This is a genomic window from Streptomonospora sediminis (genome assembly GCF_054778995.1).
Window position 1 is genome coordinate 1 of record NZ_BAAGYZ010000146.1, and the last position, 190,145, is coordinate 190,145.

Consider the following 190,145-nt stretch of genomic DNA (forward strand, 5'->3'; position numbering starts at 1 on the left):
AGTCATGCCGGGGCCGAAGGCCGGGTGTTCCCTTGCGGAACTGCACTAAAAGGTAATGGGGGGGCGGGGCGGGCTTTCCACAGGTCGGCAGGCTTGGGTGGCGGGGTCGAGACGTGATGTCCCGGGAGGTTGCAACGCGGCTGGCGGGAGTGCGGCCCCCCGATCCCGGCGCGGGCCGCGTTCGTAGCGGCGCACCGGCTCGGCGGTGGCCCGGTCGCAGGCTGCGGGTGGCGCCATGCCGTGGCGGGTGAGGATGCGGTGGCAGGTGGCGCGGGGGCCGTGCCGGTGCGCGCGACCAGGCGCAGCGGGCCCAGGCGGTGGGTGCGGCTCACCGCACGGTCGCGGCTTCCCCCGGGACCTCCGCCTCGCCATGCCCTGTCCCGGTCGCGGAGCGGACGGGGCGTGTTCCGGGCCCCGTGGGAGCCCTGTACTTGCAGCAGCCCACCAGCGGCGCGGCCCTGTTTTCCACAGGTGCGGAATCGGGCTTTCGAGGGGCGGTTGCGCCGCCTGATCCTGGAGTTGCCCGGCCGGTCCGCCCCGGCGGTCCGGCAGTTCCATCCGGACCATCGAGTGTCCAACGCAGGGAGGAACCATGCCCGACACGACCACGAACCCGGTCACCGCACTGCCGTCCGCTGCACCCGCGAACCCGTCCGCCCGTCCCGATGGCGCCGTACCGCGGTCGGCGTCGTCCGCATCCGTATCCGCAGCCACACCCGCAGCCCGTGCCGCATCGGCCGCGTCCGCCAGGAATGAACGCACGGCCGGCCACCGCAACGAGGTCGTCGTCGCCGGACGGGTCACCGCCGAACCCTATGTCCGCGAACTCGCCAGCGGCGACCGCCTCACCACCTGGCGGGTGTCGATTGCCCGCGCACCCGCCCAGCAGCGCCCCAACCAGTCAGCCGACCCCATCACCTGCGTCAGTTTCCAGCAGGTGATCGAAGAGGGCACCCGGGATTGGCGGATCGGCGACACCGTCCAGATCAGCGGTGCGCTGCGTAGGCGCTTCTGGCGGTCACCCAAGGGCGCGGCCAGTGTCGTCGAGATCGAGGCGCGGGCAGTCCAGCGCATCAGCCGCTGCCCGGGAGGTGCTGACGGGGCAGCGACGCCATCGCACGGGGCCGGCGGCAACGCCGGGCGCTGATCGCCACTGCGGGGGCTGAATACCGGTCCCGCGGCCGGGCGCCATCCTGAGCCGCGGCCCGGGCGATCAATTGCCGCCGGTCGAGGTGACCCGCCATCCCCGCGCCCGCGCGCAGGCCGTGTTTGGCGGGTCCGTCTATAGCGAGCGGAACAGTGGTGCGTGCCCCGCGCCGGATGCGCGAAGCGCCGTTGATGCGCGGGGTGCTGTGGTAGGGCCGCTTCTACTCGGCGGGCTTCGCCATTGTCGCCGAGCAGGTTCCTGCGCCGATCTCACAAAGTGAGGAAGGGAGTTATCGCCTGCTGCGCGGGCTCTGTATACAGCGGGGGCCTGCGGGAAGCGGCCGGGTAGGGGTGGGAGCGGCTCTGCCGATCGTCATTGACGGGGCAGCCTGGTCGCTGGGCGTGTCAGGGGTCGGGCAACACCGCGGGAGTGCGGACCCTGCCGGAGACGATCGCGCAGTTGGACGACGCCCCGTCAAACCCGACCAGGCCGAAGGCGCCTGCCGCCCAGCGCAGCCGGTGCCGTGGCGGGAGCCCGGTGCGGGACTCCGACCGCGGCACCGGCCGAACCACCGATCCGCCGACCGCGGCCGCGCACAGCCTTGCACCCGCACCTTGCAGGCTCAGCCCTGCCCCCGCTCACCCCAGCGCGGTAACCGATCCGCGGACCCGTTGACCTGCCGCGTTTCCATGGGCCGCTCTCCGGCTACGTGTCTGCCGGCAGCCCCAGCTCAGCCAGCGCCGCATCGGCGGCGCGTGCCTCAAGCGGGCCCTCCGGGTTGTTCGACCAGGCGCAGGCGCACAGTGCCCGCAGCCCGTCGAGGCGCTCGCCCTCTCCCGACAACTGCAGCCGGCCCTCCACCAGCGCGGCCTTCCAGCCGCCGCACACGGCTGTGCCCGACTCCGCGCGCACCTCGGGGTGGGCCTGGTTCAGCCCCGACAGATCCCATGCGATGTAAGTGGGCCGGTGCTCGGGCGGGGCGGTCACCGCGTGGGCGGGTGTGGTCACCCCCGAGAACACCAGCAGGCCGGCGGTGTCGCGTGTGGTGGCGCTCTCGATGTCGGTATCGAGCCGGTCGCCCACCACCAGCGGCGCCTTGGCGCCGGTGCGCAGTACGCCCTCCTCGTGCAGCGGGCGCATGGGCTTGCCCGCCACCAGCGGTTCCCGCCCCGTGGCGTGGGCGATCACCCGTGCCGCCGAGCCGTTGCCCGGTTGCACGCCGAAGTCCAGGGGAGCGGTGGCGTCGCTGTTGGTGACCACGAACAGCGCGCCGGCGGCCACCGCGAGGGCGCCCTGGATCGTCAGGTCATGGCTCAACCGGGGGGAGTGCCCCTGGACCACGGCCACCGGCCGGTCCGATGCCACCGAAACCGGCCGCATACCGCGCTGGCGCAGCGCGAGGCGCAGCCCCGTGTCGCCCACCACCAGTACCGCCGACCCGGCGGGGAAACGTTCCGAAATCAGCCGCGCCGCGGCCTCCGCGGACGTCACCACGTCCTGCGGTGCCGCGGCGACCCCCATGGCGCTGAGCCGTTCGGCGGCGCGGGCCGGAGTGCGCGCGGCGTTGTTGGTCACAAACGCCACCCGCATCCCGGCGGCCCGCGCCTTGTCGACGGCTTCGGGCGCGGCGGGCACGGGGTGCGACCCGATATAGACCACACCGTCGAGATCGAGCAGGGCCGCGTCATAGCGCGTGTTCAGCGGGGTTTCCGTGCCCTGCAGGGTCGTGCCGTCGCTCATCCGTCTCCTGCCACTGGTGTCGCTCTTTCGGTGGGCGTGCGAGCCGCGTGTGGTCGGTGATCATGCAGATATGCCCGTCTCAGCTTTCAAATTAGGGCATATCTGCATGGTCATCAGTGCGCCGGGTGGCCCCCCTGCGGGGGACGGCGCGGCCACCAGGCGGGTCGATCCCGCGCATGACCAGTCCGGTGCGCGGCTTGGGGCCGAACGATGTCGTCTTGCGCGGTGCGAGTTCGCCCGCGGCGGCGATCGTGTAGACGTCCTCGACCGGGGCGGGGCCCACCAGGACGGCGGAATCGGTGCCGGGCCGCGCCGCGGCCACCGCTGCGGCCCGATCGTCGTGCACGAGCTCTACGTCTCCCGGGCCGATGCCCCACGCGGTCATCAGGTACTCCAGGGCCGCCGTGGGCAGCGCCCGCCAGGTGGGCGACCGGTCGGGGAATACGGCGGCCAGCCGCCGCTGGTCCACGCGCAGCAGGAAGCGGCGGCGCGGCTGCGCCGGATCGGCCAGCACAAGTGCGGGGCCCTCGGCACTCTGCCGGGTGGTGGAGCCGCCGGGCGGGGCGGGCTCGCGCGAGCCGGATTCGCGGGACAACGGCACGGCCGCGGCCGATTCCGCCACCGCAGCGATGGCGGCGTCGGTGTCCACGCCGCGCAGCACCCGGTGGATGGCGCCCAGATGCGGAGGCGAACCGTCGGAGTCGACCAGCAGTGCCAGACCGTGGTCCCAGGGCCCCGGCCCGTGGCGGCGCTCCCTGAGGCGCTGGTAGGCGGCGTAGCGGTGGTGGCCGTCGGCGATGAGCGCGGTGCGTCCGGCCAGGTCGTCGGCGATCTCGCGGTGCAGGCCGGTGTCGGTGACCGCCCACAGCCGGTGGGCGACGCCGTCGCCGGTGACCGTGTCGACGAGCGGCTGCGGCCAGGTCGCGGCCACTGTGTCGGTGATGTGCGAGGCGGCACCGCGCCGGGTTCCCGTGCCGCCGCGGTACAGCAGGAAGATCGGCTCCAGGTTCGCCTGGGTGGCGGCCATGAGCCGCGCCCGGTCCAGGACCGGGCCGGCCGCGACGTCCTCGTGCGGGCGCACCACCGGGCTCGCGGGGTCGGGCAGCCGCAGCGCGCCGATCAGCCCGCGCTGGCGCCGGCCGCCGGGCTGGGTCTGCTCATAGACGTAGAGGGCGGGGTGGTCGTCGCGGACCAGGACACCGTCTGCGAGCCAGCGCCGCAGGGTGCGTGCCGCCGCGGCGTAGCGGTCGGCCGCGGTGATGGCCGGGCCCGAGCCCGGCGCCTGGCCCACGGTCACCGGCGGCAGGGTCAGGCGGGCCGCGTTGTGCGGTTCGGCGCGGGTGAGGTCGGCGAAGGACGCTGCGTCGAGAACGTCGTAGGGCGGCGCCAGGGCCAGTGCGATGTCGAAGTCGGGGGAGTCGAGCATCCGCCCGGCATCGGAGTCGGCGTAGCGCAGCCCGCGCAGCGGCGCCAACTCAAGGGCGTCTGGGCCCGCGTGTGTCCGCACTCTGGCACGATACCCGCCGCGTCCGCCCTCTCGGCTGCTTGCAGCGGGTGCCGGGGCTCACAGCAGTTTGCGCAGCCGCATCAGGTCGCCGAAGTTCGCGTCCAGTTTGACCCGGCCGCTCAGCATGGCCTTGCTGAAGTCGAGACGGTCCTCGGCGAGCTCGATGAGGTCGTCGCTGGAAGCGGTGACGCGCACCTGTGCGCGCTGCCCGGCTGCGCCCGGTTCCCGCTCGGTGATGTCGCGCAACCCGTCCACGGTCAACCGCATGTCGAACGCAGTGCCCAGGTCGCTGACCGTGATGTTCACGGTGCGTTCGACGATGTGCTTGCGACGGTCGGCCGGATCGACCTCCATGATCCGTTCGGAGACCTTGTCGATCGCCGCACGGCACTCTTCAACACTGGCCATGGCCCAATCATGCCTGATCGCCAAGGCGGGGCGCCGCACGCTGCCGGCCGGTGCCCGTGCCGTGTGCCGCCCGGATCGCGGCCAACGGGCGCGGGAAAGCCGCCCGAACCTGCGAAGTCGCGCCCGCAGCACCCGTGCGGCCGGTAGCGTTGACGCCTGCGTCCCACCCCCTGTGGCACCGGCAATTCTTCAGCTCTTCAAGGACCGACAAGGAGCAAGTCACCATGGTCGTCGACGCGGTGCGCGCCTACTTCGAAGCCGTCAATGGCCTCACCGAACTGACTCGCAAACGCGCTGTCGCCGCGGCCAAAGTGATCCTCAAGGCCGAGGAGCGCTCAGCCGGCCCCGCGCCGGCCGCCGGCCCGGCGGTCTCTGCGCCGGCTGAGGCCGCCGACGGCGCCCCCCGCGCGGGCTCGCCCATCCAGGCGCTGGCCGGCGAGCTGATCGAGACCGGCCAGGCCAACCGGGCCGCCCTTGACGCGCTGGTCGCCGACGAGGTGGAGCGCGCCCTGGACCGCCTGGACCTGGTCGGCCGCGCCGACTACGACCGCTTGGCCCGCCGGGTCGCGGAGCTGGAACGGCGCCTGGCCGCCCAACGCAGCGTGCCCCGGCCCGCACCGGCCCCGGCGCAACCGGAGCCGCAGCCGCAGCCCGCCGAGCGGACCGCACCGGCAGAGCCCCGGGGGCCGGCCGCGGCCGACAGCACCGGCACCGCAGCGGCTCCGAGCGCAGGGCCGGCCCAAGCGGAACCCGCCGGCGCCGGCACACCGGCGGTGGCAGCGGTCGCCGGGCCGGGAACAGAAGAGTCCGCAGGCGGTGGCACCCCCGAAAGCGCAGCAGCGGATACAGCCCCGCACGCGGATACCGGAACGGAAACCGGAATGGGGCCCGGCGCGGAATCAGGCGCGGAAACGGCCACGACCTCCGAAACGGCCCCTACCGCTGAGACGGCAACGGTCGCCGAGGAGCCGCTGCCGGATACGGCCGCACCGGCCGCCTCGGCCGGCTCCGAGCCGAGCGGGCAGGCAGCCCAGAAGAAGGCCGCGGCAACCAAGCAGCAGCGTTCCACCAAGGCCAAATCCGGTTCCGGGTCCGGTTCCGGCCGCGCCGGAACCGCCACCAAGAGCGGTGCCGCCAAACGCACCGGCAGCCGTGGTAAGAACGGCACGAAGAACGACCAATAGCCACAGCACGGTCGGAACCGCACAATGGAACCGGTGCCGCGGAGCGGTCGGCTCCGCGGCGGCAGCACGGCAATGCGCGCACAGATGAAGGGCGGCGCGGAAGTGACGGACGCAACCCCCCTGAGCTCCACGGATACGGCGGAGGCCGCGCACGCGGCCACCGAGGAACAGCAGGCGGCGGGAATCGCCGAACGCACCCTGCAGATGGCCCGCGAACGCCTCGCGGCACTCGACGACCTGCCCGCCGCCGACCATGTCGCCGTCTTCGACGAACTGCACCAGAAGCTATCGACGGTCCTCAACGGCTTGGAAAAGGACGACGGCCCCCGCGGCTGACCACCCACTGGTCCGCACCGGTCCCCGCTCAAGTACCGGTCCGCACCGCCAAGCCCCTTAGCCGGTTGCGCGGGGATCACCCACCCGCCGCCTGGGCGACACGCTGGGCGAGGTCCCGCGAGAAAGCGATCAGCTCCGCGGGACCCTCGATCGTGTAAGGCACACCGACCATGGCGATGGTGATGGACGGCCCATGCCCAGGAGTCGGCGGCGGTGACGAAACGGCAGTTGCCTTCGTCGATCTCCCCAAGCGAACCGGCTTCGGCCGCGAGCCGTTCCGAGACCTGTTCGATGGACCTGCACATGTCCGACGTGGCCGGCTTGGTCGCGTTATTCGACCGGTAGGTGGACAACGGGAGCACGGTGGTGGTCATCGAGCCCAACCTCGACGTGATCGCCCGGGCCGACTGGGTGATCGACATGGGCCCGGGGCCGGGCCGCCACGGAGGAGCGGTGGTGTTCGCAGGCACGCCCGCCGGTTTGGCCGCCCACCCGGATTCGGAGACTGCGCGCCACCTGCGGCGGGCGGCCGGGCAGGAGCAAGCCGGTGCAGCGGCGGGGTTGTGCCGGGTTGCGGCGGCGATAGCGGCAGTGTGCGCCGCGAGCGAGGCGGGCCGGGCGCGGGCGGTGCGGCCGCTGCTGCGGGGGCGGCCGGTGGGCGGCGGATCTCGTATGCTGGGGTAGGCGGCGCCGCACCCGGCGCCGGTGCATCCGGCCCGGCTGCGCGCGTTCGCGCGGCCGCGGTGCGCCGGCGGTACCGGTGGTGCGGGCCGACCCCCGCCAGCCCTCGGCCGCAGGCGCAGTACGGCGCCTTGCCGGTGCGGGGACGGTGCCGATGGTCCCCGAGAGATGGGTGCACGCGTTCCTCATGGTCAGGCGGAGCCGACTGGATGCCGAACTGGTGCGCCGCGGGCACGCGCGCTCGCGCGCACAGGCCGGCGAGCTGATCGAGGGTGGGCACGTGTTCGTCGCCGGTGCCCTGGCGGGCAAGGCGGCGACCCAGGTGGGGCTCGACCAGGCGATCGTGGTCAAGGCGCCCGCGGACGAACCCGCCTATGTCTCGCGCGGGGCGCACAAGCTGGCAGGGGCGTTGGACGCGTTCGGGATCGGGGTATCGGGCCGCCGCTGCCTGGACGCCGGGGCTTCGACCGGCGGGTTCACCGACGTGCTGCTGCGCCGCGGCGCAGCAGCGGTGGTGGCGGTGGATGTGGGCTACGGCCAGTTGGCCTGGCCGCTGCGCAGCGACGACCGGGTGGCGGTGCTGGAGCGGTGCAACGTGCGCGAGTTGGCACCCGGGCAGGTGGGCGAGCCGCTGCCGGACCTGGTGGTGGGGGACCTGTCGTTTATCTCGCTGGGGCTGGTGCTGGCGCCTCTGGTGCGCTGCGCGGATCCCGCCGCCGACTTTGCGCTGATGGTGAAACCGCAGTTCGAGGTGGGCAAGGAACGCGTGGGATCCGGCGGCGTGGTGCGCGATCCCGGCCTGCGCGCCGAAGCGGTGCGCACCGTGGCCGCCCGCGCCCGCGACCTGGGCCTGGGCACCGCGGGAGTGGCGGCGAGCCCCCTGCCGGGGCCCTCGGGCAATGTCGAGTACTTCCTGTGGATGCGCGCGGGTGAGCCGCCGCTGGATGAGGACCGCTTGCAGCGCGCGGTCGAGGACGGCCCGCAGTAGCCTCGGTTTGTGCCGCCGGTGCCGCCAGTGCTGCCGGCGCCGCGGTGGCCGCCGCCGGTACCGTGCGCTGCGGCAGCCGGCTGCTGGGACGGGGATGGATGTCGGGTCCATGCTGGAAGTCAACCCCGCCTTTGGCCGCTCCCGCCACTCTTGGTGGGCGGTTGTGGATAACGTCGTTGTGGGGTGCGCGCCCGTGGCGGGTAACGTGACCCGGCCGGTGCGCCCCCGAAAGCCGGGCGGCCACTGCGCACACGCCACGGCAGGCACGCCCCGACACCAGCCGCACCCGGCCCCCGGGCCGCACACCACCTTACGGAGACCCGATGACCAGCCCTGGATCGGATGGACGCAGCGTGCTGCTGTTGGCGCACACCGGCCGCGGCGCCGCCATGCGCAGCGCCCAACTGGTCCATCGCAGCCTTACCGAGGCGGGGCTGACCGTGCGGATGCTCGCGTCCGAGGTCGACGAGCTCAAGCTGGCGGGCTGCGACCTCGACCCGGTCGATGCGGTGGGCGGGATCGACGCCGCTGAGGGCGTCGAGCTGGTGATGGTCCTGGGCGGCGACGGCACCCTGCTGCGCGCCGCCGAGATCGCCCGGCCCGCGGGCGCCCCGCTGCTGGGGGTCAACCTCGGCCATGTGGGTTTCCTTGCCGAGGCCGAGCGCGAGGACCTGGGTGCCACCGTGCGCAGCGTCGTCGACCGCGACTACGAGGTCGAGGAGCGGATGACCCTCGACATCGCCGTCTACAACGGGGGCCGCAACGCCACCGATCCACCCGTGCGGACCTGGGCGCTCAACGAGGCCACCCTGGAAAAGGCCAGCGCCCGGCGCATGCTGGACATGGTGTTGGAGATCGACGGCCGCCCGCTGTCCCGCTGGGGCTGCGACGGTGTGGTGTGTGCCACACCCACCGGTTCGACGGCGCACGCTTTCTCAGCGGGCGGCCCCATCGTCTGGCCGGAAGTGGCGGCGCTGGTGATCGCGCCGATCAGCGCCCACGCGTTGTTCGCCCGCCCCATCGTGGTATCACCCGATTCCACCGTCGCATTCGAAGTCGTCCCCGAGACCACCGCAGGCGTGCTCTGGTGCGATGGACGCCGTATGGTCGAATTGCCCGCAGGGGCGCGAATCGAGGTGACCCGGGCTGACGTGCCGGTTCGCCTCGCGCGCTTGCAGCGGGCGCCGTTCACCGACCGGCTGGTGGCCAAGTTCGCCCTGCCCGTCGCCGGCTGGCGCGGGCGCGCCGAGCAGGACCTCTAGCCGCCCGGGTGGACGGTGCCCCCGAGCGCGAGCGCGTCGCGACCGCAAGCACGCCAATGGTGAGCAGGAGAGGATTCGGTGCTCGAAGAAGTCCGCATCCGGGGACTCGGCGTCATCGATGACGCCGTCCTGGAGCTGTCGCCCGGTCTCACCGTGGTCACCGGTGAAACCGGCGCCGGAAAGACCATGGTGGTGACCGGGCTCGGGCTGCTTTTCGGCGGCCGCGCCGACCCGCAGCGGGTGCGCCCCGGTGCCGATCGCGCGACCGTCGAGGGCAGGCTGACCGTGCCCGCCGACGGCCGAGTCGCCGACCGCGTCACCGAGGCCGGCGGCGAACTCGACGAGGACGTGCTGATCCTCACCCGCACCGTCTCCGCCGAGGGCCGCTCCCGCGCAACGCTCGGCGGGCGCTCGGCACCGGTGAGCGTGCTGTCCTACCTGGCCGACGAACTCGTCGCGGTGCACGGCCAGTCCGACCAGCACCGGCTGCTGCGCTCCGATCGGCAGCGCGCCGCGCTCGACCGCTACGCCGGAGAGCCGCTCGCCCGCGCGCTGAAGGCCTACACCGCCGCCTACCGCCGCCACCGCGAGGTCGCGTCATCCCTTGAGGAGCTGACCGCCCGGGCGCGCGAACGCGCCCAGGAAGCCGACATGCTGCGGTTCGGCGTCGAGGAGATCGCCGCGGCCGAGCCCGTCTCGGGCGAGGACGCCGAACTGCTCGCCGAAGAAACAAGGCTGGCCCACGCCGACTCCCTGCGTATGGCCGCCACCACCGCCCACGAGGCCATCACCGGCGACCCCGCCGCCGAGATGGAGGCCGACGTCGCCGGCCTGCTGGCGGCCGCTCGCCAGGCGCTGACCGCGGTGCGCGAGCACGACGCCGCGCTGGCCGCCGTCGCCGACCGGTTGAACGAGGCCAGCTACGTACTCAGCGACGCTGCCACCGAACTCGCCTCCTACGCCGAATCGGTCGAGGCCGACCCCGCCCGCCTGGCCGCGATCCAAGAGCGCCGCTCCCTGCTCAACCAGCTCTCACGCAAATACGGCGAGACCACCGACGACGTGCTGGCCTGGTCCGAGGACGCCGCCAAACGCCTGGCCGAACTCGAAGGCGACGACGACCGCATCGAGTCGCTGCGTGCCGAAGAGGCCGAGCTGCACGAGAAGCTGGCCGGGCTCGCCGATGAGCTGACCGGGCTGCGCACCCAGGCGGCCGATGACTTCGGCGCAGCGGTCACCGCCGAACTCACCGCGCTGGCGATGCCCCACGCCCGGGTCAGCGTCCGGCTGAGCACCGGCGAGGAGTTCGGCCCGCACGGCCGCGACGACGTCGAGATGCTGCTGGCGCCCCACCCCAGCGCGCCGCCCCTGGCGCTGCACAAGGGCGCCTCCGGCGGTGAGCTTTCCCGCGTCATGCTGGCCATCGAGGTCGTCTTCGCCGGCGCGGACCCGGTGCCGACCTTCGTCTTCGACGAGGTCGACGCGGGTGTCGGCGGCAAAGCGGCCGTTGAGATCGGCCGCAGGCTGGCACGGCTGGCCCGGGCCGCCCAGGTCATCGTCGTCACCCACCTGCCCCAGGTCGCGGCCTTTGCCGACGCCCATCTGGTGGTCGAGAAGTCCAACGACGGCACGGTGACCGAGAGCGGCGTGGGCCGCCTGGACCGCGACGGCCGCACCCGCGAGCTGTCGCGGATGCTCGCGGGCCTGGAAGACTCCGAACTCGGCCGCGCCCACGCCGAAGAACTCCTGAACACCGCGGCGGCCGATCGCGAGTCCTAGCCGGGCACCTGGCCGTTTCACCCGGCCGGTGGCCGCGATGGGGCGGTTGCCGGCCTCAGAGCAAGACCCGTTCGCATCGTAATGGCATGGACACGCCGAGTAACGGTTGCTCGGTCGGATTCGCCGCCTGCTCTGGCAGGATTCGGGCGATGAAGGTCCCGGAAGCACTCGGCGCCCGCCTCACCCGGTTCCGCCACCCGCCCGATGGCGGGCACGCGGGCATTTCCGCGCCCGTCCGCTGCGACCACCGCACCGGCAACCTCACCAGGCGGTTGCGTCCGGGCGACATCGCCGTCATCGACCACGTCGACCTCGACCGGATCAGCGCCGAGGCGCTGGTGGAGTGCGGTGTCCGCGCCGTGGTGAACACCGCCAGCAGCATCAGCGGGCGATACCCCAACCTGGGCCCGCAGCGCATCGTCGATGCGGCGATCCCGCTCGTCGACGGCGCCGACCCCGAGATCTTCGCCCGCGTGCTCGAAGGCGAGCGGCTCACCTTGCACGGCGGCACCCTCATGCGCGGCACGGCCGTGCTCGCCACCGGCACCCTGCAGACCCGCGAAACCGTCCGGGCGGCGATGGAGGCGGCCCGCGGCGGGCTCCCGGTCCAGTTTGAGGCGTTCGCCGCCAACACCGTGGAGTACCTGCGCCGCGAGCGCGCATTGCTCTTCGGCGACGCGGTCGCCCCCGCTGCCGACACGCCGATGGCCGGCCGCCACGTCCTCATCGCCGTGCGCGGCTACCGCTACCGCGAGGACCTCGCCGCGCTGCGCCGCTACATCCGCGAGTACCGTCCGGTGCTCATCGGCGTCGACGGCGGCGCCGACGCACTACTGGAGGCAGGCCACCGGCCCGACCTCATCGTCGGTGACCCCGGCTCCGTCTCCGAGCGGGCGCTGGCCTGCGGCGCCGAACTCGTGGCACACACCCGCCGCGACGGCCGCTCCTCCGGACCCAACCGGGCCGCCGGCCCCGGCCCAGACGCCGTGTCGTTCCCGCTCGCCGGTACCGCTGAGGACGCCGCCCTGCTGATGGCAGACGACTCCGGCGCTGCGGTCATCGTGGCCGCGGGCACCCACACCGGCCTGGAGGAGTTCGTCGACAGGGGCCGCACCGACATGGCGGGCACCTTCCTCACCAGGCTGCGGGTGGGCGGAAAGCTCGTCGATGCCCAGGCCGCCGCCCGGCTCCACCGCAGCCGGATCTCGCCGGGGGCACTGCTCGGCCTGGCGGCGGCCGCGCTGTCGGCCATCGGGGCCGCCGCTTTCGCCTCGCCGGCCGGGACCGTCCACGCCGCCTTCCTCGCAACGCGCTGGCACGCGTTCTCCAACTGGCTCACGGGATTGCTCACGTGATCGACTTCCGCTACCACCTGGTGTCCGTCATCGCCGTCTTCCTAGCGCTGGCGGTGGGTACCGCGTTGGGCAGCACCATGCTGCAGGACCCATTGCTGGGCTCCTTGAAAAACGAGACCGAGCAGTTGCGTGCGCAGACCGAACGATTGCGCACCGACAAGGACCTCGCCGACCGGCTGAACGACGGGGGCGACCACCTCGTCGGCGCCTACGCTCCGCAGCTGCTCCGCGGCCGGCTCAGCGGGACCAGTGTCGCCGTGGTGGAGGCGCCCGGCGTCGGCCCGCGGCTGCGCGAGGGCGTCGTGGAGCGCATCGAGCAGGCGGGCGGCACCGTGCCGGGGCGCGTGGCCGTCGGCGCCGGCTTCGCCGACCCGGACGAGTCGGTGTTCGTGCGGGAGTTGGCCGACCAGCTCGCAACCGGTGTGGAGCTGCCCCGGGGCAGCGGCTACGAGCGGGCGGGGGCACTGCTGGGCCGTGCCCTGCTGCGTTCTGAGGACGGCGACGGTGACGGCAGCGGCGAGCCGGGCTCCGACTCCGCGGCCGTGCTCGCGGGATTCGCCGAGGCCGGGCTCATCAGCGTGCACGGCGAACCCGGCGGGGCGGCCGACACCGCCATCGTGCTGGTACCCGGCCGGCCTGCCGCGGCCGGCGCCGGCGCCGGGCCGCCCGCCGGGCACGGCGCCGTGCTTGATGCGGCGGGCGGGCTGCACAGCGTTTTCGGGTCGGCCGTGCTGGCCGGGAGCCCCGCCGCTGCGGGCCCCGGCGGCCTCATCACCCGGGCCCGGTCCGAGCAGGTGGCCTACACCACGGTCGACGCCGCCGGACGCGCTGCGGGCGATGTCGCCACCGTCCTGGCGGTGGCCGCCGCTGTCGACGGGCGCACCGGAGCATTCGGGATCGCCGACGGCACCGAAGGTTTCGCGCCCGTTGCGGACGCGCCCGCGCCCGCAACCGAATCCCCAGCGCGGGACGGCGGCCCGGATCCCCAACCCGCCCCCACGCCCAGCGCCGGCCCGCACCCGCCGCCCGCAGCCGCCGAATAGCCGGCCGCAGCCGCAGCCGCCGGCACCGCTGCGGCGCCAAACGGGCGATCAGCCGGGCACGCCGATGACCTGGAGCACAATGCGACGAGTGACGCCGGATGCGAATCACGGGGGCTGTTCCTCGCGGACCGCATCGATGGCATCATTGGCTGGGACGGGAACCTGCGCGCAGTGCGGCGCGTTGAGCGTTCCAGCAATGAGGGGAGTATCCCTTACGCAGCGGTGTCGTCATCACGGTGCCAACCAGGGTGCACCCGGTGCCGCTGGTCCATACGGGCCCCTTGCGGGCTCCTACGGGCGGGAAAGACCTCCGGGGTACAGGTGTGTCCGCAGCTCCGCGGCTTGGGCACGGCAACCGGAGGAGTAGTCCGTGGATATTCCGTTGTGGGGATGGCTCGTTACCATCGGCGCGATGATCGCGATCTTGGTCATCGACCTCGCGATCGTCGATCACCCGTGGAGCAAGAAATCCGGCCCGCGCGAGTTCGGCATGAAACAGGCCGCTTGGTGGGCGGCCTTCTACATCGGCATTGCGATCATCTTCGGCTTCGGCCTGTGGTACTTCGGCGGTAGCACCGTCGCAGGCGAGTACTTCGCCGGGTTCCTCACCGAGAAGAGCCTCAGTGTCGACAACCTGTTCGTGTTCTACCTGATCATGAGCTCCTTCGCGGTGCCGAAGAAGTACCAGCACGAAGTGTTGCTGGTGGGCATCGTCATCGCTCTGGTCATGCGCGGCATCTTCATCGCCGTCGGCGCCCAGATGATCAACGCGTTCAGCGAGGTGTTCTACCTCTTCGGCGCACTGCTGATCTACACCGCCATCAAGATCGTCCACGACCACATCAAGGACGACGACGAAGAGAAGGACTTCACCGACTCGTTCGCCGTGCGGATGGTACGCAAGTTCTGGCCGGTCACCGACGACTACCACGGTGCCCACCTGACCGTGAAGCAGGACGGGCGCCGCTTCGTCACGCCCATGCTGATGGTGATCGTGGCGATCGGCGTGACCGACCTCGTCTTCGCCGTCGACAGCATCCCGGCCATCTTCGGGCTGACCCAGGACCCCTACCTGGTCTTCACCGCCAACGCGTTCGCGCTGCTGGGCCTGCGCCAGCTCTACTTCCTGCTGGCGGGGCTCATGGACCGGCTCTCCTTCATCAGCTGGGGGCTGGCCGCCATCATGGTGTTCATCGGTATCAAGATGTTCCTGCACGCGCTGCACGAGAACCACGTTCCGGTGCCCGAGATCGGGACCGGGCTCTCGCTGGGCGTCATTACCGGCGTGATGCTGGTCACCGTCGTCATCAGCCTGGTGCAGTCCCGCGGGCGCGGCAAGGAGAGCGAGAAGTCCGACAGCGTCACGTCGGGCCCGTCCGCAGGATGACCTTCGCTCGAACGAATGTTCGTCTATAGTGGTGGCCCTCGGCGGAGTTCCGCCGAGGGCGGCGCCGCCCGATGGGGAAGTTTCGCCTGCGCCGAGTCGTTACCGTAAGAGGCCTGGACCGTGCGGCGCCGGCGCCCACCCACCTGCATCGGTGACCCGCTGCGCGCGGCCGCTCCTTTAAGGCCCTCTGGTCCAGCAGGGCCTGCAGGTCGCGTGCGCCGCCGCCGTGCGAACCGATGCCGAAGGGTGAAGAAACACATGGCCGATGAGCTGGTGATCCGGGGCGCCCGGGAGCACAACCTCAAGGACGTCAAGCTCGACCTCCCGCGCGATTCGATGATCGTGTTCACCGGCCTGTCCGGATCGGGCAAGTCGTCGCTGGCCTTCGACACCATCTTCGCCGAAGGCCAGCGGCGCTATGTCGAGTCGCTGTCGGCCTACGCCCGCCAGTTCCTCGGCCAGATGGACAAGCCCGATGTCGACTTCATCGAGGGGCTGTCGCCGGCGGTCTCCATCGACCAGAAGTCGACCAACCGCAATCCGCGCTCCACGGTCGGCACCATCACCGAGGTCTACGACTACCTCCGGCTGCTGTGGGCGCGTATCGGTGTCCCGCACTGCCCGCAGTGCCGCCGCGAGATCGCCCGCCAGACCCCCCAGCAGATCGTCGACCGGATGCTGGACCTGCCCGAGGGCACCCGATTCCAGGTGCTGGCGCCCGTGGTTCGGGGGCGCAAGGGCGAATACGTCGAACTGTTCAAGGACTTGCAGACCAAGGGCTTCACGCGCGCGATGGTCGACGGCGCCATGGTGCGCCTGGACGAAGCCCCGATGCTGAAGAAGTACGAGAAACACGACATTTCCGTGGTCGTGGACCGCCTCGCCGTCAAGGAATCGGCCAAGAAACGGCTGACCGATTCGGTCGAGACCGCGCTGCAGTTGGCGGGCGGCACGATCGTGCTCGACTTCGTCGACGAACCCGAGGGCGGTCCCGAACGCGAGAAAGTGTTCTCCGAGCACCTGTACTGCCCCTACGACGACCTCTCCTTCGAGGAGCTCGAACCCCGTTCGTTCTCGTTCAACTCCCCTTACGGAGCCTGCCCCGACTGCGCCGGCCTGGGCTCGCGCATGGAGGTCGACCGGGAACTGCTGGTGCCCGACCCCGCCAAGACCCTGAACGAGGGCGCCATCGCCGTGTGGTCGGGCGGGCACGCCATGGAGTACTTCGGGCGGCTCATCCAGGCGGTGGGCGAGGCGATCGGCTTCGACATGGACACCCCGTGGGAACGGCTGCCCAAGGCCGGGCGCAAGGCGCTGCTGGAGGGGCACGAAACCCAGGTGCACGTGCGTTACCGCAACCGCTACGGCCGCACCCGTTCGTACTACACCAGCTTTGAGGGCGTCATCCCGTGGGTGAAACGCCGCCACGCCGAAAGCGAAAGCGACATCGGGCGCGAACGCCTCGAAGGGTTCATGCGCAGCGTGCCCTGCCCAACGTGCGAGGGCCGCCGGCTCAAGCCCGTCGTGCTCGCGGTGACCGTGGGCGGGTCCTCCATCGCCGATGTCAGCGCCCTGCCGCTGAGCGAGTGCGCGCAGTTCCTGCGCGATCTGCAGCTCAGCGACCGCCACCAGGTCATCGCCGCCCAAGTGCTCAAGGAGATCAACGCGCGGCTGGGGTTCCTGCTCGACGTCGGCCTCGATTACCTGAACCTGGAGCGTCCGGCCGGGTCGCTTTCGGGCGGCGAGGCCCAGCGCATCCGGCTGGCCACCCAGATCGGTTCGGGGCTGGTCGGCGTGCTCTACGTGCTCGACGAGCCCTCCATCGGGCTGCACCAGCGCGACAACTTCCGGCTGCTGGAGACCCTGCGGCGGCTGCGCGACATCGGCAACACCCTCATCGTGGTCGAACACGACGAGGACACCATCCGCTCGTCCGACTGGGTCGTCGACATCGGGCCGGGCGCGGGCGAACACGGCGGCGAGGTCGTCGTCTCCGGCACGGTCGCCGACCTGCTCTCCAGCACCACCTCCATCACCGGCGACTACCTCACCGGCCGGCGCCGCATCGAGCTCCCGCAGGTTCGCCGGCCCCGCACCAAGGGCCGCGAACTCGTGGTCAAGGGCGCCCGCGAGAACAACCTGCACGACATCGACGTCGCGTTCCCACTGGGCGTGTTCACCGCGGTCACCGGGGTTTCGGGGTCCGGCAAGTCCACCCTGGTCAACGAGATCCTGTACAAGGCGCTCGCCAAGGAGCTGCACGGTTCCCGCTCGGTGCCGGGCCGCCACACCCGGGTCAACGGGCTCAACCAGGTCGACAAGGTCGTGCACGTCGACCAGAGCCCCATCGGGCGCACCCCGCGGTCCAACCCCGCCACCTACTCCGGGGTCTTCGACCACATCCGCAAGCTTTTCGCGCAGACCACCGACGCCAAGATGCGCGGCTACCAGCCGGGCCGGTTCTCCTTCAACGTCAAGGGCGGCCGCTGCGAGGCCTGCGCGGGCGAGGGCACCATCCGCATCGAGATGCAGTTCCTGCCCGACGTCTACGTGCCCTGCGAGGTCTGCCACGGCGCCCGCTACAACCGCGAGACCCTGGATGTGCACTACAAGGGCAAGTCGATCGCCGATGTCCTCGACATGCCGATCGAGGAGGCCCTCGACTTCTTCGAACCCATCACGGCCATCCGGCGCCACATGCAGACCCTCAACGACGTCGGACTCGGCTACGTGCGCCTGGGCCAGCCCGCCACCACACTCTCCGGCGGCGAGGCCCAGCGGGTGAAACTCGCCTCCGAGTTGCAGCGGCGCTCCACCGGCCGCACTGTCTACGTGCTCGACGAACCCACCACCGGCCTGCACTTCGAGGACATCCGCAAACTGCTGGGCGTGCTCGACCGGCTCGCCGAAAGCGGCAACACCGTGATCGTCATCGAACACAACCTCGACGTCATCAAGACCGCCGACTACGTCATCGACATGGGCCCCGAAGGCGGTTCCCGCGGCGGCAGCGTCGTGGCCACCGGTACGCCCGAGGACGTCGCCAAGGCCGAGGCCTCCTACACCGGCCGGTTCCTCGCCGAACTCGTATAGTCGAGTCAACACCGGCCCGATCCGCCCCGAAGGAGCCCGACACCATGAGCGCGGATCCCCCCGCCGAACGCCCGGCCGGGCTCCTGGCCCGCGTGGGCGCCCGGCTGATCGACCTGGTCGTGCTCACCGGGATCGCGCTGCTGTTCTCGGCGCTGGTCGCCAACACCGTGCCCGGCGCCGAGAACCCCGTGCGGATGGAAACACTGCCCGCGATCGTCCTCTCCGCAGGGCTGTTCGCGGCCTACCTCGCCTACGAGGCCGCCTTCACCGCCGTCTACGGCGCCACCCCCGGCAAGCTGTTCCTGGGGGTGCGGGTGGTCGCCGCCGATCCGGCCGTGGGCGCACCGCGGGCGGGCGCGGTGGCCGTGCTCAAGCGTTCGGTCGTGCTCTACGCCTCGGTCCTGCTCAACTTCGTGCCGATCCTGAGCTCCCTCGCGCTGATGGTGTCGGTCTATGCGGTGATCTCCTCGCTTGTCGACCGGCCCCGCCGCCGCGGGCTGCAGGACCGGGCGGGCGGCACCGCGGTGGTCAGCGGCGCCGAACCGGCCGCTGCGCCCGGCCGCTCAAGCGGACCGGGAAGATCAGCAAAACCGTGGCGGTAAGGTCGAACCGCACCGCCGCCGCCCGCCCGGCGCCCGAGGAGGTACAAGTCCCGATGAGCTTCCCACCGCCGTGGAACGACGGCGCGGCCGCCCCCGATCGCGGCGGGTCGCAAGCTCCACCGCCCTACCAGGGGCCCGACGGCCCCGGCGGACCCCCCGTACCGCCGCCCTACCAGCCCCAGCAGGGGCAGCCGCACCAGATCCCCTACGCCGGCGGCCCGGCCGGTCCCGCGCCGTACCGGCTGGCCCAGTGGTGGCAACGTGCCCTCGCCCGCGCCATCGACGGTCTGATCGTGGGCATCCCGATCGTCATCGCAGCGTTCATCGTGTCGCTGGCGTGGGCGGGCGCGCAGTCGCTGTCGGGCTACGGCGACGTCGTCGAACGCAACAGCAGCATCGTGTACGGGGCCATCGCGTTTATCCTGCTCGTGGTCTACGAGACCATCCTCCTGACCCGCAGGCGCCGCACGCTGGGCAAGTTTCTGATGAACCTGCAGGTCGCACCGCTGGACGGCGGCGGCCTGCCCGGACCCATCCCGGTGGCCGCCATCGCGGCGCGGGCAGCGCTGTTCAACCTGCCGTTGCTGACCTTCTGGAGCATGGGCGGGGGCATGACCGCCATGGTCCTGCTGTTCGTGCCCTGCGCGCTGCTGCCCCTGTGGGACAAGCCCAACCGCCAGGGCCTGCACGACAAACTCGCCGGCACCGTCGTGGTGCACACCGACTGAGCCCGCCCTGCGGCGCGCGCCGTACCGCCGACCGCAGCGGCGGGCGGCGGGCCGGGCACTCCCGTTGGGGTACTACAGTTCGTAGTAACAAGGGGAGTCGACGAGAGGAGCGGTGCCATGTGCGCGGGTGCGGGGTGCGCCGGGCGGATCAGCCGCAGGCGGCTGCTCGGTGCCGCGGGAGCCGCGGGGGCCGCCGCGATGGGGGCCGCGGCCTGCGGCTCCGACAGCGGCGGGCCGGAGCCCTACGACGCGTTGCGCGGCACTGTGGTGGCCCAGACCACGGACATCCCGGTCGGCGGCGGCAGCGTGGTCATCAAGGGCAAGCTGGTCGTAACCCAGCCCGAAGAGGGCGGTTTCAAGGCGTTCAGCGCGGTGTGCACCCACGCGGGCTGCACCATCCAGGAGGTGGAACGCAACATCCACTGCCTCTGCCACGGCAGCGAGTTCGACATCGCGACCGGCGACGTCCGCCACGGCCCGGCCAACCAGCCGCTGAAGCAGCTCTCGATCACGGTGAACGGTACCGACATAGTCCTCGACGAAAAGGATTCCGGCGGCGGGCAGGATTCCTAGGGGCTCCGGCGCGCGCGGTGGAGGTTCCGGCGGCCGCCCGGCACCTGCGGGCGGCCGCCGGTGCGGTTATGCGCCGTCGCCGTCGCCCGATTCGTCGCCGTCGCGGGTCTGCGACCCTCCGGCGCCATTGACCGCCAGGGAACCGTCGGGCCCGGCGGAGCCGGTCTGCTCGGTGCGGGTGCGGCGGGCGGATGGGGGCAGCACGGTGGCGAAGGGGTCGTCGCCGGCGGGCTGGAAGGTCTGGAACTCGGTGCGGCGCTTGGGCAGCGCCTCGGGGTAGTTCTGGCAGAGGAACGCGATCATGTGCTCGCGCAGGTCGCAGCAGAGGTCCCAGCGGGCATCGGAGTCGGCGGTGGTGGCCACCGCCCGCAGTTGCACGATGCCGTCGTCGAGGATGTCGGTGGCCTGCAGCGACCAGCGGCGGCCGTCCCAGAGCGGGTGGTGGGCGATGTAGTCGCCCACCTCTTCGCGGATCTTGTCGATGGGGGCCTCCCAGTCGACCTGGAACATCACCCACCCGGTGATGGAGGCGCCCTGCTTGGTCCAGTTCTCGAAGGGGGTGGTGGCGAAGAAGGAGACGGGGGTGACCAGGCGGCGCTCGTCCCACATGCGCAGGGTGACGTTGGTCAGGCTGAGTTCCTCGACCCGGCCCCACTCGCCTTGGAAGACGATGACGTCGTTGATGCGCAGCGCGTTGCTGAACGCCAGTTGCAGGCCGGCGAACATGTTGCCCAGGGTGGATTGCGCGGCGATGCCGGCGACGACCGACAGCAGTCCGGCCGATGCCAGCAGCCCGGCGCCCAGTCCCTGTACGGCGGGGAAGGTGAACAGGATCGCCGCGACGGCGAGCACACCGATGACCGTGGCGGTGATGCGGCGCAGCAGGCGGACCTGGGTCTGCAGGCGCCGCGAGTTGTGGTCGTCGTCTGCGTTGCGGACGGCCAGCCGCTCCAGCACCATGTCGGTCACCGCATAGGCGACGCCCAGCGCGAACCAGGTCATGGTGCCGATCATCAGGATCGTCATGCCGTGGTCGATGATCGGGTAAAGCGCCCGGTCGGGCATGTCGTCGCGATCGGGGAGCGCGATGTTGATCCCGATGACCGCCGCGGCCGCATACGCCGACACCCGGCAGTTCTTGACGAGCGGCTTGGCCAGCGGCGAGATCTTGGCGAGCTGGTGGGTGAGCAGCCAGTGCGCAACCGTGATCACGAGTACGGAGATCAGTACAGCTGCGCCGATACCGACCCACTGCGTGAAGCTCACGGGAACACTCTCCCTCGCGGTTTCGAAAAAGGTCATTGGTACCCGACTAACATAGGTCATAAGTATGCCAAATCGTGACGTTTGGCGGGTGATCAAGCGCATAACCGAGCGGGGGCGGGAACCGCCTACAGCTTAGACGGCACCGGTCCGGTTCGGCATGGATCGCCCGCCATGCGGGCCTTTGGTCCTCCTGGCGCTTGGCTTGTCCACAGGTTGCACGCCGAGTGGCCGAGCACCCCCGCGGCCGACCACAATGGAAATATGCCAGCCCAACCCCATCTCCGGCCCCGCCCCGGTTCGATCCCCACCTCGCCGGGTGTCTACCGCTTCCGCGACGGCAACGGGCGGGTCATCTACGTGGGCAAGGCGAAGAACCTGCGCTCGCGGCTCTCCTCCTACTTCCAGGACTTCGCCGGACTGCACCCCCGTACCCAGACCATGGTCTCCACCGCGGCCGATGTCGACTGGACCGTGGTGGGCACCGAGGTCGAGGCCCTCCAACTCGAATACTCCTGGATCAAGGAGTACGACCCGCGGTTCAACGTCAAGTACCGCGACGACAAAAGTTATCCCTACCTTGCGGTCACCATGAACGAGGACGTCCCCCGCGTCCAGGTCATGCGCGGCGCAAAGCGCAAGGGCGTGCGCTATTTCGGGCCCTACGGCCACGCCTGGGCCATCCGCGAAACCGTCGACCTGCTGCTTCGGGTCTTCCCGGTGCGCACCTGCTCGGCCGGGGTGTTCCGCAGCGCCCGCAACGCCGGCCGCCCCTGCCTGCTGGGTTACATCGGCAAGTGCTCCGCCCCGTGCGTGGGCCGCGTCGACCCCGATGAACACCGCCGCCTGGCCGAGGACTTCTGCGCTTTCATGGCCGGCGATACCGGCCGCTACATCCGCGGCCTCGAACAGAGCATGCGCGACGCAGCGGCCGACCAGGAGTACGAACGCGCGGCGCGGATCCGCGACGACATCCAGGCCCTGCGCACCGCTCTGGAAAAACAGGCGGTCGTGCTGAGCGATGCCACCGACTGCGACGTCATCGCACTGGCCGAAGACCAACTCGAGGCCGCGGCCCAGGTCTTCTACGTCCGCGGCGGGCGCATCCGCGGCCAGCGGGGCTGGGTCGTCGACAAGGTCGAAGACGTCGGCACCGGCGAACTCGTCGAACGCTTCCTCGCCCAGACCTACGGCGGCAACGGCGGCGGTCCGGGCACCCAACCCGACCCCGGCGACGACCACGCCGACGACGGCCGCACCGCCATCCCGCGCGAGGTCCTGGTATCGGCCGAACCCGCCGATCGCGACGCGGTGATCGCCTGGCTCAGCGAACGCCGCGGATCAGCCGTCGACCTGCGGGTGCCCCAGCGCGGCGACAAAAAAACGCTGCTCGAAACCGTCGCCAAAAACGCCGGGCAGGCGCTCGCCCGGCACAAGACCCAGCGCGCCGGCGACCTCACCACGCGCAGCCGGGCGCTGAGCGAGATCCAAGAGGCCCTGGCGCTGGACGAAGCCCCGCTGCGCATCGAGTGCTTCGACATCTCCAACCTCATGGGCGAACACGTGGTGGCGTCCATGGTCGTGTTCGAGGACGGCCTGGCCCGCAAGTCGGAGTACCGCCGCTTCAGTATCCGCGGAGCCGGCCGCGCCAAGGGTGCCGAACAGAACGATGTCGCCTCCATGTACGAGGTCATCCGGCGCCGCTTCTCCCGCTACCTTGAGGAGAGTCGGCGTACCGGCGAACTCGATCGGATGGGCGCCGAAACCGGCGGCGATTCCGACACCCCGGACACCACCGCGGGCGCGGCCGCAGGCCCGCCGGAGGATTCACCCGGTGGCCCGGTCGCCGACGCCGACGCCGACGCCGGCGGCACCGCGGCGCCGGCCCCGTCCGCCCCCTCGCCGGCCGGGCCCGAACGGGGGGAGACCTCCGACACACCCGGTTCCGACCAGCAGGCCCCCGCCAAGTTCGCCTATCCGCCTAACCTGGTAGTGGTCGACGGCGGCCGTCCCCAAGTGCAGGCGGCGCGGCGTGCCCTCGACGAACTCGGAATCGACGACATCGCCGTGTGCGGGCTCGCCAAACGGCTGGAAGAGGTGTGGCTGCCCGAAGACGACGATCCGGTGATCCTGCCGCGTACCGGCGAGGGGCTCTACCTGCTCCAACGCATCCGCGACGAAGCGCACAGGTTCGCCATCACCTACCACCGCCAGAAACGCGCCAAAGCACTCACCGGCAGCGCCCTGGACGACGTTCCAGGGCTGGGGCCCACGCGGCGCAGCGCGCTGCTGAAGCACTTCGGCTCGGTCAAAAAGCTGGCGGCGGCAACGGAGGAGGAGATCGCGCAGGTGCCCGGAATCGGCAAGACCACCGCCGGCGTCATCCACGCCCGGCTCGTGGGCCAGGAGCGGGAAGGAAACCATGACAGGGGCGGCGTCCGCGCAGGGGAACGCGGCACGGCAGACGAAAGTGACCAGCACAATGGGGGATGACCAGCCGACCGGCAGCCTCAGCGGGGAACTCCCGCCCGAGATCGTCGTTGTCACCGGCATGTCGGGCGCCGGCCGCAGCACCGCCGCGCGCGCATTGGAGGATCTGGACTGGTTCGTCGTCGACAACCTGCCGCCGGGACTCCTGCCCACCATGATCGACCTCGCCGGCCGCACCCAGGGCGCGGTGCCGCGGGTGGCCGCCGTGGTCGATGTCCGCAGTATGGCCTTCACCCAGGACCTGCTCTCCACCGTCGAGGAACTGCGCCGCAGGGGGATCACCGCCCGCGTGGTGTTCCTTGAGGCCGGCGACGATGCCTTGGTGCGCCGGTTCGAGAGCGTGCGCCGCCCCCACCCGCTGCAGGGCGACGGCCGGCTCACCGACGGCATTTCCCGCGAACGCGAGACCCTGCGCGCCATCCGCGGCGAGGCCGACCTGGTCATCGACACCTCCCAGCTCAACGTGCACCAGCTCAAGGCCAAGGTCATCGGCTTTTTCGGCGAGGCCGAGGAAGCGCGCCCGCGGGCCAATGTCGTGTCGTTCGGGTTCAAGCACGGGCTGCCGGTCGACGCCGACCTCGTGCTCGACTGCCGCTTCCTGCCCAACCCGCACTGGGTGCCCGAACTCCGGTCGATGAGCGGCCGCGACGCCCCGGTACGCGACTACGTGCTGGCCCAAAACGGTGCAAAGGAGATGCTCGACTCCTACTCCGAGGTGCTGCGGCTGGTGATCGCGGGGTACCAGCGTGAGGGCAAGCACTACATGACCGTGGCCATCGGCTGCACCGGCGGCAAGCACCGCAGTGTCGCCATGGCCGAACAGTTCGGCAACCGGTTGCGCGAGCAGGGGCTGGATGTCCATGTCGTGCACCGCGACGTCGGACACGAGTGATCCCGGTCGGCGATCGGGGCCGGCCGGGGCGGGGCGCGTAGGCGCTCCTGCGGCCGCAGCGGCAATCCCTACCGTGCACAGCCGTGCAGTAGGACAGCGGGCCACCGATCACGGCCTAGCATTGGCCCAACCCGTGGCGGCCGCGGTGTGTGTCGGAACCGCGGCGCACACGCAGGCGGCTGTCCGCTGAAGACCGGGACACGAGGTACGCATACGCACATGGCAGACAACTTCCCCGCCGACGACGACGGGAGAACCGCAGGCGGCACGGCCGCCGGTGCCGCGGCCGACCACCCGCAGGAGGCCACGCCCCCGCGAGTCGTCGCACTTGGCGGGGGGCACGGACTGTACGCCTCGCTGTCGGCGCTGCGCCGGGTGACCACCGACGTGACCGCGATCGTGACCGTCGCCGACGACGGCGGCTCCAGCGGGCGGCTCCGCCGCGAACTCGGCGTCCTGCCGCCGGGCGACCTGCGCATGGCGCTGGCGGCGCTGTGCGGCGACGACGAATGGGGCCACACCTGGAGCGAGGTCATCCAGCACCGCTTCCGGTCGCAGGGCGAACTCCACGGCCACGCGGTGGGCAACCTGCTGATCGTGGCGCTGTGGGAGCTGCTGGGCGACTCCGTGGCCGGGCTCGACTGGGTGGGCCAGCTGCTGGGCGCCCACGGCCGCGTGCTGCCGATGTCCTCGGTTCCGCTGGACATCGTCGCCGAGGTCGAGGGCACCGACCCGGCGCGCCCCTTCGAACTCACCACGGTCCGCGGCCAGGTCGCCTGCGCCAGCACCCGCGGCCGGGTGCGGTCGATCTCCCTGGTGCCCGAGGCGCCCCCTGCCTCCCACCAGGCGGTCAAGGCGGTCCGCGAAGCCGACTGGGTGGTGTTCGGGCCGGGTTCCTGGTTCACCAGCGTCCTGCCGCACCTGCTGGTTCCCGACCTGGCCGAGGCACTGGTCGAAACCCGCGCCCGGCGCATGGTCGCGCTCAACCTCTCCCCGCAGCAGGGCGAGACCGACGGTTTCCGCCCCGAAACCTACCTGGAGGTGCTGGCGGCCCACGCGCCGCGCCTGGGCATCGACGCGGTACTGGCCGACAGCGGTGTGGTCGGCGATACCAGCCGGGTCGGCGAGGTCGCCAAGGAGATGGGCGGGCGGCTCGTGGTACGCGACGTGGCCGCCTCCGACGGCTCGCCGCGCCACGACCCCGACCTGCTGGCGGCCGCTTTCGACGAGGTGCTGCGCGACTGAGCGCCGGCTGTGCGCGGATGGCGGCGCCCTCGGCGGCGCCGGCAGGCCGCACTGCGGCGCACAGCGGCGCAATGCGCGGTGCGGGGGGTTGACCGGCCCCGTCGGCGGGCAGTCACCCGACGTGGGCAACCAGGGCAATCAGGGCAACCAGCACGACGACCGCATCCGCCTCGTCCGTGTTCGCGACATCCTCGGCCAGGAACCGCCCGGACGCGTGTTCCTGGTCGACCGGCTGTGGCCGCGCGGCGTCCGCAAAGACTCCGTGCACTACGACGAGTGGCTGCAGGACGCCGCCCCCAGCAGCGAACTGCGCCGCTGGCTGCACGCCGACCCCAGCGGCCGCTGGGAGGAGTTCGCCGGGCACTACCGCGCCGAACTCGACGCCAACCCCGACGCCCTGCGCCCTATTCGCGACGCTCTCGCCGAAGGACCGGTCACCCTCCTCTACGGCGCCCGCGACACCGAGCACAACCACGCCGTCGTGCTGCGCGACTACCTGCTGGAAGACGGCTAAGGAGCCGGATCCGGCGGGTTGCCCCGCCCGGCCGGTGCGCCGCCCCGGCCGGGCGTAAGCGCCGCGGCGGCGGGTATGGGAAATCTCTTCGGCCCTCTTCGGCAAGGTCCGCTGGGGAACCAGGTTCGGCACGTTCGGACGCTCCGCAAGGTCCTGCCCCGGCCGGCGCCGCCCCTGCGGCGGTGCGCCTATCGGCAGAGATCGGCACGGAACGGAAATCACGACTCGCCGGATCGAGCAGGGACTTTGGACACGCGGCCAGGGGCGTGGCCAAGTCGCGTGCGTTCAGTAGTCTCGACAATGGGGATGCGGCCGCTGAGCCGCACGAGGCATGTGGAGTACGAGTGCGAGGGGACGGCGTCCATGGCGATGACCGGCGTGGTGAAGGACGAATTGAGCCGGCTGACCGTTCTCAAGCCATGTTGCCGCAAGGCCGAGGTCTCCACGATCCTGCGTTTTACCGGCGGCCTGCACCTGGTCAGCGGCCGCATCGTCATCGAGGCCGAACTCGACACCGGTGCCGCTGCGCGGCGCCTGCGCAAGGACATCTCCGAGGTCTTCGGCCATGAGTCCGAGGTGGTCGTGCTGGCCCCCAGCGGGCTGCGCAAGGGCAACCGCTACGTCGTGCGGGTCATCAAGGACGGCGAGAGCCTCGCCCGCCAGACCGGCCTGGTCGACAACAACGGGCGCCCGGTCCGCGGCCTGCCCCGGCACGTGGTCGCCGGAGGGGCCTGCGACGCCGAGTCCGCTTGGCGCGGCGCCTTCATCGCCCACGGATCGCTGACCGAGCCCGGCCGCTCGATGGCGCTGGAGGTCACCTGCCCCGGCCCTGAGGCCGCGCTCGCACTGGTGGGTGCGGCACGGCGGCTGAAGGTGCAGGGCAAGGCGCGGGAGGTGCGCGGTGTCGACCGGGTGGTGGTGCGCGACGGCGACTCCATCGGCGCGCTGCTGACCATGCTCGGGGCGCACGAGAGCGTGCTGGCCTGGGAGGAGCGCCGGATGCGCCGCGAGGTCCGCGCGACCGCCAACCGGCTGGCCAACTTCGACGACGCCAACCTGCGGCGCAGCGCCCGCGCAGCGGTCGCCGCGGGCGCCCGGGTCGAGCGGGCCCTGGAGATCCTCGGCGAGGAGGCCCCCGACCACCTGGTCGCCGCCGGGCAGCTCCGCCTGGCCCACAAGCAGGCATCGCTGGAGGAGCTGGGTCAGCTCTCCTCGCCGCCACTGACCAAGGACGCGATCGCCGGGCGCATCCGCCGCCTCCTCGCGATGGCCGACAAACGCGCCTGCGACCTCGGCATCGCGGGCACCGACGCCAACCTGACGGCCGACATGCTGGTGCCCTGACGCCCGGGGCGGGGCCGGGGCCGGAGGACGAGCCGGAGCCGGTCCGGGTCCGCTGAGCGGCCTTGTCCGCGGTCGGCCCTCCGGCGGCCTGGACTCGAATGCAGCGGCAACGGCGCCGGTAGGTCCGGGCGGGCGGCCTGGCCAAACGATCATGCGGAATTGCCCAGATCCAGCGCGCCGGATCCGGGCATTACAGCATGATCGCCGCCGAACACCGCCTCGGAACCCGACATAACCGTCACGGGGTGCCCTGGGGACGCCCGCCTGGCTCCAATACGGGCATCCCCTTTCGCCGGTCGCCGCGAAGCGGAGGGTCGGCGACGGCGGCGGGGCGGGCTTACCCCGGTGGGAGAGCGGGCATGTGGGGCGGCGTCCCGGCACATGCGGTGCTCTCGCAGGTCTCGCTGATTCCGGGTGCCGGCCGGTCCGGGATGAGGAGCCGCACGTAGGGGCGCACCCGCGGCGTGCGGCGCCGACGGGAGGCGGTCACATCCGCGCTCGCTTCCTGGCGAACACCAGCGCAGGATCGGCGTCGGCGACGACGAGGTCCACGACCTTCGCGGCCCCCATATCGTCGATCACCGCCACGTGCCGAGTCGCCCCGGTGGACGTCGGGAATGACGCGAGGTTGTCCGTCGCGGTTACGGGGGTTCCGGCGATGACAACGCAGTAGCCGCGTCCCCGCATGAGTGACACCCTGCGCCTGCGGGCCTCCGCCGTGATCATTTCTAGGATTTCCATCTCGCCCATGGGAAAACGATTGCTGTGATCGGCGAGGTTTCATAGCAAGGGGAACCTTCCTGTACCGGGATGGTTCCGTGTGCACGTCCGTGCATAAAATTGGCGTGTGAATGAAACGGGATTCGGTTCGAACCTCGCAAAACTACGCGAACTGGCCGGACTCACGCAGCGGCAGTTGGCCACTCGGATAGGCGGTTCCGCCTCTTCGCTGTCGCGATGGGAATCGGGAACCATCGCCCCGAAGCGCGCCGACGTCGAGCGGCTGGATGACGTCTTGAAAGCCGGTGGCCGCCTGTTGAGAGCGTGGGAAACCGAGACATCGGGCTCCCGGTTGCCCCCGTGGATGCGCGCTGTCGGTGCACTGGAGGACAAGGCGGTCTCCATCGACACCGTTGCCTTGTCGACGGTGCCGGGCCTTGTGCAGAGCTTCGCATTCGCGCGCGAGGTGTTCCGTGCGGGGCGACCGGCGGCGAGCGCCGAGGAGTTGGACAAGCTCGCTCAGTTGCGCGTCGAGCGATACGAGCGCCTGACCCGCAGCAACGATCCGTTCGTAACCGCGGTCTTCCCAGAGATTGCTCTGAAGTGGGTGCCCGAACGCGTCAGAGTTGATCAGGCCAAGGCGCTACTGTCGCTTGCCCATCGGGAGCGGGCATCCGTTCACATCGTGCCCGACGGGACGTTGCTGCTGTCGGTGACCTCGGCGGTCCACATGTACCGGTTGAAGGACGGCACGGTGGTTGCCGCCAGCGACCATGGCAACGGCAACCTGGTGTACGACACGGCGTCGCAAACTGCAAGGATAGACGGAGTCATCCGGGACGCGCTGGCCCGCGCTCTCCCGGAAACCCACACCGTGAAGTTGCTCGAAGGGATGTTGGCGTAGTGATGTGGTCTGCGGATGGGTTCCACAAGTCGTCCTACTCGGACAGCGGTAGTCACTGTGTCGAGACCCGGGAGACCGCCAAGTCAGTCGACGTCCGCGATACCCAGCACCGCGAACTCGGGCATCTTTCGTTCCCCGTCGATGAATGGCGTGCGTTCCTCGGCGGGATCGGCGACCTTTAGCAGCCGCCTCGATCCGGAGACCCTGACGGCCTCCCGCGGTCCCTTCATGCGGGAGGCCGTCGTTGTGTGTGCAGTCGCGCTCGCCCGCCCGGAGCTTCCGCCCTCCCACCCAACCTCCGGTGTGCTCTTCTGTGACCGGTAACGAGAACCGGAAAACTTCCGAAAATGGTCTAGACCTCTCGCTCTCCGCGGTGCGAGCATGGTCCGGGCGCCGCCGCTCCGGCCCCCGTTCCGAATGAAGGCCGCGGGCGGTCCACCCTGGGGTGGAGCGATAGGCTCGGGAGTGCGATCCGGCGCTCATCTTCCGCGGTCCGGCCCTGTTGCGCCGGCCGTGAGGCAGTACCGCAGTACCCACTAACACGTGAGGAGTTTGGTTACCGTGACCATCCGTGTAGGCGTGAACGGTTTCGGCCGCATCGGCCGCAACTTCTGGCGCGCGGCCCAGGCCGCCGGCAGCGAGGTCGAGATCGTCGCGGTCAACGACCTCACCGACAACGCCACGCTCGCCCACCTGCTCAAGTACGACACCGTGCTGGGCACGCTCGAGGGTGACGTCGAGGTCGGCACCGACAGCATCCGGGTCGGCAACGCGTCGGTGAAGACCCTTGAGGAGCGCGACCCGGCCAAGCTGCCCTGGGCCGAACTGGGCGTCGACGTCGTCATCGAGTCGACCGGCCGGTTCACCAAGGCCGAGGACGCCCAGAAGCACATCGACGCCGGCGCCAAGAAGGTCATCATCTCGGCCCCGGCCAAGGGTGAGGACCTCACCGTCGTCATGGGCGTCAACGACGACAAGTACGACCCCGCCCAGCACCACATCCTGTCCAACGCCTCGTGCACCACGAACTGCGTGGCACCGATGGCCAAGACGCTGCTGGACAACTTCGGCATCGTCAAGGGTCTGATGACCACGACCCACGCGTACACCAACGACCAGGTCATCCTGGACTTCCCGCACAAGGATCTGCGCCGCGCCCGCGCCGCCGGCCAGAACATCATCCCGACCACCACGGGTGCGGCCAAGGCCACCTCCCTGGTGCTGCCGGAGCTGCAGGGCAAGCTCGACGGCATCGCGATGCGGGTTCCCGTCCCGGACGGCTCGGTCACCGACCTCGTTGTCGAGCTTGAGCGCGAGGTCACCGCCGACGAGGTCAACGCCGCGTTCAAGGCCGCCTCCGAGGGCGAGCTGAAGCAGGTGCTCACCTACACCGAGGACCCGATCGTCTCCTCCGACATCGTGGGCACCCCCGCCTCCTGCACCTTCGACTCCAGCCTGACCATGGCGTTCGGCAACACGGTCAAGATCATCGGTTGGTACGACAACGAGTGGGGCTACTCCAGCCGCCTCGTGGACGTGGCCAAGCTGGTCGGCTCGCGTCTGTGACCTAACCGGACGAACCCAGCCGTGCCGGCGCCGCCGCGGTGCCCCCGGCCCGCAAGGCCGGGCGCACCGCGGCGCCGCGCCCCGCTTCAGCACGGCCTCATCCTGCGGAAGGAGAGCCCCATGCGCACGATCGACGACTTCGACGTCTCCGGCAAGCGCGTGTTCGTCCGGACGGATCTCAACGTGCCCCTCGACGGTGACCGCATCACCGACGACGGCCGGATCCGCGCCAGCGTGCCCACCATCGAAAAACTGCGCGAGCGCGGCGCCCGCGTAGTGGTGGCCGCGCACCTGGGCCGCCCCAAGGGCGCCCCCGACCCCGCCTTCTCCCTGCGCCCGGTTGCCGCGCGCCTGGGTGAGCTGCTGGGCACCGAGGTCGCCTTCGCGACCGATACCGCCGGGGAGTCCGCTCGCGCGACCGTCTCCGCGCTGTCCGACGGCGGGGTCGCCGTTGTCGAGAACCTGCGCTTCGAGCCCGGCGAGACCAGCAAGGACGACGCCGAGCGCGGCGAGTTCGCCGACCGCCTGGCCGCGTTGGCCGACATCTACGTCGGCGACGGTTTCGGTGCGGTGCACCGCAAGCACGCCAGCGTCTTCGACCTGCCCAACCGGCTGCCGCACGCGGTGGGCGGCTTGGTGCTGGCCGAGGTGGAGGTGCTGCGCACCCTAACCGGTGACCCCGCCCGCCCCTACGCGGTGGTGCTGGGCGGTTCCAAGGTCTCCGACAAGCTCGGTGTCATCGACAACCTGCTGGGTACCGCCGACCGCATCCTCATCGGCGGCGGCATGGTCTTCACCTTCCTCAAGGCCAAGGGCTACGAGGTCGGCTCTAGTCTCCTGGAGGAGGACCAGCTCGGCACCGTGCGCGAGTACCTGGAGCGGGCGCAGCGGCAGGGCGTGGAGATCGTGCTCCCGGTCGACGTGGTGGCGGCGGAGTCGTTCTCCGCTGATGCGCCGCACGGCCCGGCCGATGCCGATTCCATTCCCGCCGACCGCATGGGCCTGGACATCGGGCCCAAGAGCCGCGAGTTGTTCGCCGCCAAGGTCGCCGATGCGCGCACCGTGTTCTGGAACGGGCCGATGGGCGTGTTCGAGATGGAGCCCTACTCCCACGGCACCCGCGCGCTGGCCCAGGCGCTGCTGGACTCCGGCGCTTTCAGCGTGGTGGGCGGGGGCGACTCCGCTGCGGCGGTGCGCGCCCTGGGCTTCGACGAGGCGGCGTTCGGCCACATTTCCACCGGTGGCGGCGCCAGCCTGGAGTACCTTGAGGGCAAGACGCTGCCCGGTATCGAGGCACTGGACGACTGACCCCCGCGCCGGCGGCCGAGCGCGGCCGCCGGCGCATTTCCGGCAGCCAAGGAAGACGAAGACAACATGGCACAGCCCACGCGCAAGCCGCTGATCGCGGGCAACTGGAAGCTGAACAACAACCACCTCGAAGCGATCGCGCTGGTGCAGAAGCTCGCGTTCGCGCTGAACGACTCCGACTTCGACTCCGCCGAGGTCGTCGTGCTTCCGCCGTTCACGAACCTGCGCAGCGTGCAGACGCTCGTCGATGGCGACAAGCTGAAGATCGGGTACGGCGCCCAGGACATCTCGGCGCACGAGAAGGGCGCCTACACCGGCGAGATCTCCGGCGCCATGCTCGCCAAGCTGGGTTGCACCTATGCGCTGGCGGGCCACTCCGAGCGCCGCGAGTACCACCAGGAGGACGACGCGGTCGTCAACGCGAAGGTGAAGGCCGCCTTCGCCGCCGACATCACGCCGATCCTGTGCCTGGGCGAGGGCCTGGACGTGCGCAAGGCCGGCGAGCAGGTGCCCCACACGCTCGCGCAGCTGGACGGGGCGCTCAAGGACATCACCGCCGAGCAGGCCGCGCGGCTGGTCGTCGCCTACGAGCCGGTCTGGGCGATCGGTACCGGCGAGGTCGCCACGCCCGAGGACGCCCAGGAGGTCTGCCACGCGCTGCGCGGGCGGCTGGGCGAGCTGTACTCCGGCGAGGTGGCCGCTGCGGCCCGCATCCTCTACGGGGGGTCGGTCAAGGCCGACAACATCGGCGGCATCATGGACAAGGACGACGTCGACGGCGCCCTCGTGGGCGGCGCGAGCCTCAAGCCCGAGGAGTTCGTCAAGCTGGCCCGGCTCGGCCGGGAGTGAGCGGGCGGGGCCGGCCGGTGCGCCACCGGTCGGCCCTTGCCGGTTGCGGTGGGTTGCGGACCACCCGCAGGGCTGTCCGGTTGATGCCGGTTTGCCGCTGCCGGGGCCGCTTCGGCGGCCGAAACGAACGCGCTGGGGCCGCAAGCGGGTTAGAATGCGCAGAGCCCGCCGTGTAAGGCGGCATGTGTCCCCAAGGGCACACGGTAGAATCCAAGCAGTGTCCTCGGTCCCTCCTGAATCCGCCTCGCCGATCCGGCTCAGCCGACCAGTGAGCGGTCCCGGGACCCAAGTCGTCAATTCCCCCCACTCGGGGTCGAGTTACGGGTGAGCGTGTGATCCTCGGTCTGTCCATCCTCGTGATGCTCTGCAGCGTGCTGCTGGTCCTCATGGTGCTGCTGCACAAGGGCAAAGGCGGCGGCCTCTCCGACCTGTTCGGGGGCGGCGTCACGTCCTCCCTGGGCGGGTCCTCTGTGGTCGAACGCAACCTCGACCGGCTGACGGTCGCCACCGCCCTGGTGTGGATCGTCGCCGTCGTGGTCCTCGGGCTGATGCTCCAGAGCGGCGGCGCGTAGCCCGGGGCCCCGGCCCCTTGCGAACCCCCGTTCCACCCGCGCTTGGCTGCGCGGGCTCCCCTGCGCCGTACCGCCCCGCTGTGCGGCCTGCTTTCCAGTTTCCCCTTAGCCGGGGCGTGTTGTCCGACGAAGGAGATTTCCGTGGGTAGTGGCAGCGCCATCCGTGGCAGCCGCGTCGGTGCCGGCCCGATGGGCGAGGCCGAGCGCGGCGAGTCCGCGCCGCGCGTCCGGGTTCCGTTCTACTGCGCCAACAAGCACGAGACCGTGCCGAGCTTCGCGCACGAGGCCGCGGTCCCCGAAGAGTGGGACTGCCCCCGCTGCGGGTTCCCGGCGGGCAAGGACCCGCAGAACCCCCCGGCGCCGCCGCGCACGGAGCCCTACAAGACCCACCTGGCCTACGTGAAGGAGCGGCGCAGCGAGGAGGAGGGGCGGCTCATCCTCGATGAGGCCCTCGCCAAGCTGCGCGCCGACCGGGCCGAAATCGAGGCCTACATCAAGGCCAACGCCAACTAGGCGGCAACCAGGCTGCTGCAGGCGGACTCGCGCCGCTCCGGTGCGCCGGTTTTCCTACGGCGGCTCGGGGCGGCGGCCGTTCAGCCGCCGGGTCAGTTCGGCGGCGGCGCCGCGCGCTCCCGAGGCCAGCGCCCCCTCGGTCACCGGCCGCGCGCTGGGCACGGTGAGGCTGATGGCCGCCGCCGGTGCGGCGTTGTGGTCGAATGCGGCCGCGGCCACCGAGGAGAACCCCTCGGTCACCTGCCCCTCTTCGACCGAATGCCCTGCGCGGCGCTCGCGGGCGAGTACCTCGCGCAGCTCACCCGGGGTTTTCGGTCCACGCCCGGTACGGTCCGAAAAAGCTTGCGCGTCGGGGTAGACGGCGCGCACCTGGGCGCGGGGCAGCTGCGCCAGCAGTGCGCGACCCGAGGCCGTCAGGTGCGCCGGCAGCCGCACCCCCACCCCGGTGACGAGCGGGGGAGCGTGCCGCGGCTGCTCCTTGAGCAGATACAGCGTGTCGGCGCCGTGCAGCACGCCCAGGTGCGCGGTGGCGCCGGTCTCGTCGACGAGCCGCCGCAGCAGGGGCCGGGCCAACCGCTCCAGTGGAACGTGGCGCAGGTAGGCCGAGCCCACCTCGAACGCCGCCACGCCAAGCCCCCACCTGCGTTCCTCGGGCAGGTGGATGACGAAGCCCTCCTCGGCCATCGCCTCAAGCAGTTGGTAGACGCTGGAACGCGGCACCCCCAGCTCCGCCGCCGCGGCCGCGGCCGAAACCGGTCCCGGCCGCGACGCAAGGAAGCGCAGCAGCCGCAGCGCCCGAGTGGCCGCCGGGACATGGCTCATCCGCAGATTGTGGCACGTACCGCCCCGCGCTCAGCAGGAAGCGGGCCGGTGCGCGCCCGGCACGCTCAGCGAGCGGACCTGCAGGCGCCCGCAGGCGCACCGGGTGTAAAGCACCATTCCAGTCGAGGTGAAATGCCGCGAGACCACTTGGTAGATCTCGGCCTCCGGCCACCCGCAGTCGGGGCAGACCGCATCCGTGCTCGTGCGATGTTCCATGCGACCAGTCTGGTGCTCGCCGTCAGTTCATGTCCATCTGAACTTTTTTCAGGAAACCGTGTAGCATTACCTACATGATCGACCTTCGGCGGTTGCGGGTCCTGCGAGCGGTCTACCACCACGGCACGGTCACGGGTGCGGCCGAAGCCCTGCACCTGACCCCTTCGGCGGTCTCCCAGCAGATCCGCCAGCTCGCCCGCGAACTCGGCGTCACCCTGCTGGAGCCCGAAGGGCGCCGGGTGCGGCTGACCTCGGCCGCCCACGTGCTGCTCGACCACGCCGACGCGCTGAGCACGCGCTGGGAACGCGCCGTCTCCGACCTCGCCCACCACTCCGAGGGCGAGGCCGGACCGCTGCGCATGGTCGGTTACCCCACGGGCGTGGCGACCCTGCTGGCGCCGGCGGCCGCGCGCCTGCGCCGCAGCCATCCCGGCCTGGCCGTGTCGGTGCTGCAGGCCGAAACCGGTGCGTGCTTCGACATGCTGCTGGGCGGCGATGCCGACCTTGCCGTGTTCGTGCCCGACCCCGGCTACCCGCCGGCCGACGACCGCCGCTTCGAACAGCGCGTGCTGATGGACGACCCCCAGGACCTGCTGGTGCCGGCCGACCACCCGCTGGCCGCGCGCAGCGGTGTGGAACTGGCCGATACCGCCCTGGACGACTGGATCACCGCCGACACCTCCTGCAACCACTCCTGGATAGTGCAGGTGGCCTGCGCCGCCGCCGGGTTCACCCCGCGCATCGCCCACCGCGCCACCGACTGGGTGGGCGCCACCGCACTGGTCGCCTACGGCATGGGCGTGGCCCTGGTGCCCCGGCTGCTGCCCATCGCGACCGATTACCCCGTGGCCCGGGTCCGGTTGCACGGCGCCGCGGCGCCCTCGCGCTCCATCCTCACCGCGGTGCGCAGCGGCAGCGGCGAGCACCCCGCCGTCGCGCGCGGGCTCGCGGCGCTGCGCGACATCGCAGCCGAGTCGGCCGCCACCGCCGAACCGGCCGTGCCGGATGGGCCGGTCGCCTCGGCCCGGCCCGCCGCAATCGGCGCGTCGGGTGCCCGGTGATGATCATGCAGAAATGCCCGTCTCAGCTCCCTTTGATTTTCTGGCATTTCTGCAGGCTCGTCGCATCGCCCGCCCCTGCTGCAGGGCCTCCTCGCCGGCGGCGGGGGCAACCTGTTCGGCAGGATCCGGCGCGCGCCTGCGGCGGGGGCCGCCCGCACAGCGTCTGAAATCCCGGACACAACCTTGGCGCGGGGGCTCGCTTAGCGGGCCGGGGGCGGCGTGCAATGGGGTTATGTCCACCCCGATCGGTATCGGCCCCGCAACGCTCGCCCCAGCCGACGTCATCGCCGCGGCCCGCCGCAACGCCCCCGTGTACCTGACCGGCGACGCGCGCGCCGCAATCGCCGCAGGGCGCAAACGCGTCGACGCCCTGGCCGCCGGCCCCGACCCCGCCTACGGGGTCAGCACCGGGTTCGGCGCGCTGGCCACCCGGCACATCGCCACCGACCTGCGCGCCCGGCTGCAGGCTTCCCTCATCCGCTCCCACGCCGCAGGTGCCGGCGCCGGGGTGGAGCGGGAAGTGGTGCGGGCCCTCATGCTGCTGCGGTTGCGCACACTGGCGAGCGGCGGTACCGGCGTGCGGGTGGAAACCGCCGAGGCATTGGCCGGGCTGCTCAACGCCGGTATCACGCCGGTCGTGCACGAGTACGGCAGCCTGGGCTGCTCGGGTGACCTGGCCCCGCTGTCCCACGTCGCGCTGGCGCTGATGGGGGAGGGGCAGGTGCACGACTCCGGCGGCGAAGTGCGCGAAGCCGCCGAGGCGCTGCGCGCGGCCGGACTGCGGCCGCTCCAACTCGCAGCCAAAGAGGGCCTCGCCCTGATCAACGGCACCGACGGCATGCTCGGCATGCTGCTGATGGCCTGCGCCGACATCGCCGAACTGGTCCGCGCCGCCGACATCACCGCCGCGATGAGCGTCGAGGCGCTGCTGGGCACCGACCGGGTCTTCGCCGCCGACCTGCAGGACCTGCGCCCTCACCCCGGCCAGGCGGCCTCCGCGGCCAACATGCGCGCGCTGCTGGCCGGCTCGCCCATCGTCGCCTCCCACAGCGGCCCCGACTGCCCCCGCGTGCAGGACGCCTACTCGCTGCGCTGCGCACCCCAGGTCGCCGGGGCCGTACGCGACACCCTCGCCCACGCCGAAACCGTCGCCCACCGCGAACTGGCCGCCGTCATCGACAACCCCGTTGTGCTGGAGGACGGGCGGGTGGAATCCAACGGCAACTTCCACGGCGCACCCGTCGGCTACGTGCTGGACTTCCTGGCCATCGCCGTCGCCGACCTCGCCTCCATCGCCGAACGCCGCACCGACCGCATGCTCGACGTGGCCCGCTCCCACGGCCTGCCCGCGTTCCTCGCCGACGACCCCGGCGTCGACTCCGGGCACATGATCGCCCAGTACACCCAGGCCGCGCTGGTCTCCGAACTCAAACGCCTGGCCGCGCCCGCCAGCGTCGACTCCATCCCCAGTTCGGCCATGCAGGAGGACCACGTCTCCATGGGCTGGTCGGCCGCCCGCAAACTGCGCCGCGCCGTCGAAGCGCTCACCAACGTGCTGGCCGTCGAACTGGTCACCGCCGCTCGCGCGCTCGACCTGCGCGCACCCTTGGAACCCGCACCCGCCACCGCCGCCGTGCGCGACGTGCTGCGCACCCGGGTGCCGGGCCCCGGACCCGACCGCCACCTGGCCCCCGAGATCGCCGCCGCCGCCGAACTCATCGGCGACGGGTCGATACGCGCCGCTGCTGCCGCCACCACCCCGCTCGCCTGACACCAGGAAGAAGGTAGGGACCGCGATGACCAGCACAACCGGACCCGCGGCGCCGAGCGTGCGCGCGCCGCGCGGCACCGTGCGCTCGGCACGGGGCTGGGCCCAGGAAGCCGCCCTGCGCATGCTGCACAACAATCTCGACCCTGATGTGGCCGAGCACCCCGACCGCCTCGTCGTCTACGGCGGCAGCGGCCGGGCCGCCCGCGACTGGGCGAGCTTCGAGCGCATCACCAACGTGCTGCGCGAACTCGGCGACGACGAGACACTGCTGGTGCAGTCCGGCCGTCCCGCAGGTGTGCTGCGCACCCACGAATGGGCGCCGCGTGTACTCATCGCCAACAGCAACCTCGTCGGCGACTGGGCGAACTGGGAGGAGTTCCGCCGTCTGGAGGCGCTCGGCCTGACCATGTACGGCCAGATGACCGCCGGCTCGTGGATTTACATCGGCACCCAGGGCATCCTGCAGGGCACTTACGAGACCTTCGGGGCCGTGGCCGCCAATCGCTTCGGCGGCAGTCTGGCGGGCACGCTCACCCTCACCGCCGGGCTCGGCGGCATGGGCGGTGCCCAACCGCTGGCGGTGACCATGAACGACGGTGCCGCGCTGGTGGTCGAGTGCGACCCCAGCCGCATCGAACGCCGCATCGCCCAGGGCTACCTCGACACCCGCGCCGACAGCCTCGACGAGGCGCTGCGCCTGGCGCAGCGGGCGCGCGACCAGCGGCGGGCGGTCTCCATCGGCGTACTGGGCAACGCCGCCGACATCCTGCCCGAGCTGCTGCGCCGCGGCGCGCCCGCCGACATCGTCACCGACCAGACCTCCGCGCACGACCCGCTCGCCTACCTGCCCAGCGGTATCGACATCGCCGACTGGGCAGAGTACGCCGCCCGCGCGCCCGCGGAACTCACCGGCCGCGCACGCGAATCCATGGCCGCGCACGTGGCTGCCATGGTCGGGTTCGCCGACGCCGGCGCCGAGGTGTTCGACTACGGCAACTCCATCCGCGGCGAGGCCCGCACCGCCGGCTACGCCCGCGCCTTCGACTTCCCCGGATTCGTACCCGCCTACATCCGCCCGCTGTTCTGCGCCGGCAAGGGCCCGTTCCGCTGGGCCGCGCTATCCGGCGACCCCGCCGACATCGCCCGCACCGACCGCGCCGTGCTCGAACTGTTCGGCGGCGACGCCCACCTGGCCCGCTGGATCCGCATGGCCGGCGAACGGATCTCCTACCAGGGCCTCCCGGCGCGGATCTGCTGGCTGGGCCAGGGCGAGCGCGCGGCGGCCGGGCTGCGGTTCAACGAACTGGTGGCCTCCGGCGAAATCTCGGCGCCCCTGGCCATCGGCCGCGACCACCTCGACACCGGGTCGGTGGCCTCGCCCTACCGCGAAACCGAGGCCATGGCCGACGGCTCGGACGCGATCGCCGACTGGCCGCTGCTCAACGCGCTGGTCAACACCGCTTCGGGCGCCTCCTGGGTATCCATCCACCACGGCGGCGGAGTCGGCATGGGCCGGTCCCTGCACGCCGGCCAGGTCTGCGTGGCCGACGGCAGTGCACTGGCCGCACGCAAGCTCGAACGGGTCTTGGCCAACGACCCCGCCACCGGGGTGATCCGCCACGCCGACGCAGGGTATGGCCAGGCCGGGGCGACAGCCCAAGAGCACGGCATCCGCCTGCCCATGCGCGAAGGGCGGTAAGCAGCAGCAACGACCCGCAGCACCGGCCGGTGCGGCACGGCACCACGGCACCACGGCCACGGCGAGAGGGGCGCAACCGCGGATGAGCGATGGCCGCGACGACAACGCAGAAAGCGGGCACTTCGACGAGCTGTGGGCACAGCTCGCCCCGCTGGGGCGCAACCGCACCACAGGCGGATACCGCAGGTACTCCTGGGGTCCGGCCGATACCGAGGTGCGCGCCTGGTTCACCGCCGCCGCCCGCGCCCGCGGGCTCGACGTCGAAACCGACCGCAACGGCAACCTGTGGGCATGGTGGGGCGAGCCCGGACCCGAAGCCGTGGTCACCGGCTCCCACCTGGACTCGGTGCCCGACGGCGGTGCCTACGACGGCCCGCTGGGCGTGGTCGGCGCTCTAGCGGCGGTCGACCGGATGCAGCAGCGCGGCCTGCGGCCCCGGCGCCCCTTCGCGGTCGCGGTGTTCGTCGAGGAGGAGGGCGCCCGGTTCGGCGTGCCGTGCCTGGGCAGCCGGCTGCTGACCGGCGCCATCACCCCCGAGCGGGCCGCCGGGCTCACCGACGCTGAGGGGGTCAGTTGGGCCGCGGCCATGCAGCGGGCCGGGATCGACCCCGAACGCATGGGTCCCGACCCCGACCTGCTCGACCGCATCGGCGCGTTCGTGGAACTGCACATCGAACAGGGCCGCGCCCTCGCCGACACCGGCCACCCGGTAGGCGCGGCGTCGGCGGTGTGGCCGCACGGGCGGTGGCGGCTGGACCTCGCCGGACAGGCCGACCACGCCGGCACCACCAGGCTGGCCGACCGCAGCGATCCCATGCTGCCCTTTGCCGCGGCCGTGCTGGCCGCGCGCCGCATCGCCGAGGACAACGGCGCGCTGGCCACCGTCGGCAAGGTGCACATCTCACCCAACGGCACCAACGCCGTGCCCTCGCGGGTGCGCGCCTGGCTGGACGCCCGCGCCGCCGATGAGGCCGCCCTGCGCGCGGTGGTCGACGGGATCGACACGGCGGCGCGCCGCTCCGCAGCCGAGCACGGTGTCACCGTGACCACGTTCCTGGAGTCCAAGTCGCCGGTGGTGGAGTTCGACCGCCGACTGCGCGCCCGCATCGCCGACCGCGTGGCCGGCGGGGACGGCACCGTCCCGATGCTGCCCACCGGAGCCGGCCACGACGCCGGGATCCTGGCCGCGGCCGTGCCGGCGGCGATGCTGTTCGTACGCAACCGCACCGGAATCTCGCATGCGCCGCAGGAGTCGGCGAGCTCGGCCGACTGCCGGGCCGGAGTCGCCGCGCTCACCGCCGTCCTGGTCGACCTGGCCGACGCCGGTCCCGCCCGCGAAGGGAACGCGCTGTGAGCACCGCCAGCGAGGCGGGCGGTGCAGCGGCTGCCGCGCGCCCGCAGCGGTACTGGTGCGAATGGGCACTGCTGGACGCCGCCGCGGGCGCCGCCGCAACGCCCGGCGTGCTGGTCGAGGTCAGTGGCGGCACCATCACCGCCGCCACCCCCCGCACATCCCCGCCCAGCGGCGCCGAGCGGCTGCACGGGCTGACGATCGCCGGGCTGGCCGACGCGCACTCCCACGCCTTCCACCGCGCACTGCGCGCACGCACCGGCGAGGACGGCGGCAGTTTCTGGACCTGGCGCAAGCAGATGTACCGCATTGCCGAACGCCTGGAACCCGACTCCTACCACCGTCTGGCCCGCGCGGTCTACGCGGAGATGGCCCTGGCCGGGATCACCTGCGTGGGCGAGTTCCACTACCTGCACCACGCCGCCGGCGGCGCCCGCTACAGCGAACCCAACGCCATGGGCCGGGCCCTGATCGCGGCGGCGGCCGACGCCGGGATCCGCATCACGCTGCTGGACACCTGCTACCTGGCCGGCGGCTTGCACCCTGAGGGCGGACACGAGCCGCTGGATGGCGTCCAGCTGCGGTTCGGCGACGGCGGCGCCGACGCCTGGGCCGAGCGCGTCGCCGAGCTGCGCTCCGGCGGCCCCGTCCGCATCGGCGCGGCGGCGCACTCGGTCCGGGCGGTGCCCCGCGCCGACCTCGCCCGCATCGCGCTGCTGGGCCCCGGCAGCGACTGGGCAGCAACCCACATCCACCTCGCCGAGCAGCCCGCCGAGAACACCGCCTGCCTGGCGGCCTACGGGCGCACCCCTGCGCGGCTGCTCGACGAAACCGGTTTCCTGGCTGCGCTGCGCCCCGTGCTGGTACACGCCACCCACCTCACCGCCGCCGACTCCGCCCTGGTCCGCGCGGCCGGCGCCGGCCTGTGCCTGTGCCCCACCACCGAACGCGACCTCGCCGACGGCCTGTGCGCGCTGGAGCACCTGGCGGGCGCCCCGTTGTCGCTGGGCAGCGACGGGCACTCCGCCATCGACATGTTCGAGGAGGCCCGCGGCGCCGAAGCCCACGAGCGCCTGCGCACCGGCCGCCGCGGCAACCTGCCCGCGCACCGCCTGCTGCAGGCGCTGCACACCGGCGGCCACGCGGCGCTGGGCTGGGGCGACGGCACCGGCCCCGGCGGCGCGGCCGGGCGCATCGCCCCCGGCGCCCGCGCCGACCTGGTCAACCTCGCCGCCGACAGCATCCGCCTGGCCGGATTCGACCCTGCCCGCGCCGCCGACGCCGCGGTCTTCGCCGCAACGGCCGCCGACGTGCGCCACGTGATGGCCGACGGCCGCTGGATCGTCCGCGACGGAGTGCACACCGCCATTCCCGACGCCGCCGCCCGCATGGGCGCCGCGATCGCGGAGCTGGCCGGTTGACCCCGCGGCGCCCGTGCGGGCGGCCCGCCGCGCCGGCACCGCCGTTGGTGCGGGTGGCGCCGGCAGTGCAGTATGCCTGCCCTGTTTCCGTTGCTGAAAGGAGGGATGCGGCGCCTCCGGTGCCGCGCCGCCGATGAACACGGCCGACCCCGCAGGACCCGAAGGAACCGCAGAAGCCGCAGAAACCGCAGGACCGGCGGCGGCCGCCGTTCCACCGGTCTCCTCGGTACTGGTGGACGGCATCGCCGTCCTCGCCACCAATGATCCCGGGCTCGGCACCGGGCCGCTCGGCGAGATCGCCGACGCCGCACTGGTCGTGGAATCCGGCCGGGTGGCCTGGTGCGGCCCGCGTGCGCAGGCACCTGCCGCCGACGTGCGGGTGGAGGCGGCCGGGCGGTGCGTCATCCCCGGCTTCGTCGACAGCCACTCCCACCTGGTCTTCGCAGGCGACCGCAGCCGGGAGTTCGGCGCCCGGATGAGCGGGCGGCCCTACGAGGCAGGCGGTATAGGCACCACCGTTGCCGCCACCCGCGCCGCCTCCGACACCGACCTGCTGGACAACGCCACCCGCCTGCTGCGCGAGGCCCGCGCCCAGGGCACCACCACCATCGAGATCAAGTCCGGGTACGGGCTGAGTGTCGCCGACGAGGAACGCGCCCTGCGTGTCGCCGCGCGGCTGACCGGCGAGACCACGTTCCTCGGTGCGCACATCGTGCCGCCGGAGTACGCCGGCGATCCCGGCGGCTACGTGGACCTGGTGACCGGCGCAATGCTGGAGGCCTGCGCGCCGCACGCCCGCTGGATCGACGTGTTCTGCGAACGCGGCGCCTTCGACGAGCACCAGGCGCGCCAGATCCTGCAGGCCGGCCGCAGGTACGGGCTGCAGCCGCGGGTGCACGGCAACCAGCTCGGCCCTGGCCCCGGCGTGCAGGTGGCCGTGGAAGCCGGAGCGGCGTCGGTGGACCACTGCACCCACCTCTCGGACGGCGACATCGCCGCGCTGGCCGAATCCGCCGCGCAACCGGAGGCGACCGTGGCGACCCTGCTGCCGGGGGTGGACTTCTGCACCCGCCAGCCCTACCCCGACGCGCGCGCCCTGGTCGACGCCGGCGCCCGGATCGCGCTGGCCGGCGACTGCAACCCCGGATCCTGCTTCAGTTCCAGCATGGCGCTGTGCATCGCGCTCGCCGTCCGCGAGATGCACCTGACACCGGAGGAGGCGCTGCGGGCGGCCACCGCGGGCGGAGCCGCCGCGCTGCGGCGCACCGATGTGGGCCACCTCGCGCCGGGCGCACGCGCCGACATGGTGCTGCTGGACGCGCCCAACCCGGTGTACCTCGCCTACCGACCCGGTGTGCCGATGGCCGCCGCGGTGTGGAAGGACGGCGAACTCGTCGCCGGCCGGCCCTGAGCCCGGCCGCGGTGCCGCAGTGCGCCGCAGCGGCACCGCGGCGGCGCGGCGGCGGCACTGCCGGGCCGCCGACGGATGTGTCAGCGGACCTTACTTCGGCGTAGCACGCCCGAAACCGACTACGCCCATCCTGGAGAGGAGTCAGCGCACCGCCCGAAGGCAGCCGCCGCCTCCCGGCGGGCGCGCGAACCAGCAAAGGGGACCGCATGAGCCTGTGGCGCATCCGCACCGTCGTCGCCGACCGCCCCGGCCAACTCGCCGGGCTGGTCGACGCCATGGCGGCCCAGGGCGGCAACATCGTGGGCCTGTCGATCCACGCCGACGCCGCCGGAGTGGTCGACGAGTTCGTCGTCGATGTGCCCGGCGAGCACCACACTCTGCTGCGCGAGGTCGCGCGGCGCAGTGTCACCGACTCGGTCAACGCCGTGCCCGCACTGCCGCGGGAGGTCGGCGACGATGTCACCAAGGCGCTGCTGCTGACCACCCGGCTGCGCAGCGCACCCAACCGGCTGCCGGAGGCACTCGGCGAACTGCTGCTCGCCGACGACGCCCGCTGGACCAACCCCACCCGTTCGGTGCCGGAGTTTCCCGAGGAGCCCGAGACCACGCTGGTGGTGCCCGTGGGCCCGCTGCGGGGCGTGCGGCTGCGCAGACCCGACCAGCCCTTCACCTGGACCGAAACGGCCCGCGCCGATGCCCTGGTGCGTTCGGTGCTGCCGCCGACAGGGCCGGCGCCCACCGACGGCGCGATCACCACGCACCGCGGAACCGGCCTGGACGTGCGCCAGGCAACGGCGGCCGATGCCGAGGCCATCCAGCGGCTGCACGCCCGCTGTTCGCCGGAGACCACCCGGGGCCGCTACTTCTCCAGCATGCGGCGGCTGTCTCCGCGCATGCTCGGCCTGTTCTGCGACCCCGAACGGGGGCTGACCCTGCTCGCGCGGCCGCTGGGCGGTGCAGAGCCGGTCGCGCTGGCCCACCTGATGTACACCCTCGACCCCGGGGTAGGGGAGATCGCGTTCCTCGTGGAGGACTCCTGGCAGCAGCAGGGCGCGGGCACCGCGCTCGCCCGCGCGCTGACCGCGGTCGCCGCCGACTGGGGCCTGGCCGAGGTCCGCGCGGAGACCGTGGCCGGCAACCGGGCGATGCAGCGCATCATGCGGCGGATGGGCGCCGCGATCGGCCCGGCGCGCGACGGCGTGGTCCAGGCCCGGCTTCCGGTGGCCGGTGCGGTTCCCGCCCGGCGCACGGGCCGGTTGGCGAGCCTGATGACCGAACCGGGTGCGGCCGGCGGCTGACGCGGGGCCGTACCGCGCGGTGCGCCCGGCCGGACCGGGCGGATGAGCTTTCCTGGGAAACGGCGGGGGAGGCCGGCGAAATGGGGCGCCGACCTCCTCCGTTCGTCATGTCCCGGCGCGGGCGCGCAGTGGGGGCGGCGGCGCAGTGGTCGTGCGCCGCCGCCCCGTCACGCTTGCCGCCGCACCCGGCCCGCTCGCAGCGGGGCGGCGCCCCGCCGCGAGCCGGGCGGAAAGCAGGGATGTCAGTTGTCCTCTGCGCCCTCGGAGTCCTCAGAGCCGTCCGAAGAGGCGGAGACGTCGCCGGAGGAGGCCGCGCCGGTCTTGGACTCGGCGGTCTTCTTGGTGGTGCGGCGCTTCTTCACCGGCTGGGAGTAGTCGACCAGCGCCTCGAAGCGGGTCTCGTACTCCTTCTTGCACTCGTCGCAGGCGTCGACTTCGCGGAGGGTGCCCTCCCAGGCGAACTGGAGAACGTCGGTCGCCTCGACCTTCTCCTCCCTCAGGGCGTGGGGGTCGCAATACTTACGCGTGAAGACCTCTGTGACCACGACGATGAGTTCCCTTCGGTAGTGGGTGTGCGTGCACGTACTCGCTGGGGAATCATACACCTGTACGAAGGGTGTAATCCGAAGGTGAGCGCCATCCGCCGGCGCAGGTGCCTGCGCTGAACCTAGTCGCGGTCGCGGTAGACCTCGCGGCGGTGGCCGACCGATATGACCACAACGAGCACACGGTGGTCGTCGATACTGTACAGAACCCGGTAGCTGCCAATACGTATGCGCCAGTAGTCGGTGCGGTTCTTCAGCTTGCGGCAGCCAGTTGGCCGAGGGTCTTCAGCCAGGTTCAGTACGGCGCTGTGGATGCGGCGTGCGGTCGCCTTTTCCAGGTTCGACAGTTCCTTCCTGGCTTGATTGGTGTAAGAGACCAGGTAGGAGGCTTGGGGGTCAGAGCTCACAGACCGAGCTCCTCGGCAACCTGGGTGGCCGGGATGAGCTCCTCGTGCCCCGCGCGGACGGCTTCGAGCCGCTCATCGGCGATCCGCGCGTCCCGCGCGTCCATCAGCTCCTCGTATTCTTCGATCAGTGACATCGGAACGATGGCGGCGGCGGGCTCGTGCTTGTGTCCGCGGGTCACATAGGTGACCTCGCCGCCAAAGGCTGCCCTGTTGACTCTGTCCGAGAAATGGTCGCGGGCTTGTGCAACGGAGAGTTCCTGTGGCTGGGAGGCGTTCTGCGTCCGTATGCTCATGGCGAAAGTATATCGCCATCTTGGCCAAGTTGGCGTAATACGAACAAGGTGTGTCGCGGGAGCCGGACGTGGTATCGACAGCTACGGAAAGTGAGTGTCCAGTGACCAATGCCGCAGGCGGTAACGAGTCATCGATGGATGCCCAGATGTGGGCCGCGCGGGTCGACATGGACGCTGCGGTGCTGGGTGAATACACACAGCGTCAACGACGGGTTCTCGCCCTTGAACATTATTCGGAACTCGCAACGCTGTGGGACTACGAGGGCTGGTTGCGGCGTCATCAGGCCGAGAAGGAAGCGGGATCGGCGGACCCGGAACGTTGAGCTGCGGGTGGCCCACCCCCCGTGCCTTCCGGGCCGCCCGGCTCACTCCACGGTCGCCACCAGGTCCACCAAGGTCTCCAGCAGGTCGGCGCGGGTGTCGTTGTCGTGGGTGGCTTTGGCCCAGGCGGCGGGGACCTCGTCGGGGTTGGTGCGCAGGTGGGTGTCGAGGAACCGGTCCAGGGCCGCCACGGGGTTGGTGGCGTAGTAGACCGGGTTGCGCCGGGCCTGGGCCACCAGGGTCCAGGCGGTGCGGCGCAGCCAGTCGCGCTCCGGCTCCGACAGCGACTCCGGATGCACCCGCTCGGGCGGTTGTGCCGCGGCGGGAGCGGGCGCGGGGTCGGCCACCGGGCGGTAGGGGGCGCTGCGCGCCCGGCCGCGGGCCCGCTCCAGCAACTCGAAGTGCTCGGGCAGTTTCTCGGCGAGCCGGCGCAGTACCTCGGTGAGGATGCGGGCGAGGTCGTGGGCCCGCATGCCCGGCAATGTCTCGGCGAGGCCCACCCGCCGCAGTTCGTCGGCGGTGCGGGCGCGTGCCGGGTCGACCCCCTCGGCGAGTTCGTGCAGCTTGCGCAGGATGTACTCGGCCGTGGGCACCGACACCAGCGGGCGTTCGCGGCACACCGCCACGGCTCGGCCGGCGCGGTCGGCCACCGGGACCGCTCCCGACTCCTGAGTGAACCCGTGGTCGCCCGGCAGCGCGGGGTCGGCGGGTTCGTCGGGCTGCTCATCGGGCAGGTCGACCGCCGGGTGGCCGAAACCCGCCGCCAGCACCAGGGCGGCCAGGGCCTCCTGCTCGACGACGCCGGGCGCCACGTGGTCCGACACCGACCGCTGGCGCGCCCAGCGCCGCGGACGCTCGGAGAACGCGCAACGCAGCGTACTGCCGGACCATTGGGGGAACACCAGCCGCAGCCGCGAGAACGCGCGGTCGGTTTCGGTGTCGCGCAGCGCGAAGACCAGGCGGCGTACCTTGGCCGGCGGGCTTTCGCCGGCCTCCAGCGCCGCGTGGACCTCGGTCATACGGGCGGTGATCTTGGAGTCCGCGGGGCCGCCGTGGCGCTCGCAGGGGCAGTGTTCGCTCAGCAGGCTCAGCGCGGAGTCGAACTGCGCGGCGTGGCGGTCGCAGGTCTGCAGGGTTTCGGGCGTGTTCTGCCGGCGTGCGGGCTCGCAGCGGCCGCAGCCGAAGGCGCGGGTCATGGCGTTCAGGAATGCGGTCGAACCGAAAAGGTCCGTGAACAGGCAGCGCGTGCTCAAGATCCTTCTTCTCCCCGTGGGCACGGGGCTGAGGCTCTTCCCCAGCTCCTCCGGGAAAGTGCATAGAAGAAAGACGGCTGCGCCTGGCGACACACCCACGTCGGCTGGCGCTGCTAGCGCCGCCCTGGCGACGCGCGTGGTCATTACGAAACTAGAACCCGCGCCCGCTTGGAGTCAAGGCATGGTAGGGGTTTCAGCGCCCGCCGGCACCCGCCGGACCGGATCCGCAGCGGGCCGGTACGTGCCGCTCGGTGTGTGCCCCGGTGTATGCCGCCGCGCCGGTCAGTGCCCGCGCTCCTGGCGCCGCCGGTAGTGCTCGGCCAGGTGCGCCAGGTGTTCGGCCAGTTCCTCGGCGGTGACCTCGGGGACCGGGGGCGGCGGCTCGGGGGGGACGCGGGCGCCGCCCGGGTCGGGGCCGCTGCCGGGATCGGGGTCGGGGTCGGGGTCTTGGACGCCGTCGAGGTCGGGGTCGAGCGCCGCCAGGCGGTGGTGCACGTAAGCGTCGAGCCAGACATCGGGGCGCGGCGGCGGCGCGCCGCGTTTCTGCGGGTCGGGGTGGTCGTCTGCGGGACTCATGCGCGGGCGGCTCCGTCCTTCTCGCGTGCGCGTTGCGCCGTTGCCCGGGTCGGCGGTCGGTGTGCCGACACCTCTCGGACGGCCGTTGCGCGATCCGCGCGGGCCCCGGTTGCGGCGGGCGCCGCGGCCGGGCCGGGCAGGACCGCTGCTGTCCGAGAGCTATGGGTGCTCCGGCCCGATCCGGAGGCGCCACGACGGCCGAGCCAGCTCGGCGACAAAGGGGGAGTGACGACGATGCCGCGACGCTGGACGCTGGTGCTGCGTGACCACGCCGACGCCGCCCGGCCCGTGCGCGCCGTTGACTGCCACGGGCTGTTGAACACCTGGTGGCCCCAGCCCGGAACCGAGCACGGCGCGGCCAAAAAGTGGGCCATGAACGGCTGGCCCCAGCCGCTGGCCGACCGGCTGTGGGTATGGTCGCTGACCTGGTTGGACGACCAACCGCCCGAAACCGATCCCGCCGACCTCATCGGCCGCGTGCAGCGCGTGGGCGACCACCTCCTGGAGCCGCTTTCGGTCACCGACGTGCACACGCGCGACTACACCGCAATCCTCACCGACCCCCGCCCGGTCACCGGCACGGCGGCGCTGCACACGCTGAGCCCGGTGGTGAGCCTGGCCCGCAACTACGACGGCGAGGACAGCTTCCAGGCCTGGCCGGGGCCGCGGCTGCTGTTCGGCGTGGTCCACCGCACCCCTTCCGGCCGGCTCAGCGGTAGCGGCGCGGTGGGCGCCGCGGCCCGTTTCGCGCCGCGCGAGGTCGCCGAACCCTGGCTGCGCCGCATCGACGAGGTCACCGCCCGGCTGCGCCGGATGCCCGACGACACCGCACCCATCCGCGCCACCGAACATCCCGGCCCCGCCGGGCGCACTGTGTTGGGCTGGGAGGGCGGTCTGCGGCTGGCGCTGCCCCGCGGCAGCGACGGCCGCCGCCTCGCGGATTTCGGCGCACTGCTGGAACTCATCGAGTTGGCCGGGGTGGGCAAGTACACGGCGCAGGGGTTCGGTGCGCTGCGCGTGGACACGCTCACGGCCGGCGAAGACGCGGCAGCCGGCCGGCGGCGCCCGCACACCCGCGACCGCCGGCGGCCGAGGTCTCCGCGTCCGGTGCACACGGAGATTCAGGAACAGGAATTTGACGGGTTGCTGTTCGACTGACCCCGGGCGCCGGGGGCGGCTGCCGCGCAGCATGCCGGGTCTGCCCGGTGCGCTCGGCCGGCCCGGGATGTTGAGAGGGAAGAATGCGTGTTCCGCTGGTCAACCTGACACCGCACGAGGTGACGATCTTCGATTCCGATGACCGTGTCGTCGTCCGCTGCCCCGCGGCGTCCAAGCCGGTACGCGTGGCCGTCGACCGCTGCGAGATCGGCCGTATCGGGGGCATCCCGGTGTTCTCCGAGGACTACGGCAGGGCGCTGCTGCCCGCTCCGGCCATCGGGGTGTGGTACATCGTCTCGGCTGCGGTCGCCCTGGCCCATCCCGAACGCAACGACCTACTAGTGCCCACCGACCTGGTCCGATCCTCCGACGGCACGATTGTCGGCTGCAAGGCGCTGGGCCGCCGCAGCGGCTGAACACCGCGCGGGCAAGCGCGGCGGTGCCGGCGGGGGCCGGACCGGGCGGATCCGGCCCCAGGGCGCGGTTGCGCCCTCGGGTGCCGGAACCGCCCGTGCCGGTGCGGCGCGCGGGCAGGGCCCGGCGCCTGGGCCAGCCATTCCGTCTGCCGGGGTCGGGCTGGCGCGGGTGTCCGCAGGCGAGCCAGATGTTGGTTGTCAGGGCCGGGGGCAGCGGCCCGGCCGGGGCGGTGCCCGGGCCGGTGCCGGTGCCGATCCCATTCCGTCTGCCGGGGAGGAGTCGGCCCTGGGGGAGCGTCCGTCAACAACTGGCGTTGTTATCCCGTCTACCGGGGGTCGGACGACGAAGATGCAGCCAGGGCCGTTCTCGGAGTGGTCGCTGTCCCGTCCGCCGGGAAGGGGGCTTCCCTGATCGACGCAAGAGACGTGCGGCGGTTGGTGCTATCCCGTCTGCCGGGTAAGGGGCTGGAATCCAGCGCGGCCGCGGCCGCCGGGCTGCCGTCCCAAAGGTTGCTGGGAAGGGCGGGAAGACCCCGGCGCGTTCGGCGCGTGGTTCCATGCCCGTCGTGGATGTATCACCGCTCCTCCTTCCGGCCGCCGCAGCGGCGGAAGCGCCTGCGGGTCCGTTCGCTCGCACCGGGGCCGGTGCGGGCTTAGCGTGGTCGTTCGAGGGGTTCGCAGGGCTGGGTCATGGTCCGTATTGGCGATCACCTCCGACACAGCACCTCTCTCGGACACAGGGGTGAAAAGTGTGGTTTCTGGTTGACCGCGGTAACGACGGACGGCACGCCCGCACCGCTGCGGAGCGGTGCACGACAGTGTGAAATGGACCCATGGGACGGAGAGCGGATCATCCCGACAATCCTGATCACCCGCGCACCGGCGGCACCCCGGCGACCCTGGTGGTGCTGGCCGGCACCAGCCCGACCCCCGCACTGCTGGCCGCGCTGACCTTCGCGCCGCGCAACCTGGTGCTCGTCCACAGCAGCGACACCGCCCGGCGCGCCGACCGCATCGCGACCGCCGCCCGCCGGCTGTGCCCGGCCATCGGCGACGCCCGGCGCTTCGACGTCGGCGGCGACGTCTTCGACTTCCACGCGGTGGCCCGGCGCTTCGCGGCCCTCTCGGCCGACCTGCACGGCGACTGGCGGCTGTGCTACACCGGCGGTAGCAAGGTCATGAGCGCCCACGCCGTACTGCTGCACGCCGAACGCTTCCCCGACCGGCACCGCTGGCGCAGTTACCTCGACGCCACCTCCGAGACCCTGCGCTTCACCGACGGCTCCCGCCACGACGCCGGCATCGACAGCAGCGCCCTGACCGCCGGCGAGCTTGCCTGGCTGCACGGCATCGACCTGCGCCCCGGAGACCGGACCGGCGCCCAAGAAGCGTGGCTGCGCGGCAGGCCCGCCGCGCTGACCAGCGGCGACATGGCCGAAGCCCGGGTGCTCGACCTGTTCCGCCGCCGCCTGGACCGGCTACCCGGCGCCGAGGTGCTGGGCAACCGCGTCATGCCCGACCCGCACAACGAGCGCGGCTCCATCGGCGACTTCGACCTCATCGTGCGCTACCGCCACCGCGTCCTGTGCGTCGAGGTCAAACGCGACCCGTCCCACATCCCCGACGCAGCGGGCTGGACCCTCACCAAAGCGCAGCGCGCCTTCGGCGGCGCCGCCCGGGTGCTGTTCGTGCACGAGGGAGCCAAAGGCGACTGCTCCATCGAGCGTCTCGCCGCCTACGACCCCGAACTCAGCGGCGCACCGCTGCATGTGCGCAGCCTTGACGAGCTCTCCCGCGACTTCGGTACGGCGCGCCAGATCATCGACGGTTTCTTTCCCGCCGCCCCGGCACCGCCGCGGACCCCGACCGCCGGGCCAACGGGCGGCGCAGACGGCACCGATCCCGCCTCCCCGGCGCAGAGCGCGGGCGATGCGCCCGCAGCGACACGCGGCGCCGCACCCGCCGCACCCGCCGCGGCCGGCCCGCAGCAGGCGGCGCCCTGCCCGGCCGCACCCGCGCAGGTCGGCGGCACCGCACCGGAGCCCGCCGCACCAGACCCGGACGCTCCCGCCCCGGCACCGGGGCCGCTGCTGCTGGTGGGCCTGGGCGGCAACCGGCTGCCGGTCCTGGCCGCAGCCCGCACCTGCCTGCCCGAGCGCGCGGTGATGCTGTTCACCCGCCAAAGCGAGAAGGAACTGGCGGCCCTGGACGCAAGCGTCCGCCGCACCCTGCTGGCAGCAGAGGAACCCGCGGAGTTCCACCGGCTCAACCGGCGCCGCCTGACCGCCAGGCTGCGCCGCGACGGCTACCCCGAACGCGTCAAATTCGCCGAAGCCGCCGTGGACGCCGCCGACGTCTCCGACGCCGCCGCCCGCGCCCGCGCCAAGATCGACCAGTACCGCCGGCCCGGCGCCCCCGTCGTCGCCGACATCACGACCGGCACCAAGGCGATGAGCACCGGCCTGGCCCTGGCCGCCCACGAGCGCGGCGGCTGCCTGACCTACATTTCGCCGCTGACCCGCCGCGTCTCCTGCCGCACCCACGGGCCGGTGGGCCACCACCCGCCCGCCGCCGTCGAATGGCGCCACCTGCTGCGCGGCTACCGCTACCTGGACGGCCCCCTCACCGGCGCCATCGCCACCGAGGTGGCCGCCCACCAGGTCGACGCCCCCCTCATCGACGCCGCCGCCGAAGCCGTGCGCGAGCTCGCCGCCCCCCGCGAAGTCGCCGCCTGGGTCGACGAGACCGCTGTGGCAGGTGCACCGGCACTGCCGCAGTACTCCGCGCCGCAGCGCCCCACCCTCATCCTCACCGCCGCCGACCGCGCACTCGCGCTCAGCGCCCCCCGCCGCACCCGGCTGCGCCACTTCACCTCCGGCGGCATGCACCTGGAGCAGGACACCGGTGCCGGAGGCTGGGCACACGACGTGTTCGCTTCGGCGGCACTGCTCAACGTCCGCTGCGGCACCGCCGGGCTGACCGTCGCCCTGCACCGGCCCGGCGACGGCGACCCCGGCCGGGCGCTGGAGCTGATCGACTGGTTCTCCTGGTGGCGCGCAGCCGGCGACCGCGACCGCACCGCCGACGATTCCGCACCGCCCGCCGAGCTGATCACCGGCCACGAGGACACCCGGCGTCCGAGAGTGGTATCAGCCGAGCCGGGAACATCCCGGTTCCGCGCCGCGCTGCACGCCCACCTGTCCGCACTCAGGCTGTGACCCCGCCAGGAGGCAACCGATGAGCGCCGCCGTACCCGCCGCCGCGCGCCGGGCCGCCCCCGCTCCCGCCGCCGGCGCGGGCGGGCCGCACGGGGTGGTCGTCGGGGTCGACCTCGCCGGCATCCAGCGATTCGTCTACGAAGGGCGGCGGCTGCTCGACGCCATCGGCCGCGCCACCCTCGTCGCCGACCTCACCGACACCGCCGGCCCCCACATCGCCCCGCTCCTGGGCGAAATCCCCGCCGAACACCGCGCAGTGCTCCGCGACGCCGGCGGCGCGCTCTACGTCGCCTTCACCCACCCGCAGCAGGCGGCCGAGCACGCCCGCGCCTTCACCGGCCGCTACACCCGCCGGCTGCGCGACATCTCCGACCGGCTCGCCCCGGTCGCCGCACACGTGCCCTACGGCGGGCCGGGGCGGCCCGCCACCCAGGCCGAGGCGCTGCGGCTGCTGCCCGGCGCGCTGCAGACCGCCCGCGCGCGCCCCGGGCCCGGCCACCTGCCCGCCCAAGGGTTCGGTGTCACCGCCACCTGCGACGTCACCGGCCGCCCCGCTGAACTGCTCGACCACACCCGCGACCGCGGCCCCGTCCGCGAACGCGCCGCCCGCGACATCGTCACCGCCCGCATCCGCGCCCGCCAGTGGCACGACACCAACAGCCGCGGGTGGCTGCGCGGCATCGCCCCGCCCGCCGGGGCCCAACGCCTGGAACTGCCCACCGACGTCGACCACCTCGGCCGCGAGATCGGCGACGTCAGCCGCCTGGCGGTCGTCCACCTCGACTTCAACGGCCTGGGCGACCTGCTCAAACGCCACCACCGCAACTGCCAGGAGTCCGGCGCCGACACGGTCGCCGCCATGCGTACCGTCTCCGCCGACATCGCCCGGCTGACCGAAGGCCTCGCCCAAGCGCTCATCCGCGCCGTCGCCGCCGCCATCGGCACCGCCGGCACCGGCACCACCACCACCGCCGCCGAACCAGCCATCAGCGGCGAGGGCGCCGGCGGTCGGCTCCGCCCGCGCACCGTGCGCGGCACCGTCTACGTACCCGTGCGCCCGGTCGTGGTGGCCGGCGACGACCTCACCGTCATCTGCGACGCCCGGCTGGCCTGGAGCGCCACCCGCTTCGCCCTCGACTGGCTCGACACCGACCCCGCGGCGCTCGCCCCCGACGACCCGCGGGCGGCCATGGCCCGCCGCGCCGGTCTGGCGCCCTGGACCCGCAATCTGGCCGGCGGCCGCACCACCGGCGTGCCCTCGGCCGGGATCGGCATCGCCGTGCAGCCGGTGGGCGCGCCGCTTTCGGTGGGCTACGACATCTGCGCGGCACTGTGCGACGAAGCCAAAGACCACCGCAAACAGGCCCCCGAACGCCTCGACGACCACGTCGTGGCCTGGTCGCACGACTTCGACGACCCCGCGCGGGTCGTCGCCAAGCTGCGCGCCGACCGGTGCGCGCCCGCGCCCGGCGGCCCCGGCCGCACCGCCTTGCCGATGACCGGCACCGAGTTCCACTCGTTCCTGCGCGACTACCTCGACCCGCAATCGCCGGGCAGCCTGCGCGCCGCAGGCCTCAGCGGCCAGCGGTCCTGGCTGCTGTCGCGGCTGGCGCCGCTGCTGCAGGACGGCCGCGACCCCGGCCCCGAACTCCAGCGCCGCAGCGACCTCGGGCTGCCCGTCAAACTGCCCGATCCCTTCGCCCGCGACCGCCTGCTGGATGCACTGGCACTGCTCGACCTGCACCTGGACGTCCCGTTGGCCCGCCACGCCCGCGCGGCCGAAAAGCCGGCCGCCACCGCCGAGGACACGCTCCCATGACCCGTACCCCGCCCGCCCCGACCACCGGCACCGGCGGCCCCGCCCGCCGGGACACCCCCGCATTCCTGCTCGTCGACCTGGTGGCGCCCGCCATCTTCGCCGGCGCCAGCGCCGCCGGCACCGCCGCCGACTCCGACGTGGTCACCGACACCCACGGCTTGCCCTACCTGCCCCGCCAGCGCATCGCCGCCCGGCTGCGCGAGGCCGCCGCCACCGCCGTACGCGCCGAGCCGGCACTGCTGCCCGCCGCCCACGCCCTCTTCGGGGCCTCCCGCCGCCACGGCAGCGGCCGCATCCTGCGCATCGCCCACGCCGCACCGCCCGAACCCGTGCGCGCCGCCGTGGCCTGGGCCCTCGAACAGCGCGCCGCCGGCGAATCCGGCGGCGGCGCGGGCACGCTCGTGCGCGCAGTCACCGACGCCTTCACCTCCGTCGAAAGCGGCGTGGCCATCGACAGCGGCGGCGCGCCCGCCGACGCCCGGCTGCGCACCGTCCGCGTGGTCGACCCGGGGCTGCGGCTGACCGCCCCGCTGCGCTGGACCCGCAGCCCCGAACCCGACGAAGTGCGCTGCCTGGCCCGGGCCGCGCTCGCCTTCACCCAGGCCGGGCTCAAGGCCGGCCGCGGCCGCGGCCGGCTCGACGCCCGCCTGGCCGAAAACCCCGACACCGACGCAACCGACGCCCACAACCGCACCCTGACCTGGGCGGGAATCGGCGGCGATGCGGCTGTCCGAGAACAAGGGGTGTGACGATCGCCGACCTCCATCCCGATGGCCGCACCGGTGGCGCGGGCGGAGTCGAGCACGCCTACCTCGGGCTGCGCTACGTGCTCACCGAATCACTCGTTGTGCGCTCCGATTACGATCCGCTGCGCATCACCACCGCCCACGCCGTCACCGGCCGCGCCCAGCGGGGCATGCTCGCCGCCGCCCTGCGCCACGCCGGCCGCGACGACCTCATCGAACCCTGGATCGCGCGCGGCGGCGCCATCCGTTTCGCACCGGCCTTCCCGCTCCTTGAGGACTCCTCGGTCTGCGCCCAGACCGTGCCCGCGCCGCGCTGCTGGCACGTGCACACCGCCGATGCCGGGCCCGCCGACCGCCTCGCCGACCTGCTGGCAGCCCCCGCCGCCCCCGGAACCGCCTACCGCACCCTCAGCGGCCACGTCACCCCCGATCTCACCCGCCGGGCCGCACCCCTCACCCGCACCGAGCAGTACCTGGGCGTGGCCCGCCGCGACGCCGGCCGCAACGGCATCCCCTACTTCACCACCAGCCTCGAACCCGGCCAGGTGTTCGAGGCCCGCTGGCAGTTGCGGGCCGCCACCCCCGATCGCACCGCCGAACTCGCCGCCCGCATCTGGGAGGTCCTGGCCGCCGCCGACGGATTGCTCTCCCTTGGATCGGGCGGCAGCCGCGCGCACGGCGGCGGCATCCGCGCCACCCCCTCGGCGGGCGCCGCCGACACCCTGCTCGCCGACCGCCTCGACACCGGCCGGTCCACCTGGCGGCGCGGCGAACTCCGCGACCTGCTGCTGCTCGCCCCCGCCTGCGTCGACGACCACCTCGGCCGCCCCAACCCCGCTGCCCTGCCCAGCGCCGCCGCCCGCACCGCCGCCGCGGTCCTCGGCCCGCAGGCGTGCGAGATCGCGGGCGCCCACCTCCAGCAGGAGCCGGTGGGTGCCTACCACCGCATGTACCGCGGCCCCATGGCCGAACAGTGGGCCGCCGCCCCCGGCTCGGTGGTGCGGTTGCGCGCGCTTCGCGACATCGGCCTGGACGAAATCCGGGCGATCGAGTCCCGCCCGCTGGGCCGGCGCGCCGCCGACGGCCACGGCGCCGCCGCCCTGATCCCGGTCCCGGCACCCCGCGGCGTGCCGGCCGACCATCCGCCGCTGGCGCACTCGCGCGCCGCCGCCACCGATTCCGGACGCCGCTACGCGGCGGCACCGCATGCGCCGGATCCGGAGAGGACGGAACTCCGGATCCGGCCGGTCACCCTCGCCGACGGATCACCGGTGTGGGTCGACCCCGAATGGGTCAGCGCCGAGGCCGCCGCCGCTCCCGCGGAGTCCCCGGTCGCCCGCCTGCAGGACATCCTGCTCAGCCGCGCGGCGGCCGAACCCGTCCGGGCGCACGCCCGCGACCTCGCCCGCCGCTCGGCGCGGCTCCCGCCCGCACCGCTGCTGGGGCGCCTGCGCGAGGTCGCCTCCGCGCCGGCGCCCGAGGCCGCCATCGGCCTTGCCCGGCTGGCCGGCGTCGTCACCGGCGATCCCGAACGCGCGGCCCCGCACACCCCGCTGCACGCCGCCGCCCGCGCCGACCTTGAGGCCACCGCCGTGCCGCACGGCCGGCGCGAACTCGCCCTGCCCAAATGGCTCGACAGCGCGGCGCGCAACCCGCGCGCCTGGTGGGAACGCGCCGCACCCGACCCCGCCGCGCTCGCCCACGCCCTGGCCCCGGTCGACCTCGCCTGGCAGCGCGGCGATGGCGACACCGCCACCGGCGCGGCCGTGGCCTGGACCGACCGCCCCGAGGTCGTCGCGCGCCTGGCGCTGCAACTAATCGGCACCTGGCTGGCGGCCGCCGCATGGACCGGGCGCGACACCGCCCAGCAGCGGGAAGGGGCCGTGTAATGCACCGCGCGCCCCGGCTGCACGGCGGCCCGCCCACGCCCACGTCACCCCCCGATTCCCGGCCCACCGCCGGCCGGCGCCCCTGCCCGCCGGAATGCCCACCGCACCCGGTCGCCCCGGGCCGCACGGCAACCGGCGCAGTCACCTCTGCGCCCATCGGACAACCCGCGTACCGCTGCGTGCAGCTCGCCACCGCACGACCCACCGGACACAACCCGGGCGGACCGCGGTGACCGGGCCCGCAACGCAGGGCAGCGGCTCCGGCCACGTCCCCACAGAGACCGCCGCCGAAGACGAGCCTGCCGGGGGACCGCTGGGGGGCCTGTCCGAGGCCGGGGCGCCGGGTGGCTCGGGCGCCGTTGGCGCTGGTGGTGGCGCGGTGTCCACCGGGGCCGGTGCTGTCGACACCGAGGGCATAGCGCGCCTGGTCGGCGCCGCAGGTGCCGCATCCTCAGCTGCTGATCGGCCCGCCGCGGGAACCTCGTCGCGCGGTGCCGCGGGCGGTGGCGGGCCCGGTGCTGATTCCTGCGAACCCCACGGTCCCGACGACCTGCCCGACCTCCACGATCCGGATGATCCCGACTCTGCGGACCTTCTCGACTTCGCTGCGGGCGACGCCGTTGGGCCGTTGGCGTTGTGGGAGCTCACCGCACGCATCCGCCTGCACAGCGATACCCACATCGGTTCGGCCCACGACACCGCCCGGTCCTCTGCCGATATCGCGCCCCTCGACCGCGATCCCCGGACCGGGCACCCGCGCCTGCGTGCCACCACGCAGGCCGGCCTGCTCCGCCGCCATCTGGGCGAACGCCTCGGTCCCGAGGGCGCCGCGGCCGTGGCGGAACTGTTCGGCCAAGCGGCGCCGCGCAGTGCCGAAACCGGGACCGGTGCCTCGCTGCCCAGCGCTCTGGACATCGACGATTCCTTCGCCGAACTCCCGGCCGAGGCCGGTGTCGATGTGCGTGCAGGCAACCGTGTCGACCCCGGCAGCGGCGCCGCCGCCCCCGGCGCCCTGTGGCGCATGGAGATCCTGCCCGCCGGCACCGCCTTCACCCTCACTCTGCGGCTGCAGGTCACCGACACCGGCTCCGAAGGCAGGCTGCTCGCACTCGCCGCACTGGCAGCCGAAGGCCTCGCCGGAACCGCGTCCGCTCCCGGCATTTCCATCGGGGCGCGCACCGCGCGCGGTTACGGCGCCGTGCACTGCGAGGCCTGGCATGTCCGGCGCCACGATCTGTGCAGCCCGCAAGGGTGGGCCGACTGGTATGCCTTGACCTGGCAGCAGCGCCGCGACCGTGCCCTCCGCTCCCTGGACGGCCGGGTCGGCGCGGATTCCCGGCACGCCGCGGCTTCTCCAGCCGCACCGGGGGACACGGCCGCCTTGGGCTACCCGGCCGACCCGGAATCCGGGCCCGGCGCAGCGGCAGGCGCCCTGTCGGAGCTGATCTCGGACCGCTTCGCCGCAGACCCCGATCTCGCCGCCGCGATCGGCGGCGACTACACCCGCACCCTCGCCGAGCACGGCGCCGACAACCGCAGGCGCGACGAACTCGCCCTGACCCTGCGGCTCGCCGAGCGCCCCACCGACTCGTTCCTGGCCCCCTCCCGGGCACGCGCACCCGCACCCCGGCCCGGCCTGCTCATGGTCGGCGAAGCTCCGCACCTGGAATCCCTGGGCGAGGTCGACCGCGCCCACCTGCGCAGGCCCGCGGTTGGTGGCGACGGCGCCGTGCAATGGCGTCCCACCCTGGGCGATACCGCGCTGTTCGCCCTGTTCAAACGGATGAGCCGGCGCCTGGTGCGCGACATCTCCGGCGAGTCCGGCACCGCAGTGGAGGACTGGCCCCGCGACAGCCCCGCCCGCCGGCTGCACGCCCGCTGGTGGGGCGGCGACTCAGGCACCGGCGGCACCGCCGAGGCATCGTCCATCCGGCTGCGGCGCGCCGCCGAACTCGTCGGCGGCACGCCGCAGCGCACCACCCGGGTCACCATCGACGCGCTCTTCGGCGACTCCGTCGACGCCAGCCTGCTCACCGACGACGTGCACGCCGGCGGCACGGCCGAGGTCGTCCTGGACATTCCCGATCCCGACGACACCGTGCGCGGCCTGCTCGCCCTGATCGTCCGCGAACTGCACACGGTGCCGATGGACGGCATCGGCGGCGGCACGGGCGCCGGGCATGGCCGCGTCACCGTCACCGGCGCCGTCGTGACCTGCTGCGGACCCGGCGGCACCGCCGAAACCATCGACCTGGTCGCGGCGGTCGACAACCCCGGCGGTCCCGACCGCGCCGCCGCCGCAGCCTGGGTCGCGGCCCTGCACGCGGCCCTGGCACCAGGCACGGGGCAGCCGCGCAGCGGCGGCGGCCGATCGTGATGCCACGGGCCGCGATACCGATGGCCGGGGCCGCGCACCGGCCCGGTGAGCCGGTGGGCGACCGAGTCGCTCGCCGCCCACGTGCCGGGCCCTTTTGTACGGGGCCGTGCTCGGTGGGCCGGTGTCCTGGTGTGCGGTGCTTCGGTAGTCCACTTGCGGTGTTCTCCGGGCCCCGCATGGGCGCAGCGGCACGCCCGCTCGCCGGGGGATGGCCGGCAGGCGACCACGTGCGCCTTCGCACGCCCCCCGTTCGGCGGCAACGGCCAAGCCCGCCGAACCCGGCCAGGGACCGCACACCCGCCCGCCGGGCCGGCCGCCACCCCCTTCAGCCGGGAACCGGCGCATCCGATATCCATGCAAGGGAAAAACGAGCGGACCCCAGTGGGCGCGCGGCCGTGCAGCAGCGCGGGGTTCCTGTGGCGGCACGCCGGCATGAACCCGTGCCGCGCCCCGCGGGTGCCTGTCCGTTGCCGCCGCTGTCCCGAAGGAGGGCGTAGCCCGATGGATCTCGAACTCCCCGAACTCCCCCTCCCCGAAGTCCCCGACATCCCCGAGCTTCCCGAACCGCGCGGGGCCGACACGGTTTCGCTGGGTGAGGAGGCCGCGGCGGCCGTCATCGGCGACCTGTTCGGCCGCGGCCGCCGCGCGGGCGCGCTCCAGGAGCTCGCCCCCGGCGAACCGCAGTGGCTGCTGGCCGAGCTCGGCGACGGCCGGATCACCGGCGCCTGCCCGCAGCACGCCTGGCGGCTGTCGTGCACCGACCCGCAGATGGCACCCCTTTCGGCGCCGCCGCTGGATCCCGCAGGCACCGACTCCTGGCGGCTGCTCAGCGCAGTGGTGTTCTCCCCGTCGGCCCAGATCCACATCGGCGAGGCCGGCGAGGGCGCGTGGGCCACCCGCGACAGCGACGACGCCGGCTCGCTGCCGCCGTGGCTGCAGCCGCGCGACCGCTCGTTCCTGCTCACGGGATGGCGCGCCGGGCACCGCTCCAGCCGCGACCTCGGCGGCGCGGTCCCGTTCAGTATCGGCCGCGAGCTCTCCGGAACCGCGGCCTGCCACCCGGTGAGCTGGCACGACTTCGACATCAGCGGCTCCGGCACCGCATCCGCCGCGGCCGCAGCGGTACCCCCGGCCGTCGGGAGCTGGCTGAGTGTCCGAGAGTACTGGGCGGAGGATTCCGAGACAGGGGCGGTCGGGGTGGCCTTCCACCGGCTGACCGGATACCACGCGGGGCCCAAACCGACCCCGCCGGTCGGACTCGGCACCGCCGACGATGTGCAGAACGACTAGGAGGGCAGCGTGAGCGACCAGCCCCCTTCCGGAACCCCCCGGCCCACTCCGGCCGCAATGCCGCGCCGCCGCGCTTCGGTCGCCGCGCGCCGGTCCGCACCGCTACCCCCCGGCGGTCGCCCCAGGCGCCGCGACGAGCGCGGCGGCGCTTCACCGCCCGCTGCACAACCGCCCGACCCCCTGCGCGATCACCAGGCGCTGGCGCCTTACGGCCTGGTGCCGCTGCCCGAACGCCCCATGCCCGCCGAACGCCTGCAAGAACCCGTGCTGCGCCAGGGCACGCCCCAGCAGCGCCTGCTTGCCGGGCACGACCACCGGATCCCCGGCACCCACACCGGGTGGATCGACCTCACGGTGCGCACCCTCACCCCCACCTTCGTCGGCGCAACCCGCGACGGCGGCACCGAACGGTCGCTGACCATCGACGGCCGCCCGGCGCTGCCCGGTGCCTCGCTGCGCGGGCTGATCCGCAACACGGTGCGGGTCCTTACCGGCGGCGAGACCGGCCCGGTCAACACCCCGCAACTGTTCTTCCGGGCACCTGCCGCCTCACACAGCAACCGGCGGGCACGCCATGTAATGCGCAACCTGAACAAGCAGTACCGCCGCCGCGGCGGCGCCCCCTCCAAACCGCCCGGAACCCCGGTGCAAGCGGGGTTTCTGAGCCGCAGCACCGGCACGGGCGAGGGCGGGGCCGGCTGGGAGATCCACCCGCTGCCCCTCGACCGGCCGCTGCAGATCCGCCTCGCCGATTTGCGCGAGGACCTGCGGCGGTTCCCGGGACTGCCCGAATTCGAGCTCCCGCCGCACGAATCCGGCGACAACGGCGCCGGCGGCTACATCCCCGCCGAATTCCACGGCGAGTTCCAGTACCTCGATGTGGTCGCCCTGTACCCGCAGGTGCAAGGGCGCACCGTCGGCGAAACCCGGTACTGGGCGATGGCGGTGCTGCCCCCCGGTGCCGAACCCGCGTTCGGACACCGCGAAGCCGCCCGCGACCGCCTGCGCGAACGCTGGCTCCAGAAGCGCAACAGTGCCGAAAAGGCGCTGCGCAGCGCCGCGGGCGAGCGCGCCCGCAGCTCGGCGCGCGGTCGGCGCAACGACTTCGACCGGGCGCTCGACACCCTCGACGACATCGCCTTCACCGCCTGTGACTGCGTCCTGGTGCTCACCGGTGTCGCCGGCGAACGCAAGAACGCCTATCTGTTCCCCACCGGCACCGACCCCGAACGCCGGCTGCCGGTGCCCGCCCACCTCGTGCACCTCGTCGAATCGGCCGACCAGATCACCCGGTTCCAGGCCCGGAACTTCCCGGCCGGCCTGCCGGGCAGCGCGGCCCGGTCCCTCGACACCGGCCCCCAATCCCGTCCGGGTTCCCGCCCGCGCCCGCGCGAGGGCGGCCTGCCCCGCACCGGCGGCGAACCGGTCTGGTACCAGGAGTCCGAAGGGCGGGTCGTATCCTTCGGCCGCTCCGGCGGCTACCGCGTCGCCGTCGGCGAATTCGACCCCGTCAGCCGCGCAGTCCCCGACCAGGTGCACACGCGCCTGCGCACGCGCGGCGAGGGCACCGGCCGCACCCCCGACATCCCGCGCGCCCTGTTCGGCGACATCGATCTCCTGCCGCCCGGCGACACCACCGGGCCGGCCGCCCGCGGACGCGTCTCGGTGGGCTCGGCGCTGTGCGAGGACACCGCAGATCCCGGCGACGCCTGGCTGGAGCACCCGCTGCGGGTCGAACTGCTCTCGCCCCAGCGCAGCTGCTTCGCCAACTACCTGCTCCAACCGGTATCGGAGACCTCCTTCGGCCAGTCGCCCGAACTCGTCACCTGGTCGCACGAGGGCGACGTCCGGCTGGGCGGCTACAAGATCTACCTGCACCGCTACGACCCCCTGCCCGCCTCCGCCCGCCGCTACGCCGAACTCCACCCCGACCGCGTGGCCGAGGGCGCCACCACCCGCGATGTCGTGCCCATGCGCGATGGACTCGCCTTCCAGGGGCGCATCACCTTCGCCAACCTCACCGACGCCGAGGTCGGCGCACTGCTGCGGGCCCTGCACCTGGGCAACCCGGCCGGCGGCGGCGATCCCGCCGACCCCCTCTACGCGCACAAGATCGGGCTGGGCAAGGCCCTGGGATTCGGCAGCGTGCACATCGCGCCCGCGCTCTACCTCGTCGACCCCGCCGAACGCGCGGCCTCGCTCGATCCCGGCGCCGGGGTCTCCTGTGTCGGTGATGAAGGCATGCAGAAACTGCTCGACACCTTCGGCGAGGCGCTGCTGACCTGGGAACGCGAGCAAAGTGTGCGCACCGGCGAACCCGTGCCCGACGACTGGAGCGACGTCCGCCGCGTCGAGGCCCTGCTGCTCGCCGCGCAGTGGCGCCACCGGCTACCCGAGAGCTGGACCCGTGTCATGGACCTCGACGAGTTCGCCGTCTACCCGGTACTCCCCGATTTGCAGACCCGTTTCGCCGCCCACGCCCGGTTCGCCGATCCCGGCACCGGGTGAGCCCCTCGCGGCGGCGCCGTGACCCCGCGCCGCCGCACCCAGCCCCATCCGATACCCCTTAGAGCGCCCATCGAGGGCATAGCAGCACGTCCGCCCGGTAGCGCCTGCGACCGGCAGAGCCACGACCACCGACCACTACCGACCACCACCGGCCCGAAACCGCATCCACCCCACGGACCGTTGCAGTGCACACCGCTGCACTGCCGACACGACACGACTCCACTGCGAACACCGCTCCATTACGCAGCCCCGCACGCCGCCCGCCGAGGGCATAGCAGGGCCATGGCAGCGACGGCGACGGCCGAACACTGCTCCACCGCCGTGCGGCGCAGACCGCGCGGCGGGGACGCACCGACCCTGCAGAAATGCCCCAAAATCACAGTTGAGACGGTCATTTCTGCATGATCATCAACGGGAAAAACCCCGCCACGAGCCCTCAAGCAGCGCCTGGACATCCACGGACAGGCCGGTGCGCATCGACTCGTTGGCGGCCAGCCCGCACATCAGCGCGTTGGTGCCGTCGGTGTGCGTGGGCCGGGGCTGCACGCCCGAGGCCCCGAAGAGCGTGTCGAGCATGTGCGCGTCGCCGCCGCCGTGCGTGCCAGGACCCACCGCGACCGGGACCTCTTCGGGGTCCTCCCAGTGCCGGCGCAGCATCAGCTTGGAGGTGGTGTCCTCCTTGGGTGCGGGCATGCCGCGTACCGGAGCGGTGGCGGTGTACCCGGGCTGGGCGGCGGGACTTTCGGTGACATCGAGTTCCAGGCGCCCCTGGCTGCCGGTGAACGCCACCCGGTAGCCCTCCCACGGCGAGTAGGCCACCAGGTGGTAGCTGAGCTTGGCGCCGGAGGTGTAGCGGACCAGTACCGACATGTCGTCCTCGATGGTGATCCCGGGGCCGAACACGTTCTGGTCGCGCCGGTAGCCGTCCTCGTGCTCGGCATCCAGATACAGCCGCCGCATGGTCTCGCTGTCGGCCATGTGCAAGGCGAAAGGGTCCTGCTCGGCGGCAGCAGAGCGGTGGGCCCGCTCGTAGCCGGCGTACAGCCCGCGCCGGCGCCCGTTCTCCTCGCCGTAGAAGAACAGGTCGCCCCAGGCGAACACCTGCCGCGGTGCGCTGCCGATCCACCAGTTGACCAGGTCGAAGTGGTGGCTGGACTTGTGCACCAGCAGTCCGCCGGAGTTCTCCTTCTCGCGGTGCCAGCGGCGGAAGTAGTCGGCGCCGTGGCGCACGTCCAGCAGCCATTCGAAGTGGACCGAACCGATGTCGCCGATCGCGCCCCTGCCCAGGAGTTCGCGCACCTTGGCGTGGACCGGGTTGAAGCGGTAGTTGAACGCGACGTTGACCCGCCCGCCGGTGCGGCGCTGCGCCTCGGCGATGCGGCGGCACCCTTCGATGTCGGCGGTCATGGGTTTCTCGGTGATGACGTCGGCGCCGGCTTCCAGGGCAGCGCAGATGTAGTCGGCGTGGGTGCGGTCGACCGTGCACACCACCACCTCCTGCACGCGCTCCTTGTGCAGCATGGCGCCGAATTCCGCCGCGGTGTAGGCGGGCACGGCCTGGTGCCCGTGCCGCTGGACGATGTCGTTGTGCGCGGCCAGGCGGGTCTGGTTGGTGTCGCACAGCGCGACCAGCTGCGCGCCGCCGGCGTGGGTGGAGACGAGGGCTTCGGTGTACATCCGCGCTCGCGAGCCGGTGCCGACGATCGCGAAACGGCGCCGCGGCGCGCTGGAGGCGGGCAGGTCGGGGTGGGTCGTGGGGTCGATCACGGCACTACGGTAAACGCTTTCCGGAAGCGGGTCCAGAGTTGCCCGCGGCTGCGGTGGCCGAAACCGGTCGCCGAGGGCGAAGCCGCCGGTGGCGGACACACGAACCGGAGCGGACGCGCCCGCCCCCCGAGGCGCGTCCGGGTCGGAGCGCTGCCGGCCGGTTGGGCAACGATCGGGAAACGGTGCGGTACCGGTCCGGTGGTGGTTGTGAAGCGGGGCACATTCGTGCGCGGATCCGGTGGCGATCGCATCAGTCCAGTTGGCGGCGGATTTCCGCGGCGCCGGGGCGCAGCGGCGGTGCCCCGGCGGCGGTGCAGCGTCATTGACGGCGTTCTGCAGGGGTGTTAAAAACCGTTCATCCGAACACTGGATAGCGCTTACCAACTGCACGTGCCAACACACAGTGCCGCCGGAATGGGCCGGCGGGGCGCCGCTGCGGCGCCCCGCACCCGCGTACATCCGCTCCCGGGCTGATCTGAGGACGGTGGAGCCCATGCACACTCGACCAACGGCCGAACCGGAACTCCCCGGCCGCTGCCGCGCCCGCCCGCAGCAGGTCCGCACCCGCTGCGTCCGCGCCCGCTGGGAGGGGACCGCGTGACGGGGGCGACCCGCGAGCGCGCCGCTCGGGCACCCGCCGAGGAGCCGGCCCGGCCGCAGCGCCGCCGCCCGGCACGCAGCCGGCGCAGCCGCGACGGCCTGGCCGCATACCTGTTCCTGGCCCCGTGGTTTGCGGGCCTGGCCCTAATCACCATCGGCCCGATCCTGGCCTCGCTGTACTTCTCGTTCACCGACTACACCCTCATCGGCGAACCGCAGTGGGTGGGCCTGGAGAACTACACGCAGATGCTCACCGACGAGCGGCTGCACGCCTCGCTCGGCGTGACCTTCGTCTACGTGTTCGTCTCGGTGCCGCTGCAGCTCGCCATGGCGCTGGCCCTGGCGATGGTGCTGGACCGCGGCGTGCGCGGGCTGGCGATCTACCGGTCGGTGTACTACCTGCCCTCACTGCTGGGCAGCAGCGTCGCCATCGCCATCCTGTGGCGGCGGGTGTTCGGCGCCGACGGGCTGGTCAACCAGGTCCTCGGGTTCTTCGGGATCGAGGGCGAAGGCTGGGTGTCCCACCCCGACTACGCGCTGGGCACCCTGATCGTGCTGAACGTGTGGACCTTCGGCGCGCCCATGGTGATCTTCCTTGCGGGGCTGCGCCAGATCCCCCGCATGTACTACGAGGCCGCCGCGGTCGACGGTGCCACCCCGGTGCGCAGGTTCTTCTCGGTGACCGTGCCGCTGCTGACACCGATCATCTTCTTCAACCTGGTGCTGCAGATGATCAACGCGTTCCAGACCTTCACCCAGGCGTTCGTCGTCAGCGGCGGTACGGGCGGCCCCTCCGACTCGACGCTGTTCTACACGCTCTACCTCTACCAGCGCGGCTTCGGCTCGTTCGACATGGGCTACGCCTCGGCCATGGCCTGGCTGCTGCTGGTGGTCATCGCCGGGTTCACGGCCGTGAACTTCCTCGCCTCCAAGTACTGGGTCTTCTATGGTGACTAAGACGTCCGCCGCCAGTGCGGCGAAGGGCTCCGCGGGCTCCGACCAGCGCCGGCGCTTCCTCACCCACGTGGGGCTGATCGGGTTCGGCCTGATCATGCTCTACCCGCTGCTGTGGATGGTCTCCAGCTCCTTCAAGCCGACCGCCGACATCTTCAGCGACCCCGGGCTGATCCCGAAGAACTTCGTCCCGGAGAACTACACCGAGGGCTGGACCGCGCTGCAGTTCCCGTTCCACCACTACATCTGGAACTCGCTGATTGTGGTGGCCGGCTCCATCATCGGCAACCTGCTGGCGTGCTCGATGGCGGCCTACGCGTTCGCGCGGCTGGAGTTCACCGGCAAACGGCTGTTCTTCGCCATCATGCTGATGACGATCATGCTGCCCATCCACGTCGTGATCGTGCCGCAGTACATCCTGTTCGCGAACCTGGACTGGATCAACACCTACTACCCGCTGATCGTGCCCAAGCTGCTGGCCACCGACGGGTTCTTCGTGTTCCTCATGGTCCAGTTCATCCGCGGGCTGCCGCGCGACCTGGACGAGGCCGCCCGCATCGACGGGTGCGGCCACGCGCGCATCTTCCTGCGCATCGTGCTGCCGCTGTCGGCGCCCGCCCTGGCCACCACCGCCATCTTCACCTTCATCTGGACCTGGAACGACTTCTTCAGCCAGCTGATCTTCCTGACCGACCCCGAGATGTACACCGTCCCCATCGCGCTGCGGACGTTCGTCGACTCGCAGAGCCAGACGTCGTGGGGCCCGCTCTTCGCAATGTCGGCGATCGCGCTCGGTCCGATCTTCGGGTTCTTCCTCGCCGGACAGCGCTACCTCGTGCGCGGTATCGCCACCACTGGAATCAAGTGACCGAAAGGAACCCGACCATGCGACCAGGGCTCAAGCTGAAGCCGGCGGCGGGAATCGCCGCGCTGGTGATGGCCGCAACCGCCTGCGGGGGCGGGTCCGGCGACGAGGTCGTCGAGCTGCGCTTCTCCTGGTGGGGTGCCGACGACCGCCACTCCACCACCCAGGAGGTGATCAAACGCTTCGAGGCCGACCACCCCAACATCAAGATCACCGGTGAGTACACCGACTGGGAGAGCTACTGGGACCGCCTGGCCACCAACACCGCGGCCCAAGACGCCCCCGACATCATCACCCAAGAGGAGCGCTACCTGCGCGAATACGCCGACCGCGGCGCCCTGCTGGACCTGAACGAAGTCGGCGACCAGCTCGACACGTCCAACCTCGACAAGCTGGTGATGGGCGGCGGCGAGCTGGACGGTGGCCGCTTCGGCGTCCCCACCGGCGTCAACGCGTTCACGATCATGGCCGACCCCCAGGCGTTCGAGGACGCCGGGGTCGAGATGCCCGACGACGAGAACTGGACGTGGGAGGAGTACGTCGACACCGCCGTCGAGATCTCCGAGAAGTCCGACGGCGAGGTCATCGGCAGCCAGGACATCGCCTTCAACGAGCAGAGCTTCCAGATCTACGCCCGCCAGCGCGAGCAGTCCCTCTACGACGCCGACGGCGCGCTGAACTTCGACAATGACACCATGACCGGGTACTGGGAGCACATGGTGCGGCTGCACGAGGAAGGCGGTGCACCGGGCGCGGCCAAGAGCGTCGAGCTGGAGTCGGGCGGCCCCGACCAGTCGGTGCTGGCCAATAACACCGGCGCCATGGCCGCCTTCTGGACCAACCAGCTCGGCACGATGGAGGAGACCTCCGGGCGCGACCTGGAGCTGCTGCGCTTCCCCGGCGAGAGCGACAGCGCTCAGGCCGGGACCTTCTTCAAACCGGCCATGTTCTACTCGATCTCGGCCGGCACCGAGCACCCCGAGGAAGCGGCGATGTTCGTGGACTTCCTGCTCAACGACAAGAAGGCGGCCGAGCTGATTCTTGCCGACCGCGGCCTGCCCGCCAACACCCAACTGCGCGAGCAGCTGCTGGACGAACTGCCTGAGGCCGACGCCGAAAGCGCCGAGTTCCTGTCCGAGATCGAGGGCGACGTCGCCGGCTCGGTCCCGCCGCCGCCCATCGGCGCCGGCGACGTCGTCGACATCACCAAGCGCGTCAACGAGGACCTGATGTTCGGCGAGATCGGTCCCGAGGAGGCCGCCAAGCGCTGGAAGTCGGAGGTGGAGAGCGCCACCGGGGGCGAGTGACCCGAACCCGTTGGCCGAACGGCCGCTTCGCACCCGCCGCACCGGCGCCCGCGCCCCGCAGCAGGGGCCGGGCGCCGGTGCGCGCTACATCTGGCCGGGCGCCGCGAACTCCTTGGGCAGCCGGGCCGCGGCTGCGGAGTCGAGCAGGAACAGCGTGCGCGCCCGCCCGCGCGCACCCGCGGCAGGTACCTGGGTGGGCCCGGCGCCGCTGAGCGCGAGCCGCACGGCGTCGGCCTTGCCCTCGCCCGAGGCCAGCACCCACACCTCCCGCGCCGAGCAGATGGCGGAGAAGGTCAGCGAGACCCGGGTCGGCGGCGGTTTCGGGGCACCGTGCACCGCGACCACGCTGCGCTCCTGTTCGTAGAGCGCGGGCTGCTCGGGAAACAGCGAGGCGACGTGGGTGTCGGGCCCCATCCCCAGCAGGCATACGTCGAACGCCGGTACCGGCCCGTGGTCTTCGGGCCGGGCGGCCCGGGCCAGTGCGGCGGCGTAACGCTCGGCGCCCTGTTCGGGGCCGGCGCCGTCCGCGGCGTCGGCGGCCGGCATGGCGTGCACCCGGTCGGGGTCCACACCCACGTGGTCCAGCAGCGCCGAACGCGCCTGGGTCTCGTTGCGTTCGGGGTCGCCCGCAGGCAGGAACCGCTCGTCGCCCCACCACACGTCCAGGCGCCGCCAGTCGACCGCGTCGCGCGCCGGCGCCCGGGCGAGTTCGGCCAGTACCGCGATGCCGATGCCGCCGCCGGTGAGCACGATCGAGGCACTGCCCTGGGCCGCCTGCGCGTCGACCAGGCGGGTCACGATGCGCGCCGCGGTCGCCTTGGCCAGCAGCGAGGAGTCGCTGTGGACGACCGCGCTCGGCGCGCTCACACCCGCTCCCCGGCCCGGTTGTTGGTCAGGGCGGCCATGTGCTTGGCGGTGCGCTCGTAGATCTCGTCGGCGTCCAACCGGCGCAGCTCCTCGGCCAGCGACTCCGCGGCGCGGCGCCGGGCCAGCGCCACCGACTGTGCGGGCTGGTCGAACCGCGCGAGCGTGGCCACCCGCCCGTCCTGGCGCTGCAGGGAGATGTCGCCCTGCCCGGTCGTCAGCCGCGCACCGGTGATACCCGGCCCGTTGGACAGGCTGCGTTCGACCCGCACCTCCAACTGGTCCGACAGCCAGGCGGCCAGCAGGTCGGCGCTGGGGTAGTGGGCCTCGCCGGTCACCTCGGCGGACTCCACCCATCCGCAGGGCTGGTCCATGGTGCTGGCCAGCAGCGAACGCCACGGGGTGAGCCGGGTCCAGGTCAGGTCGGTGTCGCCGGGCTCGTAGTTGCGGATGCGGCCGAGCAGGTCGGCGACCGGGTCGGCGGCACGCAGCGCATCGGTGATGCGGCGGTGGGCCAGCCGCCCCACCGGGTCGGCCGCCGGGTGCTGCGGGCCCACACCGGGCCACCAGGCCACCACGGGGTTGTCGGGCACCAGCAGCGGGGTCACCACCGACCCGGGGTGGTCGCCCAGCGGGCCGTAGAGGCGCAGCAGGACCGCTTCGCCGGGGCCGGCCGTGCCGGGTTTGCGGATCTCGGCGTCGATGGACGGCTCGGCGTGCGGGTCGCGCCGGATGAGCGCCAGGATGCGCGAGGGGTGCTCGCGGCCGGCTTCGGTTGCGGCGCGCACGGCGTCGTAGTGGTCGGCCTCGTCGGTCACCACGATCAGGGTCAGCACCATGTTCAGCGCGCCGCCGCCGATGCTGTGCCGCTCGGCCGTCAGCGCTTCGGTGATCTCGGAGGTGGTGGTACGCGGCAGGTACAGCGTCATCGGTGTCGCCTCCCGGGAAGCGTGCGAAGTGTCGGCCGGGGGTGGGCGTGCGCCGCGCCGGCGGGGCGCGCCGGCCGCGCACCGCGCCGGGTGCGGGTCGCCCGCAGCGGGGGAGCGGCGCCGGGGCGGCTCATGGCCGCCGCCATTGGCGCCCGTCGCGCGCCAGCAGTTCGCGGCCCGAAGCCGGTCCCCAGTTGCCGGACTCGTACTGCTCGGGGCGGCCCTGCTTGGCCCAGAACTCCTCGACCGGGTCGAGGATCCGCCAGGACAGCTCGACCTCTTCCTGGCGGGGGAACAGCGGGGGGTCGCCGATCAGCACGTCGAGGATGAGGCGCTCGTAGGCTTCGGGGCTGGCCTCGGTGAACGACTGGCCGTAGGCGAAGTCCATGGTGACGTCGCGGACCTCCATCGCGGCGCCGGGCACCTTCGACCCGAACCGCAGGGTGACGCCTTCGTCGGGCTGGATGCGCAGTACGAGCGCGTTCTGCCCGAGGTCCTCGACGTCCACGGAGCTGAACACCTGGTGCGGTGCCCGCTGGAACACCAGCGCCACCTCGGTCACCCGCCTGCCCAGCCGCTTGCCGGTGCGCAGGTAGAACGGCACGCCCGCCCACCGCCGGCTGCCCACGCCCAGCCGCATCGCGGCGTAGGTCTCGGTGGCGGAGTCGTTGGGGATGCCCTCTTCCTGGAGGTAGCCGGGCACCTGTTCGCCGCCTTGCCAGCCCTCGGCGTACTGGCCCCGAGCGGTGCCGGTGGCCAGGTCGTCGGGCAGCTCCACCGCCGAGAGCACTTTCTCTTTCTCGGCGCGGATGGCGTCGGCGCTGAAGGTAACCGGTTCCTCCATCGCCACCAGCGCCAGCAGCTGCAGCAGGTGGTTCTGGATGACGTCGCGCGCCGCGCCGATGCCGTCGTAGTAGCCGGCCCGGCCGCCCACCCCGATGTCCTCGGCCATGGTGATCTGCACGTGGTCGACGTAGTTGCGGTTCCACAGCGGCTCGAAAAGCGTGTTGGCGAACCGCAGCGCCATGATGTTCTGGACGGTTTCCTTGCCCAGGTAGTGGTCGATGCGGAACACCGACTGCGGCGGGAACACGTCGTCGACGACCTCGTTGAGCTCTTGGGCGCTCTGCAGGTCGTGGCCGAACGGCTTTTCGATGATGACCCGCCGCCAGGCGGCGTCGTCGGATTCGGCCAGGTTGGAGCGCTTGAGCTGCTTGACCACGGTCGGGAACAGCTTGGGCGGCAGCGACAGGTAGAACGCGTAGTTGCCGCCGGTGCCGCGTTCGGCGTCGAGCTGGCGCACGCAGCGGGCCAGCTCGTCGAAGGCCGCGTCGTCGTTCAGCTCACCGGGGACGAAACGCATCCCCTCGCTGAGCTGGCGCCACACGTCCTCGCGGAAGGGGGTGCGCGCGTACTCGCGCACCGCCTGGTGCGCCTCGGCGGCGAAGTCCTGGTCGGCCCACTCGCGGCGGGCGAAACCCACCAGGCCGAAGCCCGGCGGCAGCATGCCGCGGTTGGCCAGGTCGTAGATCGCGGGGAGCAGCTTCTTGCGGGCAAGGTCGCCCGTGACCCCGAACAGCACCAGCACGCTGGGTCCGGCGATGCGTGGCAGCCGCCGGTCCAGTTCACTGCGCAGCGGATTCGGGATCGCTCCCGGCATCACCGGTTCTTTCAACGTCGACTCCCGTGTCGTCGTAGTGGCTGTGCGCCGCGGCGGCCGGGCCGCCAACGCTCGGTCGAATCAGCGGTCCGGTCGCCGGTGCGGCGTGCCTGCGCCGGGCGGACGGGTATCCCGCCCGCCCGGCAATCGTGGGTGTCCGGCGGTGGAGCCGCCGGTGCGGTCAGCTCTGCGCTTGGAGTTGCTCGGAGACGCGGGCGAGCAGGCCCTCCCACGACTTGGCGAACTTGTCGACCCCTTCGTCCTCCAGGGTCGCGGTGACATCGTCGTAGTCGATGCCCAGCGCCTTGACCGCGTCGAGGTCGGCGTGGGCGCGGGCGTAGTTGCCGCGCACCGTGTCGCCGGTGATCTCGGCGTGGTCGGCGGTGGCCTCCAGCGTGGCCTCGGGCATGGTGTTGACCGTCCCCGGCGCCACGAGCTGCGCGACATAGCGCGTGTCGTCGTACTCGGGGTCCTTGACCCCGGTGGAAGCCCACAGCGGGCGCTGCGGGGCGGCGCCGGCCGCGGCAAGGGTCTTCCAGCGCTCGGAGGCGAAGGCCTCTTCGTAGGCCTCGTAGGCCAGGCGGGCGTTGGCGATGGCCGCACGGCCCTTCAGCGCCGCCGCGTCTTCGGTGCCGACCGCGTCGAGCCGCTTGTCGATCTCGGCGTCGACCCGGCTGACGAAGAACGAGGCCACCGACGCGATGCGCGACACGTCGTGGCCGTTCTCGCGGGCTTTCTCCAGCCCGGCCATGAACGCGTCCATGACCTCGCGGTAGCGGTCCAGCGAGAAGATCAGCGTGACGTTGACGCTGATGCCCTCGGCCAGGGCCCGCGTGATCGCCGGGAGGCCCTCGGCAGTGGCCGGGATCTTGATGAACACGTTGGGGCGGTCGACCAGCCACCACAGCGCCCGGGCCTCGGCCACGGTGCGCTCGGTGTCGCGGGCCAGCCTGGGGTCGACCTCCAGCGACACCCGGCCGTCGATGCGGCCGGTGGACTCGTAGGTGGGGCGCAGGATGTCGGCGGCCCAGCGGATGTCGTAGCCGGTAATGGCGCGGACGGCCTCGTCGACCGAGACCTGGCGCCGGGCGAGGTCGCGCAACTGCTCGTTGTAGGCGTCGCCCTCCTTGAGGGCCTTGTCGAAGATGGTCGGGTTGGAGGTGACCCCGACCAGGCTGCGCTCGCTGATGAGCTGCTGGAGGTTGCCTGAGCGCAGCCGCTCGCGGCTGATGTCGTCCAACCAGACGGCCACGCCCTCGGCCGAAAGTGTCTGCAGCGGATTGGTCATGGCTTCGCTCTTCCTCATCGTGTCGCCCGCCCGCCGCCTTCGTAAGGACGACAGGTGCGCCCGCCGCCCGCGGGGCCGGTCTCGCGGCCGGCCTCAACGGCGGCGCAGCGCGTCGCGGTTCTTGCTGACGCTCTTTGGTTCTTCGGTTCGCTGCGTCTGCTGCGTTCGTCTGCATCTGCTGCTGTGCGCTGCCGGGGCCGCACACAGCGCCGGGGAGGGACCCCCTGTTTCCAAGAAGTCCCTCCCGGAGCGATCAATTCCCGGTGGTGGAGCCCTGCTCGCCGCCGAGTTTGGCGATGCTCGCGTGCACCGCGGCCACTACCCGCTCAGGGGTCAGCCCGAACTGCTCGTAGAGCGTGCCGTAGGGCGCCGAAGCACCGAAGTGCTCCAGGCTGACCGGCTCGCCGGCCGCACCGATGAACTCGTGCCAGCCCAGCGCGATCCCGGCCTCGACCGAAACCCGCGCCTGCACCGACGGCGGCAGCACGCTGTTGCGGTAGGAGGCGGGCTGTGCGCGGAACCACTCCACACTGGGCATCGAGACCACGCGGGTCGGCGTGCCGGACTCCTCCAGGCGCTCGCGGGCCTCCAGCGCGATGGGGACCTCGCTGCCGGTGGCGATGATCAGCGCATCGGGGCTTCCGGCGCCGGCCTCGGCCAGCACGTAGCCGCCCTTGGCGGTGTTCTCGGCCGCCCCGTACCGCTCGCGGTCCAGGGTCGGCACGTTCTGCCGGGTCAGCGCGAGCGCGGTGGGGCGTTCGCGGTGGGCCAGAATGGTGCGCCAGGCCACCGCGGTCTCGTTGGCGTCGGCGGGGCGCACCACGTCCAGGCCGGGGATGGCGCGCAGCGACCACAGGTGCTCCACCGGCTGGTGGGTGGGGCCGTCCTCGCCCAGGCCGATGGAGTCGTGGGTCCACACGTAGGTGACCGGCAGCCCCATCAGCGCGGCCAACCGCACGGCCGGGCGCATGTAGTCGCTGAAGACCAGGAACGTGCCGCCGTAGGGGCGGGTGGGCCCGTGCAGCGCCATCCCGTTGAGGATCGAACCCATGCCGTGCTCGCGGATGCCGAAGTGCAGCACCCGGCCGAACCGGTTGCCGGAGAACGCCTTGGTGGAGTACTCCTCGGGGATGAACGAGGGCTCGCCCTTGGGTGTGGTGTTGTTGGACCCGGCCAGGTCGGCCGAACCGCCCCACAGCTCCGGCAGCACCGGCGCCAGCGCGCTGAGCACCTCGCCGCCGGCTTTGCGGGTGGCCACTCCCTTCTCGCTGGTCTCGAAGACCGGAAGCGCTTTCTCCCAGTCCTCGGGCAGCCGGCCCGACTGCAGCCGGTCGAAGAGTTCGGCGCGCTCGCCGGCGGCGCCGTGCCAGGCGGTGAAGGACCGCTCCCACTCGGTGCGCGCGGCCCGGCCGCGCTCGACCGCGCCGCGGGTGTGGGCGAGCACGTCGTCGGCCACGGCAAAGGTCTGCGCCGGGTCGAGCCCCAGTTCGCGCTTTGTGGCGGCGACCTCCTCGGCGCCCATGGCCGCGCCGTGGATGGCGCCGGTGTTCTGCTTGTTGGGGGAGGGCCAGCCGATGATGGTGCGCAGCCGGATGAAGGAGGGCCGCTCGGTTTCGGCCTGGGCGGCCAGCACCGCCCGGTGCAGCGCGGCAACGTCCTCGGAGTAGGAACCGCCGGCGGCCCAGTCGACCTCCTGGACGTGCCAGCCGTAGGCGCGGTAGCGCTCGGCCACGTCCTCGGAGAAGGCGATCTGGGTGTCGTCCTCGATCGAGATGTGGTTGTCGTCGTAGATCAGGACCAGGTTGCCCAGCTTCTGGGTGCCCGCCAGCGCGCTGGCCTCGTGGCTGACGCCCTCCTGGACGTCGCCGTCGGAGCAGATGGCGTAGACGAAGTGGTCGAAGAGGCTGTCGCCGGGCGCGGACTCGGGGTCGAACAGGCCGCGCTCGCGGCGGGCGGCCATGGCCATGCCCACGGCGTTGCCGATGCCCTGGCCCAGCGGGCCGGTGGTGGTCTCGACGCCGGGGGTGTGGCCGACCTCGGGGTGGCCGGGGGTGAGGCTGTCCCACTGCCGCAGCCGCTTCAGGTCCTCCAGGGTCAGGCCGTAGCCGGCCAGGAAGAGCTGGATGTAGAGGGTGAGGCTGGAGTGGCCGCAGGAGAGTACGAAGCGGTCGCGGCCCACCCACGAGGGCTCCGTGGGGTCGTGGCGCATGATCTTCTGGAAGAGCAGGTACGCGGCCGGCGCAAGGCTCATCGCGGTGCCGGGGTGACCGGAGCCCGCCTCCTCTACGGCGTCCATTGCGAGGGCGCGGACCGCGTCAACGGCGCGCTGGTCCAGTTCCGACCACTCAAGGGACTTGGAGGTGTCGATGTTCACGCGGGCTCAGGGCTCCTTTCGCGCATCCAGCAGACCTCCGGGCAGGGGCCGCCCGGGGATAGTGAATGTGGGGTTGTCCAGGGTCGCGGTGGCCTGGTCCCGCGGATTCGACCGAACAGGCGCCGAGGGAGGGTGGCCGCCGGGCCGCCGGCGCCGAGCGGTCGGGTCTGCGGCCGCGGATCGGGGATCCGGCAGCAGGCCCGCCGCAGATGGCATCTGCGACCGTGTGCGAGCCTATCGCTCCCTGACTCAGTGGCCTATGTCCGACACGTCTCATCACCGGGTGCGCCTGCGTACCGGCACTGTGTGCGGGGGTGGGGCGCCGGCGCGCGGCGGGCAGTGTGCCGCGGCGCGCGGTGTGCGAACCTGCTCCGGCAGGCGCCGCGCCCATCGGATTCCGCGGCCCCGGGCGGCCGGCGGGCTCGCGTGCCCGCCTTTGGCAGGCGGTGCGGATGCGCTGCATGCGGGACGCGAAGGGCACCCCGTCGAGCCGCGCCCGCAGCAAGTACTACAGTATGTCGTTGAAGGGTCGTCCCCCTGAGCGGCACCGCCGCCGGTACGGACAGGCCCCCGCTGTGGCGAGCGAGCAGAGCAGACCCCTGAATTCCGTTGAGGTTGAGCGTGTCAGTGTCCGGAGTGCGGATGTCCCCTGAATCCCCTGTGTCCGGCGCCGGTTCTACGGCGCGGCGGCACTGATGGCGTTGACCGAGGGCTCCGCCGGCCAGGCGTCCGACGACCGCGCCGCCTCCGGTTCCGGCGCCGGGGCGGACGGGGCGGCACCCGCCGGGCCGCCCGCTGCGGGGTCGGGGTTCATGGCGCACGTGCGCGCCTATGTCGCCCTGTCCAAGCCGCGGGTCATCGAGCTGCTGCTGATCACCACCATCCCGGTGATGTTCGTGGCGGCATCGGGGGTGCCCCCGCTGGGCACGGCGCTGTTCACGCTGGTTTTCGGCACGATGTCGGCGGCCAGCGCCAACGCCATCAACTGCTACATCGACCGCGACATCGACCAGGAGATGCGCCGCACCAGGCGCCGGCCGGTCGCCATGGCCCGCGTGACACCGCGGGGCGCGATGATCTACGGGCTGGTACTGGCGATCGGCTCGACGGCCGGGTTCGCGCTGCTGGTCAACCTGCTCTCCGCGGCGCTGTCGGCGTTCGCGATCCTGTTCTACATCTTCGTCTACACGATGCTGCTCAAGCGGCGCACCGCGCAGAACGTCGTGTGGGGCGGCATCGCCGGCTGCATGCCGGTGCTGATCGGCTGGAGCGCGATCACCAACCGGTTGGACTGGGCGCCTTTCGTGCTGTTCCTGGTGGTGTTCTTCTGGACACCGCCGCACACCTGGGCGCTGGCGATGCGCTACCGCGAGGACTACGCCGCCGCAAAGGTGCCGATGCTGCCGGTCGTGGCCACCGACCGCCGGGTGCTGCTGGAGTGCGTCCTCTACAGCTGGGCCACCGTGGTGACCTCGCTGGTGCTGTGGCCGCTCGCCGGGACCACCCTCTTCTATCCCGTGGTGGCGCTGGTGCTGGGGGTGCTGCTGCTGGTCCAGGCGCACCGGCTGCTCGCGCAGGTGCGGGCGGGTGTGTCAGGGGCCCAGCTGGGAACAATGGGGTTCTTCCACCTGTCCAACGCCTATCTCGCGCTGCTGTTCAGCGCCGTCACCATCGATCCGCTGCTGGCCGGCCTGCTGGGCTGAGCCGGGCGCGCCACGGGCACCGCTCATAGGCCGCGGCCGCGCAGGCGCGTCAAGACGTGCCGGTGGCCGGTAGTGGCCGCAGCGCGCACCGGAGTCGGCGGAAGGCCGTCCACAGCGGTGTTCGAGCTGATGGCGGGCCTCCCGTGATTCCGGCACACTCCCGCCAACCACTACGATCTGAGGCCATGCCCGCACTAGACGCGAAAGCCATCCTTGAGGGGCGCAAACCCGGCCGCCGCTCCGTCGGACTCACCATCGGCATCATCATCAGCGTGCTCTGCATGCTGCTCATGTTCGGCTACCTGCTGTGGTCCGGCCTGGCCGGCGGCGGAGTCGCCGGTGTCATCGGGTTCCTGATCAGCCTGTTCGCCGCGATCATCCCCGTGGCGATCCTGGTGCCACTCATCCTGATGCTCGACCGGCTCGAACCCGAGCCCGGCCTGATGCTGCTCTTCGCGTTCCTGTGGGGCGCGGGCGTGGCCGTGGTGGTCTCCTTCATCCTCAACACAGCGGGCATGGCGCTGGTGGCGGTGCCGGTGTTCGGCCAGTCGCTGGGCGACTTCATCTCCACCGCGGTGGGCGCCCCGCTGGTCGAGGAGAGCGCCAAGGGCGCGGTGCTGCTCATCCTGCTGTGGCGGCGCCGCCACGAGATCGACTCGATGACCGACGGCGTCATCTACGCCGCCATGGTGGCCACCGGCTTCGCGTTCACCGAGAACATCCTGTACTTCCTCAGCTCCTACCTGAGCGAGGGCGCCTTCGGCCTCGGTTTCACGTTCGTGCTGCGCGGGCTCATCTCACCGTTCGGCCACCCGCTCTACACCGCGATGATCGGGATCGGGGTCGCCTACGCCGCCATCAACCGCGGCGGGCTCCGGCTGTTCGCGCCGTTCTTCGGCTGGGTCGGCGCCGTTGTGCTGCACGGGCTGTGGAACGGCTCGACCGCCTTCGGCTGGCTCGGGTTCGGCGTGGCCTACCTGGTGCTGTTCTTCGTGCTCGTGTCGGTCATCGTGCTGGCCGTGCAGGACCGCCGCCGGCAGGTCGCCGCGATCGCGCACTTCCTGCCGCCCTATGTCCCCACGGGACTGGTCACGCCCGCCGACGTGCGCATGCTCAGCTCCATGCCGGGGCGCCGCAGCGCGCGCAACTGGGCCCAGAGCAACGCCGGCAAGCACGGCCGCCAGGCCATGAAGGACTACCAGCTCGCTGCGACCGAGCTGGCGCTGCTGCACCAGCGCTTGGCGCGCGGGGTCGCCCGGCCCATGTGGGAGGAGCGGCGCGACAGCTTCCTCGCACTGATGCACGCGGCCCGCACCGCGTTCCTCGGCCAGGTCCAGCAGCCGGTCGCGCCGGCGTGGGCGCCCGCGGCGACCGACTCCGGGTTCCTGCAGCGCGCCGACTTCGCGCACGTGATCGCCCAGGCCCAGCAGCAGCGCGCGGGCCGGCAGCCCCAGCAGGGCCCGCCGCCCGGCCACGGGCAGCCGCCGTACCCGCAGCAGCAGGGTCCGCCGCCTAACCCCGGGCAGCCGCCGTACCCGCCCCAGCAGCCGGGCCCGCCTCCGCCGCAGAGCTGGTGACCGGCACCCGTTCGGCGGTTGCGAAGAACACCCGCAGGATGGCCACCCACACCAGGCCCGAGCCCAGTACGTGCAGGACCACCAGCCATTCCGGCAGGTTCAGCGCGTACTGGGTGTAGCCCACGGCGCCCTGGCCGAGCACGGCCGCCAGCAGCAGCCAGGCCGGCGTGCGCACCTGAGCCGGCGCGCCGCGCACGGTGGCCGCGACCGCCAGTACCACTGAGCCAAGCAGTACCGCCCAGGCCAGCGCGGAGTGGATTCGGGCCACGGTGACCATGTCGAAGCCCCAACGGGGCGCCTCGGCATCGCCGCCGTGCGGGCCGGTACCGGTGACCACCGTGCCGGCCACCAGCAGCGCGAACCCGAGCGGGACCAGCGCGCCGGCCAGCACCCGCACCGGCCGCGCCACCGTGGGGCGCAGCCGGCCCCGCGGCTCGCGGCAGCGCACGTAGTAGGCCACCGCAAGCACGACCACCAGCATCGACAGCAGGAAGTGCGCGGCCACCGAGGCCGGGTGCAGCTTGCTCCACACGGTGATTCCGCCGACGACGCCCTGGCCGAGGACGCCCAGGGGGATGATCGTGGCGTAGGCGATCAGGTCGCGGCGGCGGGGCCGCATGCGCAGGGTGGCGACAAAGACGATGATGCCCACGGCGAGCACCAGGAAGGTCAGCGTGCGGTTGCCGAACTCGATGGCGGCGTTGATCGCGGTGTGTTCGGTGTTGACCGGGACAAAGCTCTCTTCGGTGCAGCGCGGCCACTCCGAGCAGCCCAGCCCCGAGGAGGTCACCCGCACGGTGGCGCCGGTGACGGCGATGCCGACGTTGACCACGATGTTGCCCAGTCCCCACCAGCGCAGCACGGCGGTGGTGGGCAGCCACACGCGGCGCGCCGAAAGCGCCAGCAACCCGACTCCGAGCACGGCCAGGGCGATCTGCCAGGCCCACAGGGGGAGGTTCAGCAGTTGGATGTCGTCGGCCGCAAAAGGGGCCGGGGCTGGGAGACCATGCATACGACAGACTGTAGTACCCGGCGGGCGGGGCCGTGCACAGGGCCGGTGGCGGGCCGAGTGTGCCGTGCGACGTGGGAATCCGGCCGCTTGCCGATAAATTCGGAAGCCGTACGGGCAGCGAGGGCCGGGCGACCGGGGAAGGCCGGCGGGGCGCCCGGAATCGGCGATTGACCGAGACCACCCAACCGACAGGAGACAACGTGATCGACGTCGACCACCAGATCAGCGCCGTACGGCGGCGCGTGGGCGACCGCATGCTGGAGTCGGGCGAGGCGCATGTCCTGACCATCGGCCAGACCTACGATGTGCCCCTTGAGGATGTGTGGGACGCCGTCACCAACCCCGAGCGCATTCCGCGCTGGTTCGTGCCGGTCTCGGGTGATCTGCGCGAAGGCGGCCACTACCGGCTGGAAGGCGACGTCAGCGGCACCATCACCAGCTGCGACCCGCCCGCGGCCTTCACCGCCACCTGGGAGCTCGACGAACAGGTGAGCTGGATCGAGGTCAGCGTGGCCGCCGAACCCACCGGCACCCGGCTGGAGCTGGTGCACATCTTCCACACCGACGACACCTGGGAGGAGTTCGGCGCCGGCGCCGCGGGAGTGGGTTTCGACATGGCGCTGATGGGGCTCGCCATGCACCTGGGCAGCGGCGCCGCCGTCGACCGCGACCGGGTGGAGGAGTGGATGGGCACCGCGGACGGGACCCGTTTCGTGGAACTGAGCAGCGACCGGTGGCGCCAGGCCAGCGTCGAGTCCGGCAACGACGAGCGCGAGGCGCGCGCGGCGGCCGAACGCACCGCCGCGTTCTACACCGGCACCGAGGAGACCGGGGGACCCGAAGGCCACGGCTGACCGGAGGCACGTTCGGTCGGACCGCACGCCTGCGCGCCCGCCCGGCCCCGTCCGACCCGGGCGGGCGCGCACGCGCGCGGGCACCGGCACGGCGCCCGCCCGCGGTTGCCCGCGGTTGCCCGCGGGAAGGTCAGTGCACCGGCTCGACCTGATCGGCGGTGCGTGCGGCGCCGCCGGTTTCGGTCTGCTCGCGGTCGCCGTCGGACTGGGCGAACTGGGTCCGGTAGAGCACCTCGTAGCGCCCGCCCGCGGCCAGCAGCTCCTCGTGCGTACCGCGCTCCGCGATGCGGCCGTGCTCGACCACCAGGATCTGGTCGGCGGCGCGCACCGTGGACAGCCGGTGCGCGATGACCACCGCGGTGCGCCCCGCCAGCGCCTCGGCCAGCGCCTCCTGCACGGCCGCCTCGGAGGTGGAGTCCAGGTGCGCGGTCGCCTCGTCCAGGATCACCACGCGGGGCTGGGCCAGCAGCAGCCGCGCGATGGTCAGCCGCTGGCGCTCGCCGCCGGAGAAGCGGTAGCCGCGCTCGCCCACCACGGTGTCCAGCCCTTGGGGCAGCTCGGCGACCAGGTCGTCCAATTTCGCGCGGCGCAGTACGTGCCACAGGTCGTCTTCGTCGGCCTGGGGCCGGGCGAGCAGCAGGTTGGCCCGCACCGTGTCGTGGAACAGGTGCCCGTCCTGGGTGACCATGCCCAGCGTGTCGCGGACGGTTTGGGCCGACAGGTCGCGCACGTCGACACCGCCCAGCCGCACCGCTCCGCTGTCGGCGTCGTAGAGCCGCGGCAGCAGCGAGGCGATGGTGGACTTGCCCGCCCCCGAGGAACCCACCAGCGCCACGGTCTGGCCGGGCTCGGCGCGGAAGGACACCCCGTGCAGCACCGGTTCGCCCGCGCGGGTGTCCAGCGCCGCGATCTCCTCCAGCGAAGCCAGCGACACCTTGTCGGCGCTGGGGTAGGCGAACTCCACCCGGTCGAACTCCACCGAGACCGGCCCCTCGGGCATGTCGGCGGGGTCGGGGCGCTCGGCGATCATCGGTTCCAGGTCGAGCACCTCGAAGACCCGCTCGAAGCTGACCAGCGCGCTCATCACCTCAACCCGGGCCCCGGCCAGTTCGGTCAGCGGGGCGTAGAGCCGGGTCAGCAGCATCGCCAGCGACACGACGGCGCCCGCCTCCAGCAGGCCGGCCAGCGCCAGGTACCCGCCGGCCCCGTAGACGATGGCCAGCGCCAGCGCCGAAACCAGGGTCAGCGCGGTCATGAACGCCGCCTGCACCATGGCGGTGCGGACCCCGATGTCGCGGACCCGGCGCGCCCGGGAACGGAACTCGGCCGACTCGTGCTCGGGGCGGCCGAACAGCTTCACCAGCGTCGCCCCGCCCGCGGAGAACCGCTCGGTCATCTGGGTTCCCATGGCCGCGTCGTGGTCGGCGGCTTCGCGTTCCAGCCGGGCCAGCCTGCGGCCCATGCGCCGCGCCGGCACCACGAACACCGGGAGCAGCAGCAGCGAGACCAGGGTGATCTGCCAGGACAGCGCGAACATCGCCACCAGGGTCAGCGTGAGGGTTACCAGGTTGCCCACCACGCCGGAGAGGGTGTCGGCAAAGGCACGCTGGGCGCCGATGACGTCGTTGTTCAGCCGGCTGACCAGTGCGCCGGTGCGGGTGCGGGTGAAGAAGGCGACGGGCATGCGCTGCACGTGGTCGTAGACGGCCGAGCGCAAATCCAGGATCAGCCCTTCGCCGATCCGGGACGAGTACCAGCGGGCGAGCAGGCCCAGGCCCGCCTCGGCCAGGGCGATGACCGCGATCAGCGCGGCAAGGCCCAGCACCAGGTCGAACGGCTGGGCGCCGATGATCGCGTCGACAACGCGGCCGGCCAGCAGCGGCGTCGCCACCGCCAGCGCGGAGGTGACGCTGCTGAGCAGGACGAACGTAATGAGCGCGCGTCGGTGCGGGCGCGCGAAGCGCCCGATGCGGCGCAGCGTGGCCATGGAGAACGGCCGGCGCTCGTCTTGGGCGTGCACCACGTGGTACATCGAGGTCCAGGCACTGACTTCCATGCTCATTGGTGGCTCCAGAGTGTGGGGCGGCGGTCGGGTACGCGGAGCAGGCGCGGACGCGTCGCCCTGCCAACGTCCGGACCGACGCTATGAGCTGAAGTTAACTTGAGGTCAAGTTGGTGGGTGGAGGGTAGCCCGGCCCCCTGACAGAATGCCGCGGCGGCGCCCGCCGGCGGCTCGGCGCGCGGGCACCGCGACCAGCGGGGCCGGGCGGTAAAGTCGGCGCACATGCGGCTGCTGATCATCGCCGACACCCACATCCCGCGCCGGGCGCGCGAGCTGCCCGCGCAGGTGCGCGCCGAGGCGGCGCACGCCGACGCGGTCATCCACGCCGGCGACTGGGTCGACCTGGCCGCGCTGGAGGACCTGCAGGAGCGGGCGCGCCGGGTGATCGGCGTCTACGGCAACAACGACGGCCCCGAACTGCGCGCCCGCCTGCCCGAAACCGCCTGGGCCGACCTCGCGGGGGTGCAAGTGGCGGTCGTGCACGAGACCGGGCAGGCCAAGGGCCGCGAGAAACGGTGCGCCGAACGCTTCGCAGGCGCCGACGTGCTGGTGTTCGGCCACTCCCACATCCCCTGGGACACCACCGCCCCCGGCGGGCTGCGCCTGCTCAACCCGGGATCACCCACCGACCGGCGCCGCCAACCCCACCACACCTACATGACCGCCACCGCCGCCGACGGCCGGCTCGGCGATGTCCGCCTCCACCGGATCGGGGCCGGCTGAGCCGACTGAACCCGGCCGAACCCGCGCGCACCGATGAGTTCCGACCGCCGCAGCGGTCCACCCTTCCGGCACCGCGGATGCGGGCGGTGCCGCAGGCCACCGGATCCCGGCCGCGGTCCGGCCTGGATCCGACCGGGGTCGGGCACCAGCGGAAGGAGCAGGACATGCAGAAGATCATGACCCACCTGTGGTTCGACAACCAGGCCGAGGAGGCCGCGCGGTTCTACACCTCGATCTTCGACAACTCGCGGATCGTGGAGATCACCGACTTGGGCAAGGCGGCGCCCGACGCCGAGGTGTCGGTGTCAACGGTGACCTTCGAACTGGCCGGGCAGCGCTACATCGCCCTCAACGCCGGACCCGAGTTCACCTTCAACGAGGCGATCTCGCTGTACGTCGACTGCGCCGACCAGGTCGAGGTGGACTACTACTGGTCCCGCCTGCTGGAGGGCGGCGGCGAGGAGGTCCAGTGCGGCTGGCTCAAGGACCGCTACGGCCTGTCCTGGCAGGTCGTCCCGCGCAAGCTGCACGACCTCATGCAGGACCCCGACCCGGAGCGGGCGCGGCGGGTCGCCGAGGCGATGTTCGGGATGCGGAAACTCGACATCAAGCAACTGGCCGACGCCGCCGACCGGGTGGGGTGAGCTGGCCCCGCGGCAGGGCGAGCACGCACGGGGCCCGCGTTCGCCCGCCGCTGTCTTGACGCGAGGGGCCGCACCGGCGGGTGCAGCCCCTCGGTGTCGAGGTCAGTGCACTACAGCTCGGCAGCACGGGCGGCGGTGAGGAAGGCGTCCCACTCGGCGGCGGGGAAGATGAGGTGCCCGGCCTCGGGATACTTCGAGTCACGCAGCGCCGCGCCGGCGGGGAGGTCGGCGACTTCGGCACAGTTGACGTCATGTCCGCTGTGGCTGCTCTTGCGGAAGGACTGCGAGATGGGCGCTACTTCAACACAGTTACCGTTGACGCCGCTGTAGCTGCTCTTGCTGAAGGACGGCGGGATGGGGGCGACCTCGACGCATTCCTGATGGTGTCCGCTATAGCTGCTCTTGTGGAAGGTCGGCGGGACAGCAGCAACCTCCACGCAGTTCTGGCTCGCGCCGCTGTAGCTGCTCTTGCGGAATTGCAGTGTTCTCACTGGTCACTCTCTAGCGATGAGGCGACTTCGTTGATGAAGCCGATGGACTGGACAACCGTGAGGGAGGCGTTGAGGGCTTCTCGCCACATGGCATCGTGGCGGCGGATCTCGTCTTCTTCCTCGACGAAGAGGATAGAAGTGGGTGTCTCCGCGTAAGCGATCACGGGGTCCGCATCATCCGGGAAGTTCATGATCATGAATCCACCGAGATTCGCTGCGTGCATGCCGGCAGCGAACGGCAGGACATTGATCGTGATGTGTCGGTGTGTGGCCAGCTCAGTCAAGTGCTGAAGCTGCTCCTGCATAGCTTGGGTACCGCCTGCGGGGCGGCGTAGCGCGGCTTCATCGATGATGGCGGCGTACTCCGGTGGGTAAGCGTGGCTGAGGATGCGCTGGCGCTCCATCCGAGCATCCACATGGCGCTTGATCTCTTCCTCGGCGAACGCATTGGTGCCTGTGAAGACGGCACGTGCGTAGGCCTGAGTCTGGAGTAGTCCGGGGATGACCTGTGCCTCATAGGTCCTGATAACAGACGCTTCGGCTTCAAAATCCGGCAGTGAGCCAGGGCCGAAGACGTCCTTGTACTTGGACCACCAGCCGCGCTGCTCCGCATCCTTCGCCAACTGATGCATGGCCAACCGCGTCTTGTTGTCCACCTCGTACAGGCGGGCGAGGGAGTCCAGGTCAGCGAGGCGTACACGCTTAAGGTCGCCGGTTTCCAACTTGCCGAGTGTGGCTCGTGGGAGTTCAGCCTGGTGTGAGGCCTTATCAAGGGTCATGCCAGCCTCTTCGCGGAGCCCGCGCAAGACGCGGGCGAGCCGTCGGCGGCGGACGGTCGGGCTGAGGGTTCGCGACATGGTCCAAGCCTAGTCGATCAGAGATTCTCTGAATCACTTGTAATTGGAGAATCTCTAACTACTATGAGTGGGTAACTGGTCACGGTGGCATCACCCCAGGCCCGGCGACCAGGCTACTAACCGCCCGGTGCCTTGTCCGGAAAACGAGCCACAACCGCGTACTCCCGCGTCAACACACTCTCCCCAGCTGCACCCAGCCCACCCAAGGAGCCGCCATGCTCACCCGTCGTCCTGCCCTCAACCAACTACCGCCCGTAACCATCCCGCTCGCACTCCTCGTCCCCTGGGAGAAGCGGCACTACTTCGACCCCTCCGGCCCCCGCACCCCCTTCCGCCGCCGGGCCTTCACCTTCTGGGGCGACACAACGCTCTTCCCCCTGGTGCACGCCTTCCTCACCGGCTGTGCCGCCGACCGGGAGCCCGACTACCGCTACGTCTTCGACCTCCTCGGCACCGAACTCGCCGCCAACGCGGTCCGGCACTCCCGCTCGGGCGAACCCGGCGGCACCTACACGCTGCTCGTGGACCGCTCGGTCGAAGGGCTGACGCTCACCTGCCGCGACGGCGGCGCTCCCGGGGTGCTCCGGTGGGACAACCGCTACCGCACCCACCTCGCGCCCCACCCGGCCGGGCTGCGGGCCGAGGCCGATGCGGGGCGCGGGCTCGCGCTCGTGGACGCCCTGGCCACCAGGTGGGGCGACAACGGCGTCCCCACCTACCGCCACGTCTGGTTCCACCTGGCCTACGACCTGTCCGACAACGTCTGGGCCACCGTCTGAACCGACACCCACCGCCACCCGGACGCAAACGGCCCGGGAGGCGCACCACCACCTCCCGGGCCCTGATCCCGGATCCACATAGCAACAAAGGAAAGGAACGGAATCAATGCCCGAGGTTACCGCCCCCAGCGCCGCCACCGCAGCCGTTATCCCCAAGCAGCCGACCGCCCCCTGCCCGGCCTGCGCCCACCCGCCCTGCCGCACGCGCCGCTCCGCCGCGCAGACCAGCAGGTACGGCCGCACCGCCGAGTTCGCCCTGGAACACCGCACCGCCGCCGCCATCCAGGCCCAGCACCCCAACGCGGTCGTGTGGTTCGGCCAGGCCACCCAGTCCTACTGGGCCGCCACCCCGACCGGTTTCATCGAGGCCCCCGACGCCGACACCCTCATCCGCACCCTCTGGGCGAGCACCGGCCCCGGCGCCGGCCACCCCGACCCCGCGCGCACAAGCGCGGCCGGGTCGGCGGCGCCCGCTCACCACCGCAGCGGAGCACGGCGGGTACCCGGGCACAGAACCCGCGGGGGACCAGGGCACGCCCCGCACCCCAGCGGCAGCACGATCACCATCGGTTCACCCGGTCCACCCGCCCCCGGCGATCACCCGCCACCCGGTAAGACCCCGGGATCCGGCGGCGCCGCACAAAGGCCGCTGCGGCAATGACCGCGCCGACAGCGAGTCCGCCCGCGGCGGCGCCGGTGAGGAGGTCCCGTGTGGAGCGCTCTGCACTGCCGCGCTGCCCGGCACTGGGGCTCGGTGGCGTCGCCCGGCCGGTCACATCCGAGGTGCGCCGGAACTCCTCGTCAAGCATTCGGTTGAACCGGGCCGCCTTGCCTTCGGTGACGACAGCCAGGCGCTGCGGCCCGGCCCGTTGCCAATACGTCCGGCCCGGCGGGGCCGAGAACATGTCCCGGGCGATCGCGCGCAACCTCTTCTCCGGCATTGCGCCGGTCTCGTAGGCGACGCCCCACTGAGACACGATCATGTTGACGTAGAGCTGCTGCTTGCGGACTTTCGGATCGCTGTGCTCAGGCACCGGCCCCCAGCATTCGTCCAAGGCGGGGTCGTCCATGGCCTTCTGCAGCAGTTCGCTCATGGCCTGGCGACGCGACTCCTGCACACCGCGCCGCGTTTCGCGGGCCTGAAGGACCAGAGTGGCGATGATCCCGACCAGGGCGACCGCCGCAATGAGGGCGGAGACCGCTCCGTAAGTCTGACCGATGAAACTCAATCGCTGCCATTCACCATCCGGCCCGCCAAAGGCGCGCAGTCCGAATGGCGAGGCCACAACCAATGCCACCGCGACGATCACAGTGGCGAACAGCGTAGCGAGCATCGACCAGTGCAGCGCGCCGCTGTCCGATCCGCCGGTGTGTCGGCGCCTCATCCGGTATAGGTGGGCGGGCCCAAGGGTGCGATCTCGCGGCGGAAGTAGTCCGCCAGCGGCTCCGCCCGCTCGTACAGGTCGGCCACCAGGGCCACCGCGTCGCCGACCGCTTCCGGGGCGTCGATGCGCACCGCTCCCTCCGGGGTCATGTCCGCGGCGTGGCGCACCCGGTAAAGGAGTTCCGTACCCAGAATCAGCAGCTCGGGCAGCCGGCCGCCGGTAACCTCCAGCGCGGCGACCTGTTCGGCGTCCAGCACACGGATGGGGCGCCCGCACTCGGTGAAAACGAGGTGGCTGTGCATTTCCCAGCGCAGGTAGGCACTCGGCGGGTGCTCGACGATGCGCAGCCGCCGCAACTCGACGCCGCGCTCGGCCTCGGCGGCGACGTCGCGGCCGACCCGTTCGCGGTCGCTCTCGAATATGGCGAGTACCCGGTCCCAGTCATCGGCCTTGAAGGCGTCCCATGCGGAGTCGCCGACCTCGTTGAAGAACTGGGCGCGCTCCAGCTTCCAGAACACCCCGCTGCGGGAGGCGTACTCTTGCTTGAGGTCGGCGTGGTACTCGGGCCGGTCCATGGTCCGGCCCGAGCGGTGGTCGAGGTGATCAAGCATCCGGGATGTCCTTCTTGGCGGCACGGAGCATGTTGCCGGGGATGACGACCAGCCGTTCATCGGCGCCGATGCTCATACTCTGCGGGATACGGGAGGCGTAGACGTCCGTGGCGTCGCGGCCGACGACGGCCACGTCTCCGTTGTCCAGCTCCCAGATGTCCGGGCAGTCCGGGGTGTCCCGGCTGTCACCCAACTCTTGGGCCGTCCCCCCCAGGCGGCGGCTGAACTCTGCGGCGGGATCGATCTCCCAGGGCCGGTTCATGCGGGCTCCTCGCGATTCGGGGGGCGGTCGCCACAGGATCTTCCCACGGCCGGTGATCCTTACGCCGGGACCGCTGCTGCCCCGGCACAGTGCCTCTCTGGCCGGCCGGGTCCTACGGCGGGGCGGTGGCGGTGGGACTCAGCCGTCGGCCGGCGGCCCGGGTTCGGTAGCGGCGTACCGGGCGGCGAAGGTGCGGACGGCCTCGTCGACCACCTGGGCGACGCGTTCTTCGCTCACCTGCCAGTCCGGCACGAGGAGTGTCGGCCAGAAGACGTAGTTGGAGATCATGCCCAGGAACTGGGTGGCTGCGAGGTCCGCGTCTTCGACCTGCACCGTTCCCGCCTGGTGCTCGGCCAGCAGGTAGTCGCGTACGGACTCGTAGTAGGGCATTTTCCCGTGCGAGAACTGCGCATTGGCGAGTTCGGGGAATCGCGGCAGTTCGGCGATGACGATGCGGAACAGGTCGGTCATCCGGGCGCGGCCCAACAGTTCGGCGTAGCGGTGACCGATGGTGCTGAGCCCGGCAACGATGTTGCCTGCCGTCGGCGGATCCTCTTCCTCAGCGGTTGACCAGGACTCGGTGACCATGGCGTCGAACAGGGCGGCCTTGCTCGGAAACTGCTTGAACAAGGTGGCCCGCGAAACGCCCGAGCGCTCTGCGATCCGCGCCAGCGACGTCCGGTCGTAGCCCAACTCCAGGAACAGTGCGGTCGCGGCCGTCAAGATCAGCGCGCGCTTCTCTTGGGCGATGCGCTGGTGATACGTCGTCACTTCCGTGCTCATGGCCCGAGCATACGAGGTGAGTGGCTTGACTCGCCTTCGTTGTCGATCTAGGGTCGGGCAGTGGTGAGTCGATCAGCTCACCACTGGTCGCCGTCCATCACTGATGACCCGGCCGGTCACCTACGTACCGAAGGAACAACCGATGCCCCGCTTCGACAACCAGACCGTGCTCGTGACCGGTGGGACCGGCGGCCAGGGATCGAGCCACGTACGCGCCTTTCACGCGGAGGGAGCAAACGTGGTGATCGGCGGCATCGACGCCGACCGCGGCGCCGCTCTCGCCGACGAGCTCGGGACCCGCGCTCTCTTCACCCACCTCAACGTCACCGACGAGAGTTCGTGGTCCGCCGCTGTGCTGGCCGCCGAGAGCGCCTTCGGCTCCCTGAACGTGCTCGTCAACAACGCGGGCGTGCAGAACCCGCCTGCAACGATCGAAAACACGGACCGGGCCACCTGGTCCCGCCTCCTCGACATCAACCTCACCGGGACCTTCCTCGGCATCAAGGCCGCAGCCCCCGCTCTGCGCCGCGCAACAGGGGGAGCCATCGTCAACATCGCCTCGACAATGGCCCTGGCCGGCACGGCCTACTATGCGCCGTACATAGCGAGCAAGTGGGCCGTGCGGGGCCTCACCCAAACGGCTGCACTCGAGTTCGGCCGCGACCACATCCGCGTGAACACCATCCACCCCGGCGTGATCGCGACCCCCTTCATCCATGAACCGGCAGCCGGTGCCACCGCGGCAATCGCCGACTTCTACTCACCCGAGCCGTTCGCCATCCCCCGACTCGGGGAGCCGACCGACGTCACCCGGCTTCTCCTGTTCCTCACGTCAGCAGACGCGTCGTTCATCACGGGGTCGGAGTACGTCATCGACGGTGGACTCCTCCTCGGACCCGCCCTTAAGGCCGAGGCCGCATGAACAGTCCGGACACGACCGGATGGCACGACTCCGCATGGGACGCGTCTCTGGCGCACCTGCCCGATCACATCCGGCGAGCCATCGAGATCACCCCCGCCGCAGGCACCAGCGAACGGATCATCGACATCACGACACTGGGGCGGCGCACCGGCCGGCCGCGCCGTATCGAGATCTTCTTCTACCGGGCTGCGGGCACCACTTACCTGTGTAGCGGCGCCGGGGGTGGCGCGACCGACTGGCATGCGAACCTTCTCGCCAATCCCGCCTTCACCTTCCACCTCAAGAACGGGATCCGTGCAGACCTGCCTGCACGGGCCACGCCGGTCACAGCCCCGGATGAACGCCAGGCCGTGCTGGCGGAGATCGTCGCGGATCTCAATCAGCCCCACGACCCCGGCACCATCCGGCCGACTCGGCTCGAAGACTGGGCCGACAGCCGGCTGATGCGTATCAGCTTCCCCCGTCGGCAGTGACCGCGGACTCCTCGATGGCTGACCTGCTCCCCGGGTCCGGGGTGTAGCTGCGGCGCGGCGGCCCCGGGATGGATGCCGAGGAGGGAAACGCCGGCCGGTCGGCATCTCCGCCTGCGGCAGCCCCGTGACGGCCGGCGTCTCCTGCACCGCTGCGCGGCGGCTCTGCCGCCCGAACTCGCGGGCCGCCGCCTCCGCCGGTCCTGTTGGTCCGGTACCTGCCGCTGTGCCCGTACCGGTTGGCCTGTAGCCCGGCCGGGTAGTCGGCCGGGCCGCGGCCGCCGCCGACCGCGGGGGTTGAGACCGGGCTGAGGGGTGCGGAAATTGATCGAGCTGGTCCTGGCATTCGGCGTGGTGCTGTTCGCGGCGGTGCTGGTGTCGGGGATCGCGAACCGGACCGTGCTGTCCACCGCCGTGCTGTTCCTGGTCGCCGGCTTCGTGCTGGGCGACGGCGTCCTCGGGCTGGTGGCGCTGTCCGGCGGCACCGAGTGGGTGCGGGTGCTGGCCGAGGGCGCGCTGTTCGCGGTGCTGTTCACGGACGGGATGCGGCTGGACGCCAAGGACCTGCTCGCGCACTGGCGGCTGCCCGCCCGCGCGCTGGGCATCGGGATGCCGGCCACGTTCGCCATCATCGTGCTGCTGGCCCGCTACCTGGTGGGCCTGGACTGGCCCGAGGCGCTGCTGATCGCCGCCGTGCTCTCGCCCACCGACCCGGTCTTCGCCGCCGCACTCGTGTCCCGCGAACGAGTGCCCTACCGGGTCCGCCACCTGCTCAACGTCGAATCCGGCCTGAACGACGGGCTGGCGCTGCCGGTGGTGGTCGTGCTGCTGGCGCTGGCCGCCGACCAACCGCCGCACCCGGCGCTGCTGGCGGGCGAGCTGGCGCTGGGCGTTGCAGTCGGGGTCGGCGTCGCCCTGGCCGGGATCGCACTGGAGCGCCTGCCGGGCTTGACCGCGACCACCCGCTACGAACCCCTCGGCGCGTTCGCCATCGGGCTCACGGTCCTCGGCCTGTGCCAGCTCGTGCACGCCAACATGTTCCTGGGCGCGTTCACCGCGGGGGTGGCGATCTCGACGGCCTCCCCGGAGATGCACGCGGCGTTCGACCGGTTCGGCGAATCGATCGCCGAGCTGCTCAAGCTCGCGGCGCTGCTCGCGTTCGGCGCGCTGATGTCGCCGCAGTTCCTCGCCGGGATCCCGCTCGCCGGGTGGGTGTTCGCGGTCCTCGTGCTGGTGCTGGCCCGCCCGGTCTCCCTGCTCGCCGCGTTGGCGGGTTCGGGGCTCGGTGGGCGCGAGAAGCTGGCGGTCGCCTGGTTCGGCCCCAAGGGGTTCGCCTCGGTCGTTTACGGCCTGCTGGTGCTGAAGTCCGACCTCGCGCGCAGTGACGAGCTGTTCCACCTGGTGGCGCTGGCCATCGTGATCTCGATCCTCGCGCACTCTTCGACCGACATACTCGTCGCCGGCCGCTTTCCGCGGCGCGAGGGGCGCGGACCGCTCGACTCGGCGGATGCGCCCGGGCAGGACGGCCCGCCGGGCGCGCCGGAGACCGGCGGTTCCGCGCCGCCGAGCGGGACGGACCGGGGCTGACCGCGACTGACCGCCGTGCCGCGGCGCCGCCGTGCACGGCAGGGGCGGCAGGGAAGGCGGAAACGGCTCCGCCGCCGGTACCGCCGGGAGCGCCGAACCGGTCCTGCGCGGCGACACCGGCACCGCCGGGTCCGGACCTGCTCGGGGGAGACCCGGTGCCCGGTTTCCCTCCGGCGGGGGAGGCACCTGAAGGGAGAGCGCGCGAAACTTGCGGCCATGATCTCCGACGACGCACCGGTACCCGCGCCGCGTCCGGCGGCCGCAACACCCGAGGTACGCGGGCGGCGGGCCCGCTCCCTGCCCCGATGGGCAATCGGCGCCGCGGGGTGGACACTGCTCTACGTCGCCTCCAAGATCTCCTACGCGCTCGACGGCCGCCTGGGCGTGACCGGCGGCCCGCGAGTGGCCGACGCCGACTACGCCGCCTACGGCTCGGGCGAGGTCGCCGCGGCCCAATGGGCCAACGCCGGTGTGGGAGCGGCCGTCGTGCTGCTGTTCGCGCTGTGCGCTCTGCCGGCCGCGCGCCGGCTGCCCCGCTGGCTGCCGGCGGTGGGGGTGGGCGCTGTGGCGTTGATGGCGGTCGCGGGTGCGGTGGGCATGCTGGGCCGTGCCGTGTTCACGGACGCGGGTGGGGCGTTGTTCGGTTCGTACTGCCTGGTGTGGGCGTTACTGGCGGTCGCCGTGCTGCGGGGGCTCCTGGGCCGCTGACTCGCTACCGGCGCGCGTGCCGGCCGCCGGACGGCCGACCGCCCCTGACCGCGCCGCCCCGCCGTCCGGCAATAGGGCACTCCCGCCGCGGTGACCCGGTCGGGTCCGCGGCGCAGGGGCACGGCAGAATCGTCGGCGTGCACGATTGGGACAGCAGGGACGATAAGGACAATAAGGGTGGAACCGTTGCCGGTGTCGCCGGTGCCGCCCGGACCGCGGAGCTGGTCCTGCGCGGCGACATCGGCGCCGCCGCAGCGGTCGAGGGGGCGCTGGAGGCGATCGATCAGCTGGACGCCGGGGTCAACGCCTTCGCCGAGGTCTGGCCGGAGTGGGCGCGCGAGCAGGCCGCCCGGGTCGGTGCCGCGCTGGCGCGCGGTGACGACCTGCCCTTGGCCGGGGTGCCGATCGGGGTCAAGCGGAGCGAGGGCATCGGGTCGGTGCAGGCGCAGCGGCTGATGGCCGCGGGTGCGGTCCCGGTGGGTGCGACCGCGGTGCCCGGGACCGGCACCCCCTGGAAGACCTGGGGCACCACCGGCCGCGGGGCGACCGCCAACCCGTGGCGGCCCGGCGCGAGCCCCGGCGGGTCGTCGGCGGGCTCGGGTGCGGCCGTGGCCGCGGGCATGGTGCCGCTGGCCACGGCCAGCGACGGAGCGGGCTCCACCCGCATCCCCGCGGCCTGGTGCGGCGCGGTCGGCTACAAGCCCACGACCGGCCTGCTTCCCGCCCGTGACGATGCCGGGCTCACCGTCGGCGGGCCCATCGCCCGCCGCGTGGCCGACATCGCGCTGTACCGCAGCGCCGTGCTCGCGTCAGGGGCGCCGCCCACTCCCGGGCCCGGCGGCGGACCGGACGGCGCGGCGCTACGCGTGGCTTGGTCGGCGGACCTCGGCTTCAACCGGGTGCACCCGCAGGTGGAGGAGGCCGCATACGTTGCGCTGCGGGAATGGGCGGGCAAGGCGGCGCTCGACGTCCGCGGGGCCGGGCTCGACCTCGCCGACCCGGCTGCGCAGTGGCACGCCGCGCGCACCGGCGAGCCGGGGGAGCACCCGCCCGGTACCGCTGCGGACGGCCGCCGCAACGCCGCCCGCCTGGCGGAGCTGTTCACCTCGTGCGACCTGCTGGCCACGCCCGCCACCCCCAACCCGCCGCACGGCCCCAACGGCCCGGGCGAAACGATGAGCGTGGGGCTGACCTGGCTGTTCAACATCACCGGGCATCCCGCGATCAGCCTGCCGGCCGGGTTCCTGCCGGACGGGAGCCCGGTGGGCCTCCAGCTCGTCGCCGCCCACCACGCCGACGAGTCGCTGATCCGCGCCGCCGCCGACTACGAACGTGCCCGCCCCTGGCCGCTCGTCGCCCCACCCGGCGGCCGGTGACCGGACCCGGGCGGTGCCGTTCGCCACTCCGCGCCTGCTCGCGCTGTCCGGGACCAGCAGCGGGTTGGACGCCGACCGCGGCGTGCCGGTTCGGGGCCGCGGAATCGGGGGCGGTTCGGGTGCGCGGGATTCCGGCGGGGGTGGTGCGCGGCGGCCGTTGTGCAGCGCGGGAGGCAGGCGGTGTTGGCCGCGGCAGTGGCGGCCGCCGTTGGGAGACGTGTGGGGGTGCGCCCGCGGTGCGCTTCCGCCCACACTGGCCCGCGGGCCGCTGGTAAGACCCGGCAGGTTGGTGCACCGGCTACCCACCGCTTCAGCCGGGAAAACCGACATTCGGGACGGGAACCGGGCGAGGTCGGCGGTGATCGTGAAGCAATGCCGGTCTCAGGTTGAAATTCGGCATTTCTGCATGGTCATCGGTGCGCCGGGTAGCCGCCGCCTGCAGCAGGGGGCCGGTGACCGCCCGCCCCGGCCGCCGCCGCTTTGCACGTCCGGACCACCCGTCGGCCGACCGCGGGCAAGACCGCCCAATGGGCCCGGGGCCAACCGGATCACAAACGAACCAGCAAACCAGCACACTAGCGCCGGTATCCGGGCAGGACCCGCGAAATCAGCCAGGCCGCGGCGCCGCTCACTGCGCCGACCAGCAGCCCGGTGGCCATGCTGCTGGCAAACGCCGCGGCGCGCAGCAGTCCGCTTTCCGCGGCCGGGGGCAGCGCGCCGGCGAGGTTGCCGCCCAGAGCGGGCGGGTCGCCCGCGAACCCCTGCACCCACAGCACCTGGTGGGCCGCACCGAGCAGCACGCCGTAGACGGCGCCCACCGCGAGCAGCGCCACCAGCGGGTTGGGTGTCCTGGCCAGCAGCACGACGGAGATCCACACGGCCACGGGCAGGAAAACCAGCACCGAGTTCATCGCCGGTCCCACCAGGTCCAGGTCGTGTGCCACCACGCGCGGTACCCCCAGGGCGGCCAGCCCGGCAATCGCCCACCAGGGCAGCCCGAACCTCCGCCGTCCGCCCGCTGCGCCGCCTATTCCGTCGACCACTGTGCCGCCCCGCCCTTTCGGTGCCGTACCGGGCCCGGCCCGCCGCCGCGCACGCAGCGCGTCGGCAGGCGCGGGCTTTCGCGCTTGCGGGGGAGACGCTACGGCGGTGACTGGCGCCGGGGCGTCCGCCGCAGCGCCGCACCCGGACTGCATCGTGCGATGTAGGGCGGCCGGCGCGGCTGCTTCCCGGGGAGGACAGCGGGGCGGCGGGCGGCAACCGCCCCGCTGCGTTGGGACCCGGCGGTGCGGCCGGTCAGGGGCCCTGCACGACCGGGTTGGACAGGTCGCCGACACCGGGGATGCGGCAGCCCGCCACATCGCCGGGCCGGATGTGCACGGCTCCGGGCGTGCCCGTGGAGATCAGGTCGCCCGGGAACAGCGGCATGACCCGGCTGTGGAACCCGACCAGGAACGCCGGCGAGTAGCGCATGTGCGAGACCGTATTGACCCGGTGGTCGGCGCCGTTGACCATGGTCGCCACGCTCAGTTCGCCGATGGAGCCCACACCCTGCAGCGCCTCCGACAGCGGCACGATGGCCGGGCCGAAGGAGAAGAACCCGGGGAAGTTCTTGCTGCGGGTGAGGAAGCGCGGGTTGCGGGCCAGGATGTCCTCGGCGGTCTGGTCCAGGATGGTGCACACGCCCCACACGTGGTCGAGCGCGTCCTCGTCGGCGGCGCCGCGGCATTCGCGGCCGATGACCAGGCCCAGTTCGGCCTCTGCGGTGACCCGCTCGCTCTGGGTGGGCAGCGGGATGGGCTCGCCCGGGCCGATGATGGTGTGGTCGCCCTTCATGAACGAGGCCGGTTCCTCGGGAACCGACTCGGTCAGGTCCGAGGCGTGCTCGACATAGTTCAGGCCGATGCCCCAGATCTTGCGCGGGCGGGTGTAGGGCGCCGCGAAGGAGGCGCCCTCCACCGGGGCGAACGCCGAGTCGGGGGCCGAGCGGACGGCGGCGGCGAAGTCGCGCTCGGCGACCTGCTCGATCACCTCCAGCGCGGTGGCGGGTGCGCCGGGGAGCACATCGGCCGCCGCGGCCATGCCGCGCTGCTCGTCGACGACGACCGCGGCCGGTCCGTCGGCGCTGTGTGCTGTGGCGAGGTACATGTATCTCCCTTGGGTCGGGCGGGCCCGCAAGCGCGGACCGGTGGAGGGGGCAAGGGGCGTCGGGATCGGCGGGCCGGCCGCGGCCACGCGGCAGCGGGCGGCCCGCCGGGCCGGTGCGGCCGGGTCAGGGCAGCGAAGGCACCATGCCGCCGTCGACGAGCATGCTCTGCCCGGTGACGTAGCCGGCGCGCTCGTCGGCGAGGAAACCCACCATCGCGGCGAGTTCGTCGGGGCTGCCGTAACGGCCCGCCGGGATGGCGGCCTCGGAGGTGCGGCGGACCTCCTCGGCGGTGGTGCCCTGCTTGGCGGCCTTGCGCTCGTCCAGGGTGCGCACCCGGTCGGTGTCGATGCGCCCGGGCGAGACCATGTTGACGGTGATCCCCTCGGGTGCGAGGTCGACGGCCAGCGACTTCACCAGGCCGGTCAGGGCCGGGCGGAAGACGTTGGACAGCACGAGCCCGCCGATGGGCTTGCGCACGCTGGAGGACCCCAGGATGACGATGCGGCCGAATTCGCCTTCGCGCATGGCCCCCACGGCCGCCTGGATGGCGGTCACCGCGCTGCGCAGCGTCAGCGCGTAGGCGGTGTCCCAGTCGGCCATGCTGACATCGGCGAAGTCGCCGGGCGGCGGGCCGCCGGCGTTGACGATCAGCGTGTCCAACCGGCCGTAGCGCTCGATGGCGCCGCTGACCAGGCGTTCGACATCCTCGGTCGCGGACACGTCGGCGAGTTCGCCGGTCACCGCGTCGGCCCCGGCCACCTCGCCGAGTTCGGCCACCGCCTCGTCCAGCCGCTCGCGGCCGCGCCCGCAGATGGTGACCCGGTATCCGCTGCGCAGCAGTTCGGCCGCGCAGGCCTGGCCCAGCCCGCGGGTCCCGGCCATGACGACCGCCGACCGGCGCGGGGTGCTCTCCTGTGCCATCGTGCTCCTCTCGATGAATGCGTGTCGGTGCCCGGAACCACCCGGGTCAGGCTGCCGCAGTGGTGGCCGCGGAACCGGGGACGGTATAGCGCTCCAGCGCCTCGGGGTCGAACCCGAAGCCCAGGCCCGGTGTCTGCGGCAGCACGAGTTCGCCGCCGCGCACCTGCAGTTGGGTGTCGACCAGCTTGCGGAAGTTGAGCACCCGGTCATTGGGGAAGTACTCGACGAAGGTGCAGTTGGGTGTGGCGGCCACCAGGTGGGCGTGCAGGTCGTGGAACCAGTGCGGCGCGACCGGCACGCCGTGGCTCGCTGCGGTCGCCGCGATCCGGCGGAACTCGGTGATCCCGCCGCAGACCGCGGCGTCGGTCTGCAGGATGGCGGCGGCCTCCTTCTCCAGCAGCTCCCTGTGCCGCCAGCGCCCGGCCTCGATTTCGCCGGTGGCCACCTGCACCGGGGTGGCGCGCGCCAGCCTGGCGTGGTTGTCGATGTCGTCGGGGCTGAAGGGCTCCTCGATCCAGTACGGGTCGTAGGGCGCCAGCCGGTCCATGGTGCGCAGCGCACTCGGCAGGTCGGGCCAGGCGTTGTTGGCGTCGAGCATGAGCAGCACGTCCTCGCCGACCGCAGCGCGCGCCGCCGCAACGCGGGCCTCCTCGTCGCGCGGGGAGAGCCGGCCGATCTTCATCTTGACCGCGCTGAAGCCCTCCGCGACGTAGCCGGCCAGTTCGGCGCCCAGGTCGTCGGGGGTTTTGCCGTCGACGTAGTAGCCGCCGCTGGCGTAGGCGGGCACGGTCCCACTGCGGTAGCCGCCGAGCAGCTTGTGCAGCGGAAGGCCGAGTGCGCGGGCGTTGCGGTCCCACAGCGCGATGTCCAGGGCGCTGATGGCCCGCATGACCGAACCGGTGCGCCCGTGCAGCAGCGCCTCCTGGTACATGTCCTGCCAGATCCGCTCCACCAGGAACGGGTCGCGGCCCAGCACGACCTGGGCGAGCAGTTCGCTCACCGCCGTGCGCACCACTTCGCCGCCGCTGCTGCCCGCGTAGCAGAACCCGTGCCCGCTGACACCGTCGTCGCCGGTGACCGTGACGATCACGTAGTCCCGCGCGGTGACGCTGCGGGTGGCGAACGACGTCGCCTGCTCCAGCGGCACCCGCGCCACGCGCGCCTCAACGGTTGCGACCGCGGCGGTTGCCCGGCCGCTCGGTATCTCGTCCGACATCTGCGCTCACCTTCGTATCCCCTGGAAGCAGGTTGTTGCGGGCGCCCGCCGGCGTACCGGCGTCCCGAAACCCCTGCATATGGAATTTGGTATTCCAAATGCCCTTGTTGCTGTCCGAGACGCAATGTACCGTGCGTCACATGGACGCGCTAGCCCCCATGCGTGCTCACGGGCCGCTGAAGAACTCGCGGATGAGCGAGACCGCCTACGAGGCGATCGAAGGCGCCATCGTGCGCTGCGAACTGCCACCGGGAACCCCGCTGGTGGACCGCCAGCTCTCCGAGGCGCTCGGCGTCAGCCGGACGCCGATCCGCGACGCCATGCAGAGCCTTGAGGCCGCCGGCCTCGCCGTGCGCGTGCGGGGGCGCTACTCCGTCGCCGGATTCGACGTCGAAGACGTCCGCGAGCTGTACCAGGTGCGCAGGCTCCTGGAACCCGCCGGGCTGGAGCACCTGGCACTCAACTGGGACGAAGACGTTGTCGACGAGCTCGCCGGGTTCTTCGACGAGGCGCCGCGGCCGGGACCGCCGGGGCCCTACGAGGAGTACCTCGCGCGAGACCACGCTTTCCACAAACGCATCGTTTCGCTGACCGGCAACTCGCGGCTGCGGCGCTTCTACGCGGTCAACGAGAAGCACATCAACCGCATCCGCCACTTCCTGGCCCCCGGGTACGAGGGCCGGATGAACGAGGTCGTCAGCGAGCACGCAGACGTCTGCGCGGCAATCGGAAGAAAGGACCTGGCCGCGGCCCGCGCCGCGCTCACCGGCCATTTGCGGGCCGGCGAGGCAAACATGATCAAGTTCCTCGCGCAGCAGCAGGAGCAGCAGGAGCCGACCGAGGGCTGACCCCTCCGCGGCCGGGGCCGCACCCCGGACCCCGCTTACTCCGCTGCGCGCGCCGCCTTTCGGCACGATTCCTCGGCAGAGGTATGCCAAATTCCAAGGAGGAGATCTGGCGTGCCCAAAATTCCCAAACCGTTCAATTCGAACAATCCGTCCAAACCACCCAATCCGCTTGCGCCGCCCGCGATCGACCGCAGGAGGTTCCTGGGTGTCGGCGGTACCGGCCTGGGCCTGGCCGCCGCCGCGGCGAGCAGCGGACTGCTGGCCGGCTGCGGCGCGACCAGCGGCGGCGCCGGCGCCGCCAAGAAGTACCCGCAGCGCCCCATCCAGGTGATCATCGCCTACGCGGCGGGAGGCGGCACCGACGTGGGCGCCCGCATCCTGCAGCCGTTCCTGGAAAAGGAACTGGGCGGCGCCGAGCTGCAGATCGTCAACCGGCCCGGCGGCGGCGGTTGGGCGGGCTGGAACGAGATCGTCCAGGCCGACCCCAACGCCTACACCATCGGGTTCGTCAACTCGCCCAACTTCATGACCGGCTACCTCGACCCGAGGCTGGGGCGCGAGGAGGTCGGCCCGGACTCCTTCACTTTCATCGCCAACCAGGTGACCGACTACGGCGCCGTCGCCGTCCACCCCGACGACAAGCGGTTCAGCGACATCGGCGGGCTCATGTCCCACGCCGAGAAGAACGACCTCATCGTCACCTCGACCGGCGTGGGCAGCGACGACCACTTCGCCTCGCTGCGGCTCAGAGACAGGTACAAGACGCGGTTCAGCGTGCTGCACAACGAGGGCTCCTCGGACGGCATCGCCGACCTGCTGGGACGCAACGCCGATGTCGTCTTCGCCAACGTCGGCGAACTGACCTCCCACCACCGGGCCGGCGAGGTCAAGGTCGTCGCGGTGATGAAGGACAGCAAGGAGCGCTCGCAGTACCTGCCCGACGTGCCGACCCTGGCCGAGGCCGGATTCTCCGGAGTGGAGTCCTGGTCGTCGCGGGGCATCGCCGCACCGGCCGGGCTCGACCCGGCGCTGGTGGACCGGCTCAGCGCCGCGTGCCGGAAGGCGATCAACGACCCCGCCCACATCAAGGAGCTCGGCAAGCAGGGCCTTGAGGTCGATTACCGCGCACCCGAGGACTACCGCGCGATGATCGACGAAGACGACAAGATCACGCGCCGCATCGGCGAGAAGTACATCTGGGGCGACGCGGCGCTCTGAGCGGCGCCCCGCCTCCGCAGCCCTGCCCCCGCACACCCGCACATCCGCAAGCTGCGCATCTCCACCTTGCACAACCGCACCCTGCACACCTGCAATCCGCACACCTGAAGCCGCAACCCGCGGCCCGCACAGCCGGCCGGCGGCAGCCGCCCCGGACCTTGCGCAGCAGGCGGCGCGGCACAATCCGCCGCGCCCGCCACCGCTTCCACCTTCGACGTGCACACGACCGGCGGCCCGTGGCGCCCGTACCACGCCGCCGTCTTCCGGCCCGCAGCCGCGGGGCCGGTTTGAGGAGCAGAGAACCCATGTCCACCCCATCGCCGACGCGAGCGCGCCCCGCACGCGCGCTCACGCCAGACATGATCCTGGGTCTGGTGCTGGCGGCCGTCGCCGTCGGTTTCCTGGCCTACACCCTCGAACTATCCGCGGGGGCGGCCGCCTGGCCGCGCGTCGTCCTCGTGCTGCTGCTGATCCTGGGCATCGCCATCACCGTGCGCGCCGCCCGGGCGCGGACGGCGGCCGCCTCGGCGGCCGAAGGCGCGGACCGCACCGGCACCGAAACCGCAGCCGCCGACTCCGCCGGCTCCGGCGGGGGAGTGGCCGCGCCCGCCGCGCCGCCCGCCGACGAGGCGGAGTCCGCGGACGGAGCCGACGCAGCCGAGCCCGCCGAGTGGAGCGCCCGCCTACTGCGGCGCCCGGCCCTGACCCTGGGCATCGTCGTGGTCTACGTGGCACTGCTGGAGATCATCGGCTTCCTGCCCGCCACGGCCCTGTATCTGCTGGGGCACCTGTGGTTCGGCGGTGTGCGCGACTGGCGGATCCTCGCCGGGGTGGTGGTCGGCGTGGTGGCGTTCATCCAGCTGCTGTTCGTCCACCAGCTCAGCGTCCCGCTGCCGACCGGTCTGCTGTTCGAGTAGGGGGCTGGAATGGATTCCGCACTTTTCGCAGAGGCGCTGGGCAACCTGTTCGCGCCGCACGTGCTGCTCGCCATCCTCGCCGGCGTCGTCGGCGGCATCGTCATCGGCGCGCTGCCCGGCCTGAGCGGGACGATGGGCATCGCCCTGCTGGTCCCGGTCACCTTCGGCATGGATCCGGTCGCCGGTATCTCGATGCTGATCGCCATCTACGCCGCCGCGACCTACGGCGGTTCGATCTCGGCCATCCTCATCAACACGCCGGGCACGCCCGCAGGCGCGGCCACCGCCCTGGACGGCTACCAGCTCACCCTGCAGGGCAAGGGCGCCAAGGCGCTCGGGGTGTCGGCGCTGGCCTCCATGGTAGGCGGCCTGGTCAGCGCGTGCGCGCTGCTGCTGCTCGCGCCGCCGCTCGCCGAAGTGTCGCTGGCGTTCTCGGCACCCGAGTACTTCCTCATTGCCCTGTTCGGACTGCTGATCATCGGCAGCCTCTCGTCCGAATCCCTGCTCAAGGGCTTTGCCGCCGGTGTGCTGGGGCTGCTGGCCGCGACCGTGGGCATCGACATCCTCACCGGCTACCCGCGCTTCACCTTCGGCACGACCGCCCTGCAATCGGGCATCGAGCTGGTCCCCGCGCTCATCGGCCTGTTCTCGCTCTCCCAGGTGCTGGTGCTGGCCGAGGGCCGCGGCAAAGCGCTCACCGGGATGGCCGAAGGGCTGCGCGGACGGGCGATGCCCACGCTCGCCGAGATCAAGCGCATCGGCACCACCCTGCTGCGCTCCTCGGGGATCGGCGTGTTCGTCGGCATCCTGCCCGGCGCCGGCGGCGACATCGGCTCCTGGGTCGGCTACAACGAGGCCAAGCGGTTCGCCCGCGGCGCCGAGAAGGAGGAGTTCGGCAAGGGCTCGCTCAAGGGCGTCGCCGCGGCCGAATGCGCCAACAACGCCGTCACCGGCGGCGCCATGATCCCGCTGCTGACCCTGGGCATCCCCGGCGGTTCGGCCACCGCGGTGATCATGGGCGGGCTGCTCATCCACGGCATGCAGCCCGGCGGCGCGCTGTTCACCGAATCCGGCGGCATCACCTACGCCATCATCCTCGGTTTCCTGCTGGCCAACATCCTCATGGGCATCATCGCGATCCTCGGGGCGCGCTTTTTCGTGAAGGCGACCCGGGTCCCCATGCGGGTGCTGGTGCCCGTCATCGTCGCGCTGTGCGTCGTGGGCAGCTTCGCGGTCAACAACAGCATGGCCGACGTGTGGGTGATGCTGGTCGCCGGCGGCGTGGGCTACCTGCTGCGCAAGGTCGGGGTACCGCCCGCGCCGGTGGTGCTGGGGCTCATCCTCGGCGCCATTGCGGAGAAGGGCGTGCGCCAGTCGGCGGTCATGGCCCAGGGCGACATGCTCGGCTACTACCTGTCCCGGCCGCTGTCGGTCGTGCTCATGGCGCTGATCCTGCTGTCGCTGCTGGCGCCGGTCCTGGCCCGGCGGCTGCGGCGGCGCATCCCCGAGCGTGAGGAAGTGGACGCGTGAGGTCGGTCCCGCTCAACCGCATCCGGCGCAGCCTGCCCGCCGCGGCGCTGGCCGACCCCGGCGACCGGGCCCGCGAACAGGTGGGGGCGCTGCTGGATGGCAGCGGCGTCCCCGCCGGGGCGCGGGTGGCGTTCACCGCCGGCAGCCGCGGCATCGGCGGCATCACCGAGGTGCTGCGCGGCGCCGTGCAGGCCGCCGCCGACCGCGGCTGCCGGCCGCTGCTGTTCTCCACGATGGGCAGCCACGGCGGCGGCACCGCCGAAGGCCAGCGCGACGTGCTCACCAGCCTCGGCATCACCGAGGAGGCGGTGGGCGCGCCCGTGTCGTGCTCGGCTGAGGTGGTGCAGCTGGGCGAGACCGGCGACCCGCTGCCCGGGCTGCCCGTGCACTTCGCAGCGGAGGCGGCCGCGGCCGACGCCATCATCGCCGTCAACCGGGTCAAACCGCACACGTCTTTCCACGGGCCCCACGAAAGCGGCCTGTTGAAAATGCTGTCGGTGGGCGCGGGGCGGGCCTCCGGCGCGGCCATGGTGCACCGGCTCGGCTGGGCGCGGATGGTCGAGGCGATCGGCGCGATCAGCTCCGCGGTCCTGCAGCGGGCGCCGGTCATCGGCGGCCTGGCCCTGGTTCAGGACCCCTACGAAGGGCTCGCCGCCGTCGAAGGCCTGCCCGCCGACGGCATCGCCGCGGGCGAGGCCCGCCTGCTGGAAACCGCTCGCGAACTGCTGCCGCGGCTGCCCGTCGACGACCTCGACGCGCTCGTGGTACGCGAGATGGGCAAGGCCTACAGCGGCTGCGGCATGGACACCAACGTCATCGGCCGCCTGCGGTTGGAAGGCATGGCCGAGCCCGCGCGGCCGCACATCCGCTGCCTTGCGGTGCTCGACCTGGCCGCGGACTCCCACGGCAACGCCACCGGCGTGGGCCTGGCCGACTTCACCACCGAACGCCTCGCAGGCGCAATCGACCGCCAATCCACCTACCTCAACTGCCTGACCAGCGGCGGCCCGCAGCGCGCGGCCGTGCCGATGACCTACCCCGACGACGCCGCGGTGCTGGAGGCGATGGGCACCATGCTCCGCCCCGAGCGCGAAGCCGACGTCCGCCTGGCCGTCATCGACAACACGCTCGCCCTGGACCGGATGTGGGTCTCCGACCCGGTACTGGCCGAGGCGGCCGCAACCGAGGAGATCGAAGTGGAGGAGCGCATCGAGCGGCCGCGCTTCGACGGAGCCGGCCGGCTGCTGCCGTGAGCCGCCCGGGAGGCCGGACGGCCGTCCGCCGGGGCTGCCGGACGGCCGGCCTCCCGGGCTCCCGGACAGCCGGAACGGCGCACATCCCATCAGCGCATCAGCACACCACCACACCACCACACGAAAGCGGGGACATCACATGCCAGTCGACAACGGGTCGGCAGCAGGCGTCGAGCCCGGCGGGCTGCGCGAACTCGTGGCGGCGATCTTCACCGCCGCGGACCTGAGCGAGTCCGACGCCGCGGCGATCGCCGACCACCTGGTCGAGGCCGACCTGCGGGGCGTGGACTCCCACGGCGTCAGCCGTACCGCGATCTACGTCCACCGCCTGCGCCTGGGCCTGGTGGCCACCCGGCCCGAAAGCCGCATACTCACCGAGACACCGGCCAGCGCCCTGCTGGACGCCGGCAACGGCCCCGGCATCGTCGCCGCCGACCGCGCCATGCGCACCGCATCGGCCAAGGCCGCCGAAACGGGCGTAGGCATGGTCAGCGTCCGCAACTCCAACCACTGCGGCATGCTCGCGCACTACACCGGCCAGGCCGCGCGCGAAGGCCTCGTCGCGCTGGCCACCACCAGCGCACCGGCGGCCATGGCCCCCTGGGGCGCCAAAGCCCCCTACTTCGGCACCAACCCCATCTCCTATGCGGTGCCCACCCCCGGTGGCCGGCCCGACATCGTCTTCGACATGGCCACCAGCCACGTCGCCAAAGGCAAAATCATCCTGGCCGGCAAGAACGGGCAGCAGATCCCGCTGGGCTGGGCGCAGGACGCCCAAGGCCGGCCCACCACCGACCCCGCGACCGCGCTCGAAGGCACCGTGCTGCCGCTGGGCGGCGCGAAAGGCTCCGGCCTGGCACTGCTCGTGGAAGTGCTCTCCGCCCTGCTGTCGGGCGCCAACCACGGCCCGCACATCCCCCCGCTCTACGACAACGACGAAACACCCCAGGGGCTGGGCCACTTCTTCCTGGCCATGAGCCCGAAGGTGTTCCTGCCCGAAGCGGAGTTCACCGACCGGGTCGGGCGCCTGGCCGCGGAAATGGCGGCGCTGCCCGCCGCAGAAGGCTTCGAGCGCGTGTACCTGCCCGGCGAGCCCGAATCCGAACGCGCGGCACACCGCCGGGCCAACGGCATCCCGCTGTCGGCGCAGGTGCGGGCGGAACTGCGTGCCACGGCCGGCGAACTGGGCGTTGACAGTGCGCTGACCGCGGTGCTGGACGGCGGGAGCGCCCCCGGCGGTGCGCCCCAGGAAGCGAAGGAGACCCCGCGATGACCGCACCCGGCACCACCGGCACGGAGCAGGCGGAGAACGCGGCCATGGAACGGCTGCGCCGAGACCTCGCCCGCCGCGAGCGGGTGCTGGTGGCCTACTCCGGCGGCGCCGACTCCGCGCTGCTCGCCTACACCGCCCACCAGCAGCTGGGTGCCGGCGCGCTCGCCGTCACCGCCGTCTCACCGAGCCTGGCCGCCGCCGAACGCCGCTCCGCCGCCGCTTTCGCCGCCGAACACGGCATCGCCCACCTGCAGGTGTGCACCGACGAGGCCGACCGCCCCGACTACATCGCCAACGGCGGCGACCGCTGCTTCCACTGCAAGTCGGCGCTGTTCGACGCGCTCGCCCCGCTGACCGTGCAGCTGCCCGGCGCGGCCGTGGCCATCGGCACCAACCTCGACGACCTCGGTGACCACCGGCCCGGCCAGCGGGCCGCCGCCGAACGCGGCGCCATCACACCGCTCGCCGACGCCGGGTTCACCAAGGCCATGGTGCGCAAGGCCGGCGAACGGCTGGGGCTGCGCACCGCCGAGAAACCCGCCGCCCCCTGCCTGGCCTCCCGCGTTGCCTACGGCGACCCGGTCACCCCCGAGAAGCTGGCGCGCATCGAGGCCGCCGAAGAGGCGGTGCGCTCGCTCGGCTTCCCCATCGCGCGGGTGCGCGCGCACGCGGACGGCACGGTCGCCCGCATCGAGGTGCCCGACGACCGCACCGAACACGCCGCAGCGCTGCGCCGCGAACTCGAATCGGCCGTGCTGGCCTGCGGGTTCACCTTCTGCGCACTCGACCTCGGCGGATTCTCCGGCGGCCGGCTCAACGCGCTGCTGCCGGTGGTCGAGACCACCGCACCGGCACCGGGCGGTGCCCGGTGAACGGCGCCAACGGGCGGGCCGCCGGCCCCGCGGACAGGGCAGGGTTCACCGACCTCGGCTTCGCCCGGGTCGACACCGCCCGCGAACAGCGCCAAGGCGTCGCCGAGTGCGTCTACGCCCCCGGCAAAACACCCGCCGAGACCACCGCGATCGTGGGCGAGCTGCTCGCCACCGCCGCCGGCCCCGTGCTGGTGACCCGCGCCGACGCCGCGACCGCCGCGGAGGTCACCGCCGCCCACCCCGGCGGCGCCTACGATGCCCAAGCGCGGCTGGTGACCTGGCGCCCGGCGCAGCCCCGCGGGTTCTCCGTGGCGGTGCTCTCGGCCGGAACCGCCGACGGCCCGGTCGCCGCCGAAGCGGCCGCGGTCGCCGGCGCGGTGGGCCTGGGCACCGCCCTGTACCGCGACGTGGGCGTGGCCGGGCTGCACCGGCTGCTGGACTGCGTCGGCGAGGCCCAGCACCACCGGGCCTTCATCGTGGTCGCCGGCATGGAGGGCGCCCTGGCCAGCGTCGTCGGCGGGCTGGTGGCCCAACCCGTCATCGCGGTGCCCACCTCCACCGGCTACGGCGCCGGCCTGGAGGGCGTCACCGCACTGCTGGCGATGCTCAGCTCGTGCGCGGCCGGGCTCACCGTCGTCAACATCGACTCCGGGTTCGGTGCCGCGATGGCGGCCCACCGCATCGCCGCAGCAGCCGAAAGGGGCCCGGCGTGATCCTGTGGCTGCACCCCTTCGCCGGGCTCTCCGGGGACATGCTGTTGGGCGCCCTGCTGGACCTGGGCGCACCGCGCGACGGGGTCGCCGCCGCGGTGGAGGCCACCGGGCTCGGCGGCTGGCGGCTGGAGGCGCACAGCGTCTGCAAGCAGGGCATCACCGCCACCAGGGCGCAGGTGGTGGTCGAGGACACCGCGCACGCCCGGCCAGCCCGGGTGCTGCTCGACCACGCCCGGCGCGCCCGCCCCGAACCGGTCGCCGCCGTGGCCACCGCCGCGATCGAGGCGATCGCCCGCGTGGAGGCGCGGCTGCACGGCGCCGACCCCGCCGAGGTGCACCTGCACGAGATCGGCGGGCTGGACACCGTGGTCGATACCGTCGGTACCGCCGCCGCGCTGCACCTGCTCGGCGTCGAACAGGTGGTCTCCGCGCCGCCGGTGCTGGGCCGGGCCACCGTCGCCACCGCGCACGGCCGCCTGCCGGCACCGGCGCCCGCCGCGCTCGCGCTGCTGGAAGGAGTGCCCGTCGTCGGCGCGGACATCCCCGCCGAAACGGTCACCCCCACCGGCGCCGCGCTGCTGGCCGCCGCGCAGACCTCCTACCTTCCGCCGCCGCCCATGGTGGTGCGCGCCACCGGATACGGCGCGGGCGGCCGCGACTTCGCCGACCGGCCCAATGTCCTGCAGGCCACCCTCGGCGAGCCCGCCGCACCAGCCGCCTCCGCCGAGCAGGCCGGCTCCGCGCTGCAGGCGGGCGGCGGCGAACCCCACGTGGTGCTGGAGACCAATGTCGACGACGTGACCGGCGAGGTGTTGGGCCACACCGTCGAGGCGGCGCTGCAGGCCGGAGCGGCCGACGCGTGGGTGGCACCCATCGTGATGAAGAAGGGCCGCCCGGCCCACACCGTGCACGTGCTGTGCCGCCCCGAGCAGGCGCCCGGGCTGGAGGAGCTGCTGCTGCGCGAGACCGGCAGCCTGGGCCTGCGCCGCACCCCGGTCGCCCGCACCGCGCTGCCGCGCAGAACGGGCGAGGTCGCAGTCGGCGGCCACCGCATCCGCCTCAAGAGCGGGCCCTGGCACACCAAACCCGAATACGACGACGCCGCCGCGGCCGCGCGGGCGCTGGGCCTGCCGCTGCGCAGCGTCATCGAACGCGCGGAGCAGGAGGCCGCTCAAGCGGAACGCACCGGCGCAGTGCCGGACGGCGCGGCCGGAGAAACCACGGAAGGGGACGACTAATGGGATCGCCACGGCGCAGCGAGGAGTTCTTCGCCGAAGAGGGGGTCGCGGGGTTCACGCACCGGGCCATGACCAAGGCGACCGGACTGGACGACGAAAGCATCCGGCGCCCGCTCATCGGCATCTGCAACACCTTCAGCGACCTGAACAACTGCCACAGCAACTTCCGCACCCTGTGCGAATCGGTCAAACAGGGGGTCTGGCAGGCCGGCGGTACCCCGGTGGAGTTCCCGACCATCTCGCTGGGCGAGATGTTCCTTGCACCGACGTCCATGCTGCACCGCAACCTCGCCGCCATGGACACCGAGGAGATGCTGCGCGCCCAGCCGCTGGACGCCGCGGTGCTGCTGGTCGGCTGCGACAAGACCACCCCCGCCGCCCTGATGGGCGCGATCTCGGCCGATGTGCCGGTCATCGCGCTCAGCGGCGGCCCCCAACTCAACGGGTACTTCCGCGGCGAGACGCTGGGCGCCTGCACCGACTGCCGCCGGCTCACCGCCGAGTACCGCGCCGGCGGGATCGACGACGACACCTACCGGCAGCTGGAGGACGGCATCGTGCGCGGCCCCGGCCACTGCATGGTGATGGGCACCGCCTCGACCATGAACTCGCTGACCGAGGCGCTGGGCCTGGCGCTTCCCGGCAACGCGAGCATCCCGGCCGTGGACGCCCGCCGCCTCCAGCACGCCCAGGCCGCAGGGCGGCGCGCCACCGCGCTGGCAGCCGAGGACCTGCGGCCCTCCAAGATCCTCACCCGCGCCTCCTTCGAGAACGCGCTGACCCTGCTCGCCGCGCTCGGCGGCAGCACCAACGCCGTCGTCCACCTGCCCGCGATCGCCGGGCGGGCCGGGATCGAACTTCCGCTGGAAATGTTCGACGAGATCAGCCGGCGCACACCCATCCTGGCCGACCTCAAGCCGACCGGCCGCTACCAGATGCAGGAGCTGCACAACGCCGGCGGCATCCCCGCGCTGCTGCACAACCTGCTGCCGCTGCTGCACGGCGGCGAACTGACGGTCACCGGGCACACCCTCGCCGAGAACGTCGCCGACGCCAAGGGAGAGGAAAGCGGCGTCATCCGCCCGCTCGCCGAACCGCTGAAACCCGAAGGCGGCATCGCCGTGCTGCGCGGCAACCTCGCCCCCGACGGGGCGGTCCTCAAACACGGCGCGGCATCCCCCGAGCTGCTGCGCCACCGCGGACGCGCCGTCGTCTTCGAGGACGCCGAAGACCTCAAGGCGCGCATCGACACCCCGGAACTGGAGGTCGACGCCTCCAGCGTCCTGGTGCTGCGCAACGTCGGACCAGTCGGGGGACCGGGCATGCCCGAGGTGGGCAACCTGCCCATCCCCAAACGGCTGCTGCGCGAAGGCGTCCGCGACATGGTGCGCATCAGCGACGGGCGGATGAGCGGCACCGCGTTCGGCACCGCCGTGCTGCACGCCGCCCCCGAAAGCGCAGTGGGCGGGCCACTGGCGCTGGTGCGCGACGGCGACGAGATCGAGCTGGACATCGGCACCCGCAGCCTGACCCTGCACGTGCCGGACACCGAGCTGGAACGCCGCCGGGCCGAATGGAGCCCCCGGCCCCCGCACTACAGCCGCGGCTACGGGCGGATCTTCCTGGACAACGTCGGCCAGGCGCCCGAAGGCTGCGACTTCGGTGTCCTGCGCGGCCGCGACCCGGTCCAGGGCTACCACCAGCCCAAGTTCTAGATCCTGCCACGGCACCCTGCAGCAAAAGCCCTGCAGCAAAGACACGCGACCACACCGACCACCGGAGGAGACCCTTGCCGATCACCAACCAGGAGCGCGGCGTGTTCACGATCGCGCCGACCCCCTTCCACGACGACGGCGCCATCGACCACCCGTCACTGGACCGGCTCACCGACTTCTACCAGGAGGCGGGCGTCACCGGCATCACCGTGCTGGGGCAACTGGGCGAGGCGCCCAAACTGGAGCACGCCGAGGCGGTCGGCGTGGCCTCGCGCGTGATCGACCGGGCCGCGGTCCCGGTGGTCGCCGGGGTCTCCGCCCCCGGGTTCGCCGCGATGCGCGCCCTGGCCCGCGACGTCATGGACGCCGGCGCGGCCGGCGTGATGATCGCGCCGCCCAACACGCTGCGCACCGACGACCAGATCACCGCCTACTACCGCAACGCCGCCCGGGCGATCGGACCCGACGTCCCCTTCGTCATCCAGGACTACCCGCTGACGTTCTCCGTGGTGATGGCGCCGCAGGTCATCCGCACCATCGCGGAGGAGAACCCGAACTGCGCCATGCTCAAGCACGAGGACTGGCCCGGCCTGGCCAAGATCTCCACGCTGCGCGGCTACGAGGCCGAAGGCTCGATGCGGCGGCTGTCCATCCTGTGCGGAAACGGCGGCCTGTTCCTGGACTTCGAACCGGAACGGGGCGCCGACGGCGCAATGACCGGCTACTGCTTCCCCGACATGCTGGTGGAACTGGTGGAGCTGGCCGCCCGCGGCGAGCGCGAAGCCGCACACGACCTGTTCGACGCCCACCTGCCGCTGCTGCGCTACGAGCAGCAGCCCGGCGCCGGCCTGGCGGTGCGCAAGTACGTCTTCATGCGCCGCGGCATCATCGCAGGCGAGGCGCAGCGGCAGCCGTCCGCCCCGCTGTCGCCGACGGCCCGCGCCGAGGTCGACTACCTGCTGGAGCGCCTGGCGAGGAAGGACGAGCGGGCGAAGCCGGCCGCACCGGCCGCACAACAGCGGTAACGCAAAGCGGCGCACCGGCGGGCGGGTGCCCCGCCGGCGCGCCGCTGGCTCCCGGCCGGCCGGTTACCCGTTCCGCCCGCCGGCGTCGGCGGGCTCGGGCTCGGGCTCGGGCCGGGCACCGCCGTGGCCGCCGCGCTGCGCACGGCCCCAGGTGACCAGGGGTTCCAGCGCATCCAGCAGGCCGCGCCCGCGCTGCGACGGCCGGTAGAGGATCTGCACCGGGGTGGTGGGCACGACCTCGCGTTCCAGCAGGCCCAGCGACTCGAGTTCCTTCAGCCGCTGGGACAGCATCCGGTCGGAGATCGCGCCGATGGACCTGCGGTACTCGCTGAAGCGCTGCGCCCCGCGCGCGCCGGCGAGCAGGATCACGCCCATCCAGCGCCGCCCGATGAGCTCCAGCACCTCCTGGAAGACCTCGGAGTCGGGTTCGGGGGATACCTGGGAAGGCGGCGCATCGGTCGGTACTGCGACACTGCTTCCGCTGGCTGTTGAGATAGTCACGTACTCAAAATAAGTAGCTAACATGAGCGTTGGCAAGGGCGTTGTGCGAGCCGCTGCGCGCGATCGGGGGCGGCGTCCATGCGGAGCGCCGCCGCCGGAAACGCCCGCAACCGCGGCATTTGCGCCGCAACGCCGTCCACGCCAAACTGCGTTGCGCATAGCTAGCGGTGGTGTGACACCAACGGGGGTACGACACGATGGACAGCGTTTCCGAGCCCGGCCAGGCGCCCGCCGGCATCGACACGAGCGTCGCCCACTCCGCTCGCGTGTGGAACTACTGGCTGGGCGGAAAGGACAACTACGCCGCCGACCGCGAGGTCGGCGATTACGTGCTCGCGGCCTACCCCGAAATCGTCAGCGCCGCCCGCGCCGACCGCGGGTTCCTGATCCGGGCGGTCACCCATCTCGCCCGCAACGAGGGCATGCGCCAGTTCCTCGACATCGGCACCGGCCTGCCCACGCACCACAACACCCACGAGGTCGCCCAGGCCGCCGCGCCGGAATCGCGGATCGTCTACGTCGACAACGACCCGCTGGTGCTCGCCCACGCCCGCGCGCTGCTGGTCGGCTCGCCCGAAGGGGCCACCGACTACATCGACGCCGACCTGCGCGACCCCGAAACCGTCCTGGAGCGGGCCGCCGGGCTGCTCGACTTCTCCCGTCCCATCGCGCTGACCGTGCTGGGCACCATGGGTCATATCGCCGATACCGGCGAGGCGTACTCCCTGGTATCCCGCTACCTGGCGGCGCTGCCCTCCGGCAGTTTCCTGGCGCTGTGCGACGGCAGCCGCACCAGCCCCGAGATGATCGAGGCCGCCGACCGCTGGAACGAAACCGCTGGCCTCCCGTACCACCTGCGCACCCCCGAGCAGATCAGCGGCTTCTTCACCGGCATGGACCTGCTCGACCCCGGCGTGGTCTCGGCGACCCGCTGGCGCCCCGAGGAGTCCGAGGTCGGCATCGCTCGCGACGCCGACCAGTACTGCGGCGTCGCCCGCAAGCCCTGACCCGGCCGGCAGAGCCGGGTAAGCGGCTTGGTTTCCCGTTGCTGATCATGCTGAAATGCCGGGATCCGGCGCCGGATCCCGGCATTTCAGCATGATCACCGGTGCGCAGGGGCCCGCCGCCGGGTAGCGGGATCAGTACTCCGCGGTCAAGGACTGCAGGCCGCCGAGCGCGTCGCGGATGAGGTCTGCGAGGTCGGGTTCATCCGCATCGCTGATCCAGTGCGTGAACGCGACTTTGAACACGGCCACCCCCGCCTCGGCCGCCAGGCGCGCGATTCGCTCTTCGGTGCCGCGTTGGCGCAGCCGTTCGGTGAGCGCAGCGGAAAGCGCGGCGAGCTTGGCCAGCTCGCGTTCCTGGAGTTCGGCGTTGCCGGCGATGACGGCCTGGCGCCGGCGGGCGATTTCGCGGCGGCCGTGCATCAGGTCCGCGGACGCCTCCAAGGCTGCGGCCACCGCCTTCATGGGAGGCGCGGCGGGCGGCACGCCGTCCAGGGCGGTGACGAGGGTTTCCTGCAGCGGGTTGGAGTGCGGGAACAGCATCTCGCGCTTGTCCGCGAAGTGCCGGAAGAACGTCCGCTCGGTGAGGCCGGCCCGCTGGGCGATTTCCTTCACGGTGGTTTCGTCGAACCCGCGCTCGGCGTACAGCTCCAGCGCCGCTTCCTCCAGCCGCCCGCGCGCATTCGGTTCCCATCTCGCCATGCCGCCATTCTAGTTGATGACAGTGGCTGTCATCGTCTGCTAGTTTGATGTCAGTCACTGTCATAGGTGATGCCCGTGCAGGACGCACGGACAGTGCGTGTATCCAGGAGGTTTTCCCATGCGTGTATTCGTTACCGGCGCGTCGGGCTGGCTCGGCTCCGCCGTCGTCCCCGAACTCCGCGAAGCGGGCCATCAGGTCGCCGGGCTCGCCCGCTCGGACGCGTCCACCGCAGCACTGGAGTCGGCCGGGGCCGAGGTGGTCCGCGGCACCCTCGACGATCTCGACACCCTGCGCAGCGCAGCCGCCGCAGCCGACGGCGTGATCCACCTCGCGTTCAAACACGACCTGATGCTCACCGGCGACATGAAGACCGCTGTCAACGACGACCGCGCCGCCATCAAGGCCATCGGCGAGACGCTCGCCGGCTCGGACCGGCCCTTTGTCGTCACCGGCGGCACTCCCGCGGAACACGGGAGGGCGGCGACCGAACGAGACGGGCACCCGGTCGACCCGGCGCAGGGCGACCCGAAGGAACGCAGCACCGCCGTCGAATGGGCGCTCGGCCTCGCAGACCGCGGTGTGCGCTCCTCCGCCATGCGCATCCCGCGCAGCGCCCATGGCGAAGGAGACCCCGGCTTCATCGCGATGCTGGTGGGTATCGCCCGCGGCAAGGGAGCCGCCGGCTATGTGGGCGATGGCAGCAGCCGCTGGCCCGCGGTGCACCGCCTCGACGCCGCGCGTCTGTACCGGCTCGCGCTGGAGTCGGCGCCCGCCGGCACGACGCTGCACGCCGTCGGAGACGAGGGGGTGGCCCTGCGCGACATCGCCGAGGTCATCGGCCGCCACCTGGACCTGCCGGTGGCCCCGGTGCCGACCGAGGATGCGACGGAGCACTTCGGCTGGCTGGGCGGCCTGGTCGGGACGGACCAACCGGCCTCCGCCGAGTTGACCCGCGAGTTGATGGGGTGGCGGCCCGCGCACCCCGGACTCATCGAGGACCTCGACAAGGGCCACTACTTCGGTACCGGCGCCGCCTGATCGGACCCGCCGGCGCACCGGCCCGCGCCGGATGGTCGGGCGGTCCGCCGCCGAGCGGACCGCGCAGGTTCGTTCGGCGGCAGGCCGGTGTGCGGTGCCGCGTCCGCAGCGCGGCCCGTGCCGCCGTGCCGGAAACCGGGCCAAGGGCGGGGCGGGTGCGGGGCGGGCGCAGGTCCGAGCAGATCGGTACGGCCGGCTTGATAGGCAAGTCGTTGCTTGCATAAGGTGGTGGCCGTGGCGGAAGATGTCTTCAAGGCATTGGCCGACCCCACTCGCCGGCGCATCCTCGATGAGCTGGTGGAACGGGACGGCCAGACCCTGTTCGAGATTTGTGCGCGGCTGGTGGGCAAGCACGGCGTGGGACTGTCCCGCCAAGCCATCAGCCAGCACCTTGCCGTGCTGGAATCCGCGGGGCTGGTCGTTTCGCGGCGCCAGGGCCGCTACAAATTCCATGACCTGAACGCCGAACCTCTTGAGCACATCGTGACCCGGTGGCTCAGGCCCGACACGCCGGAGAGCACCCAATGAGGATCTACGTGACCAGCGTCTTCGTTGACGACCAGGAAACGGCGCTGCGCTTCTACACCGACATGCTGGGCTTTGTGAAGAAGTACGACATGCCGCTGGGCGGCGACGCCCGGTGGCTGACCCTGGTCTCGCCGGAGGACCCCGAGGGGACCGAACTGCTGCTGGAGCCCTCCGGCCATCCCGCGGTGCAGCCGTACAAGGAAGGCCTGGTCGCCGACGGCATCCCGGCGACCTCCTTTGCCGTGGACGACGCCCAAGCGGAGTTCGAGCGGCTGAGCGCGCTCGGGGTGCACTTCACACAGGAGCCGCTGGAGATGGGCCCGGTCACCACCGCGGTGCTGGACGACACCTGCGGCAACCTGATCCAGATCGTGCAGGGCGCGTAACGCCTCTGGCTCCCGGAGCGGCAACGGGGGCCGGCACCGGGGCGAGGCCCACTGCGCCGACCGGTTCCGGATGTGCCGCCCCGGGAGATCGGCAATGCGGCCGGGAGCGCGGCCGCCGATCCCGGTACGGGGCGGTGGCTAGGCCTTGGCGTTCTCCTGTTCTTCGTCCTCTTCCTCCTCGAAGTCCTCGTCGTCCCAGTCTTCGTCTTCCCAGTCCACGTCGATGTCCTCCATCGTGAATGGGCGGATCATCGGAACCGCTGCGGTGGTCTGCTCGTGCTTGAGGGTCCAGGTGTTGCCGAAGAAGTCGAACCGCAGGTGGTAGCAGTCGTCGGACTCGGTGAAGAGGATCGGCGGCACGAGGAAGTGCGCCGCGTCGACGGTGAGCGCGGTGGTGATGAAGTCCTCGGCCGGGGTGACGGGGGGACCGCCCTGGCAGGAGGCGAAGTTCACCGGCGCGGGCGACTCCTTGCCGAGCACGTGGATGCGGTCGCCCTCGACCACGAACCTGTCCGGGTCGAGCAGCACGTCCTCGCCCATCAGCACGATCGGCGCGGGCAGGACCTCGGCCTCTGCCGCGTCCTGCGCGTCCGCGAAGTGCTCGATGACATCGCCGCTGCGGGAGGTGTCGAACCGGTGGTTGATATCGCCGCAGAGGCCGCACGCGCAGTCGGGCATGCCCTTGTTGTTCGGCTTCTCCGGTTCGGGGAACAGCATGGACTTGTCGAACGGCGCCACCGCCGCCCCGCCGCCCTTGTCCTGGAGGAAGGCCGGGATCCACGCCGTGTCATCGGCCTCGACCACCTCGGTCTCGCACAGGGATCGGAAGGAGTCCGCGCCGATCTTGCAGTTGAAGTAGTCCAGCAGGGTGAGCGCGGCGCATGCGGCCGGGGTGAGGCCGTCGCGTTTGGCGAACCAGAAGTCGTAGCCGTTGGCGACGAAATGCGTGCCGCGGAAGTTCTTGTGCACAAAGGGCTCGCGGCCGGTGCCGGGGGCCAGGCCGTCCCAGTGCGCCGCGGCGACCCGGTCGTAGTAGGTGTCGGCGCGGCGGGCGAGTTCGGGCGCGAAAACGCTCTCGCCGGTCAGGTAGCAGGCCTTGTTGAACAGCGCGCCGATCCCGGGATCGTGGTCCAGGTCGGGTTCGGTGAAGACGAGTTCGGTGCGCAGGAACACCTTGCGGCCATCGAGGTAGGGCGCGCCCTCGTGCTGGTAGCGCTGGTCGAAGACCACGCAGGTGAACGGGTCGATCCCGGTCAGCGCGCCGCCGCCGGCGAGGTCGAGGACGGGCTCGCCCGTGCCGCCGGTGAGGTAGATCAGGACGGTGTAGCGGGAGATGTGGTTGCGGGAGGCGTCGTAGTAGGGGGTGTCGCGGTGGAAGTGGAAGTTGGCGTCGCCCGGTTCGAAGCGGTTGCAGCGGAACACCGGGTTGACGTGGGAGAAACCGTCGAGCAGCGGTTCGGGCATGCCCTTGGTGACCGCTCGGGTGAGCGCGTCGGCCAGTAGCGCCGAGTGGAAGATGAAGCGGTCGCCGCCGCGGGAGGCGGCGTTGAGCGGGGTGGTGTAGAGGTCGAGCGCGTCGAGGTCTTCCAGGCGCCGGCGGTCGGTGCCGGGAAGCCGCAAGGCGAAGGTGTAGGCGCCCGGGGCGAACTCGGCGCATTCGGCGAGTTCGAGGTCGAACCCGGCCCCCGACCCGGGCCCGGATTCGCCGGTTTCGGGAGGGGGCCGGTTGAACAGCCGGTCCAGCGGCAGGATGTTCTCGAAGTTGCGGAACGACAGCTCATGCGGGTCGGCGAACACCGCGGCGAGGTAGGGAGCGTCCTGGCTGGGCCGGGCGAACAGGTCGCGCACATCGGCGCCGAGGTCCTCGGCGTCGATGAAGCGCACCGATTTGAACCGCGCGGTCGGATGCCAGTGCAGCGCCAGTCCGTCCATTGCCGCGGCGGGTTCGGCCTCGGTCGCCTCGACCTCGGCCAGGTATTCGGCGACCTTCTCGGCGGGCGCCTGGCCGGTGGAGAGGGCGAAGAACCGGTCGCGGAGTTGTGTGCTCATGCGTTTCTCCAGTAGCTGCGCAGGGCGGGGGGAAGTTGCGGGGATTGGGCGAGGAGTTGTGCGCCGGCGTCGGTGGTATCGGAGCGGTGCAGCAGGAGCCGCTGGAGCGAGCCGATGAACGGCGCGGCCAGCAGGGCGCGGACGCCTTCTTCGCCGATGGTGTTGTAGCGCAAGTCCAGCTCGGTCAGCTTCGTGAACCCGTGCAGCGCGCTCGCGGCCTTCGCGGTGAGCTTGTTGTGCTGCAGGTGCAGGCGGCGGACCCCGCAAAAGCCCGGTGAGGCCGCGAGCGCAGCCACACCGTCGTTGCCGATGCGGCTGTAGCGCAGGTCGAGCGTGTCGAGGCGCCCGGTCGCGGCGGCCTGCCCGGCACCGGAGGTTCCGATGTGGAAGAAGGCGGAGGCGGCCAGCGCCTTGGCACCTAGCGCGCCGATACCCAGATAGGAGAGGCCGAGTTCGGTGAGCCGGCTGAAGTCCAGGGTCGCGAGGGCACCCGGGTCGATGTACTCGGAGTGTTTCGGGGCGTCGGTTTCCTGCGGAGGGTCGGCCCCGTCCTCGATCTCGGACCACTCGTCCCAGGCCTGCTCATGTGCAACCTGGAACTCGAAGTCCTCGTCTTCCTCCGTCGGAGAGATCCGCAGCGCGGTCACGAAGGGTTCCCGCAGGACCTGCTCGATCACCACGGGCGCGTCGGCGGACCACTCGACGGCGACCTTCGTGGCAAAGCCGTGGTGCCGGGCGAGAACCGTCGCTCCCTCGGGCAGGCCGGTGTCCCAGGACCCCTGGTGTGCGGCCGCCAGGTTGTCGATCTCCTTGTGCACGCTGCCGCGGTCGGCGGGCCGCGTCCGGTCGCGGCGCTGTTCGAGGCGGATCAGCGTGCCGCGGGTGTCGCCGCGGGCCTCCAGGAGGTCGGCGTAGTCCAGCCACAATTCGCGGTCGCCGGGGCGGTCGCGCAATGCTTGTTCGATATCGGTGGTTTTCATCGCGGGAGGATAGCATTTCCGGCGGACAGGAAACCGCCGCTGCCGGTCCGGTCGAATTCCGGCCGGCGCGGTCTGCGACACTCCCGTTTCCGGTCCTTCGGCGCCGGGCGGCGAATGGCATCGCCGGACGCCGCCGCGCGGGTAGCGCCGCGTGCTTTCCCGGCATGCTCCTAGCGTGGTGGACAACGGGCCGGACCTCCTGTCGATACGCCCTGTCGGGACGTGATTTCCGCAAGCCGGATTCGCGTTCTGCAGCATGGCACGGCCCTACGACAGCCACGGATATGCGAATGATCGATTCGATGATTTGCATCGGTGCGGAACGGCACGCGGGCGCACTGCGGATTATGCGAAAAACCCGGGGTTTCCTTTCGGTCGGGCCCGCGCAGCGATTTCCGCGGTGCGGCTCCGGAACGGCCCATACGTTGCCGAGCGGGGACTGAGCCGGCCGCCGCTCCGGCGCCGGCGTCCTCGGTGTCTTCGGCGCCGGACCCTAGTCCGCTGTTTGCCGCGGCTCCGGTGCCTGGGCCTCGGCCGCCGGTCCGCCGGGCTCGGGAGGGGGTTCGGCGGTGGCAGGGGAGTCCGGATCGGCGGAGTTGCGCTCGGCCTCGTCGGCGCTGCGGGCCAGGGCGCGCAGCGCCGGGGCGGTCACCGCCACGCCGAGCACGATCGCCGCGGCGGCGGCCACCGACGGCAGCCGCAGGTCGACCCGGCCCAGGAACCCGCCCGCCACCGCGCCCAGCGGCGAGACACCGCTGGCCACCGTCTGGATGCAGGACAGCGCGCGGCCCAGCATCGGGCCGGGGACCACGAGCTGCCAGACTCCGGAGGCGACGATGTTGGCGACGGCCGCGGTGAACGCGACCGCGCACCAGGCCACAGCGGCGGTCGCTGCGTTCGGGGCCAGTGCGAAGGCGGCCGAGAGCGCTCCCATCAGGCCGTAGGCGAGCACCGCTGTGCCGAACCGGCCCAGCAGCCGCACGATCCGGCTCACTGTCGCGGCACCGAGCAGTCCGCCCGCGGCGGCCGACGACATGAACACGCCGTAGAGGGCCTCGGGCACCCCGAAGTGGTCCCGCACGAGCAGCACCAGTACGCCCGCCTGGGCCATCAGCGCGATGTTGACCAGCGCCGTGAACAGCACGACCGCGCGGAAGCGGCGCCGGCCGAACACCTCGCGGGCACCGGCGCCGATGTCGGCGAAGACCGACCGGAGCGCGCCTCCGCGGCCCTTGCCGGCGCCCGTGTCCGTGTCAATGCCCTGGTCCGTGCCCGGGTCCGGGCCGGCCGCGGGCCCGGACGCTGCGTTGGGCGGGCGGCGCACTGCCAGCGGCAGCCCCAGCAGCACCAGCGCCCCCAGCACGTAGGCGCCCGCGTTGGCGGCCAGCGGCAGCGCCGCGGTGACCGCGAACAGGAACCCGGCGAGCGGCGCGCCGGCGAACCCCTCGCTGACGGTCCTGCCGCCCTCCAGGCGGCCGTTGGCCCGGTCCAGGGTCCCCGGGGGAACGACGTCGGGCAGTGCCGCCCGCCCCGCCAGGTCGTAGAACACCTCGCAGAGCATCGCCGTGAACATCACGGCGTAGAGCCACCACACCGTTGCCTGACCGGTCGCGACCAATACCGCCAGCAGGGCGAGCGCACCGCCGCGCACCAGGTTGGCCGCGGCCATGATGCGCACCCGGTCCAGCCGGTCGACGAGTACGCCCGCGAACAGGCCCACCAGCAGCCACGGCAGGAATCTCGCGACCATCAGCCCCGAGACCAGCAGCGGGTCGTTGCTGAGCATGGCCGCCACCATCGGCAGCGCCGTGAGCATGACTCCGTCGGCGAGATTGCTGGAGAGCGCGCCGGCCCAGAAACGGGGGAAGTCCCGGCCGAGTTTGATCGCGTATCCCTTCGATTCGGTTGTGAGCGGCGCGCCGCTCACGGGGCATCGGGCAGCACTTGGCCGATGGCAGCCGATTATCGGGCGTTTACTGCCCCAGCGGCGCGGCCGGGAAACAGCAGCAGGTCATGCGTTCGGTATCCGGGCAATGACACAGGGGTGCGGCGCTCGTGCCCGGTCCGTGCGCGGCGGACGACACACGGTTGTCCCCGGGATGCACGGGAAATTCCCGGGCCGGGGTGTCGATCCGGGGCCGCCCTGTTCGACGTATTGAGTGAGAGGCGGGGGCGAGACCCCGCTGCCGAACGGAAGGAAGAAGTCCGCCATGCCGCGCTTTCTGTCCATCAGCTACCACGACGAACAGCACCGTCCCACCGAGCCGCCCGCCCCGGAGCTGCAGCAGCGTATGGGCGAGCTCTACGAGGAGATCACCAGGGCCGGCGTGGTCCTGGACATGGCCGAGCTTGCCCCGACCTCCGAGGCCACCAGGGCGACCTGGTCCGACGGCGGGGTCCGCTACACCGACGGGCCCTTCACCGAGACCAAGGAGGTCGTCGGCGGATACACCGTCATCCAGGCCAAGGACAAGGCCGAAGCCCTGGAGTGGACCAGGCGGTTCCTGGAGGTCCAGGGGCGCTACGAGCCCGGCACGTGGGTCGAGGTCCGCGAGATCGCCGAGGGGTGAGGGCCGGCGGGTCCGGCGAAACCGGCAGGACCGGCCAGCAGGGACGGCCGGGTCGGACCGGTCCTGCGCCGGCTCCCGCACCGGTCCGGCACTTGTCCTGCACACGGACCGCTGCTGAGATGAAGGTGTGAACGAGGAGGGTGCGCCGGCAGCGGTCGAAGCCGTCGAAGCGGTCGAGACGGTCTTCCGGATCGAGTCGGCGCGGATCATCGCCGGCGTCGCGCGCATCGTGCGCGACGTCGGCATCGCCGAGGAGATCGCCCAGGACGCGCTGGTAGCCGCATTGGAGCAGTGGCCGCAGGCCGGCATCCCGGACCGGCCCGGTGCCTGGCTGATGACCGCCGCAAAGCGCCGCGCCGCCGACCTGGTCCGCAGGCGCGCGGCCTACGCCCGCAAGCTGGCCGAGGTCGGGCGCTCCCTGGCGGACCAGCCGCCCGCCGAGGCGGCCGCGCTCGACGACATCGAAGGCGTCGACGGTTTCGGCGACGACCTCCTCCGGCTGATGTTCACGGCCTGCCACCCGGTGCTGCCCGCCGAGTCGCGGGTCGCGCTGACCCTGCGGCTGCTCGGCGGGCTGACCACATCGGAGATCGCCCGCGCGTTCCTGGTGGCCGAGCCGACACTTGCCCAGCGCATCGTGCGGGCCAAGCGCACCCTTGCCGCGGCCGGAGTCGGCTTCGAGGTTCCCCGCGGCCCGGACCGCACCGACCGGCTCGCATCGGTGCTGGAGGTGGTCTACCTCGTCTTCAACGAGGGGTACTCGGCGACCGCGGGCGAGGACCTGGTGCGCCCCGCGTTGTGCGAGGAGGCGCTGCGCCTGGTCCGCATGCTGGCCGGGCTGCTGCCCCAGGAGCCGGAGGTGCACGGCCTGGCGTCGCTGCTCGAGTTCCAGGCCTCGCGCATCGGCGCCCGCACCGGCCCCGGCGGTGAACCCGTGCTGCTGGCCGACCAGAACCGCGCCAACTGGGATCCGCTGCTGATCCGGCGCGGCTTTGCGTCGCTGCGGCGGGCGGGTGCGGGGCCCTACGCGCTGCAGGCCGCGATCGCCGGCTGCCACGCCCGGGCCGTGCGCTACGAGGACACCGACTGGCGGCTGGTCGCCGATCTCTACGGCAGGCTCCTGGAGGTGCTGCCTTCCCCGGTGGTGGCGCTGAACCGGGCGGTCGCCGTTTCCAAGGCCCGCGGACCGGCAGCGGGCCTGGAGCTGGTCGAGGAGCTGGCCGGGGTTTCCGCGCTGCGCGGCTACCACCTGCTGCCCAGCGTGCGCGCCGACCTGTTGGAGGAGTTGGGCCGCACCGGCGAGGCGCGCGCCGAGTTCGAGCGGGCGGCGGCGCTGGCGGGCAATGCCCGCGAGCGGGCCCTGCTGCTGGACCGCGCCGCCGGGGTCGGTGCCCCCGCTGCGCGGGACGGTGCGCTGTGCACGGCCGATGGCGGAAACGGCGCCGCAGCGGGCGATCCGCGACAAACCTCTTCCGTGAAACAGCCCTAGGTACTCGACTGCGCCCGTAAAGTGAAATACGAGGTTGCGGTTGGGCGCCGGGCGCCCGTCCGCAACCTCGCGACCCCCCACCCGCCCTCGTTTAGGACAGAGAGCAGCTTTCGATGAGCGATGAACCGGGTGCTCCCCCGCAGGACCTGGACCTGTCGAAGCCGACCGTTGCACGCGCCTATGACGCCCTGCTGGGCGGCAAGGACAACTTCGCCCTCGACCGGGAGCTCGCCGCAGCCGTGGAGGAGCTCAACCCCGGCACGACCGTCCTCGCCCACGAGAACCGGGGCTTCCTCGCCCGGGCCGTCCGCCATGTCGCCACCGACCTCGGCATCGACCAGTTCCTCGATCTCGGGTCGGGGCTGCCGACCGTCGAGAACACCCACCAGGTCGCCCAGGGCGCCGCTCCGCAGGCCAATGTCGTCTATGTCGACATCGACCCGATGGTGCTGGCCCACGCCCGCGCGCTGCTGGTCGAGAACGACACCACCGCGGTGATCACCGCCGACCTGCGCGAGGTCGCGAAGGTGCTGGACGCCCCGGACACCCGCCGCCTCATCGACACCGACCGCCCGGTCTGCCTGATGCTGGTGTCGCTGCTGCACTGCATCCCTGACTCCGACGACCCCTTCGGTCTGGTGCAGCGCTACCTCGACCCCTTCCCGCCCGGCTCGGCGGTGGTGTACTCCCACCTGTGCTCGGACGATCCCCAGCACGCGCAGGACTTCACCCAGCGCGTCCTGTCCTCGGGCACGCCGTGGGGAAGGGTGCGGTCCTCGCAGGAGTGCGAGGCCGCCGTCGCGGGTATGGATCTGCTCTCGCCGTCGGTGGACGGCCAGGAGCCCGCCCGCCTGGTCGACTGCGACACCTGGCGCAAGCCCGGTACCGACCCGGTCACCATTCCGGACAAGCGGCTCTGGGAGCACGCCGGCGTCGCCGTCAAGCGCTGATGCCGCCGAGCCGCCCGGCGCCGCCCGGCCGGTAGGACCCGGTGCACCCGCACGGCCCGCCGCCTTTGCCCGATGGGACGTGAGGCGGCGGGCCGTCGTTGTCCGGCGGGGCCGCTACCAGGGCCGTCCGTGGCCGCCGCCGTGCCCGCCGTGCCCGTGGCCGGGGCGCCACGGCCACCGCTGTTCGTCGCGCAGCGCATCATGCAGCTCGAAGAACGCGGGCTTGCGCGTGTAGTCGCCGGTCATCACGGTGGCGGAGCCTTCGCCCTCGAAGAACACCGGTACCCAGGAGTACTTGTCGGTGAATCCCCAAATGGTGAAGGACTCGCAGCTCTGCACGTCCAGGCAGGCCGCCAGCGCCTGGCGGTAGTAGTCGGCCTGCGTGTCGAGCTGTTCGCCGGTGGGCTCGCCGCTCTCGGGAACCTGCATGCGCACGTCCACCTCGGTGATGGCCGTGCCCAGGCCCAGCTCGCCGAAGCGGCGCAGGTTCTCCTCCAGGCCTGCGGGGAAGTCGTACTCCAGGCTGAGGTGGCCCTGGGTGGAGAACCCGTGCACCGGCACCCCCTCGGCCAGCAGGTCCTGGACGAGCCGGTAGTAGGCGTCGCTCTTGGCGTTGACACCTTCGACGCCGAAGTCGTTGAAGTAGAGTTCCGCCTTCGGGTCGGCCTGGTGCGCCCAGCGGAACGCGTCGGCGATGATGCCCGGGCCCAGCTCCCGCAGCCAGATGTTCTCCTCGGTGCGCAGGTTGCCCTGGTCGTCGAAGATCTCGTTGGCAACGTCCCACTGCTGGATGCGGCCCTCGTAGCGGCCGACGACCGTGGTGATGTGGTCGCGCAGGATGGCGCGCAGCTCGTCATCGGAGAAGTCGCCCTCCTCCAACCAGGCCGGGTTCTGACTGTGCCAGAACAGGGTGTGGCCGCGCACGACCTGGCCGTTGCGTTCGGCGGAGTCGACGATGCGGTCGGCCGTTTCGAAGTTGTACCGGTCCTGCTCAGGGTGGATGTACTCCCACTTCATCTGGTTCTCGGGAGAGACCGAGTTGAACTGGCGGGCCAGGACCTTGCGGTACTTCCGGTCGGAGGTGAAGGGGTCGGGGTAGTCCTGCTCGGCGTGGTGGCCGCCGCCCGCGACGGCGGTGCCGATGCGGAAGCCCTCGGGGGCGGCCCAGCGCAACCGCTCGGACTTGCCGGGGGAGTGGTGGGGCGGCCGGTGGTGCCCGCCGCCGGAGTAGTCGGCGGCGGCCGGAGCTGCGGCGAGCGGCGCGGTGAGCGCGGCCGCGGCCAGGGCGGTGGTGGCGAGGCGGATGGGTTTCATCGGGGGGACTCCCATTCGGTCTGCCGCTGATAATTTCCGGAAAATTCCGTATTACGGCGTCGAAGGACATTAAGCGGTTCCGGGCGGGGGCGTCAATACCCGCCCGCGTGCCCGCCGGGCGGCTCCGCGCACGTCCCCATGCACGTCCGGGCACGTCCGGCCCCCGTTCGCGCCCGCGCGTCCGCCCGCGCGGCCCCGGCACCGCCTCCGGCGGTCCGCACCGCGCGCCGCGTCCGTACTCTGGGTAGGTACAAAGGAGGAGCAGTGGCCGATACCCCGACCCCAGCCGTCACCATCTCCGCCATCGCCGCCGAGGCGGGCGTGTCGGCACCGACCGTCTCCCGCGTGCTCAACGGCCGCGGCGACGTCGCCCCCGCCACCCGCGAGCGCATCGAGGCCCTGCTGCGCAGCCGCGGCTACCGCCGCCGCGGCAGTAGGTCCGCCGAGCCGGTGGGGCTGCTGGACCTGGTCTTCAACGACCTCGACAGCCCGTGGGCCGTCGAGATCATCCGCGGTGTCGAAGACGCCGCGAACGCTGCGGGCAGCGGAATCGTGGTCTCGGCGATCCACCGGCAGGCCGGATCCACCCGGCAATGGCTGCGCAACCTGCGCTCGCGCGCCAGCGACGGCGCCATCCTGGTCACCACGGACCTGGACTCCTCGCTGCGTGCGGAACTGGACGAGCTGCACATGCCCGCTGTGGTCATCGACCCGGCGGGCGTGCCCGACCTGGCCGTACCCACCATCGGATCGACCAACTGGGCCGGGGGGATCAGCGCCACCGAGCACCTGATCGGCCTGGGACACCGGCGCATCGCCTTTGTCGCCGGCCGGCCCGAGCTGTGGTGCAGCCGCGCGCGCCTGGACGGCTACCGCGCCGGACTGGAAACCGCCGGGCTCGCCGTCGACTCCCGGCTCGTCATGCCCGGCCGGTTCGACTACGAGTCCGGGTTCCGCGCCGGCGAGGAACTGTTCGGGCTGGCCGAACCGCCCACCGCGGTGTTCGCGGCCAGCGACCAGATGACCCTGGGGGTTTACGAGGCCCTGCGCCGGCGCGGCCTGCGCGTGCCCGCCGATGTCAGTGTCATCGGGTTCGACGACCTGCCCGAGGCGCGCTGGGCCTCGCCGCCGCTGACCACGGTGCGCCAGCCGCTGGCCGAAATGGGCCGGCTGGCCGTGCGCACCGTGCACCGGTTGGTGCAGGGCGAGGCGATCGAGAGCCCGCGGGTGGAACTGGCCACCGAGCTGGTGGTACGCGACAGCACCGCGGCCGCGGCCGGGTGCGGCACCGGGTGATTGGGGCGGGGGCCGACCGGGCACATTGACATAGCGTCACCGCGCTGTCTTTAGGTGGCCCTTACACTTGCCGAACATTTCCGAAAACGCTGTGCCGGCCAAGGAGGCCCGTGTGACGACCTCTCTCGGACGTTCCCGAACGCCCGGCCGCCTCCTGGCGGCGCTGCTCGCCATCGGACTCGCCCTGGCCGCCGCGGCCCCGGCCCACGCGCAGGCCCGCCACGCCGCGCCCGAACGCGACCACCGCGGCCAACCCGGCGGGGCGGGCAACGGCCCCGGCGGCAAGCCCGCCGCGGCCACCGGCGACATCGTCGACACCACCGAGCGCCGCGGCAAGGCGGTGGCCCTTACCTTCGACGACGGCCCCGACCCCCGCAACACGCCCGAGCTGCTCGACGTGCTCAGCCGGCACGGCGTGCAGGCGGTGTTCTGCCTGTGGGGCGAACACGTCCAGCAGCACCCCGACCTCGTCCGGCGCATCGCCGACGAAGGCCACCTGCTGTGCAACCACGCGATGCACCACGACGACATGGGCGACTGGCAGCCCGCCGACATCCGCGCCGACCTGCAGGAGACCAGCGAAGCCATCCGCGGCGCGCTGCCCGGCGCCCGCATCCCCTACTTCCGCGCGCCCTACGGCTCCTGGGGGCAGTCCCCCGAGGTCGCGGCCGAGCTGGGCATGCAGCCGCTCGGCTGGAGCCTGGAGGTCGAGGACTGGGTCCCGCCCGGCACCGACGAGCTGGAGCGCCGCCTGTACGAGGGCATCACGCCGCGGAGCGTGGTGCTGCTGCACGACGGCGTCGGCGACCGCAGCCAGACCATCGGGGCCGTCGACCGCATCATCCCGCGCATGCAGGATGAGGGCTGGCACTTCGGCCGCCCCGCGCGGCGGTGACGAGCGCCGGGCCGGCGCCCGGGCACCGCCCCGGCGCAGGGCGGTCGGCCGCTGCCCTGGCCGGTGCGCTGCTGCTCATCTGCGTCGCCACCGCGGCCGCCACCGCCGGCCCCCGCCCCCGCCACAGCCCCCGCAACTGGGTCGGCACCTGGGCGGCCGCGCCCACCGCCGCCCCCGATACCGCCACCCCCGTTCTGCGGGACGCGACCGTGCGCCAGGTCGTGCACACCAGTGCGGGCGGCGACCGGGTGCGGCTGCGGCTGACCAACGAATTCGGCGAGACCCCGCTGCACATCGGCGAGGTCCGCGTCGCGCTGCATGCCGCCCCGGCTGATGCCGCAGGTTCCGCGGGCCCTGAGGCGGCGGCCGGACCGGCGGGCACCGGCATCGACCCCCACACCGACCGCCCGGTCACCTTCGGCGGCCGCACCCCGGTGCGGATCCCGGCAGGCGCACCGGTCCTCAGCGACCCGGTACGGCTGGACCTGCCGCCCCGCGCCGACCTCGTCGTCAGCCTCTACCTGCCCGAACGCGCCCCGGTGACCACCCTGCACGGCTCCGCCCGCCAAGAGAACGGCATCGCCGCGGGAAACGCCACCGGCGACACCTCGATCACCGCGACCGAGACCATCACCGAGTGGTACTTCCTCTCCGGGGTCAGCGTCCGCGCCCGCAGCAGGAACACCGGCGCCGTGGTCGCGCTGGGCGACTCGATCACCGACGGCTCCGACTCCACCACCAACGCCAACCGCCGCTGGCCCGACCTGCTCGCCCAGCGGCTGGGCCATACCGGGGTGCTGAACGCGGGCATCGGCGGCAACCGGCTGCTGCACGACCCCAACCCGCCCGCAGGCAGCGAAGCCGAAGACCGCGCTGCGCTGTTCGGCCCCAGCGCACTGCGCCGGTTCGACCGCGACGTGCTCGCCCAGCCCGGCGCCGAACACGTGATCGTGCTGCTGGGGGTCAACGACCTCGGCCAGCCCGGCAGAGCCGCCCCGGAATCCGAGACCGTCACCGCCGAGCAGCTGATCAACGCGCACCGCCAACTCATCGCCCGCGCCCACGCCGGCGGTCTGCGCATCCACGGCGGCACAATCCTGCCGTTCAAGGGCGCGATCGGGGTCGACACCCCCGAGAACGAGGCCAAGCGCCAAGCGGTCAACGAGTGGATCCGCACCAGCGGCGCCTACGACGGCGTTATCGACTTCGCCGCGGCAACCCGCGACCCGCACGACCCGCAGCGCCTGCACCCGGACTACGACAGCGGCGACCACGTGCACCCCAACGACGCCGGCATGCAGGCACTGGCCGACGCGGTACCGGCCGGGCTGTTCGGCCCCCGCCCCTGATCCGGGCATCGGAAAACGGGCCGGCGGTCTGGCGCACCCCGCCGATCCCGCCGGCCCGCTCCGGCGGGCGCCCTCTGCAGTCCGCTCCTCACCCTCTTCTCACCGGCCTCTTGCCTTGGCCGCCTAAGGTCGGCCCGGTCCCGGCGGCAGCGGCAATCCGGGCCAAGGCCAGGCGGGAAGGGAGGCGGCATGCGGAACGGGAACGCGGCAGGCGCGGCATCGGGGGAGGCCGAGCGGGTACTCCTGGTCGAAGACGACCCCAACATCCGCGAACTGCTGACCGCATCCCTGGAACTGAGCGGCTACTCCGCCCGCGGCAGCGCCGACGCCGGCGCCGCCCTGGGCGAACTGACCGGATTCACCCCCGACATCGCCGTGGTCGACGTCATGCTGCCCGGCCGCAGCGGCCTCGACCTCGTCCGCGACCTGCGCGGCGTCCTGCCCGACCTGCCGGTGCTGCTGCTGACCGCCCGCGGTGGTGTGGAGGACCGGCTGGCCGGGCTGCGGGCCGGCGCGGACGACTACGTCACCAAGCCCTTCAGCCTGGACGAGGTGCTGCTGCGGCTCAAAGCCATCCTCAAACGCACCGGCACCCAGCCCGCGAGCGAGGAGGAACCGGAACTGCGCTACGCCGACCTCGAACTCAGCGAGGACGCCCACGAAGCGCGCCGCGCCGGAACACCGATCCGCCTGTCGCGCACCGAACTTGCCCTGCTGCGCTACCTGATGGTCAACGCCGGGCGGATCCTCAGCAAGTCCCAGATCCTGGACCGGGTCTGGGGCGGCGACGCCGGCGACACCCGGGTGGTCGAAACCTACATCAGCTACCTGCGCCGCAAGATCGACGCCGACCGGGTGCCGCTCATCCATACCGTCTGGGGCGTGGGCTACACCCTCCGGCTCAGCGCCCAGGAACGCCGATGACACCGCCGGTCCGGCGGCTGCCGCCCCGGGCACTGGGCGCGCGGCTGAGCCTGGTGGTGCTCTGCCTGACCACGCTGTGCCTGGTCGCGTTCGGCGGCGCAGGAGCCGTGCTGCTGCACCGCTCCCAGCTGCAGGAGGTCGACACCCGCCTGCACGGCATCCTGGCGGGTCCGCACGGCGGCCCGCCGCCATCCGGGTCCGCGGACGGCGGCCCCGACGACAGCGAACCCGGCGGCGGATCGGATCCCGACCCCGGCGGCGCCGGCCCGCCCCCGTTCCCCACCGACCTGCGCACCCTGACCGTCGACACGGACGGGCGCACCGTCGACGTCGTCGGCCGCACCAGCACCGACGCATCGCTGCCGGACCTGGACCCGCTCAGCCTGCAGCAGCTGCGCGACCGCGCCGGCGACCCGTTCAACGTGCCCGGCGGCTCCGGCGACAGCAGATGGCGGGTGCTGACCGAGCCGCAGGACGACGGGACTGTGCTGGTGGCAGCCCAGTCGCTGGCCGAAGCCGACGGCACCATGACCCGGCTGCTGCTCATCGAAGCCGCGGTCGGCGCCGTCCTCCTCGGGCTGCTGGGATTCGCCGCCGTGGCAACGGTCCGGCTGGGGCTGCGCCCGCTGCACGAGATCGAAGCCACCGCCCAGGCCATCGCAGGCGGCGACCTGGACCGCAGAATCCCCGACCAGGACCCCGCCACCGAAACCGGCCGCCTGGGCGCGGCCCTCAACGCCATGCTCGCCGGACTCGCCCAGGCCGTCCGCGAACGCGACCACTCGGTCGAGGTGACACGGCGCTTCGTCGCCGACGCCTCGCACGAGCTGCGCACGCCCCTGTCCTCCATCCGCGGGTTCGCCGAGCTGTACCGGCAGGGGCGCGCCCAAGGAGCCGTCGCCGAAGACGCCAAGGCCGACCGCTGGATGTCGCGCATCGAGGACGAGTCGGCGCGGATGGCCGGCCTGGTCGAGGACCTGCTGCTGCTCGCCCGCTTCGACGAGGCGCCGATGCTCGACCGCACCCGCATCGAGCTGGGCGAAGTCGCCGAGCAGGTGGCCGCGGACCTGCGGGCACGCACCCCCGCGGAGCCGATCGCCGTGGCGGCGCCCGCTCCGGTGCCCGCGGTCGGCGACGCCGACCGCATCCACCAGGTGCTGCAGAACCTGGTGGGCAACGCCGTCGACCACACCCCGCCCGGCACCCCGGTCGAGGTGGCGGTGTACACCGCAGCCGCGCCCCCGCCGCAGGGCGCGGCCACCGTCGGTGCCCTGCCGGCGGCCGCGGCCGGGGTCGCGGTCATCGCGGTGCACGATGCGGGGCCGGGGATCCCTGCCGATCAGGTGGCCCGCGTGTTCGACCGCTTCTACCGGATGGACGAGTCGCGCTCGCGCGGGGGAGCGGGGCTTGGCCTGTCGATCAGCGCCGCATTCGTCACCGCCCACGGCGGTTTCATCACGGTCGGCTCCGCACCGGGGGAGGGCACCACGTTCACCGTCGCCCTCCCTGCGGCCTGAACCCGTTCCCGCGCCCGGCTCCCTCCGTCCTTGCAGCCGGGCCCGAGCACGGCCCGCCGCCTCAGGCCAGTTCTCGGGCCAGCAGCGGGATCTGGCCGCCGGCCAGCACGGACTCCACCTGCGCGGTCGAGAGCCGGTGGCGCAGCCGGTACTCCGCGCCCTTGGTCGCGTTGCGCACGGTCGGCTCGGCATCGGCGGGCAGCGACTCGGTGAGGCGGCCGAGGACGAGCACGTCTCCGGGGTCGATGCGGTCGTAGTCGGCGGGGTCGGTGAACTCCAGCGCCAGCACGCCGAAGTTGGCGAGGTTCTGCCAGTGGATGCGGGCAAAGGACTTCGCGATCACCGCGCGCAGCCCCAGATAGCGCGGAGCGATGGCCGCGTGCTCGCGCGAGGAGCCCTGCCCGTAGTTCTCCCCGCCGACCACCAGGTGGCCCGGCCCCTCGGCGAGCTCGCGCGCCCGGCGCGGGTAGTCCTCGTCGATCCGGGTGAAGGTGAACTCGGCCAGCTTGGGCACGTTGGAGCGGAACGGCAGCGCTTGGGCGCCCGCCGGGGAGATCTCGTCGGTCGAGACGTCGTCGCCGACCTTGAGCAGTACCGGCGCCTCGATGCGGTCGGGCAGCGGCGGGAAATCCGGCAGTGCGGAGATGTTGGGCCCCTTGACCAGTTCTTCCTGCACCTCCTCGCCGCGAGGCGGCGGTGCGAGCAGCATCCTGGTGTTGACCGAGGAGCGTTCCGGGAGCCGGAGCTTGGGATGGTCGAGCTGCAGCTGCTCGGCCAGGTCGCGCGGGTCGGTGATGGTGCCGGCGAGCGCGGCGGCGGCCGCGGTCTCCGGCGAGCACAGCCACACCGAGTCCTCCCGGGTGCCCGACCGGCCGGGGAAGTTGCGCGGGAAGGTGCGCAGCGAGTTGCGGCCCACGGCCGGGGCCTGGCCCATCCCGATGCAGCCCAGGCAGCCGGACTGGTGGATCCGGGCGCCGGCGTTGATCAGGTCGAACGTCGCGCCCATGCGGGTGAGGTCGGAGAGGATCTGGCGCGAGGACGGGTTGATGTCGAAACTGACCGCGCTGTCGGTCTGGCGGCCCTTGACCATGGCCGCGGCGACGGCGAAGTCGCGCAGCCCCGGGTTGGCCGAGGAACCGATCACGACCTGGCTGACCTCTTCGCCCGCAACCTCGCGCACCGGCACCACGTTGTCGGGCGCCGACGGCCGGGCGATCAGCGGCTCGATCGCCGACAGGTCGATTTCGTCGGTGACATCGTAGTCGGGGTCGGGATCGGCCAGCAGTTCGGTGAAGTCGTCCTCGCGGTCCTCGGCCCGCAGGAACTCGCGCACCGCCTGGTCGGCGGGGAAGACCGTTGTGGTGGCGCCCAGTTCGGCGCCCATGTTCGCGATGACGTGGCGGTCCATGGCGGTCAGCGTGTCGACGCCCGGCCCGTGGTACTCGATGATGCGGTTCAGCCCGCCTTTGACACTGTGCCGGCGCAGCATCTCCAGGATGACGTCCTTGGCCGATGTCCACTGGGGCAGTTCGCCGGTGATGCGGACCCCCCAGATCTCCGGTGCGCGGATGCGCAGCGGGCGCCCGGCGATGGCCATGGCCACCTCCAGCCCGCCTACGCCGATCGCCAGCATGCCCAGGGATCCTGCGGCGCAGGTGTGGGAGTCGGAGCCCACCATGGTCTGGCCCGGGATTCCGAAGCGCTGCATGTGGGTCGGATGCGAGACACCGTTGCCGGGTTTGGAGTACCACAACCCGTAGCGGCGCGCCGCCGAGTGCAGGAAGGCGTGGTCCTCGGCGTTCTTCTCGTCGGCCTGGAGCAGGTTGTGGTCGACGTACTGCACGCTGGCCCGGGCCCGGGTGCGGTCGAGCCCCAGCGCCTCCAGTTCCTGCATGACCAGGGTTCCGGTGGCGTCCTGGGTGAGGGTCTGGTCGACGCTCAACGCGATCGGGCGCCCGGGCACCGGTTCGCCTTCGACCAGGTGCGACTCGATCAGCTTGTGTGCGACACCGCGTCCCATCTCGCTCCTTCCCTCTCCTGTTTCGGCGGCTGACCGCACAGGCGGGCGGCAAACGGGCCGGGCGGAAACGGAAGGAACAGGGAGGGTTGACGGTGCCGAACGGCAACTTTACGATGCATGAATACTACGAAGCGTATTCGTAGTCATGGCAGTCAGTGCAGTCGTACCGAACCGCTCGAACCGGCCACCGCCATCCCCCGGATTCCCCGGGCGCGGCCCGCTGCGTCCGACCGGACCCGCGGCCCACCGTCCGCGCCGCCCCCCATGCCGGCGCCGGACCTTCCGCGGCGCAGCCGCCGTTACGCGCCCGCCGGCCGCGGCGGTCCCCCCGATCCGCTGCTTCCCCTGTACTCCCGCACCCAACCGCACTCCAGATTGTTAGCGCTAACATTCCGCGGTACCCAAGGCCACCAGCGCAAATGTCCTCCGGTGCCGCGGGACGGCGGTGCCCGCCGGCCCGGCTCGCGGCACCGCCGCCACACGTCCGTCCGACAACGAGTCCGAGGAGCCCCCTATGGCAGATCACTCCCGAACCCCCTCCGCGCTGCCGTCGCGCCGCCTGGTGCTGGGCGCCGCGCTTGCGGCCGGCGGTGCCGCCGCGGCCGCCGCAGTGGGCACGGCCCGGCCGAGCAGCGCTGCGGCCGACCTGCGCGCCGCCGCCGACTACCCGCTGCCCGGCGCGGTGACGGGGGACGTCCAAGTGCACGACCCGTCGTTCGCCAAGCGGCCCGGCGGCGGCTACCTGGTCGCCCACACCGCTCCCGACATCGCACTGAAGACCTCTGCCGACCGCACCGCTTTCAGCAACGCCGGCACGGTGTTTCCCGGCGGCGCGCCGTGGACGACCGAGTACACCGGCGGCGACCGCAACCTGTGGGCGCCGCACGTGTCGTACCTCAACGGGCGGTACTACCTGTACTACTCGGCATCCACGTTCGGTTCCAACCGGTCGGCGATCTTCCTGGCGACCAGCACCAGCGGCGACTCCGGCAGTTGGGCCAACGAAGGGCCGGTCATCGAGTCGCAGACCTCCGATGACTTCAACGCCATCGACCCGCATCTGGCCGTGGACGCCCAGGGGCGTTGGTGGCTGGCGTTCGGCTCCTACTGGTCGGGCATCAAGCTGATCCGCATCGACCCGGCGACCGGCAAGCGGCTCGACGGCACGTTCCACTCGATCGCCGGGCGCGGCGGCGACTCCATCGAGGCGCCGACCATCTTCCGGCACGGCGGCCGGTACTACCTGTTCGTGTCCTTCGGCGCGTGCTGCCAGGGTGCCGACAGCACCTACCGGATCATGGTCGGCCGGTCCTCCGCGATCACCGGGCCCTACACCGACCGCAACGGCACCCCGATGACCTCCGGCGGCGGAACAGAGATCCTGGCCGGGCACGGCGGCATCCACGGCCCCGGGCACCAGGACGTCTTCGCCGACACCGACAACGACATCCTCGCTTACCACTACTACGCCGACGACGGTACGGCGCTGCTGGGTGTCAACTGGCTCGGCTGGGACTCGGCGGGCTGGCCCTACGCGCACTGAGGCACGAGGCGCGCGGGCGCGCATCGGCGCGCGCTGACGCGCGTGCGGCGCGCCCGCCCGCGGCCCCGTCGGCGCGGGCCGGCCGCCCCGCACTTGCCCAGCGGCCGATTGCGGTGGCCGGGCACCCGGTGCGGCACGGACACCGCGGCCAGGGCCGACGCTGAGGGCCACTCCAGCGGTGCTGTGTTCCGGCGCCTGCGGACAGATGGTCTCACCCGCGGCGGCCGCATCCGGTCATCGGCGCGGCACGTGGTACCCCTCCGCCGGGGGAACACCCTTCGGCAAGTGCGGCCGCGGCGGGCGGGAGTGGCTGTGGTACATACGGTCGGGCACGTGGCACACACCGTGCACTTGCCCGGTTTGCCGGAATGGCTGCGCATTGTCGGCGCAGCGGTGCTTGCGGGCGCCGCCCTTGTCCACGCGCTGCACAGTGTGCAGATGGCCGGGCAGCGGCGGTGGTGGCACCTCGGTCACACCGCGATGGCAGCGGCCATGGCGGCGATGTATCTGCTGCCCCACATGCAGTTCGCGGTCCTCTACCAGGCGGGTCTGGTGCTGTTCGCAGGGCTGGCGGCCGTTACCGCCGCAGCCGCGGTGCGGCTGCGCTCGCACGAGGGTGCGCTGAACCCGATGTGGACGATGTCGGCGCTCGACTGCCTCGCGATGACCTGCATGCTGGCGGGTCCGGCGGTGCGGCCCGGCTGGTTGGGCCACCTGTTCGCCGCTTACCTCGCGGCAGCCTCCGCGGGGTGGATCCTGCGTGTTTTCGACCGGTTTCCCGTGTTCGCCCGCCCGCTACCCGCGGCGGCCGGCGCCGCAGGCGGTCCAGCAGGTCCGGCGCTGCTGTCGGCCCACCCGGGCGCCGGTTCCGGCGCGCTTGCCCGCTCGCGGATGTCGGTTGCGCTCACCCTGGCCGTGATGGCGGCGGCCATGGCGCACATGCTCACCGCCATGTGATCCGCCCGCTGCGGCGGTACCGGTGCCGAACGGGTGTCCGCGGCGGCGACCGGAATGTGCAGGTCTTGCCGGCCATGGGGGCGAACCGGGCCGCCGCTACGGGGCCGGCCGCAAGCCCGGTTCGGGAACCGCCGATCACCGTGCGGCTTCCGGCCTGCGCCGGGACTTGCCCGGCGCACGCGCGCGGTTGTACGGGACCGGTGGCAAAGCCCCCGGGTAGGTGGACCGGATCCGGTACCCGTGCTCTTGGGGAACTTTTCCGGTGTCCACAATCGGACCCGCCGGGCCCGCCTCCCGCGCCGCGCCGCCGAGTTTCCCGCCTATCCTGGAGCCACTGGGCGCGGGCCGGCGTCCCGCTGCCTTGCAGCGAACGAAATAGCCGTTCGGTGGCCATTCCCCAGCGATGCAACCCCCTGGAGCACCCCCCTATGCCCATCCCCTTCTCCCTGAAGGACGACGACCCTGCCGAGATCGGCGGACTCCGCCTGATCGGCCGCCTCGGAACGGGAGGCCAGGGGACCGTTTATCTTGCCGAACCCGGGAACGGCGGAGCCCCGGTTGCCGTCAAGTGCCTGAACCCCGAAGCGCTGGAGGAACCCCGCGTCCGGCAGCGGTTCATCCGCGAGGCCGAAGCGGCACGGCAGGTCGCCTCTTTCTGCACCGCGGCCGTGCTGGCGGCCGACTTCGAGGCCGAATCCCCCTACATCGTCAGCGAGTACGTCGAGGGGCGATCGCTGTCCCAGCGCATCCGCCAGGACGGCCCCATGTCCGGCGGCGACCTCAGCCGCCTTGCCGTCGCCACAGCCACGGCGCTGGTCGCGATCCACGAGGCCGGTATCGTGCACCGCGACTTCAAGCCCGGCAACGTTCTGTTGGGCGACGGCGGGGCACGGGTGATCGACTTCGGGATCGCCCAGAGCACCGAAAGCAGCGGTACCCTGACCAATTCCCCGATCGGAACGCCGCCGTTCATGGCGCCCGAACAGATCGCCGGCGGCTTTGCCGTGGCAGCTTCGGACGTGTTCGCCTGGGGTGCGGTCCTGGTGTATGCGGCGACCGGCGCATCGCCGTTCAGCGCCGACACGGTGCCCAACGTGCTGCACAAGGTCTTGCACACCGAGCCCGACCTGAGCGCGCTTCCGGACGAGTTGCGCCCGTTGGCCGCAAAGGCACTCGACAAGGACCCCGCCGCGCGGCCCAATTCGGTGGATGTGCTGATGGCACTGCTGGGCCGCCAGGGCCGCTCCACCGACCCGGGCAGCGTCCACGACGCGATACGTGCGGCGCACACCGCTGTGGTCGGCGGCGACACAACCGCACCGGCCACGTTCACGACCACCCAGCACCCGCCCTCCGGCGGGTCCGGCGCCCCCGCACCGAAAAACCGCAGAAGACCCTGGCTGGTAGGTATCGGCGCTGTTCTGGCCGTCGGCCTGCTCACGGGGGTGGCTGCGGCGGGCGCGGTGCTCGGCAACGCCCTGGGCCCCCTCGACACCAGTGCGGCCGGCAGCGGGCACCCGACCGCCCCGCAGACCGGCGGCGGAGGCAGCCCGGAACCCTCCGCCAGCGGCGGAACCACTGAGGCCACGAGCGGCGACGAGGGCGCGGCGCCCAAAGGCGGCGGAAACGCCGGGGCCGAGGCCGGGGCCGAAAACGCAACCCCCGAGAACGACACATCCGGCGCCCCGGACGAAACCGCAGGCGGTGCACCCGCCGGGCAGCCCGCGAGCATCTACGACGTCGCGGTCGGCGACTGCTTCAACGATTACGGCGAGGACGACACGACCGATGTCTACCTCATCGATTGCGCGGAGCCGCACAAATACGAGCTGTACGCCGCGGTCCAACTCGACGGCGACCGCGCATGGCCGGGAGACACCACCGTGGGCGAGGAGGCGGACGTGGCATGCCGCGGCGAGGCGTTCACCTCCTATGTGGGTGTCGGCTACATGGCGTCCGACTATTACGAGCTGACATACACACCCACCGAGAGCGGCTGGCAGAACGGCGACTACGAGGTCCTCTGCGCCGCCTACAGCGATGCCGGCGCGACCACCGGCTCCATCGCAGGCACCGCGCAATAGCCCCCCGCGCGCCATCCCCGTCCCGCCCGAACCCGGCCGCGTTCCGCGCTCGCCCGTAAACCCGGAACGCCCCTGCCCTCCGCCCCGCTGCGGGCGGGACACGGGGCAGGGGCGGTGGGGCGGTCGGGTGGGTCAGGCGGGGGCGCCGATGGTGATGCCGAAGACCTCCAGGACCGAGTAGACACCCAGGAGCGCGATCAGCGTGCTGCTGATGACCAGGGCCGCGTTCAGCCACATGTTGCCCCGGAACCGTTTGTCGACCTCGGTGGTCCGGAGTTTCCATACGGCGATCACCACCGCCAGCAGGAAGACGCCGCCGGCGACCCCGCCGATCTGCACCATGAGTACCGGCGCCTGCAGGAACAGGAAGAAGGCGGCCCACAGCGGAGGCAGGCAGCAGGTCAGGATGCGGATCGTTCGGGTGCGGGCCTTCATGTCGGTCCAGTCGATGACACCCAGCAGGCCCAGCGTGTTGGTCCACAGCCGCGGCACGCTCGCGGTGGAGCCGACGTTGGTGGAGTACAGCACCGCGATCGCACCCACGAGGAACACGGTCATGCCCCATTCGCCCATGGTGTCGGTGTAGATCCGGGCGAGCGTCGAGATCATCGCGTTGCCCTCGGGTACGAGGTTCTGCGGGTGCAGCACCGCGGCGCCGATCACGTAGAACGACAGCGTGCAGATGGTGCACACCAGCCACGACACCAGGACGTCGAGCCGCATCACCCGCAGCCAGCCCTCCGCGCGGCGGGCGCGCTCCTCGGAACCGTCGTCGGGGCCGGTCCAGCGGGCGTAGCCCTTTTCCAAGCACCAGTAGGTGTAGGTGGTCATCTCATCGGCGCCGACGCCGGTCAGCCCGAACATGGCGACCGCGACTCCCACGGTGCCGGCGGGGATCATGAAGCTCAGGCCGGTCGCGAGCTCGTCGGTGCCGTAGGCGAAGTCGGTGAGCGGCAGCCCCAGCGCGAGCAGCACGATGGAGGCCGTGAAGATCACCACGGCGGTGACGGTGAACCGTTCGACCACGCTGTACTTGCCGCTCTGCAGCAGCCCGACCGTGGTGGCCATGACCACCACCGCCCAGAAGGCCAGCGACCCGAAGCTCAGCGGTTCGCCGAAGACCGGCCAGATCAGGGACAGCGCCGAGGCGACGCCGCCGATGATGCCGCCGCGCTGCAGCATCTTGGCGAAGTCCATGCCGATCCACAGCCAGTTGATCCAACCGACAGGGCCGATCTTGGGGCCGACCTGGCTGAAGCCCTCCAACGCGGGCTTGCCGGTGAGGATGGTCCAGCGGGCGAGCTCCATCTGGATCCACACCTTGACCCCGGTGGAGATCACGACCAGCCACAGCAGGACGAATCCGGCCTGGGCGCCCAGCGAGGTGGTGACGATCAGTTCACCGGAGCCGACCACCGCCGCCGAGAGCACGAGCCCCGGTCCCAGGCGGCGCAGTCTCCCGCGGAAGGTGGTCGGCGGCGCCTGCACGTCCTGGGCGCGCAGCGCATAGGGGTCGGCGACGTCCGGCGGTGGCGCCGCCGGCGGGGTTTCCTTGGACATGGCACGGTTCCTCTCCGCCCGGGATGCCACCGGGCGATCGGGGGATGGCAGCGGGTCGGGCGCTGGGCCCGGACTGCGCGGAAACGCAGAGGCGGTAACGGGGAAATACGGGTGCGGGCCGGCGCCGCCGCGGGCGAGCAGGGCGGCGGCGCCGGTCGTGGTGGGGCGGGCGGCGCGCGGTGGCGCGCTCAGACCGCCGCGTGGCGGGGCTCGTCGCCGCGCAGCACGCGTACGACGTCCTCGGCGACCATGGCGCCCATGTTGCGGTTGGCTTCGTGGGTGCAGGCGCCGATGTGCGATGTCAGCACCACGTTGGGTGCGGTGCGCAACGGGCTGGCGCCGTCGAGCGGTTCGCGCCCGAACGCGTCAAGGGCCGCTGCGGCCAGGTGGCCGCTGTGCAGCAGGCCGGCCAGGGCGTCCTCGTCGACCAGGCCGCCGCGCGCGGCGTTGACCAGGCACGCGCCCTGCTTCATCGAGCCCAGCGCCGCGCGGTCCAGCAGCGGCCCGTCGCCGCCGCCCGGCAGGTGCAGGCTCACGAAGTCGCCCTCGGCCAGGCACTCCTGCAGCCCGAGCGGCCGCACACCGTGCTCGGCGAAGGCGGCCTCCTCCAGGAACGGGTCGTGGGCCACGACGTCCATCCCGAAGGCGCGGGCGTAGCCGGCGAGCAGGCGCCCGATGCGGCCGAACCCGATGACGGCCAGGGTCCGCCCGGCCAGCTCCGGGCCGAAGTGCTTGGGCCAGCCGCCCCCGAGCACCTCGGTGTGGGTGCGGGTGATCCTGCGGGCGGCGTCCAGCAGCAGGCCGAAGGTCAACTCGGCCACGGCCCGGCTGTTGCTGCCGGGCGCGAAGACGACCCGGATCCCGCGTTCGCGGGCGGCGCCGAGGTCGATGTTGTCGACCCCGACCCCGTGCTTGGCGACGACCTTCAGCCGGGGTGCGGCCGCCAGCAGGTCGGCGGTGATGTCGTCGAGCCCGACGACGAGCGCGTCGGTGTCGGCGATGCGGCTGCGCAGCTCGGCCGCCGGCAGCGGTGCGGTGCCGGCCGGGCGGACGGCTTCGCCCGCCTGTTCCAGGATGCGCCACGGCTCGTCGGAGAACCGGCCGAACGTGGGCGTGGTGATCAGTGTCCGGGGCACGGCGCCGCCACCTCCCGCTGTTGCACGCGGGCCGCGCCGGTGGGCCGGCTCACGGCTGGTCCTCGCCGCTCGCCGCGGCCAGGTGGTGCCTGGCGGCCTGCTCCAGGTGCACCAGGTCGGAGGCGACCGTGGCAAAGGTGTAGCCCTCGGTGAGGCGCCGGGCGGCCGTGGCGCCGTCGGGGGTGTGGATCCCCGCGGCGATGCCGGCCGCGGCGGCGGCGCTGCTCACCCGGGCCACTGCGGCGCCGAATGCCTCGGCGGCGCCGGGGTCGTTGGGGAACGCGCCGCCCACCGCCAGGGACAGGTCGGACGGCCCCACGTAGACGCCGTCGAGCCCGGGTACGGCGCAGATCTCCTCGACGTTGGCCAGGCCCTGGGGTGTCTCGATCATCGCCAGGACCAGGGTGCCGGCATTGGCCTCGGCGGGTTTGGGGCCGATGCGCAGCATCGCGCGCATGGGGCCGTAGGAGCGGACCCCGTGCGGCGGGTAGCGGGTTGCGGCGACGGCCGCGGCGGCGTCCTCGGCGGTGTCGACCATCGGGACGATGACCCCGCCGGCGCCGGCGTCCAGCGCGCGGCCGATCCCGGCGGGCTCGTTGGACTCGACCCGGACCAGGCCGACCGATCGGCCGCCCGCGTCCACCGCCATCAGGCCGTTCAGCAGGCCCGAATAGCCGAACAGCCCGTGCTGGGCGTCGAAGGCCACGTAGTCGTAGCCGAGCCGGGCGATGCGCTCGGCGGCGACCGGCGCGTCAACGACCATCCAGTAGCCGACGGCCCTCTCGCGGGCGCGGATCCTGCGGGCGAACTCAGCCGCGCTCATGCGCAACTCATCTCCTCTGGCAATGGGAGCGGTCAGGGGTGGTGGGGGGCGGCGGTGGCGGCACGTGCCGGTACCGGTGCGGCTTCAGCGGTTGTAGGCCGGCATGGGGCCGCGCAGCGAAGCGCCGACAGCGTCGCAGGCCGCGATGGTGTCGGCGGGCAGCGGACCCGCCGCCGCGGCGGCGAGGTTGGCGCGGAGCTGCTCGCTGCGCGAGCCGCCGAGCAGCAGCGCACCGGTCGCGGGCCTGCTCAGCAGCCAGCGCAGCGACAGGTCGGTCAGGCTCAGGCCGGCGCCGTCGGCGATGCGCGCCAGTTCGCCGACCGCCTCGAACAGCGCGGGTTCCCAGTAGCGCTCGCGGTACATGGCGGCGATGCGGGAGTCGCCGAAGCGCCCTGAGTCGGGGGAGGCGCTGTAGCGGTGGCGGCCGGTGAGCAGGCCGCCGGCCAGCGGGTTGTAGACCATGGTGAGCAGGCCGGTGGCAGCGGCGAACTCGGTGTACTCCTCCTCGACCCGGCGGGCGAGCAGGTTGTACAGCTGCTGGGCGATGACGGGCCGCGGCGCGCCGGTCGCATCGGCCGCGCTGTTGAGCTCGGCGATCTGCCAGGCCGCGTAGTTGGAGACGGCCAGCGCCCCGATCTTGCCCTCGGCCACCAGTTCGGCGACGGCCCCCAGCGTTTCGGCCGGGCTTGTGGCGCGGTCGGGCTGGTGCAGGTAGAACAGGTCGACATGGTCGGTGCCGAGGCGCTTGAGGCTGCCTTCAAGGCTCGCGCGCAGCCCGGCGGGCGAGAGCGGAGCGTGGTCGCCGGCGTCGGGGTGCGGGATTCCGGCCTTGGTTGCCAGCACCACGCGGTCGCGGCGCGAGGCCAGCAGCCGGCCGAGGATCGCCTCGCTGGCGCCGCCCGCGTACCCGTTGGCGGTGTCGACGGCGTTGACACCCGAGTCCAGGGCGAGGTCGAGCATCTCGGCGGCGCCGTCCTCGCTGACCGTGTCGCCGAAGGTCATGGTGCCCAACACGAGCCGCGACATCGGTTGGGCCACCCCGGGGAGCCGAACCGGGCCGCCGGCCGCGGGGCTCGGGCTGGATGTCATCGGGTGCCTCCTTGGATCGGCCTCCGCGCGGGCCGGTGCTGCGCGGAGCTACTCCTGTTACTCGGGTCACGTAGGAACCGCTTTTTAATCACTAATGCTGACATTGGCACGATTGCGTGTTGTGCGCAATACTCATAGCGTGATTCACGCAATATTGGTTGCCGGTCACCGGCCGTGCGGGTAGCGCGGATGCCCGTGAGTCCGGGCCGGGTGCGCGCGGATCTGTCCCGCCCGCTGCGCGCCGCTCGCACTTTCACGTCGGTAGATGCCTGCAGTCGCATGCAACGGCAGCGGCGGCGCGCCCGGTGCTGCGTTCCGGCGCCGGCCCGCGGGCGGAGTGAGGGAGCGCGCAACTTGCGGTCCGGTTCTGCGTACAACGCGCAATCGGTGGTGCCCATGCGGGCGGCACGGCCCCCGCGCGGGAGCAGCCGGTCCCGCCCGCCCGCGCCGGGCCGGAAGGCGGTACCGGCCCTCGGTACCATGAGCCGGGCCGGGCGCACGGGTGTGCCGACCCGCCCGTCGGATACGAGAGGACGTGCATGTCCCGCGGAACCAAGGCGCGGCGCGACGCAATCGTGCAGCTCGCCACGACGACCGGGCTCGCCAGCGTCGAAGAGCTCTCCGCCAGGTTCGGAGTGACCGCCTCGACCATCCGGCGCGACCTGGCCCACCTGGAGTCCGACGGCCGGCTGGCCCGCACCTACGGCGGCGTCATGCCGCTGATCGCCCACCCCGAGGCATCGCTGCGGCAACGGCTCGGCGAGGCGTTCGAGGCCAAACGGGCGATCGCCACCTGGGCCGCGGGCGAGGTCAGCGCGGGCGAAACCGTCCTGCTCGACTCCGGATCGACGACCGCGGCCGTGGCCCACGAACTGCGCGGCGTACGCGACCTCACCGTGGCGACCACCGGCCTCACCGCGCTGGAGGAACTGGTCGGTGCCGAGGACGTGCGCGTGGAATGCCTCGGCGGCACGCTGCGCCACCTCAGCCAGGGACTCTTCGGCCCGCACACCGAGGCCGCGCTGAGCCGGATGACCTTCGACCGCGTCTTCCTCGGCGCCGACGCCGTCACCGCCGAAGACGGTATCTGCGAAGCGACCCTGGAACAGACCCGCCTCAAAGAACTGATGGCCCAGCGCTCCGAACGGGTCTACGTGCTGGTGCACGCCGCCAAGCTCGGCCGCCGCCCCTTCCACGCCTGGGCCCGGCTGCCGGAGCGCTGGACCCTGGTCACCGACGCCGGTGCGGGCCCCGCCGCCCTGGCCCCCTTTGCAGTGGCGGGCATCGACGTCGTCGTCGCGGGCCCCGACGGCACCGCGCTGCGGCCGCAGGGCGCACGCGAGGCGTGAGGCCCGCAGGGCCGGTGCCGACCGATCCCGTCGAGCATGCGGAAATGCCCGGATCCGGCGCCAGATCTGGTTATTTCCGCGTGCTCGCTGCCGTGCACCGGAAACGGGCATAAGGGATCACTCGGGCACCACCGTGCCCTGTGCTTTCCTGTACCAGGTCATTAGCCTGCGTACATGATGCACAACGCCGCACCTTCCGGTTCCGGTGCGGGCCACGCCGGTGCCGACCATGCCCGCGCGGTCATCGACTCCCGGGGCAGGGTCCGCAGTTCGCCCCCGGGCTTCCTCGCCGCCCACACCGTGTTGGGCGGCCACCTGCGCGCCGCGCACCGCCAGCGCCTGGGGGAGCAGCACTACCTCTACCTCGACGACCGCGGCACCGCGTGGCGGATCACCGTCGAATCCGACGCCACCTCCACCGCCCGGCGCGGCACCGCCCTGCACGCCGACCGCATGAGCGCTCCCTACGGCCTGACAGCGCGCGAACTGCTGATCCTCACCCTGGTCACCGGCGGGCTCACCAACGCCCAGATCGCCGAACGGCTCTCGATCGCCCGCCGCACCGTCGCCACCCACGTCGAACACATCCTGGCCAAGCTGGGCCAGCCCACCCGGTCGGCGGCTGCGGCGATCGCCATCGGGCACGGCCTGCTCGTGCTGCCGCTGCCCCCGGGCACCGCACTGGACGCGCTGCCGCTGCGCAGGCTCGACGCCCCCGACCCCGCGGCCCCGGCCGATCCCGGTGGCGGAGGTGCCGACCGGACCCCGCAGGAGACCGCGGCGGCGGCGCCCGCACCCGCCGGGCCCGCCGGTATACAGCGGCGGCTGCGCCGGCGCCCCCTCTACCTCGGCTCCCTCTACCCGCTGCACGGCCCCTCGCTGGAGGACGGCCGCGCCATGCGCACCGGAGCCCAACTGGCGATCAGCGAACTCAACAGCCGGGGCGGCGTCGGCGGACGCCGGGTCGAGCACGTCGTGGCGACCGCCGACCTCGCCGACGCCGGCGGCACCGGCGCCGCACTCGACCGCCTGCTCGACGCCGACGTCGACGCGGTCACCTTGGGATACCTCGCGCCCGCCCAGCAGGAACGCGTGTTCTCCCGGGTGGCCGAGCACGGCGCTCCGCTGCTGCACACCATGGTCGCCGTCGCCGGATCCGAACTCGTGGCCGCCGACCCCGCCCGCTTCGGCCGCACCTTCCAGGTCTGCGCCGCCGAGGACGCCTACATCTCCGGGTTCCTGCGCACCGTCAGCGACCTGCGCGACCAGGGCCGCTGGCGCCCCGCCAACCGCCGCCTGGTCCTGGTGCTGCGCGACACCCTGCGCCCCGACCACGGCGACCTGGAGCAGGCCGCGCACCGGCACGGCTGGGAGACCGCCGAGGTGGTGACCGTCCCCAACATCGGCGCCGACTGGGGCCGGGTGCTGGACCGGGTGCGGGCGCAGGAACCCGCCGCCGTGCTGCTGACCAGCTACGTCGAATCCGAACTGCGGGCGTTTTTGGGCGCGTTCGCCGCAGCGCCGACCCCGACCCTGCTGTACACGGTCTGGACCCCCTCCATCCCCGGATTCCTCGCCCGCAGCGGCCCCGAAGCCGACGGTCTGCTGTGGTCCACCGTCGTCGGCACCTACGACGACATGATCGGCAGCGCATTCAACCGCCGGTACCGGCGCAGCCACGCCGCCGACCCCGGCCAGGCCAGTGCCGGGGTGCACTACGACATGGTGCACCTGCTCGCCGCGGCCTGGCAGCGCGCGAGCCGGCCCTGGGCCCACGACGAGGTCGCCGACGCGCTGCGGACGAGCGTGTACCGCGGCGTGGCCGGCGCCTACTACTTCGGCGGACCGGGGCAGCGCGGGCTGTCCTTCCCCGACGACACCGGCGACCCGTCCCTCGCCCACGCCCACCTCGTCTACCAGGTCAGCGGCGGCGAACACCGGCTGATCGCCCCCGGCGCCTACGCCACCAGCGCCTTCACTGCGCCCCCCTGGCCGGCCTGAGACCGCGGCGGCGCCACCGCGGCCGACCCGCGCGATCCCGCCGCTCGCGGTCCGCCCGCTCGCGGTCCCGCAACCCGCCGCCCATCCGCCGGCCACCCATCGGTCATCCGACCGATGCCGGCCGGCCCTGCGGCGTCCAGGCTGGTCGATCACCCCCACCCCGATGCCCGCCGTCAGAAGCGACGGCCCATGGGAGACCAACATGACCACAGACGTGCAGGCCGGCACCGCCACCAGGACGCGCCGCGACGCCCGGCTGGCAGTCCTCTCGGCCGGCTTCGGCAACATCCTTGAGAACTACGACAGCGTGATCTACGGGTATTCGGCGGCGCTGCTGGCCACCCTGTTCTTCCCGGACTCCGACACCGCCGCCGGCCTGCTCTACACCTTCGCGGTCTTCGCCGTCGGCTTCGTGATCCGGCCGCTGGGCGCGCTGGTGTTCGGCCACATCGGCGACCGCCACGGCCGCCGCCGCGCCCTGGTGCTCTCCGTCGTGCTGATGGCGGGCTCGACCACGCTGATCGGGCTGCTGCCCACCTACGCCCAGATCGGGCTGGGCGCCCCGCTGCTGCTGGTCGCCGCCCGCCTGGTGCAGGGCTTCTCGGTCGGCGGGGAATGGGCCGGCTCCGCCGCGCTCATCGTCGAATACGCGCCGGCCCGCCGCCGCGGCCTGTTCGGCAGCGCCCAGCAGGTCTCGACCGCGCTCGGTTTCCTGCTCGCTGCGGGGGTGGCCACCGCGAACACCTTGCTGTTCACGCACGACCAGCTGCTGGAGTGGGCCTGGCGCCTGCCGTTCCTGCTCGGTGTCCTCACCGGGATCGCGGCCCTGGCGCTGCGCCTGATGCTCGACGAGACCCCGGCGTTCAAACAGACCGCCGCCGAAGGCGAAACCGTCCGCAGCCCCTTGCTGCAGAGCTTCCGCACCCAGAAGCTCGCCATCGTCCGCGGTTTCGGCTTCACCGTGCTGTGGACCCTGTCGTACTTCCTGTTCCTGACCTATTTGCCCACCCACCTCACCGAGGTGGTCGGCGCCGACCCCACCCACGCCAAGGTCGCCAACGTGGTCGCGCTGTCGCTGTTCACCGTGCTCATCCCGGTGTTCGGCGCCCTGTCCGACCGCATCGGCCGCAAACCGCTGCTGCTGGCCTCGGCCGCCGGGTTCCTGGTGCTCAGCCTGCCGATCATGATGCTGCTCAACACCGGCACCACGGCGGCGATCTACGGCGGGCAGTTGGCGCTGGCGCTGCTGCTGGCGGTGTTCTCCGGGCCCGGTCCCGCCGCGATCTCGGAAATGTTTCCCACCGAGGTGCGGTACTCCTCGCTGTCGATCGGCTACAACGGCTCGGTCATGGTCTTCGGCGGCACGGCACCGTTCCTGGCGACCTTCCTGATCTCGGCCACCGGCTGGAACGCCTCGCCGGCGCTGCTCGCCGCCGGCGCGGGCCTGCTCACCACGATCGTCGTGCTGTCGATGCGCGAAACCGCGCACAAGTCACTGCGTTGACAAGTGCCGCCCGGCGCTGACCGCCGCCCGCACCGGCGGCTCTCCGCGCACATTCTCCGACTCCCGGATCCGACTCCCAGAAAAGGGTGAGGAACGTTGTCCGACACCGCCCCTGCCTCCGCCACCCCCGCCGCGCCGGGCGGCCCGGCCGTGCTCAGCGTCAGCGGCTGCCACACCGGCATGGGCCAGCGGATCGGCGCCGCAACCCGCGACCTGGTCGCCGCCAACCTCGACTCCTACCGCAAGCGCTTCCGCGACCAGGCTGGGCTCGACGACGCCGCGGTGCGCCGGTGGGGCGGCCGCTACCGCACCGTCGCCGCCGACTACGACACCGCCGTGGCGGCCATGCTCGACGGCCTCGCGGAAGGCGCCGAGCAACCCCCCGAGTACATCTACGCCCTCAACGCCCGCACCGAGATGCTCTACGGCACCGCCTACCGCGAAGGCGGCTGCACCTCGCTGGCCGTGCTGGGCTCGCGCACCGCCGGCGGCCACACCCTGCTCGCCCAGAACTGGGACTGGCACCCCGAGCAGGGCCCGGTCACCTTCCTGCTCGCCACCCGCGACGAGGACGGGTTCGGCGTGCTGTCGCTGACCGAAGCGGGCATGCTCGCCAAGAGCGGCCTCAACTCCGCGGGACTCGGCGTGTGCGCGAACCTGCTCGTGTCCGACGCCGACCGCGGCGGCGACGGGGTCCCCTACCACTTCCTGCTGCGCGGCGTCCTGCACGCGCGCACCATGTCCCAGGCGCACCGCGCCGTCCTGCCCCAGCAGCGGATCTCCTCGGGCAACATCCTCATCGCCGACGCCGGAGGCGAGGCCATCGACCTGGAGGTCGCCCCCGGCGACTTCGGCCACCTGCTGCCGCGCCAGGGACTGATCACCCACGCCAACCACTTCGAGACCGCCGTGGCAGTGGGCGACCTGCGCAAGGCCCGGTCGCAGTTGACCCTGCTGCGCGGCGAACGCGTCCGCCACCTGCTGGAGGACGCGCTGGAGGCCAGGTCGGTGACCCTGGACGGCATCCGCCGCGCCCTGCAGGACCACTACTCCTACCCCGACGCCGTCTGCCGCCACCCCGACCCCGCCGCGGCGCCCGAGGACCGGTTCTGCACCCTCTACTCGCTCGCCATGGACCTGGACGCCCGCGAACTCACCATCGCCGCCCACCCCGCCTGCGAGCAGCCGCCCGCCCGGTGGCGGCTCGGCGACCTCGCCGCGGCCCCGCCACCGGCCGGCACCGCCGCGCAGCAGACCCCCGAAGCAGCCTCCCCGTGGATCCAGGAGCCCGCCCATGCCTGACGGTACCGTCTGCCTCACCTTCGACTTCGACGCGATCTCGCTGTGGATGTCGCGCGGGATGAACTCCCCGGGCCCCTACTCGCGCGGCGAGTTCGGCGCGCACGCGGTGCCCCGGCTGCTGCGGCTGCTCGACGCCCGCGGCCTGCCCTCGACCTGGTTCGTGCCCGGCCACACCGCCGACACCTACCCGGAGCTGGTCGGCGACATCGCCCGGGCCGGCCACGAGATCGGCCTGCACGGCTACGCCCACGAGCCGGTCTCCGCGCTCGACGCCGGAACCGAGCGCGCCGCACTGGTCCGCTCCGCCGAGGTGCTGACCGCTGCCGCCGGAACCGCGCCCGTCGGCAATCGCACCCCGAGTTGGGACTTCACCGACGCCACCGCCGACATCCTGGAGGAACTGGGCCTGGCCTACGACTCCAGCCTGATGGCAACCGACTACACGCCCTACCGGGTCCGCAGCGGCGACCGCGCCCCCGCCGACGGCCCCTTCGAGTTCGGCCGCCGCACCCCGCTGGTCGAACTGCCCGTGTCCTGGAGCCTCGACGACTACCCCCAGTTCGAGTACCTGCGGGCGCCCGGGCTGCTCATGCCCGGTCTGCGCAGGCCCCAAGAGGTCTTTGCGAACTTCCTCGACGACGTGGTCTACATGGCGCGGGAGGAACCCGGCGGCGTCTGCGTCATCACCTTCCACCCGCAGGTCATCGGCCGCGGCCACCGCATGCTCGGCCTGGAGTGGTTCCTGGACCGCCTGGCCGAACTGGACATCGGGGTGCGCCGCTGCGACGAGGTGGCCGCCGACGCGGCCGCGGCCCTGGCCGGGGGTGGCGGCGGTGCCTGAGACCCCGCTCGGCGCCACACCGCTGTTGGAGGATGCGCGGGTACTGGTCACCGGTGCCTGCGGCGGTATCGGCGCGGCGTGCGCCGCGGCGCTGCGGGCGGCCGGCGCCGCGGTTGCAGGAACCGACCTGCACCCGCCCGCCGAACCCGGCCCCGCCCCCGCCCCCGGCCCGGCCGCGCCGCAGGCGCTGATCGCGGCCGACCTCGCCCGGGCCGCAGCGGCCGAAGAGGTGGTGGAGTCCGCCTGGGGGCGGCTGGGCGGGGTGGACATCCTCGTCAACGCCGCCGGGCTCTACCCGGCCCGCGCGGCCCTGGACACCGACGCCGGACTGTGGGACCGCGTACTGGCGGTCAACACCCGCGCGCCGTTGCTGCTGACCCTGGCGCTGGCCCGGCGGCTGACCGCAGCGGGCCGGCCCGGCGCGGTGGTCAACATCTCCTCCGGCGCCGCGGCGCGCGCCCGCACCGGCACGACCTGCTACGCCGCATCCAAAGCCGCGCTGGACGCGGTCACCCGCAGCTGCGCCCTGGAACTGGCCCCGCAGGGCATCCGGGTCAACGCGGTGGCTCCGGGCTATGTCCACGTGCGGTCGGACCTCAACCCGATACCGCAGCACTACGCCGATGCGGCCGGGCGGGCCACACCCCTGGGGCGGGCAGGCGCGGCCGCCGACATCGTCCCGGCGGTGCTGTGGCTGGCGGGCCCGGAGTCGGCTTGGGTCACCGGCGCCGTCCTGCCCGCCGACGGCGGCGCAGCGGCCGGCTCACCCGAGGCACCCACCTGGCTGTGACCCGGATGCCGCGGACACCGGGGGCCGGGCGGGGCGGGATGCGCGTGCGCCCCGCTCGCTTCCCGGTCCCCGATCCGCGGTTCGCGGCGCTCCGGTCAAGCGCCTTCGGTCTCCTGCTCGACCTGGCGGTTCCACTCGCGTTTGCTCGACTGCCAGCCGTCCTCGTTCAAGCCGGTCCGCCAGTAGCCCGAGATGGACAGCCGCTCCAGCGGCACGCCGCGCTCGCGGCGCAGCAGCCGCCGCAGCTCCTTGACCGCGCCCGCCTCGCCGTGGACGAACGCCTGGACATCGCCGGGCGGAAAGTCCAACCCGGCGACCGCGCGGGCCAGCGGCTCGCCGACCCGTTCGGTGCCGCGGTGCAGCCAGGTGACCGCGGCGTCGGCGGCGGTCTGTAGTTTCTGCTCCTCCTGTGGGTCGGCGACCTCGATGAACACGTGGGCAAGGGCGCCCTCCGGCAGCCGCTCCATCGCGGCCGCGATGGCGGGCAGCGCGCTCTCGTCGCCGGCCAGCAGGTGCCAGCCGGCGGCCGGGTCCGGAGCGTAGGCGCCGCCGGGACCGGAAAAGTACAGGTCGTCGCCCGGCCGGGCATTGGCCGCCCACGGTCCGGCGACCCCCTGCTGCCCGTGGTACAGGAAGTCGACGGTCAACTCGCGGGCCTCGGCGTCCCAGCGGCGCACGGTGTAGGTGCGCATGACCGGCCACTGGTCGCGGGGCTGCTCCTCGCGGATGGCCTGGGGATCAAAGGGGTCGGGGTAGGCGCCGCCCTCGGCAGGGAACAGCAGCTTGATGTAGTGGTCGGTGTACTCGCCTGCGGCGAAGCCGTCGAGCCCGGGTCCGCCCAGCACAATGCGGATCATGTGCGGGGTGAGCTGCTCGACCCGCTGCACCTGGGCGCGTATGGCGCTCGGCCGGGGTCTTGCGGGACGTTCGGCCATGGGTGGGTTTCCTTCCTCCCCTCGCCTGCCGCGGCCAAAGACCCCGGTCAGGCGGGTGCGATCGCGGTTGGGGGCCGCGCGGTGCCGCTCGCGGTCGGGGAGTCGCACGCCCGGGCGTGCGGCGGCGGCCGCCGCGCTGCGATCACCAGACTAGGCGACCGGAGACCGCCCCGGCGGTGCCCCGCAGGGCATAAGGCGGCCCCTCCCACCGGGAGGGGAGCGGGAGGGGCCTTGAGGGGATGGTCGGGCGGGTGTTGCCGGCCGCCGGAACGTCCGGAGCCGGAGCCGGGTTACTCGGTGCTGCCCGTGGGCGCTCCCGGGCCCGTTCCCGTCCCCGTGCCCGCGATGCGGCGCGGCGACGGGTAGCGGATGCTCTCGACCATCTCGGCGATGTGGCGCGACGGCGCTGGAGTGGCCAGCGACACCACGACCGTCACCACGGCGTTGACCAGGGCGCCCACAGCACCGATGCCTTCGGGGCTGACCCCGAATATGGGGTCGTGGGCCGCCAGACCGAACACCTCCAGGGTGTAGAGCATGTAGGCGATGGTGAACCCGAGGCCGACGATCATGCCGGTCGCGGCTCCGGTGGCGTTGCAGCGTTTCCAGAAGATGCCCAGCACAATGGCCGGGAAGAAACTGGACGCCGCCATACCGAAGGCGAACGCCACCACCTGGGCGACAAAGGCCGGCGGGTTGATTCCGGCGACCACGGCCACGACGATCGCCGCGGCCATCGCGATCCGCCCCACGAGCAGGCGCTCGTGGTCTCCCGCGGTCTTGCGGAAGTAGCGGAAGTACAGGTCGTGGGAGACCGACGAGGAGATGACCAGCAGCAGGCCGGCCGCAGTCGACATCGCCGCGGCAAGACCGCCCGCAGCCATCAGGCCGACAATGGGCGCCGGCAGTCCGGCGATCTCCGGCGAGGCCAGCACCAGGATGTCGTTGTTGACGGTCAGGTCCGCCCCGGCGGCCGGGTCGTTGCTGACCGTGTTGACCACGTCCGCGTTCTGGTTCACCGTCACCAGGCCCGTTGCCGCCCAGTTCTGCACCCAGTCCGGCAGGGCGTCGGTCGCGGTGCCGTTCACCCCCTCAAGGAGGTTGAACTTGGTGAAGGCGCCCACGGCCGGTGCGGTCGTGTACAGCAGGGCGATGAAGAACAGCGCCCAGAACGCCGAGTACCGCGAGCCGCGCACGGTCTTGGTGGTGTAGAAGCGGATGATCACGTGCGGCAGGCCCGCCGTACCGATCATCAGCGCCATGGTCACCAGGAAGATGTCGATCATCGGCCGGCTGGTGAACGGGTCGGTGAAGACCTCCAGGCCCAGTTCCACCGACAGGTCGTTCAGCCCGCTGAGGATCTGGCCGAAGGAGACCTGGGGGATGGGGATGCCCGTCATCTGCTGCGCCACGGCCACGGCCGGGATCATGTAGGCGATGATGAGCACGGTGTACTGGGCAACCTGCGTCCAGGTGATGCTCTTCATGCCGCCCAGCACCGCGTAAACGAAGATGACGACCGCGGCGATGATCACGCCCCAGGTGATGTCCACGTTCAAAAAGCGGCTGAAGACGATGCCGCCGCCGTTCATCTGCCCCACCACGTAGGTGAAGGACACGATGATGGCCGCGATGGCCGAGACGGTGCGCACCAGCTCGGAGTACCTGTCGCCGACGAACTCGGGGACCGTGTATTTGCCCCATTTGCGCAGGTAGGGCGCCAGCAGCAGCGCGAGGAGGACGTAGCCGCCGGTCCAGCCCATCAGGTAGATGCTGCCGTCGTAGCCCAGGAAGGCGATCAGGCCCGCCATCGAGATGAACGACGCCGCCGACATCCAGTCGGCCCCGATCGCGGCGCCGTTGGCGATGGTGGGGACGCCGTGGCCGGCGACGTAGAACCCCGCGGTCTCCCGCACGCGGCTGCGCCAGGCGATCGTCATGTAGACGCCGAAGGACAGGACGATGAAGACCGTCGTCCAGATTTGGATTTCGCTCACGACTCGCCCCCTTCAGCGCTGCCGCCTCCGGCCGGTTCGTCGTTGTACTCGTAGACGCCGAACTGCTTGTCGAGGCGGTCCATGTACAGGCAGTAAGCCAGAATCAGCAGCAGGAACACATAGATGGACCCCTGCTGCGCGAACCAGAAACCGAGTGGGAACCCGAGGATGACGATCTGGTTCAACTGCTCGACGAAGAGGATCCCGAAGCCGAACGACACGATGAACCAGATGGCAAGCAAGACCACCATCAGCCGCAGGTTCTTCTTCCAGTACTCACGCCTCCAGCCGTTGCCGCCCGGCGGCCCCGGGCTGTGTTCTTCCGTTTCAGCCACGATCGCTCTCCTAGTAATGGGGTAGGGACTGTGAATGCGCGGGCCCCGTACCGCTGGGGTAGACACCAGCGCACCCGCCCGCCTGTGCACAAGCCCGATGGGGGCGAACGGCCGATCCGTCTTTTGAACGGTCGTATGGATCCGACGAATGGCATAGATCACACCCGGGACCGTTCGCGCGCACCGGCCGACCGCTGGTTCATCCGCGGGGCCCTTCGGCGAAAGCCCCTCTCAACACCCGCCTCACCAGTGGTTAGGATTCGGCCATGTCGCCATCCAACGGCTCCGCAGCTCCAGCCGCCCCCGCCGCGCGGCGGAGCATCTTCCACCCGGGCAGCGCCGGGCTGCTCGCCGGCGGACTACTGCTGATCATCGGCGCGTTCACCCCGTGGGTGTCCACACCACTGGGCAACCTCTCCGGAATGGCCGGCCCCGGACTGTGGGTGATGTGCGCCGGCGCCCTCGCCGTGGGCGGGGCGCTGATGCCGCACCGGCGTATCGCCCTGGTGCACGCCCTGATCCCGGCGGCCGCCGCAGGCGGGCTGGTGCTGTGGCAGGCGGCGCGCATCATGCAGCTGAGTGCCGCCACCGACAGCTGGGGCAAACTCCTGCCCGGAGTCGGCCTGGTGATCGTCGGCGCCGGCGCCGTCCTGCTCCTCGTTGCCGCCCGCCGCCTGTACTCCGCGGCCGCCTGACCACATGCGCGACCCCGACGAGCCCGACCTCCTGCTGGGCTCCGCCGACGAGCACGACACCCCCGCTGAGGTCGACGCCGCGTTCCGCACCCTGCGGCGTGTCGCCCTCGGCCACGTCGCCGTGTTCACCGGGGTCGTCATCGCCGTCCCGCTGCTCACCGCGGCGCTGGACTGGTGGTCGCAGGGCCGGCTCTACGGCGGGATGAGCCCGATGTTCGCCATGACGGCGTTCGGGCTCTATGCCTTCTTCTTCGTGGTGTGCCTGGCGGCGGCGACCCTGTCCAACGCGGTCGAGGAACGCATGCTGGGCGGTCCGGCCCGCGAAGGCCACCGGGAGGACGAGGCGCTGCCGCCGTGATGGCGAGCATCGTGCTGCTCGCCGTCCTGCTGGCGGCCGTGGCGTCGGTCGCGGTGCTGATCCGGCCGCAGCGCGCCTCCACCTTCGAGTTCTACCTCGCCGGCCGCCGGGTCGGCGTGGTCACCAATGCCTGCGCGATCTGCGGCGACTACTTCTCGGCGGCGTCCTTCCTGGGCGTGGCCGCGGCCGTCTACGCCTCCGGCCTGGACGGCATGTGGTACGCCACCGGTTTCGCCGCCGGGTTCGTCCCCGTCCTGCTGTTCATCGCCGCTCCGCTGCGCCGGTTCGGGGAGTTCTCCATCCCCGACTTCCTGGGGCGGCGGCTGGACTCCAACGGCGTACGCCTGACCTCGGTGGCCATCGTGCAGCTCGTCATCCTGGCCTACCTGGTGCCGCAGGCGGTCGCCAGCGGGATCATCTGGGAGCTGTTCATCGGCCACGGCCTGGGCGGCCTTTCGGCCTACACGACCGGCGTGCTCGTCTCGACCGCCGCCATCATGCTGATGGTCGCCCTCGGCGGCATGCGCGGCACCACCTGGACCCAGGCCGTGCAGTTCCTGCTGCTGCTGGCGATCTTCATCTGGCTGGCCATCGTCGTCGCCGGCTCCGGATTCAACTTCCCCGACGCGCTGCGGGAGCTGTCCGCGCGCCCGCTGGCCAACCCCGCCGAGACCGAAGGCACCTGGCGGTTGGAGCCGGTCGAGAACCGCCTGCACCCCGAGGACCCGGCCTACTTCGGCGAGCCCGGCGGGCAGTACACCCAGTTCGGCCAGTTCGCGCTGATCGTGTCGCTGGCGATGGGCACCGCCGGCCTGCCGCACATCATGAACCGCTACTTCACCAGCCCCACCGGCACCGCGGCACGCATGACCACCGTGTGGGTCGTGGGCATGGCCGGGCTGTTCTACACCTTGGCGGTCCTGCTGGGCACCGCCGCGCGCTCGGTCGTCCGCGACGCGGCGGCGCACCTGCCGTGGGTGCGCGAACTGACCACCGGCGGCATCCTGCGGGTACCCGAGTACGCCCTGCTCGTCCTCGGCCAGGTCTTCGGCGGGCGGGCCGGCCTGGGCCTGATCGCAGTGGGCGCGCTGGTGGCGGTGCTGTCGACCATCGCCGGCCTGCTGCTGGCCTCGGCCGCCTCGTGGGGGCACGACATCTACGAGCGCCACATCAACCGCAATGCGACCCAGCGCCAGGCACTGTGGGCGGGCCGCGCCGCGGTCGCCGTCGTTGCCGCGGTTTCGGCGTCGCTCGCGCTGGCGGTGCACCCCCAGGCGGTCACCGGGCAGTTCCCGTCGATTGTGGCGACCATGGTGACCTGGGCGTTCGCCCTCGCGGGATCGGCGCTGACCCCGGTGTTCCTGTTCGCGATCTGGTGGCGCCGCACCACCGGTCCGGGCGCCGTCGCGGGCATGATCACCGGTACCGTTGCCGCGGTGGGCATGTGCACTGCCGGCCTGCTGCTCGGCGACAACGCCTACGCGCAGGTGCTGCTGACACCAACGGTCGTATCGGCGCCCTGCGCCGCCGCCGCCACGGCGGTGGTGTCGCTGGCGACCCGGCCGCCGCCGGGCCTGGATGCCATATGGCTGCGCATGCACGGCACCGCGGCCGACCGCCGCGCGGTGCGGCTGGCCCGGCTGACGGTTGCGGGATTCGGCCGGCGGGGAAGGGAACGCCGATGAGCAACGGGAGCCTCCCCCTGGCCGGTGTCATCGTCCTGGTGTGGGGCGCTGTCTACCTGGTCACCCAGCAGATCACCGCCCCGCCGCTGGGCACCGGGACCACGGTGATCATCGGCACCGGGCTGACCACCGCACTGGTCTTCGGCTACCCCTCAGCGCTGCGGGGGCCGCGCAGCAACCGCACCGGCACACCGGTGCCGGCCCGCCTCCAGCAGGGCCGGCACGGCACCACGATCGCCGCGGTGGGCCGGTCGATGCCGCTGCGCTCCGGGCTGACCGCCGATGGGGCGCGCCGCACCGTGCACCTGCTGCAGCCGCTGCTGGCCGGCGCGGCGGTGGCCATCACCGACCGCGAGCGGGTGCTCGCATTCGCCGGGCCGGGCGACGACCACCACCGCTCGGGCGATGCGGCGGCCCCGGCGACCGCGCGTGCGCTGAACCGGGGCCGGACCGTGCTCGTGCGGCGCCGCGGCGAGCTGTGCTGTTCCGCCGCGGAGTGCTCGCTGCGCACCGCGGTCGTCGCGCCGCTGACCGACGGCAAGCAGACCGTGGGCACGCTGCAGGTGTTCCGGCGCGACGGCGCGCTGTCGCCGCGCGGCGTGGTCGAAGGGCTGGCCGGCATCCTCTCGCTGCACCTGGAACTGGCCGAACTCAACCGCCGCCAGCACCTCGCGGTGGACGCCAAGCTGGATGCGCTGCGCGCCCAGATCAACCCGCACTTCCTTTTCAACACGTTGAACACGATCGCCTCCAAGGTGCACACCGACACCGAGGAGACCCGCCAACTGCTGGTGCGGCTGTCGGATTTCTTCCGCTACGTGGTCCGCCAAGAGGGGCACTTCGCCGAGTTCGGCCAGGAGTACTTCTTCGTGCGCACCTACGTCTCGCTGGAGCAGGCCCGCTACGGCGACCGGGTGCACGTGCGCTACGACATCGACCCGCAGGTGCTCACCGCGCACGTGCCCGTGCTGATCATCCAGCCGCTGGTGGAGAACGCGATCAAGCACGGGCTGGCGGGCAAGGTGGCGGGCGGCACCGTCACGCTGAAGGCGCGGGTCGACCCGCTCACCCGCACCACCTCCATCCGCGTGGCCGACGACGGGATCGGCATCGCCGCCGATCTGCTCGGGCGGATTTCGGCAGGGGAGCGCCGCGAGGGCGACGGACAAGGGCTGAGCAACATCGCAGGACGCTTGGCATCGCTGTATGGGGAGCGCTATCGTCTTGACATCCAGTCCACCGAAAACGGTGGGACTGTCGTCGATCTGCAAATACCACTTGGATGACCTATGCGCGCGCGATGCCTCATCGTCGACGATGAGGCTCCAGCGCGGTCGGACCTCCGTTACCTGCTGTCGAGGTTCGATCACGTGCAGGTCGTCGGCGAGGCATCCAACGCAGAAGAGGCGCTGCTGCTGCTGGAGTCACTGGACTACGACCTGGTGCTGATGGACATCCGCATGCCCGGCGGCACCGGCCTGGACATCGCGCGCAGCCTGCGCGACTCCGCGCATCCGCCCAAGATCGTCTTCACCACGGCGTTTCCCGACTACGCGGTCGATGCGTTCGACCTCGACGCCGCCGACTACCTGGTCAAGCCCTTCGACGCCGACCGGCTGGGGCGGGCGCTGGACCGGGCGCTGTCGTCGCGGGCGGACGAGGCCGAGCCGCAGGCGGTGGCGCCGCGGCGCTCGGACGGTACCGAGTCCCCGCACCGGATCCCGGTCCACAAGGGCGACCGCACCGTGCTGCTCAACGAGTCGTCCATCATCTATGCGGGGGCGGCGCGCGGCTACTCCTATCTGCAGTTGGCCGACGAGCGGGTGCTGGTGAACTTCTCGCTGAACGAGCTGGAGCGCCGGCTGCGCGGCGCCCACTTCTTCCGCGCGCACCGTTCCTATTTGGTGAACCTCGACTATGTGCGCGAGCTGGCCCCCGATTTCCGGGGCACGTTGATGCTGCTCATGGACGATCCCCGCAAGAGCCGGGTCGAGGTCTCGCGCCGCCAGGCCCGCGAGCTGCGCCGGGTACTGGGGTTGTAGCCGGCGCGCACGGCGCAGGCGGGAGCAGGACCGGATCGGACCGCGGACCGCCGTTGCACCCCTTGACGGAAATCGCTTTCCCAGTAGATTTGAGCGAACCGTGCCGCTGCGGTCGCCTGGTGCGGCCGCAGTGCGCGGGTGCGCCGTGGACCCCCGACACACCGCCCTGCTCGTTCCCCCAACCGCCCTAATGCGGCCCCCTTGCCGGGGCCGAGAAACGGGAGGCCTCCTTGCGGGTCATTAAAACGATTCAATCCGCGATCCCACCCGGCCCCAGCGCACTGGCGGCCGGCGCCTGCGCGGTGGTGCTCGCGCTCACCGGGGCCGCAGCCGCCCACGCGGCCCCTACCGCCCACGGCAACGGCGGCGGCTCCGGCGGCGGGGTCCAACTGGAGGACCTGGACCGCGGCCTGGTCGCGGTCCCCACCGGCGACGGCGTCCTGCTGAGCTGGCGGCTGCTGGGCCACGAGACCGCGGCCGCCACCCCCTCGGGGCTCAAATCGCAGGCCTTCCGCGTGTACCGCGACGGCCGGCGCATCGCCACGGTCACCGGCAGCACCAACCACCTGGACACCGCAGGCTCGGCCGGAGACGAGTACCGCGTCGCACCGGCAGGCGGTGGCCACGGCAAGGGCGGCGGCGCGGGAGCCACGGCCGAAGTCTGGTCCGAAAGCCACCACGAGCTGCCGCTGCGCAAACCCGAAGGCGGCGTCACCCCGGACGGCGAAGAGTACGGCTACACGGCCAACGACATGAGCGTCGGCGACGTCACCGGCGACGGCCGCTACGAGTACGTCGTCAAATGGACGCCGACCAACGCCAAGGACGTCTCCCAAACCGGCTACACGGGCAACACCTACATCGACACCTACACCCGCGGCGGAACCCTGCTGCACCGCATCGACCTGGGCGTCAACATCCGCTCGGGCGCGCACTACACGCAGTTCCTGGTCTACGACTTCGACGGTGACGGCCGCTCGGAGCTGATGTTCAAGACCGCCCCCGGCACCCGGACCATCGGCTACGGGTCCGGCGGCGAGCCGGAGCCGGCGGAGTACATCACCCTGCCCGCCGACGATGCCGCCGCGGGCGTCTCCAACGGCGACGACTACCGCATGAGCTCCGCCGACTACTACGAGCACCTCGTCAAGATGTTCCGGGGCTGGCACGAGCACCCCGAGGTCCGGGCCGGCAACTGGCCGGCCACCCTGGAAGAGGCGTTCGGTATCGAATACGCCTACGACTATCCGCTCTCTCGCACCGACGCCGAAGCGCTGGCCGACCACTTCACCGACACCTACGCGCCCGGCCGCAGCAGCCGCAACGACCTGCGCAACTTCGAAGGCTTCGTGCTGTCGGGGCCGGAGTACCTGACCGTGTTCGACGGCAGAACCGGCGCCGAGCTGGACACCGTCGACTACGCACCCGCACGCGGCGACGACGGGCTGATGTGGGGCGACTACGCGATGTCGCGCATCGAACCCGGCAACCGGGTGGACCGGTTCCTTTCGGGCGTGGCCTACCTCGACGGCACCCGCCCCTCGGCCGTCTTCGCCCGCGGGTACTACACGCGCGCCGCGCTGGCCGCCTACCGCTGGGACGGCCGGCAGCTCACCCGGCAGTGGCTGGCCGACAGCGGGCACGCGCCGATGTCCAACCCGTTCAACGACTCCCCGCACGGGGTCGAGGGCGCCGACCCCGAGCACGGCACGCTCACCTCGCAGGGCAACCACCAGATGACCTCCGCCGACGTCGACGGCGACGGCAAACAGGAGATCGTCTACGGCGCCGCCACCATCGACGACGACGGCTCGCTGCTGTACTCCTCCTACGCGACCGGGCACCCCGACAGCCAGGTGCCCGGCGAGCGGGTCAAGCTGGGCCACGGCGACGCCCTGCACGTCGGCGACCTCGATCCCCGGCGCGACGGCATGGAGATCTGGGGCGTCCACGAGGGCGGCGCCTACGCGCCCTACGGGTTCGCGATGCGCGACGCCGCCACCGGCGAGGTGCTGTTCGGCGGCTACACCGGTACCGACACGGGCCGGGGCATGGCCGGCGACATCGACCCGGACATCCCGGGCCTGGAGGCGTGGTCGTCGATGCCGCCCGACCAGGAGGCCGACGCGGGCCTGTGGTCGGCCGGCGGCGAGCACCTCGGCCGCGACGTGCCCGGCACGAACATGAGCATCCGCTGGGCGCCGGACATGACCACGCAGCTCGTCAACAGCGGCGAGGCGCCCACGGTCGACGACCCGCGCCGCGGCACGCTGCTCACCGCCGGCGGCACCGCCACCAACAACGGCACCAAAGGCAACCCGGCCCTGGTCGCCGACGTTTTCGGCGACTGGCGCGAGGAGCTGCTGCTGCGCACCGCCGATTCGGAGGCCATCCGCATCTACACCGCGACCGAGGTGACCGACCGCAAGCTCTACACCCTCATGCACGACCCGCAGTACCGGGCCGGGATCGCGGGCCAGCAGACCGCCTACAACCAGCCCGCGTATCCGGGCTTCTACCTGGCGTCGGACACCGACTGGCGGCAGGTGCCCGTTCCGGAGGCCGCGTACCCCGGGCGTTAGCACGCGGATCCGGGCCTGCGCCCGGTGCCGTTGCCGGCGGGCGGGAGCAGGCCGCGCCCGCCCGCCGGCTCGGGGCCGGGCGGATCGGCCGGAGCGCGAGAGGTCCGCCGCGGCCGCGCCCCGGCTACTGCGGTGGTTCGGTGCCGACCGTGAACAGGCCGGCTTCGGCCGGGCCGTGCGCTGCGACATGGAGGCCGTGGGGTGCGGTCTCGGCGCGGAGCACCTGCTCGGAGAGTGTCCACCAGTCGTAGTGCACCTCGTCGCGGCTGACGAGCCGCTCGCCGTGGTGGACCTCGTAGGTCATCTGCCAGGTGATCCGGTCGGGCCCGGCGGGCTCGGCTGCGGCCCAGCCGGTGTAGGTGCGCTCGCCCACGCGGACATCGCTCATCCGGGTGCGTTCCACCGGGGCCGGCTCGACCGGCGGTGCCAAGTTGACCAGGGCGAACGCCCCCGGAGCCAGCCGCGCAGCCAGGGTGCCCCAGAGCCGGTCGCGCTGTTCGGGTGCGAAGTGCCCGATCAGGTTGGCCAGCAGTGCGCCGCCGAGGCGATCGGGCAGGCTGGTCGAGAGCAGGTCGCCGCCGTCGACGGTGACCCGGTCGCTGTACGGCGAGTCGGCGACGCGCGAGAGGAGAACGGCGCGCAGCACGGGTGAGGGCTCGACGGCCAGGATGGCGGCGTTCGGCAGGGACCGGGCGAGCAGCCTGGTGCCCCAGCCGCCGCCGGCTCCGGCGTCGAGCAGCGGACCGGCCTCGGCCGGGAGCCGTGCTGCGGCTTCGGCGAGGGCATCGCCGAAGTGGTCCCACCAGCCGGCGATCATGATGTCGATGAACGGCCCGGACCGGACGTAGGGGTCGACGTATTCAGCTTCAGCCAACGCGGTGCTCCTCTCGCAACGCCCGGCGGTGCGGCCGGGGGACCGGAACCGGATCTGGATACGAAACGAAAATCATTTTCATAGCGTAGCGGGTGCCGCGGCGGTGTCCGATCGCGGCGTATCGCCCTGGGTTGCGTGGTCCGTGAGTGCGCCGCCGTGCAGGTGCAGGCGGTGGTCGGCCCACTGGGCGGCCTGGGGGTCGTGGGTCGCGAAGACCACGGTGACCCCCTCGGAACGCAGTTCGGCGAGCACGGCCATGATCGCCTCGTGGGCCGCGGTGTCCAGGCCGGCCGAGGGTTCGTCCAGTAGCAGCAGGTCGGAGCGCTGGGCCAAGCCCTGGGCGAGCAGGGCCCGCTGGCGCTGCCCGCCGGAGAGCGCGCCGAGCGGCCGGCCGGCGAGGCCCGCGATATCCAGGCGCGCCATGCACTCCCGCACGATGGCCCGGTCTTCGGCGGTGAGCCGCCGCCACGGGCCCCGGTGCGCCCAGCGCCCCATGGCGACGGTGTCGGCAACGGTGATCGGCAGGGTGTCGGGTGCGGCGCTGCGCTGCACCACCAGCGACGGGCGCTCGCGGTGGAACCGTTCGACCGTGCCCGAGCCGGGCCGGTGCAGGCCCGCCACCACCCCGAGCAGGGTCGATTTTCCCGAGCCGTTCGGGCCGACCAGCGCCGTGGCGCGGCTCGCGGGGATGGCCGCGGTGATGGCGTGCAGTACCTGCTGCGAGCCGTAGGCGGCGTTCACCCGCCGCAGGTCGACGGCGGTCTCTGTGCTGTGTCCCACGGGCCCTCCAATTGACAACGATAATCATTTTCATAATACAGTCACCTCCATGGAATGGTTGACCGCTCCCTTCGAGGTGTCCTTCGTCGCACGCGCCCTTTGGGCCGGACTGCTGGTCTCGGCCACGTGCGCCCTGGCCGGCACCTGGGTCGTGCTGCGCGGCATGGCGTTCTTCGGCGACGCGATGTCGCACGGGATGCTGCCCGGCGTGGCACTCGCCTCCCTGCTGGGCGGCAACCTGTTCATCGGCGGAGCGCTGAGCGCGGTCGCGATGGCGCTCGGCGTTACCGCCGTCACCCGCTGGTCCAACACCTCCCAGGACACCGGGATCGGGCTGCTGTTCGTCGGGATGCTCTCGCTCGGCGTGATCATCGTTTCGTACTCGCAGTCCTTTGCCGTCGACCTGACCGGGTTCCTCTTCGGCGACGTGCTGGCGGTGCAGCTCCAGGACCTGGCCGTCCTCGCCGCCGCGGCGGCCGCGGCGGCCTGCGTCTCCCTGGCGGGCCACCGCGCCTTCGTCGCCCTGGCATTCGACCCCCGCAAAGCCCGCACCCTCGGCCTGCGCCCGCGCCTGGCCCACGTGGCCATGCTCGGGCTGGTGACCCTCGCGATCGTCGCGTCCTTCCACGTGGTGGGCACCCTGCTGGTGTTCGGGCTGCTGATCGCGCCGCCGGCGGCGATGGCGCTGTGGGCCCGGCGCATCCCGGCGATCATGCTCGGCGCCGCAGTGCTGGGCGCGGCGGCGACCTTCGCCGGCCTCCTGGCGTCCTGGCACCTGGGAACCGCGGCAGGGGCGACCATCGCCGCCACCGCGGTGGCCCTCTTCTTCCTCTCCGCGCTAGGCCGCGTTTGGCGGGTCGCTGCCCTACTGCGCGGCGCCCCAGCACCGCTCTCGCGGCGTTCTCGTCGGTCGACAGGGGACCCGCCCTGACTCCCTCCTCGGCCTTGCGAGAGCGGCACTGGTTCCTAACTCAGTGCCCCGCGCCGCAACGGCGCTTCGCGCATCGGGCGCGGGGCACACACGAGTGCGCCGCTCGCTACGGACGGACCCACCAAACACGGCCTGGCGGCCCGCCTGCGCGACCGCAGGCCCGCCGGCGCGGCGGCACCCCCCACCGCAGCAAACCCCATCCCCGAAAAGGAGTACGAGTGCACACCATGAAGCTGCCGGGAGGCAGCGCCCGGGCCGTCCTGGCCTGCGCCGCAGGCGGCCTGCTGGCCGCGGGCTGCGGCCCGGCCGGCGGCCAGGAAGCGCCCGGCGCGGCCGCCTCCACCCCGCACGGATACGTCGAAGGGGCCACCGAAGCCGCCGAACCGCAGTGGCGCCTGGTCCTGGCCGACACCGGTACCGGCGGCCTGCACCTGCTGGACCCCGCGACCGAGAAGGCCACCAAGGCCGGCGAGGTCCCCGGAGTCCAGGAGGCCGCCACCGACGGCCGGTTCGCCTACTTGGGCACCGGCGGCTCCGCGACCGTGTTCGACAGCGGCACCTGGGAGGTCGAACACGGCGATCACTCGCACTACTACCGCGCCGAGCCCAGCGTCGTCGGCGAGGTCGAGACCGGTGGCGCGCTGCACGCCGCGGGCGATAAGGCGGTCACCGCGCTGTCATCGGACGGGGGAGTGCAGGTGCTCGACCGCGCCGCTCTGGAGGAGGGCACCATCAGCCAGAGCGAGCTGTCCGGCGGCGGCACCGCCCTGGCCTACGGCAAACGGCTCGTGGCCGCCCGCCCCGACGGCACCGTCGAGGTGCTCGACCGCGGCGGCGAACCCGCGGAGCAGGAGATCGAGCAGCGCTGCCCCGACCCGCAGGGCCAGGCGGTGACCCGGCGCGGCGCGGTCCTGGGCTGCTCCGACGGCGCCCTGCTGCTGACCGAGACCGACGACGGAACGCTGGAAGCGGAGACGATCCCCTATCCCGGCCAGGAAGGCGCCGAACCCGTCCGCTCGTTCCACCACCGCCCGGGCGCCGCAGTACTGGCCGGCCGCACGGGCGAGGGAGTGGTGCAGGTACTCGACATCGGCGCCCGCGAGTGGACCCGCATCGACACCGGCCCCACCGTCGCGGTAAGCGCCGCGGGCGAGGACATGCCGGTCCTCGCCCTCGGCAAGGACGGCACGCTGCGCGCCTACGACCCCGCCTCGGGCGAGGAGACCGCCGCGACCGAACTCATGGACCCGCCCGCCGCGGAGGGCGGCGCAGCACCGGCCATCCGGATCGACACGACCCGCGCCTACGTCAACGACCCCGCGGCCGATGCGGTCCACGAGATCGACTACAACGACGACCTCCGGCTGGCCCGCACCTTCGACCTCGCCTTCAGCCCCGACCTCATGGTCGAGACGGGTTGGTGAGCGCAATGACCCAGAACTCCCGATCGCCCCGTGCCGCCCGCCGCCGCGGATTCGCTCCAGCGGCGCTGACCGCACTGCTCGCGGTGCTGCTGCCCGCCGCCCTGTCCGGCTGCGCGGCCTTCGGCGCAGAACGGACCGGCATCGTCGTGACCACCAACATCCTCGGCGACCTCACCCGCAACGTCGTCGGCGACCAGGCCGACGTCACCGTGCTCATGCAGCCCAACGCCGACCCGCACTCCTTCGGCGTCTCCGCGCGCCAGGCCGCCCGGCTGGAGCAGGCCGAACTGGTCATCTACAACGGCCTCGGCCTGGAAGAGGGTGTGCTGCGCAACGTCCGCACCGCCGAAGAGGCAGGCGCCGCCGGCCTCGCGGTCGCCGAAAGCACCGACCCGATCGACTACTCCGCAGGCGAGACGGCCGGACAACCCGATCCGCACTTCTGGACCGATCCCAAGCGCGCCGCCCAAGCTGTCGACCTCATCGCCGACGCGGTGGCCGACCAGGTCGGCGGCGTCGACGCCGAACAGGTCCGCGCCAACGCCGCGGACTACCGGGAGCAGGTCGAAGAACTGCACGACAGCGCCGAGCAGCGCTTCGCCGAAATCCCGCAGGAGCGGCGCAAGCTGGTCACCAACCACCACGTCTTCGGCTACTTCGCCCAGCGCTACGGCTTCGAGGTCGTCGGAGCGGTCGTGCCCAGCGGCACCACGCTCGCCTCGCCCAGCAGCTCCGACCTGAAGTCCCTCGCCGACGCGGTCGAAGGGGCGGGTGTGCCCGCGGTCTTTGCCGACTCAACACAACCCGACCGCCTCGCCCAGGCCATGGCCGAGGAAGCCGGTCTCGACATCGAGGTCATCCCCCTGTTCTCCGAGTCCCTGACCGCACCGGACGGCGGAGCGCCGACCTACCTGGAGATGACCCGCTACAACACCGGCGCCATCGCCGACGGCCTCGCAGGTTGAGCCCGGCACCGCCTTTCCCGCACACCGCCAACGGGGGCCAATCGGCCCTCGCCCCCACTGAGAACGGAAGTCGCACCATGAACCATGTCCTGCACCGGTCCCATCGCCGCCGGAGCCTGGCCGCGCTGTCGGCGCTGGCGGCACTGGGCCTGACCGCCACCGCCTGCGGCGGCGCGGGCGGCGCAAGCGAGGAGTCCGGCGGTTCCGGCTCACCCGCCGCGGCCACCGATGCGCTGACCGCCACCTACGACGGCGGCATCTACGTCATCGACGGCGAGACGCTCAAGGTCGTCAAGGACATCCCGCTGGAAGGCTTCAACCGGCTCAACCCGGCCGGCGACGGCCGCCACGTGCTCGTGTCGACGTCGAGCGGTTTCCGCGTACTCGACGCGGCCGCCGCCGAGCTCACCGATACCGAGTTCGAGGCGCCCAAACCAGGTCACGTGGTCCGCCACGCCGGCAAGACGGTTCTGTTCTCCGACGGCACCGGCGAGGTCACCGTCTTCGACCCCGCCGACCTCGGCGGCGGGTTGCCCGAAAGCGAGACCCACACCACCGAACACGCCCACCACGGGGTGGCCGTGGTGCTGGAGAACGGCGAGATGGTGGTGAGCCTCGGCGACGAGGAGGAGCGCTCCGGCATCCAGGTCCTCGACGCCGACCGCGAGGAGACCGCCCGCAGCGAGCAGTGCCCCGGCGTGCACGGCGAGGCCACCGCCAAGGACGGCGCCGTTGTCGTGGGCTGCGAAGACGGTGTGCTGGTCTACGCCGGCGGCGAGATCACCAAGATCGATGCTCCGGACGAATACGGCCGGATCGGCAACCAGGCCGGCCACGAGGATTCCCGCTACGTGCTGGGCGACTACAAGACCGACCCCGATGCCGAGCTCGAACGCCCCGAGCAGGTCTCGGTCGTCGACACCCGGGACAACAAGCTGCAGCTGGTCGACCTGGGCACCAGCTACAGCTTCCGCTCCCTGGGCCGCGGTCCCGACGGCCAGGGCCTGGTCCTGGGCACCGACGGCGCACTGCACGTCATCGACCCGGAATCGGCCGAGGTGACCGACTCCTTCCCGGTCATCGGCGAGTGGTCCGAGCCGCTGGAGTGGCAGCAGCCCCGCCCCACGCTGTTCGTGCGCGGCGCCACCGCCTATGTGACCGACCCGGGGGAGCAGAAGCTCTACGCCGTCGACATCGCATCCGGTGAGGTCGAGCAGGAGACCGAGCTGCCCAAGGGGACCAACGAGGTCACCGGCGTCGCCACCGGTTGACCTGCCCGCCGGCCCCGGGCAGCCTCCCCTCCCGCCCGTGCGGCCGGCAACGGCCGGGGCGCCGCCGCGGCGGCGCCCCGGGCCGGTATGGTCGTGGCCGCGCCGGCCGGTGCCCACTGCGCGCGCGGTCGGCTTTCGAACCGCAGGCCCGATTCCCGGGGCGCGTGTTAGACAAGGGGAACACTCATGGCCGCTGTGCACGGCTCGACCGCGGACATCACCACCGCCGACGGAACCGCCGACGCCCACCTGGTACATCCCGACGACGGCCGGGCCCATCCCGGAGTCCTGATGTACATGGACGCCTTCGGGTTGCGCCCCCAACTCCACCGCATGGCCGCCCGACTGGCCGAGGCCGGATTCACCGTGCTGGTGCCCAACGTCTTCTACCGCCACGGGCGCTCCCCGGTGGTGGAGCTGCCCGAGTTCATCGACCCCGGGCAGCGCCCGGAGATCTTCGCTGAACTGGGCCCGATGATGCAGGAGCTGACACCGGAACTCGTGCAGCGCGACGCGGACGCCTACCTGCGCCATCTGGCCCGGATTCCGGAGGCCGCCGACGGGCCGGTGGGGGTGGTCGGCTACTGCATGGGCGCCGCGCTGGGCCTGCGCACGGCCGGAACCCACCCCGACCGCGTGGCCGCGATGGCCGGGTTCCACGGCGCCAACCTGGCCACTGAGACACCCGACAGCCCGCACCGGCTGGCCGAGTCGGTCAAGGCCGAGCTGTACTTCGGCCACGCCGACCAGGACGCGGGCATGCCGCCGGAGCAGATCGAGCGCCTCGACGGCGCCCTGTCCGCGGCGGGGGTGCCCCATCGCAGCGAGGTCTACACCGGCGCCTCGCACGGCTACACCCAGGCCGACACCGCCGCCTACGATGCCGAGGCGACCGAACGCCACTGGCGTGCGCTGCTGGACCTGCTGCACCGCAACCTGCCGGCGGAGTGACCGGGGAGCGGTCCGGCGCGCCGACCGGGCGAGTGGCCTGGCGCGCGCCGGGGTCCGAGCCCGCATGGGCACAAATGTGATCTACGTTGTAAAGGCGACTGTTTCCGGTAACCCGGATTCAGCAACAGAATAGGAAACCCCCGGCCGGTGCGGCCGGGGGTGTTTCCGTACTGCTCAATGTGTCATCACGGGGACGTTCCGGCGGCCGATGAAGAACCAGCACAGGGCGCCGATGAACGGTGCGATGAAGATGAACACCAGCCAGACGAGCTTCATGCCGAAGCTGTGCTTGGATGCCAGCGCGCTGATGATCGCGGCGATGATGAAGCCCACGTAGGCCACCAAGAACAAGCCGACGAGCGCCATGACCCCGTACGCGGCCAGGCTCTGCTGTCCTTCGGTGAGTAGTGCCGCGGCGTGCTGTACCGGCATGGGATCCGGAACCCCCGTTCAGATCGGTGTGTGTATCTACCGAAACGCTAGCCTGCGCTCCGTAACGCCCACATCGCCCCCAGGTACCGACCCGCCCACCCACCAAAGGTTTAACCGCCGACCGCCAATGGTCGGGGCGCCGCGCACGGCGCCCCACCGCCGAGCCGGCGCAGGCGGCGCCCGTTCAGGCGGGGGTTCGGTAGTCCAGTTTGCCCCGCCCGCGAGTACGGACGAACGGAGCGCGGGCGGGGCCCGGCCGTTTCGCGGGCGGGTGCGCGGGGACCGCGGTTGCCGGTGGTGTTTGCAGGCGGTGTCCGTTATGGCACAACGGCATCTTGCCCGGATGTATCGGCCGGATCCACGTCCGGACCGGTCTTTTCGTCCTGCGGGCATGGCCCCGGCCCTTCATCCCGGCAACGGAGCCCTGCGAAAGGCCTGAACCGGCAATCCGGCAGGGGATACGCCCGTTTCTTCGGAAAAATTGTCTTCGGAGGGATGATCGGGTTCGCTGGATTTGTCGGTGGAATCACTTGATTAACCCCATCCGAAACCCGGAATTGGGGAACTTGGTGCGGAAGCGCGGTTCCGCGCTATGCGCTGAAATCCGCTAGCGTCCCGCCATGGCAGGAAAAGAGCACGAACTGCAGGTGCGCATGCTGCAGAACCGGCCGGACACCACTGCGGATATTCTGCGCACGGTGTTCGGCATGTACGTTCCCGACTACAGCCATGCAGGAGCCGGATGCCCTGATGTAACCGTATTCGCCCTAAAAGAATACAAAGCGGACCAAGTGACCATCCTCTACGGCGACAACGGCAAGGAGTTGATGGCCATCATCACCGAGGTACAGCACAAGCCGGACAAGGAAAAGGCCTACACCTGGCCGGTCTACGTCTCCGAAGTGCGCGACCGGCTGCGCTGCCCGGTACGCCTGCTCGTACTGTGCCCTGACCGGAAGACCGCCGAATGGGCGCGCAAGCCCATCGGGGGACAGCACGAAAGCCTGTCACTACAGGCGTCGGGTCTGGGTCCGGACAATATGCCGGTAATCGACGATCCCGCCCTTGCGCAACAGAACCCGGAACTTTCGGTGCTCTCCGCCGCGGTGCACGGCGATAACCCCAAGGTCCTAAACGCCGCGCAGGCCGCCCTGGACATGGTTTCCGAAACAAGTACGGAACAGTACTATGACTACATCTGGTGGAAGCTCACCGATTCGGCTCGCAAGCAATGGGAGGCGCTAGTGCAGACCGAGAACTACGAGTGGCAGGGCGCTTACGCGCGCAAGATTCAAGAAGGCAAGGCTGAAGGTAAGGCTGAAGGTAAGGCCGAGGGCAAGGCCGATGCCATCCTCCAGGTTTTGGACATGTCCGGTGTTGCCCTCACTGACGAGCAGCGCGACACCATCATCACCTGCACCGACATCGACCAGCTCCACACGTGGCTCGACCGCGCCATGAAGGCCACCAGTGCCCGCGACGTCTTCATGCCCTGACCATCTACCCGCACGGACCCACCCGTCGCAAGAATGAAGCACGCTAATGCAGACTGAAGAGTACGAGTCGCCGGGCCCCTATGCGCGCAAGATCCAAGAAGCAACGGAAGCGGGTTGGGCTAAGGGCATGGCGAAAGGCATGGCCAAGGCCGTCCTGCGGCGCCTGGACTTTGCCGGTGTTGCCCTCACTGACGAGCAGCGTGAAACGATCGGCGCCTGTACCGATCTTGAGCAGCTTGACACGTGGATCGACCGTTCGGTGAAGGCCACCAGTGCCCGCGACGTCTTCATGCCCTGACAAGACGCCCGCCCGCCGCCGTCTGCCGAGTTGGTCGCCCGCGGACGCGAGGTCCAAAGCCCACTCCTGGCCCGCGCCGTGCGCTGGCACACCGAGAACCGCATCGCCATCAGCGGCACGCGGACGGTCATCCTGGATTAGGGACCCGGAGCACCGATGACCATGCAGAGATACCCGGATTTCAAAGCTGAGACGGGCGATCCCGCATGGTCGCCGCCTACTGCCCGGTGGTCAGCACCATGCGGAAACGGGCGTCGTTGGAGATCATGCGCTCGTAGGCTTCGGCGGCGCGCTCCAGCGGCAGGGTTTCGATCATCGGCCGGACGCCGGTGGTCGTACAGAAGTGCATGGTGTCCTCGGAGTCCTGCGAGGTGCCCGACGGGTGCCCGGCGATGGACGTGGCGGGGCCGATCAGGCTCATCGCGTTCAGCTCGATGGGGGTTTCGGCGGCACCGAGCACCAGCACCTGCCCGCGCGGCGCCAGGCCGGCGACCGCGGTGGAGACCGCTGAGCCGCTGGTGGTGGTCGCGACGACCACGTTGGCCCCGCCCAGTTCGGCCAGCGCAGCGGCGGGGTCCTGTGCGGTGGAGTCGATATGGCGGTGGGCGCCCAGGTCGCGGGCGAGCGCCGCCTTCTCGGGGCCGCGGGAGATCGCAACGACCTCGCAGCCCATCTTCGCGGCGAACTGGATCGCCAGGTGCCCCAGGCCGCCCACGCCGACCACCGCGATGCGGTCGCCGGGGCGCGCGGGGCTGGAACGCAGCCCGTGGAACGTGGTGAGGCCCGCGCACAGCAGCGGCGCCGCCTCCTCGGTGGCGAGCTCATCGGGGATCCGCGCCAGCGCGTCGGCCGGAACCACCACCGCCTCGGCGTAGCCGCCGTCGAACGTGACACCGGGGATCCGCCCGTTCACGCAGGTGATGAAGTCGCCGCGGCGGCACCGCTCGCAGTGGTAGCAGGCGCCGCCGAACCAGCCCACGCCCACGCGGTCGCCGGGCGACCACGGGCCGAGGACCCGCGGCCCCACCTCGTCGACCACGCCCACCACCTCGTGTCCGGGGATGATGGGGAACGGTGTGGCCGCGCCCATGACGCCTTCCTTGGCGAACATGTCCGAGTGGCAGACCCCGCACGCCTGCACCCGCACCCGGACCTCGCCGTCCCCGGGCTCCGGCAGTTCACGCTCGACGAGTTCGAAGGGTCCCCCGGCCTCGGGGACCTGAACCGCGCGCATCGTGGCCATGTCCGTCCTCCCAGCTGTCGACCTGCTCGTTTCGGATCCGGCGCAGGCGGAACACCGATGGCCGCGTCCCGGCGCCGCACCGCGGTGCGGCCGACCGGACCGGCCGATAGCGACCGGCCCACCCGCACAGCGGCCACGCCGGCGCCCCGCACATCTGCGCACCATCACAACTCCCGGCCACGGAGGTTCCTAAACGCCGCGCCGAGACGCGCCCGTCCACGTGGCGTCGCCTCAACCGCCGCCGGAGCCTTCGCCCGCCAGCAGCGCAAGGATGTCCCCGGTCGGCCGCACATCCCCGAAGGAGCGGTAAACAGTGCGCAGCGAGTCATTGTGCTCCCGGTCACCGCCGCCCGCGGCGGCATCGGCGGCGAACACCACGCGGTACCCGAGCGTGCTCGCGTCCCGGGCCGAGGACTCGCAGCACACCCCCGTCACCGTCCCGGCGATCACGACCGTGTCCACACACCGCGCCTCCAGCAGTGCGGGTACCGGGGAGTGCCCGGGGAAGAACGCGCTGGGCGCGGTCTTCTCCGCCCAGAGGTCACCGGGCCGCGGCCGCAACCCCGGCCACAGCCGCGTGGACGCAGGCCCGCTGCCGCCCGCCTGTGCGTAGGTGGCGGCAACCCGCTCGCCGTAGAAGTCCACCGCCCACTGCGACGGAGCCGCGGACACCTGCGGAAGCACCCACACCACCGCACCGCCGGCATCGCGCAGACCGTGCGCCAACCGGTTGATGTTGGGCACGATTCCGCGGCAGTAGGGGTTGCCGGCGACGAAGAACGCGCCCATGTCGACCACGACCAGAGCGGTCCGCCGCCCGGTAAGCGACTCGTAGGCGAAACGGCGTCCGCGCCGGGCCTCATGGCGGGCATACTCTTCCGGGGCGATGCGCCACTCGTGCACGCGCGGCCCCGTGCGGGCGGCTGCGGGCGGCGCCGGGCGGTGCACGTCCGAGTCCTCGGGAGGGTGCATGGCGGCGATCCTGGCACCGGCCGGCTCCGGCCGCCACTCCCGGTGCGCCCCGCGGCGGGTCCCGGGCTGGTAGGGCACTGTTGTGTTGCTTACAATCGCCATGCCGGTCATCCCTGCCGCGCGCCGGTTGCGTGTTCGGCTGTTCGCCGGGCGGTTCGAGCGGGGGCGGGGTGGGGGGCCGGTGGCGGAGGTGCGCGGGCGGGTGGGGCCGGGTGCCGGGTGGTCCGCGCGATATGGCCCGCCGCGTTGCAGAACCCGGAGGACGACCGCATGGCAGCACTGCACGGTCCGCCGCAGCGCACCCGTCCGCGGCGGAGGCTGCTGGGGACGGCGGTGCTGGTGGTGGGCGCGGTCGGGCTGGGTGCCGCCACACTGTTCTTGGCGATGGGCCTGTTCGGGGTCCTGTTTGAGCCCGGAGGCAGCACCGCCGACTACGACGCCTCCGACCACCCGAAGCGCGTCACGCGCTTCGACGCCACCGTCGACGTGGCCCGCGGCGGCGCCGTCACGGTCACCGAGCGGCTGACCTACCACCACGGTTTCGGCGCCGAGGGCGGCGCCCACCGGACCCTGCCCGCCCGCGGGGAGATCGCGGGCTACGGCGACCTCGACTTCGGCCTGCGCGACGTCGAGGTCCTCGACAGCGACGGCGCCCGACCGGTGGCCGTGGACCGCGCGGACGACGGGAGCGCCGCCAGGGTCAGCATCGGCGGCGACTCGCTGCGCGGTGAGCACACGTTCGTGCTGCGCTACACCTACGACTCGCTGCTCGTCCGCAGCGGCGCGGGCCCGCGCCTGTATCTCGACGTCGTGGGCAGCGGGTGGACGATTCCCGTGGAGTCGACCCGGGCGACCCTGCACCTGCCCGCGCCGCCGCGGGGCGCCGAGTGCTACGCGGGCGACCCCGGCACCGGCGCGGCGTGCGAGCGGAGCGGGACCGAGGGCGCCACCGTCGAGATCGCGAACGGGGTGACGGCGCCGGGACAGGCGCTCAGTGTGGACGTCGGTCTCGAAGGCATGGACACCGGGGTCGCCGCCGGACGTACCGGTGCCGAAACGGATCGCACGGGCTGGTGGGACCGGGTCTTGTCGCAGCTGCCCCTGCTCGCGCTGCTCACCGTGCTCACTGTGCTGTGCGGGCGGTTGTTCCTCGGCTGCATCTACCGGCTGACCGGGTTTCCCAAAGGGGTCGGCCGCCACGGCGCCGGAGGGTTCGGGGGCGGCAGCGGCGGTGGTGGCGCCGCCGGCGGCGGTGGCGGCGGAGGGGGCGGAGGCGGCGGAGGGGGCGCCGGGGGTGGCGGCGGTGGCGGTGGCGGCGGCTGAGTCCGGCCGCTGGTTCCGGCCGTGCGGTCCCGCACGGTGCCGCCCGTCGCGGCCCGATGCGCAAAGGGGCGCGACGGCTCGGTGCGGCGCTGTCCGGAGCCGTCCGGAGCCGTCCCATGGGGCCGAATCCCGGTGAATGAGGGCCTCGGGGCGCAGAAACTTACGGCCTCGTAGGTTACGATGGCGTAAGTAACGTCCCTAGATGGTCACGAGGTGGCACATGTCTACGACTCCCGACGCGTCCGCGGTCAGCGCGGCGCAGGAAGACCGGCCGCGACCGGGGGGTGCCCCGGAAAGTGATCTGGATCCCGAGGTCCGCAGCTTCAAGGGGCGGGCCACGATCTTCGGCTACGTACTCATCCCGCTGCTGGCGCTGGCCGCAGCGGTGCCCTTCGCGTGGGGGTGGGCGCTGACCTGGGTGGACGTCGCCATCGGTGCCGTGTACTTCCTGATCGGCGGGCTCGGCATCACCGTCGGCTTCCACCGCTACTTCACCCACGGCTCGTTCAAGGCCAAGCGGGGGCTGCGCATCGCCCTGGCGCTGGCCGGGACCCTGGCGTTCGAAGGCAGCGTCATCAAGTGGGTCGCCGACCACCGCCGCCACCACAAGTACGCCGACGTCGAGGGCGACCCGCACTCGCCCTGGCGCTACGGCGACGACTGGCGCTCGGTCGCCAAGGGGCTGTACTACGCCCACATGGGCTGGCTCTACCTGGACGACCGCAAAACCTCGCTGCGCCGCTTCGCCCCGGACCTGCTCAAGGACAAGGACATCGCCGCGATCGACCGCTGGGCGATGCCGATCTTCATGTTCTCGCTGTTCTCGCCGGCGCTGATCGGCGGCCTGGCGACCCTGTCGTGGACGGGCGCGCTGACCGCGTTCTTCTGGGCCGGGCTGGTGCGCCTGGCACTGCAGCAGCACGTGACCTGGTCGGTGAACTCGATCTGCCACACCATCGGCGAGGAGAACTTCGAGGTCCGCGACCGCTCCCGGAACGTGTGGTGGCTGGCCATCCCGTCCTTCGGCGAGTCCTGGCACAACCTGCACCACGCCGACCCCACCTGCGCCCGGCACGGCGTCCTCAAGGGGCAGATCGACATCTCCGCCCGGGTGATCTGGATATTCGAGAAGCTGGGGTGGGCCTACAAGGTCCGCTGGCCCGATGCCGAACGCCTCGGCGCCAAGCTCGTCGGCTCCGGCTGAGCCGAGCGGCCGACCCGATACCTGGCCCCGGCTGCCGGTCCCGCCCGCATTCGCGGAGCGGGACCTTTGCGTTTTCCGGGGCCTGGCGGGTTCCGGGTCCTGGTTTCCGGGTTCCGAGAGGTTGCGGCGGTTGCGGCGGCAGCAGCCGCCCGCGAGCGCACGGTGCGCCGGGCCCGCCGCCCGCCATTCGGCCCGTCAGCGGCGGGCCGCGGGGATCGCGGCCACTTTGCGCTCCACCAGCCGAGCCACCGAATCCACGTGCCGGGCCAGGTAGAAGTGGCCGCCGCGGAACGTGTGCACGTCGATCCCTGCCGAGGTGTGCTCCCGCCAGTGCTCGGCCTCGTCTTGGGACATCCGCGGGTCCTCGTCGCCGACCAGCACGGTGACCGGCGCCTCCAGCGGCGGGCCCGGACGGTGCCGGTAGGTTCCGATGGCCCGGTAGTCGGCGCGCAGCGTCGGCAGGACCAGCCGCATCAGCTCCTCGTCCTGCAGGAACGCAGAGTCGGTGCCGCCGAGCCGCTTGACCTCCTCCAGCAGCCGCTCGTCGCTCTGCAGGTACAGGTCCTCCCGCCGGTACTGCGACGGCGCCCGCCGGGCCGACACCATTACCGCCTCCGGCCCCTGGCCGCGCGCCTGCAGCCGGGTGGCGAGTTCGAACGCGACGATCGCGCCCATGCTGTGGCCGAAGAGCACGGTGGGCCGGTCCGGCGCAGTGTCCAGCACCCGCACCAGCAGGTCCGCCAGCGTGTGCAGGTCTTCGACGCAAGGTTCCGATCGCCGCTCCTGGCGCCCTGGGTACTGCACGGCGACCACATCGGCAGCGGACCCCAGGGCCTTGCACAGCGGCAGGTAGAAGGAGGCCGAACCGCCGGCGTGCGGGAGCAGTACAACACGGACCGGGGCGTCGGGCGCGGGGCCGAATCGCCGCAGCCAGCGGTCGGGGTCGGTAGCGGGGGCAACCTGTGCGGCCATGTCCTGCTTTCCGGGTCGGTGGCGGTGGCTGCTGCCTTCGGGAGCATAGGCGGCAGCGGCAACGGGAGGCGGCGCAGGCTGTCTGCGGCCGGCGGTCGGCCCGTTGCCGGTCCGCAGCCACTGGGCGGGCGGGGGTGCCCGCGCAGTGGACTCTGCCAACGGCGGGGGATCCGGACAACCCCTAACCAGCCCTTACCGCGACGCCCTGTTTCTCCGGATCCCAAGCGACAGAACCTGATGACCATGCAGGAATGCCGGGATTTCAATGCCGGGATGGGCATTTCTGCATGGTCGCCACCGGCACCGCCGCACGGCCAGGGCGCAGCATCGCACCGCAGCCCTGATCCGAACTCCAGACAGGACCTAGCAGGGGCTCCAATTGTAGATGCTGTTGTTGATCCAGTCAGGGATGTCCCGCCACACGCCGGGTCCGAGCTGCATGTAGCGCCCTTCTCCGTTATAGAGGCATACCATGGTGTCGGTGCGGTTCCACGCAGAGCTCGCCCGGTTGGTCATTCCGGCACTGATCTCCCAGCCGGTGCCCCCGGCCTCCATTTCACCCAGGCCACCGCGGAGATCCCAGATGCATACGTTTCCAGAAGCGCATCCATCCCAGTCAGCGGCTGCTGTCCCCGTCGTGGCAACCATGGCCCCCGCCGTGCAAGCTATCGTGACCGCTCCGGCGGAAATGATCCTTTTAAGGTCCATCGGTAAACTCCCGATTCTGTGTCTTATTCTGCGCCCGATATGGCAGCGAAGAAATTCCTGAATATAGTGCAGTGATGTCTATGGCCACTTCTATATTGGGTCCAAGGGCGGGAATTCTTCGGGGCAACTGCCTTACGGATGGGCTAACCTACCACCTGAGGTCTGCTCGCGGCCCGGCCCGAGAAATCCTGAAAGTGCAGCGCAATGGGTTCGGGGGGATTCGGAACCGAAGATCCGCGCAGGTCATCGGAAAGCCCTTGCCGGGCCCTGTGTGATAAACCACAGTGCGGCTTTGAGCGGGCTCCGCGGCCTACCGGCGCGGCCGCAGCGTGACCACCTGGTCGGCGTCCGACATCACCGCCGAGCGCGAGTAGTGCAGCGGCAGGGGGTCGTCCCGGCGCCACGGCGCGAGATGGTCGGCGTAGTGCGGGTCATTGGGATTGCCCGATTGGCCGGGTGCGTTGACGGCCAGCGACGCGTCCCAGTTCCCGACATCGAGCACCATCTTGAACGAGGCGCCGTCGAGCTGGCGGTAGGTGCCCGGGTCGAAGAGCGACGCGTCCACCGTGTTCCACGAGCCGCCCTGGTCGAACGGACCCAGCGTCCCATGCACCGGGTGGTCGAAGGCGACCTGCTGCAGGTCGCCCCAGCGCCACTGCGCCGGGTCGCCGCCGAGTTGGCCGGCGACGTCCTCGTAGGCCGCGCCCAGGGACCGGGCCAGGATCCCGTCCAAGGTGGCCTGCGCGTCGCCGCCGAACCACCGCTCGGGCTCGTGCAGCGCGTCGACCAGCGCCGACATCTGCTGCGGGAAGGCGATGTGCTGCGCGGCCTCGGGCGACGCCTCGCGGTAGAAGGCCTGTCCGAGGTGGCGCATGGTCCAGGTGTGGTACAGAGCCGCGGCGCCGGAGTCCGCAGCGGAGGTGCCGTCCCAGCCGCGCAGCACATCGAGTGCCCGGCCCGCCGGACCGTCTGCCTCCAGGCCCTCCCTGCCTTGCAACCCGTCCAGCAGCGGCAGTACGCGGCGCGCGGCGGTGTCCACCGTGTCGCTCTGCAGCGACACCGAGTCGGCGAGCGAGACCGAGCCGTCCTCGGCGAGCACCTCGGTGATGTGCTCCTGCCGGTAGGGCGGGGACCACTCGTAGCCCACCTGCAGCGGGTGGCCGTCGGGCATGTTGTACTCGTTGGCGGTCGAGAAGTACCCGCGGGAAGGGTTGTGCTCCGCGGGCAGCCGGGAGCCGTCGGCGAAGCCGTCCCACTCGTAGCGGCCGTCGCCGGGAACCGGCAGCAGGCCGTCGTAATTTTCGCCCGTGCGGTCGGGCAGCAGCGCCCCGGGCGACCACCCGATGTCGCCGGAGGTGTCGGCGTAGGTGAAGTTCAGCGGCGGGCCGCCCCACTGGTTCATCGCCGCGCGGAAACCGGCGAAGTCCTCGACCCCCAGCAGCCGCATGCTGCCGAAGTAGGCGGCGGTGCCGGGCTCGGTCCAAGACGTACGCAGCGCAAAGGCGCGCCCGTTCTCCACGTCGGTCTTGATCACCGGGCCGTGGCGGGTGAACGCGAGTTCGGCCTTGCGCTTGCCGCCCCCGGCGACGCTGATGTGCTCGGTGACGGTGCGCATTTTCTCCCACCGGCCGCGGTAGCGGTACCGGTCGGGTTTGTCCGGGTGCAGCTCGTAGACGTAGAGGTCCTGCTGGTCGGCGGGGAAGATGGTCAGCCCGAAGGCCGCGGTTCCGTTGTGGCCCATGGAAACCCCGGGCAGCGACGGCTCTCCGGCGCCGATGACGTCCATACCGGGCGCGGACAGGTGGGCGATGTAGCGCAGCGAGGGGGCCGACATCGCCCGGTGCGGGTCTCCGGCCAGCATGGGGCGCCCGGTCGAGGTGCGGTCGGGCGAGACCACCCAGCTGTTGCTGCCCTCGGAAGCGGCCCTGTTCACGCCGGCGGAGGCGGGCTGCGGTTCGCCGCCGCCGTCCAGGGCCACCGGCGCGGTGGCGAGCGCGTAGGCGTCGAGTACGTCGGCGGGGACCGAGCAGGGCTCCAGACCGTCGGGTACCTGCACGTCGTGGGCCGGCTCCAGGCGGGCCCGCAGCGCGTCGGCGCCGAGCCCGGCGGCACACGCGATCCGCGCCCTCGCCACCTCGCTGCGGATGTTCACCGCAAGGCTGTTGCTGCGGATCCGCACCACGTCCTCCGGCTTCCAGCGCGCCGGCTCGTAACCCAGTTCGGTGAACTCGGGGGGCATCCGGTCCGGGTTGTCCTGCAGCCAGCCGATGTAGGCGTTGATCCCCTCGGTGAAGTTCCGGGCCGCCGCGCGTGCACCGGGGCCGTAGGAGGCCCACTCCTTGCGCATGCTCCCGCGGTACAGGAACAGCCGTGCCGCGCGGTCCTGCTCTGCGAAGTCCGGACCGAGCACCGCGGACAGCCGGCCCAGGCCGCGCCTGCGCTGCAGGTCGATCTGGAAGAGGCGGTCGCGGGCGGCGTTCATGCCCTGGGCGAAGAAGGCGTCGCCGGTGTTCTCGGCGTAGATGTGCGGGACGCCCGCCGAGTCGACGACGATGTCGACCTTGTCGTCGAGGCCGGGCAGCGTGTACTCCTCGCTGTTCGCCGCCGCCAGGGGCATCCCCTGGCCGGGCGCCGCCAGGAACGGTGCGGTGGCGATGCCGCAGGCGAGCAGGGCACCGGCGATGGTCCGGCGGTTGCGCATGCCAGTCCTCCACTGAGCGGACGGGGGATGGGGATGGGGGATGGGCGCCGCGCAACGTGGAGCAGGGGCGGCAGCGCGGCTGCGCGGCTGCTGCGGGCGGCCTGCCGACGGTGGGGGAGGCGAAGGGGAGAGCGGCAACCGAGCCGGGGCGCGGCGGTGTGCGGCAGTGCAGCGGTGCGGCGGCGGTGCAGGGGGTGTTGCGCCGGTGCCGCGGCGGTGGGGCGTGCCCGGTCTCCGCCGCGGGACCGCGACCGGATTCGGGGGGCGCCCTCCCTGGTGAGGAGGGCGCCCCCCGACGGCTCCGCTTCCCGGGGTGGAGGGGCGGCGGCGGGTGGTCGGGTCCGACCGGTTGCTGCGGACCCGAGTCTTCCGGCGTCCGTCCTCCGCCGGCACCCGTAGCCGCCCCCAGCCCCACCCCGAGCGGGCCCGTTCTACCGGGGACCGCCCGGGCGGTTCACCGCGCCCGCAGTCCCCGCCGCAGGGAGAACACCAGGTCCTCGCGCATCTTCTTGGTGATTTCGGCGTAGGCGATGACCGATGCGCCGTGGAAGGTGCCGGGGTAGAGGATGAGTTCCGTGGGGATCCGGGCCTCTGCGAGGCGCTGCGAGTAGGCGATGCCCTCGTCGCGCAGCGGATCGAACTCGCAGACCGTCACCAGTGCCGGGGGGACTCCGGTGAGGTCTTCGGCGCGCATCGGGGCGGCGTAGGGGGAGACGTCCGCAGACCCCGGCGCCGGCCCGCCCGCCAGGTAGTACTGCCACATCGGCTTGGTCTGCCGGCCGCTCCAGCCCGGAGTGTCGATGAACGTCTGCGCCGACCACGTCGACTGCCGGTCGTCCAGCGCCGGGACGTCGAGGTACTGGAAGCACAGCTGCGGTCCGCCGCGGTCGCGGGTGAGCAGGGACACCGCCGCGGAGAGGTTGCCGCCGGCGCTGTCGCCGCCCACACCGATCCGGTCGGTGTCGACGCCCAGTTCGGCGGCGTTGCCGTGCACCCACAGCAGGGTCGCGTACACGTCCTCCAGTGCCCCGGGGAAGGCGGTTTCGGGCACAAGCCGGTAGTCGACCGACACCACCAGGGCCCCCACCCGGTCGGCGATCTCCATGCAGCGGGCGTCGAACATCACCATGTCGGAGGCGACGAACCCGCCGCCGTGGCTGTAGACGAGCGCGGACATGGGGCGCATCGCCGCGGAGGGGGTGTAGACGCGCACCCGCACGTCGGGGGCGCCGGCGGGGCCGGGGATCTCCCGGTCGTCGATGTCCATGCTGTGTTCGGGCGTGTAGCGCGGCAGCTTCTCGTGGAACGCGCGCTCCTCCTCAGGCGAGGCGCTGATCCGTTTGTGGATGACGTCTTCCAGATCGACCTCGGGCATCATCGCGGCCCAGGGGGCGAGGTCGGGATCGAACCTGTAGTTCATGGAGCAATCATCGGCCGGGCTGGGGGCGCGGGGCATCCGCCGGACGGCCGCCGTGCGGGGCTTTCCGGCGGCCACGTGGCCGGATGCGCCGCGTGGGCCGGGCGATCCGCCCTGCTCGGGCGGGCGGCGCTCTGCGCTGAACGGGGCGCATACGAGGGCGGCCGCGCCCCCGCCGTACCCCCTGAATGTGGGCAACCGCCCCCTATGTCGCCTTTGCGGGCTGGTTCGGCGGGTGCAACCCGCCTAGCTTCGTGCTGGCTGCTCCGCGCGCACAGCGCTGCCCGCACCCCGCGGAGCGCACACAGGTTCGCGCAGAGAGACAGGTGATCGACGCATGAAAGGCATCGTCCTGGCGGGGGGCTCGGGAACCCGGCTCCACCCGGTGACCCTCGCGGTCTCCAAACAGCTGCTGCCGGTCCACTGCAAGCCGATGATCTACTACCCGTTGTCGGTGCTGATGCTCGCCGGCATCCGCGACATCCTGGTCATCTGCGCCCCCGAGCACCTCGACCAGTTCCGCCGCCTGCTGGGTGACGGCTCCCGCCTGGGAATCAGCATCGACTACGCGGTCCAGCCGAGCCCCAACGGGCTGCCGGAGGCGTTCACCATCGGCGCCGGCCACATCGGCGGCGACAGCACGGCGCTGGTGCTGGGCGACAACATCTTCCACGGCGCCTCCTTCTCCGCGGTGCTGGAGGAGCACAGCAAGGACGTCGACGGGTGCGTGCTGTTCGGCTACCCGGTCGGCGATCCGGAGCGCTACGGCGTCGGCGAGGCCGACGACAGCGGGCGGCTGCTGTCACTGGAGGAGAAACCGGAGAAACCGCGGTCCAACCGGGCCATCACCGGCCTTTACTTCTACGACAACGACGTCGTCGACATCGCCAAGAACCTGCGGCCCTCGGCCCGCGGCGAACTGGAGATCACCGACGTCAACCGGGTCTACCTGGAGCGCGGCAAGGCGCAGCTGGTCAACCTGGGCCGCGGGTTCGCCTGGCTGGACACCGGCACCCACCAGTCGCTGGCCCACGCCGGCCAGTACGTGCAGGCGATCGAGGAACGCCAGGGCGTGGGCATCGCCTGCCTGGAGGAGGTGGCCCTGCGCAAGGGCTTCATCGACCAGGAGACCTGCTACCGGCTGGGCCGGGAGCAGGCCAAGTCCGAATACGGCCGCTACGTCATGCGCATCGCCCAGGAGTACGACCGCGACGGCTGGGCCTGACGGCCCCGTTGCACCTGCGAGGAAAGGGAGGGAGCGGCCATGCGCATCGTCGTGACGGGCGGGGCCGGGTTCATCGGTTCGAACTTTGTGCACCGCCTGCTGGAGGGGCGGTACCCGGAGGTGGCGGGGGCGCACGTCACCGTCGTCGACAAGCTCACCTACGCGGGCAACCGCGCCAACCTGGACGGGCTGGCCGACCCCGCCCGGATGGAGTTCGTCCGCGGCGACATCGCCGACCGCGACCTGATGCTGGGGGTGCTGGACGGCGCCGCGCTGGTGGTGCACTTCGCGGCTGAGTCGCACGTGGACCGGTCCATCGCCGGGTCCGCCGAGTTCATCACCACCAACGTGGTGGGCACGCACAACCTGCTGCAGTGCGCGCTGGAGACCGGCGCGGGCCGGTTCGTGCACGTCTCCACCGACGAGGTGTACGGGTCGATCGCAGCGGGCTCCTGGGCGGAGACCCGTCCGCTGGAACCCAACTCGCCGTACTCGGCGTCCAAGGCCTCCTCCGACCTGATCGCCCGCGCGTTCCACCGCACCCACGGCCTGGACGTGTGCGTCACCCGCTGCTCCAACAACTACGGTCCGCGCCAGTACCCGGAGAAGTTCATCGCCAGGGCCGTCACCAACCTGGTGCGCGGCATCCCGGTACCGCTGTACGGCGACGGCGCCAACGTGCGCGACTGGCTGCACGTCGACGACCACTGCCGGGCGATCGCGCTGGTCGCCGCCAAGGGCCGCGCCGGCGAGGTCTACAACATCGGCGGCGGCACCGAGCTGACCAACCGCGAACTGACGGGCCTGCTGCTGGACGCCGTCGGCGCGGACTGGTCGATGGTGCGCCGCGTCGAAGACCGCCCCGGCCACGACCTGCGCTACTCGGTCGACCACGGCAAGATCGCGCGAGAGCTGGGCTACAGCCCGGAGATCCCGCTGGAACAGGGCCTGGCCGACACCGTGCGCTGGTACCGCGACAACCGCGCCTGGTGGCAGGACACCGCCCCGGCCGCCTGAGCACGCCCCGGCCCCCCATACGGCCGGGCGCCCGCTCACGCGAGCGGGCGCCCGGCGGGCTGTTCCGGGGGCCGTGCCGCTACCAGCCGGCCTGCACGGTCCGGGCGATGTACTCGCGCTGCTCGTCGGTGACCCACGACCCCACCGGGATGCCCACGATGCGCGGCGCCACCCGCTCCAGGCCGGGCAGCAGCGAGCGGAACTCCCGCACCGCCGCGTGCCGGTCGTTGGGCTCGTGGATACTGCCCGCCATGATCCCGGCCTCGTCCATGCGTTTCAGGAACCCGCTGCGGTCCTCCACCTTCATCGGGTACACCCAGAACGACGACTCGTGCTCCGGTGCACGCTCGGTCAGCTCCACTCCGGGCACACCAGCCAGCTCCCGGTCGAAGAACGCGGCGTTGTCCTTGTGCCGCGCCACGACCGCCTCCGCCGGTTCCAGGTTGCCCAACCCGATCGCGGCGTTGAGGTCGGTCATGTGGAACTTGTACCCCCACTCGGCGACATCGGGCGGGTTGCGCAACCGGTCGGCCGTGCGGTCGATGCCGAACCAGCGCAGGCGGCGCGCGCGGGCGTCCAGCTCCTCGGTGGGCAGCACCACCGCGCCGCCGTCGCCCGTGGTCAGGTGCTTGACGGCCTGGAAACTGAACACGCACGTGTTGCCGTGGGAGCCCACCGGCGCCCCGCGGTACCGGGCGCCCCAGGCGTGCGCGCAGTCCTCGATCACCGCCGGGCGGAACCCGAACTCCTGCTCGGCGCGGTCCAGCACCGCCGCGAGCCGGCCCAGATCCACCGGGTACCCCGCGAAGTGCACGACCACGATCGCCCGCGTGCTGGGCGTGATCTTGCGGGCCAGGTCGTCCAGGTCCACGTTGAGCGTGGCCGGGTCGACGTCGACCCACTTCGGGCGCAACCGGTTGGCCAGAATCGTCCAGTTGGTCGCCTCCATGGTCAGCGGCGTGGTCAACACCTCGCCGCCGCCCTGGTCGAGCGTTGCGGGACCGCCCGGAGCGGCCGCCAGCAGGTGCAGCGCCAAGTGCAGCCCGGAGGTGGCGCTGTTGACCGTGACGGCGCGGCCGCCGCCGATCTTCGCGGAGATACCCCGCTCGAACTCCTCGACCTTGGCGCCCTGGCCGATCATGCCGCTGGAGAGCACCTCGGCCGCCATGGCCGGCGCCTCGGGCGCCATGGCCACCCGGAACATCGGGATCATCGGGCTTCCTTCCCGCTTCTGGCGTCGTAGAGCTTCCGGCAGTCGGTGTAGTCCGGCAGCAGCCCCTGATCGCGGGCCTGCGCAAAGGACGGGGCGGTGCGGTCCTTGTCGGACAGCAACCGTTCGGACGCCTCCGGCCACGGCAGGCCCAGCTCCGGATCGAGCGGGTTGATGATGTACTCCGCGCCCGGCTGCCACGGGCTCGAACACAGGTAAACGACCGTGGCCCGGTCGGTCAGCGGCGCGAAACCGTGCGCCATCCCCTCGGGCAGGTACAGCGCCCGCCGGTTCGCGGCACTCAGCTCCACCGGCGTGTGCCGGCCGAACGTGGGCGAACCCACCCGGATGTCGAAGGCGATGTCGGTGATCGCGCCCTCGATGCACATGACGTAGCGCGCCTGCCCCGGCAGGGCCACCGCGTGCATGCCCCGGATGGTGCCGTACTCCGACGCCGAGCAGTTCACCTGGGCGACGGCCAGCTCGTGGCCGGTGTGCTCCTTGAACGCACCCTGGTTGAACGCCTCCAGGAAGTGCCCGCGGTCGTCGGGGAAGATCTTCGGGGTGATGAGCAGGTTGTCCTTCAGGTCGAGCTCGGAGATCTCCATCTGCGCGCTTCGGCCCCTTTCATCGTCGGTTCGCGGCGGGTGCGCTCGTGGGGGCGCGGGACGGGCCGGCGGGCTACAGTGCCTCCCCGGGCACTGTGCCGTCCGCGCCGTCCTCGCGGAACAGGTTGATCGCATCGGAGTGGCGGGCGCGCAGCTCGGGGTCGTCGACGCCCAGCCCGGGGCGCGGTGCCAGCCCCAGCACGCCGACCTTGCCGCTGTGCGTGTTCTCGTGCACGCGGCGGGTGGCAACGCCGACGTCCTCCAAGCCGTAAACGGCCGACAGCGTGGGGTGCACCTTGCCCTTGGCGATGAGGCGGTTGGCCTCCCACGCCTCGCGGTAGTTCGCGAAGTGGGTACCGACGATCCGCTTCAACCCCATCCACAGGTAGCGGTTGTCGTACTGGTGCTGGTATCCGGACGTGGACGCGCAGGTGACGATGGTGCCGCCGCGGCGGGCCACGTACACGCTGGCGCCCATGGTCTCCCGGCCCGGGTGCTCGAACACCACATCGGGATCGTCGCCCCCGGTCAGTTCGCGGATCCGCGCCCCGAACCGCTTCCACTCCTTGGGGTCGGGGGTCTGCGGGTCCTGCCAGAACCGGTAGCCCTCGGCCGCCCGGTCGATGACCAGCTCGGCGCCCTGCGCGCGGACCAGGTCGGCCTTGCGCTCGCTGGAGACCACGCACACCGGGGTCGCACCGGCGCGCAGCGCCAGCTGGGTGGCATAGGACCCCAAGCCGCCCGCGGCACCCCAGACCAGCACCACGTCGCCGAGTTTGATCCGGGCGCCGTTGCGCGAGATCAGCTGCCGGTAGGCGGTGGAGTTCACCAGGCCCGAGGCCGCCGACTCCTCCCAGGCCAGATGGCGCGGCTTGGGCATCAGTTGGTTCGCCTTGACCAGGCTGACCTGGGCCAGGCCGCCGTAGTTGGTCTCGTAGCCCCAGATGCGCTGGTCGGGGTCGAGCATGCTGTCGTCGTGGCCGTCGGCCGCCGACAGCTCCGCCGACAGGCAGTGCGCCACCACCTTGTGGCCGGGTTTCCACCGCTGCACACCCGGGCCGGTCCGCAACACCACCCCGGACAGGTCGGACCCGAGCACGTGGAACGGCTGCTCGTGGTGGGCGGCCTCGGGCACCGCCTTCGCGTAGCGCTTCAGAAAGCCGAACGTGGGCACCGGCTCGAAGATCGAGCTCCACACGGTGTTGTAGTTGATGCTGCTGGCCATGACCGCGACCAGTACCTCGTTGGGCCCCGGCTCGGGCGTGGGCACGTCGCGCAGCGTCAGTGCCTTTGCGGGATCGCGCTGCTTGGCCGGCACCCCGGCGAACATTTCGGTGTCGCCCTCGTGGACGACCGCGCCCCGGTAACTGTCCGGGACCGGCAGATCCGCGACCGCCGCGGCATCGAACTCCTCGGATAGAAGGGCGTCTGCGATTTCCTGCATTCGGTTTCCTCGGGAAGGTCGGTTCTGCACGGAAGTCGGTCGCCGTCCGTTTTCCGCCGACGGGTGCGCGGTCGCTCTCAAGCGCCGGGGCAAGGCGCGGGCGGGTACACAGGCCCCTGGAAAACGCGCGGGCACGGGCCGGAAAGCCGCCGGCGGGGCCAGGGCGCTCGGTAGCCGGGTGGGTTAACCGGTCGGCACCGGCGTCCCGTATGCAGGGCAACGATATTTTTTCGCCCTTCCGCCACCAACCCCTACGGTTCCCCTATCCTCCGTTCAACCGCGGGCGTTTTTCGGTACGGGTCCGCGCGAGCGCCGGGCGCAATGGAATTTCCCGCGGCCGGATTGCACCGGGGGGAGCGGGGACGGGCGGGAGCAGGGGCGGGGGCGGCGGTGCCGGGCGTCCGCTCCGGGGCGCCCGGCACCGGCCTCACGCCGAGCCGAGCTGGTCGTCCAGAGTCGCGAAAAGCTCTTCGTCGGAGAGCGCATCGACGTCCGCGCCGTCGTCCTCCTCTCCGGTGCCCGCCTCGGCCGCCAGTTGCACGGCCCGGAACCGGTCGCCGATCCGCGCCCGTTCCCCGGCCGACAGCTCCTGCTCCCGCAGCAGCCGCTCCAGCTCATCCAGCCGGTCCAGGATCCCGGCCGGCGAGCCGTCGTCCGCCGGTGCCAACCGCTCCAACAGCAGCCGTGCCAGCGCCAGCGACGTGGGATGGTCGAACACCAGGGTGGCCGGGAGCTTCAACCCGGTCGCCTCCCGCAGCCGGTTGCGCAGCTCCACCGCAGTCAGCGAGTCGAAACCGAGTTCGTTGAACGCCCGGTCCGGCTCCACCGCATCAGCGGCGGAGTGGCCCAGCACCGCCGCGGCCTCCGACCGGACCAGCGCCACCGCCGCCCGCTCGCGTTCGGCCGGCGGCAACCCGGCCAGCCGCTGCGCGAACGCGGCACCGCCGCCCCCGGACCCGGCGGCATCGCCGCCGCTACCGGTATCCGCCTCCTCCAGCGCCCGGGCGAACTCCGGCACCGCCTCCAGCAGCGGCCGCCGCCGGGCGAGCGTGAACGCCTGGGCGAACCGCTGCCAGTCGACGTCGGTGACCACCAGATGGGACTCCCCGATGCCCAGCGACCGCCCGATGCACCGGGCAGCGGCCTCCGGCGCCATCGGGCGCATCCCGATCCGGCCCAGTCGCTCCTGGACGGTGCCCTCCATCATCCCGCCGCCGCCCCAACCGCCCCAGGCGATCGAGGAGGCCGCGAGCCCGCGCGCCCGCCTGCGGGCGGCCAAACCGTCCAGGAACGCGTTGGCCGCCGCATAGGGCGCCTGCCCGCTCGAACCCCAGACGGCGGCTCCGGACGAGAACAGCACGAACGCCTCCAACGGGCCGCCGCCCGCGTGCCGGACCGCCGAGTCCACCACGGAGTCCAGGGCGATCGCCCCCGCCACCTTCGCCCTGCCGAACCCGGCGAAGTCGTCCAGGGAGGTCTGCGGGACCAGCACGTCCTCGTGCCCGGTCCCGGCCGCGTGCATCACCGCGGTCAGCGGCGGGCCGTCGGACAGCGACGCCAGCAGCAGCCGCACCTCGGCGGTGTCGGTGACGTCGCAGGCGGCGATCTCGACGGCCGCACCGGCCTCTTGCAGCTCCTCGCGCAGCCGTTCCGCACCCGGCGCGTCCGCGCCCCGGCGGCTGACCAGTACGATCCGGTCGGCTCCCTCCTCGGCGAGCCAGCGCGCCACGTTCGCACCGACGCCGCCCGTACCGCCGGTGACCAGCACCGTGCCGTGCGGCCGCCACACCGGCGCCGCCGTCGCAGCGCCGCCGGCCGCAGCGGCCCCCGCGGCGGAGGCGGGCGAGCGCACCATGCGCCGCACGTGTGCGGTGCCCGAGCGGATCGCCACCCGGTCCTCGCCTCCGCCGGCCGCGATCGCACCGTGCAGCAGCGCGACGTCGGCCGCCGACGGCTCGGCGGGCACATCGACCAGACCGCCCCAGGTGTCGGGCTGGTCCAGCGCCAGGACGGCGCCGAGGCCCCACACGGCCGCCTGGAACGGGTCGGTGTCCGCGGTGTCCCCGGGGTGCTCGGGGAGGTCGGGGTGCTCGGCGCCGGCCGCGGCGCTGTTGCCGTTCCCGGAGCCGTCGCCGAGGGTGACCGCGCCCGAGGTGGCCACCCACAGGGGAGCGGTGACCTGCGCATCGGCCAGCGCCTGCACGAGAGTGACGGTCGCCGCCATCCCGCGGGACAGTGTGGTGTGCTCCGCGTGCGGCTCGGTATCGAGCGGCAGCAGGCACAGGACCCCGGCCACCTCGGGCCCATCCGCGCCGCCGCGGGCCGCCGCGGCGACGGCCGCCGCCAGGGTCGCGCGGTCCTCGCCACCCACCGCGACGGTGCGCAGCGCAACGCCCCGATCGGCGAGTCCGTCGACGATGGCGCGCACCTGCTCGGCGCCGCGCACGGTAGCGGGAGCGGCAGGTGCGGGCACCGCCACCAGCCAGACGGAGCCGGCCGCCGTGCCGGAGGCCGGGGCCTCGTCGGGGACCGCGATATCGGCTGCGCGCCACACCAGCCTGTACCGCCACCCATCGGCCGCGGACCGCTCCCGCTCCTGGTCGCGCAGCGACGACAGGGCGGGCAGCACGCTGCCCAGCGCATCGGCGTCCACCTTCAACCTCGCCGCGAGCGCCTCGGGCTCCTCGGCGGCCAGCGCAGCCCAGAAACCGTCGTCCGCAGCCGCGGAGGGGCCGGAGCCGGACTCCCGGCCGTTCGTTGGTTTGAGCCAGTAGTGGTGGTGGTCGAAGGCGTAGGTCGGCAGGTCGGTGATGCGGGCGCCGGTGCCGGCGAACACGGCGTCCCAGTCCAGGCGCATGCCGCGGGTGTGGGCGGTGGCCACGGCCTCGACCAGGGTTTGGGTTTCGGGCCGGTCGGGGCGCTGGGCGGTGAGGAACACCGTGTCGGGGTCCTCGCCCACGCAGGCGGGCCCGTGGGTGCTCAGGGCCCCGCCGGGGCCCAGTTCCACAAACACGGCGGCGCCGGCGGTGTGCAGGCGGGTGAGGGTGTCGGCGAAGCGGACGGTGTTGCGGGCGTGGGCGGCCCAGTAGTCGCCGTCGCCGGCCTGGTCGGGGGTCAGGGGGGTGGCGGTGAGGTTGGAGATGACGGGGATGGTGGCGGGGTGGGCGGTGATGGGGGCGGCGGCTTGGCGGATGCCCTCCAGTGCGGGGTCCATGAGGGGGGAGTGGAAGGCGTGGGAGACCTGCAGGCGGCGGGTGCGGCGGCCGCGGGTGTGGAAGTGGTCGATGAGGGCGTCCACGGCGGTGGTGGTGCCCGAGACCACGGTGGTGTCGGGGGAGTTGACCGCCGCGATCCCGACCACGGGCCCTTCCCCACCGGCGCCGTGACCGTTCAAGCT

Annotated in this window: 164 protein-coding genes and 1 pseudogene; 107 read left to right on the plus strand and 58 right to left on the minus strand. The window is 72.1% G+C overall.

What is annotated here, in order from left to right; translation table 11 throughout:
• The first annotated feature begins 592 nt into the window (after positions 1-592).
• A complete protein-coding gene (locus tag ACYVD5_RS27085) occupies positions 593-1,147 on the plus strand; it encodes a single-stranded DNA-binding protein (RefSeq protein ID WP_461003994.1) in 555 nt (184 codons plus the stop codon).
• A gap of 705 nt (positions 1,148-1,852) precedes the next feature.
• Here the strand turns inward: ACYVD5_RS27085 and ACYVD5_RS27090 are convergent.
• The 3 genes from ACYVD5_RS27090 to ACYVD5_RS27100 all read right to left on the minus strand — a co-directional run bounded on the left by ACYVD5_RS27090 (position 1,853) and on the right by ACYVD5_RS27100 (position 4,802).
• Positions 1,853-2,887, minus strand: a complete 1,035-nt coding sequence (locus tag ACYVD5_RS27090; protein WP_461003995.1) for an HAD-IIA family hydrolase — start codon at positions 2,885-2,887, stop codon at positions 1,853-1,855.
• A 91-nt stretch (positions 2,888-2,978) separates the two neighbouring features.
• The gene (locus ACYVD5_RS27095; RefSeq protein ID WP_461003996.1) at positions 2,979-4,394 is read right to left on the minus strand and encodes a DUF1015 domain-containing protein; all 1,416 of its coding nucleotides are present in this window, start codon (positions 4,392-4,394) and stop codon (positions 2,979-2,981) included.
• 57 nt (positions 4,395-4,451) lie between these two features.
• Entirely contained in the window at positions 4,452-4,802 is a 351-nt protein-coding gene (locus tag ACYVD5_RS27100; protein WP_461003997.1) for an SCP2 sterol-binding domain-containing protein, read from the minus strand.
• A 224-nt stretch (positions 4,803-5,026) separates the two neighbouring features.
• Here ACYVD5_RS27100 and ACYVD5_RS27105 point away from each other — a divergent pair, with 224 nt between their 5' ends.
• The 13 genes from ACYVD5_RS27105 (at position 5,027) to ACYVD5_RS27165 (ending at position 19,813) form a co-directional block, all read left to right on the plus strand.
• Entirely contained in the window at positions 5,027-5,986 is a 960-nt protein-coding gene (locus ACYVD5_RS27105; RefSeq protein ID WP_461003998.1) for a coiled-coil domain-containing protein, read from the plus strand.
• A 102-nt stretch (positions 5,987-6,088) separates the two neighbouring features.
• The gene (locus tag ACYVD5_RS27110; RefSeq protein ID WP_461003999.1) at positions 6,089-6,322 is read left to right on the plus strand and encodes a hypothetical protein; all 234 of its coding nucleotides are present in this window, start codon (positions 6,089-6,091) and stop codon (positions 6,320-6,322) included.
• A gap of 345 nt (positions 6,323-6,667) precedes the next feature.
• Positions 6,668-7,006: a hypothetical protein gene (locus ACYVD5_RS27115; RefSeq protein ID WP_461004000.1), complete on the plus strand. Its 339-nt coding sequence runs from the start codon at positions 6,668-6,670 to the stop codon at positions 7,004-7,006.
• Between the two features lie 184 nt (positions 7,007-7,190).
• Positions 7,191-7,991, plus strand: a complete 801-nt coding sequence (locus tag ACYVD5_RS27120; protein ID WP_461004150.1) for a TlyA family RNA methyltransferase — start codon at positions 7,191-7,193, stop codon at positions 7,989-7,991.
• 323 nt (positions 7,992-8,314) lie between these two features.
• Positions 8,315-9,253, plus strand: a complete 939-nt coding sequence (locus tag ACYVD5_RS27125) for an NAD kinase (protein ID WP_461004001.1) — start codon at positions 8,315-8,317, stop codon at positions 9,251-9,253.
• Between the two features lie 78 nt (positions 9,254-9,331).
• On the plus strand, positions 9,332-11,032 hold the full coding sequence (recN, locus tag ACYVD5_RS27130; protein WP_461004002.1) for a DNA repair protein RecN: 1,701 nt from the start codon (positions 9,332-9,334) through the stop codon (positions 11,030-11,032).
• Between the two features lie 149 nt (positions 11,033-11,181).
• Positions 11,182-12,387 carry a putative cytokinetic ring protein SteA gene (gene steA / locus ACYVD5_RS27135; protein WP_461004003.1) on the plus strand — a complete coding sequence of 402 codons (1,206 nt, stop codon included), beginning with the start codon at positions 11,182-11,184 and terminating at the stop codon, positions 12,385-12,387.
• Complete coding sequence (locus tag ACYVD5_RS27140) at positions 12,384-13,430, plus strand: copper transporter (RefSeq protein ID WP_461004004.1); 1,047 nt, start codon at positions 12,384-12,386, stop codon at positions 13,428-13,430. Before steA ends, ACYVD5_RS27140 begins: the two co-directional genes overlap by 4 nt.
• A 370-nt stretch (positions 13,431-13,800) precedes the next feature.
• Positions 13,801-14,817: a TerC family protein gene (locus tag ACYVD5_RS27145; protein WP_461004005.1), complete on the plus strand. Its 1,017-nt coding sequence runs from the start codon at positions 13,801-13,803 to the stop codon at positions 14,815-14,817.
• 258 nt (positions 14,818-15,075) lie between these two features.
• Complete coding sequence (gene uvrA / locus ACYVD5_RS27150; protein WP_461004006.1) at positions 15,076-17,910, plus strand: excinuclease ABC subunit UvrA; 2,835 nt, start codon at positions 15,076-15,078, stop codon at positions 17,908-17,910.
• A 44-nt stretch (positions 17,911-17,954) separates the two neighbouring features.
• Positions 17,955-18,512: an RDD family protein gene (locus ACYVD5_RS27155; protein ID WP_461004007.1), complete on the plus strand. Its 558-nt coding sequence runs from the start codon at positions 17,955-17,957 to the stop codon at positions 18,510-18,512.
• Between the two features lie 53 nt (positions 18,513-18,565).
• On the plus strand, positions 18,566-19,240 hold the full coding sequence (locus ACYVD5_RS27160) for an RDD family protein (protein WP_461004008.1): 675 nt from the start codon (positions 18,566-18,568) through the stop codon (positions 19,238-19,240).
• A 117-nt stretch (positions 19,241-19,357) separates the two neighbouring features.
• Positions 19,358-19,813, plus strand: coding sequence for a Rieske (2Fe-2S) protein (locus tag ACYVD5_RS27165; RefSeq protein WP_461004009.1), 456 nt, complete (start codon positions 19,358-19,360; stop codon positions 19,811-19,813).
• 66 nt (positions 19,814-19,879) lie between these two features.
• Here ACYVD5_RS27165 and ACYVD5_RS27170 read toward each other — a convergent pair whose 3' ends face one another.
• Positions 19,880-21,079, minus strand: coding sequence for a mechanosensitive ion channel family protein (locus ACYVD5_RS27170; protein ID WP_461004010.1), 1,200 nt, complete (start codon positions 21,077-21,079; stop codon positions 19,880-19,882).
• A 261-nt stretch (positions 21,080-21,340) separates the two neighbouring features.
• On the opposite strand from ACYVD5_RS27170, the gene uvrC reads away from it, so the two are divergent.
• From uvrC to whiA, 5 genes are all read left to right on the plus strand, one after another.
• Positions 21,341-23,569, plus strand: coding sequence for an excinuclease ABC subunit UvrC (gene uvrC / locus ACYVD5_RS27175; RefSeq protein WP_461004011.1), 2,229 nt, complete (start codon positions 21,341-21,343; stop codon positions 23,567-23,569).
• Positions 23,559-24,458, plus strand: coding sequence for an RNase adapter RapZ (gene rapZ / locus ACYVD5_RS27180; protein ID WP_461004012.1), 900 nt, complete (start codon positions 23,559-23,561; stop codon positions 24,456-24,458). The genes uvrC and rapZ overlap by 11 nt, the downstream gene beginning before the upstream one ends.
• A 219-nt stretch (positions 24,459-24,677) precedes the next feature.
• On the plus strand, positions 24,678-25,703 hold the full coding sequence (locus ACYVD5_RS27185) for a gluconeogenesis factor YvcK family protein (RefSeq protein ID WP_461004013.1): 1,026 nt from the start codon (positions 24,678-24,680) through the stop codon (positions 25,701-25,703).
• 163 nt (positions 25,704-25,866) lie between these two features.
• Positions 25,867-26,217 (plus strand): DUF488 domain-containing protein, encoded by a 351-nt coding sequence (locus ACYVD5_RS27190; protein ID WP_461004151.1) that lies wholly within the window; start codon positions 25,867-25,869, stop codon positions 26,215-26,217.
• Positions 26,218-26,580: 363 nt separating this feature from the next.
• Positions 26,581-27,561: a DNA-binding protein WhiA gene (gene whiA, locus ACYVD5_RS27195; protein ID WP_461004152.1), complete on the plus strand. Its 981-nt coding sequence runs from the start codon at positions 26,581-26,583 to the stop codon at positions 27,559-27,561.
• Positions 27,562-28,047: 486 nt separating this feature from the next.
• On the opposite strand, the gene ACYVD5_RS27200 is transcribed toward whiA, so the two are convergent.
• Positions 28,048-28,311: a hypothetical protein gene (locus ACYVD5_RS27200; RefSeq protein WP_461004014.1), complete on the minus strand. Its 264-nt coding sequence runs from the start codon at positions 28,309-28,311 to the stop codon at positions 28,048-28,050.
• 97 nt (positions 28,312-28,408) lie between these two features.
• Between ACYVD5_RS27200 and ACYVD5_RS27205 the strand changes: the two genes are divergently transcribed.
• The 7 genes from ACYVD5_RS27205 (at position 28,409) to ACYVD5_RS27235 (ending at position 33,993) form a co-directional block, all read left to right on the plus strand.
• A complete protein-coding gene (locus tag ACYVD5_RS27205) occupies positions 28,409-29,185 on the plus strand; it encodes a helix-turn-helix domain-containing protein (protein ID WP_461004015.1) in 777 nt (258 codons plus the stop codon).
• Positions 29,186-29,187: 2 nt separating this feature from the next.
• Complete coding sequence (locus ACYVD5_RS27210; protein ID WP_461004016.1) at positions 29,188-29,367, plus strand: DUF397 domain-containing protein; 180 nt, start codon at positions 29,188-29,190, stop codon at positions 29,365-29,367.
• 379 nt (positions 29,368-29,746) lie between these two features.
• A complete protein-coding gene (gene gap / locus ACYVD5_RS27215; RefSeq protein WP_461004017.1) occupies positions 29,747-30,751 on the plus strand; it encodes a type I glyceraldehyde-3-phosphate dehydrogenase in 1,005 nt (334 codons plus the stop codon).
• 120 nt (positions 30,752-30,871) lie between these two features.
• The gene (locus ACYVD5_RS27220; protein ID WP_461004018.1) at positions 30,872-32,059 is read left to right on the plus strand and encodes a phosphoglycerate kinase; all 1,188 of its coding nucleotides are present in this window, start codon (positions 30,872-30,874) and stop codon (positions 32,057-32,059) included.
• A 66-nt stretch (positions 32,060-32,125) separates the two neighbouring features.
• On the plus strand, positions 32,126-32,908 hold the full coding sequence (gene tpiA / locus ACYVD5_RS27225; RefSeq protein WP_461004019.1) for a triose-phosphate isomerase: 783 nt from the start codon (positions 32,126-32,128) through the stop codon (positions 32,906-32,908).
• Positions 32,909-33,240: 332 nt separating this feature from the next.
• Entirely contained in the window at positions 33,241-33,480 is a 240-nt protein-coding gene (gene secG / locus ACYVD5_RS27230; RefSeq protein WP_461004020.1) for a preprotein translocase subunit SecG, read from the plus strand.
• 141 nt (positions 33,481-33,621) lie between these two features.
• Entirely contained in the window at positions 33,622-33,993 is a 372-nt protein-coding gene (locus tag ACYVD5_RS27235; protein WP_461004021.1) for an RNA polymerase-binding protein RbpA, read from the plus strand.
• Between the two features lie 54 nt (positions 33,994-34,047).
• On the opposite strand, the gene ACYVD5_RS27240 is transcribed toward ACYVD5_RS27235, so the two are convergent.
• The gene (locus ACYVD5_RS27240; protein WP_461004022.1) at positions 34,048-34,815 is read right to left on the minus strand and encodes an IclR family transcriptional regulator; all 768 of its coding nucleotides are present in this window, start codon (positions 34,813-34,815) and stop codon (positions 34,048-34,050) included.
• Positions 34,816-34,845: 30 nt separating this feature from the next.
• On the minus strand, positions 34,846-35,031 hold the full coding sequence (locus tag ACYVD5_RS27245; protein ID WP_461004023.1) for a hypothetical protein: 186 nt from the start codon (positions 35,029-35,031) through the stop codon (positions 34,846-34,848).
• A 74-nt stretch (positions 35,032-35,105) separates the two neighbouring features.
• Between ACYVD5_RS27245 and ACYVD5_RS27250 the strand changes: the two genes are divergently transcribed.
• The 7 genes from ACYVD5_RS27250 (at position 35,106) to ACYVD5_RS27280 (ending at position 45,043) form a co-directional block, all read left to right on the plus strand.
• Positions 35,106-36,092 carry a LysR family transcriptional regulator gene (locus tag ACYVD5_RS27250; RefSeq protein ID WP_461004024.1) on the plus strand — a complete coding sequence of 329 codons (987 nt, stop codon included), beginning with the start codon at positions 35,106-35,108 and terminating at the stop codon, positions 36,090-36,092.
• Positions 36,093-36,324: 232 nt separating this feature from the next.
• Positions 36,325-37,863 carry a histidine ammonia-lyase gene (gene hutH / locus ACYVD5_RS27255; RefSeq protein WP_461004025.1) on the plus strand — a complete coding sequence of 513 codons (1,539 nt, stop codon included), beginning with the start codon at positions 36,325-36,327 and terminating at the stop codon, positions 37,861-37,863.
• 25 nt (positions 37,864-37,888) lie between these two features.
• On the plus strand, positions 37,889-39,562 hold the full coding sequence (hutU, locus tag ACYVD5_RS27260; RefSeq protein ID WP_461004026.1) for a urocanate hydratase: 1,674 nt from the start codon (positions 37,889-37,891) through the stop codon (positions 39,560-39,562).
• An 82-nt stretch (positions 39,563-39,644) separates the two neighbouring features.
• Positions 39,645-40,916, plus strand: a complete 1,272-nt coding sequence (locus ACYVD5_RS27265; RefSeq protein WP_461004027.1) for an allantoate amidohydrolase — start codon at positions 39,645-39,647, stop codon at positions 40,914-40,916.
• Positions 40,913-42,334, plus strand: a complete 1,422-nt coding sequence (locus tag ACYVD5_RS27270; RefSeq protein ID WP_461004028.1) for a formimidoylglutamate deiminase — start codon at positions 40,913-40,915, stop codon at positions 42,332-42,334. Before ACYVD5_RS27265 ends, ACYVD5_RS27270 begins: the two co-directional genes overlap by 4 nt.
• Positions 42,335-42,467: 133 nt before the next feature.
• On the plus strand, positions 42,468-43,745 hold the full coding sequence (gene hutI, locus ACYVD5_RS27275; RefSeq protein WP_461004029.1) for an imidazolonepropionase: 1,278 nt from the start codon (positions 42,468-42,470) through the stop codon (positions 43,743-43,745).
• Positions 43,746-43,951: 206 nt separating this feature from the next.
• Positions 43,952-45,043: a GNAT family N-acetyltransferase gene (locus tag ACYVD5_RS27280; RefSeq protein ID WP_461004030.1), complete on the plus strand. Its 1,092-nt coding sequence runs from the start codon at positions 43,952-43,954 to the stop codon at positions 45,041-45,043.
• Between the two features lie 242 nt (positions 45,044-45,285).
• Here the strand turns inward: ACYVD5_RS27280 and ACYVD5_RS27285 are convergent, their stop codons facing one another.
• From ACYVD5_RS27285 to ACYVD5_RS27295, 3 genes are all read right to left on the minus strand, one after another.
• Positions 45,286-45,588: a hypothetical protein gene (locus ACYVD5_RS27285; protein ID WP_461004153.1), complete on the minus strand. Its 303-nt coding sequence runs from the start codon at positions 45,586-45,588 to the stop codon at positions 45,286-45,288.
• A 122-nt stretch (positions 45,589-45,710) separates the two neighbouring features.
• Positions 45,711-45,995: a type II toxin-antitoxin system RelE family toxin gene (locus ACYVD5_RS27290; RefSeq protein WP_461004031.1), complete on the minus strand. Its 285-nt coding sequence runs from the start codon at positions 45,993-45,995 to the stop codon at positions 45,711-45,713.
• A complete protein-coding gene (locus ACYVD5_RS27295) occupies positions 45,992-46,288 on the minus strand; it encodes an antitoxin of toxin-antitoxin stability system (protein ID WP_461004032.1) in 297 nt (98 codons plus the stop codon). Before ACYVD5_RS27295 ends, ACYVD5_RS27290 begins: the two co-directional genes overlap by 4 nt.
• 101 nt (positions 46,289-46,389) lie before the next feature.
• Here ACYVD5_RS27295 and ACYVD5_RS27300 point away from each other — a divergent pair, with 101 nt between their 5' ends.
• On the plus strand, positions 46,390-46,611 hold the full coding sequence (locus ACYVD5_RS27300; RefSeq protein WP_461004033.1) for a hypothetical protein: 222 nt from the start codon (positions 46,390-46,392) through the stop codon (positions 46,609-46,611).
• Positions 46,612-46,653: 42 nt separating this feature from the next.
• Here ACYVD5_RS27300 and ACYVD5_RS27305 read toward each other — a convergent pair whose 3' ends face one another.
• Positions 46,654-47,862: a hypothetical protein gene (locus ACYVD5_RS27305; RefSeq protein WP_461004034.1), complete on the minus strand. Its 1,209-nt coding sequence runs from the start codon at positions 47,860-47,862 to the stop codon at positions 46,654-46,656.
• A gap of 282 nt (positions 47,863-48,144) precedes the next feature.
• The gene (locus ACYVD5_RS27310) at positions 48,145-48,438 is read right to left on the minus strand and encodes a hypothetical protein (protein WP_461004035.1); all 294 of its coding nucleotides are present in this window, start codon (positions 48,436-48,438) and stop codon (positions 48,145-48,147) included.
• Between the two features lie 234 nt (positions 48,439-48,672).
• Here ACYVD5_RS27310 and ACYVD5_RS27315 point away from each other — a divergent pair, with 234 nt between their 5' ends.
• From ACYVD5_RS27315 to ACYVD5_RS27355, 9 genes are all read left to right on the plus strand, one after another.
• On the plus strand, positions 48,673-49,596 hold the full coding sequence (locus ACYVD5_RS27315) for a CRISPR system precrRNA processing endoribonuclease RAMP protein Cas6 (RefSeq protein WP_461004036.1): 924 nt from the start codon (positions 48,673-48,675) through the stop codon (positions 49,594-49,596).
• A gap of 83 nt (positions 49,597-49,679) precedes the next feature.
• The gene (locus ACYVD5_RS27320) at positions 49,680-50,012 is read left to right on the plus strand and encodes a hypothetical protein (RefSeq protein ID WP_461004037.1); all 333 of its coding nucleotides are present in this window, start codon (positions 49,680-49,682) and stop codon (positions 50,010-50,012) included.
• Positions 50,013-50,845: 833 nt separating this feature from the next.
• A complete protein-coding gene (locus ACYVD5_RS27325) occupies positions 50,846-53,230 on the plus strand; it encodes a hypothetical protein (RefSeq protein WP_461004038.1) in 2,385 nt (794 codons plus the stop codon).
• Positions 53,231-53,249: 19 nt separating this feature from the next.
• Positions 53,250-55,049 (plus strand): hypothetical protein, encoded by a 1,800-nt coding sequence (locus ACYVD5_RS27330; protein ID WP_461004039.1) that lies wholly within the window; start codon positions 53,250-53,252, stop codon positions 55,047-55,049.
• A complete protein-coding gene (locus tag ACYVD5_RS27335) occupies positions 55,046-55,798 on the plus strand; it encodes a hypothetical protein (RefSeq protein ID WP_461004040.1) in 753 nt (250 codons plus the stop codon). Before ACYVD5_RS27330 ends, ACYVD5_RS27335 begins: the two co-directional genes overlap by 4 nt.
• Positions 55,795-57,684, plus strand: coding sequence for a hypothetical protein (locus ACYVD5_RS27340; RefSeq protein WP_461004041.1), 1,890 nt, complete (start codon positions 55,795-55,797; stop codon positions 57,682-57,684). Before ACYVD5_RS27335 ends, ACYVD5_RS27340 begins: the two co-directional genes overlap by 4 nt.
• Positions 57,685-58,063: 379 nt before the next feature.
• Entirely contained in the window at positions 58,064-60,061 is a 1,998-nt protein-coding gene (locus ACYVD5_RS27345; protein ID WP_461004042.1) for an RAMP superfamily CRISPR-associated protein, read from the plus strand.
• Positions 60,062-60,562: 501 nt separating this feature from the next.
• Positions 60,563-61,351, plus strand: coding sequence for a hypothetical protein (locus ACYVD5_RS27350; protein WP_461004043.1), 789 nt, complete (start codon positions 60,563-60,565; stop codon positions 61,349-61,351).
• 9 nt (positions 61,352-61,360) lie between these two features.
• Positions 61,361-63,859 carry a TIGR03986 family type III CRISPR-associated RAMP protein gene (locus ACYVD5_RS27355; RefSeq protein WP_461004044.1) on the plus strand — a complete coding sequence of 833 codons (2,499 nt, stop codon included), beginning with the start codon at positions 61,361-61,363 and terminating at the stop codon, positions 63,857-63,859.
• Between the two features lie 408 nt (positions 63,860-64,267).
• Here the strand turns inward: ACYVD5_RS27355 and ACYVD5_RS27360 are convergent, their stop codons facing one another.
• Complete coding sequence (locus ACYVD5_RS27360; protein ID WP_461004045.1) at positions 64,268-65,626, minus strand: Gfo/Idh/MocA family protein; 1,359 nt, start codon at positions 65,624-65,626, stop codon at positions 64,268-64,270.
• 597 nt (positions 65,627-66,223) lie between these two features.
• Here ACYVD5_RS27360 and ACYVD5_RS27365 point away from each other — a divergent pair.
• From ACYVD5_RS27365 to ACYVD5_RS27375, 3 genes are read left to right on the plus strand one after another with little or no spacing between them, the layout of a single operon-like run.
• Positions 66,224-67,183 carry a carbohydrate ABC transporter permease gene (locus tag ACYVD5_RS27365; protein WP_461004046.1) on the plus strand — a complete coding sequence of 320 codons (960 nt, stop codon included), beginning with the start codon at positions 66,224-66,226 and terminating at the stop codon, positions 67,181-67,183.
• Positions 67,173-68,048: a carbohydrate ABC transporter permease gene (locus ACYVD5_RS27370; protein ID WP_461004047.1), complete on the plus strand. Its 876-nt coding sequence runs from the start codon at positions 67,173-67,175 to the stop codon at positions 68,046-68,048. Before ACYVD5_RS27365 ends, ACYVD5_RS27370 begins: the two co-directional genes overlap by 11 nt.
• A 17-nt stretch (positions 68,049-68,065) precedes the next feature.
• Entirely contained in the window at positions 68,066-69,352 is a 1,287-nt protein-coding gene (locus ACYVD5_RS27375; RefSeq protein ID WP_461004048.1) for an ABC transporter substrate-binding protein, read from the plus strand.
• Between the two features lie 84 nt (positions 69,353-69,436).
• Here ACYVD5_RS27375 and pgl read toward each other — a convergent pair whose 3' ends face one another.
• The 5 genes from pgl to tkt form a co-directional block, all read right to left on the minus strand.
• On the minus strand, positions 69,437-70,219 hold the full coding sequence (gene pgl / locus ACYVD5_RS27380) for a 6-phosphogluconolactonase (protein WP_461004049.1): 783 nt from the start codon (positions 70,217-70,219) through the stop codon (positions 69,437-69,439).
• Positions 70,216-71,145 (minus strand): glucose-6-phosphate dehydrogenase assembly protein OpcA, encoded by a 930-nt coding sequence (locus ACYVD5_RS27385; protein ID WP_461004050.1) that lies wholly within the window; start codon positions 71,143-71,145, stop codon positions 70,216-70,218. Before ACYVD5_RS27385 ends, pgl begins: the two co-directional genes overlap by 4 nt.
• A gap of 130 nt (positions 71,146-71,275) precedes the next feature.
• The gene (gene zwf / locus ACYVD5_RS27390; protein ID WP_461004051.1) at positions 71,276-72,805 is read right to left on the minus strand and encodes a glucose-6-phosphate dehydrogenase; all 1,530 of its coding nucleotides are present in this window, start codon (positions 72,803-72,805) and stop codon (positions 71,276-71,278) included.
• A gap of 181 nt (positions 72,806-72,986) precedes the next feature.
• On the minus strand, positions 72,987-74,093 hold the full coding sequence (gene tal / locus ACYVD5_RS27395; RefSeq protein WP_461004052.1) for a transaldolase: 1,107 nt from the start codon (positions 74,091-74,093) through the stop codon (positions 72,987-72,989).
• A gap of 253 nt (positions 74,094-74,346) precedes the next feature.
• Positions 74,347-76,467 carry a transketolase gene (gene tkt / locus ACYVD5_RS27400; protein WP_461004053.1) on the minus strand — a complete coding sequence of 707 codons (2,121 nt, stop codon included), beginning with the start codon at positions 76,465-76,467 and terminating at the stop codon, positions 74,347-74,349.
• A gap of 695 nt (positions 76,468-77,162) precedes the next feature.
• On the opposite strand from tkt, the gene ACYVD5_RS27405 reads away from it, so the two are divergent.
• Together ACYVD5_RS27405 and ACYVD5_RS27410 are read left to right on the plus strand one after the other, a co-directional pair.
• A complete protein-coding gene (locus ACYVD5_RS27405) occupies positions 77,163-78,170 on the plus strand; it encodes a heme o synthase (protein WP_461004054.1) in 1,008 nt (335 codons plus the stop codon).
• A 185-nt stretch (positions 78,171-78,355) separates the two neighbouring features.
• A complete protein-coding gene (locus ACYVD5_RS27410) occupies positions 78,356-79,747 on the plus strand; it encodes a PrsW family intramembrane metalloprotease (protein WP_461004055.1) in 1,392 nt (463 codons plus the stop codon).
• Here ACYVD5_RS27410 and ACYVD5_RS27415 read toward each other — a convergent pair.
• Positions 79,683-80,759, minus strand: coding sequence for a COX15/CtaA family protein (locus tag ACYVD5_RS27415; RefSeq protein ID WP_461004056.1), 1,077 nt, complete (start codon positions 80,757-80,759; stop codon positions 79,683-79,685). The genes ACYVD5_RS27410 and ACYVD5_RS27415 overlap by 65 nt on opposite strands.
• A gap of 167 nt (positions 80,760-80,926) precedes the next feature.
• Between ACYVD5_RS27415 and ACYVD5_RS27420 the strand changes: the two genes are divergently transcribed.
• Positions 80,927-81,613 (plus strand): SRPBCC family protein, encoded by a 687-nt coding sequence (locus ACYVD5_RS27420; protein WP_461004057.1) that lies wholly within the window; start codon positions 80,927-80,929, stop codon positions 81,611-81,613.
• Between the two features lie 130 nt (positions 81,614-81,743).
• On the opposite strand, the gene ACYVD5_RS27425 is transcribed toward ACYVD5_RS27420, so the two are convergent.
• A complete protein-coding gene (locus ACYVD5_RS27425) occupies positions 81,744-83,675 on the minus strand; it encodes an ABC transporter ATP-binding protein (protein WP_461004058.1) in 1,932 nt (643 codons plus the stop codon).
• Between the two features lie 222 nt (positions 83,676-83,897).
• Between ACYVD5_RS27425 and ACYVD5_RS27430 the strand changes: the two genes are divergently transcribed.
• Both ACYVD5_RS27430 and ACYVD5_RS27435 read left to right on the plus strand, forming a co-directional pair.
• Positions 83,898-84,398: a metallophosphoesterase family protein gene (locus ACYVD5_RS27430; protein ID WP_461004059.1), complete on the plus strand. Its 501-nt coding sequence runs from the start codon at positions 83,898-83,900 to the stop codon at positions 84,396-84,398.
• 164 nt (positions 84,399-84,562) lie between these two features.
• Complete coding sequence (locus ACYVD5_RS27435) at positions 84,563-85,042, plus strand: VOC family protein (protein ID WP_461004060.1); 480 nt, start codon at positions 84,563-84,565, stop codon at positions 85,040-85,042.
• Between the two features lie 110 nt (positions 85,043-85,152).
• Here the strand turns inward: ACYVD5_RS27435 and ACYVD5_RS27440 are convergent, their stop codons facing one another.
• From ACYVD5_RS27440 to ACYVD5_RS27450, 3 genes and pseudogenes are all read right to left on the minus strand, one after another.
• On the minus strand, positions 85,153-85,398 hold the full coding sequence (locus tag ACYVD5_RS27440; protein ID WP_461004154.1) for a DUF397 domain-containing protein: 246 nt from the start codon (positions 85,396-85,398) through the stop codon (positions 85,153-85,155).
• A 63-nt stretch (positions 85,399-85,461) separates the two neighbouring features.
• A pseudogene (locus tag ACYVD5_RS27445) lies at positions 85,462-85,533 on the minus strand (DUF397 domain-containing protein); the annotation flags it as partial.
• Positions 85,530-86,390, minus strand: coding sequence for a helix-turn-helix domain-containing protein (locus tag ACYVD5_RS27450; RefSeq protein ID WP_461004061.1), 861 nt, complete (start codon positions 86,388-86,390; stop codon positions 85,530-85,532). The pseudogene ACYVD5_RS27445 and the gene ACYVD5_RS27450, both read right to left, overlap by 4 nt.
• Before the next feature lie 215 nt (positions 86,391-86,605).
• Between ACYVD5_RS27450 and ACYVD5_RS27455 the strand changes: the two genes are divergently transcribed.
• Positions 86,606-87,169: an ATP-binding protein gene (locus ACYVD5_RS27455; protein ID WP_461004062.1), complete on the plus strand. Its 564-nt coding sequence runs from the start codon at positions 86,606-86,608 to the stop codon at positions 87,167-87,169.
• A gap of 106 nt (positions 87,170-87,275) precedes the next feature.
• On the plus strand, positions 87,276-87,830 hold the full coding sequence (locus tag ACYVD5_RS27460) for a hypothetical protein (protein ID WP_461004063.1): 555 nt from the start codon (positions 87,276-87,278) through the stop codon (positions 87,828-87,830).
• Here the strand turns inward: ACYVD5_RS27460 and ACYVD5_RS27465 are convergent.
• The 4 genes from ACYVD5_RS27465 to ACYVD5_RS27480 form a co-directional block, all read right to left on the minus strand.
• The gene (locus ACYVD5_RS27465; protein WP_461004064.1) at positions 87,730-88,554 is read right to left on the minus strand and encodes a DUF6082 family protein; all 825 of its coding nucleotides are present in this window, start codon (positions 88,552-88,554) and stop codon (positions 87,730-87,732) included. The two genes, ACYVD5_RS27460 and ACYVD5_RS27465, sit on opposite strands and share 101 nt — an antisense overlap.
• Positions 88,551-89,165: a DUF6879 family protein gene (locus ACYVD5_RS27470; RefSeq protein ID WP_461004065.1), complete on the minus strand. Its 615-nt coding sequence runs from the start codon at positions 89,163-89,165 to the stop codon at positions 88,551-88,553. The genes ACYVD5_RS27465 and ACYVD5_RS27470 overlap by 4 nt, the downstream gene beginning before the upstream one ends.
• Positions 89,158-89,427, minus strand: coding sequence for a hypothetical protein (locus tag ACYVD5_RS27475; RefSeq protein WP_461004066.1), 270 nt, complete (start codon positions 89,425-89,427; stop codon positions 89,158-89,160). Before ACYVD5_RS27475 ends, ACYVD5_RS27470 begins: the two co-directional genes overlap by 8 nt.
• A gap of 138 nt (positions 89,428-89,565) precedes the next feature.
• Positions 89,566-90,210, minus strand: a complete 645-nt coding sequence (locus ACYVD5_RS27480; RefSeq protein WP_461004067.1) for a TetR/AcrR family transcriptional regulator — start codon at positions 90,208-90,210, stop codon at positions 89,566-89,568.
• Positions 90,211-90,352: 142 nt separating this feature from the next.
• Between ACYVD5_RS27480 and ACYVD5_RS27485 the strand changes: the two genes are divergently transcribed.
• From ACYVD5_RS27485 to ACYVD5_RS27505, 5 genes are all read left to right on the plus strand, one after another.
• Positions 90,353-91,132: an SDR family oxidoreductase gene (locus ACYVD5_RS27485; RefSeq protein WP_461004068.1), complete on the plus strand. Its 780-nt coding sequence runs from the start codon at positions 90,353-90,355 to the stop codon at positions 91,130-91,132.
• Positions 91,129-91,605 carry a nitroreductase/quinone reductase family protein gene (locus ACYVD5_RS27490; RefSeq protein ID WP_461004069.1) on the plus strand — a complete coding sequence of 159 codons (477 nt, stop codon included), beginning with the start codon at positions 91,129-91,131 and terminating at the stop codon, positions 91,603-91,605. Before ACYVD5_RS27485 ends, ACYVD5_RS27490 begins: the two co-directional genes overlap by 4 nt.
• A gap of 321 nt (positions 91,606-91,926) precedes the next feature.
• Positions 91,927-93,189, plus strand: coding sequence for a cation:proton antiporter (locus ACYVD5_RS27495; protein WP_461004070.1), 1,263 nt, complete (start codon positions 91,927-91,929; stop codon positions 93,187-93,189).
• Positions 93,190-93,405: 216 nt separating this feature from the next.
• Complete coding sequence (locus ACYVD5_RS27500) at positions 93,406-93,897, plus strand: hypothetical protein (RefSeq protein WP_461004071.1); 492 nt, start codon at positions 93,406-93,408, stop codon at positions 93,895-93,897.
• A 137-nt stretch (positions 93,898-94,034) separates the two neighbouring features.
• Positions 94,035-95,273 carry an amidase family protein gene (locus ACYVD5_RS27505; protein WP_461004072.1) on the plus strand — a complete coding sequence of 413 codons (1,239 nt, stop codon included), beginning with the start codon at positions 94,035-94,037 and terminating at the stop codon, positions 95,271-95,273.
• 575 nt (positions 95,274-95,848) lie between these two features.
• Here the strand turns inward: ACYVD5_RS27505 and ACYVD5_RS27510 are convergent.
• The 4 genes from ACYVD5_RS27510 to ACYVD5_RS27525 form a co-directional block, all read right to left on the minus strand.
• Positions 95,849-96,316, minus strand: a complete 468-nt coding sequence (locus ACYVD5_RS27510) for a hypothetical protein (protein ID WP_461004073.1) — start codon at positions 96,314-96,316, stop codon at positions 95,849-95,851.
• 253 nt (positions 96,317-96,569) lie between these two features.
• Positions 96,570-97,421: a fumarylacetoacetate hydrolase family protein gene (locus ACYVD5_RS27515; RefSeq protein ID WP_461004074.1), complete on the minus strand. Its 852-nt coding sequence runs from the start codon at positions 97,419-97,421 to the stop codon at positions 96,570-96,572.
• A gap of 124 nt (positions 97,422-97,545) precedes the next feature.
• A complete protein-coding gene (locus ACYVD5_RS27520) occupies positions 97,546-98,343 on the minus strand; it encodes an SDR family oxidoreductase (protein ID WP_461004075.1) in 798 nt (265 codons plus the stop codon).
• A 46-nt stretch (positions 98,344-98,389) separates the two neighbouring features.
• Complete coding sequence (locus ACYVD5_RS27525; RefSeq protein ID WP_461004076.1) at positions 98,390-99,559, minus strand: mandelate racemase/muconate lactonizing enzyme family protein; 1,170 nt, start codon at positions 99,557-99,559, stop codon at positions 98,390-98,392.
• Between the two features lie 140 nt (positions 99,560-99,699).
• Between ACYVD5_RS27525 and ACYVD5_RS27530 the strand changes: the two genes are divergently transcribed.
• The 11 genes from ACYVD5_RS27530 to ACYVD5_RS27580 all read left to right on the plus strand — a co-directional run bounded on the left by ACYVD5_RS27530 (position 99,700) and on the right by ACYVD5_RS27580 (position 112,161).
• On the plus strand, positions 99,700-100,407 hold the full coding sequence (locus ACYVD5_RS27530) for a GntR family transcriptional regulator (protein ID WP_461004077.1): 708 nt from the start codon (positions 99,700-99,702) through the stop codon (positions 100,405-100,407).
• 111 nt (positions 100,408-100,518) lie between these two features.
• Positions 100,519-101,625, plus strand: coding sequence for a tripartite tricarboxylate transporter substrate binding protein (locus ACYVD5_RS27535; protein WP_461004078.1), 1,107 nt, complete (start codon positions 100,519-100,521; stop codon positions 101,623-101,625).
• Between the two features lie 305 nt (positions 101,626-101,930).
• On the plus strand, positions 101,931-102,542 hold the full coding sequence (locus tag ACYVD5_RS27540) for a tripartite tricarboxylate transporter TctB family protein (RefSeq protein WP_461004079.1): 612 nt from the start codon (positions 101,931-101,933) through the stop codon (positions 102,540-102,542).
• A 9-nt stretch (positions 102,543-102,551) separates the two neighbouring features.
• Positions 102,552-104,072 (plus strand): tripartite tricarboxylate transporter permease, encoded by a 1,521-nt coding sequence (locus ACYVD5_RS27545; RefSeq protein ID WP_461004080.1) that lies wholly within the window; start codon positions 102,552-102,554, stop codon positions 104,070-104,072.
• Entirely contained in the window at positions 104,069-105,325 is a 1,257-nt protein-coding gene (locus ACYVD5_RS27550; protein ID WP_461004081.1) for a nickel pincer cofactor-dependent isomerase, group 22, read from the plus strand. The genes ACYVD5_RS27545 and ACYVD5_RS27550 overlap by 4 nt, the downstream gene beginning before the upstream one ends.
• A 139-nt stretch (positions 105,326-105,464) precedes the next feature.
• Positions 105,465-106,598, plus strand: a complete 1,134-nt coding sequence (locus ACYVD5_RS27555) for an Ldh family oxidoreductase (protein WP_461004082.1) — start codon at positions 105,465-105,467, stop codon at positions 106,596-106,598.
• Positions 106,595-107,470: an ATP-dependent sacrificial sulfur transferase LarE gene (larE, locus tag ACYVD5_RS27560; protein ID WP_461004083.1), complete on the plus strand. Its 876-nt coding sequence runs from the start codon at positions 106,595-106,597 to the stop codon at positions 107,468-107,470. Before ACYVD5_RS27555 ends, larE begins: the two co-directional genes overlap by 4 nt.
• Complete coding sequence (gene larB / locus ACYVD5_RS27565; RefSeq protein ID WP_461004084.1) at positions 107,467-108,183, plus strand: nickel pincer cofactor biosynthesis protein LarB; 717 nt, start codon at positions 107,467-107,469, stop codon at positions 108,181-108,183. Before larE ends, larB begins: the two co-directional genes overlap by 4 nt.
• Positions 108,180-109,421 (plus strand): nickel pincer cofactor biosynthesis protein LarC, encoded by a 1,242-nt coding sequence (gene larC / locus ACYVD5_RS27570; protein WP_461004085.1) that lies wholly within the window; start codon positions 108,180-108,182, stop codon positions 109,419-109,421. The genes larB and larC overlap by 4 nt, the downstream gene beginning before the upstream one ends.
• Entirely contained in the window at positions 109,421-111,136 is a 1,716-nt protein-coding gene (locus tag ACYVD5_RS27575) for an IlvD/Edd family dehydratase (RefSeq protein ID WP_461004086.1), read from the plus strand. The genes larC and ACYVD5_RS27575 overlap by 1 nt, the downstream gene beginning before the upstream one ends.
• A gap of 74 nt (positions 111,137-111,210) precedes the next feature.
• Positions 111,211-112,161, plus strand: a complete 951-nt coding sequence (locus tag ACYVD5_RS27580; protein ID WP_461004087.1) for a dihydrodipicolinate synthase family protein — start codon at positions 111,211-111,213, stop codon at positions 112,159-112,161.
• Positions 112,162-112,224: 63 nt separating this feature from the next.
• Here ACYVD5_RS27580 and ACYVD5_RS27585 read toward each other — a convergent pair whose 3' ends face one another.
• Positions 112,225-112,662, minus strand: coding sequence for a winged helix-turn-helix transcriptional regulator (locus ACYVD5_RS27585; RefSeq protein WP_461004088.1), 438 nt, complete (start codon positions 112,660-112,662; stop codon positions 112,225-112,227).
• A 197-nt stretch (positions 112,663-112,859) separates the two neighbouring features.
• On the opposite strand from ACYVD5_RS27585, the gene ACYVD5_RS27590 reads away from it, so the two are divergent.
• Positions 112,860-113,669, plus strand: coding sequence for an SAM-dependent methyltransferase (locus ACYVD5_RS27590; RefSeq protein ID WP_461004089.1), 810 nt, complete (start codon positions 112,860-112,862; stop codon positions 113,667-113,669).
• Between the two features lie 132 nt (positions 113,670-113,801).
• On the opposite strand, the gene ACYVD5_RS27595 is transcribed toward ACYVD5_RS27590, so the two are convergent.
• On the minus strand, positions 113,802-114,368 hold the full coding sequence (locus tag ACYVD5_RS27595) for a TetR family transcriptional regulator (RefSeq protein WP_461004090.1): 567 nt from the start codon (positions 114,366-114,368) through the stop codon (positions 113,802-113,804).
• Between the two features lie 118 nt (positions 114,369-114,486).
• Between ACYVD5_RS27595 and ACYVD5_RS27600 the strand changes: the two genes are divergently transcribed.
• The 3 genes from ACYVD5_RS27600 to ACYVD5_RS27610 all read left to right on the plus strand — a co-directional run bounded on the left by ACYVD5_RS27600 (position 114,487) and on the right by ACYVD5_RS27610 (position 116,321).
• Positions 114,487-115,407 carry an SDR family oxidoreductase gene (locus tag ACYVD5_RS27600; RefSeq protein ID WP_461004091.1) on the plus strand — a complete coding sequence of 307 codons (921 nt, stop codon included), beginning with the start codon at positions 114,487-114,489 and terminating at the stop codon, positions 115,405-115,407.
• Between the two features lie 225 nt (positions 115,408-115,632).
• Complete coding sequence (locus tag ACYVD5_RS27605; RefSeq protein WP_461004155.1) at positions 115,633-115,935, plus strand: ArsR/SmtB family transcription factor; 303 nt, start codon at positions 115,633-115,635, stop codon at positions 115,933-115,935.
• Entirely contained in the window at positions 115,932-116,321 is a 390-nt protein-coding gene (locus tag ACYVD5_RS27610) for a VOC family protein (protein ID WP_461004092.1), read from the plus strand. The genes ACYVD5_RS27605 and ACYVD5_RS27610 overlap by 4 nt, the downstream gene beginning before the upstream one ends.
• Positions 116,322-116,459: 138 nt before the next feature.
• Here the strand turns inward: ACYVD5_RS27610 and ACYVD5_RS27615 are convergent, their stop codons facing one another.
• From ACYVD5_RS27615 to ACYVD5_RS27625, 3 genes are all read right to left on the minus strand, one after another.
• Entirely contained in the window at positions 116,460-118,370 is a 1,911-nt protein-coding gene (locus tag ACYVD5_RS27615) for a hypothetical protein (RefSeq protein WP_461004093.1), read from the minus strand.
• Positions 118,367-119,350, minus strand: coding sequence for a hypothetical protein (locus ACYVD5_RS27620; protein WP_461004094.1), 984 nt, complete (start codon positions 119,348-119,350; stop codon positions 118,367-118,369). The genes ACYVD5_RS27615 and ACYVD5_RS27620 overlap by 4 nt, the downstream gene beginning before the upstream one ends.
• 493 nt (positions 119,351-119,843) lie before the next feature.
• The gene (locus ACYVD5_RS27625; RefSeq protein ID WP_461004095.1) at positions 119,844-121,277 is read right to left on the minus strand and encodes an MFS transporter; all 1,434 of its coding nucleotides are present in this window, start codon (positions 121,275-121,277) and stop codon (positions 119,844-119,846) included.
• Positions 121,278-121,560: 283 nt separating this feature from the next.
• On the opposite strand from ACYVD5_RS27625, the gene ACYVD5_RS27630 reads away from it, so the two are divergent.
• From ACYVD5_RS27630 to ACYVD5_RS27640, 3 genes are all read left to right on the plus strand, one after another.
• Positions 121,561-121,920 (plus strand): YciI family protein, encoded by a 360-nt coding sequence (locus ACYVD5_RS27630; RefSeq protein ID WP_461004096.1) that lies wholly within the window; start codon positions 121,561-121,563, stop codon positions 121,918-121,920.
• Between the two features lie 127 nt (positions 121,921-122,047).
• Positions 122,048-123,409, plus strand: coding sequence for an RNA polymerase sigma factor (locus ACYVD5_RS27635; RefSeq protein WP_461004097.1), 1,362 nt, complete (start codon positions 122,048-122,050; stop codon positions 123,407-123,409).
• 113 nt (positions 123,410-123,522) lie between these two features.
• Positions 123,523-124,359: an SAM-dependent methyltransferase gene (locus tag ACYVD5_RS27640; protein ID WP_461004098.1), complete on the plus strand. Its 837-nt coding sequence runs from the start codon at positions 123,523-123,525 to the stop codon at positions 124,357-124,359.
• 114 nt (positions 124,360-124,473) lie between these two features.
• Here ACYVD5_RS27640 and ACYVD5_RS27645 read toward each other — a convergent pair whose 3' ends face one another.
• Positions 124,474-125,673, minus strand: a complete 1,200-nt coding sequence (locus ACYVD5_RS27645; protein ID WP_461004099.1) for an endo-1,4-beta-xylanase — start codon at positions 125,671-125,673, stop codon at positions 124,474-124,476.
• Between the two features lie 264 nt (positions 125,674-125,937).
• Here ACYVD5_RS27645 and ACYVD5_RS27650 point away from each other — a divergent pair, with 264 nt between their 5' ends.
• From ACYVD5_RS27650 to ACYVD5_RS27670, 5 genes are all read left to right on the plus strand, one after another.
• On the plus strand, positions 125,938-126,969 hold the full coding sequence (locus tag ACYVD5_RS27650) for a LacI family DNA-binding transcriptional regulator (protein ID WP_461004100.1): 1,032 nt from the start codon (positions 125,938-125,940) through the stop codon (positions 126,967-126,969).
• Positions 126,970-127,081: 112 nt separating this feature from the next.
• Positions 127,082-127,864: a polysaccharide deacetylase family protein gene (locus ACYVD5_RS27655; protein WP_461004101.1), complete on the plus strand. Its 783-nt coding sequence runs from the start codon at positions 127,082-127,084 to the stop codon at positions 127,862-127,864.
• Entirely contained in the window at positions 127,861-129,213 is a 1,353-nt protein-coding gene (locus ACYVD5_RS27660) for an SGNH/GDSL hydrolase family protein (protein ID WP_461004102.1), read from the plus strand. Before ACYVD5_RS27655 ends, ACYVD5_RS27660 begins: the two co-directional genes overlap by 4 nt.
• A 189-nt stretch (positions 129,214-129,402) precedes the next feature.
• Positions 129,403-130,137 (plus strand): response regulator transcription factor, encoded by a 735-nt coding sequence (locus ACYVD5_RS27665; protein WP_461004103.1) that lies wholly within the window; start codon positions 129,403-129,405, stop codon positions 130,135-130,137.
• Positions 130,134-131,654, plus strand: coding sequence for a sensor histidine kinase (locus ACYVD5_RS27670; protein ID WP_461004104.1), 1,521 nt, complete (start codon positions 130,134-130,136; stop codon positions 131,652-131,654). Before ACYVD5_RS27665 ends, ACYVD5_RS27670 begins: the two co-directional genes overlap by 4 nt.
• 61 nt (positions 131,655-131,715) lie before the next feature.
• On the opposite strand, the gene ACYVD5_RS27675 is transcribed toward ACYVD5_RS27670, so the two are convergent.
• On the minus strand, positions 131,716-133,674 hold the full coding sequence (locus ACYVD5_RS27675; RefSeq protein WP_461004105.1) for an aconitate hydratase: 1,959 nt from the start codon (positions 133,672-133,674) through the stop codon (positions 131,716-131,718).
• 514 nt (positions 133,675-134,188) lie between these two features.
• On the opposite strand from ACYVD5_RS27675, the gene ACYVD5_RS27680 reads away from it, so the two are divergent.
• The 3 genes from ACYVD5_RS27680 (at position 134,189) to ACYVD5_RS27690 (ending at position 138,258) form a co-directional block, all read left to right on the plus strand.
• Positions 134,189-135,217, plus strand: a complete 1,029-nt coding sequence (locus ACYVD5_RS27680; RefSeq protein ID WP_461004106.1) for an arabinan endo-1,5-alpha-L-arabinosidase — start codon at positions 134,189-134,191, stop codon at positions 135,215-135,217.
• Positions 135,218-135,550: 333 nt separating this feature from the next.
• Positions 135,551-136,174, plus strand: a complete 624-nt coding sequence (locus ACYVD5_RS27685) for a hypothetical protein (RefSeq protein WP_461004107.1) — start codon at positions 135,551-135,553, stop codon at positions 136,172-136,174.
• Positions 136,175-136,602: 428 nt separating this feature from the next.
• On the plus strand, positions 136,603-138,258 hold the full coding sequence (locus ACYVD5_RS27690) for a serine/threonine-protein kinase (protein WP_461004108.1): 1,656 nt from the start codon (positions 136,603-136,605) through the stop codon (positions 138,256-138,258).
• A gap of 132 nt (positions 138,259-138,390) precedes the next feature.
• Here the strand turns inward: ACYVD5_RS27690 and ACYVD5_RS27695 are convergent, their stop codons facing one another.
• The 4 genes from ACYVD5_RS27695 to ACYVD5_RS27710 form a co-directional block, all read right to left on the minus strand.
• On the minus strand, positions 138,391-139,818 hold the full coding sequence (locus tag ACYVD5_RS27695) for an Nramp family divalent metal transporter (protein WP_461004109.1): 1,428 nt from the start codon (positions 139,816-139,818) through the stop codon (positions 138,391-138,393).
• Between the two features lie 188 nt (positions 139,819-140,006).
• Positions 140,007-140,954, minus strand: a complete 948-nt coding sequence (locus ACYVD5_RS27700; protein ID WP_461004110.1) for a phosphoglycerate dehydrogenase — start codon at positions 140,952-140,954, stop codon at positions 140,007-140,009.
• 49 nt (positions 140,955-141,003) lie between these two features.
• Complete coding sequence (locus tag ACYVD5_RS27705) at positions 141,004-141,777, minus strand: HpcH/HpaI aldolase family protein (protein WP_461004111.1); 774 nt, start codon at positions 141,775-141,777, stop codon at positions 141,004-141,006.
• Positions 141,778-141,861: 84 nt separating this feature from the next.
• Entirely contained in the window at positions 141,862-142,866 is a 1,005-nt protein-coding gene (locus ACYVD5_RS27710; RefSeq protein ID WP_461004112.1) for an aldo/keto reductase, read from the minus strand.
• A gap of 539 nt (positions 142,867-143,405) precedes the next feature.
• On the opposite strand from ACYVD5_RS27710, the gene ACYVD5_RS27715 reads away from it, so the two are divergent.
• From ACYVD5_RS27715 to ACYVD5_RS27740, 6 genes are all read left to right on the plus strand, one after another.
• Entirely contained in the window at positions 143,406-144,215 is an 810-nt protein-coding gene (locus ACYVD5_RS27715; RefSeq protein WP_461004113.1) for a DeoR/GlpR family DNA-binding transcription regulator, read from the plus strand.
• Positions 144,216-144,389: 174 nt separating this feature from the next.
• Positions 144,390-146,216 (plus strand): ABC transporter substrate-binding protein, encoded by a 1,827-nt coding sequence (locus ACYVD5_RS27720; RefSeq protein WP_461004114.1) that lies wholly within the window; start codon positions 144,390-144,392, stop codon positions 146,214-146,216.
• 202 nt (positions 146,217-146,418) lie between these two features.
• Positions 146,419-147,720, plus strand: coding sequence for an MFS transporter (locus tag ACYVD5_RS27725; protein ID WP_461004115.1), 1,302 nt, complete (start codon positions 146,419-146,421; stop codon positions 147,718-147,720).
• Between the two features lie 96 nt (positions 147,721-147,816).
• Positions 147,817-149,022, plus strand: a complete 1,206-nt coding sequence (locus tag ACYVD5_RS27730) for a C45 family autoproteolytic acyltransferase/hydolase (protein ID WP_461004116.1) — start codon at positions 147,817-147,819, stop codon at positions 149,020-149,022.
• The gene (locus tag ACYVD5_RS27735; RefSeq protein WP_461004117.1) at positions 149,015-149,863 is read left to right on the plus strand and encodes a polysaccharide deacetylase family protein; all 849 of its coding nucleotides are present in this window, start codon (positions 149,015-149,017) and stop codon (positions 149,861-149,863) included. The genes ACYVD5_RS27730 and ACYVD5_RS27735 overlap by 8 nt, the downstream gene beginning before the upstream one ends.
• Positions 149,856-150,653 carry an SDR family NAD(P)-dependent oxidoreductase gene (locus ACYVD5_RS27740; RefSeq protein WP_461004118.1) on the plus strand — a complete coding sequence of 266 codons (798 nt, stop codon included), beginning with the start codon at positions 149,856-149,858 and terminating at the stop codon, positions 150,651-150,653. Before ACYVD5_RS27735 ends, ACYVD5_RS27740 begins: the two co-directional genes overlap by 8 nt.
• Before the next feature lie 95 nt (positions 150,654-150,748).
• Here the strand turns inward: ACYVD5_RS27740 and ACYVD5_RS27745 are convergent, their stop codons facing one another.
• From ACYVD5_RS27745 to ACYVD5_RS27755, 3 genes are all read right to left on the minus strand, one after another.
• The gene (locus ACYVD5_RS27745) at positions 150,749-151,588 is read right to left on the minus strand and encodes a siderophore-interacting protein (RefSeq protein WP_461004119.1); all 840 of its coding nucleotides are present in this window, start codon (positions 151,586-151,588) and stop codon (positions 150,749-150,751) included.
• A 290-nt stretch (positions 151,589-151,878) separates the two neighbouring features.
• Positions 151,879-153,585, minus strand: a complete 1,707-nt coding sequence (locus ACYVD5_RS27750; RefSeq protein WP_461004120.1) for a sodium:solute symporter family protein — start codon at positions 153,583-153,585, stop codon at positions 151,879-151,881.
• Positions 153,582-153,920 carry a DUF4212 domain-containing protein gene (locus ACYVD5_RS27755; protein ID WP_461004121.1) on the minus strand — a complete coding sequence of 113 codons (339 nt, stop codon included), beginning with the start codon at positions 153,918-153,920 and terminating at the stop codon, positions 153,582-153,584. Before ACYVD5_RS27755 ends, ACYVD5_RS27750 begins: the two co-directional genes overlap by 4 nt.
• 266 nt (positions 153,921-154,186) lie before the next feature.
• On the opposite strand from ACYVD5_RS27755, the gene ACYVD5_RS27760 reads away from it, so the two are divergent.
• The 6 genes from ACYVD5_RS27760 (at position 154,187) to ACYVD5_RS27785 (ending at position 161,282) form a co-directional block, all read left to right on the plus strand.
• Positions 154,187-154,615 (plus strand): hypothetical protein, encoded by a 429-nt coding sequence (locus tag ACYVD5_RS27760; protein ID WP_461004122.1) that lies wholly within the window; start codon positions 154,187-154,189, stop codon positions 154,613-154,615.
• 4 nt (positions 154,616-154,619) lie between these two features.
• Entirely contained in the window at positions 154,620-154,973 is a 354-nt protein-coding gene (locus ACYVD5_RS27765) for a hypothetical protein (RefSeq protein ID WP_461004123.1), read from the plus strand.
• Entirely contained in the window at positions 154,973-156,658 is a 1,686-nt protein-coding gene (locus ACYVD5_RS27770) for a solute symporter family protein (protein WP_461004156.1), read from the plus strand. Before ACYVD5_RS27765 ends, ACYVD5_RS27770 begins: the two co-directional genes overlap by 1 nt.
• Positions 156,655-157,944 carry a sensor histidine kinase gene (locus ACYVD5_RS27775; protein WP_461004124.1) on the plus strand — a complete coding sequence of 430 codons (1,290 nt, stop codon included), beginning with the start codon at positions 156,655-156,657 and terminating at the stop codon, positions 157,942-157,944. The genes ACYVD5_RS27770 and ACYVD5_RS27775 overlap by 4 nt, the downstream gene beginning before the upstream one ends.
• A gap of 3 nt (positions 157,945-157,947) precedes the next feature.
• A complete protein-coding gene (locus tag ACYVD5_RS27780; protein ID WP_461004125.1) occupies positions 157,948-158,700 on the plus strand; it encodes a LytR/AlgR family response regulator transcription factor in 753 nt (250 codons plus the stop codon).
• Between the two features lie 230 nt (positions 158,701-158,930).
• A complete protein-coding gene (locus tag ACYVD5_RS27785; protein WP_461004126.1) occupies positions 158,931-161,282 on the plus strand; it encodes a rhamnogalacturonan lyase in 2,352 nt (783 codons plus the stop codon).
• A gap of 124 nt (positions 161,283-161,406) precedes the next feature.
• On the opposite strand, the gene ACYVD5_RS27790 is transcribed toward ACYVD5_RS27785, so the two are convergent.
• A complete protein-coding gene (locus tag ACYVD5_RS27790; protein ID WP_461004127.1) occupies positions 161,407-162,156 on the minus strand; it encodes a methyltransferase domain-containing protein in 750 nt (249 codons plus the stop codon).
• A 78-nt stretch (positions 162,157-162,234) separates the two neighbouring features.
• Positions 162,235-162,936: a zinc ABC transporter ATP-binding protein AztA gene (gene aztA, locus ACYVD5_RS27795; protein WP_461004128.1), complete on the minus strand. Its 702-nt coding sequence runs from the start codon at positions 162,934-162,936 to the stop codon at positions 162,235-162,237.
• 49 nt (positions 162,937-162,985) lie between these two features.
• On the opposite strand from aztA, the gene aztB reads away from it, so the two are divergent.
• The 5 genes from aztB (at position 162,986) to ACYVD5_RS27820 (ending at position 168,478) form a co-directional block, all read left to right on the plus strand.
• Entirely contained in the window at positions 162,986-163,867 is an 882-nt protein-coding gene (gene aztB, locus ACYVD5_RS27800; protein WP_461004129.1) for a zinc ABC transporter permease AztB, read from the plus strand.
• Between the two features lie 227 nt (positions 163,868-164,094).
• A complete protein-coding gene (locus tag ACYVD5_RS27805) occupies positions 164,095-165,291 on the plus strand; it encodes a WD40 repeat domain-containing protein (RefSeq protein ID WP_461004157.1) in 1,197 nt (398 codons plus the stop codon).
• Between the two features lie 5 nt (positions 165,292-165,296).
• Entirely contained in the window at positions 165,297-166,256 is a 960-nt protein-coding gene (gene aztC / locus ACYVD5_RS27810) for a zinc ABC transporter substrate-binding protein AztC (protein WP_461004130.1), read from the plus strand.
• 77 nt (positions 166,257-166,333) lie between these two features.
• Positions 166,334-167,527, plus strand: coding sequence for a zinc metallochaperone AztD (gene aztD, locus ACYVD5_RS27815; protein WP_461004131.1), 1,194 nt, complete (start codon positions 166,334-166,336; stop codon positions 167,525-167,527).
• Positions 167,528-167,713: 186 nt separating this feature from the next.
• Positions 167,714-168,478 (plus strand): dienelactone hydrolase family protein, encoded by a 765-nt coding sequence (locus ACYVD5_RS27820; RefSeq protein ID WP_461004132.1) that lies wholly within the window; start codon positions 167,714-167,716, stop codon positions 168,476-168,478.
• Between the two features lie 174 nt (positions 168,479-168,652).
• Here the strand turns inward: ACYVD5_RS27820 and ACYVD5_RS27825 are convergent, their stop codons facing one another.
• Positions 168,653-168,910 (minus strand): PLD nuclease N-terminal domain-containing protein, encoded by a 258-nt coding sequence (locus ACYVD5_RS27825; RefSeq protein WP_461004133.1) that lies wholly within the window; start codon positions 168,908-168,910, stop codon positions 168,653-168,655.
• Positions 168,911-169,530: 620 nt separating this feature from the next.
• Between ACYVD5_RS27825 and ACYVD5_RS27830 the strand changes: the two genes are divergently transcribed.
• Positions 169,531-170,406 (plus strand): hypothetical protein, encoded by an 876-nt coding sequence (locus ACYVD5_RS27830; RefSeq protein ID WP_461004134.1) that lies wholly within the window; start codon positions 169,531-169,533, stop codon positions 170,404-170,406.
• A 46-nt stretch (positions 170,407-170,452) separates the two neighbouring features.
• Positions 170,453-170,704, plus strand: a complete 252-nt coding sequence (locus ACYVD5_RS27835) for a hypothetical protein (RefSeq protein WP_461004135.1) — start codon at positions 170,453-170,455, stop codon at positions 170,702-170,704.
• Between the two features lie 217 nt (positions 170,705-170,921).
• Here the strand turns inward: ACYVD5_RS27835 and ACYVD5_RS27840 are convergent, their stop codons facing one another.
• The gene (locus ACYVD5_RS27840) at positions 170,922-171,947 is read right to left on the minus strand and encodes an alcohol dehydrogenase catalytic domain-containing protein (protein WP_461004136.1); all 1,026 of its coding nucleotides are present in this window, start codon (positions 171,945-171,947) and stop codon (positions 170,922-170,924) included.
• A 231-nt stretch (positions 171,948-172,178) separates the two neighbouring features.
• The gene (locus tag ACYVD5_RS27845; protein WP_461004137.1) at positions 172,179-172,919 is read right to left on the minus strand and encodes an isochorismatase family protein; all 741 of its coding nucleotides are present in this window, start codon (positions 172,917-172,919) and stop codon (positions 172,179-172,181) included.
• Positions 172,920-173,189: 270 nt separating this feature from the next.
• On the opposite strand from ACYVD5_RS27845, the gene ACYVD5_RS27850 reads away from it, so the two are divergent.
• A complete protein-coding gene (locus ACYVD5_RS27850; protein WP_461004138.1) occupies positions 173,190-174,242 on the plus strand; it encodes a DUF2207 domain-containing protein in 1,053 nt (350 codons plus the stop codon).
• A gap of 220 nt (positions 174,243-174,462) precedes the next feature.
• Positions 174,463-175,446 (plus strand): acyl-CoA desaturase, encoded by a 984-nt coding sequence (locus ACYVD5_RS27855; protein WP_461004139.1) that lies wholly within the window; start codon positions 174,463-174,465, stop codon positions 175,444-175,446.
• A gap of 195 nt (positions 175,447-175,641) precedes the next feature.
• Here the strand turns inward: ACYVD5_RS27855 and ACYVD5_RS27860 are convergent, their stop codons facing one another.
• The 4 genes from ACYVD5_RS27860 to ACYVD5_RS27875 all read right to left on the minus strand — a co-directional run bounded on the left by ACYVD5_RS27860 (position 175,642) and on the right by ACYVD5_RS27875 (position 181,247).
• Positions 175,642-176,418, minus strand: a complete 777-nt coding sequence (locus ACYVD5_RS27860; RefSeq protein ID WP_461004140.1) for a thioesterase II family protein — start codon at positions 176,416-176,418, stop codon at positions 175,642-175,644.
• 363 nt (positions 176,419-176,781) lie between these two features.
• Entirely contained in the window at positions 176,782-177,126 is a 345-nt protein-coding gene (locus ACYVD5_RS27865; protein WP_461004141.1) for a peptidase inhibitor family I36 protein, read from the minus strand.
• Between the two features lie 310 nt (positions 177,127-177,436).
• Positions 177,437-179,827: a penicillin acylase family protein gene (locus tag ACYVD5_RS27870; RefSeq protein WP_461004142.1), complete on the minus strand. Its 2,391-nt coding sequence runs from the start codon at positions 179,825-179,827 to the stop codon at positions 177,437-177,439.
• Between the two features lie 454 nt (positions 179,828-180,281).
• Complete coding sequence (locus ACYVD5_RS27875; RefSeq protein WP_461004143.1) at positions 180,282-181,247, minus strand: alpha/beta hydrolase; 966 nt, start codon at positions 181,245-181,247, stop codon at positions 180,282-180,284.
• 334 nt (positions 181,248-181,581) lie between these two features.
• Between ACYVD5_RS27875 and rfbA the strand changes: the two genes are divergently transcribed.
• Positions 181,582-182,469: a glucose-1-phosphate thymidylyltransferase RfbA gene (gene rfbA, locus ACYVD5_RS27880; protein ID WP_461004144.1), complete on the plus strand. Its 888-nt coding sequence runs from the start codon at positions 181,582-181,584 to the stop codon at positions 182,467-182,469.
• 39 nt (positions 182,470-182,508) lie between these two features.
• Positions 182,509-183,486, plus strand: a complete 978-nt coding sequence (rfbB, locus tag ACYVD5_RS27885) for a dTDP-glucose 4,6-dehydratase (RefSeq protein ID WP_461004145.1) — start codon at positions 182,509-182,511, stop codon at positions 183,484-183,486.
• Positions 183,487-183,565: 79 nt separating this feature from the next.
• Here rfbB and ACYVD5_RS27890 read toward each other — a convergent pair whose 3' ends face one another.
• The 4 genes from ACYVD5_RS27890 to ACYVD5_RS27905 form a co-directional block, all read right to left on the minus strand.
• The gene (locus tag ACYVD5_RS27890) at positions 183,566-184,699 is read right to left on the minus strand and encodes a DegT/DnrJ/EryC1/StrS family aminotransferase (protein WP_461004146.1); all 1,134 of its coding nucleotides are present in this window, start codon (positions 184,697-184,699) and stop codon (positions 183,566-183,568) included.
• Positions 184,696-185,304 (minus strand): dTDP-4-dehydrorhamnose 3,5-epimerase, encoded by a 609-nt coding sequence (rfbC, locus tag ACYVD5_RS27895; RefSeq protein WP_461004147.1) that lies wholly within the window; start codon positions 185,302-185,304, stop codon positions 184,696-184,698. Before rfbC ends, ACYVD5_RS27890 begins: the two co-directional genes overlap by 4 nt.
• A 73-nt stretch (positions 185,305-185,377) precedes the next feature.
• Positions 185,378-186,748: a crotonyl-CoA carboxylase/reductase gene (ccrA, locus tag ACYVD5_RS27900; RefSeq protein ID WP_461004148.1), complete on the minus strand. Its 1,371-nt coding sequence runs from the start codon at positions 186,746-186,748 to the stop codon at positions 185,378-185,380.
• A gap of 427 nt (positions 186,749-187,175) precedes the next feature.
• Positions 187,176-190,145: type I polyketide synthase (locus ACYVD5_RS27905; RefSeq protein WP_461004149.1), on the minus strand; the 2,970-nt coding region annotated here is incomplete at its 5' end.

Bases quoted from the DNA above. Each gene is read 5' to 3' on its own strand.
- ACYVD5_RS27085 (WP_461003994.1), top strand. From the start codon at position 593: ATGCCCGACACGACCACGAACCCGGTCACCGCACTGCCGTCCGCTGCA.
- ACYVD5_RS27090 (WP_461003995.1), bottom strand. From the start codon at position 2,887: ATGAGCGACGGCACGACCCTGCAGGGCACGGAAACCCCGCTGAACACG.
- ACYVD5_RS27100 (WP_461003997.1), bottom strand. From the start codon at position 4,802: ATGGCCAGTGTTGAAGAGTGCCGTGCGGCGATCGACAAGGTCTCCGAA.
- ACYVD5_RS27105 (WP_461003998.1), top strand. From the start codon at position 5,027: ATGGTCGTCGACGCGGTGCGCGCCTACTTCGAAGCCGTCAATGGCCTC.
- ACYVD5_RS27120 (WP_461004150.1), top strand. From the start codon at position 7,191: ATGGTCAGGCGGAGCCGACTGGATGCCGAACTGGTGCGCCGCGGGCAC.
- ACYVD5_RS27125 (WP_461004001.1), top strand. From the start codon at position 8,315: ATGACCAGCCCTGGATCGGATGGACGCAGCGTGCTGCTGTTGGCGCAC.
- steA (WP_461004003.1), top strand. From the start codon at position 11,182: ATGAAGGTCCCGGAAGCACTCGGCGCCCGCCTCACCCGGTTCCGCCAC.
- uvrA (WP_461004006.1), top strand. From the start codon at position 15,076: ATGGCCGATGAGCTGGTGATCCGGGGCGCCCGGGAGCACAACCTCAAG.
- ACYVD5_RS27155 (WP_461004007.1), top strand. From the start codon at position 17,955: ATGAGCGCGGATCCCCCCGCCGAACGCCCGGCCGGGCTCCTGGCCCGC.
- ACYVD5_RS27160 (WP_461004008.1), top strand. From the start codon at position 18,566: ATGAGCTTCCCACCGCCGTGGAACGACGGCGCGGCCGCCCCCGATCGC.
- ACYVD5_RS27165 (WP_461004009.1), top strand. From the start codon at position 19,358: ATGTGCGCGGGTGCGGGGTGCGCCGGGCGGATCAGCCGCAGGCGGCTG.
- uvrC (WP_461004011.1), top strand. From the start codon at position 21,341: ATGCCAGCCCAACCCCATCTCCGGCCCCGCCCCGGTTCGATCCCCACC.
- rapZ (WP_461004012.1), top strand. From the start codon at position 23,559: ATGGGGGATGACCAGCCGACCGGCAGCCTCAGCGGGGAACTCCCGCCC.
- ACYVD5_RS27185 (WP_461004013.1), top strand. From the start codon at position 24,678: ATGGCAGACAACTTCCCCGCCGACGACGACGGGAGAACCGCAGGCGGC.
- whiA (WP_461004152.1), top strand. From the start codon at position 26,581: ATGGCGATGACCGGCGTGGTGAAGGACGAATTGAGCCGGCTGACCGTT.
- ACYVD5_RS27200 (WP_461004014.1), bottom strand. From the start codon at position 28,311: ATGGGCGAGATGGAAATCCTAGAAATGATCACGGCGGAGGCCCGCAGG.
- ACYVD5_RS27210 (WP_461004016.1), top strand. From the start codon at position 29,188: ATGTGGTCTGCGGATGGGTTCCACAAGTCGTCCTACTCGGACAGCGGT.
- ACYVD5_RS27220 (WP_461004018.1), top strand. From the start codon at position 30,872: ATGCGCACGATCGACGACTTCGACGTCTCCGGCAAGCGCGTGTTCGTC.
- tpiA (WP_461004019.1), top strand. From the start codon at position 32,126: ATGGCACAGCCCACGCGCAAGCCGCTGATCGCGGGCAACTGGAAGCTG.
- ACYVD5_RS27240 (WP_461004022.1), bottom strand. From the start codon at position 34,815: ATGAGCCATGTCCCGGCGGCCACTCGGGCGCTGCGGCTGCTGCGCTTC.
- ACYVD5_RS27245 (WP_461004023.1), bottom strand. From the start codon at position 35,031: ATGGAACATCGCACGAGCACGGATGCGGTCTGCCCCGACTGCGGGTGG.
- ACYVD5_RS27250 (WP_461004024.1), top strand. From the start codon at position 35,106: ATGATCGACCTTCGGCGGTTGCGGGTCCTGCGAGCGGTCTACCACCAC.
- hutH (WP_461004025.1), top strand. From the start codon at position 36,325: ATGTCCACCCCGATCGGTATCGGCCCCGCAACGCTCGCCCCAGCCGAC.
- hutU (WP_461004026.1), top strand. From the start codon at position 37,889: ATGACCAGCACAACCGGACCCGCGGCGCCGAGCGTGCGCGCGCCGCGC.
- ACYVD5_RS27265 (WP_461004027.1), top strand. From the start codon at position 39,645: ATGAGCGATGGCCGCGACGACAACGCAGAAAGCGGGCACTTCGACGAG.
- hutI (WP_461004029.1), top strand. From the start codon at position 42,468: ATGAACACGGCCGACCCCGCAGGACCCGAAGGAACCGCAGAAGCCGCA.
- ACYVD5_RS27280 (WP_461004030.1), top strand. From the start codon at position 43,952: ATGAGCCTGTGGCGCATCCGCACCGTCGTCGCCGACCGCCCCGGCCAA.
- ACYVD5_RS27295 (WP_461004032.1), bottom strand. From the start codon at position 46,288: ATGAGCATACGGACGCAGAACGCCTCCCAGCCACAGGAACTCTCCGTT.
- ACYVD5_RS27310 (WP_461004035.1), bottom strand. From the start codon at position 48,438: ATGAGTCCCGCAGACGACCACCCCGACCCGCAGAAACGCGGCGCGCCG.
- ACYVD5_RS27315 (WP_461004036.1), top strand. From the start codon at position 48,673: ATGCCGCGACGCTGGACGCTGGTGCTGCGTGACCACGCCGACGCCGCC.
- ACYVD5_RS27320 (WP_461004037.1), top strand. From the start codon at position 49,680: ATGCGTGTTCCGCTGGTCAACCTGACACCGCACGAGGTGACGATCTTC.
- ACYVD5_RS27325 (WP_461004038.1), top strand. From the start codon at position 50,846: ATGGGACGGAGAGCGGATCATCCCGACAATCCTGATCACCCGCGCACC.
- ACYVD5_RS27330 (WP_461004039.1), top strand. From the start codon at position 53,250: ATGAGCGCCGCCGTACCCGCCGCCGCGCGCCGGGCCGCCCCCGCTCCC.
- ACYVD5_RS27335 (WP_461004040.1), top strand. From the start codon at position 55,046: ATGACCCGTACCCCGCCCGCCCCGACCACCGGCACCGGCGGCCCCGCC.
- ACYVD5_RS27350 (WP_461004043.1), top strand. From the start codon at position 60,563: ATGGATCTCGAACTCCCCGAACTCCCCCTCCCCGAAGTCCCCGACATC.
- ACYVD5_RS27370 (WP_461004047.1), top strand. From the start codon at position 67,173: ATGGTGACTAAGACGTCCGCCGCCAGTGCGGCGAAGGGCTCCGCGGGC.
- ACYVD5_RS27375 (WP_461004048.1), top strand. From the start codon at position 68,066: ATGCGACCAGGGCTCAAGCTGAAGCCGGCGGCGGGAATCGCCGCGCTG.
- ACYVD5_RS27385 (WP_461004050.1), bottom strand. From the start codon at position 71,145: ATGACGCTGTACCTGCCGCGTACCACCACCTCCGAGATCACCGAAGCG.
- zwf (WP_461004051.1), bottom strand. From the start codon at position 72,805: ATGCCGGGAGCGATCCCGAATCCGCTGCGCAGTGAACTGGACCGGCGG.
- tal (WP_461004052.1), bottom strand. From the start codon at position 74,093: ATGACCAATCCGCTGCAGACACTTTCGGCCGAGGGCGTGGCCGTCTGG.
- ACYVD5_RS27405 (WP_461004054.1), top strand. From the start codon at position 77,163: ATGGCGTTGACCGAGGGCTCCGCCGGCCAGGCGTCCGACGACCGCGCC.
- ACYVD5_RS27410 (WP_461004055.1), top strand. From the start codon at position 78,356: ATGCCCGCACTAGACGCGAAAGCCATCCTTGAGGGGCGCAAACCCGGC.
- ACYVD5_RS27415 (WP_461004056.1), bottom strand. From the start codon at position 80,759: ATGCATGGTCTCCCAGCCCCGGCCCCTTTTGCGGCCGACGACATCCAA.
- ACYVD5_RS27425 (WP_461004058.1), bottom strand. From the start codon at position 83,675: ATGAGCATGGAAGTCAGTGCCTGGACCTCGATGTACCACGTGGTGCAC.
- ACYVD5_RS27430 (WP_461004059.1), top strand. From the start codon at position 83,898: ATGCGGCTGCTGATCATCGCCGACACCCACATCCCGCGCCGGGCGCGC.
- ACYVD5_RS27435 (WP_461004060.1), top strand. From the start codon at position 84,563: ATGCAGAAGATCATGACCCACCTGTGGTTCGACAACCAGGCCGAGGAG.
- ACYVD5_RS27450 (WP_461004061.1), bottom strand. From the start codon at position 86,390: ATGTCGCGAACCCTCAGCCCGACCGTCCGCCGCCGACGGCTCGCCCGC.
- ACYVD5_RS27455 (WP_461004062.1), top strand. From the start codon at position 86,606: ATGCTCACCCGTCGTCCTGCCCTCAACCAACTACCGCCCGTAACCATC.
- ACYVD5_RS27460 (WP_461004063.1), top strand. From the start codon at position 87,276: ATGCCCGAGGTTACCGCCCCCAGCGCCGCCACCGCAGCCGTTATCCCC.
- ACYVD5_RS27465 (WP_461004064.1), bottom strand. From the start codon at position 88,554: ATGAGGCGCCGACACACCGGCGGATCGGACAGCGGCGCGCTGCACTGG.
- ACYVD5_RS27470 (WP_461004065.1), bottom strand. From the start codon at position 89,165: ATGCTTGATCACCTCGACCACCGCTCGGGCCGGACCATGGACCGGCCC.
- ACYVD5_RS27475 (WP_461004066.1), bottom strand. From the start codon at position 89,427: ATGAACCGGCCCTGGGAGATCGATCCCGCCGCAGAGTTCAGCCGCCGC.
- ACYVD5_RS27480 (WP_461004067.1), bottom strand. From the start codon at position 90,210: ATGAGCACGGAAGTGACGACGTATCACCAGCGCATCGCCCAAGAGAAG.
- ACYVD5_RS27485 (WP_461004068.1), top strand. From the start codon at position 90,353: ATGCCCCGCTTCGACAACCAGACCGTGCTCGTGACCGGTGGGACCGGC.
- ACYVD5_RS27490 (WP_461004069.1), top strand. From the start codon at position 91,129: ATGAACAGTCCGGACACGACCGGATGGCACGACTCCGCATGGGACGCG.
- ACYVD5_RS27500 (WP_461004071.1), top strand. From the start codon at position 93,406: ATGATCTCCGACGACGCACCGGTACCCGCGCCGCGTCCGGCGGCCGCA.
- ACYVD5_RS27515 (WP_461004074.1), bottom strand. From the start codon at position 97,421: ATGTACCTCGCCACAGCACACAGCGCCGACGGACCGGCCGCGGTCGTC.
- ACYVD5_RS27520 (WP_461004075.1), bottom strand. From the start codon at position 98,343: ATGGCACAGGAGAGCACCCCGCGCCGGTCGGCGGTCGTCATGGCCGGG.
- ACYVD5_RS27525 (WP_461004076.1), bottom strand. From the start codon at position 99,559: ATGTCGGACGAGATACCGAGCGGCCGGGCAACCGCCGCGGTCGCAACC.
- ACYVD5_RS27530 (WP_461004077.1), top strand. From the start codon at position 99,700: ATGGACGCGCTAGCCCCCATGCGTGCTCACGGGCCGCTGAAGAACTCG.
- ACYVD5_RS27540 (WP_461004079.1), top strand. From the start codon at position 101,931: ATGTCCACCCCATCGCCGACGCGAGCGCGCCCCGCACGCGCGCTCACG.
- ACYVD5_RS27545 (WP_461004080.1), top strand. From the start codon at position 102,552: ATGGATTCCGCACTTTTCGCAGAGGCGCTGGGCAACCTGTTCGCGCCG.
- ACYVD5_RS27555 (WP_461004082.1), top strand. From the start codon at position 105,465: ATGCCAGTCGACAACGGGTCGGCAGCAGGCGTCGAGCCCGGCGGGCTG.
- larE (WP_461004083.1), top strand. From the start codon at position 106,595: ATGACCGCACCCGGCACCACCGGCACGGAGCAGGCGGAGAACGCGGCC.
- ACYVD5_RS27575 (WP_461004086.1), top strand. From the start codon at position 109,421: ATGGGATCGCCACGGCGCAGCGAGGAGTTCTTCGCCGAAGAGGGGGTC.
- ACYVD5_RS27590 (WP_461004089.1), top strand. From the start codon at position 112,860: ATGGACAGCGTTTCCGAGCCCGGCCAGGCGCCCGCCGGCATCGACACG.
- ACYVD5_RS27595 (WP_461004090.1), bottom strand. From the start codon at position 114,368: ATGGCGAGATGGGAACCGAATGCGCGCGGGCGGCTGGAGGAAGCGGCG.
- ACYVD5_RS27600 (WP_461004091.1), top strand. From the start codon at position 114,487: ATGCGTGTATTCGTTACCGGCGCGTCGGGCTGGCTCGGCTCCGCCGTC.
- ACYVD5_RS27610 (WP_461004092.1), top strand. From the start codon at position 115,932: ATGAGGATCTACGTGACCAGCGTCTTCGTTGACGACCAGGAAACGGCG.
- ACYVD5_RS27615 (WP_461004093.1), bottom strand. From the start codon at position 118,370: ATGAGCACACAACTCCGCGACCGGTTCTTCGCCCTCTCCACCGGCCAG.
- ACYVD5_RS27620 (WP_461004094.1), bottom strand. From the start codon at position 119,350: ATGAAAACCACCGATATCGAACAAGCATTGCGCGACCGCCCCGGCGAC.
- ACYVD5_RS27630 (WP_461004096.1), top strand. From the start codon at position 121,561: ATGCCGCGCTTTCTGTCCATCAGCTACCACGACGAACAGCACCGTCCC.
- ACYVD5_RS27640 (WP_461004098.1), top strand. From the start codon at position 123,523: ATGAGCGATGAACCGGGTGCTCCCCCGCAGGACCTGGACCTGTCGAAG.
- ACYVD5_RS27645 (WP_461004099.1), bottom strand. From the start codon at position 125,673: ATGAAACCCATCCGCCTCGCCACCACCGCCCTGGCCGCGGCCGCGCTC.
- ACYVD5_RS27665 (WP_461004103.1), top strand. From the start codon at position 129,403: ATGCGGAACGGGAACGCGGCAGGCGCGGCATCGGGGGAGGCCGAGCGG.
- ACYVD5_RS27670 (WP_461004104.1), top strand. From the start codon at position 130,134: ATGACACCGCCGGTCCGGCGGCTGCCGCCCCGGGCACTGGGCGCGCGG.
- ACYVD5_RS27675 (WP_461004105.1), bottom strand. From the start codon at position 133,674: ATGGGACGCGGTGTCGCACACAAGCTGATCGAGTCGCACCTGGTCGAA.
- ACYVD5_RS27680 (WP_461004106.1), top strand. From the start codon at position 134,189: ATGGCAGATCACTCCCGAACCCCCTCCGCGCTGCCGTCGCGCCGCCTG.
- ACYVD5_RS27690 (WP_461004108.1), top strand. From the start codon at position 136,603: ATGCCCATCCCCTTCTCCCTGAAGGACGACGACCCTGCCGAGATCGGC.
- ACYVD5_RS27695 (WP_461004109.1), bottom strand. From the start codon at position 139,818: ATGTCCAAGGAAACCCCGCCGGCGGCGCCACCGCCGGACGTCGCCGAC.
- ACYVD5_RS27705 (WP_461004111.1), bottom strand. From the start codon at position 141,777: ATGAGCGCGGCTGAGTTCGCCCGCAGGATCCGCGCCCGCGAGAGGGCC.
- ACYVD5_RS27710 (WP_461004112.1), bottom strand. From the start codon at position 142,866: ATGACATCCAGCCCGAGCCCCGCGGCCGGCGGCCCGGTTCGGCTCCCC.
- ACYVD5_RS27715 (WP_461004113.1), top strand. From the start codon at position 143,406: ATGTCCCGCGGAACCAAGGCGCGGCGCGACGCAATCGTGCAGCTCGCC.
- ACYVD5_RS27720 (WP_461004114.1), top strand. From the start codon at position 144,390: ATGATGCACAACGCCGCACCTTCCGGTTCCGGTGCGGGCCACGCCGGT.
- ACYVD5_RS27725 (WP_461004115.1), top strand. From the start codon at position 146,419: ATGACCACAGACGTGCAGGCCGGCACCGCCACCAGGACGCGCCGCGAC.
- ACYVD5_RS27735 (WP_461004117.1), top strand. From the start codon at position 149,015: ATGCCTGACGGTACCGTCTGCCTCACCTTCGACTTCGACGCGATCTCG.
- ACYVD5_RS27745 (WP_461004119.1), bottom strand. From the start codon at position 151,588: ATGGCCGAACGTCCCGCAAGACCCCGGCCGAGCGCCATACGCGCCCAG.
- ACYVD5_RS27760 (WP_461004122.1), top strand. From the start codon at position 154,187: ATGTCGCCATCCAACGGCTCCGCAGCTCCAGCCGCCCCCGCCGCGCGG.
- ACYVD5_RS27765 (WP_461004123.1), top strand. From the start codon at position 154,620: ATGCGCGACCCCGACGAGCCCGACCTCCTGCTGGGCTCCGCCGACGAG.
- ACYVD5_RS27770 (WP_461004156.1), top strand. From the start codon at position 154,973: ATGGCGAGCATCGTGCTGCTCGCCGTCCTGCTGGCGGCCGTGGCGTCG.
- ACYVD5_RS27775 (WP_461004124.1), top strand. From the start codon at position 156,655: ATGAGCAACGGGAGCCTCCCCCTGGCCGGTGTCATCGTCCTGGTGTGG.
- ACYVD5_RS27780 (WP_461004125.1), top strand. From the start codon at position 157,948: ATGCGCGCGCGATGCCTCATCGTCGACGATGAGGCTCCAGCGCGGTCG.
- aztB (WP_461004129.1), top strand. From the start codon at position 162,986: ATGGAATGGTTGACCGCTCCCTTCGAGGTGTCCTTCGTCGCACGCGCC.
- ACYVD5_RS27805 (WP_461004157.1), top strand. From the start codon at position 164,095: ATGAAGCTGCCGGGAGGCAGCGCCCGGGCCGTCCTGGCCTGCGCCGCA.
- aztC (WP_461004130.1), top strand. From the start codon at position 165,297: ATGACCCAGAACTCCCGATCGCCCCGTGCCGCCCGCCGCCGCGGATTC.
- aztD (WP_461004131.1), top strand. From the start codon at position 166,334: ATGAACCATGTCCTGCACCGGTCCCATCGCCGCCGGAGCCTGGCCGCG.
- ACYVD5_RS27820 (WP_461004132.1), top strand. From the start codon at position 167,714: ATGGCCGCTGTGCACGGCTCGACCGCGGACATCACCACCGCCGACGGA.
- ACYVD5_RS27825 (WP_461004133.1), bottom strand. From the start codon at position 168,910: ATGCCGGTACAGCACGCCGCGGCACTACTCACCGAAGGACAGCAGAGC.
- ACYVD5_RS27830 (WP_461004134.1), top strand. From the start codon at position 169,531: ATGGCAGGAAAAGAGCACGAACTGCAGGTGCGCATGCTGCAGAACCGG.
- ACYVD5_RS27835 (WP_461004135.1), top strand. From the start codon at position 170,453: ATGCAGACTGAAGAGTACGAGTCGCCGGGCCCCTATGCGCGCAAGATC.
- ACYVD5_RS27840 (WP_461004136.1), bottom strand. From the start codon at position 171,947: ATGGCCACGATGCGCGCGGTTCAGGTCCCCGAGGCCGGGGGACCCTTC.
- ACYVD5_RS27845 (WP_461004137.1), bottom strand. From the start codon at position 172,919: ATGCACCCTCCCGAGGACTCGGACGTGCACCGCCCGGCGCCGCCCGCA.
- ACYVD5_RS27850 (WP_461004138.1), top strand. From the start codon at position 173,190: ATGGCAGCACTGCACGGTCCGCCGCAGCGCACCCGTCCGCGGCGGAGG.
- ACYVD5_RS27855 (WP_461004139.1), top strand. From the start codon at position 174,463: ATGTCTACGACTCCCGACGCGTCCGCGGTCAGCGCGGCGCAGGAAGAC.
- ACYVD5_RS27860 (WP_461004140.1), bottom strand. From the start codon at position 176,418: ATGGCCGCACAGGTTGCCCCCGCTACCGACCCCGACCGCTGGCTGCGG.
- ACYVD5_RS27865 (WP_461004141.1), bottom strand. From the start codon at position 177,126: ATGGACCTTAAAAGGATCATTTCCGCCGGAGCGGTCACGATAGCTTGC.
- ACYVD5_RS27870 (WP_461004142.1), bottom strand. From the start codon at position 179,827: ATGCGCAACCGCCGGACCATCGCCGGTGCCCTGCTCGCCTGCGGCATC.
- ACYVD5_RS27875 (WP_461004143.1), bottom strand. From the start codon at position 181,247: ATGAACTACAGGTTCGATCCCGACCTCGCCCCCTGGGCCGCGATGATG.
- rfbA (WP_461004144.1), top strand. From the start codon at position 181,582: ATGAAAGGCATCGTCCTGGCGGGGGGCTCGGGAACCCGGCTCCACCCG.
- rfbB (WP_461004145.1), top strand. From the start codon at position 182,509: ATGCGCATCGTCGTGACGGGCGGGGCCGGGTTCATCGGTTCGAACTTT.
- ACYVD5_RS27890 (WP_461004146.1), bottom strand. From the start codon at position 184,699: ATGATCCCGATGTTCCGGGTGGCCATGGCGCCCGAGGCGCCGGCCATG.
- rfbC (WP_461004147.1), bottom strand. From the start codon at position 185,304: ATGGAGATCTCCGAGCTCGACCTGAAGGACAACCTGCTCATCACCCCG.
- ccrA (WP_461004148.1), bottom strand. From the start codon at position 186,748: ATGCAGGAAATCGCAGACGCCCTTCTATCCGAGGAGTTCGATGCCGCG.